The sequence below is a fragment of the Egicoccus sp. AB-alg2 genome (assembly GCF_041821065.1).
Taxonomy (GTDB): Bacteria; Actinomycetota; Nitriliruptoria; order Nitriliruptorales; family Nitriliruptoraceae; genus Egicoccus.
Genome location: NZ_JBGUAX010000004.1, coordinates 1 through 229,995 on the forward strand (window position 1 = coordinate 1; position 229,995 = coordinate 229,995).

The window sequence follows — 229,995 nt, forward strand, 5'->3', positions numbered from 1 at the left end:
GGAGATCTGCGGGATCACCCCGGAGCTGCGGACGTTTCGCAGGAAGATGTCGCCGTAGCCGCCCAGGGAGACCACGCCCTCCTGGATGCGGGCACCGCCGGAGTCGTTCAACCCGACGACCGGGACGCCCATCTTCTCCGCCAGATCCATGATCTTGACGACCTTGGCGGCGAACACCTCGCCCAGCGAGCCACCGAACGCGGTGAAGTCCTGGCTGAACACGCACACCCGGCGGCCGTCGATGGTGCCGTGACCGGTCACCACCCCGTCGCCCAGGATCTTCTTCTTCTCCAGCCCGAACCCGGTCGCCCGGTGCACCGCGAACGCGTCGGTCTCGACGAACGAGCCCTCGTCGAGCAGCAGCTCGATCCGCTCGCGGGCGGTCAGCTTGCCCCGGTCGTGCTGCTTGGCGATCGCCTCCTCGCCACCACCGGCGGCCGCCTCGGCCTGACGGCGACGCAACTCCTCGAGCTTGTCCTTCGTGGTCTCGGCCACGGCGAACACCTTCGGTCGGGCAGCGGGCGCTGACGGGCGGGCGGTTGCGGCGGCGACGCCGCGCGGTCGGGCATCCTAGCCTTCGCCCCCCTGCCTCCCCCGAGCCGCGAGGTGCCCGTGGTCGATGACCTCGCCCGCCACGACCGCGTCGCAGCGCTGCTGGCCGGACCTCTCGCCTGGCACACCGTCGAGCACGTGGCCGAGAGCACCTCGACCAGCGACCTCGCGCTGGCGCGGGCCAGGGCGGGCGCGCGGCCGGGCCTGGTGGTGGTCGCCGACCGTCAGACGGCCGGTCGTGGCCGGCAGGGCCGGACCTGGCTCGACGGGCCCCGCCAGGACGCGTCGTTGCTGCTGACGGCCGTCGCCGAGGCGCCGCCCGTGCATCCGACGCTGGTCCCGCTGGCGGCCGGGCTGGCCGCGGCCGATGCCATCCGCCGCGCGGGCGCCAGCCCCTGGCTGAAGTGGCCCAACGACGTCCTGCTCGACGAGCGCAAGACCGCGGGCATCCTCGTCGAGCAGCACGCGGTTCGGAACACGCACCTGGTGCTGGTCGGCATCGGCATCAACGTCGACTGGCGTGGGGTCGACCGCGCCGGGGACCAGGGGGCATGGACCAGCGTGGCCGAGCAGACCGGCGCTGCCGTGGACCGCGGCGACCTGCTCGCCGATCTGCTGCGCGGCCTGGCGGCCTGGCTGCACTCGGTTCCCAGCGACCCGCTGCGCCTGCTGGTGTCCTACCGCGACGTCTGCGCGACCATCGGCGCGGCGGTGCGCGTGTCGTTCCCCGACGGCACGGCCGTCGAGGGACGCGCCGTCGACCTCGACCGCGAGGGACGACTGGTCGTGGACACCCCGGAGCGGCAGATGGCGGTCAGTGCCGGCGACGTCGAGCATGTCCGGGCGGCGCGCTGACGGACGCCGCAGGGCGAGGCGTGCGCACGGTTGCGCGAATAGTTGGACGTCAAAGTAGTCTGGCGGCAACACGTCGAAGGGAGCGTCCCGTGTCCTTGTCGTTCGCGCTCAGCCCGGAGCAGGAGGAGTTCCGGAAAGTCGTGCGCCGGTTCGCCGAGGACGTGATCGCCCCGGCGGCCGACGAGATGAACGCGCAGGCCCGCTTCCCCGTGGAGATCGTGCGGCAGATGGGCGAGCTCGGCCTGTTCGGCATCCCGTTCAGCTCCGCGTACGACGGCATGGACGGCGACTACCTGACGCTGTGCCTGGCCATCGAGGAGCTCGGGCGGGTCGACCAGTCCATGGGCATCACCCTGGAGGCCGGGGTCGGCCTCGGCGCGGCGCCGATCGACGAGTTCGGCACCGAGGAACAGAAGCAGCGCTGGCTGCCCGAGCTGTGCCGTGGCGAGAAGCTCGGCGGGTTCGGGCTGACCGAGCCCGGCGGCGGCTCGGACGTGTACGGCGCCACCCGCACCCGCGCCGTCCAGGACGGCGACCACTGGGTCATCAACGGCGGGAAGGTGTTCATCACCAATTCGGGCACGGAGATGACCTCGATCGTCACCGTCACCGCCTTCACCGGCGAGGACGAGATGACCTCGATCGTCGTGCCGGTCGACACCCCTGGGTTCTCCGTCGCGCCGCCCTACCGCAAGGTGGGCTGGCACGCCTCGGACACGCGCGAGCTGATCCTCGAGGACGTCCGCGTGCCGGTGGAGAACACCCTCGGCGAGCGTGGGGCCGGGTTCCGCCAGTTCCTCGCGACCCTCGACGACGGCCGCATCGCGATCTCCGCCCTGGCGGTCGGGCTCATCCAGGGCTGCGTCGACGAGTGCGTGCGCTACAGCCAGGAGCGCGAGGCGTTCGGCAAGCCGATCGGCAAGCAGCAGGCGCTGGCCTTCAAGATCGCCGACCTCGAGGTGGCCGCCCAGACCGCCCGGCAGATGTACTACTACGCCTGCTGGCGGAAGATGGAAGGTCTGCCCTACAAGCGTGAGGCGTCCATCAGCAAGCTGTTCTCCTCCGAGCAGGCCGTCACGGCGGCGCGCGAGGCGACCCAGGTCTTCGGCGGGTACGGGTTCACGACCGAATACCGGGTCGGGCGCTTCTACCAGGACGCCAAGATCCTGGAGATCGGCGAGGGAACGAGCGAGGTGCAGCGCATGCTGATCGCCCGTTCCCTCGGCCTGTGATCCGCGCTCAGCGGCCGCTGCCGCGGACGCTGCCGGTCAGCTTCGAGCCGTCCATCGGGTAGACCGAGCAGAGCACCATGCGGTCGCCGGCCGCGAAGGCCTCGGCCGTCGGCCAGATGGGGAACAGGTCCAGCTCCGAGGTGAGGAAGGACTGGCCCACGTACTCGTCGAAGGCCGGCACGCAGCGCTCGTCCACGAGGGTGAACACCTCCTCGTCCGACGGCAACGTGGTGCCAGCGAGTTCGAAGGCGTGGAACACCTCGTTGTCGTGCGGGTCGCCGCACGGCACGGCGGCCACGTCGGCGATCTCGACCGTCGCCTCGGACTGCGCCTCGTCGGCGCGGTCGTCGAAGCAGTCGCCGACGCGCAGGTCGCTCGCGGTCACCTTGCCGGCTGCCACGATCGTGCCGTCGGCGTCACGGTCGGCCTGGCCGAGGTAGGACAGCAGCATGCCGCCGAGGACGATCGCCGGAACCACGAAGCGGGCCAGTGAGCGCAGCCGCGTACCGGTCGACGGCTTCGGTCCTCCGTCCGGGTCGGTCGTCGAGCCCCAGCCGGCTGCCGGGACACCCGGCGGCACGTTCGGCCACGGCGTGTCCGGGTTCGTCGTCGGGGTGTCCGGGAACGACCCCGGCCCGTTCGTGCCGGCCGGCGGGTTCGTGTTCGGGTTCGGAGGCGGTGGCAGGTCCGGCACGTGCGTCCTCGGTGAGTGTGGCGACGCAGGCGGAGCGACGTCGCGGGTCGCGGAGTATCCGGTCCGTGACGGGTCGTTGAGGTTCTTCTGAAGGCGTTGTGCGCCGTGAGCGCGACGAAGGTCCGGGGTGCGGGTCCTTACCCTGGGCAGTCCCAAGCCCGCGCGCAGGAGCCCTCGTCGAAGTGGCCGACAAGTACACGTCGTTGATCGCACTCGTGCTGGACGAGCCCGTCGAGGAAGTCGGCCCGATCGTCAAGGCGGCCGGGCAGACCAAGGACATCGACCGCGCCGCGCCGGTGCGTGGTGCCGGCGAAGTGGCCTACGAGGTGCACTGGGGCGGGCGGATGCAGAAGGCCGTGGTGCGGGCGCTGAAAGACGAAGGCGACGGCGCCCCGCTCCTGCGCACCGAGGCCTACATCGGCAGCGACGGCCTGACCAACGGGATGCAGCGACAGGCCCAGCTGCTGCAGGCGCTGTCGCGCCAACTGCGGGGCCGGGTGCAGGGCATCCGGGACATCACCGCGCAGGCCGAGCGCGACCAGGCGTGGATGAACCGACTGGCCATCGGCGCCGTGCAGCACGACGACGGCATCGTCACCAAGGCCGAGGGCGAGGGCACGTGGTGGGTCCGGACCCACGGCGCGGCGCGCTTCGACGTCCCCGACCTGGAGCTGTACGGCCTCAACGCCGCCCAGGTCTCGGCGGCCGAGGTGGCCCTCCAGCACGTTCACGCCCAGCTGCTGCGTGGTGGACTGCGGGCCCAGATGTCGCTCCCGGACGGGACGCTGGTCCGACTGATTCCCGTGCTCGAGGCCTGGCAACACGTGCCGCTGGACTGGCCCGGCGTCGGCAAGGCCGGCCAGCCGCGTGGCCCGGGTCTCGACGGCCCGCGGGCCACCTTGTCCATCCTGCACAAGCCGCGCCTGGGCCGGTACAAGACCGATCTGGACGGCGTCCTGGACAAGCTGCCGGCCGCCGCGTCCTGACACGCACGGGCCCGGCGCGTGCGAGCGCCGCAGTTCCTCGGCCGACCCGCAGGACGACTGCTAGACACGGCCGCGTCTGGTGGGGAGTGAGCATGGACGTCGAGGTCGACGGGCTCGGCAAGACCTACAAGGTTCCCGTGCGAGAGGCAGGCCTTGCCAACGCCGTCAAGAGCCTCTTTCGGCGCGAGCACCATGACGTCCGTGCGGTGGCGGATCTGAGCTTCGGCATCGAGCCGGGAGAGGTGGTCGGCTTCCTCGGCCCCAACGGTGCGGGGAAGACGACCACGCTGAAGATGCTCTCCGGTCTGCTGCATCCCACCGCCGGTCGCGCCCACGTGCTGGGCCACACGCCGTCCCGGCGCGAGCGCGAGTACCTTGGCCAGATCACCCTGGTCATGGGCAACCGCAACCAGCTGCAGTGGGATCTGCCGGTCGTCGACTCGTTCGAGATGAACCGGGCCATCTACGGCATCGCCAGGCCGGACTTCGAACGCACCCGCGACGAACTCGTCGAGCTGCTCGAGATCGGCCAACTCGTCACCAAGCCCGTCCGCAACCTGTCACTCGGCGAGCGGATGAAGGCGGAGATCGCCGGCGCGCTGCTGCACCGCCCGCAGGTGCTGTTCCTGGACGAGCCCACGATCGGGCTCGACGTCACGATGCAGAAGCGCATCCGCACCTTCCTGGCCGAGTACAACCGGCGTCACGGCGCCAGCATCATGCTGACCAGCCACTACATGGCCGATGTCACGGCACTGTGCCGGCGGGTCATCGTCATCCACCACGGCCGGTTGCTCTACGACGGGCCGCTCGCCGAACTGGCCCAGCGCTTCGACACCAGCAAGACGATCGGCGTCACGCTCGCCGAGCCGGGCACCGACCTGTCCAGCTATGGCGAGGTGACCGGCGTCGACGGGCCGCGTGTCACGATCCGGGTCTCGCGGGCCGAGGCCAGCGCCGTTGCCGGCAAGCTCCTCGCCGACCTGCAACCCACCGACCTCACCATCGAGGATCCGCCGATCGACGATGTCATCGAGCAGGTGTTCGCTGCTCCCGACTTGCCCGGCGCGGCGGACGCGACGGCGGGCCAGGGTGTCGCCGACGGGGCGGCCGGGTGAGCGCTCCCGCGACGGTCGGCGGCCCACGGCCGGCCCGGGTGGGGCGTGCCCGGCAGCTCCTCGACTTCTACGCGACCGTGTCCCGCACCGCGGTGCAGGAGCAGTTCCAATACCGCACCGCCAACTACATGTACATGATCGGCATGGTGGTGGAGCCGGTCATCTACCTCGTGGTGTGGTCGGTCGTCGCCGAGGCCAGCGGGGGCCAGGTCGGCGGCTACACCCCGGCCGGGTTCGCGGCGTACTACATCGTGTGGATGCTCGTGCGGAACATGAACATCGTGTTCACCCCGTACGGCTGGGAGTACCGCATCCGCGAGGGCCAGCTGTCGGGGATGATCGTGCGGCCGATCCATCCGCTGCACTACGACCTGGCCTACTTCGCCGGCTGGAAGGTCATCGCGGTCGTCCTGTGGATCCCGATCGCCATCGTGCTCGGCCTGCTGTTCCGGCCCGAGTTCTCCGTCAACCTGGCCCAGGCGGCGACGTTCCTGGTGGCCATCTGGGGCGCGTACGTGATCCGCACGCTGCTGCTGTTCCTGCTCGGCATGGTCACGTTGTGGACCACCCGGGTGGCGGCACTGTTCGAGCTGTACTTCACCGCCGAACTGCTGCTGTCCGGCCGGCTCGTACCGCTCGACCTCATGCCCGACTGGGTGCTGCGCTGGGTCGACTTCCTGCCCTTCCGCTCCACGTTCGGGTTCCCGATCGAGGCGCTGGTCGCCGACCTGTCCGGGCCGCAGCTCGTCCGTGGACTCGTGGCACAGGCGGTGTGGATCGCGATCGGGTGGGCGGCCGCGATGCTGGTCTGGAAGCGCGCCGTCAAGCGCTACACCGCGGTGGGCAACTGATGGCGGCGCAGACGGACGTGGCGCACCCGGCTGGGCTTGCCCGGCCGGACGCGGTCCGCCGACGCGACGTGGTCGGCACCCTCGTCCGGGTCAGCGCGCTCAACGAACTGCAGTACCGCGTCAACTTCTTCCTGCAACTGTTCCAGTCCGTCGTCGCGCTCGGCACCGCCGTCGCCGTCGTCGCCCTGGTCTACCTCTACACCCCGTCGCTGGGCGGCTGGAGCCCGTGGGAATTGATGGTCGTGGTCGGCGTCCACACGGCGCTCGGTGGCGTCATCCGCTCCCTCGTCCAGCCGTCCATGCAGTTGCTCATGGACGACATCCGTGAAGGCAAGCTCGATTTCGCCCTGACCAAGCCGGTCGACGCGCAGCTGCTGGTCAGCTTTCGGCGCATCACCATCTGGCCGCTGGTCGACGTCGCGGTCGGGCTCGGCGTGGTGGTCGTCGCCGCCGTGCAACTCGGCGGGGGCGTCACGATCCTCGGCACAGCGGTGTTCCTCGCCGCCCTGTGCCTCGGGGCCGTGATGATCTACTGCCTGTGGCTGGTCATCACGACCGGGGCGTTCTGGGTCGTGCGCATGGAACACGTCGCGGAGCTGTTCAACGGCCTCTACCAGGCGGGCCGCTGGCCCATCGGCCTGTTCCCGGGCTGGCTGCGGATCGTCTTCACGGTGCTGGTGCCGCTCGCCTTCGCCGTGACCCTGCCGTCGGAGGCGCTGACCGGCCGGGCGGGGCTGCTGGCGCTGGCCGGCGCCGCTGGGTTCACCGTCGCCCTGGCCGCCTTCACCCGCTGGTTCTGGCGGCTGGGCGTTCGCAACTACAGCGGCGCCAGCGCCTGATCGCCACGCCCGAGCCGAGGCTCAGGCCGGTTCGAACGTGTCCTGGCGGCGGCGCAGCACCGCTCCGACACCCAGGAGCAGGCCGATCGTGCAGACCACGGCCGTGACGAGGAACAGCACCCCATACGTCCCCACTTCCGTGTCCGCCGTGGGAAAGCCGGTGAGGTCGTTCACGAACAGCGCGACGTGCACCACCGGGACCGCCCACAGCGCCTGCCACGACCATCGCTCGCCGCGGCGGTAGGGACCCACGATCAGCGTGACGGCCAGCGCCACCAGTGCGAGCCCCAGCATGCCCACGCCACCGACGAGCGTCGCGACCAACTCGGTCGCCGCGGTCGTCTCCGCCTGCAGGCTGGCCCAGTCGCTGCCACCGAGGTGGTCCACCAGGCCCTGGTTCGGCTCACGGCGCATCAGCCCGAGCGCGTACCACACGCCCATGAATGCCGTCCCGGCCAGCAGGGTCACCCAACTGCGCTTCGGTACGGGCGTGCTCTGCTCCATCGTCTGCTCCTCGGCATCGGCCGCCGGCGGATCCGACGGCGCGACGAGGACGTTCCTCGGCGCGGTGTCCCGGCGGCAAGGGACACCGCACCCGACGGCCCGGGACCGAACCCGAGGGCGCCGTCAAGCCCGCGCGCCTCAGCCGAAGCGGTCGGTCGGCGCCCCGAGGCCGGCGTCGCGGGCCCTGGCCACCGCCTCCGCCCGCGAGCCGACCCCGAGCTTGGCGTAGATGCTCGTCAGGTGGTTGCGCACCGTCTTCGGGCTGAGGTGGAGGCGGGCGGCCACGCGTTGCGTCGATTCTCCCGCCGCGACGGCGGCCAGCAGCTCGCGCTCCCGGTCGCTCAACTCGGGCAGGGGCGCCGCCGTGCCTCGGGCCAGCAGACCACCGACCCGGCGGGCGACCGGTGCACCGAGGAAGGCCTCGCCGCGCGCGACGGCCGTGATGGCGCGGGACAGCTCGTCGCGGCTGGCGCCCTTCAACAGGTAGCCGCGTGCCCCAGCGCTCAGCGCGGCGGCGATCGCGCTCTCGTCCTCGAAGGTGGTGAGCACCAGCACGCCGACGTGCGGCGTCTCCCGGACCAGGCGCTCGGTCGCACGGATGCCGTCGCCGCCGGGCATGTGCAGGTCCATCAGCACGACGTCGGCGGCGAGCGACGTCGCCGCCGTCACCGCCTGGCCACCGTCGCCGGCCTCGGCGACCACCTCGACGTCCTGGAGGGTGTCGAGCAGCAGGCGCAGGTTCGCGCGGAAGGTCTGATGGTCGTCGGCCAGGACGACACGCACGGTCACGCCGACGCTCCGGACGGCAACCAGGCCACGACCGAGGTGCCATCGGCGCGCAGGTCGATGCGGCACCACCCGCCGAGTTCCTCGGCGCGTTCACGCATGGTGGCGGTGCCGAGCCCCGTCCCCGCCGACGGGCCCGACGGTCCACCGCCGTCGTCGCGGACGGCGAGGTGGAGGCCGTCGTCGGACTGCTGGAGGAGGAGTTCGCAGTGGCTGGCGCCGGCGTGGCGGGCGACGTTGGTGACCGCTTCCAGCACGATCCGGTAGGCGGCGACCTCGACGGCCGCCGGCAGTGGTGCGCCGCCGAGGTCGATCCTGCTGCGCAGCTCGATGCCGGCCAGCAGCGGCCGGACGCCTTCGAGCACGGCCTCGCCCAGACCGAGTCGGTCCAGAGCCGGCGGGCGCAACCCGTCGACCAGGCCACGAACCGTCGCCATTGCGCGCTCCGTCTCTGCGAGGTTGCGGCGCAGCACGTCGGCGACCGGCCCGTCGGGCTCCCGCGCCAGCGCGGCCTGCAGACCCACCCCGATCGCGGCCAGGCTCGGCCCGAGCCCGTCGTGCAGGTCACGGCGCAACCGCCGGCGTTCCTCCTCGCGGGTCGTGACGAGCGCGGCGCGTGCCTGCTGCAGTTCGCTGGCCAGCGTGGCGGCGTCGACCGCGGTCGCACCATGGATGAGGCGGTCGACGCTGCGCTGGACGCGGGCACGCGCAGGCTCGAACACCAGCGCGGCGACGACTCCGGCGACGACGGCCGTGGACAGCGGTGAGGTGCGTCCGACGACGAGGCTGATCGAGGCCGACACCGCGACGTACATCGTGGCCAGGCAGGCGGTCAGTGCGCCGCCAACGAGCGAGCGGCGGACGATGACCTCGATCCCGAGCAGCCGATGCCGCAGCACGGCGGTTGCCGTCAGCACGGGCAGGACGGCCGCCCCGGCGGCCGCCACGAGGTACTCGGGCGCCGGCAGGACGAAGATCCCCGCCGTGCCGGACACCGCGGAACCGGCCGCGACGAGGAACCAGCCGATCTGCGCCCGATCGGCGCCTGAGGTCCGCCGCCAGCGGCCCAGCAGCGCTGCCAGGCACACCGGCACCGACAGGACCATGATCGCCGCGCCTGCCGCGGCGACGGCGACCGCGGGAGGGGGGAGCGGCCCGGCACCCACCCCGGTGTAGGTGTCACCGCGGTGTGGCCAGGTCGCGATGGCCAGCACGACCACGCTCAGCGACAGCCCGAGGCCCGGCGCCCAGGCGACGGGTCGCCAGGCCCGGGACGGCAGACGGCCGTCGGGCACCAGCAGGACCAGCCACGTCACGAGCACGACCAGTGGGGGCCACCAGATCAGGTCGGCCAGCCACGCCGCTTCCGCGGCCCAGGGCAGCGAGCCAGGAGCCGTGACCAGCCCCCGCAGGGCCCAGGTGGTGGCCAGGTTGCTCAGAGCACTGAGCACGCCGACCGCGAGGAAGCCCCAACCGAGCGGGTTGCGAGCCACCCGCGCGGCCAGCAACGCGCCCACCAGGACGTAGGGCACCACCAGGCCCAGGCCGGTGGCGACCGTCCGGTGCAACTCCGCCGTGCCGTCCAGCCACGCGAGGGCCAGCGCGACGAGCCAGGCGAGCACGGCGATGCCGGCCAGGGCGGCGACGGTCGGCGACGTCGCCCGCCGACGCCACGACGAGCCCCTGTGCGCCGGCTCGGCGGCGGTCACGAGCGTCGACGTCCCCACCGCCTCCCCCCAATGCGAGTCGGGCAGCTTACGGGTGTCGGTACGGAAAAGCGGGCGGTTTGTCGGCCCGGATCGATGCCAGCGCCGCGGACCGGGCCGCCAGCGCCTGACGTCGATCGGTCACTCGGCGTCGCTGTTCTCGGGCTCGATCCACCCTTCTTCGCCCTCGGGGCGCTGGTCGCCGCACAGGTCGCGCAGCCGCGGGGCGCCCTCCTCGGGACCGATGGCCAGCAGCCGGTCGCCGGCCTGCAGCGACCGCGACCGGCGCGGGCGGTAGATCCATCGTTCGCGCCGCTGGATCGCCAGCACCTCCATGCCGGTCTCCGTGTGCAGCTGCAGCTGTCCGAGCGTGCGTCCCTCGGCGGGGCTCCCGGCCGACACGATGGCCTCGGCCACGATCTCGTCGGCCTCGGCCAGCGCGGCGGCGATGATCGGGTGCGGCGGTCCCTCGTCCTCGATGACCCGCGTCATCGACTGGGCGGCGTCGACGATCCGCTCGGAGGACGAGGCGAGGTGGATCAGTCCGCGCAGCTCGTCGGGGTCCTCGAGCTCCGCGGCGGCGCGCAGCACCCAGCCCTCGAGCTGGTGGTACAGCTCGTCGGACTTGTCCTCGATGACGGCCACCTCGGCGGCCAGCGACTGGTCGCGCAGCAGGATCGCCGAGTAGGCGAGCCCGACGGCCACCTCGGAGGCGTTCTTCAGCTCGATGATGACGTCGACGGCCCGGTCGAGGTTGGACAGCTTGGCGCGCTGCGGCGGCGGGGGGAAGTGCCGTGGGGTGCCGCCCGCGAGCTCGCGGACGTGGTCCACCCCTTCCGGCGGTCCCTGCAGGAACAGCACGTCGCCCTCGCGCAGCACCTCCTCGGGCCCGGGGCCGTAGACCCAGTCGACGTCGCGGCGGATGGCGATGACCCACATGCCGGTGTGGGCGGGCAGCTCGAGGTCGCGCAGCGTGGAGCCGGCGATCCGGTTGTCCTCGCGGATCTTGACCCGCGCCGTCACCTCGGTGGCGTGGCGAAGGTCGTCGCGCAGCTCGCCGGGCACGCCGAGGTCCTTCAGCACCACCCTCGCGATGTCCTCCGCGGCGTCGGCGATGCCCTCGATCGACACGGCCATCGACAGCACGCCGGCGAGCCGGTCGGCGTCGTCGGGCGTACGGGTCGCGATCATGCACACCGCACGTAGGTCGACGAGCAGTTCGTCGACCCGTTCCTCCAGGCGCAGCACCTCCCGGGCCAGGGACTCGTCGCCGAAGAAGATCGCGGCGTACGCCAGGTCCACCATGAGCTCGGCCGCATCCTTGGCGCCGACCAGCAGCTCCTTGACCGTCTTTCGCGTCCTCATGTCAGTCAACCCACCTGCAGGATCGTGATCGCCGCGACCAGACAGATGACCCCCGCCAGGTCCATGGTCGCGGTCACCACGGGGATGCCGTGGTTGTCGGGGTCGAACCCGAAGCGGAACGAGGTCGTGGCGGCCGCATAGGCCGTGCCCGCCAGCACGACCACCGCGAACAGCCCGGCCAGCCAGGTCACACCCAGCATGGACAGCAGCGGCAGCGGCTCGACCGTCGGGACGAGGACCGCGGCCAGCCAGCCGGCCGCGCCCACGCCGGTGAAGGCGAGGAAGGCCAGCAGCACCGTAAGGGAGAAGTCGAGGCCGGCGAGCTTGCCGGGCAGCAGGCGCGGCTCCAGCAGACCGACGTGCAGCTTGGAGGCCAGCCGGCTGGAGAGCATGCCGCCCAACGAGCCGCAGTTGGCGATGAACGGCGGGATGAGCACCAGCAGCGCCGGGGCGCTGAACTGCTCCTCGGCGCGGGCCTCGACGACGATGCCGGCCATGACGTCGATCGACACGGCGATGGTCAGCACGATCATCGACTCGCGCACGATGCGGCGGATCATGGCGTCGTCGCGCCGGAGCCCCAACGTCACGGCCACCACGCCGACGACCAGGCCGACCGCGCCGATCGCCATGGCCACGGGCTCCACGACGAGGATGAAGCTGCCCACGAGCAGGGCCGGCAGCGTCACCAGGTCGCCGGCCGCGGTGATGATCGGCGCGCCGACGTCGTCCATGCTCCAGCCGCGCACGTTGCTGCGCCGGGCCATCCAGATCACGACGAAGAAGAGCACCACCGACGACAGCAACCCGCCGATCAGCGAGATCGCGACCAGGTCCAGCAGCGGCACGGTGCGCAGGCCGAGGGCCACGGAGATCGCCCAGGCCAGCACGCCGGCCTGGGTGGCCGTCGCGAAGCTCAGGATCGTCGCGGCCTCGATCTGGCGGCCGAGGTAGCTGCGACGGCGCAGTTCGGGCTCGAACTCGCCGGTGAGGATCCCGGTCGACAGCCGTGAGCCGAGCGCGCCGAAGATCGAGCCGCGCATGCCGATAGCGGCCGGGATCAGCGCCAGCAGCCCGGGAATGCCCTCCAGCCGCGCCTCGGCCGACATCAGCACCACACCGGCGATGATCGTCGCCGCCAAGCCGATGCCCAGGGCAGTGGCGCCTGCCCGGATGCTGCGCGACTCCTGGGCCCAGTACGAGCGCACCTCGATGATCGGGATGCCCAGCAGGCGCCCCACGACCTTCAGCGGGCGGGGGGCCGGCGGCAGGGTGACGCCCCGACGGCGGTTGGCCACGAACGGCCCTCCTCGTCGTCGTGGGGCGTGCCGGCAGCTGCGGGAGCTGGCCCGAGAGGGCGCAGCCTAGCCCTCGCGGCAACGGCGGCGACCGCCCGTCACGGCCCTCGGGGCGGGTCCGGACGCGGACCCGACGGGCACGTCGATGGGCCGCGGACGGGGGCTGCTCTATACCCTCCGGACCATGACGAACTACACCGCACCCATCCGTGACGTCCGCTTCGTGCTCGAGCACGTGACTCCGCTGCGGGAGGCGACCGCGCAGCCGACCTTCGCGCACGCGGAGCCAGACCTGGTCGCCGGGCTGTTGGAGGAGGCGGGCCGGTTCGCCGCCCAGGCGATCGCGCCCACCAACCGCGACGGGGACACCGAGGGCGCGCGCATCGAGGGCGACACGGTGAAGCTGCCGGCGTCGTTCGAGCGCGTCTACCGACAGTACGTCGAAGCGGGCTGGGGCACGCTGCAGCACCCGGTGGAGTTTGGCGGGGGCGGGTTCCCGCTGCTGGTCGCCAACGCGGTCAAGGAGGCGATCACCAGCGCCAACATGGCGTTCTCGCTCGGGCCGCTGCTGACCACCGGTGCGGTGTACCTGCTCTCGCACCACGGTTCCGAGGAACAGCAGCAGACCTTCCTGCCCAAGATGGTGACCGGCGAGTGGGCCGGCACGATGAACCTGACGGAGCCCCAGGCCGGCTCGGACGTCGGGGCGGTCACGACCCGGGCGATCCCGCAGGACGACGGCAGCTACCGGATCACCGGGCAGAAGATCTACATCACCTACGGCGAGCACGAGCTGACGGAGAACATCATCCATCTCGTGCTGGCCCGTCTGCCCGACGCGCCGCCCGGCACCAAGGGCATCAGCCTGTTCATCGTGCCCAAGTTCCTGGTCAACGACGACGGCAGCCTCGGCGAGCGCAACGACGTCCACGTGGTGTCGCTGGAGCACAAGCTGGGCATCCACGCCTCGCCGACCTGCGTGATGGCCTACGGGGAGAACTCCGACGGCGCGGTCGGCTACCTCGTCGGCGAGCCCAACACCGGCATGCGCGGCATGTTCACGATGATGAACGACGCCCGCCTCGGGGTCGGCATCCAGGGTCTGGCCATCGCCGAGCGGGCCTACCAGCAGGCGCTGGCCTACGCGCAGGAGCGACGCCAGGGCCGCGCGCCCGGCGCCGAACCCGGCGCCCAGTCACCCATCGTCGAGCACGCCGACGTGCGGCGCATGCTGCTGACGATGAAGGCCCAGATCGAGGCCATGCGGGCGCTGTGCTACGCCAACGCCCACGCGATCGACCTCGCCCACGCCGCCGTCGACGAGGCCGCGGCCGAGCGCCACCAGAAGCTGGCCGACCTGCTCACCCCGCTGTCCAAGGCGTGGTGCACCGATCTGGGGGTCGAGCTCACCTCGCTGGCGGTCCAGGTCCACGGCGGCATGGGCTACGTCGAGGAGACCGGCGTCGCCCAGCACTTCCGCGACGCCCGCATCGCCCCCATCTACGAGGGCACCAACGGCATCCAGGCACTCGACCTCGTGGGCCGCAAGCTGCCCTACGACGGCGGCGCGTTCGTCAAGAGCGTGCTCGGCGACGTCCGCGACACCGCCAAGCAGCTGCCGGCCGACCTCGAGGTGGTCGCGACCAACCTCGCCGACGCGCTGGAGGCACTCGAGGAGGCCACCGACTGGCTCTTCGCCCGCCGCGAGACCCCCGACGACGTGTTCGCCGGCGCCACGCCCTACCTGCGCATGTTCGCCACCGTCATCGGTGGCTGGCTGCTGGCGCGCGGCGCCGCCGCCGCCCACCAGGCGCTGGAGTCCGGCGACACCGGCGGGTTCGAGCCCGACTTCCTGCGGGCCAAGCTGACCACCACCCGCTTCTACGCCACCCAGATCCTGCCCACCGTGCGGGGGCTGCTGCCGGCCGTGACCGCCGGCGCCGACGACCTGTACGCCCTCACCCCGGCCCAGCTGGCGCCCTGACCGACGCGGCCCGCCGATCAGGCCCAGTGGGCCACCTTCTCGCCGGCCGCGGCGTCACGGGCGACGCCGGGCCGCAACAGGACGGTGGGGCGGCCGGCCAGCAGCGGCCGGGCCGCGAGGGCGGTCAGGACCAGTTCCGGCGGCAGCTCGCAGCCGTCGTCCAGACCCAGGGTGCCGCCGTCGCCGAGCAGCGAGGCGGCGGCGGTCAGCACCTCGGCCTGGGTGAGGACGCGCGCGGACGTGACGATCGCCGGCAGGTCGGCCGCCGCGCGCGGCGGAGGCGGCTGATCCGGGAACGCCTGCACGGCGCTCGTCCAGGCCTCGCCGGGGACGTCGGCCACTGGCGCGCCGTCGACCGCGTCGCCGACCCACAGCACGTCCTGCGCCGTCGTGGGCGCGGGGCGCCCCTCCTGGACCACGGCCGTCGGCGCCTCGCCGGTCAGGGCGACCGCCAGTCCCGACCACCAGGCCGCCAGGGCCACCGCCACCAGCGGCCACCCGGGCTCGAGGTCCAGCCGCAGCCGGTCGCCGGGCTCCAGCAGCAGGTCGAGTTCCAGCAGATGGGCCCCTTTGGCGGCCCACTGCGCCAGGGACGCGACCCCCTGCTCGTCGCGGCGGGTGGGTCCGAGCACGGTGACCGCCGGACGGTGGCCGAGTTCGTCACGCGCGTGCGCGAGGGCTGCGGCGAGGTCCGTCGGTGCCGGCCGGGGCGAGCGGGGCGGAGCGAGCTGCAGCGGGCAACCTTCGTCGGCGGGCCGTCGATGCTACCGTCGGCCCCCGTGTGACCACCGTCCGTCCGCGGTCCTCCTGCGGCTGGGAGTCGGGCTCGTCGCCGCCGTCGGCCCCGCACGCCCGCGAACGGTCCCACCACCTCGATGTCGTGAGGTAATCCCCCCTGTGACCGGTTCTCGTCAACTCGTGTTCTCCTCGTCGCGTCGCGCCCCGCGGAGGCGTTGGACGCGTGTCTTCGCCTGGGTCTTCGGGCTCGTGGTGCTGGCGGTGCTCCTGGTCGCACTGGTCGGCGCGTCCCTGTACGGCTACGCGTGGGTGCGACTGGGCGGCGACGAGATCCCGGCGCTGCTCGCCGACGTGGAGACGCTGGGCACCGACGGGGCCAGCGCCCCGGCGCAGGCCACGACCGTGCTGGTGACCACGACCGGCCCGCGCGATCCGACCGTGACGCGGGGCCCGGAGCTGACCGGCCCCGTCTGGCTGGTGCAGGCCGGCGGTCCCCGCGAGGTGCCGGCGGTCCTGCTGCTGCCCGAGGACCTGCCGGTCAGCGTCGACGGCGAGGGCGTCGCGACCCTGGCCGAGATCCAGGTCGCCGCCGACGCGAGCGGGCTGGTGCAGGCGCTCGTCGACTACACCGGTGTGCGCATCGACCACGTCGTCAGCATGGACGAGGACGCCCTTCCGGCGCTGGTCGAGCACCTCGGGCCCATCGAGGTCTGCGGCGACGACGGCGGCTGCCGGCCGACGAGCGGTGACGAGGCCCGCCGCCAGCTGCAGGAGGCCTCGCCCGAGGCTCGCACCGCCCGCACCGCCGACCTTCTGCGCGGGCTGGCGGCCGTCGCCACGCCCGTGGACCTGCTGCGCTCGCCGGTCGCCACCAAGCGCAGCATCGACACGGTCGCCGACGTGCACACGGACGTGTCGCTGCGCGGCACGGACCTGCTGCACCTCGCCCGGGTCTTCGAGGACGGCCCCACCCCCGAGGTCGCCAGCCTGCCGATCCTGCGCAACCCGGAGACGGGCACGAGCGTCCTACTGGAACAGGCGGAGACCGTCTTCCAGCGATTCGGCGAAGGCGCCCCATTGGACGGCGTGACCGGCGACGATGGTGTCCAGCAGGTGGTCGAGGAGGTGCCGGTGGCCGTGCTCAACGCCGCGGGGATCGACGGGCTCGCCGGCCGCGTCGAGGCACGACTGGCGGCGGCGGGCTTCCTCGTCGTCGGCACCGGTAACGCGCCCGGCTTCGACGAGGAGGCCAGCACGGTGATCCGCTACGTCGGCGACGACCCGGCGGCCGAGGCGACCGCCATCCTGCTCGCCGAGCGCCTGCCGGACGCACGACTGGAGTCGGCCGACCGGGTGCCCGACCTCGAAGGAGATCCCGTCCGCGTGCAGGTGCTCGCGGGTGCGGATCTCGACGACGCGGAGTGACGAGACGTGCTGGTCGGTGGTGAACCCGGGCCCTGGGGCCCCAACGTCAGCGGCGGCCGCCGCTGGCGGCTGCTGCGACGCCTCGCGACGGTGATGGGTGTCGTCGTGCTCGTCGCCGCGACCGGGCTGGGCACGACCGGGGTGCTGCTGCTGCGCCAGGCCGAGGCCAGCCTGACGCGCGTGCCGGTCCAGCGCCTCGACGAGGCCGCCGCACCGTCCGACGCCCGGCACTTCCTGATCGTCGGGTCGGACTCCCGGGACGGCCTCGACGACGAGCAGCGCTCGCGGCTCACGCTCGGGGAGTTCGACGGCCAGCGCAGCGACACCGTCATCTACGTGTCGATCAGCCAGGACCGCAGCGCCGTGTCGCTGGTCAGCCTGCCGCGCGACCTGCTCGTCAACGACGGCGACCGCCAGCGCAAGCTGACGGAGACCTACGCCGGCGGCCCGGACCGGCTGATCAGCGTGATCCAGGAGAACTTCGGCCTGCCGGTCAACCACTACGCCGAGATCTCGCTGGGCGGGTTCATCTCCGTGGTGGAGACGCTGGGCGGCGTCGACCTGTGCATCGACGACCCGCTGGTGGACCGGAAGTCGGGCGCCGACTTCGAGGCCGGCTGTCACCGCATGGACGCCGAGCAGGCACTGTCGTACGTCCGCTCGCGCCAGGGCCTGTTCGGCGACTACGAGCGCATCGCGCGCCAGCAGCAGTTCCTGCGCGCGACGCTGCGCGAGCTGACCGACACGCAGATCCTCGCCGACGTGCCGCGCCTGTTCCGCCTGGTCGAGGACGTCGCCGGCAACGTCACGACCGACCAGAACCTCGGCGTCGGCGAGATGCGCGCCGTCGCGCAGGAGATGCGCCAGGTCATCACCGACGGCGTTCCGATGGTCACGGTCCCGGCCTACCCGCGCAAGATCAACGGCATCGACTACATGATCGCCTACCGGCCGGGCACGGAAGCGATGTTCGACCGGCTCCGGCAGGGCGTCCCGCTGATGGACGCCGGCACGCGCGACGACCGCGCCGAGGCACCGGTGGCGCTGATGTCCGGCGGCCGGACCGATGGCGCCGGGATCGTCGGCTCGGTGCTGCAGTTCGTCGGCTTCCCGATCCTCACGGCCGGCAGCGGGCCGGCGGAGCTGGACGCCGGCGAGACCACGACCGTCTATCGGCTGCCCGGCAACGAGGACGAGGCCGAGTGGGTCGCGTCGTTCCTCGGTGCGCCGATCCGGGACCTGCCCGCGTCCGTCACCGCGCCCGAGGGAGCCGAGGTGCTGGTCGCCGTGGGCGCGGACGCCGCCGCCTGAGCACCACACCGGTCGGGACGGACGCCCCTACGCTGGCGCGCCGAACGAGGAGGCGTGCCGGCATGAGGGTCCTGGTCACCGGCGGCGACGGCCGGCTCGCGCGTGAGGTGGTCGCCGCCTTCGAGGGCCACGACGTCACGGCGCTGAACCGCCGCCAACTCGACGTCGCCGAGGAGCCGGCGGTCGCGGCGGCCGTGCAGGAGCTCGCGCCGGAGCTGATCGTCAACGCCGCCGCCATGACCGACGTCGACGCCTGCGAACGCGATCCCGACCGCGCACACCGCGTCAACGCGCTGGCGCCATGGTGGTTGGCGCGAGCCTGCGCCCGCACCGGTGCCACGCTCGTGCACGTCTCCACCGACGCGGTGTTCGGCGCCAGCGTCCCGACCGGCGCGGACGGCCGGCCGCGCCCCTTCACGGAGTTCGACGCGGTCGCGCCCGTCAGCGTGTACGGCCGGTCGAAGGCGGCCGGCGAGGCGCTCGTGCGCGAGACGCTGCCCCGCCACCACGTCGTGCGGGTCGCCTGGGTCCTCGACCGGGCCGGCACCGACTTCGTGGGCGCCATCCTGACCCGTGCACGCGAGCACGGGCGTGTCGAGGTGGTGCAGGACCAGGTCGGCTCGCCGTCATGGATCGGGGACCTGGGCCCGGCGCTGCGCGAGGTGGCCGTGTCCGGCCGGTACGGCACCGTGCACCGCACCAACCACGGCGTGGTCGGTCGGCTGGAGCTGGCGCGCCGTGCCCTGGCCCTGGCCGGCGTGGACGCCGAGGTCGTCCCGGTCGACGCCCAGCGCCGGGGCGACGTGGCGCCGCGGCCCCGCTGGTCGCCGCTCGACGACCGGCACGCGGTCCTCAGCGGGCTGGCCCGGCTGCCCGACTGGGAGGACGGCCTGCGGGCGGCGTTGCACGAGCGCGACGAGCTGGCATGAGCGGTCCCGTCGCCAGGGAGGAGTCCGCCGGCGCGCCACGCACGGCCGTCGTCGTCGTGTCGCACCAGACCCGCGAGCACGCGCTGGCCTGCCTGGCCGGGCTGGCCTCGGCCGGCGCCGACGAGGTCGTGCTGGTCGACACCGGCTCGACCGACGGGACCGCCGAGGCCGTCCGCGCCGCGCACCCCGACGTCCACGTCGTGGCGGTCGACAACGTCGGATTCGGCCAGGGCGCGAACCTCGGCGTCGCCCGGACCCGCGCCCCGGTCGTCGTGGTCGCCAACGCCGACGTCCGGTTCGCGCCCGGCAGCGTGCGCGACCTGGCCGAGCGCCTGCTGGGCAGCGCCGACGTCGCGGCCGTCGGACCCCAGGTGCGCTATCCCGACGGGCGGCCGCAGGCCTCCGCGCGCCGGCTGCCCGACCCGGCCACCGCTGTCGGGCATGCCGTGTTCGCCCGGATCTGGCCCGCCAACCCATGGACGCGCCGCTACCGGGCCACCGACCTCGACCCTGCCCGGGCGCGCGACGTCGACTGGCTGTCGGGCTGTGCCCTGGCGCTGCGCCGCGAGGCGTTCGACGCCGTGCACGGCTTCGATCCCGGCTACTTCCTCTACGTGGAGGACGTGGACCTCGGCGTGCGGCTGCGCGACGCCGGCTGGCGGCTGCGCTACGAACCCTCGGCGCGCGTCGTGCACGCCGTCGGCGCCTCGACCGGCACCCGCCGGCGCTGGTGGTCGCTGACCACCCACGCCCGCAGCCTCGACCGTTTCTACGGCCGGCACCTGGCCACGACGCCGCTGCGGCGCCTGGCCCGGCCGCTGGTCCGCCTCGGTCTGGGCGCGTGGGTCGTCGCCACGCTCGCGCTGGAGCGGCTGATCCGTCGGCGACGCAGCACGACGGGCGAGTGAAGCCCGCTACCGTCCCGATCCCTCGACGCGACGAAAGCGACCCGCGACCGTGACGCGAGTGCGTGAGGCGATGGTGGTGGCCGGCGGCGCCGGCAGCCGGCTGCGCCCCCTGACCGCGGCGATCCCCAAGCCGCTGCTGCCGTTCTGCGGTGCACCGTTCCTGGAGGGCGTCGTGCTGCGCCTGGCCGCGATCGGGGTGGAGCGGGTGCTGCTGGTCGTCGGGGCACACACCGCGCCGTTCGAGGCCTTCGCGGACCGCTTCGACGACCGCGGGGTGCGGGTGGAGATCGTCCCCGAACCACAGCCGCTGGACACCGCCGGCGGCGTGCGCAGCGCCCTGGACCGCGTCACGGGCACGTTCCTGGTGCTCAACGGCGACATCCTCACCGACGTGGACCTGGCCGCCGCCGTGGCGTTCCACCACGAGGTCGCCGCCGACGCCACGCTCGTCCTCACTCGGGTCGAGGACACCTCGACCTTCGGGGTGTGCGTGCGGGACGGCGACCGGATCACCGCCTTCGTGGAGAAGCCGGCCCCGGGCACCCTGCCCGGCCAGGACGCGGTCAACGCCGGCACCTACGTGCTCGAACCCGACGCGCTCGTGGGCTTCCCGGAGGGTCGCCTGAGCTTCGAGCGCACCGTCTTCCCGGGCCTCGTCGAGGACGGCGCGGCGGTCCACGGCTGGGTCGGCGACGGCGTCTGGGCGGACCTCGGCACGCCCGAGCGGTTCCTGGCCGGCCAGCGGATGGCGCTGGCCGGCGCCCTGCGGTGGCCGAGCCTGGACGCGTTCGCGCGCGACGGCGACGGGGTCTTCACCGACGGCGAGGTGCTCGTCGATCCCGCCGCCCGGCTCCGGGGACCGCTGCTGCTGCAGGCGGGCGTGCGCGTCGGCCAGGGCGCCCACGTCGGCCCGCACGTGGTGCTCGGACCGGGCGTGCAGGTCGGTGCCGGCGTCCGCCTGCGCGACTCGCTGGTCATGGACCGCAGCGTGCTCGAGGACGGCGTCGACGCCGACGGCCTGCTGGCCGGCAGCGCCGTACGCATCGGACGCGGGGTCCGAATCGGCCGTGAGGTCGTGCTCGGGGACGGCGAGCACGTGGCACCGGGCGGCACCCTGGCACCTGGGACGCGGCAGCCTGCGCCCGATGCCTGAGCCGCGCCCGATGCCGGAGACGACCGCTGTGCTAGAACGCCAGCCTGGACGTGGAGTACGGACGGTGACGATGGGGGCACCCTCGACCGGGTGGTGCCGGCCGTGACGTTGGAGACCCCGTTCGACGAGCCGACCGGCCAGCGGGTCGCCCGGTCGGCGTCCGGCAAGTTGGTCGAGCTGTGGCGCGCCCGCGAGCTGCTCTTCCAGCTCGTGCGCAAGGAGCTGAAGGTCCGCTACAAGAACTCCACGCTGGGGTTCCTGTGGTCGATGATCACGCCCGTGCTGATGACGGTCGTCTTCAGCGTGGTGTTCACCCTCGTCGTCCGCATCCCGGTCGACGACTTCCCGGCCTTCTTCATCGCCGGCTACCTGCTGTGGCAGTTCTTCCAGAACTCGTGCCGGGGCGGGACCGACTCGATCGTCGGCAACGGCGACCTCGTGAAGAAGGTGTACTTCCCCCGCGAGGTGCTGCCGCTGTCCCACGTGCTCAGCCAGCTCGTCCACCTGCTGCTGGCCCTGCTCGTGATCAGCCCGTTCCTGGTCTACACCCGTGGCTTCGGCGTGCTGACCCACCTGCCGGCGACCCTGCTGGCGATCGTGCTGCTGGCGGTGTTCACCAGCGGCGCGGCCATGTGGTTCGCCGGGGTCAACGTCGCCTTCCGGGACCTGCAGGAGCTGTTCATCGTCATCTTCCAGGTGTGGTTCTACGCCACGCCGGTGCTCTACCCGCTCGCGCTCGTGCAGGCGTCGCCGGAGCTCGAGGCGCGCTCGCTCGACTGGATCGCGACCGCACTGGCCTTCAACCCCATGACCTGGTTCGTGGAGGTCTTTCGCGAGCCGCTCTACGGACCGGTCGTGCGCACGGCCACCGACGATGTCGCCTCGCTGGCGCCGGGCTGGCCCGGCATCGGGGCGCTGAGCATCGCCGCACTGTGGGCGGTCGGCGCCTTCGTGGTCGGCTACGCGGTGTTCCTGCGCCGCGCCCGGACCTTCGCGAAGGAGGTCTAGGCGTGCGCCGCACCATCGGTCAGATCGCGGGCGTCCAGGTCGACCCATCGCGTCCCGCCGTGGTCGTCGACGGGGTCACGGAGACGTTCCGGCTCTTCCACGAGCGGCCCGGCGGGCTGAAGGAGCGCCTCTACCGCTTCCGCCGCGCCTCGTACACGGACTTCAATGCGGTCGAGGACGTCTCCTTCCAGATCGACCACGGCGAGTCGGTCGCCGTCATCGGCCACAACGGTTCGGGCAAGTCGACGCTGCTGAAGCTGCTCGCCCGGATCCTGCCGCCCGACGAGGGCAGCGTGTTCACCAACGGGCGGGTCGCGTCGCTGCTGGAGCTCGGGGCGGGGTTCCACGGCGATCTGACCGGTCGCGAGAACATCTACCTGAACGGCGCCATCCTCGGCCTGTCGCGCACGGAGATCGACGAACGCTTCGACGAGATCGTCGACTTCGCCGGCATCCGGCCGCTGTTGGACACGGCGGTGCGCACCTACTCGTCCGGGCTCTACGTCCGGCTCGGGTTCGCCATCGCCGTGACCGTCGACCCGGACATCCTGCTGGTCGACGAGGTGCTGGCGGTCGGCGACGCGGAGTTCCAGGACCGCTCGCTCGAGCGGATGCGGGTGTTCCGGGACGCCGGCAAGACGTTCGTGCTGGTCAGCCACGACCTCGACGCCGTCCGGGAGATGTGCGACCGCAGCCTCGTGATGGAGCACGGCCGCGTCGTGTTCGACGGACCGGTCGCCGAAGGTGTCGAGCTGTACCGGCAGCGGGTGGCGTCCGCGTCCGCGCCGCCCGGTCCACGCCGCCGCGACGCCCGCCGCGTCCGTGTCGAGGAGGTCAGCCTCGTCGGCCCGGACGGCCAGGCAGCCGAGGAGGTGGCCCCGTCGACGAGCCTGGTGGCGCGCGTGCGGTTGCGCGCGTTGAACGCGGTCGACGTCTGCAGCGTGGGGCTGATCGTGACCCGTGGCGACGGCACGCACCTCTACGAACTGCACACGACCTGGCAGGGGGTGGGGGTGGGGCCGCTCGTGCCCGACCAGGAAGCGGTCGTGGACATGCGCTTCACGGCCCACCTGCTCGCCGGCCACTACGCGATCACGGTCACCGTGACCGACGAGTCCGGGCGGGAGACGTGGGCGGTGCAGCCCGACGCGGCCCGCTTCTCCGTGACACCTGCGCCGGGCGGCGCCGGGCTCGTCGACCTGGCCGCGTCCACCTCGGTGTCCGAGGGTCCGGCCCGCCGGCTGCCCGACCCGACCCAGACGGCACCGATCCCGGTCGCCCGCCTCCAGCGTCGTCGCCGCCTCAACCAGTGACCCCGCCGGCGACGCGATGAGGGTGGCGGCGCTGGTCGTCAGCTGGAACGCGGCGGCGCAACTGCCGGCCTGTCTGGCCAGCCTCGACGCCCAGGACCACGACGATCTCGAGGTGGTCGTGGTCGACAACGCCAGCAGCGACGGGACCGAGGCGGTGCTGGCCGCGGCGGAGCGTGACACCGGCCGCCGTCACCCGCTGCAGGTGGTCCGCAACCGCACCAACCGTGGGTTCACCGGCGCCGTCAACGACGGCCTGGCGATGGTCGACGCCGACGCGGTGCTGTTCTGCAACGTCGACGTCGACCTGGCCCCGACGCTGGTGTCGCGCTGCGTCGAGGTGCTGGCCCGTCACGCGGACGTGGGCTCCGTCCAGCCGAAGCTGTTGCGCACGGTCCGGGCCCCCGACGGCGCCGCGGTCATCGACACGACCGGGCACGTGCTGACGGCGGCGCGGCTGCTGCAGAACCGCGGCGAGGGCGAACGCGATGTCGGCCAGCACGAGCAGCCGGGCGAGGTGTTCGGGGTCTCCGGCGCGGTCGCGCTGCACCGCCGCACGATGCTGGACGACGTGGCGTGGCGGCTACCCGACGGCCGCCGCGAGGTATTGACCGAGGACCTGTTCGCCTACTTCGACGACGTCGAGTTGGACTGGCGTGCCCGGTTGCTGGGCTGGCGGGCCTGGTACGAGCCGACCGCGGTCGGCTGGCACGAGCGCGGTGGTGCCGGCGCGCGACGCACCTCACTGGTCGAGGCCCTGAACTGGTCGAACCGGCTGCTGACCGTGGCGACCTGCGACGACGCCCGCGCACTGCGCCGGGTCGCGCCGCTGGTCGTGGCCACCACCGCGCTGAAGACCGCGGAGCTGGCGGTGACCGTGCCCGCCGCCTTCGTGCCGGCCCTGCGCCGCCTGGCCCTGCTGCGGCGTGCGCGGTGGCGGCGACGGCAGCTGCAGGCCCGCGCGCGGGTGGCCCCCGACCAGCTGCTGCAGCGGTGGGTGGCGCCGTTCCGGTGGCGGCCCTGGGTGCGGACCTGGTGGCGCCGCGTCACGGGGCGGGCCCTGGGCGTGTGATCGCCGCTCGAGCGGCGGCCTCGAACGCGATGCGGCCCGGACCGTTTCCGGTCCGGGCCGCGTCGACGTCGACAGGTCGGCGCTACTCCTGGGCGTCCTCGCCCTCGGCGTCGCCGCCCTCGCCCTCGGGCTGCTCGGCACCGCCGGTGTCCAGCTCGCCCTCCTCGGCCGACTCGGTCGCGTCCTCGTCGGTCTGGACGTCGTCACCGCCGGGCTGTCCCTCCATCAGCTGCTCGTCGATGGGGGCCTCGACGTTGTCGTCGACCTCGACGTCCTCGTACTCGAGCACCCCCTCGGGGTAGGGGCCCAGCGGACGCTCGGGAGCGATGCCGTGGGTGCCGTAGTGGTCGATCACGAACGCGTGGGCGACGTCCTCGTCCCAGGTGTCGCAGTCCATCGCGACGCCCCAGGCGCGGAACGCGATCGCCTTACCGGAGCTGATGCCCGGGTCGGTGTAGGGCGAGACGAAGATCGCGACGCCGCCACGGTCGTTGCGGAAGCCGTTGGCGTTGAGGGTCTCGCTCCAGGTGCCCATCTCGTCGGCGACGCCGCCCTCGAGCTGGTCGGGGTCGTACCAGGCGATGATCGAGCCGTGCTCGAGGTTGTGCGTGGTGGAGCGCTCGTCGAGCTGACTGCCGGCACCGGCCGCCACGATCGGGTGCGTCTGCACCGTGTGGGGCCCGGAGTGGGTCGGGCGCACGTCGGTGTAGATGGTGTCGGCCGCCGGGGCCGCGTTGGCCTCGAAGTGGGTGCGGTCGGGCAGCGGTTCGCGGTCGACCAGCACCTCGCAACCCGCGGCCTGGCGCGCTTCCTCGGCGGTGTCCGAGTTGACCAGGATCGCGTCGTCGATGACGGTCGGGCCACCCAGGAAAGCCTGCAGGACGACGGCGCCGACCACACCCACGATCGCGGCGGTGATCAGGCCGTTGCGCAGGGTGTTGCGCTTGCGCTTCCTGGCGAGCTCCGCCTCGCGCCGTTTGCGCTCGTCGCGCGCCTGCGCACGGCGCTCCTTGTTGGTGAGACGTTCGCGTTCGGCCACGGAGGCAACACCTCGTCGTGCGGGGGAGGACACAGAGGTGGGGAGCGTACCCATCGGGCCCCGTCGGCGGCCGCTCGTGACGCGCGCCGCGCGTCACCGTTCCAGGAGGACCTCGTCGACGTCCACGGTGCCGCGGGGCGCCGGGGCCGCGGCGGGATGGCCGAGCGCCACCATGCCCAGCGGCTGCCACGACGCCTCCAGGCCCAGCACCTCGCGGACGGTCGGGGCGCAGAACGCCGTCGAGGAGATCCACGCCGCGCCGAGTCCGTGTGCTGCCAGCACCACCTGGAGGTTCTGCAGGGCGGCGCCGCCGGAGAGGACGAACAGGTCCCGCTCGGCCGTCGTGCGGCGCGGGTCGGGGTAGTGGTGGGCGCCGTCGAGGACGACGAACGGTGCGAGCAGCACCGGCGCCTCGCGCAGGACCGCGTCGGAGCGGGCGAGACGGCGTGCCACCACCGACGCGGGCACACCGTCGGCCGTGAGGTCCTCACGCCATCGCCGGGCCATGGCGTCCAGCAGCCGCTGGCGGGTGTCGGCGCGCAGCTGCAGGAACCGCCACGGCCGCGTGTGGTGCGGGGCCGGTGCGGTCATCGCGGCGGCCACGGCGGCCCGCACGGCGGTCTGGGGGACCGGCCGGGCGGGGTCGAAGCGGCGCACCGTCCGGCGGCTCGCGACCGCGAACTCCGCGGCGGTCGGGCCGCCGGCACGGAAGGCGTCCTGGTCCGCCGGGCGCAGCAGGTCACGACCCGTGCCGGGCCGGCCCGCCGGCAGTCCCCGGACCAGGACGAACGGGGTGCCGCTGCCCTTGTCGCGGACCAGGTCGGCCGCGCCGGCCACCTCGTCGGCGATGGCCGCCTCGGTGACCTCCAGCGATCGACCGTCCAGGTCGGTCGCGCCGCGCTCGTCGCGCAGCGCCGCGGTCCCGGCCACGCCGAGGGCGACCTCGGTCTGGCCCAGCCGCCACGGGCGACCGAACGTGTCGGTCACGACGATCCCGACCTGCCGCCCCGTGCGGCGCGTCACCTCGGCCCGCAGCCGTTCGGCCGACGCGTCGGGGTCTGTCGGCAGCAGCAGTGCGACGCGCTCACCGGGGACGTTGGAGGCGTCGATGCCGCCGTTGGCGCACACGAACCCGTGGGGGGTCTCCGTGACCAGCACGCCCGGGGTGTCCGCGACGATCCGGGCGGCGGTCTCGCGCGCCAGCCGGCGGCGGGCCTGCCGCGCGTCGCCGGCCGGCAGAGGACGGGTCGCGTCCTCGACCAGGCTGACCACCTTGGAGGCGACACAGACGACGTCGCCGTCACGGAGTTCGACCCCGGCGTCGGTGGCCGCCTGCAGCAGGGCGGCGGCCAGGTCGTCGCCCGCGCCGAAGCGCTGCTCGCTGGGCAGCGCGACCACCTCGAGGCGGGCGCTCACGGCGACACCTCCGCGGCCAGCGAGAGGCAGCTGCGGGCGAGGGCCGCCGCGATCTCGACGTCGTCCATGAGCGTGTCCGTGGCCAGGCACCGCACCCCCGTGGCCGCCACCTCGGCGACCGCGTCGCCGTCGCGGGTGTCGACCACCCAGCCGTCGAGCAGCCCGCCGTAGTGGGCGGCCACACCGGCCGCGCTGACCTGCGCCCCGACGGCCGGCAGCAGGCGGTGCGCCATGCCGCGCACGACGCGGCCGCCGATGACGGGGGAGACGCCGACGACCGGTGCCGCCGTCTGGTGGACGGCCTCGCGCACACCCGGGATCCGCAATATCGGATCGATCGACACCACGGGGTTGGAGGGAGCGATCAACACGGCGTCTGCGTCGAGGATGGCCTCGACGACGCCGGGTGCCGGCTCCGCGTCCGCCCCACCGGCCAGGACGACCTCGGTCACCTCGGGCTCGGCCCGTTCCCGGACCCAGTACTCCTGGAAGTGCAGGTCCCGCCCGTCGCGCGTGCGGATGCGGGTCTCGACCCGGTCGTCGGTCACCGGCAGCAGGCGGACCTCGACACCGAACGCCCGGCGGATCTCGTCGGTGACCGCCGACAGCGGGGCGCCCTCGCGCAGGCGTGCGGTGCGGTGCAGGTGCGTGGCGAGGTCACGGTCGCCCAGCGTGAACCACCCCTCGTGCCCGAATCGGCGCAGTTCCCCGGCCACGACGTGCCGCTCGTCCGCGCGGCCCCACTGCTGTTCGGGATGCACCACGCCACCGAGCCAGTAGGTGATGGAGTCGAGGTCGGGACAGATGCGCAGGCCGTGCAGCGTCAGGTCGTCGCCGACGTTGACGACGGCCACCACCTCCCCGGGGGCGACCGCGGCGGTCAGTCCACGCAGGAACCTCGCCGCGCCGACACCGCCGGCCAGAACCGCGTACACGACCGCCTCCTGCTGCGCGTGTGGGAGCCAGCGCACGGTAGTGGCTCGGGCGGGCAACCCCTGTCCGCACGAACCTGTACAATGACCTTGACGAAACCTGTACAGCGTGCCAAGCTTTCGACATCGTCCTTCCGCGACGTCCGCTCCGCTCCCACGTGTCTGGAGACCCCATGAGCGCCTCGTCCGCCGCGATCCCGGCGCCCCGCACCCTGCGCACCAGCTCGTCGGCGGCCGCGCGCCGCGCCGTCGAGGTGCCTGCCGCCGACCGCACCAGCGAGGAGCTGCTCGTCGCCGTCGCCCACGGTGACCAGCGTGCCTTCGCCGAGCTCTACGACCGGGTCTGCCCGCAGGTGCTCGGCGTCACGCTGCGCGTGCTGCGCGATCGCGCCCTCGCCGAGGAGGTCAGCCAGGAGGTGCTGGTCGAGGTCTGGCGCAAGGCGGACCGCTTCGACCCCGGCCGCGGTACCGCGTCCGGCTGGATCACCACGCTCGCCCACCGGCGCGCGGTCGACCGCGTGCGCAGCGAGCAGGCCAGCCGCGACCGCGACCACCGTGTCTCGCGGCGTGACGAGGGCCGGGCCTTCGACGAGGTCGCCGACGAGGTCGAGGTCCGGCTCGACCACTGGCAGGTCCGCAACGCCCTCGCCGCGCTCAGCGACCGCCAGCGCGAGGCGATCGAGCTGGCCTACTTCGCCGGCCACACCTACCGCGACGTCGCCCGCGTGCTCGGCATCCCGGAGGGCACCGCGAAGAGCCGGTTGCGCGACGGCCTGCTGCGACTGCGCCAGGCCCTCGAGGACCACGTGTAGGCATCCCCGCAGACCTGATTCCCGGCCGCGCCTGCGCCCGGTCGCCGGCGACCCGCCTCCCGCCGGCCGCGCGCGCCCCGCTCCCGGACGCCGAGGCCCCTCGTCCCGCCGCGAGGGGCCTCGTCGTGTCCGGGGGCGTCTCGTCGAGCCTCGTGGCGGCCGGGCTCACGTCGTCGTTCCACGCGGTCACGGAGGCGGACGCGGCGTGCGCGGTGCGCGCCAACCCCACCAGTGGGGGCCGACGGTGACCGATCGACCCAACCGGTAGTGGTGTTTCGCTTGACAGATGTCCGTCGGTGCCCAGAATGACGCGCATGTAGTTCCACGGGTGTCGACAGCGACAGGATGCAGCGGATGGGGGCCATCGCGGAGCTCAGCGCCCGATTGGCGTTCGATGCCGACGATCGAGAGTGGATGCTCGAGGCCAAGTGCCTCGATGCGGATCCCGAGGCGTTCTTCCCGGAGAAGGGCGGCTCGACCCGCGAGGCCAAGCGCATCTGCACCGCTTGTCCCGTGCGGGACGAGTGCCTGGAGTTCGCGTTGTCCAACGACGAGCGATTCGGCATCTGGGGCGGCCTTTCGGAACGTGAACGGCGACGGGCGAAGCGCCTGTCCGCCTGACGCGGCGTCGGCGAATCCGACTGGTCCCCGCCGAGGGGCCCTGATACCGTCCGGCCGCGCTCCGAGCAGGAGCGCTTCCGGCGGCTGGTTCTGGCACCCCGCGTACGGCATGACGCCGACGGTCGTCCACGCCGCCCGGTCCCCAAGCGGCCCCGTGCACCGGGACACACGCGTGTCGCTGGCAGTGCGGGCCATCCGACGGATCCAGGAGCGCCCGGGCCGTGCCGGTTTCCTCCGATCTTCCCACCGTGCTCGTCGTGCTCGTCACGCACGACGGCGCCCATTGGCTTCCCCGCACCCTGGCGGCGTTGGCCGAGCAGAGCCATCCCTCGTTGGACGTCGTGGCCGTCGACAACGGCAGCACCGACACGACCCGCGACGTGCTGCTCGCCCACCTCGACGCCGACCAGGTGCTGGTCGCCGAACGTGACCTCGGCTTCGGTGCCGCGGTCTCCATGGCGCTGGACGCACGCCCCGCAGCTGGGCCGGACGCGGCTCCCTACGTGCTGTTCCTGCACGACGACGCCGCGCTCGCACCGGACGCGGTCGAGCGGCTGGTCCACGCCATGGAGGCCGATCCGCGCCTGGCGATCGTCGGGCCCAAGCAGCGGGTGTGGGGCCAGGAGCACGAGCTGCAGTCGGTCGGCTGGACCGTGGACCTCACCGGCCGCGCCGACAGCGGCGTGGACCCCGGCGAGCTCGACCAGGGCCAGCGCGACACCGAACGGCGCAGCCTGTACGTCTCCACCAGCGGCATGCTGGTGCGGCGGGACGTGTTCGACGACCTGGGCCGGTTCGACCGCCGCTACCACCTCTTCCGTGACGACCTCGACCTGTGCTGGCGGGCCTGGCTGGCCGGCCACGACGTCGAGGTGGTCCCCGAGGCGGTCACCGCGCACGTGGCGGCCGCGACCAACTACCTGCGCCTCGGCCAGACCCGCTTCATCGGCCCCCGCTACTTCGCCGAGCGCAACACCCTGGCGACGCTGCTCAAGAACTACGGCTTCGCCCGTCTGCTGCTGGTCGTCCCGCTGTACTTCCTGGTCGGCGTCGCCAAGGTGTTCGGGTTCCTGTTGACCCGTCGCGTGTCCGACGCCTGGCAGACGGTGCGGGCGTGGATCTGGAACGTCCTGCACCTGGCCGAGACGCTGCGGTTGCGCCGCGAGGTCCAGAGCACACGGCGCCGCACCGACCGCGAGCTGCGCGAGCTGTTCGGACGCATCATCCCGCGCGTCCGCGCCTACGCGGAGGCCATCGGGGAGTGGATCGCCGGCGGCGACGTGGACCACGGCGGCTACGCGGCCGTGCCGCGCGACCCCGGCGAGCCGGTGTCGGGGCCACGCCGGCTCGCACGTGCCATCAAGCGGCGGCCGGTGCTCACGGTCGGCGCCGTGCTGACGCTGGTCGTGCTGGTCGGCGCCTGGCCCCTGCTGCTGCCCGGCGAGCTGCGCGGCGGCGAGTTGGCGCCCTGGCCGGCGAGCCCCGCCGCGTTCCTCGCCGACTACGCCGCCGGGTGGCACGTCGCCGGCGCGTTCGGCACGGCCGAGGCCTCGTCGCCGGCGCAGGCGGTGCTGGGTGCGCTGCACCTGCTGGTGTTCGGCAGCAGCTACGCCGCCCCGCGCCTGCTGCTGCTCGGCCTGCCCCTGATCGCCTGGCTGCTCGCCCTGCGCGCGGCCCAGGGCTTCTCGCAGCTGCGCCTGGCCCGTGTCGTGGCCGCGACCGCGTACGTGCTCTCCCCACCGGCCCTCGCCGCCCTGGCGACCGGACGTGTCGGTGCGCTCGTCGTCCTCGCCGCGCTGCCGGGCATCGTGGCGGCCGGCACCGTGCTGGCACGGCCGGCGTCCGCCTCGACCAGCGCCTGGCGGGCGGTCGCCGCGGTCGTGCTGCTCGGCGCGATCGCGGGTGCGTTCGAACCCGTCCTCCTGCCCGCCCTGGCCCTCGCCGGCCTGCTGGTCCTGGCACTGGGATGGCGCGCCGCGCCCGCCGACGACCCCGGCTGGCGTCGCTACCTGGTCATCCGTTGCCTCACCGCCGCGGTCGGCCCGTTCGTCCTCCTGCTGCCGTGGAGCCTGCGCCTGTTCGCCGACGACGGCCCGCTGCACACCGGCGGTGGCGACGTGGTCGTCGACGAGCTCTGGCGCTGGCTCACCCTCACGCCCGACCTGGCCGGTGTGCCCGCGCCGATCGTGGGCGTCGGCTTCGTCCTGGCGGGCCTGCTCGGGCTGATGCTGGGCACGCCCCGCCGTCCGGCGATCGTCGCCACGCTCTGGAGCCTCGCGCTGACCGGAGCGGTGGCGGCCTGGTTGTTCAGCCGCGCCGGCGTGGTGACCTGGCCGGGGGTGCCGCTGCTGCTGACCGCGCTCGCCTACGCCGGCCTGCTGGCCCTGGCGTTCGCCACCGCCGAGGCACAGCTGACCCGGCACGCGTTCGGTTGGCGACAGCTGGCCGCCCTCACCACGGGCTTGGCCGTCGCCCTGGCGCTGGGGATCGTCGCCGCGCAGATCGCGCGTGGCCCCTGGGAGGCCTACGCGGTCGACCAGCCGCCGTTGCCGGCCTTCGTGACCGCGGCCGCGGCGGAGGAGGGTCCGTTCCGTGTGCTCGTGGTCGCGGACGACGACGAGCGCGGCATCACCTGGGAGGTGGTTGACGGTCACGGGCCGACGATGGCCGCCTACGGCGTGGCTGACGCCGAGGTCGCGACGCGGCTCGTGGAACCCGTGCTGACCGCGACGCTCAGCGGCGCCGACCCGGCCGCGGCCCGCGGTCTGGGTGCCCTCAACGTTCGCTACGTGTTCGTGCCGCCGGGGGGCACCAGCGACCAGCTGGACCTCGCGCTGCGCTCGCAGTTCGGCCTGGAGCCGCGACCCATCGCGGACGGGCGGCTGTTCGCGGTGCCCAACTGGTTGCCGGTCGCCGCGGCCGTCACGGGCGCCGAAGCCGCAGACGTCGCCGCCGGCGACCTGCCCCCGACGGCCGAGGTGACGCCGCTGCAGCCCGACGGCCCCGCGGTCTACCGCGGCGAGGTCGCGGAAGACGCGGTCGTCGCCGTGGCCGAGGAAGCGGATGCCGACTGGGCCGGCACGGTCGGGCGCACCCGCCTGCGTGCCGCCGCCGGCGGCAGCGACCTGCTCGTCTTCGAACCGACGGAGACCGGCGGGCGCGTCGAGGTTGCCCACCTCGGCGACACCGCCCGCGGCGTCGCGGTGGCCGGCCAGTTGATCGCCCTGCTGCTCGTCGTGTCCCTCGCCCTGCGTCCGCCGCGGTTCGCGCGCCGGCGTGACGCCGAGCCGGAGCCTCCGACCGCCCCACCCACGGCGCCGGCCAAGACCCCGGAGGTGGTCGCATGAGGCGCCGTCGGACCTGGATCGCCGCCGCCCTGGCCGTGGTGACCGCCGCGGGCGTGCTGGCCGCGGACCGGCTGCCGGACCTACCGGAGGCCAGCCCGGCGGTTGCCGCCCCGGCCGCCGAGGCGGCCGTGTCGGGCGCCTGGACCTGCCCCGTCGGTGACGGTCGCGAGGGCAGCGAGCTCGCGATCACCGCGGCCCGCCCCGGCGACGTCGGCGCGGGCCCCGGTCTGCTGGAGCTCGACGTCCTCGAGCAGGGCGAGGCGCGCCCCAGCGCCTCGCCGCCCGTCTTCCCCGGCGCGCACGTACGCACCCGGGTGCAGGGCGACGCGGACCTGGCCACGTTCGCCCGCTGGAGCGAAGGACCGGTGGCCGTCAGTCGCGAGTGGCGCCTCGAGGAGATCGACGACGTCCCCGAGGCGACGGTCGCAGGCCCCTGCCAGCACGCCCTCTCCGACCGCTGGGTGCTGCCCGGCATGAGCACCGAGGGCGGCCACGAGGCCCGCATCCGGGCCGCGAACCCGTTCGCGACCGACGCGACCGTGGCGGTCGGCTTCGTCACCCCCGAGGGGCCGCAGGAGCCGCTGGCCCTGCAGAACCTCACGGTCCCGGCGCACGGGACCTTGGAGCTGACGGTCAACGAGGCGCTGCCCGAGCAGCCCGACCTGACCGCCGTCGTCCGGGTGCTGTCCGGTCGCGCGCTGGTCGAGGGCTACCAGCTCGCGCGCAGCGAGATCGGCGACGTCGACGGTGCCTCGCTGCTGTCGCCCAGCACGGCGCCGGCCGAGAGCTGGACGGTTCCCTGGGTCTCCGAGGCCGAGGGCGACACCTCCTGGTTGTGGGTGGTGAACCTGGGCGACCGGCCCGCGCCGGTCGAGCTCACGCTCCACACGCCCGACGGCGGCGTGCCACCCGAGGGGCTGAGCGAGCTCACCGTCGCGCCGGGACAGGTCCGGCGCGTGGACCTGCGCGGCACCCTGCCCGAGGGCGTCACGGCCGCCGCCGTGACGGCCCGCTCGGACGGTGCCCCGATCCACGTCGCCGGGGCCGTCCTGCGCGGCGACGACGACACCGAGCGCACGGGGTTCGCCGTCCAGCTCGGGATCCCGTCCACGGACGACGCGTGGCTCGTCAGCGGCGGGGCCAGCGCCGGCCGCACGGAGCGTCTGGACGTCGTCAACCCGGGCAGCGAACCGGCGCGCTTCAGCGTCACGCTCTTCAACGGCGCGACGATCCTGCGTCCGGACGAGCTGGCCGACCTCGAGGTGGGACCGGGCCAGTCGCTGCCCGTGCTGCTGAACGAGGCCCTCGGCGAGGTCGACGGCTGGTCCGCCCAGGTCGTCGCCTCGGAGGGTGAACTCGTCGTCGGGCGGGTGGCGGCCACGCGATCCGGCGTGCTGTCGCTGGTGGCGCACGCGGGCATCCCCAGCGCCGCGTGGTCACCGGCGGGGACCTCGCTGGTCGTGCAGCCCGAGCCCGGCGTGGTCCAGCGGCTGGGCACCGCGCGCGGGATCCAGGCTCCGGACCCGCTCGGTCGCGTGGACGAGGAACCGGTCGACGAAGGCCCGCTCGACGAGGCCGACGCCGAGGATCCCGTTACCGAGGCCGACGCCGAGGTGGAGGGCGACGCGGACGCCGACGCGGACGCGGAGGGCGATGCGGACGCCGATCGCGACGCGAACGGCTGAGGCGCCCGCCCGGCGCGCGGGTGCTAGCTCCAGCCGAAGTCGTCGAGTCGGTCGTCGTCGATGCCGAAGTGGTCGGCCAGCTCCTGCACGATCGTCAACTGCACGAGATCGAGCAGGTCGCTGCGACTGGCGGCGCGGGCCTCCAGCGGCCGACGGTAGAGCGTCAGGCGAATGGCGGGATCGGCCGATCCACGCGTGCGACGACCGTCGCCGAGTCGCCGTAGCCGCGCCAGCACCACCTCGGCGGCGTCGGCGTCGGGCGGCACCTCGGCGACCGCGACCTGGATGTCCGTGAGGTAGCGCAGCAGACCGTCCGGGAGCCCCGACACCGCGTCGTCCACGAGTCGGTCGAAACGCTCGGCGCTGGTCATGCGATAGCCGTCGACCGGCCGCCGACGGCGATCGGCGGCGGAGCGTCGGTGGCGGGCATGGCGGTCGGGCATCCCGGTGAGCGTAGCCGCGACCGCCTCCAGCCCCCGTCCGTCGGGATGCGGTGGGACGCCGAATCACAACATCGTCTTGGGTCCGGGTCGGCACCCAAGATGGGCCATCGTGGATGCTTGCGTCGGTGAATGTCACGGGTGTGGTTCACTTCCCGCGTGTCCGGTACGGGAGAGCTCCGCCAGGGCGTCGCGCGCGACGCCGTCGTCCGCCCGCTCGCGCTGGCGGCCGACCGCGCGTGCTCGCGTCCGAGCTGTCCGGCCCCGGCCAGTGCCACGCTGACGTTCAACTACGCGGAGCGCGAGGCCTGGATCACCCGCCTCGCCGAGGCACGGGCGCCCCAGTCCTACGACCTGTGTGCTGTGCACGCGGCTCGCACGCAGCCACCGCACGGCTGGCGGCTGCGTGACCGTCGGCCCGCAGAGGAACAGGGCCGCGAGGAACCGCAGGCGCACACCTCGTTCGGCGGACCCGACACCGTCGCGGTGCTCGCTGCCGCGTTGCGGGCCGTTCCCGACCTCCCGACGCCGGAGCCGGTCCGTCCCGTGACGGCCGCCTCCGCTCCGTCGGGTACCGACGCGTCCGAGCCCGCTGCACCCGGGCCCGTGGCGCATCCCTCCACCTCGCCGCCCGGCGCGAGCGACGAGGTCGCCGACGCGACGCCCGAGGACAGCACGTCTTCCCCGGTCCTCGGGGCGTCGGCGTCGGACGCGGCCCGCGAACCGTCGTCGGAGACGACCCGCGTTGCCAGGGCCAAGCCGGTCCTGGCCGCGCGGGCCCGCACGTCGCCGAACCGGGGCCCCGCTGCCGACTGGTGAGCTCGCGGCCCCCGCCGGCCCGGGGTGGCGCAGGCCGTGCGCCCGCGCAGCCCGAGGCGAGGACATCGCTGGCGGCGCCTGCATCGGCGTGTCCACCCCCACTATGGTGCGTCCGTTGATTCTTGGGGTCCATCAGGAGCCCAAGAACGGACGACGACACCGACGGGGGAGGGGGCCGTGGCCCTGCCGCGCGACCTGATCACCCAGATCCGGCGCCTCGACCAGTACGAGCTGCGTCGGTTGCTCATCGTCGTCCGCGGCCTGCTCGTCGCCGCGGACGGTCCGCCCGGCGCCCACGAGACGGACCTGCCCCCGACACTTCGCTACCGGCAAGAGCACGTCCGGTGCGGCAAGGCCGGGTGCACGACCTGCCCCCACGGCCCCTACTGGTACGCGTACTGGAAGGAGGACGGCCGGACCCGCAAGCGCTACCTCGGGCGGAACCTGCCGGGCGCGGCCGACGGTGCGGAGCCGGACGCCGGCGAGGCGACGGCGGGTGAGCTGACGCAGGGTGGGACGGCCGAGGGCGAGGCGCGCCACCCGGGACGGCAACGGGCCCGGGAGTAGGCTCGCGCCGGTCCGTCCCGCTCGCCACCAAGGAGCCTCTCGTGCCGGTCTCCCCAGACGTCCTCGACGCGGTCGTGAAGGCCTACGACGTCCGGGGACTGGTCGGCGACCAACTCGACGAGGCCTTCGCGCACGCCTTCGGCGCCGCCACCGCGCAGGTGCTCCTCCCGGACGGCGGACGGCTCGTCGTCGGGCACGACATGCGCCCGTCGTCGCCCGTCCTGGCGGGTGCCTTCGCCGAGGGGGCCCTGGCTCGCGGCGTCGACGTGGTCGACATCGGGCTCGCCTCGACCGACCAGCTGTACTTCGCCTCGGGCGTGCTCGACGCCGCCGGTGCGATGTTCACGGCCAGCCACAACCCGGCCGCCTACAACGGGATCAAGTTGTGCCGACCCGGCGCGGTGCCGGTCGCGATCGACACGGGGCTCGGCGACATCCGCGACCTCGCGCCACAGATCGACCGACTGCCGCCCGCCGCGCCCGGTCTACGCACCGAGCAGGACCTGACCGACCGGTTCGCCGCGCACGTGCGCTCGTTCGTCGACCCGGACGCGCTGCGTCCCGTGCCGGTCGCGGTCGATGCCGGCAACGGCATGGCAGGCCACGTCTGGCCCGCCGTGGTGGAGGGCCTGCCGATCGAGACCACCCCGCTCTTCTTCGAACTCGACGGCAGCTTCCCGAACCACCCGGCCAATCCGCTCGAACCGGAGAACCTGCGCGACCTCCAGGCGGCCGTGCGCGCCGGCGGGCATGCCCTCGGGCTCGCCTTCGACGGTGACGCGGACCGCGTCTTCGCCGTCGACGAACAGGGCCGGCCCGTGTCCTCGTCCTTGATCGGCGCCGTGGTCGCGGACCGCCTGCTCGCACGCCATCCCGGCGCGAGCGTGCTCTACAACCTGATCTGCTCGCACACCGTGCCGGAGACGATCGAGGCGGCCGGTGGCGTCGCCGTGCGCACCCGGGTCGGGCACTCCTTCATCAAGCGCCGCATGGCGGAGACCGACGCCGTCTACGCGGTCGAGCACTCGGGCCACTACTACTTCCGGGACAACTACCGCGCCGACTCCGGGATGATCGCCGCGCTCGTGCTGCTCGAGGCCGTGGCCGCGGCCGACGCGCCCTTGTCCGAGGTGGTGGCGCCCTACGACCGCTATGCGGGATCCGGGGAGCTCAACTACGAGGTCGCCGACCAGCGGGCGGCCATGGACCGGGTCGCGGCCGCATTCGCCGACCGGGGCCGGGCCGACACCGAGGACGGGCTCACCGTCGTCACGACCGACGGCTGGTTCAATCTGCGACCCAGCAACACCGAACCGCTGCTGCGGCTCAACGTCGAGGCCGACGACGAGGCGACCATGGCCCGCCTGCGCGACGAGGTCGCCGACCTCGTGACGACCGGCTGACACGACCCCGAACCCGCCCGCACACCACCCGAGGAGCGCGTCGTGGCACTCGACGAGCGTCTGCTCGACATCCTGGTCTGCCCCGCCTGCCAGGCCGCCGTCGACTACAAGGAGCGGCGCCACCTCGTCGTGTGCGCCGGTTGCGGCCTGCAGTACCCGGTTCGCGAGGGCATCCCGGTCATGCTCGTCGAGGAGGCCACGCGCGGGCGGCGTAGCGAGGGCTGAGGGGGCACGAGGCGGCACGGGGCGTCGGGCCGGTTACGATGCCCGGCCGCTCGCCGCCGGCACCCCGCCCGTGAAGAAGGTCGACACCCGTGCCCGACAGCTCGACGCCGCGTCAGGATCCGCGTCCGGCGGTCGTCGTCGACCATCGCCCGTGGGGGAACTTCCGCCGCTACACCTGTGACGAACCCTCCACCGTCAAGCTGATCACCGTCGACCCGGGCCAGCCGCTGAGCCTGCAGCGTCACACCCACCGCGACGAACTCTGGGTCGTGCTCGACGACGGGCTGATCGTCCAGGTCGGCGACGACGTGCACAAGGCCGTCGCCGGCGACGAGTTCTTCATCCCGCGCGGCACCGTCCATCGCGTGACCGGTGGCGACGCGGGCGGCCGGTTCGTCGAGATCTGCTTCGGCGCCTTCGACGAGGACGACATCGAGCGCCTCGCCGACGAGTACGGGCGCGCCTGACCGGCCCGTCGTCCACAGGCACGATCCGGCCCGGAGCGGCCACGGTCGCGGGGCTGCGCTCGACTCCGCCACCGTGCGCGCCTCCGATCTCGCCGACCTGCTCGCCCCGTCCAGGTGCCTGGCCTGCCGGGTGCGGGCGCCGCTGCCGTGGTGCGGGGACTGTGCGGCGCAGGTCCGCCCCGTCACGGGCGGTTGCCGCCGGTGCGGCGGCGCTCGCGGCGCGGGCCATCCGTGCTGGCCGGCCGGTGCCCCGTTCGTCTCCACCACGGCGGTGTACGACTACCGCGGTCCCGTGGCGGCCGCGGTGGTGACCGCGAAGCTCGGCGGTGCCCGGGCGGGCTGGCAGCCGCTGGCCACACAGCTCGCGGCGGCGGTCGCCGCGGCACCACCGGACGTGGACGCGGTGACGTGGGTGACGACCGCCGACCGGCGTCGGCGTGCCCGTGGCCTCGACCACGCGCGCGTGCTGGCCGAGACGGTCGCGTTCCGGCTGGGGCTGCCGGCGCTCGCCACTGTCGCGGCCGTCGACCGCGGACGCGCGCCGGACCGGTTCGTGGCCCGCCGCCGCCTGCCGGGGTCGAACCTGCTGCTCGTCGACGACGTGCTGACCACCGGGACGACCGCGGTGAGGGTCGCCGGGGTGCTCCAGGCCGCCGGTGCCGGGGCGCTGCACCTCGCCGTGCTGGCGCGTGCGGGCAGCCACCCGCTGGTCGGTGCGCCCGGGCCGGACGGCAGTGTGCGCGATGCCGCAGGTTGAGGTTCCGGACCCTCCATGGCTGCTAGCGTCGAGGGCACACGGCCGGGGACGTCGCTTCCCCGCCTTCGCCGACGGCCCCTGGCGTGGCACCGCGGCTTCACCGTCGCGGTGGCTCGACACCGCGCGCGGTGCGGCCCGACGGCCCGTCGCTCGTCGCACCCGGGTGGTGGAAACCCCGCACCCGCGGGTGCGACCAGATCGCCCACTCCGGGCGAGAAGAGCGAGGAGGAGCCGTGCGGATCACCGTCAAGGGCAAGAACCTCGATGTTCCCGAGCACGTGCGGGACGAAGCGATCGCGAAGCTGTCGCGCGTCCGGCGCCTGTTCGATCGGTTCATCGACATGGAGGTGGTGTTCTCCGAGGAGAACAACCCCCGCATCGAGGACCGGGTGCACTGCGAGGTGGTGCTCCACGCGAAGGGCAAGTACCTCCGGGCGTCCGCCGCGGCGCCCGATCCCCTGACGGCAATCGACCGGGTCGAGGCCAAGCTGTCCCGGCAGGTGCGCAAGCTCAAGACACAACTGGTCACTCGTCCACGTCGCCAGGCCGTGCCGCCCGAACTGGTCGGGGTGGCACCGATGGCGGCCGACGAGCCGCTGGAGGACGACGAGCTCGTCTGAGAGCTCGTCCGGGCGAACCGAGGTCGCGGCGGGCGGAGCGCCGCGACCTCTCACCACGCCCGGGTCACGACCGGCCGGACCACGGCCGGCCGGCGCACGCTGCCCCACGGGGGCACGTCCTGGCGTGCGCGATGCGACGAAGGGGCTAGACTCCTGCGAGTGCGTCTCCGGTGGCCTCGCGCGCATCGCGCCCCGGGGCGCGACGGTCCCCGCCCGGGGAACGGGTACGGCGAAGCGGAGAGGGCACCGTGGCCGACGACCGCATCCGAATCCTGATCGCCGACGACCACGAGCTGTTCCGTCGCGGCCTTCGCATGGTGCTCGAGGACGAGGACGACATCGAGGTCCTCGGTGAGGCCGGCGACGGCCAGGCCGCCGTCGAGCTCGCCCGCGAGCACGCCCCGGACGTCGTCGTGATGGACGTCCGCATGCCCGCGTTGTCGGGCATCGAGGCCGCCCGGCGGATCAAGGAAGAGGAGCCGGGCACCAAGATCCTCGTGCTGACGATCAGCGACGAGGAGGACGACCTCTACGAGGCCATCAAGGCCGGCGCCAACGGCTACCTGCTCAAGGAGATCTCGATCGACGAGATCGGCAACGCCGTGCGCTCCGTCCACGGCGGGCAGTCGCTGATCTCGCCGTCCATGGCCAGCAAGCTCCTCGACGAGTTCGCGGCCATGATCAAGAAGGACGAGGAGAAGGAGCAGGTCCCGGCCCCGCGGCTGACCCCGCGCGAGATGGAGGTGCTCCAGCACGTCGCGCAGGGCATGAACAACCGCGAGATCGCCAAGGCGCTGTTCATCTCGGAGAACACGGTCAAGAACCACGTGCGCAACATCCTGGAGAAGCTGCACCTGCACTCCCGGATGGAGGCCGTCGTCTACGCCGTGCGTGAGAAGCTGCTCGAGATCAAGTAGGGCTCACCGGCTGCTGCGGGGCGCCGCAGGGCAAGCGTGCCGCCTGCCCTCGTGCCGTACCATCGAGCGGTCCTCTCGTGGGCCGACGCCGGGCGCGTCGCGGGCGGGAGGATGTCGAGCGCCGGGGCGTCGCCGGTCCGGCCGCCGACCGGGCCGCCGCACGGGCGTCCCGACGAGCCGATGCCGTGACACAGAAGGCCATTCCGATGGTGATGGACAAGCTCCTCCGCATGGGGGAGGGCCGCAAGGCCAAGCAGACGCAGAAGATCGTCGACGAGGTCAACGCGCTGTCCGACGAGATCGCGGCCCTGTCCGACGCCGAACTGAAGGCCAAGACCGACGAGTTCAAGGCCCGGCTGGCGGACGGCGCGGAGGTCGAGGACCTTCTCGTCGAGGCGTTCGCGGTGGTCCGCGAAGCGGCATGGCGGGTGCTCAAGCAGCGACCCTACGACGTGCAGGTCTTCGGCGGCGTCGCCCTGCACAACGGCAACATCGCGGAGATGAAGACCGGTGAGGGCAAGACCCTGACCTCGACCATGCCGGTCTACCTCAACGCCCTCACCGGCAAGGGCGTGCACATCGTCACGGTCAACGAGTACCTCGCCAAGCGCGACGCGGAGTGGATGGGCCGCGTGCACAACTGGCTGGGGCTGACGGTCGGCGTCGTGCACTCCGGCCAGACCCGCGACGACAAGCGCGCCGCCTACGCCCGCGACATCACCTACGGCACCAACAACGAGTTCGGCTTCGACTACCTGCGCGACAACATGGCCTGGGACAAGCGTCTCCAGGTCCAGCGTGGCCACTACATGGCGCTGGTCGACGAGGTCGACTCGATCCTGGTCGACGAGGCCCGTACCCCGCTGATCATCTCCGGGCCAGCCGAGCAGTCCGCCGACCTCTACCAGGTGTTCGCACGCCGGGTCGCGCCCAACCTCGCCAAGGGTGAGGAAGGCGACCGGCCGGGTGAGGCGACCGGCGACTACGTCGTCGACGAGGCCAAGCGGACCGTCGCCGTCACCGAGGAGGGCGTGGCGAAGGTCGAGCAGCTGCTCGGCATCGACAACATGTACGAGTCGGTCAACACGCCGCTCATCCACCACCTGCAGAACGCGCTGAAGGCCAAGGAGCTGTTCAAGCGCGACCGCGAGTACATCGTCGTCGACGGCGAGGTCAAGATCGTCGACGAGAACACCGGTCGCGTCCTCGACGGACGGCGCTACTCCGAGGGCCTGCACCAGTCGATCGAGGCCAAGGAGGGCGTGAAGGTCAAGGAGGAGAACCAGACCCTCGCGACCATCACGCTGCAGAACTACTACCGCACCTACGACAAGCTGGCCGGCATGACCGGTACGGCGAAGACCGAAGAGGTCGAGTTCCTCGAGATCTACAAGCTCGGGGTCGTCGAGGTCCCGACCAACCGCCCGATCCAGCGCGACGACCGTGCGGACCTGATCTACAAGACCGAGAAGGCCAAGTTCGCCGCGGTCGCGGACGAGATCCAGGAGCGCCACGAGGCGGGCCAGCCGATCCTGATCGGCACCACCTCGGTGGAGAAGTCCGAGTACCTGTCGAACCTGCTGACCCGCATGGGCATCAAGCACGAGGTGCTCAACGCGAAGAACCACGCCCGTGAGGCCCACATCGTCGCCCAGGCCGGCCGCCTCGGCGCCGTCACCGTGTCGACCAACATGGCGGGTCGTGGTACGGACATCATCCTCGGCGGCAACCCCGAGGAGGTGGCGCGGACGGAGATCTCCCAGCTGCCCGAGGACGCCACGCTCGAGGAGCGCAACGCCGCCTATCTCGAGGCCATCGAACGTCTCGAGCCCGAGTTCCGGGTCGAGGGCGAGAAGGTCAAGGAACTCGGCGGGCTGTACGTCATCGGTACGGAGCGCCACGAGTCGCGGCGCATCGACAACCAGCTGCGCGGCCGCTCCGGCCGTCAGGGCGACCCGGGCACCAGCCGGTTCTTCCTGTCGCTCGAGGACGACCTGATGCGGCTGTTCAACGCCGCGGCCGTCGAGCGGATCATGACCCGCCTGAAGATCCCCGAGGACGTGCCGATCGAGCACAAGTGGGTCACCAAGGCGGTCGCCAACGCGCAGCGGCAGGTGGAGAGCCTCAACTTCGACCGGCGCAAGAACGTCCTCAAGTACGACGACGTCATGAACGAGCAGCGAAAGGTCGTCTACGGCCAGCGCCAGTCGCTGCTCGAGGGCGACGTCGAGGCGATCTCCGACCTCGCGCAGAAGTACGTCGAGGACACCGTCGAGGGGCTCGTCGAGGAGCACTGCCCGCCGGGCGTCTACCCCGAGGAGTGGGATCTCGACGGTCTCGCCGAGCGCCTGCAGATGGTCTACGACACGGCGTTCGACTTCGGGGCACTCGACCTGGAGAGCATCGACCGCGACCAGCTCGTCGAGGCGCTGATCGACGACGCCTTCGAGGCCTATGAGAAGCGCGAGCAGGAGGTCGGTGGCGAAGAGGTCATGCGCGAGATCGAGCGGCGCGTGATCCTCTCCGTCGTCGACCGCAAGTGGCGCGAGCACCTGTACGAGATGGATGCGCTGCGTGACGGGATCGGGCTGCGCGCCGTCGGGCAGCGCGACCCGCTGACGGAATACCAGCGTGAGGCGTACGACTCCTTCGTCGCCATGATGTCCGGCGTGAAGGAGGAGGCGACGACCTACTTCTTCCGCCTGCCGGTCAAGCAGGACGAGCCGGGCGAGGACGAGTCGGCGCCGGCCGGCGACGCCGCCGCGTCCGGGTCCGACGAGCCGGCCGCGGCGGCGGCGCCTGCCGCGACCGAGCGGGTGGAGAAGGCGATCCCGCTGGGGCAGCAGCGCGGTACGGGCGCCCGGCTGACCTACAGCGCAGGTGCCTCGGGAGGCTCGGCGAGCTATGCCGTGTCGGCCTCGTCCACGACCGCGGCGGTGCAGACGGACGCGTCGGGGCGGTCCGTCGAGCAGAAGAGCGACGGCAGCACGGTTCGTCGGGTCGCCGCCGGCGACACCTACCGCGCCGAGACGAAGGTGGGCCGCAACGACCCGTGCCCGTGCGGCAGCGGCAAGAAGTACAAGAAGTGCCACGGGGTCGACGACGCCTGAGTTCGCGACACCCCCACGGCGAGGCCCGGGCGCTCGGCCCGGGCCTCGTCCATGTCGTTTCAGGCGTCATCCTCCAGCACTTCGTCGAACGCGTCGCGGGGCCGCCAGCCCGGCGGTAGCGAGGCCGTCGTCAGCGGCGCCAGGCCGGACTCCGGCGCTGTCAGTTCCACGGCACGCCAGAGCCCGAGGTGCCGCTCGAGACGGACTGCGACCGCGGTCGTGCGCGTGGCGTGATGGATGGTCACCGCTGCCTCGCACACGTCGTCGGTCGGACAACAGGCGCGGACCTGGCCGACACGGGCGACCGTGCCGAGGTGCGCGACCGTTCCTGCGCCGTGCCCCCGGCCCGCGAGCTGGTCCGCGAGCCGGCCGTACACGGCCGGGGCCACCAGCGGCGCGAGCTGGCGCAGCGGGCGGCGGCCCGCACGCACCTCCAGCCAGGCCCGCACCAGCAGCGCGGCCAGCTGCCGTGGATCCGGCGCCGCCCGCCGCGGTGCGCGGCGAGGTCGACCACCTGGGCGACGGGAGGCACTCGACGTGGCACGGGTCGCCGCGGTCATGAGCCGGCCTCCCCGGCGGGCGCACCCGCCGTCTCGTCGTGGTCGTCCTGGTCTTCGCCGTCGGGTGGCGGCTCCGCCGGTTCCGCCTCCCCGGGGCGGGCCTCGGACAGCGGCAAGCCCGCCACCACGAAGTCATGGAGGTGACGGCGCAGCCACACCACCTGGTCGCCGTCCTCCGTGCGCACCGACGCCAGTACCGGCCACCCGTCGGTGCGCTGCAGGCCACGCAGTTCCGCCTGCGCGTACCCCGCGGCGGACAGGGCCCGCTCCGCGGCCGGCCAGTGCTCGCGGCCGAGCTCGTCCGTCGGCGTCGGCGTGCTCACCTCCGGGTCGCGGGTAGGCAACGGCCACGGCCGCCCCGCGGGGCGTGGCTCGTCGCGGGTCTCGTCGACGGGGACGGCGAGGCGATGGAGGCGAACCTCCGCGTCGTCGCCGGCGTGCAGCACGATCGCGGCGATCGTGACGACGGCGGCGCCGGGGGCGGGCCGCTCGAGGGCTTCGACGGTCAGGTGCTCGGCGTAGCCGTCGGCATGGGTCGGCGCGATCCCGTCGATCGCCAGCGACGGCCCGACGCCGGTGAACCATGCCCGCGCCACCGCCGTCGCGGTCGCCACCGTGGCGCCGTCGCCAGGACGGTCGTGCCAGCCGGCCTGCCATTCCACGGCAAGAAGTTCCTCGAGCGCCGGCTCCCCGACCGCGTCACCGTCGGCCGCGTCGGGATCGGACGCCGGCGACCCGGCCCCGCCGGGTGGTGCGACCGCGGTGGGGTCGGTACCGGCTCCGGTCTCGGGCGCCGTGGCGAGATCCGCTTCGTCAGTCGCCTCGGCCGCTGCGTCCCCGGCGGCGGGGCGGGGCGGGTCGGGGGCCCGCCCGTCGCCCGAGGCCCGGAAGACGAGTCCGGCGACCACGACCCAGGGGACGGCGGCGAGCAGCAGCAGGCGCCGCAGCCGCCGGTCGGGCCCGGGAGCGTCGTCGCTGGGCGCGTCCATCCAATCGGGCAACTCGTCGCGCATGGCAGCTCCTGTCGTGGCGACCGACGGGACGGGCGCGCCACGGGCGTGGGGGCGTCGACGCCGCCCGGCACGCCCGTCCGCATCGGTCGGTGGCCCAACATAGCCCTTCGTGCCATCTCATGCCATGAAAGTGCACGAAGGTTGTGGAAGGTGCGTAGCTGCGGCCGCCGCGGGGGCTCTCTGACGACGGCCCCTTCCGCGTCAGGTCGCCGCCGTCCTACGGTCACCCGGCCGGCGAGGCGTCGATCGCTGCGGGTTACGCTGGCGGGCCCCGCGACGAGGCGCGTCCACAGCGTGAGTGAGCTCCCGGTTCCCGACATCGGCGACGGTCGTCAGGCCGATGGCACGATCGCGCGCCGCGAACTGTCGGAGCGCGAGCGGCTCGAGCGGTTCGAGGCCGAGGTCCTGCCCCATCTCGACCGCCTCTACTCGGCGGCGCTGCGCTACACACGCAACCCGGCGGACGCCGAGGACCTCGTACAGGAGACGGTCGCCAAGGCGTTCCGCTCGTTCCACCAGTACCGGCCGGGTACGAACCTGAAGGCGTGGCTGTACCGGGTCCTGCACACGACCTACATCTCGATGTACCGCAAGGCCCAGCGCCGTCCCCAGGAGACGCTGCAGGAAGCGCTCGACGACTACTCCTTCTACGACGAGATCGCGCGCTCGGGCGGGCGATCGGCCGAGCGCGAGGTGCTGGAGTCCCTGACCGCGGACGAGGTGAAGCACGCCCTGGCGGAGCTTCCCGAGACCTTCCGGATGGCGGTCTACCTCGCCGATGTCGAGGGTTTCGCCTACAAGGACATCGCCGAGATCATGGACACGCCCGTGGGCACCGTGATGTCCCGGCTGCACCGCGGAAGGAAACAGCTGCAGAAGGCGTTGTCCGGCTATGCACGTTCCCGCGGCCTGATCGACGATGCGGAGGTGGATGCGTGAGCGCCGGCGACAACGCGGAGTGCGGCACGCAGTGTCAGGAGGCGCTCGCACAGCTCGAGCGCTACCTCGACGGCGAGCTCCCCAACACGACGCTCGACGAGATCAAGACCCATCTGGCCGCCTGCTATCCCTGCACCGACCGGGCGTCGTTCGAGGAACAGCTGCGCGCGATCGTGCGCCGCGACTGCGTGGACGCGCCACCGCCGTCGTTGCTCGTCCGGATCCGCGAGCACCTCGCCACCGTCCACATCGAGGGCTGATCCGACGCGCCGGCAGGCGTGGGGCGAGGTCACGGGAGGCGTCCGCGGTCGGCGGCGCGAGGGCTGTCCGGGATCGGCGGATGAACGCAGCTAACCTGCCGCGCCCGGTGTCGTCGGTGTCTGTCGAGGTCTGTCGTGTCGGATCGTCCGGTTCTTGTCACTGGCGCGGCCGGCTTCATCGGATCCAACCTCGTCGCCCGGCTGCTCGAGGACGGGCGACGCGTCGTCGGGGTCGACGATCTCTCCAGCGGTTCGCTCGCCAACCTCGCACCGGCACGTGAACGCCATGCCGGGCGGTTCGAGTTCGACCGCCTCGACATCCGCCAGGGCGGGCTCGAGCCGCTGCTCGAGCGTCTGCACCCGGAGGTGGTGTTCCACCTCGCGGCCCAGGTCGACGTTCGCCGCAGTGTCGAGGACCCGCAGCACGACGCGTCCGTGAACGTGCTCGGCACGCTGGCCGTGCTCGAGGCCGCGCGCAGGACCGGCGCCCGCAAGGTCGTCTATGCCTCGTCGATCGGCTCGTACGGCGAGCCGCGCGAGGAAGAGTTGCCCGTCGACGAGTCGTTCGACCGCCCCGCCCTGTCGCCCTACGGGGTCTCGAAGCGGGTGGCGATGGACTACCTCGCCACGTACGGCGAGCTGTACGACCTGGACTGGACCGCGCTGACCCTGGCCAACGTCTATGGCCCGCACCAGACCACCGCCGGCGAGGGCGGGGTGGTGGCGACCTTCGCCGGTCGCATGCTGGCAGGCCAGCCCTGCACCATCTACGGCGACGGCGAGCAGACCCGCGACTTCGTGTTCGTCGACGACGTCGTGCACGCCCTGGTGCTGGCGGCCGAGCGGGCGTCTCGGCAGCGGCTGCTCATCGGTACTTCCCAGCGCACGAGCGTGCTCCAGCTGTACCGGGCCCTGGCGGCGGCGACGGGCTATCCGCACGAGCCGGTGTTCGCGCCGGCCCGGGAGGGCGAGATCCGCCACAGCAGCGTCGACAGTCGTCTGGCCGCGCGTGAGCTCGGCTGGAAGCCGTGGACCACGTTGGAAGAGGGGCTCGCCGGCACCCTGGAGTGGGCATCCCGGCACACCGGGCGATCGAGCTGACAGGATTGCGCTGGGTCTCCGGGTACCGTTCGCGGCCAAATGGAGGGGCGAGTTGACGTACACCCGGGAGGTCGGTGAGCGGCTGCGGCGTGTCCGCCTGGACCGCGGGTTGTCCCTGCAGGACGTCGAACGGACGTCCAAGGGGCGCTGGAAGGCCGCCGTGGTCGGCTCGTACGAGCGCGGCGACCGCAACATCACCGCCACGAGGCTGCTGGAACTCGCCGAGTTCTACGGCGTCACGCCCGGTGACGTGTTGCCTGGCGAGTCCCCCGTCCGCCAGCCCGAGGAGGCGACGGGGATCGTGCTGGACCTGCAGCGCCTCGAGGAGTTGGGCGACCGGTGGCGGGCACTGCGCCGATACTGCGAGTCCATCCAGGTCCAGCGCGGCGACTTCAACCGGCGGGTGCTGTCGGTGCGAGGTGACGACCTGCGGGCCCTGGCCGTCATCCAGGACGTGACCCCCGACGACCTCCTCGAGGAACTGCGCGAGCTGGGCGTCCTCGAAGAGGGCTGACGCGGATCAGTTCGCCTCGCCGGCGACCTCCTGACAAAGGGCGGATTCGCTGATCGCCGGATCGGTGGCGTCGTCGCATGCCTCGGCGAGCCACACCTGTGGCTCCTCGCCCTGGAGCGCTTCGGGCTGCTCCTGGGCGGCGGCCGTGAACGAGGCGATGTCCTGGCAGGCGGTGATGGCGGCGTTCAGCGCGCCCTCGTCCGGGTTCTCCGCGGCGTCGGCGAACGCCTGCTCGCAGTCTTCGCCGGGCGCGGTCGGGTCCTGCTCCTCTTCCGCCGTGTCGTCGCCGCGCGGCGGTGGTGCGTCCGCGGCCTCGTCGGCGGGTTCCGGGCCACCGGAGCACGCGGTCACGAGCGCGGCTGCGGCGACGGTGACGAAGAGACGCTGAAGCTGCATGGGTCCCCCTCGGATCGGCGGTCGCAGTGCAGCGTGGCCGCATCACACGGCTGCGGGCGCCCAGGGGGCGCGGCCGAACGTCGGGGTCGCGGGTGGTGGAGGACCGTTCGGTCGGGTCAGCGCTCGGGGTCGTCGAGCGTGCGGTTGAGCGCGTCCAGCACGCTGCGCACGATCGCGTCGACGTCGACCTCGCGCACGAGGACGCAGCCGGTCAGCGACGCCTCGTAGCGTCCGGCCTTCAGCTCGATGAGGGTGATCGCAAGACGCCGCCCGAGCGCTTCGACGACATCGACGCCCTCGAGGTGCAGGTTCGTGCGCTCACCGAGCAGGCCGGACACGGCGTCGAGGGTGGCCTCGGCCGGCGCGCGGAAGCGCCCGGCCCCCGTCGACGCGCCCGTGCCGCTACCGAGAAGTTCGCGGTCGCCCAGACGCAGGACCACCTCGACGTGCAGGCTGCCGCCGGTGATGCTCGTGGCGACGCGCTCCAAGACCAGCCGGTCGACGCCGCCGCCGACAACTCGCGGCAACTCCTCGAGCTGGACGACGCTGATCACGCGATGGTCCGTGGAGACACCGAAGCGCGCCATCAGCAGGGTCTGGATGTCACGGACGGCCTGCTTCGGTTGCTTCTGCAGTGTCGTGAGCACGTGCAGTTCGTCGATCGGGCGCTCGTAGCCGGGCACGATCCTGGCGCCGACGATGCCGGGAACCGTGGCGATGGCATCCTCCACGGTCTGCCGCTGGGCCGGGCTGTGCAGGTCCATGCCCGTCGCCCGACTCGGCAGGTCGACCTCCGCCGTGAGATTTCGGTTGCCTTCGGTGTCAGCCGACTGATTCAACGCACGCTCCTCCACGAGGGTGCGGAGCGTAACGGGTGCACGGAGCGCGCGGAAGAACAACCGCTTCTGCGCCGGCCGGACGTGCCGATGGGTAGTGGTGATGATCCGTGGATCATCTGTAGTCACCACGTTTTTTCCGACTTGGACGCCAAATCCGCCGCAGCGTGGCATCATCTAGGACGAACTGCCGCCAGGGGCTGGGTCGGGGATGGTGGTCCTACGGCCATGACAACTGAAGAGCGAGCGGTGCGCGGAGGGGGCCAGTAGGCGAACCTCGCCACACACAAGCGTCCGCTGAACCGCCAGGTTCAGCGATAAGTCGTTGCATCTTTCACCGCCGAGAGGCGGCATCGAGCGGAGCGGAACCCAGCAGGAGCCAACTAGCGGAGGCTCGTGATCGGGATCTACCTCGATGGAGGTGCACCATGTCGAAGAGGCTTCTCGTCGCCATGGCCAGCCTGGCAGCCCTCGTGCTGTCGGCTGGTGCCAACGCCAGCTGGGTCCGCTGACCTCCTGGTCCCCTCCGCACACCGCTCGCTCTCCATCGAAGGGGTACCTGCGTCGTGACGGGGCAGACGCGCCTCAACGCCTATGTCGCCGGGCTGGCAGTCGCCGCTCTGGCAGCATTGGCCTGGGCGGTCCCGCTCGTCAGCTGGCAGGCTGCGTTGGCGGCCGCCCTCGCAGTGTTCGTGAGCGAGGCCTTCGCCTCCCATTTTCGTGAGGACGTCGACGTCTCCTTGACCAATGTCGTCGTGCTCGTGCTGGTGATGATCGGCGGCACGCCTCTGGCAGTCGTGTCAGCCCTCGGGTCGCTTCCGATCTTCGCGATTCGTGTCACCCAACAGCGGGCCATCCGGATCCCGTTCAACGTGGCGCAGTTCGCCGTGACCGCCACCGTCAGCGGGTTCGCCTTCGAGACGATGCACCAGCTGTTCGATGCAACGTTCGTCGATTGGACATTCCTGGCGGCCGTCCTGATGGCGTCGGTGAGCCACAGCGTCACCAATCACGCCTTCGTGGCAGGAGCCGTGCACTTCTCGAGTTCCGAACACTTCATGGCGGTGTTCCGGTCGGTCGGCCCCTCGATGTTGTTGCAGGTGCCTTACGTCGGTATCGCCGTGCTGGCCGTGGTGATCCTGGAGGCCGCCTCGCCTTGGGCACTCCTGCTCATGGCCGTCCCGACCCTTATCGCGCGGCATGGGCTCTTGGCCTTCCAGCGCCTCGACGAGTCCTACGACCGTTTGGTGCGCGGATTCGTGAAGGCCATCGAGATCAAGGATCTCTACACGCGCGGGCATTCCGAACGCGTCGCAGAGCTCTCGGTCCACGTGGCCGAGGAACTCGGTGTGCCCTACGACCAGCGGCGTCTGACGCGCTACGCCGCGTTGCTGCACGACGTCGGCAAGATCGGCGTGCCGCTGTGCATCATCAACAAGCCGGGCCCGCTCGACGAGCAGGAGTTCGGGGCGATGAAGCAGCACCCGAGCATCGGCGCCGAGATCCTCCACGACATCGATTTCCTCGCGCCGGCCATAGACATCGTCCGGTTCCACCATGAGCGACTCGACGGCCGTGGCTACCCCCACGGCATCGGCGCCGACGACCTCTCCGACATCGTGCGGATCGTGACGGTGGTCGACGCGTTCGACGCCATGACGTCGACGCGCTCGTACCGCCGGGCCCTGACGGTCGACACGGCCATCGCCGAACTGCGGCGCTGTGGCGGGACACAGTTCGACCCGCGCATGGTGGAAGCCCTCGCGCGGGTGGTCGAGCGCATCGGCTGGGAGCCGACGGTCGAGTTCGCGAGTGCCGAGCACCTGCATGGGCACAGCATCCCGGTTGGCACGGCGCAGGAACGGCTCGATGCGGATCCGGCGACGGAGGGTCAGCCATGAGGACCCAGGACCGTCTGGGTTTCGCGCTGCTCGCGACCATGGGCGCCGCCGGTCTCGGCGGCCTCTGGTGGATGCTGCCGCCCGAATCGACGACTGCCACGGGTGCGCTGACGGTGCTGCTGTTCGCCGTTGCCGCTGGTATCGCGGAGCTTCGACCGATGCGGCATCGTCGAGGCGAGCCCGTGCCCGCCGCCGTGGCCGTCATCGGGGCCGCGGCAACCCTTGGCATGTCGCCGGTGGCGGTGGCCAGCATCGCCGGATTGAGCTGGGTGACGGCGCGGTTGATCGACCGCGACCTTCGCCAGCCGCTGGGGCTGCCCAGTCGAATCCTCGCGGGGTGGGCGTTGAGCGGCATCTCGGCGCTCGGCGCCGCTGTGATGCCGGGGAGGTTCGTCGGGCACGTCTCGAACGGTCTGCTCGCGGCGGAATTGTCCCTCGGCTCGGCGGCGCTGGTCGCGTTCAGCATCATCGTCGCGATTCCGGCCGTGGGCGCCATCGCAGACCTCGAGGGCCGTTGGAGGTACGCCGGCCGTCGCATGCGGGAAGCCATCGCGGCCACCTGGCTCATCAGCCTCGCGGTCGCCTCTACGGCAATCCTGGGGGCGCTGGTGCATCCGGTGCTGCGGCACTGGACCCTGCCGACGATGCTGATCCCGCTGCTCGCCGCCCGCATCGGCCTGGATCGCTACGCGGTGGCCTCGCGGGCGTACGACCAGACCATCCGCGCCATGTCGCGGCTCCCGGAGCAGCTCGACAGCGTCGACCGCGACCACGGGGTCCGGGTCGCACAGCTGGCCCACGACGTCGGTCTGGAGCTGGGCCTCGACGCCGGCACGCTGGCCGACCTGGAGCACGCCGCCCACCTGCACGAGCTCGGGCGCGTGGCGATCGAACGTGACGACACGCCCGTCGACGGCCGTCGTGACCTGGCCCGCGCCGGCGCGTCGGTCATCGCCGAAGCCACGTCGTCACTCGACCGGGTGGCGCGCATCGTGGCCGCCCATGGCGAGCCGGCCCAGCCCCACGACGACGACGTCCGCGTGCCGGCGCGCATCGTCGCCGCCTGCTGCGAGGTGGACCGCTACGCCCCCAATCCGGCACAGGCCGGCCAGCGTGACGAGTTGCTCGTGCGGCTCGTCCGCGAGATCGGTGACCTCGAGGTGGTCGCCGCCCTGGCGCGTGCCCTGGACGGCCGGCGCGTCCCGAGCTGACCAGGATCCGGATCCGGCCTGCGCGCCGCTCCCCACCCTGAGCGCGATTGATCCCGGATCAGTGCTGCTCGCGCGACTCCGCAGGTGCCGTCTCCTCGTCCCTGGCCCGCGGCCAGGTCATCAACGCGTGCGTGAGCGGGAGCAGGCCGAGGGCCAACACGATGTCGCCGACGGAGATGATCGACCGGATCGGCGGGACCGGGATGATGTCGGCCAACCACGGCAGCCGCGTGGCGTCGTCGAGCAGCATGTGCTTGCCGGGCGGGACCACGGCCCCGTCGATGCCCAGCGCGGCGACCGCCTCGGGCGACACCGGCATCGCGCCGTTGGCGGCCATCACGACCGCGTTCATCGCCAGCCCCGCGGCCACGAGCACCAGGCCGGGCAGGTGCCGGTTGAGGACCACCCAACCGACGACCAGCAGTTGGCTCGCCAGCAGCAGTGCGTACGTCGACCCCGCGCCGGGCGTCAGCGCGCCGCGGCCAGCCGCGAGATCGACCACGACCTGCAGCCCCACCCCCGCGGCCAACAGCCAACCGTGGTGCAGCGGTGCCTCGGCGACGTTGCCCAGACGCCCGCCACGCACGTAGGACACGGCGACGGCCACCAGGACGACCAGCAGGACGAACGGCAACGGCGGCGCTTTCGGCGAAGACGGGGCATGGTGCCACGTACGGGCATCGGCCGGGCGGGTATCGCGCGGCTACGCTGCTTCCCATGAACGATTCCTCGAAGCGTGGATCGCGGGGCGGCGACCGTGGTGGCCGGCGCGGCGGCGGCAGTGGCGGCGCTGGCGGCGGTGGTGGTGGCACCGGCCGCGACCAGTCGCGCCGGCAGCCGGCCTCCGGGGCCCGCCGCGGCGGCCGTCCCGAGCGGCCGGAGAACGAGACCGTCGCCCAGCTGGCCGGCCCGCTGGAGCGGGTCCTGAAGCGCCTGCCGGAGACCCAGCGGCGGGTGCTGGAGCTGCGGATGGGGCTGACCGATGGCCACCCGCACGACCTGGCCGACACGGCCCGGGAACTCGGCCTGTCGATGAGCGAGGCGCGCGAGATCGAGAAGCGGGCCTTCGAGCACATCCGCGAAGCCGTACCGCTGCAGCAGCTGCAGCGTTTCCTGTCGAAGTAGCGCGTCGGTGTCGTCCCTCCAGGAGCTGGTCGAGGAGCACGGCGGGCTGTACGGCGCGGCCGTGGACACGCTGCAGGCGATCGTCTCGGACTGGCAGATCCTCGCCGACCTGTCCTTCGCCGACCTGCTGCTGTTCTGCCGCGACCCGCGCAGCGGGCAGTTGACCGTCGTCGCCCAGATGCGCCCCTACACCGCCCAGACCATCTACTACGACGACCTCGTGGGCAACGTGTTCACGCCGAACGAGCGAGTCGCGGTCCAGCGCGCCTTCGACGAGGGCAAGATCGTCCGCGATGGCGAGCCCGACTGGTCCACGGGCGTGCCGGTGCGTGAGGAGGCCATCCCGGTCCCGTACGAAGGCGAGGTCATCGCCGTCGTGACGCGCGAGGCCAACCTGTCGATGGTCCGCGCCCCGTCCCAGCTCGAGCTCACCTACCTGCAGGTCGCCAACGAGCTGTCCAACATGCTCGCAGAGGGCTCCTTCCCCTTCCCGGGCGAGGACCCCGAGCGCGAGCTGGCCCCACGGGTGGGTGACGGACTGTTGCGCGTCGACCCGACCGGGATCGTGGTCTACGCCTCGCCGAACGCCATCAGCGCCTACCGCCGCCTCGGGGTGGTCGACAACATCCTGGGGCGCAACCTCGCCGACTTCGACCTCGACGACGTCGCGGTGCTCGAGGCACTCGCGGACGGCGAGCCGCTGGAGTCGGAGGTGGAGGCTCGCGGTGCGGTCGTGCTGCGCCGATTGCTGCCCCTCACCCGCGACCACCACGTGCTCGGCGGGCTGATGCTCGTGCGCGAGGTGACCGAGCTGCGCCGGCACGAGCGGCTGCTGCTCTACAAGGACGCGACGATCCGCGAGATCCACCACCGGGTGAAGAACAACCTGCAGACGGTGGCGTCCTTGCTGCGGCTGCAGTCGCGCCGCCTGACCTCGGACGAGGCCCGCGACGCGTTGGGGGAGTCGGTGCGCCGCATCTCCTCGATCGCGCTGGTGCACGAGACCCTCTCGCAGGACTCGCGCCAGCGGGTCAGCTTCGACAAGGTCGCCCAGCGGCTGATCGACATGCTCTCGTCGGGCCTGACCGACCCGGAGCGGCCGGTCCGCATGGAACTCGAGGGTGGCGCCGGGGAGCTGCCGGCCGAGGTCGCCACACCGCTGGCGCTGGTGCTCTCCGAGCTGTTGCAGAACTCGGTCGAGCACGCGTTCCCGACGTCGGGCGGCACCGTGACGGTCTCGCTGGAGCGGCGCTCGGCGAGCCTGCACCTGATGGTTCGCGACGACGGCGTCGGCGTGCCCGAGACGTGGACCCTCGACACCAACGCGAACCTCGGCCTGCGCATCGCCGCGACGCTCGTGGAGTCCGAGCTCGGCGGCACGCTCGAGGTGCGCCGTGCCCAGGACGGGCCCGGCACGATCTGCGAGTCGCTGCTGCCGCTGCCGCGCTGAGTCGTCCGCCTACGCTCGCGCGGCCAGCTCGGCAGGTGCCGACAGCGACGGGTCCTGGTCCTGCGTGGCGGTGAGGGCCCGGATCCCCAGGACGGCGAGCGCGACCAGACCCGCCACGGCGATCCCGACGAAGAAGCGGCGTCGCCCGCGGCGGCGCGGCCGCGGTTCGTGTGGTGCGGCCGGACCCGGGGTCCAACGTTCGACGACCCCGTCCGGTGCCGCGTCCAGATGCGGTTCGCGGCCGGGCGGGGTCGTCAGGTAGGTGCGGGTGCGCACCGGGAGTCGTCTCAGCTGGCCATCCGGCGACGACGCTGACGGGCGCGCTTGAGGGTGCGGCGCTCGTCTTCAGTCAGACCGCCCCAGATGCCGGCGTCCTGGTTGGTGTTGAGCGCCATCTCGAGGCACTGCTCACGCACGTCGCACCGGGCGCAGACTCGCTTGGCTGCGTCGGCCTGCTCGATCGCCGGACCGGTCGTCCCGATGGGGAAGAACAGTTCGGGGTCCTCGTCGATGCATGCGGCGCGGCTCCGCCAATCCATGGGGGCTTCTCCCTCTCGAGCGACGCCGACGGTCCCCGGGGCAGGCCTCGGGGACGGGCGACGCGGGAAACGTCTGTGGGGGTGGGGTGGGGTACGGGCTCGTCGTCAGCGGAGGCGACCGCCAGGCTCTCGTCTCCGCGGTGGTCGTGATCCGGACGCGTCGCCGGGGAGTGCGACGCTTGTGAACGAATTCTCGAACCCGGAACGGGACCGTAACGTGTTCAGGGGACAAGTCAAGGGTTCGCGTACAGGTCTGCTTGCTCCTGCGTGCAGGCGAGCGGGGGACGCACGAGCCGCTCCACGACCGCGCGGGCGACCTCGACGTCGACGTCAGCCCAACGGCCGAATCCGCGTGGTTCAGCCGCCCGGAGGCGCGATCAGGCCAGCACGCGGAGGGCGTCGGGCACGGCCGTGAACGTCACCTCGAGGTGCTCGCCGGAGTAGTCCCCGTCGACCATCAGCGGCAGCGGCTCGGGTGACGAGAGCGTGAACGACGCGAGGTCGTGGTGGTAGTCGACCCCGCGGTCGCGTACGTGCGAGCCGTCGCGGAACACCTGCGAGACGACCCGGAGCAGCCCGGGTGTGCGCAGGCGACGGATGCCCAGCAGATCCAGGCCCGCGTCGAAGGACGCCCGCGGATGCACGTGCATCGGACGCGATCCGAGGAACGTGTACGGGTCGGTGTTGGCGATCATGGAGATCAGGTACGGACCGGCCTCGCTGCCGTCGGCCAGGCGTGCCAGCACCTGTGGTTCGTCGCGGCCCTCGCCGACCATCCACTCGCGGGTGGTCGAGGCCACGAACGCGGCCTGGCGGAACCAGCGCTTCATCCGGGCGTGCTGTTCGACGTGGCGGACCACGGCGGCGTCGAATCCGAAGCCGGCGTTGAAGCCGAAGTACCGGTCGCCGGCGCACCCCAGCGTGATCCGCCGCGTGCGGTCCGCCCGCAGGTGCTCCAGCAGGACCGAGGTGGCCGCGACGGCCTCGTTGGGCAGCCCCAGCGCCCGGGCGAGCACGTTGGCGCCCCCGCCCGGGATGATGCCCAGCCGGACGTCGGTGCCGGCCAGCGCCTGCAGCACCTCGTTGGCCGTGCCGTCGCCGCCGAGCGCGAACACCGCGTCGACGCCCTCGTGGACGGCCCCGGCCACGATGTGGGTGGCGTGACCGCGCTGCTTGGTGGGCTGGACGTCGAGGTCGACGGCCGACGACAGCGCCGACGCGATCACGTCACGGACACGGTCGTCGGTGGTGGTCGCGTTGGGGTTGAACAGCAGCAGGGCGCGCACGGCTCGTCGGTCCTCGAGCGGTCGTCGTCGCCGGCGAGGAGGCAGCCGCGCTCGGCAGGCGCGGCAGCCTATCCGTCCGTGCGCGTCTCCCGTTCGGCCGCGACGGCCGCGTCGACCGCCCGTTCCGCCGCCGAGTCGGTCCGGACCTCGGCGGTCGGGGCGGCGTCACGCCGGCGGGGCGGGGGCTCCTGGCCGGCCAGCGCGGCGGTCAGGGTCTCGGAGAACATCCGTGCCGGCAGCGTGCCGCCGGTCACCTCGCGGACGCCGTTGACGTTCCGCAGCGGGACACGGCCCTCGACGTGGCCGACCCACACCGCGGCCGACAGTGTCGGGGTGTAGCCGACGAACCAGGCGTCGGCGTTGTCCGAGGTGGTGCCGGTCTTGCCGGCGACGTCCCAGCCCGCCACGCGGGCGGCGAGGCCGGTGCCGTTGTCCACAGCCTCCTGCAAGACCCGCGACGCCTGGTCGGCGACGTACGACGACAGCACCGGGCGTGGCGTCTGCTCCGGGCGCCACACGGTGCGGCCGTCGCGGTCCTCGATCCTGTGGATCGGGCTGGTGGGGACGTGCGTGCCACCGTTGGCGAGCGTGCCGTAGGCGGCGGCGAGGTCGAGCGGGGTCACCTCGACGCGCCCGCCGCCCAGCGTGATCTGCGGGTCGTCGACCGGGACCTCGGAGCGCACGCCCATCGCCCGGGCGGTGCCGGCGACCCGGCCGACCCCGACCTCCATCCCGAGGCGGGCGTAGGCGGCGTTGATCGATGCCCGGGTCGCGCCGGCGAGAGTGATGTCGCCGTAGCTGTGCCGGTCGTAGTTGCGGACCTCCCAGCCACCCTCGGGTGTGTCGAGCGTCCCCTGCCGGCCGTCGACGAGGTCGTCGGGACGCCAGCCGTCGGCCAGCGCCGTGGCCAGCACGAAGGTCTTGAACGTCGACCCGGGCTGGCGGCGCGCCTGCGTGGCCAGGTCGTACTGCAGTTCGTCGTAGGGGCGGCTGCCGACCGCGGCGAGCACCGCGCCGCTGCCCGGGTCGACCACCGCGATCGCAGCCTCCGGGCCGTCGGGATCGGGCAGGTGACGAGCAAGCGTCTCGCGGGCGATCTCCTGCACGTCCGGGTCGAGGGTGGTGTGGACACGCAGCCCGCCGCCGTGCAGCCGGGCCGCGCGGTCGGCCTCCGACGCGCCGAAGCTCGGATCCTCCAGCAGCGTGCGTACGACGAGGTCGACGAAGTGCGGCTCGTCCGTCGTGGGGGCCGGCGGACGGTCGAGCACCTCGACGGGCGCGGCGAGGGCCTCGTCGCGCGCGGCCTCGGTCACGTACCCGGCGGAGGCCATCCGCCGCAGCACGTCGTCGCGACGCGTGCGGGCGGCCTCGGGGGCGCGGGTCGGCGCGAACGCCTCGGGCGCCCGGATGATCGCGGCCAGCAGCGCCGACTGGGCGAGGTCGAGCTCGGCCGGCTCCCGCCGGAAGTAGGTCCACGCCGCGGCCTTCACGCCGTGGGCGCCGGCGCCGAAGTACACGCTGTTGAGGTAGTCCTCCAGGATGGCGGCCTTGGAGCGGCGACCCTCCAGCTCGCGGGCGTAGACGGCCTCCTGCAGCTTCGTGGCGCCGGTCCGCTCGGCGCTCGGCATCAGCTGCAGCTTGACCAGCTGCTGGGTGATGGTGGAGCCGCCCTGCTGGGCGTGGCCGACCTCGTGGTTGGCGATCGCGGCCCGCAGGATCGCGCGGGCGTCGACACCGCGGTGCTCGTAGAACCGGCCGTCCTCGGCGACGAGCACCGCGTCGACGAGGTGCTGCGGCAGCTCCGCCAGCGTCGCGGTCTCCCGGAACTCGGTGCGCAGCACGGCCAGCTCGTTGCCGTGGGCGTCGTAGACGACCGACTTCTCCGGCAGCTGTGGCCGGGTCAGCGAAAGGCCCTCGGCCGTCGGCAGCTCGAGGGTGACGATCTCGCCGCAGCCGGTGACCGCCACGGCGAGCAGGGCGAGCAGCGCCAACCGCACTCGCCCACGACCCCGGTCACGCCCGGCCACCCGCGACCTCTCTCGCTCCTGCCTCGCAGGAGGTATCGGCCGCGGGCGGCGGAACTCGACCGGTTGGCGCGTGTCCGCGCGTCAGCCGAGCGCACGCTCCAGGTCGCCGAGCAGGTCGTCGACCGCCTCGATCCCGACCGACAGGCGCAGCAGGTCGTCGGGCACCTCGAGGTCCGTGCCGGCGACCGAGGCGTGGGTCATGATCCCCGGGTGCTCGATGAGGCTCTCCACCCCGCCCAGCGACTCGGCGAGGAAGAACAGCTCCGTGCCCTCGGCCACCCGGCGGGCGGCGTCGGCGCCGCCCTTGACCCGGAACGAGATCATCCCGCCGAACGCCTGCATCTGCTTGGCGGCGAGGTCGTGGCCGGGATGGTCGACCAGTCCGGGGAACAGCACCTGCTCGACGGCGTCGTGGCCCACGAGGAACGCCGCGATCCGGGCCGCGTTGTCGCAGTGGCGGTCCATCCGCACGCCCAGCGTCTTGATGCCGCGCAGCGTCAGCCAGGAGTCGAACGGGCCGGGTACCGCACCGACCGCGTTCTGCAGGAACGCGAGGTCGGCGGCCGTCTGGGCGTCCGTGCACACTGCGCCGCCGACCACGTCGGAGTGGCCGCCGAGGTACTTGGTCGTCGAATGCACGACGAGGTCCGCGCCCAGGTCGGCCGGCCGCTGCAGGTAGGGCGTGGCGAAGGTGTTGTCCGCCACCAGCCAGGCGCCGCGTTCGTGCGCGAGCTCGGCCAGCGCGGCCAGGTCGAGGATTTTGAGCAACGGGTTGGACGGGGTCTCGGCCCACACGAAACGGGTCGTCGGGCGGAAGGCGGCCGCGACCGCGTCGAGGTCGGTCATGTCGACCGCGGACACCTCGATGCCGAAGCGGGCGTGGACCTTGCTCACCAGCCGCCACGTGCCGCCGTAGACGTCGTTGGCCATGATCACGTGGTCGCCCGGCGCCAGCAGCCGCAGGATCGCGTCCTCGGCCGCCATGCCCGAGGCGAAGCAGACCGCCTCCTCCGTGCCCTCCAGGCTGGCGAGGCACTCCTGCAGGGCCGTGCGCGTCGGATTGCCGGTGCGGGCGTACTCGTAGCCGAGGTGCTGGCCGACACCCGGCTGGGCGAAGGTCGACGTCTGGTAGATCGGCACCACGACCGCGCCGGTGCGCGGCTCCGGGTCCTGGCCGACGTGGATGGCACGGGTCTCGAACTGCATGGGAACGCCTTCAGCGGTTGGCGAGGAAGGTCAGCAGATCGGCGCGCGTCAGCACACCGACCGCGCGGCCGGCGTCGTGCACGACGATCGCGGGCGCGCCAGTGGCCAGACCCGCCAGGACGTGGTCGAGCGCGTCGTCGGTGGAGGCGGTCGCCAGCGGCGGCTGCATCACCTCGATGACGGGCTTCGTCATGGCGTCGGGATCGCGCAGCGCGGCGTCGAGCAGGGCGTTCTCGCGCACCGAGCCGAGGATGTCGTCCTCGGTGGCGTCGTCGTGGACGCCCTCGCGGAACACCGGCATCTGGCTGACGCCGTACTCCTTGAGCAGCGCGATCGCCGCGGCGACCTGCTCGCCCGGGTGGAGGTGGACCAGCGGCGGCAGGTCCTCGCCCTTGGCGCGCAGCACGTCGCCGACCGTGCCGGTGCCCGAGGCGTGCTCGACGAAGCCGTGCTCGGCGAGCCAGCGCTCGTCGTAGAACTTGGACAGGTAGCCACGGCCCGAGTCGGGCAGCAGCACCACGATCGTGGCGTCCTCCGGTTGGGTCTTGGCGTACTCGAGGCCGGCCCACAGTGCCGTGCCGCAGGACCCACCGACCAGGATCCCCTCCTCGCGGGCGCAGCGGCGGGCGGTCAGGAACGAGTCTCGGTCGCTGACCCGGTACCAGTGGTCGACGATCTTGGGATCGAACGTCTGCGGCCAGAAGTCCTCGCCGATGCCCTCGACGAGGTAGGTGTGGACCTGGTCACCGGAGTAGAGCGAGCCTTCCGGGTCGGCGCCGACGACCTGCACGTCCGGCTTGCGCTCCTTCAGGTAGCGCCCGACCCCGGTGGCCGTCCCGCCGGTACCGACCCCGCAGACGAACGCGTCGATCAGGCCGTTGGTCTGGCGCCAGATCTCCGGCCCGGTGGAGAACACGTGGGTCTGCGGGTTGGCCTGGTTGAAGTACTGGTTGGGCTTGAACGCGTTCGGCTGGGCCGCGAGGCGGTCGGACACCGAGTAGTAGGAGCGCGGGTCCTCCGGCTCCACGGACGTCGGGCAGACCACCACCTCGGCGCCGTAGGCCCGCATCAGCGAAATCTTGTCCGTGCTGACCTTGTCCGGCACCACGAACACGCAGCGGTAGCCCTTGCGCGCGGCGGCGATGGCCAGGCCGACGCCGGTGTTGCCGGAGGTCGGTTCGACGATCGTGCCGCCCGGCTTCAGCACCCCGGCCGCCTCGGCCGCCTCGATCATGGCGATGCCGATGCGGTCCTTGACGCTGCCGCCGGGGTTCAGCATCTCCAGCTTGGCGATCAGGGTCGGCGGCACGTCACGCGACAGCCGGTCGAGGCGCACCATCGGTGTCTCGCCCATGAGCGCGAGCAGGTCCGGTGCCACCTCGCGACCCTGGTCGTCGACGTGGCGCGGCGGGCCGGCCAGCGGGTCGTGCTCGATGCCGATCGTGCGCGAGTAGATCGAGCGGTCGGCGACGTCGATGGGGGCGGACATCGGGCGGTCCTCACGGCCGGGGACGTATCGAGGGCACGGCGTCCACCCGGGTGTCATGCTTCGCGCGGGGGCGCCGCCGTCGAGCGTAGTCAGCGCCGGTCCCCGCGCCGGCCGTGACGACGTACGCCCGCACGTGCCACCACCCAGCGACCAGGAGCAGCCCATGGCGACCGCGGCGTCAGCAGGCGAGCAGCGGACCGTCGACCGCCTGGCCCGCGCGGGCTTCGCCGCGAAGGGCGTGCTCTACGCCGTCATCGGGGTCCTGGCGATCCAGTTGGCCGTCGGCGGCGGTGACCGGCAGGACGCGAGTCAGCAGGGCGCCATCAACACGGTCGCCGAGCAGCCGTTCGGGCGCGCCCTGGTCGTGCTGCTGGCGGTCGGGCTGACCGGCTACGCCCTGTTCCGGGCCGTGCAGGCCGTCCGCGGCGTGGCGCCGGGCGTCAGCAGCCTGCCCGACTGGTTGGCGCGCACCACGTTCGTCGTGCGGGCCCTGCTGTACGGGCTCCTGTCCGTCCTGGCGTGGCGCGAGGCCTTCGGTGTCGGCGACGAGGGCGGCGGCACCGAGGAGAGCCTGACCGCCGCCGCACTCGCGCAGCCCGGCGGTCGCTGGGCGGTCGTCGCCGTCGGGGTGGTCGTCGTGGTCGTCGGGATCTTCCAGGTGCGCGAGGGCTGGACCTGCGGGTTCCGCGACCACCTCGACTTCCACGGCATCAGCGGCGGGGCGCGGCGGCGACTGGAGGGGATCGGCCGCGCCGGACACCTCGCCCGGGGCGTGGTGTTCCTCGTCGCCGGCGGCTTCGTCGTCCTGGCCGCCTGGCGACACGACCCGGAGACCGGCGTCGGCCTGGACGCGGCGCTGCAGGAGGTCGTGGACGCGCCGTTCGGCGGGCCGCTGCTGCTGGCGCTCGGCTGCGGGCTGGTGCTGTACGGCGCCTTCTGCGGCGTCGAGGCCCGCTTCGCCAGCCCGTCGCGAGCCGACTGAGACCGGTGAACCTCCGGCACGGCTGGCGCGTTCCGGGCACCGGCACCGCCGCGGGTCGTGCGCTTAGCTGTCGCGGGGACCGATGACGGGGGGAGGCCGCGGATGTCCACGCTCGAACGCACGCCCGACGACGTGACACCGGACGGTTCCCCGGTGGCGGTCTACCTCGCCATCCCACCGGAGCCCGGGTTCACGCCGCTGCTGGAGGACCTCGTGTCGGACGCGTCGGTGCTGGACCTCGGCTGTGGCGTCGGTCGGTTGGCGAACGAGCTGGCGCGCCGCGGCCACGAGGTCGTCGGCGTCGACGAGTCACCCGACATGCTGGCGCACCTGGACGCCGGGGTCGCTGGCGTCCGGGCGCGCATCGAGGACCTCGCCCTCGGCCGCACCTTCGACGCGGTGGTGCTGGCCAGTCATCTCGTCAACGTCGCCGAGGCCGACCAGCGTCGCGCCCTGCTCGACGCCGTGGCCCGCCACCTGGCTCCCGACGGCGTCGCCTATGTCGAGCACTGGAACCCGCAGGCGATCGGGCACCTGCGCGACGGCGATGGTGCAGCAGGTGAGGTCACGCTGCGCTTCCGGCTGCTGGGGGAGCGCGGTCGCGAGTTCGACGCCGCCGTCACCTACGTCCTGGGTGACCGGTCGTGGACGCAGGAGTTCACCGCACGACTGCTGGACGAGGCCGAGCTCGACGACGCCCTGCGGGCCAGCGGGTTGCGGCGGCGACGGCGACTGCACCCGAAATGGTTGGTGGCCGGCCGCGCCTGAGACGTCGCGCCGACCGACGGCGCCCCCGGCGCATCACTTGACGACGACGACCTTCGTGCCGACCTTGGCGAAGTCGTAGAGCGCCCGGGCATCGGCCTCGGCCTGGCGGACGCAGCCGCTGGAGAGTGGTGTGCCGAGCTGCTTCGTCGACTGGATCGGGTTGCCCGCCCGGTCCACGGGGATGGAGTGGAAGCCAACCCAGGCCCGACCGGCCCAGTAGAAGCGGGTCATGTACTTCATCGTGAGCCGGCCGTCGAGCGACGTGGTGGTCGCCGACTTCGAGCGCACGCTGTGCGTCCCCACCGGCGGCAGCGTGCCATGCCGGTGTCCGGAGACGAGGTAGGTCCGCTTGACCGTGTCGTCCCCGCGCACCAGCCACACCCGCTGTTGCACGCGCGAGTAGACGATCCGCTTGCCGGTGCCCGACTTGGCGGGCAGCGCCGTGCTACTGGCGGCCTCGGCGGGGGCCGCCTCGAAGCTGGACGTCGTGGTGAAGGCGACGATCACGGCCAGCAGCAGGCACAGCAGCCGGACGGTCGACGGGCGACGGACGGCGACGGTCATGGCGGTCCCCCGAGTCAGGAGCCGATCGTCGCACGGTCACCCGCGCCGTGGGGCCGAACCGGCGGAAGAGCCCGTGAGCGGGGTTTCCGAGCCCTGGACATGCCGAACGCCCCGCCGATGCGGCAGGGCGTTCTGGTACCCCCGGTAGGAATCGAACCTACGCACCTGGCTCCGGAGGCCAGTGCTCTATCCACTGAGCTACGGGGGCGTGGACGTCGCGGCCGGCGTGGCGCTTGGCTGCCGACAGCGCGGCTCGACACGGTAGCACGCGCGCCAGGTGGCCCGAACGCGCGGCAAGAGCGCACGCAGCGGACGGCGGTGTGCAGTGTCGCCGGAGGTCCTACGCAGCGTATAGCGTCCGCGCGTCGGAGGTGACGTGGTGGTCCGGGTGCTGGCGGTCGACGACGACCCCACGATCCTGCGCTTGTTGCAGGTCAACCTCGAGATGGAGGGCCACGACGTCCTGACCGCCGACAACGGCTCGGCGGCGCTGGACACGATCCGGGCCGAACGCCCCGAAGTCGTGCTGCTCGACGTGATGATGCCGGAGATGGACGGCTTCGCGGTCTGCGAGCAGGTCCGGGCCGATCCCGACATCGCCCGGACACCGATCGTGTTCGTGTCCGCCCGCGCCCAGCAGGCCGACCTCGACCGGGGGTACGCCATCGGTGGTGACGCCTACATCACCAAGCCGTTCGACCCGGTCGACCTGCTGGAGACGATCGAGCGACTCGCGGCCGGACGCCGCTGACCCTCGGGTACACGCGTCCGGCCGGGCGCCGTAGGCTCGCCTCCCACCGTGCGGCCCACGCCCTGAACGCGTCGTGTGGCGGTCGGTGTCGCTTCCCGCACCTGTCAGTCCTCGTCCTCCCGGAGCATCGCGCATGGCCCGGCCCGAACTGCTCGATCCCGTCCTCGCCGACCTCGCCACGCGGATCCGTGCCGCCCTGGTCGCCGCCGGCCTGCCAGCGATCGACCCGGACCTCGAGCGGCCGCGCCAGGCCGAGCACGGTGACTGGGCCACGACCGCCCCGCTGCGGCTGGCCAAGCCCGCCAAGCGCCCGCCGCGCGAGATCGCCCGGACGTTGGTCGACCACCTCGAGCTGCCGGACGCGGTCGAGGCGGTCGACATCGCCGGGCCGGGCTTCGTGAACTTCCGGCTCGCGCACCGCTATCACCAGGACCTGGTCCGGCGGGTGGTCGCCGACGGCGAGCGCTTCGGCCGGCGCGAGCGGGCCGAGGAGGAGCGCGAGCGGGTCGACGTGGAGTTCGTGTCCGCCAACCCGACCGGCCCGCTCCACGTCGGCGCCGGGCGCTGGGCCGCGACCGGCGACGCGATCGCGGCCCTGCTCGAGGCCGACGGGCACGAGGTCGTCCGGGAGTACTACGTCAACGACGCCGGCGAGCAGATCCGGCGCTTCGGCGAGTCGGTCGTGCTGACCGCCCGCGGCCTGCCGCTGGAAGAGGGGCATTACCGCGGCTCCTACATCCCGGAGATCGCCGACCAGCTGCGTGCCAGCCACGGCGACGCGGTCTTCGAGGAGGTACCGGAGGTCGACATCCAGCTCGGCGGTGGCGTCGAGCACGCCGGCGGCGAGGGCGGCGAGCTGGTCGAGGACGCCGCGGCCAGCGCCGACCCCCGTGTCGATCCGCGCATCGGCGCCCAGGTCGGCGTGCTGGCGGTCGAGGCCATGCGGCAGCGCATCCAGGGCCAGCTGCACCAGCTCGGGGTCGACTTCGACGTCTGGTTCTCCGAGCGCAGCCTCCACGACTCCGGCGCCATCGAGGCGACGATCGGCCAACTGAAGGCCGACGGGCGCACCTACGAGTCCGACGGCGCCATCTTCCTGCGCACGACCGACTTCGGCGACGACAAGGACCGGGTCGTCGTGCGCTCCGACGGGCGCCCGACCTACTTCGCCGCCGATTGCGCCTACCTGCGCGACAAGTGGCACCGCGTCGCCGGCGAGGCGGCGACCGGCGGGGGCGGGCGGCTGTACTACCTGCTCGGCGCCGACCACCACGGCTACGTCGGGCGGCTGTACGCGGCGGCGGAGTGCCTCGGCATCCCACGCGACCGCGTGGAGATCCGCATCGGCCAGCTGGTGAACCTGCTGCGCGGCGGCGAGCCGGTGCGGATGTCCAAGCGCACCGGTGAGATGATCGCGCTCGACGAGGTCGTCGACGAGGTCGGTGCCGACGTCACCCGCTACCACTTCCTGCGGCAGGGCCTCGACACCATGGTCGACTTCGACCTCGAGGTGGTCGCGCAGCAGTCCATGGAGAACCCCGTCTACTACGTCCAGTACGCCCACGCGCGGATCAACTCGCTGGTGCGCACGGCGGACGAGCGCGGGTTCGACCACGGCACCATCGCGGACGCGAACCTCGCGCGCCTGACCCACCCGGCCGAACTCGAGCTGCTGACCGCCATGGCGCAGCTGCCGATCGTGGTCGACGACGCGGCGGAGCTGCGGGCCACCCAGCGGCTGGCCCGCTACGCGGAGGACCTGGCCGGCACCTTCCACCGCTTCTACACCGAGTGCCGGGTGCTCGTGGAGGGCGACGACGAGCTCGGCCGGGCCCGCTACTGGCTGGCGGTCGCGGCCAAGCAGGTGCTGGCCAACGCCCTCGGCCTGCTGCGCGTCACGGCGCCGGAGCGGATGTGACCATGCGCCTGTCCGACACCGCCCACGGTCCCGGCCCGTGGCCGCTGACCGCCGAACGGGACGACGCCGGGGTCCTGCACGTCGGCGGCGTCGCCCTGACCGACCTGGCCCGTCGGCACGGGACGCCGCTGTGGGTGGTCGACGAGGACGACCTGCGCGAACGCTGCCGCCGCTACCGGGCCGGCTTCCCCGGCGTGGAGGTCGCCTACGCGTCGAAGGCGTGGTGCACCACCGGCATCCTCCAGATCGTCGAGGAGGAGGGGCTGCTCGTCGACGTCGTCTCCGGGGGCGAGCTGCACACCGCCCTGGTCGCCGGCGTCGACCCGGCCAGGATCGTGCTGCACGGCAACAACAAGTCGCTGGCCGAGCTCGACCGCGCGCTGGAGAGGGGGGTCGGACGGATCGTCGTCGACTCCTTCGAGGAGCTCGACCGGCTGGAGAAGCTGGCCGCCGAACGCGACACCGTGGCGACGGTGTGGCTGCGGATCACCCCCGGCATCGACGCCCACACCCACGAGTACGTGCGCACCGGCCACGACGACTCGAAGTTCGGGTTCACGCTGTCGCTGGGGCTCGCGGACCGGGCCATCACGATCGCGCGCGACCTGGTCCACGTCGACGTGGTCGGCATCCATGCCCACATCGGGTCGCAGATCTTCGGCACCGACCCGTTCGTGGCCAACGCCGAGGTCGCCCTCGACCTGCTGGCCCGCTGGCGCGACCAGCACGGGGTCACGCTGAGCGAGCTCAACCTCGGCGGCGGCATGGGCATCCGTTACACGCACGAGGACCACCCGGTCGAGGTGGCCCGCTACGGCGAGGCCGTGCTGCGGGCGGTCGACGAGCGCTGTGCCCGACACGGGCTCGAGCGGCCCCGGTTGGTGGTCGAACCGGGGCGCGCCATCGTCGGCCCCTCGACGCTCACGCTGTACGAGATCGGCACCATCAAGACGCTGCCGGGGCTGCGGACCTACGTCAGCGTCGACGGCGGCATGTCCGACAACATCCGCCCGGCCCTCTACGACGCCGAGCACGAGGTCGCGCTGGCCAACCGCACCGGTGCGGAGGAGCCGATGTCCACGACCGTCGTCGGCAAGCACTGCGAATCGGGCGACCTCGTGCGCGAGCACGCCGCCCTGCCCAGTGACGTCGCGGTGGGCGACCTGCTCGCCGTCGCGGCGACCGGCGCGTACACGGAATCGATGGCGTCCAACTACAACCGCCTGCCCCGTCCGGCGGCGGTGCTGGTGCGCGACGGACAGGTGCGCACGCTGATCCGGCGCGAGACCCTCGACGACCTCGTGGCGCGCGACGTCGACCTGCGATGAGGACGCCCGCGGCCGAGGTCGCGATCGACGCGGAGGACGTTCCATGAGCGCGGGCGGTTCGATCCGACGGGTCGACGAGCGGCTCGGCCTGGCGATCTGCCGGGTCTCGCTCTCCGGCCGGACGTTGGTCACCTACGCCCGGGACCACGTCACGGTCCGGACTCCGTCGCGTCCCGACTTCCGCGACGGCAACACCATCGACCTGCTCGCGCCCCCACCGCAGGAGGCGCTGGCCGACTGGGTCGGGCGCTTCCGGGACACGATCGGGATGCTGGGCGTGCCGGACGCGCACCTGCGCTGGGAGACACCCCTGCCGATCGACGCGCCGCCGGGACGTCCGGTGCCCGACGCGGCACTGGCGTCCGCCGCACACCGCCTGGGTCTGTCGCTGCAGCCGCTGACGGTCCTGCTGCTCGACGACCTGCAGGCGCCACCGCCGGCGCCGGCCACCATCGCGCCGGTGCCACCGCCGTCGGCGGTCGATCCCCAGCCGACCGACCGTCGCTGGCACGCCGCCACGGTCCTCTACCGCTACGACGCCGAGGACGTCGGTGACCCCGACGCGTGGCGGCAGTGGGACGAGCAGTTCGTCGCCTGGAGCGTCGACGTGCAGCGGGAACTGGCCGCCGGCGGCCGCGCGCAGGTGTGGGTCGCCCAGCGGCACGGCGCGCCCGTCGCTCGCGCCACGCTCGCGCACGACCGCCAGGGCCTGGCGGCCGTCGAGGACGTCATCGTCCACCCGGTGCACCGGCGCCTGGGCCTGGCCGCCGCGATCACCCACGCCGCGGTCGCCGCCCACCTGCACCTCGACCCGGGCGCACGCGTCGGGCTGGCCGCCGAGCCGGGCGGTCGCGCCGAGCGCATCTACCGCCGGCTCGGGTTCGTGCCCCACGCCACGGTGTGGACCGCCAGACCGCGTTGACGTGAGCGCGCGCCGACCGGGGCGGCGCGGCCCCCGAGACGTAGGTCGAAGGACCCGCCCGGAGGGCGCCCGGCGGGCGTAGGTTCAGGCCACCGTCACGCGAGACGCGGACGACACGGCCGCGTCCGATGCCGGCGGGCACCGTCGCGGAGGCATGGTCGTGAGCGTCGTCGTCCCCACCGAACGGATCCGCAACGTGCTCGTCGTGGGGCACACCGGCACGGGGAAGTCGACGCTCGTCGAGGCATTGCTGCGGACCGTTCGCAGTGGCCCGCCCCCCGAGGGTCGGACCACGGTCGACCACGAGCCCGAGGAGCGCGAGCGCGGGCACTCGCTGTCGCTGGCGACGGTCACGTTCGACTTCGACGGCTACCGGATCAACCTGCTCGACACGCCCGGGGGCGCGGAGGCGCTGGGTGACGTGTACCCAGCCCTGGCGGCGGCCGACACGGCCCTGTTCGTCGTGGACGCCACCGTCGGACTCCAGCCGCAACACGACGAGTTGTGGCGGCTGTGCGAGCGACAGGGCCTTCCCCGCGTGGTCTTCTGCAACAAGCTGGACCTCGACCGGGCGGATCCCGTCGGGGTCCTCGCCGACCTCCGCACCCGCTACGGCCGCCCGTTGGCGGCCGTCCATCTGCCGTTCCACCGCGACGGTCATGTCGGGATCGTCGACGTGCTGCACGGCGAGGCGATCGAGCTGATCGACGGCGAGCGGGTGCGCGAGCCGATCCCGGACGAGCAGGCCGCGGCCGCCGAGGAGGCACGCGAGGCGCTCGTCGAGGCCGTCGTGGAGAACGACGACGACCTGCTCGAGCGCTACCTCGATGGCGAGCTGCCCGACACGCACGAGATCGCCGAGGTGTTCGCCCACGGCATCGCCCAGGGCGGCTTCTTCCCCGTGCTGTGGGGTTCGGCCACCAGCGGGATCGGGGTCCAGCTGCTGCGCGAGTTCCTGGTGGAGGAGTGCCCCTCGCCCGCCGAGGCACCGCACGAGCTGCCGCACGACGGGCCGACCGTCGCCGCGGTGGTCAAGACCTACGCCGACCAGTTCGTCGGGCGCATCAACGTGCTGCGCCTGCTGTCGGGCCGCCTGCGCGTCGACGACGAACTGGTCGACCTGCGCACCGGCGCCACCCGCCGGCTGCACAACCTGTTCCGCCTATGCGGACGCGAGCAGCTGCCGGCCGACGAGCTGACCGCCGGCGACCTGGTGGCGGTCTCCAAGCTCGACGACGTCATGACCGGCGACGTGCTGGCGGCCGACGGGCTGCAGGTGGACGTCGAGGTCCCGCTGCCGCCGGTCGGTTTCCACCGCGTGATGCTGCAGCCGGTCGCGGTCGCCGACGACGACAAGCTCAACGCGGCGCTGCAACGGCTGGTGCAGGAGGACCCGTCGGTCCGGATCATCCTCGACCCGGTGGCCGGCACGCGCGTGCTCGCCTTCCAGGGACCCACGCACGTCGACGTCAGCGTCGCGCGGCTACGGCGTCGCGCGGGCGTCGAGGTGCAGGTGCTGCCCGCGCCGATCGACTACCGCACCACGATCCGCCGGCCCGCGAGCGCGGTCGGCCGGCACGTGAAGCAGAGTGGCGGGCACGGCCAGTTCGGCATCGTGAAGCTGGAGATCGCCCCGCTGCCGCGCGGCGAGGAGTTCCGGTTCGACGACGCGATCGTCGGCGGGGTCGTGCCGGGCCAGTACATCGGCTCGGTGGAGAAGGGCGTGCGGGCCGCGATGCTGGAGGGGCCGTTGGGTGGGTTCCCGGTCGTCGACGTGGCCGTGCGGCTGGTCGACGGCAAGCACCATCCGGTCGACTCGTCCGACGCCGCGTTCCAGATGGCCGGCATCCTCGGCTTCCGCGCCGCGCTGGTCGAGGCCGACCCGGTGCTGCTGGAACCGATCGCGGCGGTCACGGTCGTCGCGCCCGAGGAGTTCACCGGCGCGCTGATGTCCGACCTGTCGGCGCGGCGTGGACGGATCCTCGGCACGGACGTGGCCGGGCCGGGACGCACCCGCGTCGACGCCCACGTCCCGGAGGCGGAGCTGACCACGTTCGCCGCCGACCTGCGGGCGCTGACCAGCGGCCGGGGCGAGGTGGAGATCGTCCCGGATCACCACGAGGAGGTCCCGGACAACGTCGCCAAGCGCGTCCTCGACGAGCTCGCCACCTCCTGAGCCTCGTACCGGGTGCCGCCGGCGGCGGCGATAGGCTCGGTTCCTCCCTGGCGTCCACTCGAGGCACGGCTGTTGGATCGCGTCCTGCGCATCGGGCTTCTCGGCTGCGGCACGGTCGGTGGTGGGGTGGTGACCCTGCTGGCCCGTGAGGCCGAGGACATCGCCGTCCGCACCGGCGCCCGCCTGGAGGTCGGCCGCATCGGCGTGCGCGACGTCGCCAAGGCCCGCGCCCGGGGCCTACCGGTGGATGACGGCGTCTTCACCGACGACGTCATGTCGGTCGTCGAGGATCCGGACATCGACGTGGTCGTCGAGGTGATGGGTGGCCTCGAGCCCGCGGACACGCTCATCCGCCGGGCGCTGGAGCTCAAGAAGCCGGTCGTGACGGCCAACAAGGAACTGGTCGCCCACACCGGTCCGGAGTTGTACGAGGCGGCCAGGGCCGCCGGCGTCGACCTCGCCTACGAGGCCGCGGTGGCGGGCGCCATCCCGATCATCCGGCCGCTGAAGGAGTCGCTGGCCGGTGACCGGGTCACCCGGGTGGTCGGCATCCTCAACGGCACCACCAACTACATCCTCACGAAGATGGCCGAGGACGGCGCCGACTACGCGACGGTGCTCGCCGACGCGCAGGCGCTGGGCTACGCCGAGGCGGACCCGACCGCCGACGTCGGCGGCCACGACGCCGCCGCCAAGTGCGCCATCCTCGCCTCGCTCGCCTTCGACACCGTCGTCCACGGTCGCGACGTCTTCCGCGAGGGCATCGAGGGGGTCACCGCGACCGATCTCCGCGTGGCGGACCGGCTCGGGTACGTGGTCAAGCTGGTCGGGATCGCCGGGGAGAGCGACGATCGCATCGGCGTGCGCGTCCACCCGGTGTTCCTGCCCAAGGAGCATCCGCTGGCCAGCGTGCGCGACGCCTTCAACGCGGTGTACGTGGAGGCGGAGGCCGCCGGTGAGCTGATGTTCTACGGCCGGGGTGCCGGCGCGATGCCGACCGCCTCCGCCGTGGTCGGCGACGTCATCGACGTGGCCCGCAACCTGCTGCAGACCGCCCGCGGCGCCGCCGAGTCGGTGCACCGGGCCAAGGCGATCCGCCCCATCGAGGACCTGCAGACCCAGTACTACGTCCTGCTCGACGTCGACGACCAGGCCGGCGTGCTCGCCGACGTGGCGCGCACCTTCGGTGACCACGCGGTGTCCATCGCCCAGGTGTGGCAGGAAGGTGCCGGCGACTCCGCCCAGCTGGTGCTGATCACCCACCGCGCTCGCGAGGGCGACCTGCAGCAGACGGTCCAGGCGCTGGCCGCGATGGCCAACGTCCGCAGCGTCGCCAGTGTCCTGCGGGTGGAGTCGGAGGTGTTCTCGTCGTGACCGGTGCCGCCGTCCCCGCCGCCAGTGACGTCCCGCGCGGCCCACACGTGTGGCGCGGGATCATCGAGGAGTACCGCGACCGCATGCCGGTCACCGACACCACGCCGGTGGTCACGTTGCGCGAGGGTGGCACGCCCCTGATCGCGTCCGAGCGGCTGTCCGAACTGACCGGCTGTGAGGTCCACCTCAAGTTCGACGGGTCGAACCCGACCGGGTCCTTCAAGGACCGCGGGATGACCATGGCCATCACCAAGGCCAAGGAGAAGGGCGCCGAGGCGGTCATCTGCGCCTCCACCGGGAACACCTCGGCGTCGGCCGCCGCCTACGCCGGCAAGGCCGGGCTGACCTGCGGGGTGATCATCCCGAAGGGCAAGATCGCCATGGGCAAGCTCGCCCAGGCGCTCGTGCACGGCGCCAAGGTCATCCAGATCGAGGGCAACTTCGACCAGGCGTTGACGCTGTGTCGCAAGCTGGCGGAGACCTACCCGGTCGAATTGGTGAACTCCGTCAACCCCTACCGCATCGACGGGCAACGTTCGGGCGCCTGGGAGATCGTCGACCAGCTCGGTCGCGCCCCCGACGTCCACTGCATGCCGGTCGGCAACGCGGGCAACATCACCGCCTACTGGCGCGGCTACCGCGAGTACGCGGCCGACGGGGTCGCCGGCACCCTGCCGGTCATGCGCGGCTACCAGGCCGCGGGCGCGGCACCGATCGTGCTCGGCCACCCGGTGGAGAAGCCGCAGACGATCGCGACGGCGATCCGGATCGGCAACCCCGCCTCGTGGCAGCAGGCCGTGGCGGCGGCCAGCGAGTCGGGCGGGTCGATCCGCTCCGTGACCGACCGGGAGATCATCGCGGCCTTCCGCGAGCTCGCCCGCCACGGCGTGTTCGCGGAGATGGCGTCCGCGTCGTCGGTCGCCGGCCTGTTGCAGCTGCACGCCGCCGGCGAGCTCGAGCCGGGATCCGTGGTCGTGTGCGTCCTGACCGGCCACGGGCTCAAGGACCCGGAGTGGGCGATCGCCGGTGCTGCCGAGCCGGTCACCATCCCGGCCGAGCTGCACGTCGCCGCACGCGAGCTCGAGCTCATCTGACGCTCCGTCCGCCGACGCGGCGGACGGCGAGGCGGGGAGGCGCTATCCGTGGACCGGGTTTCGGTCGTCGAAGCCGCACTGGACCGTGCCGTCGCCGAGGCGCCGGCACCGCAGCAGCGACTGGCGCCCGACGCCGCCCTGCGGGCGGGCAGCTCGCTGACGGCCGCACGCGCCGTCGCCCTGTTCGAGGACATGGTGCGTTCGCGGGCGCTGGACGTGGTCGCCCGTGAGCTGAAGGCGCGCGGCGAGGGCTACTACACGATCTCGTCGGCGGGCCACGAGCACACCGCCGTCGTCGGTGCGCTCACGCGCCCGACCGACCCGGCGTTCCTGCACTACCGCGACGGGGGGTTCGTCGCGGCCCGTTCACGGCTGGCGGGCACCGACGTCACCTGGGACACGCTGCTGTCGCTGGCCGCCTCGCGCGAGGATCCCGCCTCGCAGGGCCGGCACAAGGTGTGGGGCAGCCCGACCGCGTGGATCGTGCCGCAGACCTCCACGATCGCCTCGCACCTGCCGAAGGCGGTCGGTGCCGCCTTCGCCATCGCCCGCTCGCGCCGCCTCGACGCTGGCGCCGTCGCCGGGAACACCTTGCCGGCGGACGCGCTGGTGGTCTGTTCGTTCGGGGACGCCTCGCTCAACCACGCCAGCGCCCTGGCCGGCCTCAACGCCGCGCGTTGGGCCCGCCGCGTCGGCAGCCCGATGCCGATCCTGTTCGTCTGCGAGGACAACGGCATCGGCATCTCCGTGCAGACCCCGCCGGGCTGGGTGGAGGCCACCGCGGCCGCGCTCCCCGGATGCACCTACGTCCGCGCCGAAGGCGAGCTCGACGCCGTCTGGGACGCCGTCGAGCACGCCGTCACGGCGGTGCGCAGCCGCCGGGCGCCGGTGTTCCTGCACCTGCCGACCGTGCGGCTGTGGGGCCACGCCGGCAGCGACCTGGAGGCCGCCTACCGCAGCCGCGAGGACATCGAGGCGGCCGAGGCCGCCGACCCGCTCGCCCACGCCGCGCGGCTCTTGATCGCGACGGGTGCGGCCAGTACCGGACAGCTGCAGGAGTTGATCGCCCGGGTCCGTGCGGAGACCCGCGATCGGGCCGGCGCGGCGGTGTCCACCGGCCCGCTGCGCACCGCCGACGAGGTCGTGGCGCCGTTGGCGCCCCACACCCCGGAGGCCGTGCGTCGCGACGCCGCCCGCACGGTCGACGTCGCCGCCCGCCGGAGCGCGCACGGCCGCCGCCTGCCCGAGCACGCCGTCACCGCGGGCGAGCGGACCCTGGCAGGCCTGCTGAACGCGGCGCTGCGCGACGAGCTCGCCCGCCGGCCAGGCGCCGTCGTCTTCGGCGAGGACGTCGGGCGCAAGGGCGGCGTCTACGGCGTGACCGCCGGACTGCAGGCGACCTTCGGTACCGGCCGGGTCTTCGACACCCTGCTGGACGAGACCTCGATCCTGGGGCTCGCGCAGGGCCTCGGGCTGCTCGGGCTGATCCCGATCCCGGAGATCCAGTACCTCGCCTACGTGCACAACGCCCTCGACCAGTTGCGCGGCGAGGCCTGCTCGACGCAGTTCTTCTCCGCCGGGCACTACCGGACCCCGATGGTGGTGCGCATCGCCGGGCTCGCCTACCAGAAGGGCTTCGGCGGCCACTTCCACAACGACAACGCGGTCGGCGCCCTGCGCGACATCCCGGGCCTGCTCCTGGCGGTCCCCAGCCGGGGTGACGACGCCGTCCGCATGTTGCGCGGCTGCCTCGCGATGGCCGAGGTCGACGGTCGGGTGTGCACCTTCCTGGAGCCGATCGCGCTCTACCACGAACGCGACCTGCACGACCCCGGCGACGGCGGCTGGCTGTCCGACTACCCGCCGCTCGACGAGGTGCTGCTGCCGGGCGAGGTCGGCGTCCACCATCCCGAGGCGGACGACGTGCTGCTCGTCACCTACGGCAACGGCGTGCGCATGTCGCTGCGCGCGGCCCGGCGGCTGGCCGACCACGGCATCGGCGCCCGGGTCCTGGACCTGCGGTGGCTGTCGCCGCTGCCGTCGGCGGCGGTGCGCGAGCATGCGCAGGCGTGCGGACGCGTGCTGGTCGTCGACGAGTGCCGGCGGACCGGCGCCGGCGTCGCGGACGCCGTTCTCGCCGACCTGGCCGAGCACGGCTTCGACGGTGCGCTGGCGTCGATCCGGTCCCACGACAGCTACGTCCCGCTGGGGCCGGCCGCAGAGCTGGTCCTGCTGTCGGAGGACGACGTCGTCGAGGCGACGCTGGCGTTGCATGCCCGCGGTCGCGCACCGGCGCCCCGCTAGCCTGCGAGCGTCCAGCTGCCGCAACCCGTCGGGACCGTCGTGACCGAGGTGCGCCACGCCACCGTCCAGGTGCCTGCCACCAGCGCGAACCTCGGCCCCGGCTTCGACGCCTTCGGGCTCGCGCTCGGCCGCTACCTGGTCGTGCGTTCGCGCCCGCGTGAGGACGGCGAGGTCCGGGTCCACACCGCCGGTGACGGCGCCCACGAGGTGGCGACCGGTGACGACAACCTGATCTGGCGCAGCCTGATGGCGTTCTGCGACCACTACGCGGTCGCGGTGCCCGACCTCCGGCTCGAGGTCGCCAACGACATCCCCCTGGAACGCGGGCTGGGCTCGTCCTCGGCCGCCATCGTGGCCGGGCTGGTGCTGGCCCGCGCGGTGACCGGGCACCCCGTCGGCGACCGCGACCTGGTGCGCCTCGCGGACCGGCTCGAGGGCCATCCCGACAACGTGGCGCCGGCGCTGCTCGGGGGACTGGTGGCCTGCGCAGCCGACGACGACGGCCGCCTGGTGGTGCGACGTCGCAACCCTGCCCCGCACCTGCGCCCGATCGTCCTGGTGCCGACCACGCGGCAGGCGACCGTCCAGGCCCGTGGGGTCGTGCCCGACCACCTCGACCGCGCCGACGTGGTCGTGCAGGGCGCCCGCGCCGGGCACGTGTTGGGGGCCCTGGTGGGGGCCTGGCCGGTCGACCCCGCCGCCACCGGCGACCGCCTGCACGAACCGGCGCGCCTGCGGGTGATGCCGGCCACGGGTGCGGTGATCGAGGACCTTCGCGCCAGCGGCATCCACGCCTGGTTGTCCGGCGCCGGACCGTCGGTCGCCGGGCTGCTGGACGGCGAGGCCGTTGCGGCGCTGGACCGCACGCACGAGGTCGCGGCCGCGCACGGATTCGCGGTCCACGAACCGCGCGTCGACCTCAGCGGCGCGTTCGCCTGTCCGGACGGTGGCTGCGCCCTGTCGGGCCGCACCGAGACCTGCGCGCAGTGCCCTCGTCAGCGGATATGATGCCGGCGTCGCCGCGCCGATCGGTCGCGGATCGATCTTCTCCTTGATCTCTTCCCGCCGGCCGACGTGTGTCGACCTCCTTGCATCCGCCGCCGTTCGTGCGGCGCCCAACCGTCGGTGTGCCCTGGGATGGGGGGCCGGCGTCCGACGTCCTTCGACGCTGTGGAGCGCGATCCGTGAAGCTCTTCCTCGACACCGCCAACCTCGACGAGATCACCGAGATCAACCGGTGGGGCGTTCTCGACGGGGTCACGACCAACCCGACGCTGGCTGCGAAGGAGGGCAGGGACTTCGCGTCCATGATCAAGGACATCTGTGCCGAGGTCGACGGCGACGTCAGCGCCGAGGTGGTGTCGATCGACACGCCGGGGATGCTGGACGAGGCCCGCAAGCTCGCCGCGATCGCCGACAACGTCGTGATCAAGCTCCCGCTGATCCCGGCCGGTCTGGCCGCCTGCTCGCAGCTGTCGCGTGACGGGATCCGGACCAACGTCACCCTCTGCTTCTCGCCCACGCAGGCCATCCTCGCGGCCAAGGCCGGCGCGACCTACGTCTCGCCGTTCCTCGGACGCCTGGACGACCTCGCCAACGACGGCATCGCCCTGCTGACGGAGATCTGCGAGATCTTCCGCGTCCAGGGCTACCAGACCGAGGTGCTGGCGGCATCGCTGCGCAGCCCCCAGCACGTCGCCCAGGCCGCCCTGGCCGGAGCGGACATCGCCACGCTGCCGGCCAAGGTGTTCCAGCAGATGGTCAAGCACCCGATGACCGATCTGGGCCTGGAGCGCTTCCTGGCCGACTGGGACGCCTACCAGCAGGCGATGCGCTGAGTTTCTCGCGGCCGGCACCTCCGGCCGCCACGGCGACGCGAGGGGCCGTCGCCGGCCATCGAAGACACACGGAGACACACATGGACCGCTCGACGCTGGAGCGAAAGGCGCTCGCCGAACTGCGGCAGATCGCTTCCGCCCTCGAGCTCAAGGGCTATCAGCGCATGAAGAAGGCCGACCTGGTCGACCTGATCATCCACGCTGGTGGCGCCGGTGCCGGCAACGGCAGCCGGGGTGAACCGGCCGCGGCGGGTTCCCCCAACGGCGACGGCGGCACGGCCGAGGCGTCGCAGCCGCAACTCGGCGTGGAGGACGAGCGACCCGACGGCGACGGCGAGGCCGGCGACCGCGTCCGCGCCCGCCAGCGCAGCCCCGAGCGACCCTTCCGCCCCCGTCTCGAGCCGGCGCGCGGCCGTGACGAGGACGCCGAGCGCGAGCGGCGCGGTGCGGACGAGGAGACCGGCGGCGAGGACCGCCAGCGCAGCGAGGAGCGTCAGCGCGGCGAGGAGCGTCAGCGCGCCGACCGTGGGCGCGGCGAGGACCGCAACCGTGGTCGTGGCGACGACCGGCGAGACGACGACGGCGACGACGACGGCGACGGCCGCGGGCGCGGCAAGCGCGACCGGCGCCGCAAGAACCGCGGCGGCCAGCAGCAGAACGACCACGAGGACGCCGAGGTTCGCGAGGGGATCCTCGACCTGCTCCCCGAGGGATACGGCTTCCTGCGCTGCACCGGCTACCTGTCGGGCAGCAGGGACGTCTACGTCAGCCAGTCCTTCGTGCGCCGCTTCGACCTGCGCCGCGGCGACCGCGTCGCCGGCCCCATCCGCCGCAACAAGAACAACGACAAGTTCCCGGCGCTGGCCCGCATCGACGCGATCGAGGGCGAGGCGATCGACGAGGGCTCGCTGCCGCGCAAGCGGGTGGAGTTCAAGGACCTGACCCCGCTGTTCCCCGACGAACGGCTGTCGCTGGAGGTCGAGGGCACCTCGCCGATCTCCATGCGGATCGTCGACATGATGGCGCCGATCGGCAAGGGCCAGCGCGGCCTGATCGTGTCGCCGCCCAAGGCCGGCAAGACGACCATTCTGAAGCAGCTCGCGGCCGCGATCGAGGCCAACGACCCCGACGTCCACCTCATGGTCGTGCTCGTCGACGAGCGGCCCGAGGAGGTCACCGACTTCGAGCGTTCGACCGGCGGCGAGGTCATCTCGTCCACGTTCGACCGCCCTGCCGAGGACCACACCCAGGTCGCCGAGCTCGCCATCGAGCGCGCCAAGCGGCTGGTCGAGGGTGGCCGGGACGTCGTCATCCTGCTGGACTCCATCACGCGGCTCGGGCGGGCCTACAACCTCGCGGCCCCGGCCTCCGGCCGGGTGCTCTCCGGCGGTATCGACTCGGCGGCGCTGTACCCGCCGAAGAAGTTCTTCGGGGCGGCCCGCAACATCGAAGGCGGCGGCAGCCTGACCATCATCGCGACCGCGCTCATCGAGACGGGCTCGAAGATGGACGAGGTCATCTTCGAGGAGTTCAAGGGCACCGGGAACATGGAGCTGCGCCTCGACCGGCGCATGGAGCAGAAGCGCATCTTCCCGGCCGTCGACATCCAGGCGTCGGGCACGCGGCGGGAGGACCTGCTGCTGCCGCGCGAGCAACTGGAGACGGTCTGGAAGCTGCGGCGCCTGCTGTCGTCGATGGACTCCGAGGCGGCCCTGCACCTGCTCATCGAGAAGCTGCGCGCCACCAAGAACAACGCGCAGTTCCTCCAGATGATCTCGAAGTCCAACCTCTCCTGACATTCGCCCCGTCACCGGCGCGGGTGTCTCCCGGTCGCCGATGCTTCGGCACGCGCGAAGCCCGGTGAGACACGGGACGTGAGTGCAGTGGTGGCCGCCGCCTGCTCGAGAAGTACGGACGCCCGGGGACAAGACGTCGCAGTGACCTCTCCCGAAGCGAGCAGGGCGGCGGCCGCCGGCTGCGGCATGGCACGGGGTCCGTTCGGGCCCGTGCCGCCATGTCCAGCGAACGTCACCCCGGCTGGTCGGGCCAGTGACCAGTGTCCTGTCATCACCCGTGTGTCACGGCCGGAAGGACGTACTGCCCGGGAGCGTGGTCTCAGCGCGGCGGGTCGAAGCGGTAGCCGACGCCGTGGACGGTCGCGATCCAGCGTGCACCGTCCTCACCGGCGAGGTCGAACTTTCGCCGCAGGCGCCGGACGTGCTCGGTGACCGTCCCGCGGTTGTGCTCCCGGGTGGCCTCCCAGGCCTGTTCGAGCAGCTCGCGGCGGGTGAAGGCCTGCCGCGGGTGCGAGGCGAAGAACACCAGCAGGTTGAACTCCTGGTGGGTCAGCACGATCCGCTCGTCGTGCAGCAGTGCCTCGCGCGCGGCGACGTCGATCTCCAGTGGCCCGTAGCGGTAGGTCGTCGGCGCCGGCAGGATCCGGCCGCGTCGCAACAGCGCCCGGCTGTGCGCGGCGATCTCCAGCGCGGACACCGGCTCCACCAGCACGTCGTCGGCGCCCAGGTCGAGCACGAGGATGCGTTCGTCCTCGCGCGCGTCCGGACCGAGCAACGCGAGGATCGGCGCAGAGGTGTGCTGGCGCAGCTGGCGCAGGGCCTGGGTGGCCGCGCCCTCGCGGCTGACCCGCACGATCACGACGTCGGGGTCGTGGACGGCGACCCGTCGCAGGGCCGTCTCGGGCCCCGCCACGGACAGCAGGTCGAGGCCCTCGGCGGCGAATCGGTCCGCCAGCCGGGCCCGGAGCGTCGGCTGGTTCTGGCGGTCACCGACGATGAGCACTTCGGCTCTTGGTTCGATGGCTTCGAGCACGGCGTCCCCCGTCTATCGCTCCCCGTTGCCTGGTGCCTGCTCCCTGTCACGCTGCCCCGGCATCCAGCGGGTACGTGGAGAAGTATGTGGAAAACACGGGCCTGTTGTTGGGTATTCGTGGATGTTTGACGCAGTGGAGTCGCGCGATCACGAAGCGTTGCGAGCCGGGGTCGGTACTCGTGGCCTCTCACCACTTCTCGTGGGCTTCGGTCTGGAGGGGGCGGTCTCCTCGCGCGCGGCGGCGAGGGCGGCCGGGACCGCCTCGACCACCCATCGGACGTGCTCGGTCGTCATCCCGGGCCAGATCGGCAGGCTGACTTCCTCGTGGTAGAGCCCTGTCGCCGCCGGGAAGTCGTCGGGTCGCAGGTGGTAGCGGTCGCGGTAGTAGGGCTGCAGGTGGAGCGGGATGAAGTGGACGCTCGCGCCGACACCCGTGGCGGCCAGGTGCCGGACGAAGGCGGAGCGCACGGCCGGACCGTCGGTGACGCGGAGGGCGAACAGGTGCCAGGCGTGCTCGTCGGCGACGTGGGCCTCCGGCGGCAGGCGCAGCCCCTCGACGTCGCCGAGGGCGTCGCGGTACGCGGCCGCGATGGCCCGGCGGGCCGCATGGTCGGCACGCAGGCGCCGGAGCTGCACCAGCCCCAGCGCCGCGGCCACGTCGGTGAGGTTGTACTTGAAGCCCGCAGCGACGACCTCGTAGTACCAGGCGTCGGCCCGGTGGTAGCGGTCGAAGACGTCCCGGTCGATGCCGTGCAGTCGCATCGTCCGCATACGCCGGGCGAGGTCCGGGTCCCGGGTCACGGCCATGCCGCCCTCGCCCGTGCACAGCGGCTTGGTCACGTAGAAGCTGAAGGCCGTGACGTCACCGAGCGTGCCGATGGCCTGGCCGCGGTGGCTGGCCGGCAGCGCATGGGCGGCGTCGTCGAGCAGGCCCCAGCCGTGCTCGCCGGCGAGCCGCGCCAGCCCCGTCATGTCGCACGGCAGGCCGGCGAAGTGGACCGGGACGAGCGCGCGCACCTGGCGGCGTTCGGTTGGGGAGAGCCGCTGGTAGGCGGCCATGACCGTCTGCGGCGTCAGGTTGCCGGTAACGGGGTCGACGTCGGCGAAGACCGGTTCCGCACCGAGGTGGCGGACGACCTCGGCCGTGGCCGCGAACGTGTAGGGGGTCGTGATCACCCGGCTGCCGGCGTCCACGCCCAGCGCCTCGAGCCCGAGGTGCAGGGCGGCCGTCGCCGAATTGACCGCCACGGCGTGGACGTCCGGACCCAACACCGAGGCGAAGGCGGCCTCGAAGTCCCGGCACTGCTGCCCGGTCGTCAGCCAGCCGCTGCGGAGCACCCGGACGACGGCGTCCACCGCCTCGTCGTCGATCTGGGCCACGTGGAAGGGCACCCGCCAGCCGGCGGTGCCCGACGGGCCGGTCATCGTGCGGTCGTCGACGGTGCGCATGCGGCACTCCTCTCCGGTTCGGGAGGGACGGAGCTGAGGCCCACGGCTCCCAGGCTCGCGGCGGCAGTCAGCGCCACGAGGGGGAAGTGGGCGATGTAGTCCACGGCGGCGTGCACGCACAGCGCCGTGAGCAGGGCGACGCCGAGCAGCGCCGACGGGTCGGGGGCGCGCAGCAGGTCCCGGTACAGCGCCGTGAGCAGCACCAGGACGAGCGCCAGGACGGGAAGGCCCAGTTCCGCGGCGAGATGCAGGTACTCGTTGTGGGCGTAGCGCTCCCAGTCGAAGACCGCCGGGTTGCCGGCGGCACCGAAACGGCCGTAGCCGATCCCCGTCCACGGCGCCTCCCGGACGAGGTCGATCGCCTCGCGCCAGAGACGCACCCGTTCGGTGATGCTGGGCCCGAGCGTCGCGGCCTCGAGCCCCAGCGCCGAGCGGATGGCGCCGCCGGCGCGCAGCGTCACGGCGATGGCGGCCGTCACCACCAGCAGGGCCGCCGCCACGACCCGGCCTGCGACGCGGCGGTCCATCCTCCGGCAGGCCGGCACCGCTGCGGCCAGGACCAGCAGCGTCGCGGCGGTCCCGGTGCGGCTGTTGGCGCCCACGGGGACGGTGGCGAACAGGCCGCCCACGGCCAACAGCAGCCCGCGCTGACGGCGACCGCCCACACGTTCACGCCACAGCAGGGCCGCCGCTACGGCCACGACGAAGAGCGCCGCGGTGGCGTTCGCGTACCCGAGCGGCCCGTGCAGTCGATCGTAGAGGTCACCGCGCGCCACGCCGGCGACGAACGTCACCGCGCCGACCGTCACCACGGTCGCCGGCACGAGCGCGGGTCGCTGGCTGCTGAGCCGGCGACTGAGCCCGAAGGTGCCCCCCAGCAGTGCGGCCCAGGCCAGCGGGGCGAGCAGCCCTTCGACGCCCGTGTCGTCGTCGGCAGTGTCCACTTCCGTCGGTTGCCACCCGGCCCGTTCGAGCAGGATCTCGCGGAGTGCGTCGTCGGGCGGATCGACCCGGTAGCCGTAGAAGTCGCCGGGGTCGAACACGTCCGCCGGCCGGTGCTGCTCGACCAGGCTGGGGTCGATACCGACGAACACGGACCCCTCGTGGTTCACGAGCCCGGGTGGCGCCACCGAGCCCCAGTCACCGGACTTGATGGCGACACGCCCCTGAGTGCTCTCGAACAGGTCTCCCTCGGAGCGCAGTTGGGCATCGGCGTCGCTGACCATCCCGACGCCCGTGCCCGGCCACCCGAACTCGTAGAGCCAGTTGTTGTAGGTGTGGACGCGCGCGAAGCGGGCCAGTGGGTTGCGCTGGTGGGTGCGCAGGAACAGGTTGTGGTGCAACGTGACGAGGTCGGCGGCCAGTTCCGGGTCCGTGGCGCTCTGCGCCGTCATGATGGTGCGGTCCCACTCCTCGAACCGGTTCCACGACGCGGTGATGCGCTGCGCACCGTCGATGAACAGCAGCGCCATGTGGTAGCGGCCCGGCCCGGCACCGACGAACGTGCAGTGCGTGATCCAGACGTCCCGTGATCCGTCACCGACACGGATGGCGGCGTTGCCGTCGTAGGCGTCCCAGTGCGCGGCGAAGTCGAACTGCAGGTAGGCGATGACGACGTTGGTGGCGCCGTCGACCACGAGGCCGTAGTTGTCGATGGTGACGTCGGCACCGCGACCGTCGATGGTGAGGTCGGAAGCGACCAGCAGCGGGGCCTCGAGCGTGAGGAGCCCCGTGAGCCCGGGACGGAACCTGACGTGGGCCGGCCCGGGCTCCTCCACGGCGGCGCGCAGGCTCCCCGGGCCGCCGTCGTCCAGGTGCTCGACCCAGCGGACGGGGCCGCCCTCCCCGCCCGTCGCGCGGGCGAAGCCCTGGGGTCGGCCGAGCCCGGTGGTGGCCTCGTCCGGCTCGTCCGACTCGTCCGGCGGCGGTGCCGTCGGCGCGGGGGTCGGCGCGTCGACGTCGCGGTCGGGGCCGGCGGGCCACGCGACCACCACGACCACGACGGCCAGGATCATCGCCGTCGTGACGAGCAGCCGCCGGCGCACGCTCATGGCCGTGTCCTCGGCGCGTCGTCGAGGACCGCCAGGGACCGCTTCAGCACCGCCCGCAGCCGCGGGCTCTCGAACTGGACCCGCAGACGCGTGCGGTGCAGCCAGCTGCGCACGGGCAGGCGGACCCGACCCGCCAGCGTGTCGGGCTCGTGGACCCGTAGATGGATCTCGCGGCGCCAGGACTCCCACTCTCGCTTGTAGGCGGCGTCGCCGAGCATGAAGTCGAGGTGGGTGAACCCTTCCTCGACCAGGTCCTGCAGCAGCCGGGCGACCAGCAGCTTGCCGACGCCGTAGCGGCGGTAGCGCTCGTCGGGCGTCGCGGCGTGCTGGTAGAGGTAGGCCCACGGGTGCTCGAGCAGGCAGTAGCCGAAGGCCAGCAACCGGCCGTCGCCCTCCAGCAGCTGCAGCCGGCCGCGCCCCTGTCCGGCGAGCGCGGCCATCGCGTCCACGTAGGGGGCGAAGCCGTCGTCGTGCTTCCAGCGCAGCGACGTGTACTCGCCCTGCCAGCGCTCGCGGTACAGCTGTTGCACCGCCGGCATCGAGGCGCGCACGTCCTCGGCGTTGACGGCCTGACGGTGGACGAGGGGGCCGAACTGTTCGGCGAAGCGGCGTTCACGCCGGCGCAGCTCGGCCCAGTAGCGGCCGGGTTGGCGCGCGCGCAGTTCCTCCTGCGTCGACGGCAGGTCGACGACGATGGCCTCGGAGAACCGCAGGTAGCGCGTGCGACCGTCGCGCCGGCCCGCGGGCGGTTCCACCACGAGACGAGGCTCGGGGTTGAACTCGTTGGCGACGTAGTCGAACACGGGGACTCCTCCGGAACTCATGGCCGGCCGTCGACGAAGCACACCCACCCATCGGGGGTGTCGTGCACGTCGAGGTGGTGCATGCCACCGGCCGACCAGAGCGGCCCGGCGGGGGTCAGCAGCGGGGCGGGCAACGGCGTCTCCGCGTACGTCGACGGCGTCAGTGCCTCGATGTGGATGCCCAGCACCGCCCGGCCGTAGCCGCGGCGGCAGTCCTGCGCGAACCGCACCAGGCGATCGCCGACGGGAACCGGTCGCCCGGCCGGGCGGGCGAGGCCGGCGTCGCCGGTGACGACCGGGCTGGCGGGGTGCTCCGTCCACGGCCCGCGTGGGTGGGGTGCGTGAAGCAGCCGCAGTTCGTCGTTGGTGTGGTCGCGGCTCGTCTCGACCAGCAGGTACCAGTGCCCCTGGTGCTGGAACGGCGAGGCGTCCTTGTACGCCGCGCCCCGCAGCAGGATTCGATCGAGCTCCCAGACGGTGGGGAAAGCACGGGCGCGGTAGAGCCGGAGCGTCCCGTCGAAGGAGGACTCCGGGATCATGAACACCTCGTCGTCCGCCGCGAACACCGCCGGGTACGACAGGTGGAAGGGCTCCTCCAGCACCGGGCCCTCGTAGGTCCAGCGGCGGGCATCGGCGCTCGTGGCCAGGCCGACGAAGCCGCGCCGCTGCCCGGTCGCCACCGCCTCGAAGAAGAGGAACCAGATCCCGTGCTGTCGGATCGCGAAGGGGTCGGCGACCAGGCCGAGCCCGGCGCGTGCCAGCGTGTCCTCGTCGAAGACGGGCCGGAGGGCCGCGGCGTCCAGCGCCAGCGGGGACGGCGCGACCCCGACGCCGATGCGCCACGCCGGTGTCGGGCTCAGACGCAGGCGCACTGCCGGCGGGATGCGCGTCTGCAGCTGCCGGCGCACGGGGGCGGGCATGACCCGCCGAAGGCTCGCCTGGAGGCTCATGCGCCCCTCCTCGCGCGTAGCCCGGCCAGCGCCTGCTGCGTGCGTCCTCGCACGGTGCGCAGTCCCGCGACGGCGGCGGGCGACAGGCGCTGCGCCGCCTGCCGCCGCAGCCCGTGGCGAGCGCGCTCGGCCCGTTCGGTCAGCGCGGCCGACATGCCCGTTCGGGCGGCGTGGAACTCGTGCAGTTCGTGGCTGCCGTCCGCCCACAGCAACTTCGCCCGTGTCTCGCCGGCCCCGAACTCGGCGCGGCGGAAGACCGGTTCGCCGACCAGATCGCGCATGACCGCGACGTCGAGCAGATTGCCCGGAGCGAATGCCGCGAAGTCGTCGTCGTAGCCGATCTTCAGCGAACGGACGACGCCATCCTTCTGGAGGTTGAACTGGAACGCGACCAGGCGGTCGCCGAACCACAGCAGGTCGAGCCGCAGCCACCCCTGCGCTGCCGCCCAGCGTGCGACGTCGGTGTAGAAGGTGCGCAGATGTGGAAGGCACGCGATCGCCGTGCCCTGGGCGCCCTTCCAGCCGGACGCTTCGATGGCGAAGCACCGCTCGAGAAGGTCCGCAGGCACCACCGCCTCGCGGAAGACCTCGTGTCGAACCCGCCAGCGTTCCTCGGCCCGGCGACGCCGCCGCCGCGCATCCTTGCGGAAGCTGCTGCTGAGACCGGCCTCGACTTCTTCCCACGACCGCGTCAGATCCACGTACGGAGCAAGCACCGGCGCGGCGAGCCGCTGTCGCGGCAGAGCCTTTGCCAGTTCCCGCCGCACCAGCGCGACGGGCCAGTCCTCGGGGCACCACTCGCGCCAGACGACCTCGCGGGGCCGGTCGTCGACGAGCCGGCGCACCAGGGCCGCCAACACGTCGTCGTCCTCGACCACCGGCTGGCCGGCGGGATGATGGGGACGGAGCGCCGGGATCCCGACGACGCCGCGGCGCCGTTCGAAGGGCAGCACGCCGACGAGGCGCCCCGCCCGGCGCGCGGTCAGGTAGCCCGGGCGGCCGGTGCCGAACGCGCGGGCGTGACAGGCCTGCCACGTGGGCCAGTCCTGCGGCGGCCGGTGCAGCTGCCGGCACAGCTCGGCCCACTCGTCCGCGAACGACGCCGCGTCGTCGTGGCGACGCACGACGATGGCTTGGCGGTGCGGTTCCCGGGACCGGCCGGTGACGGCGCGCCCGCGAGGGGCACGCCGCCGCCGGAGCACCTCGGCGCCGACCGCCATGTCAGCCGGCCTCCCGGGCCGCCGACTGGCTGGGCGTCGACGGCGCCGGACGCGACCGGCGCCATGACGGCGTCGCCGGCGCGTCGACGTAGACGTAGCCCAGCGGGAGGTCGTCGGCCAGGTGCAGCAGCTCGGCGGCCTCGGCCACGTCGTCGAGCGAGCGGTCCCGGTGCACCGCCAGCAGCACCGGGTGGGGTGGCTCGCCGGCGGGACGGAGGCTGGGGCCCTGGTCGACCAGCACGGCCGGCTCGCGCACGACGACGAGGTCGGCGGTGCTGGAAGCCGGCGGCTGCGCGGATGGCACGACCCGGACGAACCCGGTGCCCACGACGAACGCCTGCGCCGCGCCGCTCTCGTCGAACGTCGTGCGGCGGTCACGGTCGCGCGAGCGCTTGTTGTCGACCCCGCACACCAGGACGCGGCGGCCACCGCGGGCCGCGGCCTTGGCCACGGCGATCGCCACGCCCTCGGCGTCGTCGTGGGGCCCGACCCCGCGCACGTACAGCGTCGGTGTCCCGACGGGCTCGAGCAGCTGCAGCTGTCGCCAGACCCGTGCCAACCGCAGCCCGCGTCCCCGCCGTGAGCCGGTGAACCGGCGACGGCCGCTCAGCTGGCCGCGTCGGGGTGCCAGCGTGCCGACGTGCGGCGCGGCCAGGACCGTGGCCGGGTCGCGGGCGTCCTGGACCGTCGGCGACTGCTCCATGCGTCGCCAGGCGATGGCCACCCCGACGAGCAGCCCCAGCAGCAGGCCGGCGGCGGCCAGCACCGGCAGCCCGGGCCGGGTGGGAGTCGCCTCCGCGTCGAGGTCCGCGGCGCGGATCATCCCGGACCCGAGCAACTCGGCGTCGGTCGCCACCTCACGGGCGCGCAGTTGCACGGCGAGCAGGCTCTCGAAGACGGCGGTCCGCTCGGCCGTCAGGGCGGCTTCCTCGGCCGCGCTGGTGACCGCGAGCGCCTCGTCGACCTCGGCGAGCCGCTCCTCGAGTGTCGCCTGGAACGGCGCCAGCTCCGCGGCCGCACGCTCGGCCCAGGCGAGCCCGTCACGGGCCAGCGACGACTCCAGGGTGGCCACGAACGTGTCGAGTGTCCGGTTCGCCTCCTCGGCGGTCGGCGCCGTCGCCGACACCGCCAGACCGCCGTCGTCGACGGCGCCCATGACGGTGACCCGGCGCTGCACCGTGTCCGGGCTCACGCCGAGCTGCTCGGCGACCTCGGCCGACAGGGACGCCGAGCGGGCCCGGTCGGTGACGGCCGCGACGGAGCCCGGGAAGCCCGGCTCGGGTCGGCCCGATGCGAACAGGCCGGCCGTACGGGTGTCCGCCAGGTACAGCGTGCTCTCCGCGCGGTAGTCGGTGGGTAACACGACCGCCAGAGCGGCACCGACCAGCGCACCCAGCAGCGCCAGGGTGACCACCAGGCGCAGGTGGGCGCGCAGCACCCGACTGAGCCCGACGTGCCCCTCGTGGGGGCGCGAGGACGGAGGAAGGACGGTCTCGGACATGGTGGCCTCCTAACGGGTGGTGGCGGGCCCCTCGAGCACGAGCGGCGAGCGACGAGCGGACGGGTCGGGCGACACCGGGCGGTTCTCGGCCGCCAGGCACAGCACGATGGCGAGCAGCGCGTACACGGCCTTCTGCAGCTCCCAGTGCAGGGGCACCATCGCCACCAGGAGTGCGGCGATCAGTACGCGGGCGAAGACGCGGTCGAGACGGGGCATCGAGGTGGTGCGCAGCACGGTGACGACGATCACCAGCAGGAGCAGCGCGAGGCCGACGACGCCCAGTTCCATGCCGACCGACAGGAACGTGTTGTGCGCCCGTTGCGGGATGCCGGTCCGGTTGGCGATCTCCAGGTCGCCGGTACCGGCGCCGATGCCGCCGACGGGGTGGGTGCCGATGGACCCGACCGCCGCCTGCCACAGCGGCAGCCGGTGGCTGAGGTCGCCCTCGCGCAGTTCGTCGGCGACCGTGAACAGTCGCGCTTCGGTCTCCGGCGGGACGGCCGCGATCACCACCGCGCCGGCGGCCAGCAGCCCGGCGATCGCGACGAGCAGGTGCGCGGCGGTACGACGCTGGACGGTCAGCGGCACGATGGCCAGCCCGACCGCGAGGACGACCAGTGCGCCGCGGCTCCCCGTGAGCAGAGCACCCAGGGCACCGAGCGGCAGGTACGCCGCGGACAGCCAGCGCTCCCGGCCCGGCCCGGCCCGCCTGGCGAGGTACCACGCCACCGGCACGCCCAGGGCCAGCAGACTCCCGAGGTCGTTCTCGTTGAAGCCGAAGGCGCTGTGCCGGTCCGTGGCCGTCTCGCCCAACGTCAGCAGCACGCCGACCGCGCCGACGGCACAGCCCAGCACCCAGGCCCGCAACAGCCGGACCGTGTCGCCCGGGATGTCGGCGAACTCCCACACGAGCAGCAGCAGCAGGACCAACTGCACGAACGTCACGACGTAGGTCCGGGTCCGCTCCGCGTCGAGCGTCCACAGCAGCGACAGGATCGCCCACCCCGCCAACGCGCCGGCGAGCACGTGCACGTCCAGGATGCGGCGGTGCCAGCCGTGGAGGAACAGCGTCACGGCGGCGGTGGCGCCGGCCAGCAGGCCGAGCAACCTCGGCGCCGTTCCGATGGCCGGCAGCAGGATGCTGCCCTGCCACGGCAGCGTGAAGACCGTGGCGACGAGCAGCCAGAACGTCGTCCTACGCAGCGACCGGTGCATCGACCACCCTTTCGAGGACTCGGAGGTACGCGCGGGCCACGTCCATGGCCCGGTAGCGCTCGACGGCGGCCGGCGGAGGCCGGTCCGGATCGTCGAGTGCGGCCGCGATGGCGCTGGCCATCGAGGTGGCGTCGCCCACCGGGACCAGCCGTCCGTGCCGACCGTCGTCGAGCACCTCGGCGGCGCCGCTCGGACAGTCGGTGGCGACCACCCGCGTGCCGCACGCCATCGCCTCGATGAGCGCGCCCGGCAGCCCCTCCCGCCGGGAGGACAGGACGAACACACCGGCCCGCGCCATGTAGCGGTACGGGTTGGGGTCGAAGCCGGGCATGGCGACGTCGTCGGCGACGCCGAGCTCCGCCGCGCGCGTCAGGAGCCCTTCGCGTTCCGGGCCCTCGCCGAGCACGACGAGGCGGACCGGTCGCTGGCGACGCACCTGCGCGAAGGCCTCCAGCAACGTCCCGAAGTCCTTCGGTGGTGCGAGCCGGCCGGCGCCCAGGACCACGGGCGGCGCTCCGTCCTGGAACCACGGGTGATCCAGCGGCAGGCGCGCCCGCAACGTCACGTCCGGGCCCAGCGTCGCGTTCGGGATGACGTCGATGCGGCCACGGTCGATCTCGCAGTAGCTCGCGAGGTCGTCGGCCATGCCACGCGAGCACGCCACGACGGCGTCGGCGGTCCGGTAGCAGTGCCGTGACAGCGCGTCCGCGACGTGGGCGGCTGGACTCGGCCCCAGCGGCAGCCGCAGCGACATCGTCGTCGACGGGCGCAGGACCACGCGCGTGTCCGACCGTGCGGCCCGGGCGGCGAGCGCCCCGACGACGTTGGCGTGGTCGATGGTCGGCATGATCCAGCCGGGTCGGCGCACGCGCAGGTAGCGCACCAGGGTCGGCAGCGCGCCGCGCAGACGTCGCTGGTCGAGGTCGACCAGGTTCACGTCGGGTGGGACCTCGGCGGCCAGCGGTCCGCGCTCGCTGCCGACCACGAGGTCGACGTCCAGCCCGAGGCGACTGAGCGCATGCCCGAGCGTGAGGGTGATGCGCTCGCCCCCGCCGCCGGACAGGTCGGGGAGGAACAGCGCCAGGGGCCGGTGATGGGTGCGTGCACGGCTGGCGTAGCTCCAGCTGACGGCGGTCACAGGGGGACCTCCTCGGCGTCGGGTCGCGCGGCGCGGACGTGGGCGGTGCCCAGGAGGGCGACGACCACCCGCCGACTGCGGGGTGCCGTGACGAGCGCGGCGAGTTGGCCGACCAGGTCGCTCAGGGCCGTCGTCACCCGCCACCTCGGTGACAGGCGGGTGGCGAGGAGGATCGCGACGGCGGCGGCCAGCAGCGATCCGGCCAGTACCAGTGCCGGCGGCAGGCCGAGCCCGCGCAGCCCCTGCGACGTTGGCCAGACGAACGCGCCGACGGCCACCGTGAGCACGGCCGCGGGGGCGTGGAGGGTGGCCCATGCCGACCAGGACAGGTCGATGCGCTGCAGGCTCAGGCGCGTCAACACGGTCGTGTTGAGGGCCATGGCGGCCAGCGCGCCGGTCGCGACGCCGGGGAGTCCCCAACGCTGGCCGACGACCGCTCCGGTGACGACGGCCGCGGCGTACAACCACCGCAGGCGCGCCAACCGGTAGACCGCCCCGGTGGCCACGATGACGCTGTCGGTGACGGCCTCCGACGCCTTCAGGTACATGCCGAAGACGATGATGTTCAGCGCCGTCCGCATCGGCAGCCACTGCGGTCCGAGCAGCAGCAGCACGATCTCGTGCGTCAGCAGCCACACGGCGACGGTCGTCGGGACCGTGAGCGCCGCCAGCGACGCCGTGCTGACGCAGAACATGTTGCGGACGCGGTGGCGTTCGTCCTGCACCGCCGCCATGGAGGGGTAGAGCACCTCGCCGAGGATGTGTCCGAACACCGAGGCCGGCATGCGCATCAGCCGGTAGGCCCGTTCGTAGAGGCCCAGTGCGTGGGCGCCGAGCCAACGCCCGACGACGAGGTTGTCGGCCTCGTGGGCCACGATGTAGCCGGCGTGCGAGATGGTGTAGCCCAGGCCCGTCCCGAGCAGGTCCCGCGCGGGGCCCCGGCGCAGCAACGGCAGGAAGGGGTGCGGCGCCACCAGCCAGAGCAGCACGATCTGCGCCACGGACGCCACCAGGTGCCCGCCCGTCAGGGCCCACACGCCCCAGCCGGCGGCGGCCAGGCCGACGGTGACGACGCCGTAGCCGACGACGTAGCCCACCAGCTGGATCACGGCGAGCGGGCGGAAGCGCAGCTGCCGGCTGAGCACGACGTCGCCGAGGCTGAGCGTGCGCACGAAGTAGGCCAGGGCCATCACCTGCAGCACCGGCGCCAGGCCGTCGAGTCGCAGGGCGTCGCCGATGCGCCCGGCGGCCAGGGCCACGCCACCGAAGACCACGACGGCCGCGCCGACCTGCATGGTGAGCGCGACCCGCAGATGCTCGGGGCGCATGGTCTCGAGCTTGATCAGCGCCGTGGACAGCCCGGCCGTCGACAGCAGGAAGGCCATGTTGACGACCACGAACGTGGCGGCCACGAGGCCGAACGACTCCGGAGCGATAAGCCGGGCGAGAATCGGCAGCGTGATGAGTTGGACGAGCATCTGCCCGCCCTGCCCGAGGAAGAGGTAGGCGAGTCCTCCCACGGCACGGCGCGCCAGCGGCTGTTCGTCGCTCATCCGCGCACCGCGTCGACCGTGACCCGCTGCAGGAGGGCCTCCCACTGGTCGAGGACCCGTTCGCGGTCATGGCGGGCGCGCACGTGCGCCTGGCCGTGGGCGCCCATCGCCGCCCGCGTCGCCGCCGGGAGTGCGCACGTCCGGGCGAGCCGGTCGGCGAGTGCGCGCCAGTCACCGACGTCGACGAGGAAGCCGCTCACCTCGTCCTCGACCACCTCCTCGGTGCCGCCGGCGCGGGTGGCCACCACCGGCACCTCGCGCATCAGGGCCTCGATGGCGGCGTTGGGGGTGCCCTCCCACGCCGACGACGACACCAGGGCGTCGCTGGCGGCCAGCAGGTCGGCGACGTCGTCGCGCCACCCGAGCAGGTGCACGTCGGCCGTGATGCCCAGGGCACCGGCCAGATCTGCCAGTGGCGAGGTGTCACCGTCGCCCGCGATCAGGAGCCGGAACGCCGACCCGGCGCGCCGTGCCCGGGCAGCGGCCCGCAGCATGGTGGCGTGGTCCTTGCGCGGCGCGATGTGCCCCAGCGCGAGGAAGACGAACTCGTCGGGGGCGATCGCCAGTTCGCCCCGCACCCGGGCACGGGTGTCCGCATCGACCGGTGCCACGTCGTCGACGGCGTTCGGGATCACGACCAGCCGATCCGGATGCACGAGGCCGCGCTCGACGAGTCGACGCGCCACACGCGCGGCATTCGTCGTCGTCACCGCGGCCAGGCCGTCGGTGCGCCGGATCCACCACTCGCGCGGGGCACCCCCGAAGCGGTCGGCGCGGATGGAGGAGACGACGGCCGGCACGCCTGCGGCGCGCCCCGCGAGGCGGCCGAGCAGGTTGGCCTGGTAGTCGAAGCTCACGACGGCATGGGGACGCAGCCGACGCAGCAGCAGCGCGCCGGCGGTGAGCGCGCTGGCGGCCCGGACGGGCCGGCGGGCCGGCAGCTCCACGAGCGGGATCCCGGCCGCAGCGAGGTCGTCCTCGTGACCCGGCCAGTCGAGCATCCGCGCCACCGTCACGCGATGACCGCGCTCGGCGAGGCCGACCGCCGCACGGACCAGCTGCGTCTCCGCGCCGCCACGCGCCACGCTGTTCGCGAGGAACACCAGCCGCAGCCCCGAACCGGCGACAGCAGGCACCGACGAGGCGGACTCGCCCGTTCGGGAGACGACGCCGGTCACGCGCGCAGCTCCTGCGCGGAACGGGCCGGAGCACCGGCGACCAGGGCGTGCAGGGCCTCGGCACAGGCGGTCTGCTCGTGGGCGTCGGCCAGCCGCCGGAGCCGGTCGAGACCCGCGGCCAGGTCCCGCGGCGCCAGCAGCGGTGTGTGCACCTCGTCGATCTGGGGGTGGGCGGTCGGCCGCTGGTCCTCACCACCAGCGACCAGTTCCTCGGCCAGCTTCTCCCCGGGCCGGACGCCGACGTACTCGATGTCGATCTCGCGGCCCGGCGTCGCGCCGGCGAGCAGGATGAGGCGGCGGGCGAGATCCACGATCCTCACCGGCTCGCCCATGTCGAGCACGTAGATCTCGCCGCCGCCCGCGAGCACGGCCGCCTGCAGTACCAGCTGCACGGCCTCGCGGGCGCTCATGAAGAAGCGCGTCATGTCGGGATGGGTCACGGTGACCGGTCCGCCGTCCTCGATCTGGCGCACGAACGTCGGCACCACGCTGCCGCGGCTGCCCAGGACGTTGCCGAACCGGACGGCGCAGTACGCGGCCCCTGGCGGGCGTCGGTGCAACATCAGCTGTTCGCTGAGGCGCTTGCTGGCCCCCATGACGCTGGAGGGGTTGACCGCCTTGTCGGTCGAGATGGTCACGAACCGTTGGACGTCGTAGGTCGCCGCGGCGCGCAGCAGGTTGTCGGTCCCGAGCACGTTGGTGTGGACGGCTTCCGAGGGGAACGCCTCGAGGATGGGCACGTGTTTGTGCGCCGCGGCGTGGAAGACGACCTCTGGTCGCTCGGTGGCGAACAGTTCCTGCACGAAGGCGTCGTCGCGGATGTCGCCCAGGACGGGCACGGCGGTTCGGTCGAGTCCGACGACGACGTCGTGCAGGTGCGTCTCGTCGTGATCGAGCAGGACCAGGCGGCCAGGTTCGAAACTCGCGACCTGGGCGGTGATCTCCGAGCCGATGGAGCCGCCGGCGCCGGTGATGAGCACACGGCGACCGCGCAGGAGCCGACCGATGGCGGCCATGTCGATCTCGACCTGGGGCCGTCCGAGCAGGTCGTCGATGGAGATGTCGCGGATGTCGCGCAGGGACGGCGCGGCCCCGAGCACCTCGTGGACCGTGGGGAAGACGCGGACCGTCAGGCCGGCCTCGCGCGCACGGTCGACGGCCCGCCGCACCTCGGCCCCGTCGAAGCGTTCGAACGCCAGCAGGGCCTGCTCGGCGTCGTGCGTGCGGGCCGCGGTCGGCAGCATGGCGAGCGGGCCCTCGACCGGGACGCCGGCGATCCAGCGCCCCCAGTGGCGGGGTTGCGGCGTCAGCACGGCCACGGGGACCAGCCCCCGTTCCGGTTCGTTCTGCATGGCCTGGATCAGGGTGCGGGCCGGCTCGATGGCGCCGACGAGCACGACGCGCGTGGGTTCAGCGGCCGCGGCACCGGGGCGGGCGCGCCCGAAGAGGCGCCGGCGGAAGCGCGTGGCGCCGAACACCAGCAGCGTCAGGACGGCGCCGAGCAGCGGCACGCTGCGCGGCAGTTGCTCGGAGCCCGGGTGCAACAGGCCGATGACGAAGAGGACCGCGCCAGCGTCCAGCACGGCCGACACCACGACGCGGGCGTCGTGCGCACCGGCCTGGCTCCACACCTGCCCGTAGAGGCGCCGCCGAGCGTTCGCCCAGGCGTGGAGGAGCAGCGCGACGGGCAGGAACAGCGCGTAGCCGCGCCAGCCGGACGGCGGGACCTGCCCGTCGAAGCGCAGCAGCAGCGCCACGGCGTAGGCGACCGCGATGCCGAGCAGGTCCAGCGCGAGCAGCCCGGGCTCCGCGAACAACTGCTGGATGAACCGCCGAGACGTTCGCATGGCGTCGTGACGGCGCTCCATCGTTCCCCCCGTGCTGGACGATCCCGGCGCGCGTCCGTTTTGCGCGTTTTGACCGGGAGATGAGGTCCAGACTCTGGGGCGTCAACGACGCGGCAAAGGGACAGGCGTCCCTCGTGGGCGCGGACGAAGAACGGGCCCCGGCCGTCCGACGGGTGGACGGCCGGGGCCTCGGGTCACCGGGAGGTGAACGGGGTTGCGGTGGGGTTTCGGACGGGTTGCTAGCGCTGCCAGCCGGCCTGGGCGGCGATCCGGTCGCGCAGCGCCTGGCGCTCCGCGGCCGTGCCGACCGGGTCGGGCCGGTAGCTGTGGTCCGCCGACGGGTTCATCGTGACCCGTGACGCATCGGACGTGTCGGCCGTCACCCCGGAGGCGAACCAGCTGCCGACGTCCTTCGCATACCCGCGACCCGAGCCCTCGTTGCTCGCGAAGATCGCGCGGTAGGGCTTGGTGTGGTCGAAGATGTTGCGCTCGGACAGGACCTGCGCCCCGGACGAGGACACGATCGCCTCACCGTACGAGCCGTTCCAGTCCCAACGGTCGAACCAGTTGTTCCACACGTGGAACCGGCCGAAGCGCGCCAGCGGCTGCCGCTGGGAGTTGCGGTCGAAGTGGTTGTGGTGGATGGAGACGAGGTCGGCCGCCTCGGACCGGTTGGTCGGGTCCGTGGCGAGCAGGATCGTCTTGTCCCACCGGACGAACTTGTTCCACGACACCGTGATGCGGTTGGCCTGACGCAGGATGTCCACCGCGCCGTCGAGGTTGCCCGGACCCGAGCCGAGGAACGTGTTCTTGTGGATCCACACGCGATCGGTGCCCGGGTTCGGCCAGCCGATCGTGAAGGCGGAGTTGCCCTGGTAGTAGCGGTGCTCGGCGGCGAAGTCGAACACCAGGTTCGTGGCGATCACGTTGTTGGCGTTGATGAAGAAGCCGTGGTTCTGGATGATCGGGCGCGCACCGCGACCGTCGATGGTCGTGTTCGCGGTGGGTCGGACGGGGCTCTGCAGGCGGATGCGCGCCCCGGTGCCCGGCGGGAACACCTTGGGGTCGAAGCGGATCCACTTGGCCCCGCTGGCCTGCGCCGCGGCCCGCAGCGAGCCGGCACCGCTGTCGTTGGTGTTGGTGACCCAGATGGTCTGGCCGCCCTGGCCGCCGGTCGTGCGGTGGCCGTAGCCGACGAGTTCCTTCAGCAGTGCCGCGTGGCTGTCCGGATCCGTGGACCCGCTCGACGGCGGCGCCGGCGCGGGCTCGGTCGGCGCGGGCGCGGGCTCCGTCGGCGCCGGCTCCGGCGGTGCCGACGGCACCTTGGGACCGGTGCCCGGGCGCAGCGCCCGGTCGAGGAAGGAAGCCATCTGTCCCCGCAACACGTCGCTGTTCGTGCAGAAGTATCCGGGGCGGCAGCCGGCGGTGACGCGGGCGGCGGCCAGCGCCCGGACGTTGGCCTCGTGGACGGAGCCCTCGATGTCGTAGAAGGTCGGCGCCTTGGCGGCCGGCAGGTCGAAGGCACGGACGAGCATGGAAGCCATCTGTCCGCGCGACACGCTGGCGCCGGGTCGGAAGCTCCCGTCGGCCTTGCCCTCGATGATGCCGGCCTCGGCGGCGGCGGCGATCGCCCGGGCGTGGAAGTGGTCGGCGGCGACGTCCTGGAAGTCGGCCGAGCCCTCGGGTGCCAGTTCGAGCGCCCGCACGATGAGCGCGGCGGCCTGGGCACGGGTCACGGCGTCACCGGGGCAGTAGCGTCGCGGCGCGCAGCCTTCGACGACACCTTCTTCGGCGAGTCGGTCGATGGCGTCCGCGTGGACGTTGTCCTCGAGGTCCCGGAAGCGCGTGTCGCTGGCGTCGGCTGGGCCGGCGAGGGCCACGAGGCTCGATGCGAGCACGGCGAAGGACAGTAGGACGACTAGGGTGCGCGCGCGTGTGAGCGGCGTCCCCCGAGCGTTGGACAGCAGCACGTAGGAGTCTCCGGTCGGGAACAGGATGTGCGCCGCGTTCCCCAACGTTGGTGTCGGCACCTCGGCTCCGTTGAGGAAGTGGTGATCCGGGTCCGACTTGGCGATGGGTTGACGTTCGGGCGTCCCCTCCGCCCGTAACCGCGGGACACGCCGTAGGGACGTTCGTCCCCCGCCAAATGGGCACCAACTCGACCTCGCGTGCGAGTGGTGCGCAGGTCGAGGCGACCGGAGCCGTGACAGCGCCCGGCGGCCGCCCACGCGGGACGTCTGTCCTCGGGGACCCGGACGCCGCCGTCCTACCGTGCGCCGCGGTGCGCGAGCCGTGGCCGGCGGCGCGCCACGGGCTCTACGGGGAGGAGGGCGTGGCCGACACCCTCGGACGGTCGCGGCTCGGCTCCATCGGTCGGGTGATTCGCGAGCAGCGCCTCGCTCGGGGCCTCACCCAGCGCGAGGCGGCGGCCCGCGCCGGCGTCAGCGTCGGAGCCTGGCGCAGCACCGAGTCGGGCACGCGGCGGCCGCGTCCGCAGACCTTCGCCGCCATCCTGCGCTCCCTCGAACTCTCCGCCGACGACGCGCGCCACGCGTCGGTCGAGTCGCCGTACCTCGACGTCGCCCAGGCTCGCGAGGAACTCGTGCGGCGTTGCCGCGACGAACTGCCCGACACCCACGTGGAGCTCGTGCTGCGACTGGTCGACGCCTTCGTCGAGGCCGCGGCCGGGCGTCCACCGTCCCGGCCAGGTCGCGAGGAATGAGGACGGCTGTCCCTGTGTGATGGTCACGGCACGACCCAAGCTGCCCCCGCTCATCCACCAATGGCACGATCGGCGATGGCACATGCCCACCGGCTCGGCGCTGCTCCTCGGCGACCTCGACGTCGCCTATCCCCTCCGCGCCGCCGGAATCCCGGTCACCGTGGTGCGGAGCCGGCGGGACCCCACCCGTTTCTCGCGTACCGGGATCAGCTGGGTGGAGCGTCCGGCCGACGCCGCCGCCCTCGTCTCCACGCTCGTCGAGGCCGCCCGAGCCATGCCGGGTCCGGTCGTCCTGTACGTGCAGGACGACGAGCCGTTGCAGTACGTCTCCGACCATCGTGAGGAACTCGCGCCCTGGATGCGCTTCCTGCTGCCGGTGCCCGAGGTGCTGGATGCCTGCCTCGACAAGTGGGCGTTCCAGCAGCTCGCGGAGGAACAGGGGTTGCCCGTCCCCGAGACGCGGGTGCTGTCCACCGACGCGACCGCGGTTCCGTTCGCTCTCCAGGGCAGCGCCTCGCTGGTGAAGCCGCTGCAGTGGCGCCGTGCCGAGCGCGCCGACGTGATGGGAGGCACGAAGGCGATCGCCGTCGCGAACGCGCAGGAGTGTCTCGCGGTGCTGCGCCGGCTCGCCCCCGTCTACGAGCGCGTGCTGGTGCAGCAGCTCATCCCCGGCCCCGAGACCAAGGTGGAGAGCTACCACGCGTACGTGGACGCCGACGGCCGGGTCCGCGGCGAGTTCACCGGCCGCAAGCTGCGCACCGCACCGGCCGAGTTCGGCTACTCGACGGCGCTCACGACCACCGGCGCGACCGACGTGCGACGGCTGGGGCGCCAGGTGGTCGGGGCCCTGGACGTCCGCGGCTTCGTGAAGGTCGACTGCAAGCGCGACCCCGACGGGCGGCTGTGGCTGCTGGAGGTGAACCCGCGCACGAACCTCTGGCACCGGCTGGGTGCCGTGGCGGGTTGCAACCTCCCCGCCCTCGCGTTCGCGGACCTGACCGACGGTGCCGATGCCGGCCCACCCCCGGTCGCCCGCACCGGCGTGACGTGGTCGCGCCAGCCGCGTGACCTGTTCGTCGCCCATCACGACGGGGTGCCGCTGTACCGCTACCTGTCGTGGCTGGCGCGCTGCGACGCCGTGACGGGACTGCGGCTGACCGACCCGTGGCCGTTCGTCCGCGGTGGACTGCTCCCGTACGCCTCCCGGAGCCTGAAGGCGACGCTCGGCCGCCCGTCGTGACGCCGGTCCGCGTCGCGCTGCTGTCCGACGTCCACGCCAACCTGCCCGCCCTGCTCGCGGCGCGCCGGCGCCTCGAGCTTGAGCAACCCGACCTCGTCCTGGTCGCCGGCGATCTCGTCGGCTACGGCGGCTTCCCGAACGAGTGCATCGAGGTCCTGCAGGACATGGGCGCCGTCTGTGTCGCCGGCAACCACGACCTGCTGTTCACCGGACGGCTGCCGCCCAGTCGGTTCCCTGCCGTGGCGCGTCACGCGGCCGCCGTGACCGGTCCGCGGCTGGGCCGCGACGCGCGCCGGTACCTCGCAGAGCTGCCGCTCAACCGCCGCGTCGGACGGTTCGTGATCGCGCACGGCTCCCTCGACGACCCCGAGGAGTACGTCGAGGATCCCGCCCGCGGGCGCGACCTGCTGACGCAGGCCGCCCTGCGGTGGCCGGGCACCGACGTCCTGGTCCTGGGCCACACCCACCGCCAGTGGGAGGTGCGGGGCACGCCGTTCGCGCGGCCGCGCGCCCGCCTGGTCAATCCCGGCGGGGTCGGCCAGTCGCGCGAGCGCGAGCGCCGGCCGCAGGTGCGACTGGCCCTGTTCCGGTCCGACACCGACAGCCTGAGCTTCCTCGCGGTCGACTACGACGTGGAGACCGCCGCCGCCCGGCTGCGGGAACTGGGCCTCAGCCGGCTCGCGCTCCACCACCCGCCGGACACCCGGACGCTGGTGGCGCAGCAACTGCCGGCACCGGCCCGACGCGCGGCACGACGGGTCCGCCGACGCCTCGCCAGCCGGAGGTCCGCGTGAAGATCCTGCACGTCATCGGGGACTCCGACTACGGCGGCGGCTCGAAGATCATCTGCCAGGTGGCCGAGGCCAGCCAGCGGGCCGGGCACCGGGTGGAGGTGCTGACGACCTCGCCACGGTTCCAGCAGGTGCTGCGCGACGCCGGGGTGGCCGTGCTCGACCGCGACTGGGTCCGCCGCCGGCCCGACCCCTGGACCGACGTGCGGGGCGTCACGGGCCTGACGCGCCACCTTCGCCGCGGCGGCTACGACCTCGTCCACACCCACACCACCCGCGGTGGCATGCTGGGACGCCTGGCGGCGCACCGGGCCGGCACGCCCGTCATCGTGCACACGGCCCATGGATTCGCGGTGGCGGAGACCGACGCGGGCTGGAAGCAGCGGACCTACTTCGCCCTGGAGCGATTGGCGGCGCGCTGGTGCCACTACGTCGTCGCTGTCAGCGGCCACCACGGGAGGTGGGCCGCCGACTACGGCGTGCAGCCGCGGATCGCCCTGCGGGTCATCCCCAACGGCGTCCCCGACCTGCCCGTGGTGGTGCCGCCACCGCAGCCCCCCGCCGTGGCCGGGGATGCACCCCGGCTGCTGCACTTCGGGCGCATCGCGGGGGGGAAGGGAATCGACGTCCTGCTCGTCGCGCTCGCCCGCGTCCGCGCCGCGCTGCCCGCGGACGCGCGCCCCCACCTGTGGGTGGCCGGTGACGGGCCGGCGCTGGACGCCGAGCGTGCCCGCGCGGCCGCCCTCGGGCTCGCCGGGGCGGTCACGTGGCTCGGGCACCGCGACGACCTCCCGGCACTGCTGCAGGCGGCGGACGTGGTCGTACTGCCAAGCCTCCGCGAGGGCCTCTCGCTGGCGCTGTTGGAGGCGATGGCGGCGGGCCGTCCCATCGTCGCGTCGGCGCTGGGCGGCAACGTCGAGGCACTCGACCACGGGCGCTGCGGCGCGCTCGTGCCGCCGGACGACGCCGACGCGCTGGCCTCGACCATGGCCGACCTGCTGGCGCAGCCGGCGCGGGCCGCGGAACTCGGCGTTGCCGCACGCGGGCGCTACCTCGACGTCTACCGGCTCGAGCGGATGCTGGACGACTACCTCGCCCTCTACGCCGAGGCGGCCGCCGCGGTCGGCTCCGCCGGCGCCTCGTCGGCACGCAGCGCCCCCAGGTAGTCGCCCACGTCGCCGCGCCGCACCAGCCGGTGGCCGTTGGCCCGCAGGTCACGCATCGCGGCCCGGGTCGGCATGCCGTGGTAGGAGCGGGCCCGGTGGTCCTGCGGCGCGCCGGCGGGCAGCCGCCCCTGGGCGAGCGTGTGGCCGACCACGTCGGCGAGGGCCGGACCTCCGACGGCCGCCTGGCGCAGGAACAGCGCCAGGACGGACATCCGCGGCGTGATCGGTACGACCGGGGCGCGGAGGATCGCACCGGTGTCGAACCGCTCCTCCATGACGTGCACGCTGACGCCCGTGGCCCGGCGGCCCTGCGCGAGCACCCACACGTACGGGGCCAGGCCGGCGTCCGCCGGCAGTTGCGAGGAGTGCACGTTGACGGCCCCCGCGGACGCCGCCTCCAGCACCTCGACCGGGACGCGCATCGGGCACGACACCGACACCAGCAGCGAAGGTCCCGCCCGCAACGTGTCGAGGAGCTCGGGTGCGTCCGGGGTCGTCACGTAGCGCACCGGGATCCCCAGCGAAGCCGCCAGCTGCGGGACGAAGGGTTCCGGCAGGCGGCCGGACGCTCGTGCCAGCAGCGGTAGCAGGTACGTGAACGCCTTGTAGCCGACGTAGCGCACCCCGCTGCGGCGGACGTAGCGCCAGATCGAGCGCACGCGTCCGGCGTCGCTGCGGATGCCGGTGACGACGTACACGGCCGCGACCCGGTCGGCGAACCGACGCAGGGTCGGGGCGAGGAAGAGCTTGGCGAAGGCGTTGCCGTTGGTGACGACCACGACACGGGTCACGTGGGCTCCGATCCGAGGTGCTCGGCGGGTGACGCGACCGCACCGCCGCGCAGGGCGCCGGCCGTCTGCAACACGATGCGCAGGTCGCCGAGCAGGGACCGGCGGCGCAGGTACGCGGCGGACAGCCGCAGCTTGGCCGGCAACACCACCTCGACGTAGTAGCGCTCCGGGTCCGGGTGGCCGGCCAGCAGTTCGCCCTCGCACCGGAACGCCAGACTCGCCGGATCGGTCAGGCCCGGGCGGTGGCGCAGGACCTCGGCCTGCTCCGGGCGCGTCGGGTCGACGTACTCCGGTACCTCGGGACGCGGCCCGACGAAGGACATCTCGCCCCGTACGACGTTGACCAGTTGTGGCAGTTCGTCGAGCTTGTGCTGGCGCAGCCGGCGCCCGACGGCGGTGGTCCGCGGGTCGGTCGCGCCGACACTGAGCTGGCCCTCGCGGTCGGCGCCCACCCGCATCGTGCGGAACTTGAGCAGGGTGAACGTCGTGCCGCCCCGTCCCACCCGTTGCTGGCGGTACAGCACCGGGCCGCGCGACGACCACCGGATCAGCGCGGCCACGAGCGCGAGCACCGGTGCCAGCAGCACCAGCAGTGCGACGGCCAGGACCACCTCCAACCAGCGGGGCATCAGCTGGCCTGCTGCGCGAGCCGCTCCCTCACCGGTGGGCGCGGACCGGGCAGGTCGGCGAGGTGCCAGCGGACCTGCGCGGCCAGCCCGACCTCGGGCGTGACGGTGGCCGTGTACCCGAAGGTCTCGGCCGCCTTGCTGGTGTCCGCGAAGGTGCGACGCTGGTCGCCGGGTCGGGCCGGCAACTCCACGATGCGCGGCGCCACGGCCAGCTCCCGGCCGAGCAGGTCGATCGCCTCGCGCAGCTCCAGCGAGACGCCGCCGCCGATGTTGTAGACCTCGCCGACCTCGGCACCGTCGATCGCGGCGAGGGTGCCGCGCACGCAGTCGTCGACGTAGGTGTTCGAGCGCGACTGTCGGCCGTCACCGTACATCTCCAGCGGCACCCCCCGCCGAAGCCGCTCGACGAACCGGTGATAGGCCATGTCCGGCCGCTGCCGTGGTCCGTAGATCGAGAAGTAGCGCAGGATGGACGCGGGGAAGTCGTAGTTGGCGGTGTAGGCCAACACCAGGTGCTCCGCGGCGAGCTTGGAGACGCCATAGGGCGAGACCGGGCGGGTCGGCATGGTCTCGTCACCGCAGGCTTCCACCCCGTAGACCGACGAGGTCGACGCCTGGACGAAGCGCGACACGCCGACGCGCATCGCCGCCTTCACCAGCCGCGCCAGGCCGATCAGGTTGCATTCCACGTAGCTCGGCGCGTCCATCCAGCTCGTCGGCAGGCCCGCCATCGCGGCCTCGTTGACGACCACGTCGATGCCCTCGAGCAGCGCATCGAGGTCGCCGGTGCGCAGGTCGAGCTCCACGAACCGAAAGCGTGGCTCGTCCAGCAGGCCGGCGAGGTTGGCCAGTTTGCGTTCACGGGCGTAGGTCGGGACGAACGCGTCGACACCGACGACCTCGTCGCCGCGGGCGACCAGTGCCTCGGCGAGATGTGACCCGATGAACCCCGCCGCGCCGGTCACGAGCACCCGCCGCGGCATCCCTGACGTCTGCTGCATTGCCTGCCCCGTTCGTCGGCCGATGCGGCGTCGTCTCCGCGGCGCCCAGCGAACGGTCCGGCGAGGGGGTGGGGCAGGGACAGCTGTCCTCCGACTGCTCACCCGCGGGTGTGCGCGACCTGGTCACGGGCGCGCAGCAGCAGGGCCAGCGCCCGCTGGCGGGTGATCTCCTCGAGGTCGGCGGTCGTCGCCACCAGCGTGACGGCGTACCCGAGCACGTCGAGGTCGCGGCCACAGGCCTCCACCAGGTCGTGGACGTCCTGCTCGGCGGTGCCGCCGTCGCGGGCCCGCGCGACGGCCAGTCCCGCGACCCAGTGGGCGGCGCGCTGGACCTCGGTGCGACCGGCCAGTGAACGCCGGCGGCTTGGCGGTCGACCGGGACCGCCCGCGCCGGCGGACTGCAGCAGCAGCACTGCCGACCACGCCCAGCGGGAGCCCATCAGCGACCTCGAACCGGCACCGCACTCCGGTCTGTGCGTTCCGGAGGGCAAGCGTGGGCCGGCGATGAAGCGCCCATCAGGTGCGGACGTCCCGAATACTGGCGCCGCGGCGGCCGGGCGGACGCGTTCGGCTGGCTCGACCGTGTGGGGACATCTGTCCCGGGGCAGATGTGCCGGTGTGCTGCTGTCGCCCCGACCGTGCGCGCTCACGGCGAAGCGGTCAACACGGCGTCAAGTTGCTCAAGTCGGCGACAATGTGGCGCTCGGCACTGGTCGGAGGGGGCACGCTCGACGACGCTCGGCGCCGGGGATCGGGAACCCGGCACGGGCATCGCCGGGCCACCGGGGACCCGGCACTGACGGGGAGGGACGCGGGGATGCAACACACGACGATCCGCCTGTTGCTCGTGGACACGTTCTGCGTGGTGCGCGAGGGCGTCCGCGCGATGGTCGACGGCCGGCACGAACTGCACGTCGTGGGGGAGGCGGCGTCGGTCGCCGCCGGCGTCGCCAAGGCGATCGCCCTGCGGCCGGACGTCGTGCTCGTGGGGGCCGACCTGCCGGACGGTCGCGGCGCGGATCTGATCCGCCACCTGCGCACGAGCGTGCCCGAGGCCCGGGCCGTGGTCTTCAGCCCCTTCGCGGACGAGGAGGCCTTCTTCCAGGCCGTGGTGGCCGGTGCGTTCGGCTACCTCGTCGAGGACATCGACGCGGAAGCGCTCGCGACCGCGCTCCGGGCCGTCGGCACGGGGCAGACGCTGATCAGCCCCACCACGATCGACGAGCTGCGCACCCGCATGCGTGCGGCGGCGCTGCCGGACGGACTGAAGCGGGCCCTGACCGGCCAGGAGGCGCGCATCCTCGCCATGGTCGTGGAGGGCGCGACCAACGGCGAGATCGCCGAGCACCTCTCGCTGGCCGAGAAGACGGTCCGCAACTACATGTCGAACATCCTGGCCAAGACCGGGACGCGAAACCGGACCGAGCTCACGGCAGCTGTCGTGGGCGGTGCCGGTCGCTCCCGCCTCACCTCGGCGCAGGTGCTCCGGGTACCGGAGCACGCGCACGCCGGGTGAGGCCGGCGGCGGGGGGACCGCGTCCGCGGGGGGCGCGCTCCACCCGCCGCCATTCGACTCAGCGGCGCATCAGCAGCTGCAGGACGTACCAGAACAGCAGCGCGATCGAGCTGAAGAGGTGCATCGCCGCGATCACCTCGGTGCCCGGCGGGAAGGCGCGGTAGATCTTCTGCGTGTCGTAGAGGATCGCCCCGCCGGCGAAGCCGATCATCGCGACGATGAACAGCGTGCCGAGGCCGGTTCCCGTGAGCACGCCGGCCACGATGGCGATCAGGGCCAGGATCCCGCCCCACTTCAGCAGCGTGCCCAGGAAGCTGAAGTCCCGAGAGCTGCGGACCGCCACGAAGGTCAGTCCGAGGAACGCGACCACCGTCAGCAGCGCGGCCGTGCCGATCGTGCCCTCGAGCGCGGGCACGTTGGCGGCGATGTAGAGCGGGGTCGCGAAGAGCAGGGCGTTGGCCAGCACCAGCAGGCCGTAGCCGCCCCACTGCTGGGCCGGTGTGCGGGCGGAGACGGTCAGGCGGGTCGCCATCCACGACACGAGCATGAAGCCGCCGAGGATCAGCAGCCAGTTCGTGCCTGCCACCAGCTCGGCGATGTATGCCGCCGGCGGGGTGGCGAACAGCGTCTCGCTGAGCAGCACGAACTCGATGCCGATGAAGGCGACGATGCCCAGCACGAGGTTGGTGTAGACACGCTGCATGAAGGTGGCGCGGACGTCGACCGGCTGCTGCGCGATGGGGGCGTTCGGGACGGCGGCGCCCGGCGGCGGGGGAGGCGTGAACGACTGGCTCATGGCGGTCGTGGTCTCCTCGTCGTCGGCGTGGACCGCACGCCGCGATAGGGGTCGGAAGGTGCCCACAGGGTACCGTCCGGCCGTCCCCGGGGAGGCGCGGACGACGTGTAGACGCAGCTGCTGGCCACGCTGGTGCAGGGGCACCTCGCGGCGCACCGCGGACTGCTCGCGGCCACCGAGGGACTCGATGCCCGGGCGTGGTCCACGCCGACCGGCTGTCCGGGCTGGGACGTCCACGACCAGCTCGCGCACTGCATCGGCACCGAGCGGATGATGCTCGACGACGCGCCCGCCGCCGTCGCCGTCGACGGGGCCGGGCACGTGCGCAACGACCTCGGGCGGCTGGTGGAGCGCGTGGACGTGGCACGCGAGAGCGCCCTGCGCGCTCTGGCGGCGTCGCTGCCTTCGCGGCTGGGGGCGGGGGGCACGGTGGCGCTGGAGGTCGACGGGGCGGCGCCCGTGGCGATCGACCTCGGTGACGGCGGCGTGCGGCGCCCGCTCGCGACGGCGCCCGTGGTCACGCTGCGGTGCACGACACGGCAGCTGCTGGCGCTCGTCGGCGGCGCACGGACCGTCCGACGGCCGACGACCTGGGCGTCGCGGGGGACCGCGCCCTCGCCGACGCCCTGCTCGCCGCCGCCACGATCACGCCCTAGCGGTCTCCGGACCCCACCTGTTACCATCACCAGGTGCGCGCCGTCTCGGCGCGCCGTCGTGTGAGCGGGCCGACGCCGGTCCGGGGATCGGAAACCGGCCCCGGATCGTTCATCCAGGAACGCGTACTCGCGCGCCCCCACACGCACCGACCCCCACGCCGTCCACTCCCGCGGCACCCGCCGCACGGAGGAACCCATGAAGCAGGGCATCCACCCCGAGTACTCGGTCGCGACCGTCACGTGCTCGTGCGGCAACTCGTTCCAGACCCGGGCCACGGTCGACAAGATCAGTGTCGAGCTGTGCAACCAGTGCCACCCCTTCTACACCGGCAAGCAGAAGCTGGTGGACACCGGTGGCCGCGTCGACCGGTTCAAGCGTCGCCTGGAGAAGGCGCAAGGCTGAACAGCCTGGAGAAGGCGCAAGGCTGAACAGCCTGGAGAAGGCGCAAGGCTGAACAGGCCCCTTCATCATCTCGATCGACGCCGCCGGCGAAGCGCCGGCGGCGTCGTCGTGTTCGCGAGGCGGGTGTGATAGCACTGTGGCCCACGATGCACGAGGTGGGCCCGGATGCAGCAGAGGTGTGTGTTCTGCGAGATCGTGGCGGGGCGCTCGCCGGCCTCGGTGGTCGCGGAGGGCGACCTCACGCTCGCCCTGCTCGACATCCTGCCGGTCAACGAGGGACACGCGCTCGTGATCCCGCGGCGGCACGCGGCCGGCCTCGCGGACCTTCGTGAGGACGAGGCGGCGGAGCTGATGACGCTCGCCCGTCGGGTGGCCGGGGCCCAGCGGGCGCTGGGCCTCGCGGAGGGCGTGAGCCTGGTCCTGGCCGACGGGGCCGTCGCGGGCCAGGAGGTCTTCCACACCCATCTGCACGTGGTGGCACGCCGCGACGGCGACAAGATGGTCCTGGCCGTCGACTACGACCCGCCGCCGTCGCGCGAGGCGCTGGACGCCACCGCGCAGGCGCTGGCGGGGGCGATGGCGACGCGGGCCCCCGGCTGACCGCTGCCGGTCGGCCACGTACCATCCCGGTCCGGCCGTGGCCGTGGGTGGCCCGGCCGTCCTCGCCGTGGCGACCCCCGCCCTGCCACGCCGCGACCGCCCGATCCCTGAGGCCTCGATGACCGATCACCAGCGTCCTGCGGGCTCGAAGAAGCCCGATCCGCTCGAAGCGGCCCCGCACTACTACGGCGGGCAGGCCGTCATCGAGGGCGTGATGATGCGCGGCGCCGACCGGTGGGCGGTGGCGGTGCGCCGCCCGGCGGGCGACATCTGGCTGGAGTGCCACGCCGTGTCGGACCTGCCCCGACGGCGCCCGATCCTGAACAAGCCCATGGTTCGTGGCTGCTACGCGCTGGCCGACTCGCTCGCCATCGGCATGCGGGCACTGGGCATCTCGGCGATGCAGGCCTTCGACGAGGAAGGGGAGGAGGAGCAGCTCGGCTCCGGGGCCGTCGGGGCCTCCCTGCTCGTGGCGCTGCTGATCTTCGTCGGCATCTTCATCTTCCTGCCCTCGGCGGGCACGAAGGGCGTCGACGCGCTGCTCGGCGGCGTGCTGGGGGACGGGGTGTGGTTCCACCTCGTCGAGTCGTTCGTCCGGATCGTGATCTTCCTCGGCTACCTGTGGGCGATCTCGCTCATGGCCGACATCCGCCGCGTGTTCCAGTACCACGGGGCCGAGCACAAGACGATCGCGGCCTGGGAGCACGGCGAGGTCCTGGAGCCGGAGAACGTCGACCGCTACTCCACGCTCCACGTGCGTTGCGGCACCAACTTCCTGATCATGGTCATGCTGCTCGCGGTCGTGGTCTACACGCTCGCCGGCGTGCTGGTCCCGCCCCCGGAGGGCATCGGCCTGCTCGGCTCGATCGTCTACCACGTGGTGCTGCGCGTGGTGCTGCTCCCGGTGGTCGCCGGGCTCGCCTACGAGGGGCTGCGCCTGGGGGCCGCCCGCGGCGACAACCCGCTCGTGAAGGCGCTGATGAAGCCGGGGCTGTGGCTGCAGCTCATCACCACCAAGCAGCCGACCCGTGACCAGATCGAGGTGGCGATCCGCTCGTTCGAGGCGGTCGTCCCCGGCGAGCTGCGCGAGGGTCGCGTGCCGCACACCCTCGACAGCCGCATCACGCTCGCGCGGGACGGCCTGCCGGTCCAGCTCACGGCCGCCGACGTCCGCGTCGACGGCGACGACCCGGCCCCCGACCCGACGCCGCGCGACGCGGCCGAAGAGGCCTGAGCGTGTTCGACAAGCTCGAACAGCTCGAGGCGCGTTTCCGCGACCTCGAGGCGCAGCTCGGCGACCCCGAGGTGGTGTCGGACGGTCAGCGCTACACGACCGTCGCCAAGCAGCACGCCGAACTCGCCGACGTGGTGGCCGCCTACCGCGACTGGCGCGCGACCGGTGACGACCTCGAGGCGGCGCGCGAGATGCTGGCCGAGTCCGCTGGCGACGACGCCGCGCTGGTCAAGGCGGAGCTCGACGAGCTGACCGTCCGGCGGGCTGAGTTGGAGGACCGGCTCAAGCTGCTGCTGGTGCCCCGCGACCCGAACGACGACAAGGACGTCATCGTCGAGATCCGCGCCGCGGCCGGCGGCGACGAGGCGGGCCTGTTCGCCGGCGAACTGCAGGAGATGTACCTGCGCTACGCCCAGCGGCAGGGCTGGCGCACGCAGGTGCTGTCCGAGGCCGCGCAGGGGATCGGCGGCATCAAGGAGGCGATCTTGGAGATCGTCGGCGACGGGGCCTACGCCCACCTGAAGCACGAGTCGGGTGTGCACCGGGTCCAGCGCGTGCCGGCCACCGAGTCCCAGGGCCGCATCCACACGTCCACCGCCTCCGTCGCGGTCCTGCCCGCGGCCGAGGAGGTGGACGTCCAGGTGAATCCGAACGAGCTGCGCATCGACGTCTACCGCTCGTCGGGGCCCGGCGGGCAGAGCGTCAACACGACCGACTCGGCGGTGCGCATCACCCACGTGCCGACCGGTCTGGTCGTGTCCTGCCAGGACGAGAAGTCGCAGCACCAGAACCGCGACAAGGCGATGCGGATCCTGCGCTCGCGACTGCTGCAGGCCGAGCAGGACCGTCGGGCGCAGGAGCGCGCCGACGCCCGCGCCGGCCAGATCGGCACGGGTGACCGGGCGGAGAAGATCCGGACCTACAACTTCCCCCAGTCGCGGGTCACCGACCACCGCATCGGCCTGACCGTGCACAACCTGACCGACCTGCTGAACGGGCAGCTCGACGACGTGGTCGCGGCGCTGCGACAGACCGAACGCGAGGCGCGCCTGGCCGCGGTCCAGGACGAAGACGGCTCCTGATGGTCACCACCGACCGCGGGCGGGTGGCCGAGGTCGCGGCCCGGCTGGCGGCGGCGGGCGTGCCCACGCCGGCGGTGGACGCCCGTTGGCTCGTCGATCACGTCGTCGAGGTGGCCGGGAGCTGCGACGGCTGCGGGGGCGCCCTGCTCGACGGGCTGGTCGCCCGCCGCGCGGCCCGCGAGCCGCTGCAGCTGGTGCTGGGCCGGACCTGGTTTCGCGAGCTCGAGCTGCGCTGCGCACCCGGGGTGTTCATCCCCCGGCCGGAGACGGAGATCGTGGCCGGAGTGGCGATCGACGAGGCGAGTGGTCTGGACGCCCCGATCGTGGCCGAGCCGTGCACGGGCACCGGCGCCATCGCCCTGTCGGTGGCGGTCGAGGTGCCCGGGGCGCGCGTCGTCGCCACCGACCTCGACCCCGCCGCCGTCGACCTCGCGCGGGACAACCTCGGGCGCGTCCTGGCCGGCGAGGCGGGTCCACCGCTGGCCGCCGACCAGGTCGAGATCCTGGCCGGTGACCTGCTGGCGCCGCTGGCCGACGACCTGCGGGGGAGGCTGGACGTGCTGGTCTCCAACCCGCCCTACCTGCCGGCCGCCGACCGCGACCGTTGGGAACCGGAGGTGGCCGACCACGATCCCGACCGGGCGCTGGTCGGCGGACCGGACGGCCACGAGGTCGTAGGACGCCTCCTGGCACTGGCGGCCGAGTGGCTGCGTCCCGGCGGCCTGGTGGTCGTGGAGATCGACGAGCGTCGCGGCGAGGACGCACGGGCGGCCGCGGTGCGCGCCGGGCTCGTCGACGTCACGCTCGTCCCCGACCTCACCGGGGCGCAGCGCGCCGTCCGGGCCCGCGGCGCGCGATAGCGTCCGCCTCCCGACCCGCCTCCAGGAGCTGATCCCACGTGCCCGGCGAGCTGCTCGACGTCACCGGCGACGGCCGTGAGGACGCGGTGCTGCGCGCGACCGAGACGCTGCGCGACGGGCGGCTGGTGGTCTTGCCGACCGACACGGCCTACGGCGTCGCCGCCGACGCGTTCAACCGGGCCGGCACCACCCGCCTGTTCCGAGCCAAGGGGCAGCCGCGCACCACACCGCTCCCCGTGCTCGTGCGCTCGCCCAAGCAGCTGGCGGGGCTCACGACCATCGTGCCCGAGGCCGCCGAGCGCCTGGTGGCCGCCTACTGGCCCGGTCCCTTGACGGTCGTGCTCTTCGCCGAGCCGAACCTGCGCTGGGACCTGGGCAACGCCCAGGGCACGGTCGCGGTGCGCATGCCGTTGGACGACGTCGGGCTGGCGGTGGTCCGTGCGGTCGGTCCGCTGGCCGTCACGGCCGCCGCCCGCACGGGCGAGCCGGCGCCGGCGACGGCGGCGGCGGCGCACGAGCAGCTGGGCGACGCGGTCGAGCTCTACCTCGACGACGGCCCGCGTCCCACCGGCGCCGCGTCGACCATCGTGGACCTGACCCGCGAGGAACCGCAGGTGCTGCGGGCCGGGGCACTGGACGCCGACGAGGTCCTGGCGGTGGCGCGCGGCGAGCTCGACCCGTTCGCCGCCACCATGCCGCCACCGGAACCGGACTCGCCGGCCGACGACGCCGGGACCGGTTGAGGGGGCGCGTGTGGGGGTGCACCGGACGGACATCGACGGCCTGCTGGTCGTGCGATGGTCGACGCACCGCGACGTCCGCGGGTTCTTCCGCCAGACCTGGCAGCGCTCGGAGCTCGAGGAGGCCCTCGGCCGCCCGGTCGTGTTCCGGCAGGGCAACCACGCCCGTTCGGCGGTGGGGGTCCTGCGCGGCTTCCACGCCGAGCCGTGGGACAAGCTGGTCTACGTCGCGCGCGGCCGGGCGCTCGCGGCGGTCGCCGACGTGCGGCCCGACAGTCCCACCTTCGGCGAGGTGCGGACCTTCGACCTCGGCGACGGCGCCGAGCCCTGCCGCCTGTTCGTCGCGGCCGGCCTCGCCAACGCCTACTGCGCCCACGGTGACGAGGACGTCGACTACCTCTACGACGTGACGGCGGAGTGGCGGCCGGACGCGGACAAGCGGGCGCTGGCATGGGACGATCCCGACCTGGCGGTCACGTGGCCCGTGTCCGAGCCGCTCGTCTCCGCCGCCGACCGCGCCAACCCGACCCTGCGTGAGCGGTTCCCCGACCATCCACGCTGGCGGACCGGCGCCGCGGACACGTCACCGGACGGCGGTCGGGGCAGCGAGGAGGCGGGATGAAGGCACTGGTCCTGGCCGGCGGCGCCGGCACGCGCCTGCGGCCGCTCACGCACACCAGCGCGAAGCAGCTGGTCCCGGTCGCGAACAAGCCCATCCTGTTCTACGCCCTCGAGCAGTTGCGCGACGCCGGCATCACCGACGTGGGGATCATCGTCGGTGACACGCGGGCGGAGATCGAGGCGGCCGTCGGTGACGGCGCCGGACTCGGGATCCGGCCCACCTACCTCCATCAGCCGGCTCCGCTCGGGCTGGCCCACGCCGTGCTGACGGCGGCGGACTTCCTCGGCGACGACGACTTCGTGATGTTCCTGGGCGACAACCTGGTCGAGGGCGGGGTCGCGGACATGGTCGAGCGCTTCCGCCGCGAGCGGCCGGCGGCCCAGCTGCTGTTGAAGAAGGTGAGCGACCCCCGCCGGTTCGGCGTCGTGGAGCTGTCCCCGTCCGGCGAGGTCGTCCGACTGGTGGAGAAGCCGGCCGACCCGCCCAGCGATCTGGCGCTGGTGGGCGTCTACCTGTTCTCGTCGCGGATCGTCGACGCCGCCCGCCGGATCGCTCCGTCCGCGCGCGGCGAGCTGGAGATCACCGACGCCATCCAGCGGCTGGTGGACGACGGCGCGGTCGTGCGGGCGTCGCTGCTGGAGGGCTGGTGGCTCGACACCGGCAAGAAGGACGAGTTGCTCGACGCCAACCGCATCGCGCTCGCCTCGCTGGAGCGGCGCGTGGACGGCGCGGTCGACGATGCCTCCGAACTCGTCGGCGCCGTGGTGGTGGAGGCGGGGGCGCGGATCGTGCGCTCCACCGTCCGGGGGCCCGCGGTCATCGGTGCGGACTGCCTCGTGGTCGACAGCTTCGTCGGTCCGTTCACCTCCATCGGCGCCCGTACCCGCCTCGAAGCCACGGAGATCGACTTCTCCGTCGTGCTGGAGGACTGCGTCGTCCGGGGCGTGTCGCGGATGGAGGGCTCGCTGCTCGGACGAAACGTCGAGCTGACACGGACCCACCGGCGCCCGGCCGCGCACCGGTTCCTGCTCGGTGACCACAGCCAGGTGGAGATCGAGGAGGGCCGCTGATGCGCCTGCTCGTCACGGGCGGTGCCGGGTTCATCGGCAGCAACTTCGTGCGCCACGTGCTGCAGACCACGGACGACGTCCACGTCACAAACCTCGACGCGTTGACCTACGCCGGCAACCTCGCCTCCCTCCACGACGTCGCGGACGACCCGCGCCACCGGTTCGTCCACGGCGACGTCTGCGACGCCGGACTGGTCGACGCGCTCACCGGGCAGGCCGACGCCGTGGTCCACTTCGCGGCCGAGACCCACGTCGACCGCTCCATCGACGGCCCCGAGGTGTTCCTGCGCACCAACGTGGTGGGCGCCGGCGTGGTCTTCGACGCCGCCCGCCGGCACGGGCTCGAGCGGGTCCTGCACGTGTCGACCGACGAGGTGTACGGCTCCATCGAGGTGGGGGCGTTCACCGAGGGCGACCCGCTGGCGCCCAACAGCCCGTACGCGGTGTCCAAGGCCTCGGCGGACCTGCTCGCCCGCGCCTACGCGGTCACGTACGACTTCCCGATCACGGTGACGCGGACCTCCAACAACTTCGGGCCCTACCAGTACCCGGAGAAGCTGATCCCGCTGTTCGTGACCAACCTGCTCGACGGTCGCCGCGTCCCGCTCTACGGCGACGGGCGCAACGTGCGCGACTGGACGCACGTCGCCGACAACGCCGCGGCGCTGTGGCTCGTGCTGACCCGCGGACGGCGTGGCGAGGTCTACAACGTCGGGGCCGGCAACGAACTGTCCAACCGTGAGCTCACGCGCCGCGTCCTCGCCCACCTCGACGCCGGCGAGGACCGGATCGAGCACGTCCCCGACCGACCCGGTCACGACCTGCGCTATGCGATCGACAGCAGCCGGGTCCGCGCCCTGGGCTGGCGGCCGGCGCGCTCCTTCGACGAGGCGCTGGCCGAGACCATCCACTGGTACCGGCACAACGAGGCCTGGTGGCGGCCGCTGAAGCAGGCCGGCGCCTCCCGCCGCCGCGGTCACGGCTGACGGCCGGGGGGCTGACGGACCGACCGGTGCGCCGGTAGATTGGCGCGGTACTCGCGGCGCCGTCGCGCGCCATCCTCGACGTGGGAGCCTGCTTCGTGAGCACGTTCTGGGGCCCGGACTTCGCCCAGCTTCGCGACCTCGACCCCGAGGTGGCCGACGGGCTGATCACCGAACTCGACCGTCAGCGCAGCAAGCTCCAGCTGATCGCCAGCGAGAACTTCGCCTCGCCGGCGGTCATGGCCGCGCAGGCCTCCGTGCTGACCAACAAGTACGCCGAGGGCTATCCGGGCAAGCGCTACTACGGCGGGTGCGGCGAGGCCGTCGACCCGATCGAGCAGCTCGCGATCGACCGCGCCAAGCAGCTGTTCGGGGCCGACCACGCCAACGTGCAGTCGCACTCCGGCGCCAGCGCCAACATCGCCGCGTACTTCGCCACGGTCCTGCCGGGCGAGAAGGTGCTGGCGATGTCGCTGCCGCACGGCGGTCACCTCACCCACGGCATGAAGATCAACTTCTCCGGCAAGTGGTTCGACATCGTCTCCTACGGGGTGCGCGAGGACGACCACACGATCGACATGGACGAGGTCCGCCGCCTCGCCCTCGAGCACCGCCCGAAGCTGATCATCGCCGGCTGGTCGGCCTACCCGCGCCAGCTCGACTTCGAGGCGTTCCGCTCGATCGCCGACGAGGTCGGCGCGGTGCTCATGTGCGACGCCGCCCACTTCATCGGGCTGGTCGCCGCCGGCGTTCACCCCTCCCCGGTGCCGTACTGCGACATCGTGACCTTCACCACCCACAAGACCCTGCGCGGGCCACGCGGCGCGATCATCCTCACCAACGAGGAGTGGGCCAAGCCGATCGACAAGGCGGTGTTCCCCGGCACCCAGGGCGGCCCGCTCGAGCACGTGATCGCCGCGAAGGCCGTGGCGCTGAAGGAAGCCATGGAGCCGGGCTTCAAGGAGTACGGGCAGCGGATCCTGGACGACGCCCGGGCGCTGGCCGGCGCGCTCGTCGAACGCGGCTACCGGGTCACGTCCGGCGGCACGGACACCCACCTGTTCCTCGCCGACGTCACGCCGCGGGACCTGACGGGCGCGGAGGCCGAGGCACGCTGCGACGCGGCCGGCATCGTGCTGAACAAGAACGCGATCCCGTTCGACACCAACCCGCCGGCGGTCGCGTCCGGCATCCGGGCCGGCGCCTCGTGCGTCGCGACCCAGGGGATGGGCCCGGCGGAGATGACCCGCGTGGCCGACCTGATCGACCGCGCGCTGACCGGCTCCGACGACGACCGCCGCCACGTGCGCGGCGAGGTGCACGAGCTGGTGTCCGCGTTCCCCGCCTATCCGCAGGCGGGTCCCGTGCCCCCGGCGCCGCAGGACTGACGTGCCCGACGGCCTGCTCCAGCACGCGCTGATCGCCGTGACTGCCGCGACCGTCACGGCGGGGGTGACCCCACTGGTCGCGCGGCTGGCACGGCGGCTGGGCGCGCTGGACACGCCCAGCGACGGCCGGCGCGTGCACCGCGACGCCGTGCCCACCCTCGGCGGGCTGGCCATGCTCGCCGGGCTGCTGGTCGCCCTGGTCGTCGCGGCCCTGCTCGGCGGGCCGTTCGAGGCGCTGTTCACCTCCACCTCCGAGCCGCTGGCCCTGCTGGTCGGCGGGCTCGTGATCGTGCTGGTCGGTGTCGCCGACGACCTCGTCGGGCTGCCGCCGACCGTGAAGCTGGCCGGACAGATCGTGGCAGCGCTGGGCGTGGTCCTGTTCGGCATGCAGCTGGTCTACGTGTGGGTGCCCGGTGTCGACGTCGTGGCGCTGTCCCCGGACCTGGGGCTGCCGCTGACGATCATCGCCCTGGTGGCCATGATCAACGCGGTCAACCTGATAGACGGCCTGGACGGGCTCGCCGCCGGGGTCTCGGTCATCGCAGCCGTGGCCTTCTTCCTGTTCGCGTCCGCGACCGAGGGCTCCGGCCTGGTCGAGGGCATCCCCACGTCCGCGACGCTGGTGGCGGCGATCGTGGCCGGCGTGGGCGTCGGCTTCCTCGTCCACAACTGGCACCCCGCCCGCATCTTCATGGGGGACACGGGCGCGATGCTGCTCGGGTTGCTACTGGGCACGGCCGGGGTGTCCTACATCGGGCGGACCACGGCGCCGTCCAACACCGACTTCTACGGCTCGATCCCGCTGCTGGTGCCGGTGCTGGTCCTGGCCATCCCGTTCCTGGACTCCGCGTTCGCGATCGTCCGGCGGGCCCTGCAGCGCAAGCCGCTGGCCACCGGCGACCTCGGCCACCTCCATCACCTGTTGCTCGCCTTCGGCCACTCGCACCGGCGGGCCGTGCTGGTCCTGTACTACTGGTCCGCGCTCCTGGCGTTCGGGTCGGTGGGGCCGGTGTTCGTGCCGCTGGTGCGGCTGCTGCCCTGGCTGTTGGTCGCCGCCGGCATCGGGCTGGCGTTGACCGCGCTGGGCGCGCGGGTCGGCCTGGCCGAGGATGGCGACCAGACCGTCCCGGCCCGCGACCGCACGACCGCCTGAACGCGGCCGCTGGCGCGCACCGCGCCACGGCCGGGGTGCCTTTGGCAGTCATCCTGGCGGATTGCTAGCGTTCGAGCCGCTACGCGAGGCGCGGCACGTTCGTGCTGCCGCCGTCACGCGGCCGTCGCTCGTCGACCCCACGGACTGGCATCTTGGCCCGCCCCGATCCCGCCGCCCCACGCGCGCGTCCCCACGTGCGCGTGGACTGGTATGGCAACCCCGTCTCGGGGGCGAACGCCGCCGGCGGGTTCGGTCGCGAGTTCCGCCGCGGTTCGTGGAAGGGCGTCGACGAGGCCAACGTCATGAGCGTCGAGCTCATCTCGGCGATCCTGGTCTGGGCCGGCATCGGCTGGCTCCTGGACCGTTGGCTCGGCACGCCGCCGTGGTTCCTCGTCATCGGCGCGCTCGTCGGCAACTTCGCCGGCCTGTACCTGGTCTGGCTCCGCGGCACACGCATGAACGAGCGTGAGCAGCGGTTGCGCGACGAGGCCGCCGGCCGCCGGACGAAGCAGCCGGACGGGGACGCCTCGTGACCACCGACCCCATCGCGGCCGCCGCCCGTGACCTGGCGCGCGGAACCCTTCGTGCACTGGCGATCGTGACCGCCGGCATCGTCGCGGTCGCGGCCGTCGTGGCCGGCACCGCCGCGGCGGTCAGCGCCCTGATCGGGGTGACGTTCGTCGCCCTGCTCTTCGGCCTGTCCACCGTGCTGCTGGCCTGGTCGACCCGGCGCGGCGCGGGCAGCGCGCTCGGCGTGCTGCTCGGTGCCATGGTCGGCCGGCTCATCCTCTACGCTGCCGCGCTGAGCGCGCTCGCGCAGGTGGACTGGGTGCACCGGACCAGCCTCGCGCTGGCCACCGCGGTGGCAGTCGCGCTGACCCTCGCGTACGAGCTGCGGGCCCTGTCGCGCATGCCGCGCTTGTTCTGGATCGACGTACACGCCAGCCGCACGGCGGCGTTGGACACACACGGAGTCGAGAAGTGACACCGATCCTTGCCGCCGCCGAATACGGCGGGGAGTTCAGCGGCGCGTTCGACAACATCAACGCGCTGTTCGACATGCCCACGCTGATCGAGTTCAGCATCGGCGGGCTCGACCTGTCGCTCAACCGCACGGTGTTCATCGCCTGGATCATGACGGCGGTGGCCGGCCTGATCATGTGGGCGGCGTTCAAGGACCCGAAGATCGTCCCCGGCAAGATGCAGTCCGTGGGCGAGGGCATCATCGAGTTCGTGCGCAACATCGCGCTGGAGATCATCGGCCCCAAGGGCCTGAAGTTCGTCCCGCTGCTGACCACGTTCTTCCTCGCGATCCTGTTCCTGAACCTGGCGAAGATCACGCCGATCTTCATGCTCCCGCCGACCTCGCGGATGGCGTGGCCGGCGTTCTTCGCCTTCGTCGCCTGGCTGGTCTACGTCGGCGTGGGGGTCAAGGAGCAGGGAGCCGGCCATTACTTCAAGGAGATGGCGTTCCCGCCGGGCGTGCCGAAGGCGCTCTACATCATCCTCACCCCGCTGGAACTGCTCTCCAACCTGGTGCTGCGCCCCTTCACGCTGGCAGTCCGGCTCTTCGCCAACATGGTCGCCGGGCACATCCTCGTGGTCATCACCCTGGTGACGGTCCACGTCTTCCTCTACCCGCGGCCAGGGCTCCCGATCGGCGTCTTCGGGCTGATCGCCTCGCCGTTGGTGTTCGGCTTCGAGCTCGTGATCATCGTGCTCCAGGCCTACATCTTCACCATGCTCACCGCCGTCTACATCAGCTCGTCCGTGGAGCCGGCGCACTGACCACCGACACGTCGCAGACGTGACAAACCACGCGCCGCCGAACCGGCGTCGCAAGGAGGAACAGAGAACAGATGGAGAACCTCGGTAACGGCATCGTGTACGGGTTCGCGACGCTCGGCCCCGGCATCGGCCTCGGGATCCTCATCGGCAAGGCCATCGAGTCCATGGCCCGCCAGCCCGAAGCCGCCGGCATGGTCCGCACGACGATGTTCATCGGCATCGCCGTCGTGGAGGCCCTCGCGCTGCTCGGCTTCGTGCTCGCCTTCGCGATCTAGGAGCTGATCCATGCTGACCACGATCCTGGCGGTCGCCGCCGAGGGCGACGGGAGCTTCCAGCTCCTGCCCGACTGGGCGGAGTTGATCTGGGGTTCGGTCGCGTTCCTGCTGCTGCTGGCCTTCATGTACAAGTTCGTCTTCCCCCGCGCGAACCAGGTCCTCGACGACCGGTCCGCCGCGATCCAGGGGAAGATGGAGGAGGCCGAGGCGAAGCTGGTCGAGGCCGAGGAGGCCCGGCGCAACTTCGACGCGCAGATCGCCGACGCCCGCGGTGAGGCCAACGCCATCATCGAAGAGGCCAAGGCCACGGCCGAGTCCCTGCGTCGCGACATCGTCGCGAAGGCCGAAGCCGAGGCGGCGGCCATCGTCGAGCGCGCCCAGGCCGACATCAACGCCGAGCGCGACCGCGCCCTGCAGGACCTGCGTACGCAGGTCGGTGCCATCTCCGTCGAGCTCGCCTCGCGCATCGTCGAGCGCGAACTCGACACCACGACCCACCAGTCGCTGGTCGACGAGTACATCCAGCGACTGTCCAGCCAGAACTGAAGACGTCGTCGCCCGTGCCCGCGCCGGAGCCCGTCTCCGGCCGGGCGACGCGGGTGCCACGCGCATCCGGCCACCCGGTCGGGTGCGACACACCGCCGGGTGACGCCGACGCCGACCTGATGAGGACCGGCCAATGACGACCGAACGGACGAGCGCCTACGCGCAGGCCGTCGTCGCCCTCGCCGAGGGCGAGGACGCGCTCGAGGCCGTCGGCACCGAGCTGCGCACCATCGCCCACGCGGTGGAGAGCAGTGACGAGCTGCGCCAGCGTCTCACCGACATCCACCTGCCCGTCGGGCAACGGCTGAAGTTCGTCGAGTCCGACGTGCTGCGTGCGGCGCACCCCGCCACCCGCAGCGCGCTGGCGATGATCATCGCCGCCGAGCGCGCGGGCGAGCTCGGCGCGATCGCCGACGCCGTGGCCACACAGGCCGCCGAGCGTCGCGAGCGCGAACTCGCCGAGGTGTACGTCGCCGCCCCGATCGACGCGGCCCGCCAGCGCACGCTGGTCCAGGCGCTCGAGCGGGCGACCGGCAAGCGCCTCGACGTCCAGGTCTACGTCGACCCCACGGTCGTCGGCGGCGTGCGCGCCAAGATCGGCGACACCGTCATCGACGGCTCGGTGGCCCGCCGGCTGCAGGACCTGCGCACCCGCGTCGGCGGCTGACCGACGACCCCTGGCTTCGCGCGACGCGAGGCCGACCACGAGGATTCCAAGATGGCTGACCTCACGATCCGCTCGGAGGACATCACCTCCGCGATCCAGCAGATGCTGGAGGGCTACGAGCCGGGCCTGGCCACCGAGCAGGTCGGGCGCGTCATGGAGACCGGTGACGGCATCGCCCGCATCACCGGCCTGCCCGGCACGCTGGCCAACGAGCTGCTCGACTTCGGCGACGGCGTCTTCGGCATGGCCATGAACCTCGACGAGCACGAGATCGGCGCCGCGGTCTTCGCCGACGCCGCTCGCATCGAGGAGGGCCAGACCGTCAAGCGCACCGAGCGCGTCCTGTCGATCCCGGTCGGCGACGCGATGCTCGGCCGGGTCATCGACCCGCTCGGCCGTCCGCTCGACGGCAAGGGCCCCATCGACGAGACCCGCGTGGACGGTCAGCGCCCGCTCGAGGTCCAGGCACCCGGCGTCGTCGACCGCCAGCCCGTGGGTGAGCCGCTGCAGACCGGCATCAAGGTCATCGACGTCATGACGCCGATCGGCCGCGGCCAGCGCGAGCTCATCATCGGCGACCGCCAGACGGGCAAGACGGCGATCGCGCTGGACACGATCATCAACCAGAAGTCGCTGTGGGGCACGCCCGACGCGGTCAAGTGCATCTACGTCGCCATCGGTCAGAAGAACTCCACCGTCGCCGAGGTCGTCGCGACCCTCGAGCGCCACGGCGCGATGGAGTACACCACCGTCGTCACCGCGCCGGCGTCCGCGCCCGCGCCCTTCCAGTACATCGCCCCCTACGCCGGTGCCGCCATCGGCGCGAACTGGATGTACAAGGGCGAGCACGCGCTGATCATCTACGACGACCTGTCGAAGCAGGCCGACGCCTACCGCCAGCTGTCGCTGCTGCTGCGCCGCCCGCCGGGCCGAGAGGCGTACCCCGGTGACGTCTTCTACCTCCACAGCCGCCTGCTCGAGCGTGCGGCCAAGCTGTCCGACGAGCTCGGTGGCGGGTCGATGACGGCGCTACCGATCGTGGAGACCAAGGCCAACGACGTCTCGGCCTACATCCCCACCAACGTCATCTCCATCACCGACGGGCAGATCTTCCTGGAGACCGACCTGTTCTTCCAGGGCCAGCGCCCGGCCATGAACGCCGGTGTGTCGGTGTCCCGCGTGGGCGGCTCGGCGCAGCGTCCGGCCATGAAGGCCGTGTCCGGCACGGTGCGTCTGGAGCTGGCGCAGTTCCGCGAGCTCGAGGCGTTCGCGCAGTTCGGCTCGGACCTGGACAAGGCGTCCCAGCAGCAGATCGCCCGCGGTCAGCGGGTGGTGGAGATCCTCAAGCAGCCGCAGTACCGGCCGCTGCCGGTCGAGCTGCAGGTGGCCTCCATCTTCGCGGTGACCAACGGCAAGCTCGACGAGATTCCGGTCTCCGACGTCCGTCGCTTCGAGGCTGGTGTGCACGAGTTCCTCGAGTCCCGTCACGGCGGGCTGCTCGAGCAGCTGCGCAGCTCGAAGCTGACCGACGACCTGCGCGAGCAGCTGTCGGCCGCCATCGACGCCTTCGCGCAGACGTTCACGCCGTCCGAGCAGGCGCCCGAGGACGACCGCGACGAGGGCTGGGACGCCATGTCGGCGACCAGCGAGGCCGTCGAGGCCTGACCGCTCCCGGGCCGGCCGCGTGACGCCGCGCGGCCGGCACCCGGACCCGCATCCCCCGAGGAGACTCCAGTGGCAGGTAGCGGCCAGATCCGCCAGCTGCGACGGCGCATCCGCTCCGTCAAGAGCACGCAGAAGATCACGCGTGCCATGGAGATGATCGCCGCGTCGCGGATCCTCAAGGCGCAGCGTCGTGTCCAGGAGGCTCGTCCCTACGCCGAGCAGATCACCGAGGTGATCAAGGGGCTCGCGCTCGCCAACGAGGTGAAGTTCCACCCGTTGCTGCGCGCCCCCGACGAGCGCGTCGGCCGTGTCGCCGTCCTGGTCAACACCTCCGACCGTGGTCTGGCCGGCGCCTACAACGCCAACGTGATCAAGGCCGCCGAGCGCACCATCCGCCAGGAAGAGGGCGACGGCAACCAGGTCGACCTCTACGTCGTCGGCAAGAAGGGCGCCGGCTATTTCTCCTACCGCGGCCGGCGCGCGGCCGGGTCATGGGAGGGCGTCTCCGACGAGCCGCGCCTGGACGCGGCCGCCGGCATCGCCGAGGAGTTGATGCGCCGCTACGCCGAGGGCGACGTCGACCGGGTCTGGGTCGTCTACACGGACTTCAAGTCCTCGCTGACCCAGCAGCCCGTGCGCATGGAGCTGCTGCCGGTCAAGACCGAAGAGTTCGAGGGCGGTGACGAGATCGCTCCGGAGATCCTCTTCGAGCCCAGCCCCGCCGAACTGCTCGACGCGCTCATCCCGCGCTACGTCGAGGCCAAGGTCTTCCACAGCCTCCTGGAGTCGTCGGCCTCCGAGCACGCCTCGCGCCAGCGGGCGATGAAGTCGGCCACCGACAACGCCGAAGAGGTTGCCGGCAAGCTGTCGCGCGTCATGAACCAGGCCCGTCAGGACCAGATCACCACCGAGATCTCCGAGATCGTCGGTGGCGCCGAGGCACTGTCGCAGGCCAGCTAGCGCCAGCCCGAACGCTTTTCCGTAGTACGTGACCAGGCTCGGGAGCCCGAGCGAGGAGCGAAGAGATGTCGACCCAGACTGTCGGGGTCAACGAGGGCCGCATCGTGCGGGTCATCGGTCCGGTGGTGGACGTGGAGTTCCCGCCCGGCGATCTCCCCGAGATCAACAACGCCCTGACCTTCGAGCGCACCTACCAGGGTGAGACCCGCACCCTGACCGCCGAGGTCGCCCAGCACATCGGTGACCGCCGCGTCCGCGCGGTGTGCATGCAGCCGACCGATGGCGTCGCCCGTGGCGCCACCGTCGTCGACAGCGGCGCGCCGATCTCCGTGCCCGTCGGCCCGGGTGTCCTCGGGCACATCTACAACGTGCTCGGCGAGCCGCTCGACGCGCCGATCGACTCGATCCAGGCCGACACGCGCTGGCCGATCCACCGCGACCCGCCCCCGTTCGACGAGCTCGAGGCCCAGGCCCAGATGTTCGAGACGGGCATCAAGGTCATCGACCTGGTCGAGCCCTACGTGCAGGGCGGCAAGATCGGCATGTTCGGCGGCGCCGGCGTGGGCAAGACGGTCGTCATCCAGGAGATGATCAACCGTGTCGCCCAGCAGCACGGTGGTGTGTCGGTGTTCGCCGGCGTGGGTGAGCGCACCCGCGAGGGCAACGACCTCATGCTGGAGATGCAGGAGTCCGGCGTCCTCGACAAGGCGGCGCTGGTCTTCGGGCAGATGGACGAGCCGCCGGGCGTGCGTCTGCGCGTCGCGCTGTCCGCGCTGACCATGGCGGAGTACTTCCGCGACGAGATGCGCCAGGACGTGCTGCTGTTCGTCGACAACGTGTTCCGGTTCGTCCAGGCCGGGTCCGAGGTGTCCACGCTGCTCGGCCGCATGCCGTCGGCCGTCGGTTACCAGCCGACGCTGTCCAACGAGATGGGCCAGCTGCAGGAGCGGATCACCTCGACCAAGGGCCGCTCCATCACCTCGCTGCAGGCCGTGTACGTGCCCGCCGACGACATCACCGACCCGGCGCCGCACACCACGTTCGCCCACCTCGACGCGCAGACGGTCCTCTCCCGTGACATCGCATCGCTGGGCATCTACCCGGCCGTCGACCCGCTCGACTCGACCTCCCGGATCCTCGACCCGGGTGTCGTCGGCGACGAGCACTACCGCGTCGCGACCGGGACCCAGGAGGTCCTGCAGCGCTACAAGGACCTGCAGGACATCATCGCCATCCTCGGCATCGACGAGCTGTCCGAGGAGGACAAGGTCACCGTCGCCCGTGCCCGCAAGGCGCAGCGGTTCTTCTCCCAGAACTTCTACGTGGCCGAGCAGTTCACCGGCAACCCGGGCGTGTACGTCCCGGTCAAGGACACCATCGAGGGCTTCAAGGCCCTGATCGAGGGTGACCTCGACGACGTGCCGGAGCAGGCGTTCCTGTACTCCGCCGGCGTCGACGACGTCCTGCGCAAGGCCAAGGAACTGGGCAACTGATGGCCGCCACCATGCACGTCGAGGTCGTGTCGGCGGAGCGCCACGTGCTCTCCGCCGACGTGGTCGAGCTCTACGCCCGCTCCGTCGAGGGCGAGATCGGCATCCTGCCCGGTCACCAGCCGGCGCTGATCGAGCTGGACATCGCTCCAGTGCGCGTCAAGCTCGACGACGGCACCGAGGAGACGATCGCGGTCCACCACGGCCTGCTCTACGTCGGCCGGGACAAGATCATCGTGCTGGCGGACGTCGCCGAACCGGCCAGCCAGATCGACGCGGACCGTGCGGAGGCCAAGCTGCGCGAGCTCGAGGCCAAGCTCGCCGAGGGCGAGGACGCCGTCGTGCGCGCGTCGGTGCAACGCGCCCGGACCCGGCTGGCGGTCGTCAACCGCTGACGCGGGGGACCTCGGCCGCGACACCATCGCGCGACGAAACGCAAGGGCGGTCCCTTCCGGGACCGCCCTTCGCGCGTCCGGACCCGTGACGGCCCGCTGCGGCGCGGCGCCGGTAGTCTCGGGGCCCATGTTGGACCCCACCTCCTCCTCCGACGTCTTCGTCGTCCGTGGCGGTGCCCCTCTGCGGGGCACCGTCCGGCTGTCGGGCGCCAAGAACTCGGCGCTCAAGCTGATGGCGGCCGGCATCCTCTGCGATGGCCCGCTGGACCTGCGGGCGATCCCGCGGATCGCGGACGTGCCCGTCATGGCCGACGTGCTGCGCGGCATCGGGCTGGACGTCGACCTCGACCTCGCGGCCGAGCGCTGCACCATCGACGCATCGAAGGAGCCGGACTGGCGCCCGCCGCGCGACGCGGTGACCCGCATCCGAGCCTCCATCTCGTGCCTCGGCCCGCTGGTGGGACGCGTGCGCCGGGCCCGCATCGCCCTGCCGGGCGGGGACAAGATCGGTGCCCGGCGGATCGAGATGCACGTCCGCGGCCTGATCGCGATGGGCGCCGAGGTCGAGGAGCGCGCCGACGAGGTCGAGGTGTCCGCCCGCGAACTGCACGGCGCCATCTTCACGCTCGACTTCCCCAGCGTCGGGGCGACGGAGAACCTCGTCATGGCCGCGGTGCTGGCCGACGGCACGACCGTGCTGGACAACGCCGCGCGCGAGCCGGAGATCCAGGACCTGTGCCGGATGCTGGTCGCCATGGGGGCCCGCATCGACGGCATCGGCTCGCCGACGCTGGAGATCGAGGGCGTCGACCGGCTGGCACCGGTGACCTGGGAGACCTGCCCGGACCGCATCGAGGCCGGCACGTACGCGGTCGCGGCGGCACTCACCGGCGGCGACGTCGTCATCGAACGGGTCCGCCCGGCCGACCTGACCCTGCCGCTGCTGAAGCTGCGGGCGGCGGGCGTGGCGATCGAGGAGGGCGGCGACTCGCTGCGGGTGAAGGCCGGCGACCTCGATCCCGTCGACTTCGTGACGCTGCCCTATCCCGGCTTCCCGACCGACCTGCAGCCGCAGATGATGGTGCTGCTCACCCAGGCCGACGGCACCTCGCGCTGCACGGAGAACGTGTTCGAATCGCGGTTCTCGTTCGTCGAGGAACTGGGTCGGATGGGGGCGGACATCCGCATCGACGGACACCACGCCCTGATCCGCGGACCGGCACCGCTGGCCGGCGCGACATTCACGGGCCTGGACGTACGTGCCGGTGCCGCCGGCACGCTGGCCGGCCTGGTGGCACGCGGCACCACCATCGTCCGCGACGTGCATCACGTCGACCGCGGTTACGCCGACTGGATCCCGCGCCTACAGGCGCTGGGAGCCGACGTGCAGCGCGTGCCCGCCGCCGATGTGGATGGCTGACCGCGGCGACCGCCGGGCACGTCGCCGGCGGCCGCGTCCGGCCGCGACGCTGCTGGCCGCGACCGTCGCCGTGCTGTCGACCGTGGTCCCGACCCTGCCGGCCGACGCCGCCGAGCCTGTCAGCGGACCACTGCGTGTCGAGGTGGCCGACGGCGGGGTCGTCGAGGTGACCGACCACGCACGTGGCAGCCGGCGGTTCGTGGACACACTGGAGTTCCACGCCGGATCCGCGGGAACGCTGCTCGTCAACGACCTCGCGATGGAGGAGTACGTGGCGGGCGTCGCGGAGATGCCGGCGCGCTGGCACCTCGAGGCACTCAAGGCCCAGGCCGTGGCGGCACGGACCTACGCCTGGTACTCGATCCGCCTCGGCACGTTCACCCACTACGACATCTGCGCCACCGTGGCCTGCCAGGTCTTCCGTGGCGCCGACACGGTCCTGGACAGCGACCTCGGCGGACGCTGGCGTGAGGCCGTCGATCAGACCGCCGGGCAGGTGCTCGTCGACGACGACGGCCGGCCGATCCTGGCCCGCTACTTCTCCACCTCCGGCGGGCGGACCTATCCCAACGAGGTCGTGTTCCCCGACGACGGCCCGCGCCCGTTCCTGGTCGGCACGGACGACCCCGCCGACGCCGTCTCGCCCTACCACCGCTGGATCGTCACGTTCACGCGCGAGCAGTTCGACGACATCATCGGCCGCGGCGACACGCTCGCCCGCGCCGCGCCGGTCGCCGACGTGCGCCGCGAGGGCAGCGTCCACGACCCCTACGCCGACGTCGTCGTGACGGCAGACGACGGCACCGAGGTGCGCGTCGGGGCCCGTCAGTTCCGCGAGTTCGTCAGCCGGATGGCCGCCGAGCGCTACCCGCAGGACTTCCCGGGCGTCCGCGGCGACGGTGTGCGACGGCTGCCGGAGACCCTGCCCTCGAGTCGGTTCGAGATCATCGTCGACGACCAGCACGTCGTCATCGAGGGCCTGGGGTGGGGGCACGGCGTCGGCCTCGGTCAGTACGGCGCGCTCGGTCGCGCGCAGCAGGGCGAGGACCACCAGGACATCCTCGCCGCCTACTACGACGGACTGACCCCGACCGCGTCCGACGACCTGCCCTCGCGGATCCGGGTCGGCATGGACGTCGGCGACACGTTCACGCTGCGCCCGAGCGCCACGATGCGGATCCTGGCCGGCGACACGGTCGTCGAGGAGATCGCGTTGGGCGCCTGGACCGTCGAGCGCCAGGGCGAGGATTGGGCCCTGACGCCACCCGACGGGCACGACGCCGACCTCGAGGTGGCCGCGACCCGGCCCGCCGCCGGCCTGGACCTCGGCGACGCGGCCGTCGTGGAGACCGAGGTGAACAAGCCGGTCCTGTTGCGCCTGGTGGTCCGCGACGAGGACGGGTCCGAGGTGCTCGTCCGCGACCTCGGCGCGGCCGACCCCGGCGTGCACGCCGCCACCTGGCGGTTCGAGGACACGGACGGGCAGCCCGTGCCCGAAGGCGACTACACCCTGACCCTCGTCGGCCGCGACGCCGCCGGCGAGGAGGACGGCAGCCCGCACACCCTCCGCGTCGGTGCCGAGGCCGTCGCGACCGCACGAGAACGCGCCGCCGACGAGGACGAGGCGGGTGGCGGGACCGAACGGGTGCTGCTGGCGCTCGTCGCGCCTGCCACCCTGTTCGTCCTGCTCGCCGCCGCCCGCCGTTCCCGCAGGAGCCCCGCATGAGCCAGCCGCCCGTCCCGCCGCCCGGTCCCGCCGGCGGCCGTCCCGGTCCGCACGGTGGGCCGCCGGGAGGTCCCGGCTGGCCGCCGGGACCGGCGGGGCCGCCCTCGGGACCGCCGGGCGGCGACCCGGCCTGGCCCGGTGGCGGCCGCCGCGACGGCAGCCGCGCCGCCGAGGCGTTCCCGGTGCCGTTCTCCGCGGCCGACGGGGCGCTGCTGGTCCTGTGGAGCCTGGTCGCGCAATTCCTCGTGGTCCTGCCGGCGATGTTCCTCGGCATCGTCGACGGCAACGGCGGCGCGACCATGTTGTTGCTGGTCGTCGTCGCGCAGGGGGTCGGGCTCGCGGGTGCGCTGGCCTACCTCGCCGCCCGCGGCCGGCTGTCGTGGCGGTTGCTCGGGCCGGTCCGGCCGTCCGGTATCCACTGGGCCGTCGGGTTGGTCGTCGGCATCGGCGGGTTCATCGGCGTCAACGTCATCATCGCCGTCGTGCTGCAGTTCATCGGTCCGGTCGACCCACCCGAACAACAGCTGCTGCAGGACCTGACCGCGGGCGGCGTCTCCACCGTCCTCGCGATCGTGGCGGCCGTCGTGATGGCCCCGCTGGTCGAGGAGGTCGTGTTCCGCGGCGTGCTGTTCCAGGGGCTCAAGCGCCGGGTCGGGCTGTGGCCGGCCGCACTGGTGTCCGGCCTGATCTTCGCGGCCGTGCACGTCGAGGTGACCCAGCCGATCTACAGCGCCGGCCTGCTCGCGCTGGGCGTCGCGCTGGCCTGGTCCATGCACCGGTTCGGCAGCCTGATCGTGCCGATCGTCGGCCACGCCGCGTTCAACGCCGTATCCGTCGGGCTGACCCTGCTCGGCGGCCGTTTCATGGACACCATCTGATCGAGCAACCTCTGCGAGACGCGGTCGGTGGCACGTCGGTCACGCCCGCGGCGAACGAAGCGTCGACGCTGATCGTCGTCATGCCGCGACCAACCGCCGTGACGACACGACTTGGCAGCCGCACGTGGAACCCGCCGTACGCCCGTGCGCGTCAGAAGGGCAGGGGTCGGGGCCGTCGCCGTGGCCGGGTGCGGGTGGAGGCGGGGCAGCGTCGGCCGGCCCGGGGCGGTGGTGGCCGGGTGGTTCGGGGCGGGGTGGTGGTCGTCGGCGGGGGTCGTTGGCTGGCGCCAGGTCGCGGGCAGGGTGGTGGTGGTCAGTCCGGAGCGGGTGTGGATCCAGGTCCGGGTGCCGCCGCGCCGCTGGGAGACCTGCCAGCCCGCCGTTTCCTTGTCGCGGTTCGTGCGGGCGCAGAGCGGGCCGAGGTTGTCGAGGTCGGTCGTACCGGCCGGCGTGTTTGGCCGGCCGGCCACCAGGGGGCGGCATGGTCGATGTGGGCGCCTCTGGCGGGGCGGTCGCAGCCCGGGCCGGTACAGGTGTCGTGCACGGCGGTGAGGATGTCGCCGAACCAGCCGGGCGGTCGGCGTGAGGCACGGCCGATGCCGAGGACTTCGCCGTCGTCGTCGATGATGATCGTGCGCAGCTGGGCGCCGGCACGCTCCAGCAGACGGCCGGCTGCTGTTGCCGTGGTGAGTCGTAGCCGGCCGCCGGTCGGGGTGGTGAGCAGGTCGGTGGGCAGCCGGTCGTCGAGCAGCGATTCGAACGGCAGGCGGATGAGCAGGCGGGGCGGGGGCAGCGTGTCGCGCCAGTCCGGGGGTGGACCCGACGTGTCGGCGAGCTGGGCGGCGGGTTCTGCGGCCGCGGGCCCGGCGGTGCCCGGTGAGGCGGGCGAGCAGGGTGTCGAGGCGGGTGCGACGTTGCCGGCGGCCTGGATCGCTTTGGTGGTGGGGGTGGTGGCGGCGTCGATCAGGGCGAGGCCGGCGGCGTCGAGTTCGGCGTGCAGCGTGCTGCCGGTTGCGTCCAGCCGCGGCTGCAGCTGCAGGAACCGGCCCGCCTCGGCGCCGCGTTCGCGTGCGGCGAGATCGTGGGGGTCGAGTTCGTCGAGCAGGGCCGACAAGAGCTGGTCGAGCTGGTGGTCGAGTTCGCGGCGGGCGGTGCGCAGCCCGATCGTGAGACCGCGCAGTTGGGCGAACGAGATCCGGTGGGCACGGACGGCCGCGTGCAGTGACGGCAGGCGCCGCAGCAGCCGGCCGGCGCGCACCAGCAGCCGGCGGTCCATGCGGGTCTGCGCGCCGATGGCGGCCAGCCAGTGCTCGATACCGACACCGGTGGTGCGCTCGACCGCGTCGTCGCCCAGCAGGTCGGCCAGCCCGGCCACGGCGTCCAGCAGCGCGCCGTCCGCGGCCTTCAGACGCTGCAGCACCCCGGCCAGTTGCGGCAGCTCGGCCAGCACCGGCAGCCCGAACGGTGCCTCGGCCGCCGACGACGAACCCGGCGGCGACGGTACGTCGGGCGTCGGGCCGGCCGGCGACGCCTGGTAGGCGCCCTGGTGTTCGCCGGCCAGCACGGCGCCACGTGTCCGGCGCCCGGCGTGACGCTGGCGCCGCCCGTGGACGACGGGCGCGTGCGGAGCCGGGTGGTCGAGTACACGGCCCACAGTCAACACGGACCCTGTGACATGGATCGGCTGCGCGCCCCCGGCGACAGGAGGATCAGTGCTTGACGAGGCGTTCAGCCAGCGAGCGGCCCGTGGGCGGTCGGCCGGTGCGGGCGCCGCGGGCGTCGATGCGGGCGAGCGCGCCCTGCAGGTAGCGGGCGGCGAGCCAGCGCAGCGGCTCGGGCTCCCACCGTCGTGGCCGGTGGCCGACCATCGGCAGGTCGGCGAACTCGGTCTGGCCGGTGACGACGAGGTCGGCGAGCACCCGCCCGGCGAGGTTGCTGGTCGCCACGCCCTGGCCGGTGTAGCCGTAGGCGGCGCCGATGCCGGTGGCCACGTCGAATCGGAACGACGGCAGCCAGTCGCGCGGCATCCCGAGCGGCCCGCCCCATTCGGCGGCGATCGCGACGCCCTGCAGGGCCGGGAACCAGGCGACGAGTTGGCGGCGCAGTTCGGCGTGGGTCGGCTCGTGATGGTCGTAGGCGGGCGCGACCGCCGACCCGAAGTGGTAGGGGGCGCCGCGGCCGCCGAACAGGATCCGGCCGTCGATGGTCCGTGACAGGTAGTCGACCGTGTAGCGGTGCGAGGACAGGCATTCGTGTCCCTGCCACCCGATCTGGGCCCACCGGTCGTCGTCGATCGGTTCGGTGAGGACGATCAGCGAGTAGACCGGCATGACGTCACGGGCTCGGCGCGGCAGCTGCGGCAGCCACGCCTCGGTGGCCAGCACGACGGCGTCGGCGGTCAGCTCGCCGCGGTCGGTCACGACCGTGACGGCCGGTGGGCCGGGCCGTACGTCGGTGACGCGGGTGCCCTCGACGATGCGCGCGCCGCGGGCCTCGAGGTGGCGTGCCAGCCCGCGGACCAGCCGCCCGGGATGGACGACGGCGCCGTGTCGGTCGAACAGGGCACCGCGGGCGTCGGCGACCCGGATCCGCGCGGCCAGTTCGTCGGCGTCCAGCACCTCGACGCCGTCGTCGACCCCGAGGCGACGGAGGACGTCGTGACCCTGCTGCAGGGCGGGCTGCTCGTGCCCGCCCCGGGCGATGCGCAGGACCCCGCCCCGCCGGATCTGCGCGTCCAGCCCGATGCGTGTGCACACGTCGACGATCTCGTCGACGGCGCCGCGGACGGCCCGGATGGTGGCGGCGGCCGCCTCCGGCGAGGTCCGGCGCGCGAGCTCGTCGGGGGTGACGGCGATGTTGGGGGACAGCCAGGCGCCGTTGCGGCCCGAGGCGCCGAACCCGACCGTCCGCGCCTCGACGACCACGACTTGGAGGGTCGGGTCGCGCTCCAGCAGGTACCACGCCGTCCACAGGCCCGTGAAACCGCCTCCGACCACGACCACGTCGGCGCGGCCGTCGCCGTCGAGCGGTGGCCGCGGCGTCAGGTCGTCTCCCGAGGTCGTCAGCCAGTACCCGGCACTCACGGCGCCTCCGTGCCGGCGTCCACCTGGCGGGCGTGCAGTTCCAGCGCCAGTCCGTACTCGAGGAGGTGCTCACCGGCCCGGGGGTCGCGGCCGGTCAGTTCGCGGATGCGGTCCAGCCGGTAGGTCAGGGTGTGGCGGTGCACGCACAGCTCGGCGGCGGCCGGGCCAGGCCGGCAGCCGTGGGCGAGGTAGGCCCGCAGGGTCTGCACCAGACGGGTCGACTCGCGACGGTCGTGTTCGATGACCGGACCGAGCACCTGGGTCACGAAGTCGGTCGCGCCGAGGTCGTCGCGGATGCCGGCGAGCAGCCCCGACAGGCCCAGCTGGTCGACGTCGTGGACCGGGGAGGCCGCGTCGAGCACGACGGCGACATGTGCCTCGCGGATGGCGGCACGCAGCGCGTCGAGGTCGGTCTTGACCCGGCTGCGACCCACGCGCGGCGACGGCCAGCCGCGCGAGCGCATGGCGGTCACGATCCGTTCCGCGGCGTCGGGCTCGTCCTGGGCGTCGGCCACCATCGCGTACAGCTCGCCGTCGAGGTGGCCGACGACCGGGCGGCCGAGCGGCAGCAGGGCGTCCTCGACGACCATCGACAGGTGCGCCTCGCCGACACCGGCAGGGCGGGCGACGGTGAGCACGCGGTAGGCGGTGGGCGGGCTGACACCCAGCCGCCGCAGCGCCCGGGCGATCAGGCCGCTGGTGCTGCGTCCCGCAGCGGCCTCCTCCAGCAGCTCGTCCACGCGGGCGCGCTGTGCCTCGCGCACCGACCGGCGTCGCGACAGCTCGAGCGACACGCCCGCCAGCCCCTGCTCGAACAGCAGCGACTCGTGCTCGAGCAGCGGATGGTCGGTCACGGCCACCACCACCGCGTCGAGCTCGTCGCCGAGCCGCACCGGGCCGCTGGTCAGCGCCTGACCGTCGGGGAGCTCACTGGTCGCGCCGGACGCGCCGTCGGCGACCACCTGCTTCCACGCCTGGTCGAGGTCGACCGACGACAGCCGCCCTCCGGGATCGTGGCGACCGAGCTCGGCGCCGGCGAAGTCGAAGGCGACCAGGGCGGCCGCCGGCATCGCCCGGCCAACCGTGGTGAGGACCGCGCCGATGCCGTGGCCCGACACCACGGCGGCCAGCACCTGGCGGTGCAACGTGATGGCGCTGCGCAACGTCGCGAAGTGCTCCTCGAACATGTGGCGCGAGACCCGGCGGGTCACGGCGAGGAACGGCACCTCGTAGGGGACCGTGATCAGGGGCAGGCCGTGCTCGTCGCAGGCGGCTGCCATGGCCGGCGGCACGTCGTCGAGCGACACGCCGGTCCCGAAGCCGACCGCGACGACGCCCCGGGCCGCCAAACCGGCGATCAGCCGCTCCTGCAACTGCGGGCTGTCCTTGACGCCCAACCCGGTGGTCAGCAGCAGCTCGCCACCTTCGAGCCAGGGGGTGGGATCGGGCGTGTCGGAGATGTGGGCCCACCGGATCGGCCCGCGGCGGTCGAGGCCGGCCCGCCCGGCGACCAGTTCGAGCCCCAGGCTGGGGTCTGCCAGCAGTTCGGACGGCCAGAGCGGCACCGGCGCCCTCGTCTCGACGATCGGCCGAGCGTACTCCGCGGCCGGGCGCCGAGCCCGGTGTTGTCGTGCAGGCGTGTCCAGCCTCGTCACGTCGCGACGCCTCTCCCGTCGGTCGCGCGGCGGACGCTAGGGAGCATCGGGACCATCATCATCGGCCGAAGACAACAGAAGTCGGACGCCGGGTTGGCCGAACGGCGAACGAGACGGCCGGCATGAGGCACACTTCGACAGGTGGCCAATGGCTCGGCGCTGACCGTCGCCGGACGGCCAACGACAGGGGTCCCGGCGGGCTTCTACGGTCGGCCCCTGGGATGGCAGATGCCTTCTGCTCCGGGTCGACCTGCGCACCGTCGGGAGTCGGTCGCCGATCCGGGCAGGCGTCCAGGCGAGGCGAGCGCGAAACCGGGAGGTCGAGCCAGTGCGTGAGGTCAAGAACCTGATCGGCGGGAAGCTGCAGGATCCCGCTTCCGGCGAGACGATGGACCTGGTGAACCCGGCCACCGGGCAGGTGTTCGCCACGGCCCCGAAGTCGGGCCCCGAGGACGTGGACATGGCGTGCAAGGCGGCGGCCGAGGCCTTCCCCGGCTGGCGCGACGCCACGCCCTCCGAGCGCAGCCTCGCATTGCTGCGCATCGCCGACGCCCTCGAGGAGCGCGGCGAGGAACTGATCCGTCTGGAGTGCGAGAACACGGGCAAGCCGTTCCAGCTGACGATGGAGGAGGAGCTGCCACCGGCGGTCGACCAGATCCGCTTCTTCGCCGGCGCCGCGCGCCTGCTGGAGGGCCGCTCGGCCGGCGAGTACATGGCCGGGCACACCTCCTACGTCCGGCGCGAGCCGATCGGCGTCTGCGCCCAGGTGGCGCCCTGGAACTACCCGATGATGATGGCGGTGTGGAAGTTCGCGCCGGCGTTGGCCGCGGGCAACACCGTCGTGCTCAAGCCCAGCGACACCACCCCGGTCTCGACGGTGTGGATGGCGGAGCTGATGCAGGAGTTCCTGCCGCCGGGCGTCATGAACGTCATCTGCGGCGACCGTGACACCGGCCGCAGCCTGGTCACCCACGAGATCCCACGGTTCGTGTCCGTGACCGGCTCGGTGCGGGCCGGGATGGAGGTCGCCGAGGCCGTCGCCCGCGATCTCAAGATCACCCACCTCGAGCTCGGCGGCAAGGCGCCCGTGATCGTGTTCGACGACGCCGACGTCGAGCACGCCGCCGAGGGCATCGCCGGTGCCGGCTACTTCAACGCCGGTCAGGACTGCACGGCGGCCACGCGTGTGCTGGCCGGCCCGCGCATCCACGACGACCTCGTCGCCGCGCTGGCCGAACAGGCCCGCAACACGCGGACGGGGGCCCCGACCGACGACGAGGAGGCCGACTACGGGCCGCTCAACAACGCCACCCAGCTCGAGCGCGTCGGCGGGTTCTTCGAGCGCACGCCCGAGCATGTCGAGGTGGTGGCGGGCGGGCACCCGCTGGCCCGCGACGGCTTCTTCTTCGAGCCGACCGTCGTCGCCGGCCTGCAGCAGGACGACGAGATGACCCAGAACGAGATCTTCGGGCCCGTCCTCACCGTCCAGCGCTTCGACGACGAGGAGCAGGCGCTCAGCTGGGCCAACGGCGTCAAGTACGGCCTGGCGTCCAGCGTGTGGACCAGGGACCACGGGCGTGCCATGCGCATGGCCAAGGGCCTGGACTTCGGCGCGGTGTGGATCAACACCCACATCCCGATCGTGGCCGAGATGCCGCACGGCGGGTTCAAGCACTCGGGCCACGGCAAGGACCTGTCGGTCTACAGCCTCGAGGACTACACGCGTATCAAGCACGTCATGAGCGACATCACGGTGTGACGACCACCGGCGCTCCGGGCGTTCCCCCCGTCGCCCGGAGCGCCGGTCCCACGTGTCGCCAACGGCAACGAGCGAGGGCAACGGCGCCCCGGAACAGGCACGAGACATGAGCACCACCGCGGAACTCGGGCACGGCAACCTGTGGCTGCACTTCACCCGCACGTCGGACTGGCTCGGTGACCAGCCGACCATCCCCACGCTTGACCGGGCCGAGGGCTGCTACGTCTGGGACACCAACGGCAAGCGCTACCTCGACGCGCTGTCGGCCCTGTTCTGCGCCCAGATCGGCTACGGCCACCCCTCGATGGGCGAGGCCGCCAAGCGCCAGATGGACAAGCTGCCGTTCGCGACCAACTGGTCGTACGCGCACCAGCCGGCACTGGACCTGGCCGCGGCCCTGGCCGAGCGCTTCCCGGGTGACCTGAACCACTTCTTCTTCGTGAACTCGGGCTCCGAGGCGGTCGAGTCCGCGGTGAAGATGGCGCAGCAGTTCCACCGCCTCAACGGCGAGCCCAACCGCAAGCTGGTCATCAGCCGCAACTACGCCTACCACGGCACCACCCTGGGGGCGCTGGGCGTGACGGGCCTGGCCGGCCTGCGCGAGCCGTTCGAGCCGCTGCGCCCGGTGCACCACTACGTCCCCAACACCAACGCCTACCGCCCTCAGCACCCCGACCCGGCCGGTGCGGTGGAGGAGAAGATCCTCGAACTCGGGCCGGAGAACGTCTCGCTGGTGATCGCCGAGCCGGTGCAGAACGCCGGCGGGTGCTTCACCCCGCCGCCGGACTACTGGCCGCGCCTGCGCGAGATCTGCGACCGGCACGGGGTGCTGCTCGCCTGCGACGAGGTGATCACCGCCTTCGGACGCCTCGGCTACTGGACCGGCGCGGAGAAGTACGGCGTGGTCCCGGACCTGCTGACCTTCGCCAAGGGCGTCACGTCGGCGTACCTGCCGCTGGGCGGCGTGGCGTTCAACGAGCGCATCGGCAAGGTCATGCAGCTCGAGAAGACGACCATGTTCGTCCACGGCGCCACCTGGGGCGGTCACCCGGTCGCCGCGGCGGTCGCGCTCGAGAACCTGCGGCTGTTCGACGAGCTCGGCGTGCTGGAGAACGTGCGCGCCAACGAGGGTTGGTTCGAGGAGCAGCTGCGCGGCCTGTACGAGCGCCACGAGATCGTCGGCGACGTGCGCGGGACCGGCTACTTCTGGGCCCTGGAGCTGGTCAAGGACCGCGAGCACAAGGTGATGTTCGACGACGAGGAGTCCGAGCAGATCCTGCGCGGCTTCCTCTCGGCCCGTCTGCTCGAGCTCGGCATGATCTGCCGCGCGGACGACCGCGACGAGCCCGTCATCCAGTTGTCCCCGCCGCTGGTCGCCGACCGGGAGATCCTCGGCGAGATCATCGGAATCCTCGACCAGGTGCTGGCCGAGGCGGACAAGCGCATGGAGGCCATGCGCTGAGTGGTGCCGTAGCAACCCTGCGGTGTCGCCGCGGCCGCGTGCCCGGGAGGAGATGAGATGAGCCAGACCTGCGTCATCGGACTGCCCACCGAGACGAAGGACCGGGAGCGCCGCGTCGCGCTGACCCCGTCGGCGGTCGCGTCCGTCGTCGACCGGGGGCACCGGGTGCTGGTCCAGGCCGGCGCCGGCGAGGGCGCCGGCTTCGCGGACAACGACTACAAGGAGGCCGGCGCGGAACTCGTCGCCGGGCCCGACGACGTCTGGGCCGCCGAGGTCGTCGTCAAGGTCAAGGAGCCGCAGCCGGCCGAGTACGGCTACTTCCGGCCCGACCTGACGCTGTTCACCTACCTCCACCTGGCCGCCGAGCCCGAACTGACCCGCGCACTGGTGGAGTCGGGCATCCACGCCTACGCCTACGAGACGCTCACCGAACGGGGCCTCCTGCCGCTGCTGGCGCCCATGTCGGAGATCGCCGGGCGGGCCGCAGCGATCATCGGGGCGGAGAAGCTCTCCGCTGCCCAAGGTGGCTCCGGGACGCTGATGGGCGGCGCTGCCGGGGTCCCGCCGGCGAAGACGCTCGTCATCGGCATGGGCGTGGCCGGCACGATGGCCGCCCGGGGGCTGCGAGGCGTGGACGCCCACGTCACCGGCGTGGACGTCGACCTGCAGCGCCTCTACGACCACCACCTCGACGGCACCATCGACGCCACGCAGGTCAGCGAGACGGCCGCCGTCGCCGCGCACGTCCGCGACGCGGACCTGGTGGTCGGCGCGGCGCTCGTCCCGGGGGCCCGTGCGCCGGTGGTGGTCACCGAGGAGATGATCGCCACGATGCGGCCCGGCTCGGTGGTGGTCGACCTCGCCATCGACCAGGGCGGCTGCATCGCGACCGCCCGCCCCACCTCGCTGTCCGACCCGACCTACGTCGAACACGGTGTCGTCCACTACTGCGTCACCAACGTGCCGGGCCAGTTCCCGCGCACGGCGTCCGCGGCGCTGTCGGCCGCCGTCGCACCGCGGCTGCTCCGCCTGGTCGCCGACCCGACGGATCCCGCACTCGAGGGCGCGCTGAACGTCGCCGACGGCGCCGTCGTCCACCCGGTCGTGGCCAGCACCTTCCCCGACCTGCCGAGCCGAGCCTGACGTGACCCGCCCCGCCGCGCCGCCCGACCGCCAGGTGAGCTACTGGCTCGACGGCGCACGTGTGGCGGGCACGCCCCTGTCGGGCCACCAGACGGCCGACGTCGCGATCGTCGGCGCCGGGTTCACGGGCTTGTGGACCGCGCTGGCACTGACCGAGCGCGATCCGAGCCTGCGCGTGCGGGTGGTCGAGGCCGACATCGTCGGCTACGGCGCCTCCGGGCGCAACGGCGGGTTCGTGGAGCCGTCGCTGACCCACGGCCTGGCCAACGGCCGGCTCCACTTCCCCGACGAGATCGAGGAACTGGTCCGCCTGGGCAACCAGAACTTCGCGGGCCTGCTCGCCGACGCCGACACGTTCGGCGTGGCGGACGCCTTCGAGCGCACCGGCGTGATCGAGGTCGCCACCGCCCCGTGGCAGGCCGAGGGGCTGGCCGAGGACGCCGAGCTGTACGCGCAGCTCGGTGAGCGCCACGAGCTACTGGACGCCGAGGGCGTGCGCGCCGAGGTGGACTCGCCCACCTACCTCGCGGGCCTGCACCTGCCCGACGCCGGTGCGCTGGTGCACCCGGGCCGCCTGGTCCGCGCGCTCGCGGCCGAGGCCATCCGGCGCGGCGTCGTGATCCACGAACACAGCCCGGTGACCGACCTGGAGCCGGCCGGGCCGCAGGTCATCGTGCGGACCGCCATCGGTCGGGTCGTCGCCGACCGGGTCGTGCTGGCCACCAACGCCTACAGCCACCGGGTGCTGCGGCGCACCGCCCGCCACTTCGTGCCGGTCTACGACTACGTGCTGCTGACCGAGCCGCTGTCCACCGAGCAGCTGGCCCGCATCGGCTGGAAGCGCCGGCAGGGGCTGGCCGACACCGGCAACCAGTTCCACTACTACCGGCTGACCGCGGACGACCGGATCCTGTGGGGCGGCTACGACGCGATCTACCGGTTCGGCAGCAAGGTCGGGCCCCGCTACGACCACCGTCGCGCCACCTACGACCTGCTCGCGCGCCACTTCCGCCAGACCTTCCCGCAGCTCGGCGACGTCCGCTTCGAGCGTTGGTGGGGCGGGGCCATCGCCACCACGACCCGGTTCACCGTCACGTTCGGTGACGCCCTGGACGGCCGCGTCGTCTACGCCCTGGGCTACACCGGGCTCGGCGTGGCGACCACCCGCTTCGCGGCGCAGGTCCTGGCGGACAAGCTGCTGGCTCCGGACTCGCCGTTGCTGGAGCTGCAATTCACCTCGACGCAGCCCTTTCCGTTCCCGCCCGAGCCGCTGCGGTGGGCCAGCGTGCAGCTCACCCGTCGGGCCATCGCGCGGGCGGACGCCCGCCAGGGCCGGCGCGGCCCGTGGCTGGGGCTGCTCGACCGCTTCGGCATCGGATTCGACTCGTGAGCGCGCCACTCGCGGGTCCTCACGTCGCCATCACCCGAAAGGACCGCCGTGTCTGACGTCTCCGTCTCGGGGCGCGCCGCGCCGGAAGCCGGTCGCCCCACCGCGACCGCGGCTCCCGCCGCGTCCGCTTCCGCCGCCGTCGCGCTGCACGGCGTGACCAAGCGTTTCCCCGGCCCCAAGGGCGCCGAGGCCGTGACCGCCGTCGACGACATCCACCTCGACATCGCCGACGGGGAGTTCTTCTCGCTGCTCGGCCCGTCCGGGTGCGGCAAGACGACCACGCTGCGGATGGTCGCCGGGTTCGAGTACCCGACGGCCGGCAGCATCCGCATCTTCGGGCAGGAGGTGGGGCTCGAGCCGCCCAACAAGCGGCCCGTCAACACCGTCTTCCAGTCCTACGCGCTGTTCCCGCACATGACGGTGGCGCAGAACGTCGCCTTCGGCCTGGAGATGCAGAACCTCGACAAGGCGGAGATCGCGAAGCGAGTCGCCGACGTCATCGAGCTGGTGCAGTTGCAGGGCCGCGAGAAGCGCAAGCCGAAGCAGCTCTCCGGCGGGCAGCAGCAGCGCGTGGCCTTGGCGCGCGCCCTGGTCAACCACCCCAAGGTGCTGCTGCTCGACGAACCCCTCGGGGCCCTGGACCTCAAGCTGCGCCAGGCCATGCAGCTCGAGCTCAAGCAGCTCCAGGAGCGCGTCGGCATCACCTTCGTGTACGTGACCCACGACCAGGAGGAGGCGTTGACGATGTCCGACCGCATCGCGGTCATGGACGGCGGACGCCTGCTGCAGGTGGGGACCCCCAACGAGATCTACGACCGGCCTCGCACCCGCTTCGTGGCCGACTTCATCGGGGACACGAACCTGCTGGCCGCGACGGTCGTGGACGGCGAGACGGTGCGCCTGGCCGACGGCACGACCGTGCGGGCGAAGACGTCGGCCGCGGCCGGGACGGGCGTCACGCTCGCGATCCGGCCCGAGCAGGCCGGTCTGCGCCACCCCGACTACGAGCAGGACCCTGCGCTCGACGCCATCCACGGTCGCGTCGAGCGTCTGACGTTCCTCGGCAACGCCATCGCCTACGAGGTCGTCGGTGAGGGGTCGGGCGAGGTCCGCATGCGGGTGCGCCAGGGCAACGCCCCCGGCATCGAGCACTTCGCCGTCGGTGACCGCGTCCGTGCCCGGTGGATGCCCAGCAGCATCTCCGTCCTGGACGACTGAGAGGGTTCGATGTCGACCACCGCCCCCACGCCGGACGTCCAGCCCGAATTGAAGGAACCGGCACCGCCGCCCGGCCCCGGGCTCGAGCGCGAGGCCGAGAAGGCCGAGTCCCGTCGCGGCTTCCTCGTCGGGCTGCCCGGCTACGCCTACCTGCTGCTGTTCTTCGCCACCCCACTGCTCATCGTCGTCGTGTACTCGTTCGCGAGCCGGTCGGTGCGCGGCGCGACGGTCCTGGCGGACTGGAACCTCGACTCGTACACGCGGATGACCGATTCGCTGGTACTCACCATCGCGTGGCGCTCGCTGTGGATCGCGACGCTGACGACACTGCTGTGCCTGCTGGTCGCATATCCGTTCGCCTACTACCTGTCGACCCGGCCGGCCCGCACGCGCGCGGTGCTGCTCGTGCTGGTCATGATCCCGTTCTGGTCCAACTTCCTCGTGCGGACCTATGCCTGGCGCGTGCTGCTGGGCACCGACGGGCCGTTCACCCGGTTGCTGGCAACCGTCGGCCTGGACGCGCAGTTGCTCTTCACGCCCACGGCCGTGCTGATCGGGCTGGTGTACGGCTACCTGCCGTTCATGATCCTGCCGCTGTACGCGGCGGTGGAGCGGCTGGACCATTCCCTCGTCGAGGCGGCCCGCGACCTGTACGCCAGCGGCTGGCAGGCGTTCTGGAAGGTGACCTGGCCGTTGTCGCGCCCGGGCGTGATCGCCGGCTCCATCCTCGTCTTCATCCCGTCGTTCGGCGCATACGTCACGCCGGAGATCCTCGGCGGGCGCGGGTCGACGATGCTCGGCAGTTACATCGCGCGTCAGTTCATCGGCACGGCCAGCGACTGGCCCTTCGGCTCGGCGCTGTCGGTCACGATCCTCGTGCTGATGATGTTCGCGGCGGTGGCCTACTTCCGCGCCGGTGGGAAGAACCTGTGATGGCGCCGGCGGTCTCGGAGGATCGACGGAGCGGCGGTGAAGGCCCCGTGTGGGGTTTTGAGGGGCCTTCAGCGGTCTCGGAGGATCAAAGATGAGCGTCTTGGAGATGCCCAGCGGCGGCGGTGCCGACGTCGCCGAGGACTCGCTGGCCAGGCCGAAGAAGGTGGTCGACCGGATCCTCGCGGGCAACGCCTGGCTGGTGTTCGCCTTCCTGTACCTGCCGATCGTCGTGCTGATCATCTACTCGTTCAACGACAACCAGCGGGTGGGCATCTGGACCGAGGCGTCGTTGCGCTGGTACGGCGAGATGTTCGCCAACGCCCGTGTGATGGACGCGCTGCGCAACTCGCTGATCGTGATGTTCGTGTCCACGATCGTCGCGACGGTGCTGGGCACCATGGCCGCGTTGTCGATGGAGCGCTACCGCTACCGGGGGCAGCGCGCCTACGACGGGCTGCTGTACCTGCCGGTGATCATCCCGGACATCACGATGGCCGTGATGCTGCTGCTGTTCTTCGTGCAGGCGTTCGATCTCATCTTCCTCGCCAGCGGCGTACAGTTCAGTCGCGGCCTCGGCACCATCATGCTGGCGCACATCGCGTTCAACATCTCGTTCGTCGCGCTGGTCGTGCGCGCCCGCCTCGCCGGTCTGGACGCCGACCTGGAGGAAGCCGCGGCCGACCTCTACGCCAGCCGATGGCAGGCGTTCCGGCGGGTCACGCTGCCGTTGATCGCGCCCGGCGTCGCCGGTGGTGCGCTGCTGGCGCTGACGCTGTCGCTGGACGACGTCGTGATCACCGAGTTCGTCAGCGGTGCCGGGTCGACCACGTTGCCCGTGTACGTGTTCGGTTCGCTGCGGCGTGGGGTGACGCCACTGATCAACGCCGTGTCGGTGTTGATGCTGGTCGGCTCGATCGTGCTGGTGCTCTTGTCGCTGGCCGTGTCGCGCCGACGGGAGAGTGCGGGGGACTGAGGCGACCGCCGGGGAGCCGCGAGGCGGTCGGCAAGACCTGGGAAGCGGGTTCACGCGAGAGGGAAGGGAACAAACCGATGAGGTATCGCCTTATGGCGGCACTGCTGGCCAGCACGCTGGTGCTGGCCGCCTGTGGCCGCGAGGTCGGCGGGGAGACCGCGGACGGCACACCCGAGGGCGGCGAGCCCGCTGGCGAGGCCGGCGGCGGTGGCGGCGAGGCCGCGGCCCCGCCGGAGTGCGAGGTCGACGAGGTCGATGGCGACCTGCTGCTCTACAACTGGTCCGAGTACATGGACCCCGACCTGCTGACGGAGTTCTCCGAGCAGTACGGCGTCAGCGCCACCGAGGACACCTACACGTCCAACGAGGCCCTGCTCGCCCAGATCCGTGCCGGTGGCGCCGACTACGACGTGATCGTGCCGTCCGACTACATGGTCGCGATCATGATCGAGGAGGGGCTGCTGACGCCTCTGAACCACGACGCGATCCCGAACCGCGAGAACGTCGCCGCGGACTTCACCGAGCCGCCCTACGACCCGGGCCTCGAGTACTCGATGCCCTACCAGTGGGGCACGACGGGCCTGGGTATCGACACCGAGGCGACCGGCCCGGACCCCGAACCGACCTGGGGCTGGCTGTTCGACCCGGAGATGGCGGGCCAGCTGCCGCAGGGCGTCTCCATCCTCGACGACCCGCGCGAGGGCATGGGCGCGGCGCTGTACTACCTCGGCTACGACCCGAACACGCAGAGCGAGGAGGAGCTGCAGGAGGCTGCCGACCTGATCCAGGAGGCCGGTGCCTGGACCGTGCGCTACGAGTCGGACCAGTTCTCCGACCTGGTCATCAACGGGGACACGAACGTCTCGCAGGGCTACAGCGGGCAGTTCCTGGACACGTTCGGGGAGATCGACCCGGAGCGCTACCAGTACGTCATCCCCGAGGAGGGCGCGACGATCTGGACGGACAACATGGCCATCCTCGGTTCGTCGGACAGCCCCTGCACCGCGCACACGTTCATCAACTTCATCCTCGATGCGGAGAACGGGGCTCAGCTCACCAACTGGACCTTCTACGCCTCGCCCAACGAGGCGGCGACGGAGTTCATCGACCCGGAGATCACCGACGACCCGGTGATCTATCCGGACGAGGACGTGCGCGAGCGGCTGTTCTTCCTCGAGAACACCGGTGACGCCGAGCGGCTCTACACCGACCTGTTCACCCGAGCGCAGGGATAGCGTGACATGGCGCAGCTGCTCACCCACTGGGTCGGGGGCGCGCCGCTGGCCGACGAATCCGCCCGACGCGGGGAGATCTTCGACCCCGCGTCGGGGCGGGTCGTCCGCCACGTGCCGCTGGCCGACACCGCCACCGTCGACCGTGCCGTCGCCGCGGCTCGTGAGGCGTTCGACACCACCTGGCGCGCCAGCACGCTGGCGCAACGCACCCGTGTGCTGTTCGCGTTCCGCGAGCTGGTCGCCGCCCATCGCGACGAGTTGGCGTCGCTGATCGTCGGTGAACACGGCAAGGTCCACGCCGACGCCGTCGGCGAGGTCCAGCGCGGGCTCGAGGTGGTCGAGTTCGCGTGCGGGATCCCGCAGCTGCTGAAGGGCGGCTATTCGGAGAACGTCTCCACCGGCGTCGACAGCTGGTCGTTGCGCCAGCCGTTGGGCGTGGTGGTCGGGATCACGCCGTTCAATTTCCCGGCGATGGTCCCGATGTGGATGTTCCCGGTTGCGATCGCCTGCGGGAACACGTTCGTGCTCAAGCCCAGCGAGAAGGACCCGTCGGTCTCGCTGCGGGTGGCCGAGCTGTGGCGCGAGGCCGGCTTGCCCGACGGCGTCTTCAACGTCGTGCACGGCGACCGTGAGGCCGTGGACGCCCTCCTGCAACATCCGGACGTGGCGGCGGTGTCGTTCGTCGGTTCGACGCCGATCGCCCGGCACGTGTTCACGACCGCCACCCAGCACGGCAAGCGCGTGCAGGCGCTCGGGGGTGCGAAGAACCACATGGTGGTCCTGCCGGACGCCGACATCGAGCTGGCGGCCGACGCCGCGGTCGCGGCCGCCTACGGATCCGCGGGGGAGCGGTGCATGGCGATCTCGGCGGTCGTCGCCGTCGGTGACGTCGGTGACCGGCTGGTGCCCGCGATCGCCAAGCGCATGGCGGGCCTGCGGGTCGGGCCGGGCACCGACCCGACGTCGGAGATGGGGCCGCTTGTCACGCTCGAGCACCGCGACCGGGTCGCCGGGTACGTCGCGGCGGGTGCCGACGCAGGTGCCGAGGTGGTGGTCGACGGCCGTGGGCTGGCGGTCGAGGGCGCGGAGGAGGGGTTCTGGCTCGGGCCGTGCCTGCTCGACCACGTCCGGCCCGACATGACCGTCTACCGCGACGAGATCTTCGGTCCGGTGCTGTCGGTCGTGCGCGTCGACGACCACCGGCAGGCGATCCGGCTGGTCAACGACAACCCGTACGGCAACGGCACGGCGATCTTCACCGACTCGGGCACGGAGGCTCGCCGGTTCCAGCACGAGATCGAAGTCGGCATGGTCGGCATCAACGTGCCGATCCCGGTGCCGATGGCCTACTACTCGTTCGGTGGCTGGAAGCACTCGCTGTTCGGCGACACCCACGTCCACGGCACCGAAGGGGTGCACTTCTACACCCGCGGCAAGGTGGTGACGGCGCGCTGGCCCGAGACCCAGGGCCAGACCAGTCTCCACTTCCCGACTTCGTCCTGACGGAGCCGGGGCTGGGGGCAACGAGCGAACGAGACAGGGGACCCAGCCGGAGCCGGGGCTGGGGGGCAACGAGTGAGCGAAGCGAACGAGCGAGGGGAGGACCCAGCCGGAGCCGGGGCTGGGGGGCAACGAGTGAGCGAAGCGAACGAGACAGGGGACCCAGCCGAACATGACTGACCGAGCGATGTGGATCGGTGGCGAGCACGTCACCGCGGCCGAGTGGATCGACAGCCGTGATCCCGCGACGGAGGAGGTCGTCGGCCGGGTGCCCGCCGGCGGGGCCGCCGAGGTGGATCGCGCCGTCGCGGCGGCCCGGGACGCGTTCGACGGGTGGCGGTGGACGGCGGCCAACGATCGCGCCGAGCTGCTGCACGAGGCCTACGCCAAGTCGATGGCCCATCACGAGGAGCTCGTGGAGCTGCTCGTCCGCGAGCAGGGCAAGCCCCGCCCCGAACAGGAGGAGGAGGCGGAGTGGGCGCTGACCTCCCTGCGCTACTACGCCGAGCTGGGACGCAACGGGCTCGGGCGGGTCGTGCCGTCCGCCGAACCGCGCACGCAGCTCAACCTCGTGCTCAAGGAGCCGTACGGGGTCGTCGGCGCGATCGTGCCGTGGAACTACCCGTTGCTGCTGCTCTCGTGGAAGCTGGCACCGGCGCTGGCGGCCGGGAACACGGTGGTGATCAAGCCGTCGGAGCTGACGTCGCTGGTGACGCTGGAATGGATCGAGCGCTGCTTCGACCACTTCCCGCCCGGCGTGGTCAACGTCGTCACCGGCAACGGCGCAGACGCCGGCGAGGCCCTGGTCCGGCACCCCGACGTGCGGGTGGTGGCGATGACCGGGTCGGTCGCGACGGGGCAGCGCATCGCGTCGGTGGCGGCGCCGATGATGAAGCACCTGCACCTCGAGCTCGGCGGCAAGGACGCGTTCGTGGTCGCGCCCGACGCGGACCTGGGCAGCGCCGTCGACGCGCTCGCCTACGCGGCCCTGCTGAACGCGGGGCAGGTCTGTACGTCGTCGGAGCGGGTGTTCGTGCCCGCCGGCATGCGCGAGGACTTTGCCGAGGCGCTCACGGACAAGGTCGCGGCGCTGCGCCTCGGACACGGGCTCGAGGACGGCACGGACCTGGGTCCGCTGGCCGACGACCGCTTCCGTGACAAGGTCGACGCCCACGTGCGCGACGCGGTGGAGCGCGGCGCCAAGGTGCTCACCGGCGGCCGGCGCCCCGACCGGCCCGGGTACTTCTACGCTCCCACCGTGCTCGTCGACGTCGACGACGGCATGGTCATCATGACCGAGGAAACCTTCGGCCCGACCATCCCGCTGGCTTCCTACGACCGCTTCGACGAGGTCATCGACCGCGTCAACGCGTCCGAGATGGGCCTGGGAGCGACCCTGCGCTCGTCCGATCCGTTGCTGATCAAGCGGTTCTACGAGGGTGTCAAGGCCGGCACCGTCTGGATCAACGACCCGCTCACCGACAACTACGCGGGCCCGTTCGGCGGCATGAAGATGACCGGTGGGGGGCGCGAGCTCGGCCCCGAGGGGCTGGAGACCTTCCTCGAGACCAAGCACGTGCACTGGGACTTCGACCAGACCCGCAAGGACTGGTGGTTCCCCTACGCCTGACCGAGGAAACTGAACCGGTCCGCGTATGCCGGAGATCAGGCCCCACCGAGCCTCTGGGCCACCCGGATACGTCAGCACTGAACCGGTCCGGGTTGTCCGGAGGCTCTGGGGTGACCTGGGTTCGGGGGAGTCGGGTGGTTGGATTCTCATGCTGCGGAGCTCCTGGCTTGGCGGCTGCAGCATCACGACGGCCCACGCTCCGTTGCGGAACCTCAGCCGGCCCCAGAGGTGGGGAAGTTCAGTGAGCAGGTCAGGGAGTTTCTGTGAGCGCCGTCAGCAGGGGGGCGACGAGTTCGTTCGGCGCAAGATCGCGCTCGGAGTGGGGCCCGTAGTGGGGGCGGGGTTGAGGGTCTCGGAGAACTCGCGAGCCGGGGGCCACGGACCTGAAGGTCGGCGTTGCGCCGGTCGTGGGGCCGGGTATCCGTCTCGTCTATGTGCAGTATCAGCGCTTCCGGCTTCCCTGATGCCCCGGCGTGCGGCATCGTGCGCAGCGGGAGGAGAGTTGCATGCTGCGAACCAACGACCCGGCGGGTTTCGGACTCGGAACCTTCTCGGCTGGGGATTCGGGTGCATTTGCCGGACTTGTCCAAGGCGATGAGGTCATCGATCTCTCGACGCAGACGGACCGTCTCGGACTGATCGGCCCGATCAGCACACTCGTGCTCCTGGAGTCGTGGGACGAGCTGCTGCCGATCCTGCGGGAACTCGCAGCCGACCCAGGCGTCCCGCGACGACCGCTCGAAGGGCTCGAGGTCCACGCGCCGGTGCAACCGCGCCAGATTCTGCAGTCGGGGGCGAACTACCGCACGCACGTCATCGACCTGCATCTCGCCCACGCGGAACCGGCCGAAGGCCGCGACGAGGAGGAAGCGCGGGCCGAGGCCGAGGCGATCATGGACCGCCGAGCCGCCGAGGGTTCGCCGTACCTGTTCATCGGTCTGCCGAGTGCGGTCACCGGCCCGTACGACGACGTGCGACTCCCGGCGACCAGCGACCAGCACGACTGGGAGTTGGAGCTGGCAGCGGTGATCGGCCGAGAGGTCTACCGGGTCACCCCTGAACAGGCACTGTCCCACGTGGCCGGGTACACGATCGCCAACGACCTCACCACCCGTGACGCGGTCTTCCGGCGGGACATGCCGGCGATCGGCACCGATTGGCTGCAGTCGAAGAACTCGCCGGGGTTCACCCCGCTCGGTCCGTACCTGGTCCCCGCCGCGTTCGTGGGCGACCCGATGAACTTGCAGGTGACCCTGACGCTCAACGGTGACGTGATGCAGGACGCCTCGACCGAGGAGATGATCTTCGACGTGGCGGCACTGGTGGCCGCGGCCTCACAAACGGTCCGATTGCTGCCGGGCGATCTCCTGCTCACCGGGAGCCCGGCAGGCAACGGCATCGCCCTCGGCCGACTGCTTCGCGACGGCGACGTCATGGAGGGCCGCATCACGGGTCTCGGTATGCAACGAACCCGTGTCGTGGCCGAGGAGGTGGCGCAGTGAGCGACCAGGAACGCCAGGCGTTCACCATCGATCCCGCCGACCCGACCGCCGCGGTCGCGGCTGCGGCGGAGCGGTGCAGCAACTGGGGCCGGTGGGGTGAGGACGACGTCCTCGGAACGTTGAACTTCATCGATGCCCGCAAGCGCCGCGAGGCTGCCACCCTCGTCCGCGAGGGCGTGTCGTTCTCCCTCTCACAGCGCTTCGACGCCGACGGCCCTCAGAAGGGCTGGCGTCGCCGGACCAACCCGGTGCACACGATGCTCGACACCGGCACCGATGCCGAGGCGGGCGTCCAGGGCTTTCCGCACGGCATCGGTGGTGCCGACGGCGTGATCTCGATGCCGCTGCAATGCTCCACGCAGTGGGACGGGCTCGGTCACATCTTCGACCACGGTCGCGCCTGGAACGGACGGCGCGCAGGGGACGTGGTGACGAGCATGGGCGACCGGCTCACTGGCATCGAGACCGCAGCGTCCGCGATCGCGACGCGCGGTGTGCTTCTCGACGTGGGGCGTGCACTCGGTGAGAACGGGGAATTGCCCGACGGCTTCGCGATCACTCCGGAGCACCTCGACCAGACGATCGCGGCCCAGGGGCCGACGTCATCAGTCGGCCGGGGCGACGTTCTGCTGGTCCGGACGGGGCAGCTGGCCCGCGTCCGTCGCGAGGGGTGGGGTGACTACGCCGGTGGCGATGCCCCAGGACTGTCGTTCCTGACGGCGGACTGGCTGCATGCCGCGGAGATCGCCGGCGTGGCCACAGACACCTGGGGGTTCGAGGTCCGCCCCAACGAGTTCCATGAGTCCTTCCAGCCGCTGCACCAGGTCGCCATCCCGCACATCGGGCTCTACGTGGGGGAGATGTGGGACTTCGAGGCGTTGGCTGCGCACTGTCGTGACGCGAAGACCTGGGAATTCTGGCTGACGGCGGCGCCGCTGCCCATCACCGGAGCCGTCGGCTCACCTGTCAACCCCATTGCTGTGCTCTGAACCCACCGCATGGAGAAGACCCATGACCACAGGTAGCACCGTACTCGTCGTGGGCGGCGGCTTCGCCGGTTGCGCCGCCGCGACGTTCCTTGCGCGTCAAGGGGCGCAAGTCGACGTCGTCGAGATTCGCGACGACGTTCCGAGGGCTGGTTCGGGCATCACGGTGCAGGGCAACGCGTTGCGTGTGCTCCGCGAGCTCGGGGTGTGGGAGGACGCCGAGGACCACGGGTACGCCTTCACCACGCTCGGGATGCGGACGCCCGACGGTCACCTCGTGGCGGAATTCGAGGACGTGCGCACGGGCGGGCCGGACCTTCCGGCGACCCTGGGCATGGAACGACCGACGCTCGCACGAATCCTGGCCGACGCCGCGCGAGAGGCGGGCGCATCCTTGCGCTTCGGCCTCACGGTCACGTCCCTGGAGCAGGACGCCGCTGGCGTACAGGCCACCTTCAGCGACGGGGCAACCGGGCAGTATGACCTCGTCGTCGGTGCAGACGGGGTGAACTCCGCCGTGCGCGAGATGATCGGGATCGAGACAGGACCGAAGCCGCTCGGCATGGGGATCTGGCGGGTGTTCATCCCTCGGCCCGAATCGATCCAGCGCACCGAGCTCGCCTACGGAGGTCGATGCTTCATCGCGGGGTTCTGCCCCACTGCGGAGGACTCGATGTACGCCTATCTGGTGGAAGAGGCGGAGGACCGCTCGAACCTCACACCGGATCGGCAACGCCAGATCATGGAGGACCTCGCTGCATCGTATGGCGGCCCCTGGAACGAGATCCGACCGCTCATCAGCGCCGCCGAGGCAATCAACTACACCTGGTTCGAAAGCCACGTCATCGACGGCCCATGGCATCGGGGCCGTGTGGTCCTCATCGGCGATGCGGCCCACAGCTGCCCGCCGACCCTGGCGCAGGGAGCGGCGATGGCGCTGGAGGACGCACAGGTTCTCGGCCAGGAGATCGAGGCGCGCGGGCTCGACAAAGGCCTCGCTGCCTTCGTCGAACGCCGTCGCCCACGCGTCGAGCAGACCGTCGCCGCGTCCGTGCAACTTTGCACGTGGCTGATCGAAGGCACGCAGGACGCGGACGTCCCGGGCTTGATCGGTCGCACCATGGGCATGCTGAAAGAACCGGCATGACGGCGCTCAACGGCGCCGACCTGGTGGTGGACGTGCACGCCCACGCACTCCTGCCAGCAATCGACGACATCGTCGCCGGCCATCCCATGCTGGACGTTCAGTCGCGCCTCGAACGGATCCGCAACGGCGACGAGGCGATGCCGATCAACGGGGAGATGGTCCGCACCCGGCTCCCGCGGCTGTTGGAGCTCGCGCCTCGCCTCGCAGCGATGGACGAGGCGAGAGTCGACGTCCAGATCGTCTCGCCCTCGCCGAACCAGTACCACTATTGGGCCGACCCGGAACTCGCCCGTCGAATTTGCGACGCGGCGAACGCGTCGATCGCCGCGCTCGTCGACCAGGCTCCGGACCGGCTCGTGGGCATCGGAATGGTGCCATTGCAGCACCCCCTCCTGGCCGCGGAGATCCTCGATGAGGCGGTCAGCCGGCATGGCCTCGTCGGTGTGGAGCTCTCGTCGCACGCACCGACCGGAGACGGCGGCACCGTCGAGTTGTCGGATTTCGCGCTCGACGAGTTCTGGTCACGAGCCAGCACCCTCGATGCCGTCGTCCTACTGCACCCGTTCGGGTGCTCGCTCGACGCTCGACTGGACCGCTATTACCTGTCGAACATCGTCGGCCAGCCGGTGGAGAACGCCGTCGCACTCTCGCACCTGATCTTCAGCGGGGTGCTCGACCGGTTCCCCGATCTGCGTCTGATCGCTGCGCACGGTGGTGGGTATCTGCCGACGTATCTCGGCCGGTCTGACCACGGCTGGCAGGTGCGGCCCGACGCGCGGACCTGCGAAAAGCCACCCTCGCACTACCTTCGACAGATCTACTTCGATTCGCTCGTCCACACCCCCGACGCCCTGCGGAGCCTGGTCGCCGTGGTCGGTGCTGAACACGTCCTGCTCGGTTCCGACTACCCCTTCGACATGGGGGTCGAGAACCCCGTCGATCGGCTCGTCGAGGCCGGATTGTCGGATGCGGACGTGCAACGCATCGCGTCGGGCAACGCCCGCGATCTCGGCCTCTTGCCAAAGCAGGCCATCAACGTCGACCGTCATGCCACCGCCCACGGAGGTTCCTGATGCCGGACCGCCTGATCACCCATCTTCGCCACGTCGACCTCGCCGTCCCGGACTTCGACCGACAGAAGCGCTTCTACACCGAGTTGTGGGGCCTCACCGAGGTCGCGACCGACGACGGGTTGAGCTTCCTCGCCGCCGAGGGCTCCGCGGAGCAGTACATCGTCCGGCTGCGGCGCGACCGCGACAAGCGGGTGGACCTGCTGTCTTTCGGCGTCGCCGACGAAGCAGCAGCCGACCAGATGGCGGAGCGTCTCGGTCGTGACGGCATCGACCTCGTCTCCGAGCCCGGCCCCCTCGACACGCCGGGAGGAGGCTACGGGTTCCGGTTCTTCGACATCGATGGCCGCACGGTGGAAGTTTCCGCCGACGTCGCTGTCCGCGAGCATCGCAGGATCGAGGAGGGCGAATCGATCCCGGTGCGGCTCTCCCACGTCGTGGTCAACTCCCCGGATCCGAAGCGAACGGTTGCGTTCTATGAGCGACACCTGCAGTTCTCGCTCTCCGACATCCTGAAGCACCCCTACCTGGGTGAGATGATGTGGTTCCTGCGGTGCAACTCCTGGCACCACAGCTTCGCGGTCGCGCGCGGTCCTCACGTCGCGCTGCACCACGCGTCCTTCGAGATGCGGGGACTCGATGAATACCTGCGCGGGACGGGACGCCTGCTCCGGGGCGGGGTCCAGAAGGTCTGGGGGCCGGGACGCCATCTGGCCGGCAACAACACCTTCTCGTATTTCCTCGACCCCCACGGAAACACGGTCGAATACACGACCGAGCTCGAGATCCTCGACGAGGACACCTGGCATCCGCAGGTGTACGACCTCGCGAATGCAGAGGTTGCCGACCAGTGGGGGACGGCGAACCCGATGACCGAGTTCGTGGCACGCCAGTCCTTCAACGACCCGGACAAGGGCGTGTTCGTTGCCCCACCGGTCTGATCACGCCCGGTCGCCGGGCTCTCGGTCGGTGCCACGCAACCGCTCAGGAAGGCGTCCCGCATGCGATTCGTGACCGTCGAGCACGCGGGCAGGACGGCCGCAGGCGTCCTGGACGATGGCCGCGTCTACCTCTTCGACGACGAGACGACCGTGCTGGATCTGGTGCGCTCGGGTCTCGAGGCGGCGAAGGAGGCCGGTGCCTCGGTCCTGACCACGCAGCCGGCCGTGCCGTTCGACCAGGTACGCCTTCGCCCACCGCTGCAGCCGCCGACCCTGCGGGACTTCGTCGCCTTCGAGGAACACGTCGAAGGGATCGTCAAGAGCGTGTCGCCGGACGCCGTGGTCGTCGAGGAGTGGTACGCCGCTCCGACGTTCTACTTCACCAACCCGCATGCGATCGTCGGTCCCGGCGACGAGGTGGCGGTCCCCCCGGGGTGTCGTGAGCTCGACTTCGAACTCGAGGTCGCGGCTGTCGTCGGTCGCGACGGGACGACGCTGGCCCCAGCGGAGGCCGAGGAGCACATCTTCGGCTACACCATCCTCAACGACTGGTCGGCGCGCGACCTGCAGCGCGTGGAGATGCGGGTCGGGCTGGGGCCGGCAAAGGGCAAGGACTTCGCCTCCTCGCTGGGCCCATCCCTCGTGACTGCGGACGAACTCGAGACGTTCCGCGACGCCGACGGCTTCCTTGCCCTCGCGCTCACCGTCACGGTCAACGGCGAGGAGATCGGTCGCGACCTGGCCTCCAACATGGGCTGGCCCTTCCGAGACCTCGTTGCGTACGCATCCCGGGGGACCTGGGTGCGGGCCGGCGACGTGCTCGGGTCCGGGACATGTGGGAACGGCGGCTGCCTCGCCGAACTCTGGGGTCGACGTGGGCAGAAGGACCCGCCGGCGCTCCAGCCGGGCGACGTCGTCGAGCTGAACGTCGAGGGCCTCGGCACCCTCACCAACATCGTCGTCGCCGGCAGGGACGCACCCGCGATCCCACCCGCGCGTCGACGCCCGCGGTCACGGCCGTGACGTCACCTCTCTCATGAGCGCCGAAGGAGGCGTCGACGGTGGCGTGCGTTCGGCCGGCGCCTCACGCCGACGGAACGGGCGACTCCGGCTTCCGTGGCCTCCCGCCCTGCTGTCAGCCGCAGGCTCGGCACAGCAGTGCCGCCATCAGGCTGACTGATGGGCCCAATCAACGAATTAGTGTTCCCTATGCGCCATGGGGCCGGCATGCTCGAACCGGCCGACGCCAAGACGCTGGGAGAGAGCGTCTCTGCGGTCGCGTATGGGAGGGAGGTACCGGTGATGGTCCTAGCGGATGCGGTTGATGACCGTTCGCCGAACGTTTCCGTCCGGACGAAGCGCCGCGTGGCTCTCGTTCAGAGGAAGCTGACCAGCTTTCGACTGACACGAGCAGACCCTCCTCGGTTCCGTGCCGCGTGAGACCGTCGACTTCGTCCTCCTGCAGTTTCGGGATCTCGCTGATTCACCGTCCACCGGCCTTGGCTCGACCCGCCGACTGAAGCAACGAGACAGGACCGGGGGCGAACCGCTCACCAGACGACCTACAAAAAGGACACGGGAATGTCTGCAACACGCAAATGGTTTCCGGCGCTGGGGGTTGCACTCCTGTTGCTGACCGCTTGTGCCGCTGAGGAGTCCGTCGAGGGAGCCGACGAGCCCGCTGCGACCTCGGAAGAGGAAGCGGACGAGTCGCCAGTCGAGGAGAGCGACGAGGCGGCGGGGGAGGAGGCCGATGACGGCGATTCCGCCGTGGTGGACGAGCCGTTCACCCTGCGCGTCGGCGTCGAGTGGTTGGCCAATCTCGCCAACATGAACCGAGCCTACGAGCAGGGTTACTTCGCTGACGAGGGACTGGAGATCGAACTCGTCGAAGGCGCCCCCACCAGCGCCGGGGCTGTACCGCTGCTGCTGGGCGACCAGCTTGACCTCGCGCAGACAGCATCGGGGGGAATCTTCGCCGCCGAAGCGGAAGGCATCCCCCTCACCCTCGTGAGCAACATCGCCAAGACCGTGCCGCGCCCAGAGGGTGGTCAGCTCGCCATCGTCGCTGGGGAGGACAGCGGTATCGAGACGCTGGAGGATCTCGAGGGACGAACGCTGGCCGTACATCAGGTTCTCAGCAGCATGGAAATCTCTTGGCGGTCCGCGATGGACGCTGCCGGCATCGACCACGAGTCCGTCGAGGTTCTTGCCGTCCCCTTCCCGAACATGCCCCAAGCACTCGCCGACGGCACCGTCGATGCCGTCCTCTCGGTGGTCCCGTTCACGGGAATGGCTCTGTCCGGGGGAGGACGCCTTGTCGAGTTCATCGACCTGCTGCTCATGGAGGAGGTCTACGGGGTCGACAACTACGCGCAGGTGTTCTTCTTCGCGACACGCGAGTTCGCCCAGGATCATGGTGAGGAGTTGGAGCGGTTCCGTCGCGCCCTGCAACGCGCGTCCGAGGAACTCAACGAGGACGAGGAGCTTGCTCGGCAGACGATCGTGGACATCACTCCGATGCCGCCCGAGGCGGTCGCGCGTATTCCGCTGCCGTTGTGGGATGGAATGAACCCGGCCGACGACCCTGATGCTCTTCGCGCTCTCGAAGTGCAGAACGAGGAGAACGCCAGGTACGGCCTGTATGACGAGCCGGTCGACGTGGACGCGGTGCTGCTCCGGTGAGTGTCGTGGATCAGAGCGCTTCGCCCATCGTTGGGTCCGGGGACCGCAGGTCCCCGGACCCGGGCGGGCGGAAGCGCCACTCTCGCGGAGACATCGCGAACCGACTGCTACCCATCGCGACGGTGCTGGGAACGCTTGCCATCTGGGAAGTCGCCAGTCGCCTCGAGTGGTTGCCACGCCGGTCGCTGCCGCCGATCAGCGAAGTGTTGACGTGGCTCATCCGGGAACTCGGAAGCACCGAGTTGTATGTCGCGGTGGGGCGAACGCTGCTCCATTGGGGAGGAGGCCTGATCCTCGGCGCCGCGGTAGGGCTGTTGCTCGGTCTCGTGATGGGACTCAGCCGGAACTTGGAGCAGCTGCTGATCACGCCATCGGAATTCCTCCGACCCGTCCCCTCGGTCATCTACCTCCCCCTCGTACTGCTGCTGCTCGGCGTCACCACCGAAATGGTGGTCCTTCTGGTCGCGGTCTCGGTGGTCTGGCCGGTTCTCTTTCAGGCCTACTACGGCGCACGAGGAGTCGATTCGCTCCTCGATGACGTCGGCAGCGCGTATGGATTGTCCCGCCGCCAGCGGCTGTTCTCCGTGATCCTGCCGCAGGTATCTCCCTTTGTCGGTACGGGCGTTCGGCTGGCCTCGTCGATCGCACTAGTGGTGGCCGTCGCCCTCGAGATGATCAGTGGGGTGGCGGGGACTGGTCGAGCGCTCCGGTCCCTGCAGCTCGCGGGAATCTCCGAGGGCGTCTATGGCTACGTCGTCGTGCTCGGTGCGTTGGGATACGCCTTGAACGAACTCTTTCAGTTCGCCGAGAAGCGTGTTCTCTGGTGGCACCGGCCGTACCGAAGGTCTTGATGATGACTCGAGAACGGCTTGGCGCGCTCGCTCTCAATGCGCTTCTTCCCGTCGTGGTTCTTGCCGGGTGGTGGTGGTGGTCGCGTGATAGTGGCTCCGTCTACTTCCCCCCGCTGACCGCCATTCTCGAGAGCTTGTGGGACGTCTGGATGCAGGAGCGTCTGACGTCGGATGTGGTCCCGAGTCTGCGGAGGATGTTCACCGGGTACGCAGTGGCTATTGTCTTTGGGATCGCGGTAGGCGTTGTCCTCGCCCGCGTGCACGCACTCGGCCGGGCCCTGAACCCCATAGTGCAGTTCAGTCGGTCCATCCCGCCGGTCGCGCTCGTCCCGGTCGCCGTCCTGCTCCTCGGGATCGGGGACACGATGAAGATTGCGCTCATCGCCTTCGTGTGCTTCTTCCCAGTTCTGCTCAACACGATCGACGGTGTGCGGTCGGTCAACCAGACGCTAGAGGACATGGCGCGCACGTTTCGTCTCACCGCCCGTCAGCGTCTTGTCTCACTCCTGCTGCCAAGCGCGGCACCGCAGATCTTTGCTGGGATGCGGATCGCCTTGGCCGTCGCGTTCATCTTGATGATCGTCACGGAGATGGTCGCTGCGACCAATGGGATCGGTCACGCCACCTTGAGCTATCAGACCCGCTTCCGCATTTCTGCGATGTGGAGTGGAATGATCCTGCTCGCCGTGCTCGGCTACCTCTTCAATGCCGTGTTCGTCGCCATCGAACGGCGCGTACTTCGCTGGCACTATCAGATGACCCGTTCCTCTCAAGGTGTGTAGATGCTGACCATCCGTGATTTGACGAAGACGTACGGGCAGGGCCCCTCACAGGTCCAAGCGGTCGGTGGCATCAGTTTCGACGTCGAGCCCGGCGAGTTCCTGTGCATCGTCGGCCCATCGGGGGCGGGGAAGACCACCCTCCTGAGGTGCCTCATCGGGCTCTTGAGCCCGACGAGTGGAGGAGTCAGCCTCCACGGCACACCCATCGACGGGCCGCCTGAGGCCATGGCGCTGGTCTTCCAGGACTACGGCCGATCACTGATGCCCTGGTACAGCGTCGGCGGAAACGTCGAGCTGCCGCTGCGCAACAAGGTCGCCAGCGCAACAGAACGCCGCGATCGCGTCCGGTCAGCACTCGCCGAGGTCGGGCTCGAAGGGTTCGTCGACCACTACATCTGGCAGCTCTCCGGCGGGATGCAGCAGCGGGTCGCGATCGCTCGGGCACTCGCCTACAAGCCCGACATCCTTTTGATGGATGAACCCTTCGGCTCCGTCGACGCGCAAACCCGCAGCGACCTCGAAGACCTCATGCTGCAGGTGCATGCCGACCTCGGCGTCACGACCGTGTTCGTCACGCATGACATCGACGAATCCGTCTATCTCGGCGACCGCGTGCTCGTGCTGACAAAACGACCGAGCGTCATCGCCGACATCGTCGAGGTCGACCTGCCGAGGCCCCGCGACCAGATCGAGACCAAGAGCGCTCCCCGTTTCACCGAGCTGCGCACGCAGGTCATGCGGCTGATCCGTCCCGACACGCAGGCTGTCGAGTCGCCACGAGCCGCTGACTCGAGTGGCGTCCCCTCGCCGGCCACGGCACGCCAAGGTGGGGGAGGTGAAGCTTGAGGGAGACACCGCCCCTCGATGTCGTCGTTGTCGGCGGCGGGCCTGTCGGCGTCACGCTGAGCAACCTGCTTGCGCAGCATGGGCTACGTGTGACGGCGCTCGAGCGCGAGACCGACGTCTACCACATGCCGCGAGCGCGGCATGTGGACTGGGAAGGCATGCGGATATTCCAGACCTTCGGCGCAGCTGACCGGCTCGAGCAGGACATGCTCGCCACCAGAGGGCTACGCGTCCTCGACGCCTCCGGGGAGCTACTCCTCGAATACACGGCTCCGCCCCTGCACCCGGCCGGGTGGGCGGACTATCAGATGTCGCAGCCGAACCTGGAGGAGACGCTGCGGGGTGCCCTCGCGAGCACGGCGACGGGTGAACTGCGCACCGCTCATGAGGTGACGGCACTCGAAGACCGTTCGGATCACGTCGTGGTCCATGTACGTGACCTCGTCCGCGGGACGACAGCCGCTCTTCGCACGCGCTTCGTGGTGGGATGTGACGGTGCGAACTCGATGGTTCGAGACCACATCGGATCCCGCTACCAACCGCTCGGGCCGGACCATCCCTTCCTCGTCGTGGATGCCGCCGGTGGAAACGGCCAACTGCCGGATCGACCAACGATCGTCTGCGATCCGACGCGGCCCCACTATGTCAGCCCGGGGGGACGGTTCCCGTCCCGGTTCGAGTTCATGGTGATGCCGGACGATGATCCTGACGAGTTGACGTCAACGGAATCCGTCATCGGCCTGTTGCGCGACGTCATCCCCACGGGGCAGTTCGAGATCGTTCGAGCTGCGCTGTACCGCTTCCACTCCTTGGCAGTCGACCGTTGGCGTTCCGGGCGAGTCATGATCGCTGGCGACGCCGCCCACGTGCAGCCACCCTTCATGGGCCAGGGCCTGATGTCCGGCCTGCGCGACGCGGCGAATCTGGCTTGGAAGCTGGCTTTGGTCTGTCAGGGAGAGAGCGACGAGTCGCTCCTCGATACGTACGAGGCAGAACGCAAGGCGCATGCGCGCGCCTGGATCGAGGAGGCAAACCGCATCGGCGGCATCGTCATGACCACGGACGCCGACGAGGCGCGTGCGCGTGACTTACGACTCGCGGAGAACTCCGCAGAGTTGCGGCCCATCGAACCCCAGCTCGGACCAGGCCTTCACTCCGACGACCCGCCGCCGGCCGGCACGCTGGCGCCCCAACCCCGCCTTGCCGACGGGCGTCGGATGGATGATGTCGTCGGCCCCAGGTTCTTGCTGGCCGCACGCGCATCGTTGCTGCGCGCAGCCACGACGGATCTTCCCGGGAGCGAGCACATCGTGGTCCTCGACGACGACGATCCCGGCATCGGGCAACTCCTCGACGGGCTGCGGGCGTCGGCAGTGATCATCCGACCGGACCGTTACGTGCTCGGCCTCGCGCACTCTCCGGAAGGCCTCAGCCGTCTCGTTGACCGAGTCCCTGTTCGGACACCGGGAAGGCGATGTGCATGACGGGCGCGGCAACGCGAAACATCGAGGTATGGGTCCCTCACGACGCGGCACCGGAACTGATCGGGCCGCTGCCCGACAACATCGTCCTCAGCGTGTGGGATGGCACAGGACCGCTGCCCTCGTCGCCGGATCTCGTCGAGGTGTACGTGCCGCCGTTTGCTCCCAGCCGGCCTGTAGCGGAGGCGATGCGAGCAATGTCGGGACTATCGGTGGTCCAGGCGCTGACTGCGGGGACCGACCACCTTGAAACGCACCTTCCCGATGACGTCGTGCTCTGCAACGCCCGCGGTGTCCACGATCAGTCCGTGTCGGAGTGGGTCGTCGCTGTACTCCTTGCGACGGTGCGAGAACTTCCTGCCTTGGCCATCGCACAGGAGGAGCGACGGGTTCGCCGGAGGGTGACAGACACGTTGTCAGGGAAAAACGTGCTGATCTTGGGTCACGGATCCATCGGGCGAGCGGTAGAGCGCCGACTCGCCCCATTCGACGTCGAGATCTGTCGGGTGGCGAGCCGGCACCGCGAGGGCGTCCATGGCCCCGAGTCCCTGCCCGAGCTCCTGCCCCGCGCCGATGTCGTCGTCCTACTCCTGCCCGAAACCGGGAAGACCCGAGGGATCGTCGACCAGCACTTCCTGGAGCTGCTCCCTCAAGACGCAATTCTGATAAATGCGGCACGGGGCGGGCTGATCGACCAGGGCGCGTTGTTGGCAAGCCTGCAGGCAGGGCGGATCCGGGTGGCTCTCGATGCCACGAGCCCTGATCCGCTTCCCCCGGAGCACCCACTCTGGGCGACACCCGGGGTCCTCTACACCCCGCACATCGCTGGGATGACCCGTACCGCTCTCCCGACGTTGTACCAGCTCGTTGGTGAGCAACTCCATCGGTACAGCCAGGGGCGGTCGCTTCGGAACATCGTCCCCCGGGTGGCGCCGTCTCCCTCATGAGTCGGGGAGAAGTCAGGCGAGGGCGCCAGCAGTCCTGTGGCGGCGGCGTCTCGGGGCGAACAGCAGGACCACCGCTCGTCGGAGCAAGCGACTAGGAGAGGGAAGTCCATGAAGGACCCACGTCGAATCCTCGTTGTCGGCTGCGGCTTGGGGGGCGCTACGGCGGCTGCCGCTCTCGCGCAGCGGGGGGCGGTCGTGGACGTGATCGAGCGGCGTCCCCAGCATGCCGCCTGGGGCATCGGGCTCACACTCGGAGGCAATGCACTTCGCGCGCTCGATTCAGTCGGAGCGCTTGAGGCGACAACCTCCCATGGGGTGGTGTACGACCGGATCGACCTCTGCGATGTCGAGGGCGAGTTGCTCTCAAGCGTCCAGATCCTGCTCGGCGGTGGGCACATCCCCGCGTCGGTCAGCATCCCGAGGCCCGAGATCCACCGCATCCTCGTCGAGGTTGCTCGGGCAGCCGGAGCATCGATTCGGATGGCGACAACGGTCACCGAGCTCGAGCAGGGTTCCGCGCGCGTTGATGTCGCCTTTTCGGATGGCACGAGGGAGACCTACGACGCGGTTGTCGGTTTCGATGGGGTGCACTCTCAGATGCGAGAAATGCTGTTCCCCGAGGTTCGTCCGACCTACACCGGCTATGTCGTCTGGCGCGTCGAAATGAGCCGGCCCGCCGACCTGGACCGCTTCCGGATGCTCCAGGTCCCAGGCGGGCCGCGGGCGCTGATGGTCCCCATCTCCAGCGACTCGATGTTCGTCGGCCTGCTGCGTCCAGAGGACAACCCCTCCCGAATTCATTCGAAGGATTACGCCACGGTCCTTCGCGAGGAACTCCGTGACTTCGAGGCCGGGTTGGGCGACAGCCTGTCGGTCCTGGACGAGCCCGGGCTGGCCGAACTGATCGCATTCACGCCTGTCGAGCAGGTGTGTTTGGCGCCGCCTTGGTCGGTGGGACACGTCGCGCTCGGCGGCGACGCCGCACACGCGAGCGCCCCGACCCTTGCACAGGGGGCAGGGATGGCAATCGAGGACGCCGTCGTGCTGGCGGAGCTTCTTACCGGGGACCCGTCGGTGCCCGAGGCACTCCAGGGGTATGCAGAGCGCCGCTACCCCCGAGCCAAGTTCGTCCAGGACGTCTCCTACGGCATCCTGAAGGCAGAACTGCAACCATCGGACGAGCCACCGCCCTCGCCCGCAGAGGCGGCCGAGCGGATGCGATCGGTTTGGTCTGCGCTGAACGCCCCGATCTAAGCCTCATGGGACGTCTCGAGCGCCCGACCGGCCGCCAATATCTGTGTGCGCAACCAGCGGTGACCGGGGTCACGGTCGATCGACGGATGCCACCAGAAGGCTTCGCGGAGGGTCGAGTCGAACGGCAGGGCAACGATACGAATCTCATCGCTCGGAGCGAAGTGCCTCGCCAGCTGTTCCTGCATGATCCCGATGCGGTCGGTGCCGATCACGAACTGCGGGACAGCGGAGAAGTGTTCGACCCCCACGACGACCGAGGGACGCGCACCCATTGCCATCAGTTGGCGCACGGGCGTGATGCTTGTGGCCGCCCGCGTGAAAGGCAGCACGAACGGTGCCAGGGTCGCGTTCTCCAGCGTCAGCGTGTCACCGACATCCGTGTTCCGCGAGGAACAGATCGCTATCCACCGGTCGGTATGGACCTCCAGCGAGGGCAGGTTGGGGAGGTAGCCGTGGGGCAGTAGGAGGCCGTCCACCGCTCGGAGCGATTCCTCGGCCTGGGTGACCCAGGGATCCGACATGGGCGCGAAGCGCAACCGCACCCCAGGCCCCTCGCGCGCGAGGAGGGCACTCAGCGCGCGGCCGGCGACGCACTCGCCATAGTCGGACGCAACGATGACGAACTCGCGGTCCGAGGCAGTGGGGTCGAAGGTGGCCCGGGTGGCGAAGACCCGCTGCACGTCGGCGAGCGCAAGGGCGGTCCGTCGCTTGAGCTGGGCCGCGAGCGGCGTCAGCTCATAGTCGTTGCCGACGCGGATCAACAATTCGTCGCGAAACTGGAACCGTAGCCGTTTGAGCGCCGCGCTCAACGCCGGTTGGCTGCGCTGGAGACGCTCCGCTGCTCTGGTCACGCTTCGCTCTGCGAGCAACGCGTCGAGGGCGACCAGGAGGTTCAGGTCGACGTTGTTGAGGTTCACCGCGTCGAGGTCCGAGCCCTCGCTGTTCACCGCCGCGCCCTCCCGCGGACGCACCGTGTCAGTCATTCTCGTAGATGATCAGCCCCGTCGCGGTGTTGGATGCGGCCACGTGGTAGTGCCGGTGCACCTCATGCACCCGCTCGTCCAGCGCGCCGCGCATGATGAACCACATCACCAGTTCGACGCCTTCGGTGCCCGCCGCACGGATGTAGTCGGTGTGGGTGAGGTCGAGCAGCGATTCGGGGTCGGGCCCGATCCGGTCCATGAAGTCGCGGTCGAACTCCTCGTTGATCAGCCCGGCACGGGCGCCACCCAACTGGTGGGACATCCCGCCGGTGCCCAGCACCGTGACCTTCAGGTCCTGGTCGAAGCTCGCGATCGCCCGACCGATGGCCTGCCCGAGCGCGTAGCAGCGCTTGCCCGTCGGCGGCGGGTACTGGGTCACGTTGACGACGATCGGGATGACCGGGCACGGCCACTCGTCGACCTGCCCGAACAGGATCGACAATGGCACGGTGAAGCCGTGGTCGACCGTCATCTCGTTGACGATCGTCATGTCGAACTCGTCGAGGATCAGCGACTCCGCCAGGTGCCACGCCAACTCGGGATGCCCCTGGACGGTCGGCACGGGCCGCGGGCCGAACCCTTCGTCCGCCGGCTCGAACTCGGGTGCGACGCCAATCGCGAACGTCGGGATCATCTCCATCCCGAAGGCGTTCGCGTGGTCGTTGTAGACCAGGACGCACACGTCCGGGGTGTTCTCCGCCATCCATTCGCGGGCCTTCTCGTAGCCCTCGAACAACGGTGCCCAGTACGGCTCGTCGGTCTTGCCGCGGTCGATGGCCGCACCGATGGGCGGCACGTGCGAGCTGGCGACGCCAGCGATCACTTCAGCCATCCTGTCGCCTTCCTCCGTCGAGCATCATCTGACGGAACTCGTCCTCGCTCATCCCCGACATCTGTCCGCCCATGTACTGCATCGAGCAGCCGTCGAAGACGCACAGCTTCCAGATGTAGAAGACGTTGCCGCCCAACTCCAGCAGGCCGTTCCAGTCACGCTCGAGCACGGCCCGGCGCTGTTCCTCGGACAGCGAGAACCGGTCGAGGTAGCCGGCCTCGTCGCGCCGGAACACCTCGCGGACCTCGGGGTCGTCCAGGGTCTTGAGGAACTTGTTCAGCGCGTAACCCTGCCGGGCACGGCGGCCGTCGAACACGTAGGTGCCGGGGATGTCGTCGTAGTCACGCTTCACGCTCGTCATGGTCGCGCTCTCGCCCTCCAGCCGACGTCGGCCTCACGATCTTGGTGTCCGAAGGCGTGAAAGTCAACAACATTGTGGACAATCCGTCGTGCCCGATCTACGGTGTCCGCCATGACCAACGACACCGCGAACCTGTTGATCGTCAGCGCCCACGCCGCGGACTTCGTCTGGCGGGCGGGTGGCGCCGCCGCGCTCACGACCGCCCGCGGCGGCCGTGCCACCATCGTCTGCCTGTCGTACGGCGAGCGCGGTGAATCCGCACGCTACTGGCGCCAGGGGATGGACCTCGACCAGGTCAAGGGCGCGCGGCACCGCGAAGCGGCCGCGGCGGCCGAGGTGCTCGGCGCCGAGCTGCGCACCCTCGACGTGGGCGACTACCCGATCGTGGAGACCGACGAGCTGCTGGACCAGCTGGTGCGCATCTACCGCGAGGTGCAGCCCACGGTGGTGCTCACCCACACGACGGTCGACCCCTGGAACACCGACCATCCACTGGCCAGCCGGCTGGCGCAGAAGGCCCGGATCATCGCCCAGGCCCCCGGCTACCACCCCGGCGAGCAGGTGTTGGGCGCCCCGCCGGTGTTCCTCTTCGAGCCCCACCAGACCGAGTACTGCGAGTTCCGGCCCGAGGTGCTGCTCGACATCACCGAGGTGTGGGAGACCAAGCTCGCGGCCATGCGCTGCATGGAAGGCCAGGAGCACCTCTGGAACTACTACACCGACGTCGCCAAGCGGCGCGGGGTGCAGGCCAGGCGCAACTCCGGTCCCAACCTCGGCTTGAAGACCGACGCCATGGCCGAGGCCTACATGCGGGTCTTCCCGCAGGTCACCGACCAACTCGACTGACGCCCGGGAGGGCCCATGCGCAGGAACCTCGTCGTCCGCAGCATCGAACGCGCCGACCCCGAGGTCATCGCCGAACTCGGGGAGGTGGGCGTCGCGACCGTGCACGAGGCGATGGGACGTATCGGGCTGCTGGGCACGCACTTGTCGCCGATCCAGCGCGGTGTCCGCATCGCCGGCTCGGCCGTGACGGTCAGTTGCCATCCGGGCGACAACCTGATGATCCACGCCGCGGTCGAGCAGGTGGCGGACGGCGACGTGCTGGTGGTCACCACCACCTCGCCATCGACGGACGGGATGTTCGGCGAGCTGCTCGCGACCTCGTTGCGCGCGCACGGCTGTGTCGGGCTGGTCATCGACGCCGGCGTCCGTGACGTCGCCGAACTCAACGAGCTCGGCTTCCCCGTCTGGGCCCGGGCCGTATCGGCGCAAGGTACGGTCAAGGCCACCCCGGGCTCGGTCAACGTGCCCGTGGTCTGTGCTGGTGGCCTGGTCAACCCCGGTGACGTGGTGGTCGCAGACGACGACGGTGTGGTGGTCGTCCCGTTCGCGAGCGCCGCCGCCGCGAACGAGGCTGCCCGCAGCAGGCTCGAGCGGGAGGCAGCGACCCGGCAGCGACTCGCTGCCGGCGAGCTGGGGCTCGACCTCTACGGCCTGCGGCAACGACTGGAAGAACTCGGGGTCGCCTACGTCGACCGCCTGGACGACTGAGGGAGATCATGGCGAACGACGGAGGCCGGACGCTCGTTGCGAGCCTGCGCGACGACATCATGCGTGGGACGCTCGGGCCGGGCCAGCGGCTGGTGGAAGCCGAGCTCACCGAACGCTACGGCGTGACCCGCGGCGCGGTGCGTCAGGCGCTGATGAGCCTCGAGGGAGAGGGCCTGGTCGAGCGCGAACGCAACCGCGGTGCCCGCGTCCGCAGCATCAGCCTCGACGAGGCCATCGAGATCACCGAGGCACGCGCGGTGCTCGAAGGCCTCTGTGCGGCCAAGGCCGCGGTGAACGCGACGCCTCGGGAACGCGACGAGCTGCGCCGTCTCGGCGACGTGATGGCGGCCGCCGTCGCCGCCGAGGACGTGATGCGCTACAGCTCCACCACGCAGGACCTCCACCGCTACGTCCGCGAGGTGGCGCGCCAGCAGACGGTGGCCGACCTGCTCGATCGGCTGCGCTACCAGAGCGTGCGCTACCACTTCAGTGTCGCGCTGCTGCCCGGACGACCCAGCGTTGGGCTCGCCGAGCACCGAGAGGTGATCGAGACGATCGTCGCCGGCGACGCCGACGCCGCCGAGGCGGTGATGCGCGGGCACCTGTTCAGCGTCATCGACGCCCTGCAGGCGCTGGCCGAGCGCGAGAGCGGCCATCTCGTACGTGCGAGCGGCTGACCGACGCCGGGCGCGTTTGGTTGGAAATAATGTTGACAATCCTGTCACGATGCGGCAGGTTGCCCGGACAACGACGGAGGTCGTAGCTCGTCGGCGCAGCCGACGCGGCACAGGGATGCGATGACCGTGCGTGGCGGACTCCGAGGCGTCGGTCCGGCGCCCGGTCGCGCACCAAGGGTTCGGGAGGAGAAGCAGTGAGGATGCACAGCAAGGTGGGCAGAGGCCGTCGGGCCCTGGCCGTCACGGCGGCGCTGGGTCTCGTGCTGGTGGCCTGCGGCGGTGACGACGAGCCGACGGACACGGGCGAAGCGGCGGAGGAACCCGCCGACGGTGGCGAGGAAGCGACCGGCGACGACGGCGCAGCCGCCGACCCGGACGCATTCGCCGACGCGCCGGAGGTCGAGGTCGTCTTCGGGCACCCGTTCCCGGATCAGCACCACCTCGCGGTGAACGTGCTGCAGCCGTGGATGGACGAGGTCACCGAGATGACCAACGGGACGGTGACGTTCGACGTCCAGCCGGCCGGCGCCCTGTCGGGCCCGCCGGACAACTACGAGCACCCCGCGGCGGGCGTCACCGACATGGGTTGGGCGCTGCACGGTTACACGCCGGGTCAGTTCCCGATCACCCAGGTCATCGAACTGCCATTCGTGTTCGACTCGGCCGTCCAGGGCACCGAGGTGCTGTGGGACCTCTACGAGGAGTTCCCCGAGTTCCAGGAGGAGTACCGCGACGTCCAGGTGCTGGCGCTGTGGGCACACGACGTCGGTGACCTGTTCACGACCAGCAGCCCCGTGGAGTCCACCGACGACGTCCGTGGCCTGAGCATCCGCACGCCGGCCCCGATGCAGAACGCGCTGGTGGAGACGCTCGGCGGGTCCGCGGTCGGCATGCCGGCGCCCGAGCTGTACGACTCGCTCGACCGCGGCGTCATCGACGGTCTGCTGATCGGTCACTCCGGCGTCCCGACCTTCGGGCTCGAGGAGGTCCTCGGCCACGTGACCCGCGGCAACTTCTTCGTCGGCACCATGTTCGTGGTCATGAACCCGGCGACCTGGGAGAGCATGTCGCCCGAGCAGCAGGCCGTGTTCGAGGAGACCGCCTTCGAGAACCTGTCCATGGCCCTGGCCGAGGACATGGACCGCGTCGGCGGCGAGGCCGTCGACCAGTTCGAGGAGTGGGGCTTCGAGATCCACGAGCTCGACGAGGCGCAGCTGCAGGAGTGGCGCGACGCGACCGCGGGCGTGCCCCAGAGCTGGATCGACTCCATGCCGGACGACGTCCCGGCGCAGGAGATGTACGACCGGATGATCGAGTTGGCAGGCGTCAACTAGCACACGTCCGAAACTGCGGTGCAGGGGGCGCCGGCCGGCCGGCCCGCCCCCTGCACCGCGTCAACGGGAGAGGGCCCGCCATGCAGCGTTTCGTCGCACGCTTCGCTGGCCTGACCAGGGTCCTCCACTACGTCTCGGGGGCGCTGATCGTCGGCCTGATGCTCCTGATCGTGGGCAACGTCCTGGGGCGGTGGCTCTTCAGCCGTCCGGTGCGCGGCACCGTGGAGCTCACCGAGATCGCCATGGTCGGGATCGTCTTCCTCGGTTTCGCGTACGCCCAGGTCCGCGAGGACCACATCCGCGTGGACCTCGTGTACGAGAAGCTGGGCCGTCGCGGCCGCGTCGTGCTCGGCCTCTTCGCCGCCGCGGTCAGCTTCGCCACGGTGGTGGTGATGGCCTGGCGCCTGTACGACTACACCGGGATCCTCGCGGCCTCGCGGCGTACGACCAGTGCCCTCGCCATTCCGCTCTACTGGGTCGCGTGGGTCGCGGTGGTGGGACTGGTGATCTACGCCGTCGGTGTGGTGGTCACCGGCGTGACGCGCACCCGGGCGCCGGACGACCCCGATCCGGCGGAGGGGCCGGTGGCCATCGACCTGCCCGACACCGACGACGAGCGCTGATCCATGTCCTCTGAACTCATCGGCCTGCTGGGCTTCGCGGTCCTCGTCCTGCTGCTGCTCGCGCGCGTGCCCGTCGGCATCGCCATGATCGCCGTCTCCGTGGTCGGCTACGGCCTCGTGGTCCGGCCGGACGCGGCGCTCGCCCGGTTGGGCTCCGACGCCTTCTCCAGCACGGCCAGCTATGCACTGAGCGTCATCCCCCTGTTCGTCCTCATGGGACTGCTCATGGCGCAGGCCGCGCTGGGACGTGACCTGTACCGGTTCCTCGACGGCCTGCTCTGGCGCCTCAGGGGCGGGCTCGCCCTGGCCACCATCGGCGCCTCGAGCCTGTTCGGTGCCGTGAGCGGCTCGGCGACGGCATCCGCGTCCACGATGTCGCTCGTCGCCATGCCCGAGATGCGCCGCTACAACTACGACGAAGGTCTGGGCGCCGCCTGCATCGCCGTCGGCGGCACGCTCGGTTCGCTGATCCCGCCGAGCGCCGTGCTCGTCCTGTACGGCATCCTGACCGAGGAGAACATCGGCGCGCTCCTCATCGGCGGGATCCTGCCGGGTCTGATGACCACGATCCTGCTGATGATCACCGCCTACCTGCTGGTGCGCCGGCGTCCGCGGCTCGCGCCGGGGGTCGAAGGCCACGTGCAGCGCAGCCCGATGTCCAAGCTCCTGCTGCGCGTCTGGTCGGTGCCGGCGATCTTCGGCCTGAGCATGGGCGGGATCTACGTCGGCGTGTTCACCCCCACCGAGGCCGGCGCCGTCGGCGCCTTCCTGGCGCTGGCGTTCAGCCTGCTGTCACGGCGGCTGACCTGGAAGGGGTTCGTCGAGGCGGTCAGCCAGACGGTGCGCCTGAGCGCGATGATCTTCCTCGTCGTCATCGGTGGCCGGATGTTCGGCTTCTTCCTGTCGGCCACCGGCATCCCCCGGGCGCTCGGTGGCTTCATCGGTGACCTCGAGGTCGCGGGCTGGGTCGTGGCCGCGGCGATCCTGCTCCTGTACGTGGTGCTGGGCGCGTTCATGGACGAGATCGCGATCCTCGTGATCATGACCCCGATCATGTACCCGATCGTGACCGGCCTGGGCTTCGACGGCGTGTGGTTCGGCGTGCTCAGCATCATGATGCTGCTGACCGGGCTGCTGACGCCGCCCGTCGGGATCATCAGCTTCGTCGTCAGCCGTGTCGCCGAGGTCCCGCTGGAGAAGGTGTTCCGCTCGGTGGCGCCATTCTGGTTCGCGTTGGTGCTGGCTGCCCTGCTGGTGATCTTCTTCCCCCAGATCGTGCTGGTCCTGCCCGACCTGATGGGCTGAGCCGTGTGCCCCCCGCGCTCGCGCCAGCCTGAGAGGAGTCTTCGATGAGCATCGTCGTCTGCACGCCCGGTGGTCCTGCGCAGGACGCCCTCGTCGAGGCCGGGCAGGAGCAGGCGCGCCAGGCCGGGCGCGACCTGGTGCTGGTCCGCCACGTCAAGCTCCCGGGGTTCGAGCACGACGTCGATCAGGAGATGACTGCTGCGGCCGACGTCCGGACGCAGCTCGAGGCCACGGCGACGACCGTGAGCGAGCGTGGCGTCTCCTGCCGGGCGCTGGTCGTCACCAGCGGCGACGACAACCCGAGCACGGCGCTGCTGGAGGCGGTCGCCGACGCCGAGGCGTCGCTGCTCGTCATCGGGATCCGGGCGCGGTCCCGGGTCGGCAAGCTGCTGCTCGGTAGCACGACCCAGGACCTGCTGCTCGCGGCGGGGCGTCCGGTGCTGTGCGTGCCGGTGGAGGCACGACACTGAGGTGACGACGGCCGCGGGAAGTGCGACGCCGAGGTGACGTCGGCCCCCTAATTGTCGCCTGCGCCCGGGGGAGCGGACGTGACGGTCACTGCTCCTGCGGGTGGGTGGCCAGCGGCTCCACGACGATGTCCATCCACGGGAAGAACGCCAGCGAGGACAGGGCCTCGTGCAGTTCGGTGGCGTCCTTGGCCTCGTACCAGCCGATCGACGATCGCGTACCCGGCACCCGCCACAGCTTCTTCAGCAGCCCGGCCTCGCGCAGTTCGGCGGCGCGGGCGCGCTCGGCCTGTTGCAGCTCACGGCGGCGTTCCTCCGGCGTGTCGACCGGAAGATTGTTGGTCGTGCGAACGAGGAAGTCCATCGGCTGTGTCCTTCGGCTCAGGCGGTGACGCGCTCGTCGGCGGCGACGCGCAGCAGGGCGTCGACGAGCAGGTCGGGGGCGGTGGCGATCACCTCGTGGTCCGCGTCCAGGCTCTGCACCCGCCAGCCGAGCCCGGATGCGCGCTCGGCCGCCCAGCCGAACGGCGTGTTCCACCCTTCGCAGGCCAGATAGTGGCCCCGGACGTCGAGTTCGGAGGCGCCGAAGTCGGCGGCGTCGGTGTAGGTCTTGAAGGGATGGTCGACCAGCCGGGGACGCAGCCATTCGGCCGCTTCCTCGTCGGTGACACCCAGGTTCTGCAGCGGCCGCGGAGGAACCCGCCAGCCGCCGCCCTGCTCCTCGGCCGACTCGCGGTAGTGCGCCGCGGCGTGCGGCGGCAGCAGTTCGACGGCGCGCTCGCCACGCTCGGGAACGAAGCCGTCGACCACCACCAGGGTGCCGACCCGGTCGGCGGCCGCGGCGGCGGCGCCCACGACGACCATGCCGGCGTAGCTGTGCCCGACGAGGATCACGTCGTCGAGTCGTTCGTAGTCGAGCACCGCGGTCACGTCGCGGACGTGCGTGTCCAACCCGATCATCGGGTGCGTCAGATGGGCGCGGTGACCAAGACCGGTCAAGGTCGGCAGCACGACCTCGTGGCCGGCCGCGCGAAGCGCCGGTGTCACGCGTTGCCAGCACCAGGCACCGTGCCAAGCGCCATGGGTGAGGACGAACGTGCGCGCCATCAATGCCTCCGGGAGCGGGCCGTACCCGACTCAAGTAGCTGCCAACAAGATTGTCAACAATACCGCGCGTCGCGCTAGGGTCGCCACCACGTTTCCGGCTTGGGGGCGTCGTTGGAGGCACCGGTCCGCTCGGAGGTGCGCGCCGTTGGCGGTGGCGCGCTCGTGTTCGGCATGCTGTTCCTCGACCGCCTGGCGCCGCTGTACCTGATCGTCGTCATCCGCCAGCAGGAAGGGCTCGCGCCGCGGCAGTTGGCGCTCGTCCCGCTCGCCATCGGGCTCGGGTGGGCCGTCGCCATGGGCATCGGTCGCTGGCTCAGTGGCCGGCTCTCCGACCGGACCCGCATCGCGTTGGGGGCCGGCGGTGCGGCCATCGTCCACGTCGGCTCCGCTCTGGTGGGCGGCTGGCCGGCCTTCATCCTCCTGCGGTTCCTCGGGGGCGTCTTCGCCGGGACCGTCGCGCCGCCGCTGACCGGGCTCATCTTCGCCTGGGCGCCCCGCCGGCGGCGCGGCCTCGACGCGGGCATCATGTTCTCCGCGACCCGCCTCCTGGGCAGTCTGCTCGCACCCATCGTCGTGTTGGGGGTGGCCGTCCGCGCCGACTGGCGTGCGGCGCTGCTCACGGCCGCCGTGCTGCTCCTGGTCGCGACCGCGGCATTCTGGGTCGTCACACCGAGCACCCCCGAGGCGGAGCACACCACCTCGGCGCAGCGGCGGCAGCAGGCACGCACCGTTCTGGCGCGCCATGGTCGACGCAACATCGCCCTGGCGACGGTCTTCGGCATCCTCTTCGCCTGCTGGCTGAACGTGGTGAGCCAGACGGGCCCGAGCGTCGTGGTCGCGTCCCTCGACGTGACGCCGGACACCGCCGGTGCGATCGTCGGTGCCTTCGGCATCGGCGGCTGGCTGGCGGCGCTGTTCGTCCCGATGGCCTCCGACCGGGTCGGCCGGGCGTTGGCCCTCGGCACCAGCACGGCCGTCGGGGGCGCCGCCGGCCTCGGGCTCAGCCTGCTGCTCGCCGGCGGGAGTGCCCCCGTCTGGGCGCCCGCGGTCCTGTTCGCCTTCGGCGGCCTCGCGCTGGGTGCCCTCCCGCTGGCGCTCTCGATCATCCCGGGTGAAGCCGTGCTGCGTGGGGATCCCGGCCGTGCCGTCGTCTGGCCCGTCTTCGGCTCCGAGGTCGTCGGCGCCGCCGTGCTGCCGGCCGTTGCCCTGCTCGGCTTCCTGCCGGAGCGGGCGACGCTCGCCATCGCCGCCGGCGCCCTGCTCGCCAGCGCCGTCCTCGCCAGGGCGCTGGTCCCGCCGGAGCACGAAGACGAAGCTGAGGAGGTGCCGGCGTCGCCGATCTGACCCGCCGCGTGCCATCGGCCGCCGACGGGACGGGCGTCGCACACGTCCTCGCCCCCTAAGGTGAACGGCGTCGAGGCAAAGGCCACCACGAGATGAACGACCGACCGCCGCCGTTCCGTGCCGACCACGTCGGCAGCCTGCTGCGCCCACCACGCCTGCTCGAGGCGCGCCAGCGACACGCGGCCGGAGCATTCGACGCCGCGGAACTGCGTGCTGTCGAGGACGACGCCATCCGTGAGGTCGTCGCGCTGCAACGCGGCGTGGGGCTGTCGGCCGCCACCGACGGGGAGTTCCGGCGGACCTCCTGGCACATGGACTTCATCTACCGGCTCGGCGGCATCACGCAGGCGGACGGGAAGATCGAGGTGCACTTCGAGAACGAGGAGGGTGGCCTCGACTTCACCGCCGCGGCACTGGCGGTCACCGGACCGGTCGGACTCGACGAGCCGATCTTCGCCGACGACTTCGACTTCACGAAGTCGCTGGCCGACGAGGCCGGCATGGTCGCGAAGCTGACGATCCCGTCGCCAAGCATGGTGCACTACCGGGGCGGCCGAGCGGCCATCGATCCGGACGTGTACCCCGACGAGGAGCAGTTCTGGGCGGATCTGACCCGCGCCTACCGCCACGAACTGCAGGCGATGGCCGAACGCGGCTGCCGCTACCTGCAGCTCGACGACACCAGCCTGGCCTATCTCAACGACCCGACGCAGCGCGCCAGGATCGCCGACCTGGGCGGCGACGCCGAACACCAGCACGAGCACTACATCCGGCACCTCAACGAAGCGGTGGCCGATCGCCCTGAGGGCCTGCGCGTCACGACCCACCTGTGCCGGGGCAACTTCCGGTCGTCGTGGGCGGCATCGGGCAGCTACGACTTCGTCGCCGAGGCGCTCTTCAACGACCTCGACGTCGACGGCTTCTTCCTCGAGTACGACGACGAACGCTCCGGCGGCTTCCAGCCGCTGCGGTACGTACCGCCCGGCAAGCAGGTCGTCCTCGGGCTCGTCACGACGAAGCGACCCGCGCTCGAGTCGAAGGACGACCTCAAGCGCCGCATCGACGAGGCCAGCCGGTTCGTCCCCCTCGAGCAGTTGTGCCTGTCCCCGCAGTGCGGCTTCTCGTCGACGGTGGAGGGCAACGCCCTCACCTTCGACGAGCAGCGCGCCAAGCTCGAGCTGGTCGTCGAGACGGCCCAGGAGATCTGGGGGTGACGCACCACCAGCCGTACCGTCGTGAGGAGTCCGACGCCCGCCGCTGAGGAGCGAGAACCGTGCGCATCACCAAGTATCGGCAGTCCTGCCTCGTCGTCGAAGCCGACAACGGCGCCCGCCTGCTGTTGGACGCCGGCTACCACGTGACGCGCACGCGAGCGCTCGACGAGTTGGGCAGCATCGACGCCGCGTTGTACTCGCACGAGCACCCCGACCACTTCGGCGAGGAGTGGGTCGGGCCGTTGCTCGAGCGAGGCGTGCCGGTGTTCGCCGAAGCGTCCGTGTGTTCGATGATCGGGAGCGCCGCGAACACCGTGCAGGGCGGCACGACCTTCGCGGCCGCCGAGGTGCCGGTGGCGGCCTACGACCTGCCGCACATGCCGTTGGTCGACGGCCGACCGGGGCCGCCCAACCTCGGCTTCCTCATCGACGGCCGGCTGCTGCACCCCGGTGACGCGAAGGACCTCCGCGGCGTCGGTGCAGAGGTGCTGGCGACGCCCATCGCCGGGCCCAGCTGCAGCGCGCGTGACGCCTACCTCATGGTCGAGGCGAGCGGCGCGCGTGTGGCCGTGCCGGTCCACTACGACCACTTCCTCGCCGACCCAGAGCTGTTCGCCAAGCAGTGCCCGATCGCCGAGGTGGCCGTGCTGGACGACGGCCAGACCCTCGAGGTCTGAGCGTCGGGCGAGACACGCGGGGCGGGACCGTCCGGCCCGCCCCGCGTGCGGCTCGCCCGGTCCGGTCAGCCCTTGAAGCCCGGCGCCTTCATGCACCGGAAGCTCGCGGCGTCGTCCACGTCGCCGCGGAAGTAGCGGGACCAGGTCGGCCACTCGCAGGCCGGGCGGGTGCGGTCGGTGCCGCGCTCCTGCAGCACCACGTCGCGGGGAGCCTCGCCGTCGGCGGCCCACCGGTCGAGGATCTCGAGCCAGTCGACATCGTTCGGTCCGGCGCCACCACCGTGGTCCGCCTTCGGGACGGCGTAGGCGCGGAAGAACTTGTCGGTGCGGCCCTTGCCGAGCGTCTCCACCACCGAGGCGTGGTAGTCCAGCCCGGCGAGGGCGCTGCGGCCGTTGTCGCCGAGGTTCTCCTGCAGGATGAGCTTGCCGCCGCTCGCCGCGAAGGCCGACAGGTCGGGGTCGGTGGCGTCCACCATCTCGGAGACGGCGAGGATCCGCTCGCGCCACTCGGGTGCGTTGGGGTCGAAGCCGACGGTGTCGAAGTCGGGGTCCTGCGCGACGAAATAGCGGATGAAGTCGGCGCCGAGGCTCACCGTGAAGCCGGGGTTGCCGTTGGCGCCCATCACCCACTGACGCCAGTCGTTGCCTTCCCCACCGACCGGGAAGCCCGGGTAGCCGGGCACGCCGTTCGCCAGCGGGTAGTCGAGCACCATCGGGGCGTGGAACTGCTCGACGACGTCGATCTGCGCCTGCGTCAGGCAGCCCGTGGCCTCGCCGGCCTCGCACAGCAGCGCCTGGAAGTCGACGTGACAGTTCTGTGGGCGGCTGATGATGCCGTCCTCGAGCCCGTCCAGCCCGTCGCAGGTCGCGAGGGTCGTCGCGTGGAGCAGGTCGACCCCGGCGGGATCGATCCAGCCGCCCGTGAGGATCGGCTCCGCGAGCGCGTTGACGAACAACTGCTGTCCGGTGAAGTTCACGACCGGGACCCGGCTGAACACGCCGTCGTAGTCGGTCGGGAACCGCTGGGCCACCGTGAGCCCCTCGCGCCCACCCTGTGAGCTGCCGACGAAGTAGGTCTGCTCCGGTGCGCGCTCGTAGTGGGCCTCGATCAGCGACACCGCGACGTCGCGCGTCTTCTTGAGCGCCGCGTAGGCGAAGTTGACGAGCGATTCCTCGATCAGGGCGAACGAACCGCCCGGGTGCACGGTGCTGCTGTGCCCGGAGTCACTGCCGAAGGTGGCGTAGCCCTGCTGCAGTGGCGTGGCGGTCCCGACCGGGGCCGAGGGGACGCTCCCGGTCCCCGCCACGACGGTTCCGTTGTAGCCGCCGCCCCCGAAGTGGACGGCCTTGCCGTTCCAGGCCGTCGGGAGGTTCACCCGGAAGCGGATGTCGGGCGCCTCCGGGTCGACCGGGGCGATCCGGCCCTCGACGAGGCAGTACGGCGCGGTGGCGCCCTGGGTGGACTCCCGTGCCGAGGTGACCTGCGCACCCGACGTGGGCAGGCCGATGTCGGCGGCGTCGATCGTCGTGCCGGCGAGGTCCTCGCACGGGGTGTCTGCGGCTGCCGCGGCCGGCAGCGCTGTCGCCACGAGGCCGACGGCCGACAGCGCCGCCAGGCTCCCTCGCCAGCGGCTCGCCCGCGCCCGGACAGCAGTTACTGCGCGCATTGCTCTCCCTTCCTCTGGTGGGCTCCACCCACCAGTAGCCCTACGGACCGTGCGGTTCGTACTAGTCGGAGCCTAGGAAGCGGCACAATCTTGTCAACAATTTGTTTGACGACCATCCGTCGCCTGCCAAGACCAAGGTTGATTGCATGCATGACGACAGGAATGTGCGTTGATCGCACATGCTTACGGCAGGCGACGGCTGGGACGGATGGCATGGAAAAGCCTCTATAGGAGATGCTGGGACGGGTTCTACAGGCGAGCATGGCCCGTGACGGCCTGCCGCCCATTCGTCTCTTGCATGCAGTCGTGGGCTGTGCCAGGATCGCTGGCCAGATCGTGTGCGGCGGCCGGCGTGCGAGCGACGGCGCCGAGATCGCCGGCACAGAGCGACGAGCAGGGAGAGCCACCGTCGTGAGCTCACTCCAGGAGCCACCCGCTTCACAGCGGATCAAGGCGCTGCTGGCGCTGCGCGAGTTGCTGCTCGGCGGCGCGTTCGCGCCTGGTGAGCGGCTCGCGGAGATCCCGCTGTGCGAGCGGCTCGGGGTGTCGCGCACGCCGTTGCGGCTGGCCCTCATCAGCCTCGAGCACGAGGGGCTCGTGCGCCAGCACGGATCCGGCGGCTACGTCGTGCAGGACTTCAGTGTCGAGGACGTCGCGGATGCCATCGAACTGCGCGGAGTGCTCGAGGGCACGGCCGCCCGGTTCGCCGCCGAACGGCTGGACGAACCGGCCTACCTGCTCCCGCTGCGGGAGGTCGTCGAGGAGGCCGACCGGCTCCTCCACGATGACGGCGGCACCGAGTGGGTGTTCGAGGACTACGTCGCGTTGAACGAACGGTTCCACGCACTGCTGCTGGGGCTCGCCGGCAGCGCCGTCCTGGAGCGGTCGCTCGAGCACGTGTTGGCCCTGCCCTTCGCTTCGCCCAATGCCCTCGTGAGCGCCCAGGGCCGCGGCGCGCGCCGCTGGATGACCGTCGCCCAGGAACAGCACCGGGCGATCGTGGACGCCATCGCCGCCCGCGAGGGGGCGCGTGCCGAAGCGGTGGCGAGGGAGCACGCACGGTTGGCCCGCCGCAACCTCGAGCAGGCGCTGGCCGCCGACGAGCCCCTGGCGACGGTGATGCCCGGCGGCTCGCTGGTCCGCGCCGCTGCCCCGCCGGGCACCTGGCGCGACGCGTCTGGCTGACGAAATTGTTTACAATTTGGCGAACACCCACTACGGTCGACGTGGTCGAGGCAGAGACGGGAGCATCGATGAGCGAGGGTCCTCTGACGGGTGGCCGACCGTCCGAAGCGGACGAGCGGCCGGCGCCGCGAACGGTCGCCGCCCCGATCGACGTGGCCGGCCTCATCGGCAACGTCAGCTATGAGGTCATGCCCTTCAAGAAGACGGAGGCGTCCGTCAAGCGGCACGTCCCCAAGGACGTGCCCCTGACGGTCACCGCCACCGAGAGCCGAGGGCTCGACGCGACCCTCGACCTCACCGTCGCGTTGGCGCAGGACGGCTACCGGGTCGCGCCGCATCTGGCGGCCCGGCTGGTGCAGGGCGAGGATCACCTCCGGCGCATCGCCGAGCGCCTCGACGACGTCGACGTCCGTTCCCTGTTCGTGATCGGCGGTGACGCGCCCGAGCCGCACGGGCCGTTCGACAGCGCCAAGGCCCTGATCGACGCGCTGGACGGCATCGGGTTCCGCTACGAGAGCCTGGGTGTGGGTGGCTACCCGGAAGGGCACGCCAGCATCCCGGAGGCCGCACTGGACGCCGCGTTGCGGCAGAAGGCGACCCACGCGGATCGCATCATCACGCAGATCTGTTTCGATCCGGACACGATCGCTTCCTGGGCGTCGCAGCTCGCACGCTCCGGCGTCGACGTGCCGATCCATCTCGGCCTGCCTGGCCCCGTCAACCGGCAGAAGCTGATGCGGATCTCCGCCGGCATCGGACTGGGGCAGTCGGCGCGGTTCCTGCAGAAGCAGCAGAACCTGGTCTGGCGACTGCTGCTGCCGGGTGGGTACAACCCGACGCGACTGCTGCGACGGCTGGGCAAGGCCTTGGCTCGGGCCGAGACCCATGTGGCCGGGTTGCACATCTTCACCTTCAACGAGCTCGAGCGCACGGAGGCGTGGCGGCAGAAGCTGTTGGCGTCGGTGCGCGCCTGAGCGGAAAGGGACTGTGATGCGTGAGCTCGAGGACCCGAACATCGGCCGCCTGATCATCCAGGGGCCCGACCAGCCCGGCATCGTGGCCGCCGTGTCGGGAACGCTCAGCCGTGCGGGCGCGAACATCGTCTCGCTCGACCAGTTCTCGAGCGACCCCGAGGGCGGCCGCTTCTTCCAGCGCACCGAGTTCCATCTGCCCGGCCTGACGGCGCGGCGCGCCGAGCTCGAGGCGACGATCCGCGAGGAGGTCGAGGAGCGCTTCGGCATGCACTGCGCGCTGGTGGAGATCAAGCGGCGCAAGCGCACCGCCATCATGGTGTCCAAGCTCGATCACTGCCTGCTCGACCTGCTGTGGCGCCACCGGCGGGACGAGCTGGCGATCGACATCACGATGGTGATCTCCAACCATCCCGACCTCAGCGAAGAGGTGCGCCGCTTTGGGATCCCCTTCTTCCACGTCCCGGTGCCGAAGGGCGAGAAGGCCGAGGCCGAACGCGAGCAGCTGAAGCTCCTCAAGGACAACGTCGACCTCGTCGTGCTGGCGCGCTACATGCAGATCCTCTCGGGCGACTTCCTGGAGGAGGTCGCGGTCCCGATCATCAACATCCACCACTCGTTCCTGCCGGCGTTCATGGGCGCCTCGCCCTATCAGCGTGCCAAGGAGCGGGGCGTGAAACTGATCGGCGCGACGGCGCACTACGTGACCGAGGATCTCGACGAGGGTCCGATCATCGAGCAGGACGTGATCCGGGTCTCCCACGCCATGAGCGCGAAGGAACTGCAGCGCTTCGGCGCAGACGTCGAACGGCAGGTACTCGCGCGTGCCGTCGGGTGGCATGCCGAGGACCGGGTCCTCCGGGACGGCAACACGACGGTCGTGTTCTGACCGCCGCATCTTGCAAGGGCCGGTGGTCGGCCTCGGGACCGCCACCGGTACGAGGGAGCAACTGGTGACACCGCGGACGACGGAGGAAGTGGCATGAGCAAGGAAAGCCTGAACGATCTGCTGCGCAGCGCGGGCAACCCCGTGGAACTGCTGCGAAACAACCAGGTGGGGCGGTACGTCTACCCGACCAAGCCGCCGGAGTTCTCCAACTGGATCGACGAGCAGCGGGCCTGGACCGAGGACTGCATCCTCTACGACCAGACCTGGCACATGGACAACATGTTCATCGAGGGTCCGGATGCCGAGCGCCTGCTCCGCGACCTCGGGATCAACACGTTCAACAACTTCGCCGTCGGCAAGGCCAAGCAGTACGTGCCGGTCAGCCACGACGGGTTCGTCATCGGCGACGGCATCCTGTTCCACCTCGAGGACGAGGTCTACGAGTTCGTCGGCCGCTCGCCGGCACCGAACTGGCTGCACTACAACGCGGAGTCGGGCGGCTACGACGTCCAGATCACCCGTGACCCGCGCGCGCCGTCCATCACGCTGGGCAAGCCGGTCACCCGCGAGCAGTACCGGTTCCAGATCCAGGGCCCGAAGGCCGAGCAACTCATCCGCAAGCTGACCGGCGGCGACCTGCCCGACATCAAGTTCTTCAACTTCGACACCGTCAAGATGGCGGGACGGCGCCTGCCGGCCCTGCGCCACGGCATGGCCGGGCAGCCGGGTCTCGAGGTGTGGGGACCCTACGAGGAGTACGACGAGGTCCGCGACGCGATCCTCGAGGCCGGTGAGGAGTTCGGCATCCGCCCGGTCGGTGCCCGCGCCTACTCGACCAACACCATCGAGTCGGGCTGGATCCCCTCACCGCTGCCGGCCGTCTACACCGGCGGGAAGATGGAGGGCTATCGCGACTGGCTGCCGGCCAACAGCCTCGAGGGGCGTGGCGGCACCATCGCCGGGAGCTACGTCTCGGACGACATCGAGGACTACTACCTGACGCCGTACGAGATGGGATACGGCCACATGGTGAAGTTCGACCACGACTTCGTCGGCCGCGATGCCCTCGAGTCGATGGACAAGGAGTCGCAGCGGCGCAAGGTGACGCTCGCCTGGAACGCCGAGGACGTGCTGAAGACCTGGGCCTCGCTGTTCAGCGACGAGGTGCCCTACAAGTACCTCGACCTGCCCCAGAGCGTGTACGGATCGGCTAGCTACGACCGCGTCCTCCACGACGGCAATGACGCCGGCCTGTCGCTGTTCACCGGCTACACCTTCAACGAGCGCACCTTCCTGTCGCTGGCGGTCATCGACCCGTCGATCGACGTCGGCACCGAGGTGAAGGTCGTCTGGGGCGAGCCCGACGGCGGGACCCGCAAGCTCAGCGCCGAGCGCCCACACCGCCAGATCGAGATCCGCGCCACCGTCAGCCCCGTGCCCTACTCGCGGGAGGCCCGCGAGCACTACGCCGAGGGCTGGCGCACCGCCGGTCGCGCCTGACCGACGCCAGATCGGGGGCCGGGCACGCTCCGGCCCCCGGTTCCGTCGACCGATGTCCCCGACGCTCGATCGAGGAACGCCATGACCGCCAGGATCATCGACGGCAAGGCACTCGCACAGAAGGTGCGGGCGCGGATCGCGGACGACGTGGCAAGGCTGAAGGCCGAGCACGGCATCCAGCCGGGACTGGCGGCGGTGCTGGTCGGTGACGACCCGGCCTCGCAGGTCTACGTCGGGATGAAGCACCGCGCCACCGAGGCCGCCGGCATGTACAGCCGCCAGCTGGAACTGCCCGACGACACCTCGCAGGCCGACCTCGAGGCGCTCGTCGGCGAACTCAACGCCGACGACGCGATCGACGGGATCCTCGTGCAGCTGCCGCTGCCCGACGACCTCGACCCGCAGCCGGTGCAGGAGCTGATCGACCCGTCCAAGGACGTCGACGCCCTCAACCCCTACACGGCCGGGCGGCTCGCGGTCGGCGATCCGACGTTCCTGTCGTGCACGCCGTACGGCGTGCTGGAGCTGCTCGGCGAGGCGGGCGTCGACACCGTCGGCGCGCACGTCGTCGTGGTCGGGCGCTCGAACCTCGTGGGTCGCCCGTTGTCGAACCTGCTGACGCTCAAGGGCAACGACGCGACGGTCACGCTGGCGCACTCGCGCACGAAGGACCTCGCCGCGGTGTGCCGCAGCGCCGACGTGGTCGTGGCGGCGGTCGGCCGGATCGGGCTGATCACGGCCGAGATGGTCCGGCCCGGTGCCACGGTGATCGACGTCGGCACCAACCGTGGGGACGACGGCAAGCTCGTCGGTGACGTGGACTTCGACGCGGTCGCCGAGGTCGCCGGGGCGATCACCCCGGTCCCCGGTGGGGTCGGCCCCATGACCGTCACGATGCTGCTGCAGAACACCCTCGAGGCCGCCCGCCTCCGCCGAGGCCTCCCGCGGCGCTGACCCCGGTGACCTCGCAACTCGACGATCGCCTGGCGGTGCACTTCGGGCGGCGCCGCTACGGACGACGGCCCGGCCTGCACCGGATGCGTGCACTGACCGGGCTGCTCGGGGACCCGCAGCATCGCTACCGCTGCCTGCACGTCACGGGCACCAACGGCAAGACGACCGTGACGCGCCTCGCCAGCGCGGTCCTGGAGGGCCACGGACTGCGCGTCGGGGCCTTCACCTCCCCGCACCTCGAGGACGTCCGTGAACGGATCGTCGTCGACGGTGAGCCGGTCACCGAGACGGCGCTCCTGGCGGCGCTCGACCGCGTCGAGGCGGCCGTCGCGGTCGTCGAGGCGCGGCTCAGAGAACCGGTGACGTTCTTCGAGTTGATGACGGCCGCGGCGTGCGTGCTGTTCGCCGACGCCGGGGTCGACGTCGCCGTGGTCGAGGTCGGCATCGGGGGGCGCCTCGACCCCACCAACGTCCACCACGGGGACGTGGCGGTCGTCGCGTCCGTCGGGCTGGACCACCCGGAACTGGGCAGCACCACGGCGCAGGTGGCCGCGGAGAAGGCGGGCATCTTCGAGCCGGGGGCAACCGCGCTCGTCGGGCCGATGGATCCGGCCGCCTCCGCGGTGGTCACGGAGCGGGCCGCGGCGGTGGGCACGCGCCTGCTCACGTACGGCGAGCACGTCGAGGTCGTCGCACGACGGGACGCCCGCGCAGGCCAGGACCTCGCCGTCCGGCTCGCCGGGACGGAACATCGGCTGTGGATCGCGCTGCGGGGCGTGCATCAGGCGGTCAACGCCGCGCTCGCGTTGGCGGCGGGCGCCGCGGTGCTCGGCCCGGACCGGCCGCTCGACGTGGCGAGGACGCGGGAGGCGCTACTGCGTGCACGGGTCCCCGGTCGAACGGAACGCCTGGCGTACGCCGGGCGTCCGGAGGTCGTACTCGACGTCGCGCACAACGAGGACGCCGCCCGCGCGCTGGCGGACACGATGGCGACGTGGGGCCGTGGCGTGCCCCTCGCGTTGGTGGTGGGCGCATCCCCTGGTCGCGACCTGGAGCGCTTCGTCCGGCCGCTGCTTCCGCTGACCAGCGCGGCGTACCTCGTGACGTCCGACGCACCCGATGGACACCCGGGGGCGGCGGGCCTTCCCCGGTCGCTCGCGCCGGTCGATTCCGTGACACGAGCCCTGACCGCCGCCGAGCGCCAGGTCGGTCCCGACGGACGGATCCTGGTGACGGGCACGCACCGGCTGGTCGCTGCCGCGCGCGAGTTGCTGCGGCAGGAGTGGTCACCGGGGCGCTCGCCGCAGGTCGCGTGAGCGACGGCGTGTGCCGCTAGGTCCGCGTGGTGAACGCCCCGCCGAGGTAGCGGTGGTCGACCGCGGTCGGGTCCGGGTCGCCGTGCTGGGCCAGGATCGCGTCCGCGAACACCTCGGCGTCGTCCTGCGGGTCGTAGCCGAGCCGGCGCGCCTCGGCGAGACTCCACCAGTTGCGGGTGTTGGCCGACACGCCCCACACCACGCGGAAGCCGGGCGACGGGGCGGTGACCGCCGCCTCGACCAGGCGAGCGGCGTCGTCGGGGGAGAGCCAGGTGGCCAGCGACCGGACGTCGTCGGGCTCCGGCCGGCACGTGCCGATCCGCAGACAGACCACGTCCATGCCGTAGCGGTCGACGTACAGCGAGGCGAGCCCCTCGGACGCGACCTTGGCGACCCCGTAGAACGTGTCGGGCCGCGGGAACAGCCAGTCCGGCGCGTCCTCCTCGCCGCGCGGATGGAAGCCGACGGCATGGTTCGACGACGCGTACACGACCCGGGTGATACCGGACTGCCGGGCAGCCTCGAGCACGGCGTGCGTCGTAGCGAGGTCCTCGAGCGCCGCGTCGAACTGCATCGGGCGACCGGTGGCGACGGTGGCGAGGTGGACGACCGCGTCGACGTCGGCGCAGGCCTCGCGCAGCGTCTCGGGGTCACCCGCCGAACCCTGCACGGCTTCCTCGCCGGGGCGCAGGTCGTCGAGGGGCACGACGTCGAGGAGGCGGACCGCACGTCCGTCACGTGCCAGGCGCGGCCGCAGCAGCGTCGCAACGCGCCCCGCGGCACCGGTCAGCAGCAGGCGTTCCATCTGATCTCCTCGATGCGGGGGCGCGACCGTAGTCGTCTGGCTCATGGCGGTTCCATTGCCCGTCCGGCGTTACGCTGCCGCCATGCCGATTGCCATCCGTCGCACCGCCGCCGTCGACGTGGCCGCCTATCTGCGACGCATCGGCATCCAGGACGACGTCGCGCCGGATCTGCCCACGCTGACGCGGATCGTCGAGGGACACACCCGCACGATTCCCTTCGAGAACCTCGACCCGCTGCTCGGCCGACCGGTCTCGCTCGAGCCGGCGGCGTTGCTGGACAAACTCGTCCACCACGGGCGCGGCGGGTACTGCTTCGAGCACAACGGCCTGCTGCACACGGTGCTCGACGCACTCGGCTACGACGTCGCTGCACTGCTCGCACGGGTGCGCTGGGGTCGTCCTGACGGCACGTGCCCGCCACGAACCCACCAGGTGCTGCGCGTCGGGATCGGACCGGCGGCCTACCTGGTGGACGTCGGCTTCGGTGGGCCGACCCCTACGTCTCCACTGGCCATGGCGCCGGGCCGGGTCCAGGCCACCGCCCACGAGCCATGCCGGCTGCTCCGCGACGGCGAGCTCCTCACGCTGCAGGTCCATCGCGACGACGGCTGGCGCCCCGCCTACGAGTTCACCCTGGAGCCGCAGCAACGGGTCGACCTCGAGGTGGTCAACCACTACACGGCCACCCACCCGGCGTCGCGCTTCAGCACGGCGCTGTTGGGCGCGCGGGCCGCCGAAGGCCGGCGCATCGCCCTGACGAACCTCCGCCTGGTCGTACGCCACGCCGACGGCCGCACCGAGCGACGACCGCTGACGGACGTCGCGGCGCTGCGCGCGGCCCTGGAACACGACCTGGCCATCACCCTGCCGGCCGAGCTGGACCTCGACGCCCTGTTCGACCGGCTGAGGTCGGGCGCCAGCGGGTAGCGCAGGGGAGTGCTCCGCAGCAACACGACGGTGTAGCAGTGGATTCTTCGTCGGGAACTCGACGCTGATCGTTTGGCGTCGGCCAGCGAGGTGTGCGCAGACTGGGAGCGGCCGCGCGAACTGCCGCATTTTCGTCGTGACCGTCTTGCGGGTGCCTACTTTTTGCGCAGGTGTTGCGGGAGCCCCGGGCACTGTTCCTCATCCACGCGGATATGTCGGGCGTCGAGGTGCTTTCGAACACATCGCGACGGGATGCTGGGCAAGCACCTCGGGGGGGCAACTCAACGCCCGCGCCGCAGCCCTCGCCGAGCAGTACCGGGGGCTCGGTGACGCCTGGTTCGTCGAGGTGACGTCGACGGCCACGCTGTGACCCTGGGACGTCCGCGACCGGGGCACCTACCGGCTCGCGTCCTGACCACCGGCGATCGCGACCGGCCGGGCTCGGTAGCGCCCTGCCGGTCGCGGCCGCCCGTCCGACGTGTCAGCGCGTGAAGAGTTTCGCGGCGGTGTCGCCCCGGACGGCGGCCTGCTCGTCGGGGGACAGGGCGTCGACCATGCCGAGGAAGCGCGCCATCCGGTCGACGTCGCCGTTGTGCGGGTAGTCGGAACCGAACAGCACATGCTCGGCGCCCATCTTCCGCACGGTCAGGTCGAGGGCCTCGGGCGAGAACGCCAGGCTGTCGACGAACAGCTGGCCCGGATAGTCCCGCGGCGACCGCGTCGACACGGTGCGGTACATCTCCATGCGCCCGAGCACGAAGGGCAGGAAGCCGCCGGCGTGCGAGCCGATGACCCGCAGGGTCGGGTACCGCTCGAGGTGGCCCAGCGCGACCAGCCGCTCAAGGGCGTGGGTCGTGTCGAAGTGGAAGCCCACCGCGTTGTGCAGCCCATGACGGGCGATCTGCTCGACCCCCGGCGGTGCCGTGGGGTGTATGAGGACCGGGAGTTCGAGTTCGGCGATCTCGCGCCAGACGGGCTCGAACTCCGGCGCGGCCAGCGTCACGCCGTCGATGTTGGCCAGGACGGTGACGCCGACGGCGCCCTGTCCGGCGGCACGCCGCAGTTCGACCACAGCGCGGTCGGGGTGGGGCCAGGGCAGGGTCGCGAGGAACCGGATCCGGTCCGGATTCTGCGCGTGCTGCTCGGCGAGTGCGTCGTTGACCATCGCGGCCGTGCCGGTGCTGACCTCCGCGTCGCCCCAGTTGGCTTGGGGGGCGGTCAACGAGACCAGGGCGACGTCGACGCCGGCCTCGTCCATCTTGCGCAGCCGGAGCTCCCAGTCGTACATCGCCGACCAAGGGGCGTTCACGCCGTAGTCGAGGTCACGGATCGCGATGATCGGGTCTCGGTGGCCGTTGTGGTGCTCGGCCACCTGCCGGACCTCGTACCGACCGCCGTGGGCCGCGAGGCGTTCGACGTAGCCGTCGACGAGCATGTGGGTGTGGACATCGATGACAGGCATGGACGGCTCTCCCGGTTGGTCCATGCGAAAGATGTAGTGCATTTCCTTGACGTGCGCAATGATCCAGCTTACTGTTTTTGCGGTCGGCGCCGGGAGTCGCGCCGCCTGGGAGACAGCGATGACGATCATCGACGTGCACACGCACATGCTCACGCAGGAGTGGGTGGAGCTGCTCGGCAGCACGCCCTCGCGGTACCACCTGGCCAAGGATCCGACCAAGGCCCGCAGCCCCGAACGCGACCGGATCCACGTGGCCGGGGTGCCGTACTCCTTCCACACGCCCCACCCGCCGTACTTCGACTGGGAGCTGCGGCTGGAGAAGATGGACGAGGCCGGCGTCGACATCGCCGTCGTCTCGCTCACGTGCCCGTCGGCGAACTTCGGCGACGCCGAGGTCAGCGCCCGTGCGGCCCGTATCGCCAACGACGACATGATCGCCGCCCAGCAGCGGTGGCCCGACCGGATCCGCTTCCTCGCGACGCTGCCCTGGCAGTACCCCAGCGAGGCACTCGCCGCACTCGACTACGCGCTCGAGCACGGCGCCGTCGGCGTGTTCACCTGCGCCAACATCGAGAACGACCCGCTGATCCACCCGCGTTTCGCCGAGATCTGGGCCGAGATCGACCGGCACGCCCTGCCGGTCCTCGTGCACCCCGGCCCCCCGCCGGGCGTCGAGGTGGCGGCCCAGCTGGGCATGAGCAACGCGGTCGGGTTCCACTACGACACCACGCTGGCGATCGAGCGGATGATCAACACCGGCTTCCTCGACCGCTACCAGCAGCTGTCGATCCTCGGGTCGCACGCAGGGGGCTTTCTGCCCTTCATCGCCGGACGCCTCGACTACCAGCGCGAGTCGCCCGACATCGTGCCGAGCGAGTACCTGCGTCGCATTTACGTCGACGGCATGGCGTTCTCGGACGGTGCCTTCGACCTGACGCTCGAAGTCTTCGGGCCGGACAACGTCCTGTTCGGTTCGGACTACCCGTACGGCGGGCTCGGCGGGATGGAGAAGTTCCTCGCCCTCATCGACGACCGGGTGCCCGAGGCGCACAAGGACGCCGTCCGGGGCGAGACCGCACGCAAGCTGTTCGGGATCTGATCCCGAGCACGACCTCGTCAGCAGCCTGGCGAGCACCACACGATCCACCTCGCCTTCCTGGCAGACGGGCGGCGAGTCGAGAGCACGGGACCCACTGGGAGCGGCACGGCAGCGGACACGCGCCGGGTCGGACAGGGAGAGACAGATGCGCACATCCAAGAAGCTCGCGCTGTTGGCCGCCGTGGGCCTCACCCTCGCGGCGACCGGGTGCGGCGGGACCGACGGCGGGGACGCACCGGCCGAGGACGCCGCGACCCAGGAGGAGCCCACGACCGACGCGGGTGACGACGGGGACACGGCCGACGACGGCGCCGAGGGCGAGGCCGCAGGCGGCGATGCCGCGCTCGAGGAGCTCGTGGCGGCGGCCGAGGCCGAGGGCAGCCTGACCTTCTACAGCGTGCCCGACGAGAGCATCGCCCAGGGCATCGCGGACGAGTTCAGCAGCCGCTACGACATCCAGGTCGACTTCGTCCGGCTCGTCAGCGCCGACCTCGCGCAGCGCTACAGCGCCGAGGCGTCATCGGGCGCTCCGGCCGCCGACCTCATCCTCGTCTCCGACTCGCCGTTCCTCACCGAGGCGTTCGAGGAGAACTGGCTGACGCCGCTCTCCGAGGCGGGTCTGCCCGACTACGGCGACTTCCCGGAGGAGTTCGTGATCCGTGACGGGGCCTCCGCCATCGTCTCGATCAACCCGACCGTCATCGGTTACAACACCAACGAGGCCGAGGAGCCCGCGGACTGGGACGTGCTGGCCGACCCGGAGAACCGCGGCCGGATCGCGATCTCGGACCCGACCACGTCGGTCGCGAACCTGTTCTTCTGGGACCTGATCCGCGAGGAGTACGGCGACGACTTCCTGCGCTCGATCGGTGAAAACGACCCGATCTTCACGCCGGGCGCCGTGCCCTCCGCCCAGGCCGTCGGGGCCGGCGAGGTCATCTACGCCACGCCTGCCGTCAGCGCGATCTACGACAACCTCGCCGGTGAGGGCGCGCCGGTCGCCTACGGCTCGCCGTCGGTGACGACGGGCTCGGAGATCGCCGTCGGCATCTCCACCGAGGCGGCCAACCCGAACGCGGCGCGGCTGTTCGCCTGGTTCATCATGACCCAGGAAGGCAACGAACTGCTGACGCTGCCGTACAACACCGCCTCGCCGTACGGCGGCGGCCTCCCGGAGGACTACCGCCGTCCGAACAACGCCGCCCTGGCGAACGAGGACCTGATCTACGAACTGCTGGGCGTGAATAACTGAGCCACCCGGGGGGCCGCCGCACGTTCGCGGCGGCCCACCCGGGCGGCGCCCGCCGCTAGCGTTGGGTGCGGGGCGGGGCAGGAGCACACGCCGACGGGGAAGAGTTCGATGGTGGGCCAGGGAGCATCGATGACCGACGTTGGGATCCGGGCGGACCGCAAGGAGGCGCTGCGGCAGTACGCCGCGGAGGGCCTGCGGCCACAGACACTGCTGTTCACGATGCTGGGACACCACGTCGCCGGGCGTGACCTCGCGGTCGCCTCGGGCACCTTCATCGCGGCGCTCGAGCAGCTCGGGGTCTCCACGCAGGCGGCCCGCTCCACCCTCGCGAGGATGGTCCGTCGTGGCCACCTGCGCCGCCACCGCGTGGGACGCAAGGCATACTTCACCCTCACCGGCCGCCTGATGACGGTGCTCGAGGAGGGGGCGAACCGGCTGTTCGCGCCGCCGGTGCGCGTGCAGCCCGAGAACGTGTGGACGCTGCTGAGCTTTTCCATCCCCGAGGACCAGCGCGCCTTCCGGCACAACTTGCGCACGGCGCTGGCCTGGAGCGGGTTCGGCCTGCTGCGCAACGGCCTGTGGATCGCCCCCGGCGACGTGGACGCGACCGGGATGCTCGACACCCTGGACCTGCACGAACACGTCGAGGTGTTCGTCGCCCGGCCCGCGCCACCCACCGACCTGCACCGCATCGTCGGCGAAGCGTGGGACCTCGGCGTCATCGCGCAGGAGTACCGGGACTTCCTGCTGCGATGGGGCGGCGACGACTGGCGGGCCGGCACGACCGCGCTGGCGGCCCAGGTCCGGCTGCTCACCGAGTGGCAGCAGATCCTCGTCGACGACCCGGAGCTCCCGGTCACCTACCTGCCGGCCGACTGGCCGGCACTCCGGGCCTACGAGCTGTTCCGCCAGCGTCTCGAGGAGATCGGCGACGACGCCGCTGCCGGGTTCGCGGAGATCCTCGACGCGCTGCCGCCCGCCGAGCTGCCGGCGCCAGAATCGGCCTCGTAACATTCGTCAAGAACGTCGACGCCCGGCAGGAAACTGTGTAACGTTGATGTCGGGAGGTTGACGACGATGACGTTCCAGGGATCGACAGCCGACGGTGACGAGACGGCCGGGGAGCAGCCGTTGGCGGGCCTTCGGGTCGTCGACCTCACGCGTGCCCTGTCGGGCCCGTACGCCACGCTGCTTCTGGCGGGCCTCGGCGCCGAGGTGGTGAAGCTCGAGGAGCCGGTGCACGGCGACCTCGCCCGCGACAACAGCCCCTACGTCGGCCGCGACGGCGTGGTGGTCGAGCGGCGGCACGAGGACGACCTGTCGGTCTCGCACCTGTCGCGTGCGCGCGGCAAGTACGGGATCGCGGTGGACCTCAAACAGCCCGCGGGTCGCGACGTCTTCTTCGACCTTGTCGCCACCAGCGACGTCGTGGTCGAGAACTTCACCGCCGGCACGGCCGACCGGCTCGGGATCGGCTACGGCGCGGCGGCCGAGGTCAATCGCGGGATCGTGTACTGCTCCCTCAGCGGCTTCGGGGCCGGGGCCTCGCAGGGCGCGAAGGCCATGGACATCCTGATTCAGGCCATGAGCGGCGCGATGTACGCGAGCGGTGCCGAGGGCGAACCGCCGGTGCGACTGGGACTGCCGGTCGCGGACCTGCTGGCGCCGGTCTTCGGCGTCATCGGCATCCTCGCCGCGTTGCAGCAGCGGGAGCGGACCGGACGCGGCCAGCACGTCGACGTCTCGATGCTCGGCGCGCTGACGTCGTTCGTGGCGGTCGAGAACTGGCGCGCCATGGAGTTGGCCGGCATGACGCTGCGCACCGGACCGACGCTGCAGCGACTGTGCCCCTTCGGCGTGTTCCCGTGCCGCGACGGTCACGTCGCGCTGGTCGCCGTGCACGACCCCCTCGCCAACGGGCTGTTCCGCGCGATGGGACGCCCGGAACTCGGCCAAGACGCACGGTTCGCCACCCGCGACGCGCGGGTGGCCAATGCGAGCGAGCTCGAGGACCTCATTGCCGCCTGGTCGAGCGATCGTGACGTGGCAGAGACGGTGGCCGCGCTGGAGGCCGAGCGCGTACCGGCCGCCCCGGTCCGTACCCCGATCGACGCCGTCGCGGCACCCGAGGTGGTCGCCCGGGGCGAGACCGATCCGTTGGTCCATCCAGTGCACGGGGCGCGCGAGGACCTGCGGACCGCGGGCGTCCCGATCCGCTTCTCGGACGCGTCCACGGGGTTCGCGCCGATGTTCCCGACCCGGGTGGGGGAGCACACTGCGGACGTCCTGAAGCGCCTGTTGGGTTACGACGACGAACGCCTCGCGTCACTGCGCAGCCAAGGGGCGATCGGGCAGGCCGACACCGCCGAGTAAATGTCGGCGGACTATTGACGGTCGTCACGCTTCGACGTACTGTTTCGTACGCGGGTCGCTGGGAGGCCGCGAGGTCGTCGGCCCGTTGGGAGAGGATGGGCATGGCGACGGCAACGATTCGACCGACGACACCCCTGCAGCGGCTCGGCCTGGCCGTACGCAACCTGTCGCCCTTCGGAACCTTCAGCGTCGTCCTCGCGCTCGCCCTCGCCGGCCTGGCGATCATCCCGCTCGGTCGCGTCGTACTCGGGCTCTTCTACGTCGACGGTGCCCTCACGCTGGCCCCACTGCGGGCGACCCTGGCCGTCCCGGACCTCGCCCGGTTGCTGACCAACACCGTCGTCGCCGTCGCCGTCAGCGGCGTCATCGCGCTGCTCATCGGTGCCGTGTTCGCCTGGCTGAACGAGCGCACCGACGCCCGCATGGGCTTCGCCACCGACGCGCTGCCGCTGTTGCCGTTCCTCCTGCCCCCCGTCGCCGGCGCCGTCGGGTGGGTCCTGCTGCTCTCGCCGCGGGCCGGTCTGCTCAATGCGTGGCTGCGCGATTTCCTGGGGCTGTTCGGCATCAACCTCGCCGAGGGGCCCTTCGACATCCACAGCTGGTACGGGCTGATCGCGATCTACGCGGTCTACCAGGTCCCGTACGCCTTCCTGCTGCTGTCCGCCGGGCTGCGCAACATGGATCCGGCGCTCGAGGAGCAGTCGCGCATGTCCGGCGCCGGCCTGGTCCGCACGCTGCGCAAGGTCACCCTGCCGGCGATGGCGCCGTCGATGGGTGCCGCCGTGCTGCTGATGGTGTGGACCGGCTTCGGGATCTTCTCGTTGCCGGCCATCGTCGGCACCCCGGCGGGCATCGACGTCCTCGCCGTGCGCATCGTGCGGCTGCTGTCGTTCACCTACCCACCGGAGACCGACGTCGCGATCGGCCTGAGCGTCTTCGTCGTGCTCTTCGTCGCCATCGCCTACACGGTCCAGTTGCGGCTGCTGCGGGCGGGCCGCCATGCGACCGTCGGCGGCAAGGGTCACAAGACCAAGCGCATCGAGCTTGGCCGGTGGCGGTGGCCGGCCCGGCTGCTGATGCTCGCCTACGTCATGATCGCGGCCGTGCTGCCCATCGGCGCCCTGGTGCTGGTGTCGCTCAACGGCTTCTGGACGCCCGACATCGCTTGGGGCGACCTGTCGACCGACGCGTTCCAGCGGGCCGTGTTCGGCGACCGTGTCACGCAGCGGGCCCTGCGCAACAGCCTGCTGCTCGGCGTCGGCGGCGGCCTGATCGGCATCACCGCGGCGGCCGTCATCGCCCTGTTCGTTGCCCGGACCCGCAGCACCTTCGCCCGGGTGCTCGACGGTTCGATCAAGCTGCCAGCGGCCATCTCCAACATCGTGATCGCCGTGGGTGTGGTCCTGGTCTTCGCCGGACCTCCGTTCCGCCTCGGCGGAACGCTGATCATCCTGTTGATGGGCTATCTCGCCCTGTACATGCCGCAGGGTTCGGTGGCCGCCGACGCCGCCGCCGGCCAGGTCGGTAAGGAGCTGCCCGAGGCCTCCCACGTGTCGGGTGCGGGTCGTGGGCGGACCTTCCGCAAGGTCTACCTCCCGCTGATGGTCCCGGGGCTCGTCGCCGGGTGGGCCCTGCTGTTCATCCGCATGGCGGGGGACCTGACGGCCTCGGCGATCCTCGCTGGCACCCGCAACCCGGTGGTGGGCTTCCGGATCCTCGAGGTCTACCAAGGCGGCTCCTACGCCATGCTCGCCGCCCTCTCCACGGTGCTCGTCCTTATCACCAGCACGGTCCTGGTGCTCGTGACGGCCTATACCCGGCGACGCAGCAAGTGGGGCATCGAAACCAAGATCGGAGGGGTTGGATGACCCGGCGAATCGGCAAGCGGCCAGCGGGAGCGACCATGACCCACGACACCGACGACGTCCACCTCGACGGGGCACCGGCCGCCGGCGAGGACGCGCCGGTCGTTCGTGTCCGCGGACTGACCAAGCGGTTCCAGCGCGCCGACGGCTCGATCGTGAACGCCATCGACGGCGTCGACCTCGACGTCGCGCCCGGCGACTTCATCGTGCTCCTCGGCCCCAGCGGCTGCGGGAAGACCACCCTGCTGCGCAGCATCGCCGGTCTCGAGCGCCCGGACGGCGGCGAGATCAAGATCCACGGCCGGATGAACTTCTCCGGCGCGTCGGGCATCGAGGTGCCGCCCGAGCGCCGCGAACTGAGCATGATCTTCCAGTCCTACGCCCTGTGGCCGCACATGACCGCGTTCCAGAACGTCGCCTACCCGCTCGAGAGCAAGCGCGGCGGCAAGGTCGGCAAGGACGAGATCGCCCGGCGCGTCCGTCGTGTGCTCGAACTGGTCGGCATCCCCGAACTCGAACGGCAGTACCCCAACCAGATGAGTGGCGGTCAGCAGCAGCGCGTCGCCCTGGCCCGCGCACTGGTCAACGGTGACGGCCTGGTGCTGTTCGACGAGCCGCTGTCCAACGTCGACGCCAAGGTGCGCGAACAGCTGCGCGTCGAGCTCGTGACGATGCAGCGCGAGCTCGGCTTCTCGGCCGTGTTCGTCACCCACGACCAGGTCGAGGCGATGGAGCTTGCGCACCGCATCGCGGTGCTGCGCAACGGCCGCGTCGAGCAGTTCGCGCCGCCGCGGGAGGTCTACGAACGCCCGTCGACCCGGTACGTGGCCAACTTCATCGGCACGACCAACGAGCTGGTCGGCACCCTGCGCGAGCGTTCGGCCGACGAGGTCGTGGTCGAGACCGCGCTCGGCGCGGTCGTCGGCGTCCCCTCGCCCACGTCGCTGGACGCCGGCACCGAGGTGGCGGCGCTGTGGCGTCCGGAACGCTGCCGACTCACCCTGGAGGAGCCCGACACGGTCAACCGTTGGCGGGCACGGGTGCAGGCGTCGATGTTCGTCGGCTCCCACACCGAGTACCTGGTGCAGGTCGGCGACCGGCGGTTCCGGACCTGGAGCGCGGACTCGGACTCGTGGCAGTCCGACACCGACGTGTGGCTGTCCGTCGCCCCGCAGCACGTCCGCGTGCTGGACGCGGGGACGCCCGCGGCCTGAGTTGCTCCGGCCGCGGCCTGGGCGGGTTAGGTCGCGGCGCGGGCGACGAAGCGCATCGGCACGGAGTTGGTGCCCCATTCGGCCCACTTGGCCATCACGATCTCGCCGTTGCGCTCGAAGTGGGAGCTGCGGCGCAGCGCCTCCTCGAGGGTGATGGTGAACATCATCCGCGCCAGGGGCGCGCCCGGGCAGGTGTGGGTGCCGGCACCGAATGCGATGTGGTCCTTGAGGTTCGGACGGTGCAGGCGGAACTCCTCGCCGTCCTCGAACACGGCCTCGTCGCGGTTGGCCGACGTGTAGACCAGCGAGATCGGTTCGTCCTTGCGGATCAGGGTGTCGCCGATCACGACGTCCTCGCGCGAGGTCCGTGCCATGCCCCGGTAGGGCGTGTACAGGCGCAGGAACTCCTCCACGGCGGCCGGCACCAGACTCAGGTCTTCACGTAGCTGACGCTGCAATTCGAGGTCCTGTGCGAGGTGGACGAACATCGTGCCGATGAAGACGCTGGGGGCCACCATGCCGGTGACCAGCAGCTGGCGGACACAGCCGAGCACCAGGTCGGGGGGCAGGGGCTCGCCTTCGAACTCGCCGGCGAGCAGCGCCGTCGTGAGGTCGTCGGCCGGGTCCATGGGCGCGCGACGACGTTCCTCGATCACCTCGGCGGCGATCTCGTACAGGCGGCGGCTGAGCCGCTTCACCTGCTCGTCGTCGACGACCTGGATGGCGGCGACGTAGGCGGCGCTGACCTCCTTGATCAGCTCCGACAGCTCACGCGGCAGGTTGAAGAACGCGGCGAACACGTGCGCCGGGAACTTCTGGGCGTAGTCGACGGCGATGTCGAAAGTCTCGCCCTGGATCAGCCGGTCGAGCAGGTCGACGGCGAAGGTGCGGACGACGGGTTCGAGCTGGGCCATCTTCTCGCGGGTGAAGAACCGATTGATGATGCGCCGGTAGGCGGTGTGCTCCGGCGGGTCGAAGTGCAGCGGTGGCCGTCGCCCAGTGAAGGCGAACTTCGGGACCGTGTTCTGCACCGACGTCGTGAACCCGTCCACGTCGCGCAGGACGCGCGTGACGTCCTCGTAGCGGAGCAGCGCCCAGAAGCCGTCGTAGCTCTGACTGCGGGCGACCGGGCAGGTCCGCCGCATCTCCCGGTAGAGCTTGTGCGCGCTGGTGAACGTCTCGGGGGCGAGTGGGTCGAGGTCGTGCCGCTCCCGTGCCCGGTCCGCGCTGCCATTGGTGTTCGTCATCGCGAGTCTCCCGCCTCGACCACCGATCATAAAGCAAAAACTTGACGGGGGTCCACTTTTGTGTCAAAGATTTCGGTCGCGGGAGTGGCGGGAGGCGAGGTTGCAGCGACACGGGCGTGGTGGTGTCGCCGGGCGTTCCCCGCTGCCGGTGAGCATGCTGGTGTCGATTAGCGGCGCGGCGCCGGCCATTGCGGTCCCGGCGCTCTACCCACGCATCGTCGTCGACCTGCCCGGCCTCACCCCGCAGCTGCTCGGCATCGCCACGACGGCGTTCTTCGCGCTCTCCTCGGTGACGGCCCCGCTCGGCGGGCGGCTGGCCGACCGCCTCGGTGGCGGCCGCGGCGTGCAGGTGTCGGCGGCCGGTTCGCTGCTCGTGCTCGTTGCGATCGCCGTGGCCCCCACCCCGGCCGCCCTGCTCGCGGCGATGACGGCCGCGGGCGTGGTCCACGGCTTCGGGCTCACGGTCTCGTCCCTGGCATTGAGCTCGGCCCTGTCCGGCGCGAGTGCGGCCACGCAGTTCGGTATCAAACAGAGCTCGATCCCTATGGCGTCGCTGCTCGCGGGGGCCGGATTGTCGCTCGCCGCCGGGGTCTCGTGGCGGGTGGTGCTGAGCGCCTTCGTCGTCTTCCCGGCCGCCGCGTGGGGGCTGCGTCCGCCGCCCGAGGTCGGTGGACGGCTGGCCGTCGGTGCCGCTCCACCGTCGCGCCATGTGTTGAACGCCCGCCTCGTGCGGCTGCTGGCCGTCGCCGCGCTCGCCGGGTTCGGGGTCTCGAGCCTGGCCACCTTCGGCGTGCTGAGCCTCGTGCGCAGCGGCTGGTCCGAGGCCGCCGCCGGCACCATCTACGCCACGGCGGCCGTGGTCTCGCTATGTTCGCGGGTCCTCGTCGGCGCCGTCGCGGACCGACGTGGGGACTCCGCGATCGCCATCGCCGGGGCGCTGCTGCTCGCCGGTGCGGTGGGTTTCGGGCTGCTCGGGGCCGGTGGCCGGGCCGCGGCGGTCGTCGGTCTGCTGCTCGCCTACGGGCTCGGCTGGAGCTACACGGGGTTGATGATGTTCGCGGTCGCACGTGCGAACCCCGGACGTGTCGCCCGCGCGACCGGCTGGCTCCAGGCCGGTGCGGCGGTCGGCATCAGCGCGGGTCCGGCGTTGTTCGGGTTGGTCGAGAAGACGGCAGACCCGGGTGCTGCGTGGTGGACGATGGCCGCCTGCAGCGGCCTCGCCGGCCTGCTCGCGATCCTGAGACGGGGACGGGGTGTTGCCGGCCGGGCCGACGCCAGCGTCGTCGCCGACCCGACACGGGCTGAGCGCCGATGACGTCGCCGTCCCCCGTCACCGTGCCGGAGCCCGACCTCCCCGTCGTCGCGGTCGTGGGCGAACGGCTTCCCCGCGCTCTGCCCGTCGCCGCCGGCGTGACGCCACTCGAGGTCCTCGGCGGGCCGTCGCTCGCCGGAGGATGGGCGGCTGCTGCGACCGCACGGTCCGCGCCGACCCTCCCCGACGCCGAGGCGGTCGTCGACCACCTGCTGGGACTGGCCGACGCCGGCGACGTTGCCGGACTGCTGCTCGGCCACGGCCCCGCCCCGATGCCACGGGCGTTCGCGATCCTGCGCGAGCTCGCGCGTCGGGAGCCCGGCCGGCTGCCGCCCCTGCACTTCCTCGACCTGCTGACGCTGCCGCACCCGACGACCACGCACTACAACCGGCGCCGACTGCAGGCGGCGGGCGCCTGGCTCGGGACCCTCACGGGCGTCCGTCCGACCGACACGGCCCTGGCCCGGGCCATCGAGCAGGAGACGGCCGAGGCCGGCGCGCTCGCGGCCCGCGACGCCGCCCGCTCCAGGGACGATGTCGGGGCGCCGGACGCGACGCGGGTGTTCCTCTCGGGCGCGCCGTTCGGCCCCCGGCTCCTCGACGACCTGGCCCGGCTCGGCTACCGGGTCGTCGGGGACGAGCCGACGGCCGCGACCCTGAGAATGTTCGCCGGCGGGGGCGACGGCGTGTCCGATCCGTGGGAGGTGCTGGCCCGCCGCTGGCAGCTCGCCGACTCCCCGTCCGGGCGCACGGCGGGCCGGTCCCGGGCCCTGTGGCTGGCCGACATCGCCCGAGATCGTGACAGCCACCTGCTGGTGCACGTGACGTCGCCGGTCGACGAGTCGGGACCGTGGCTGGTGCCCTGGCTGGTCGACGCGCTCGCCGGCACCGCGACGTCCGTGGTCGTCCTCCACCTCGACGACGTCGCCGGAGGCGTGGACGCCGAGGCGGCCGGGCAACTCGAGGCCGCCGCGCGCGGCAACGGCAGCCCGCCGGTCGTCGGTTGGGCCCCTGCACCCGTCCGGCGCGCGCCGGGCCGACGTCGTCGGGCCGTGCTGGCCAGCGGCGAGGACGCCGGGACCCATCAGCGGCAGTGGTTCGCCGACCTGCGGCGGCGGGTGGAGGACGGCGATCCCTTCGTGGTCGTCGGCGCGGACGCACCGCAGGAGATCCTGCGGGCGATGGATGTGCCGTACGTGGTCACGCAGTGGTGGTCGTCGATCGTCGCGGCGAAGCAGGCGACGGGACGCTACGCCCGGGCTCTGGCCGCCCGCGGCTACCCGACCGACGTCGAGCCCTACAGCGCGCAGGGCTTGGCGGCCGCGGTCGTCGGACCCGACGACGAGGCGCCGTGGGGCGGGCTGCCGACACCCGACGTCGTCGAGGCCACCCTGGGGACTCCGGCCACCTACGACCTCTACGACGCCTGGGCGGGGGAGACGGGCGCGGAGTTCCTGGCCTTCGAGCGCTCCACCGACGTGCGGGGGTCGGTCGACGAGCCGTGGTGGGACCTGCTACCGCACCACTGGTACGACGTCCTCGAGCCGGTCCGGCTCGACCTGCTCGAGGGGGAGCTCCGCGCGGCCGTCGGTCGGCTCGAGCGACGGACGGGCCGGCGGTTCGACCCGGACCGTCTCCGGGCGGTCATGGATCTCGTCAACGAGCAGGCCGAGCACTACCGGGCGACACGCGACCTGATCGCCCGCACCAGGCCGGCGCCGGTGTCGGTCGCAGACACCATGCCCGCGACGATGGTGCCCCAGTGGCACCGGGGGTCGACGTGGGGACGCGACGCCGCCGCCGCTCTTCACGAAGAGGTCCGCGCCCGCGTCGAGGCGGGGCAGGTGGCCTGTGACGGCGAGCGGCTGCGCCTGCTGTGGGCGGGGCGCGGGCTGTGGGGTGACCTCGGCTTCTACCAGCAGCTCGAGGCCAGCCACGGTGCCGTCTTCGTGTGGTCCATGTACCTCGGTCTCGCCGCCGACGGCTACCTGCGCTACGTCGGCGACCACGATCCGCTGCGCGCCCTGGCGGCCCGCTTCCTCACGATGGGTGACGAGCTGCGCTTGCCGGGGTGGGCCGGCCCGTGGCACGTGAAGGAGGCGCGCACGCACGGCGTCGACGGTGCCGTGGCGATCGACGACGCCGATCCGTTCGTCGTGGCCGACCTACGAGCGGCGGGCATCCCGACGCTGCAGCTTCCGGTCGACAACATGGGCTCGACCAACGCCCCCGCCGTCACCGCCGCGCTCACGCGGTTCGTCGAGGACCTCGCCACTGGCGAGCACGACCCCTACCTCTAGGGGGTGGGCCGAGACCTGAGAGCACGGCCCGGGAGCGAGAGCCGGGAGCACGACCTGGAGCAAGACCTGGAGCGGGGCCGGGAACACGGATGGGAGAGCCATGGGAACGCACGTCGAACACCCCTCGATCTTCGGACGCCTACGCGTCGCCCTGACGGCGGGCATCGCCGTCGCGCTCGCACTGATACCGCTCGCGGTCGCCGCGCCGGCCAGCGCGCAGACCGCCTCGGAATCCGGCGTCGCGGGCGTCCTGCCGGACGGAACCCGCTACGGGTTCATCCGTCCGCCCGACTGGAACGGCACGCTGCTGCTCGACCCGGACTTCATGGGCTTCGTGGGTGGCAGCGTCCCACCCACGCCGACCGGTGCGAACCGGTGGCTGCTCGACGCGGGGTACGCGATCGGTGGGACGAGCCGACTGCCGACTCTCGATCGCGTGCAGTCGAGCGTGGCCGCGCTGCTGTCGGCGGCGGACCTCTTCACCGAGGAGTTCGGGGCGCCACGGCGAACCGTCGTCACCGGAAGCTCGCTCGGCGGGTTCACGGCGCGAGCTGCGGTCGAGGCCGCTCCCGAGCGTGTGGACGGGACCGTCGCGTTCTGTGGCGGCGGTGCCGGTGTCGTGGCCGGCTGGAACCAGAAGCTCGACGCAGCCTTCGTCGCCAAGACGCTGCTCGCCGACGGTGACGACGGCCTCGAGTTGGTCGGGATCGGCAACGCCAACGCGGCCACCGCCGCCTGGAACGCGCTGGTCGAGGAGGCCGCCTCGACCCCCGAGGGACGCGCCCGGCTCGCCCTGGCGGCCGCCGTTGGACAGATGGCGACGTTCGCCGACCCGGCGATGCCACAGCCGGAGGCCCGCGACTTCGACCTCCAGCTCGAGCACCAGATCGCCACCTTCCAGCTCTTCGTGCGGCCCAGCATCCGGGCCACGATCGAGTCGGTTGCCGGCGGCAACATCTCGTGGAACCACGGGGTCGACTACCGACAGGCACTGGCCCGTTCCGGCGGACGACCGCTGGTCGACCGCGTCTACCGAGCGGCCGGACTCGACCTGAACGCCGATCTCGACGTCCTGGCCGAGGCGCCCCGTGTGGCTGCGGATCCGGATGCGGTCGCCTGGGCCGAGGACAACGTCGCCTACACCGGGGACACCGGGGGTCGTCCCGTCCTGACGCTCCACACGGCCGGTGACCGTTCCGAGTCCACGGCATTCGACGACGCCTACGCCCAGGCGTTCCGTGCCGCCGGCGCCAACGCCCTGCTCCGTCAGGCGTGGGTCGAACGGGCCGGACACTGCAGCTTCACCCAGGCCGAGCGTCTGGCTGCGGTGCTGACGCTCGTCGAGCGGATCGAGACGGGGCGGTGGGCCGCTGCTGCGAGCCCGTCCGGATTGAACGACCTGGCGGCGCGGCTCGACGCCGGCTCGCCGCTGGATTTGGGCACGGCCGCGTTCTTCCGCCCTGCGCCGCAGCAGTTCCTGCGGCCGTGGGACGGCAGGCACATCGGTGGCTACGTGCCCTGGGTGAACTGAACCCGGCCGCTTGGTGACGCGGCGGCTGTCGACCTCTTCGTCGACAGCCGCCGCGCGGTCGGTCAGGCCGGTTCGACGCGGAGCGGCACGCCGAGGGTGCCCCACTCGGGCCAGCGGGTCATCGTCACCTCGCCGTCGAGTTCGATGCTCCGGGTGGTCGTGAGCAGCTCCTCGAGCGCGGTCTGCAGCATCAGGCGTGCCAGCGACTCGCCGGCACACCGGTGGGGTCCCAGCCCGAAGGCGATGTGCCGGTCGATGTTCGGACGGTTCAGCACGAACATGTCCGGGTCGTCGAACACGTCCTCGTCACGGTTGGCCGAGGCGTAGACGAGCGCTATCGGTTCGCCCGGCTCGATGGTGCGGCCGCGGACGGTCACCTGACGGGTCGCCGTGCGTGCGAAGCCCCGGTAGGGCGTGAACAACCGCAGGTACTCCTCGATCGCGGCCGGCAGCAGCGCGCGGTCCTCGCGCAGCTGCTGCTGCAGCTCAGGGTGCTGGGCCAGGTGGGCGAACATGGTGCCGATAAAGACGCTCGGCGCGATCATGCCGACGACGATCATCTGCCGGATCGTCCCGAGCACCAGGTCGGACGGCAGCGGTTCGCCCTGCCACTCCTTGGCGAGCAGGGCGCTCGTCAGGTCCTCGTCGATCGGCAGTGGCTGTTCGGTGCGCATGCGGATGATCTCGCGCGCGATCTCGTACAGCTCGATGCTCGTGGACTTAACGAGCTCGTCGCGTGCCTCCTGCAGTGCCCGGTTGTAGCGGGCGGTGACCTCGCGGATCTGCAGGCCGAGGTCGACCGGCAGCCGGAAGAACTCGGCGAACACGTGGCCCGGGTAGCGGTGCGTAAAGGCGTCGCACAGGTCGCCGCCGCCGGCGGCGACGTACGGGGCCAGCAGTTCGGCGGCGATGCGCTGGACCGTCGGCTCGAACCGGCGCACCTGCTCGGGGGTGAAGAACCGGTTGATGACCTGACGGTAGGGGGTGTGCTCCGGCGGGTCGAGGTGCAGCGGAGGGCGCCGACCGGTGAACGCGACCTTGGGGACGACGTTCTGGACCGAAGTGATGTAGGTCTCCGGTGCGGTCAAGGCCGCGACGACGTCGTCGTGCCGGAGCATCGCCCAAAAGCCGCCGAACGCGTCGCTGTGCGCGACCGGGCAGGTCTGCCGCAGCCGGGCGAACTCCTCGTGTGCCGAGGTCAGGTCCTCGGGCGCCAGCGGATCGAGCTCGCTGGGGCCGGCGTCGGCGGGCATCACCATGTGCGTTCTCCCTCGACCGCCAGATACGCGTCAATCACGTGACGGCCAATACGATTCTGCCACAGTTTTCCGACGCCGGCCAGCAGTCAGATCGGGAGCCCGACGTAGTTCTCGGCGAGGTTGGCGCGTGCCACCTCGAGGTCCTCGAGCAGTTCGAGCTCGGCCTGCTGGAGTTGGAAGTCGAACGCGTCGGTGTCGGGGAACCGGTGCATGACGGTGGTCATCCACCAGGAGAACCGCACGGCCTTCCACACCCGCCGCAGCGCGGTGGCGGAGTACTCGTCCAGGCCGGTGGTGGTGCCCGAGGCGTAGTGGTCGACCAGCGCCCGCCAGAGGTAGACCACGTCGCTCATGGCCAGGTTCAGGCCCTTGGCGCCCGTGGGCGGCACGATGTGGGCGGCGTCGCCCGCCAGCAGCAGCCGGCCGTAGCGCATCGGTTCGGCGACGAAGCTGCGTAGGGGGGCGATCGACTTCTCGATCGACGGGCCGGTCACCAGCTTCTCGGTCGTCTCCTGCGGGAGTCGGGCGACGAGCTCGGACCAGAAGCGGTCGTCTGACCAGTCGTCGGGGGAGTCCTCGAGCGGTGCCTGGACGTAGTAGCGCGACAGGTTCTCGTTGCGCATGGAACACAGCGCGAAGCCGCGCTCGTGGTTGGCGTAGATCAACTCGTCGGACACGGGCGGCGTCCGCGACAGGATCCCGAGCCAGCCGAACGGGTAGACGCGTTCGTAGGTGGTCAGCACGTGGGCGGGGATGGCCGCACGGGACGGGCCGTGGTAGCCGTCGCAGCCGGCGATCCAGTCGGCCTCCAGCCGGTGTTCGACGCCGTCCTTGGTGTAGGTCACCACCGGCCGGTCACCGTCGACGTCGTGCAGAGCGACGTCCTCGGCCTCGAAGACGATGGCGCCGTCGTGCGCTTCGACGGCGTCGTACAGGTCGTGCTGCACCTCGGTCTGCCCGTACACCGTCACCGAGCGCCCCGTGAGGGCGGTGAAGTCGATGCGCAGTCGGCGGCCACCGAACGCGAGGTAGACGCCCTCGTGCTCGAAGCCTTCGCGATGGAGTCGCTCGCCGAGTCCCGCCTCGGTCAGGGTCTGCACGCTGCCGTGCTCCAGGACGCCGGCGCGGATGCGGGACAGGACGTAGTCGCGGCTGCGCCGCTCCAGGACGACGGATTCCACGCCGTGCCGGCGCAGCAGGTGCGACAGCAGCGACCCGGCGGGCCCGCCACCGATGATCGCGACCTGCGTGCGGTGCGTTCGCTCGCTCATGACTACCTCCAGGATCCGGCGGCCGGTCAGGTCGGACGGTTCGCCAGCGCGTGTTCGATGTCGGCCACCGCGCGCAGGAGCGCGGGCACGAACCGCTGCTGCAGTTCCTGCTTGCCGGTGCGGTTGACGTGGGTGCTCACGTTGACGGCGGCCACGGTGCGGCCGGTCGCATCCCGCAGCGGTGCCGCGATCGAGCGCACGCCGAGCTCGAGTTCCTGGTCGACCAGCGCATAGCCCCGTTCGCGGACCTCCGCCAGCCGCGCCCGTAGTGCCTCGAGACCCGTGACGGTCCGTGGGGTCGGCTCGCGACGGTCGCTGCGGTCGAAGATCGCGGCCACTTCGTCGTCGGGCAGCGCCGCGAGCAGGGCTCGCCCGAGCGAGGTGCGGTAGGCGGGGAACCGCGTGCCGAGCCCGATCGACACCGTCATCACGCGCTTCGCCGGCACGCGCGCCACGTAGACGACCTCGGTGTCGTCCAGGACGCCGACGGAGGAGGCCTCGTTGACCTGCTCGCTCAGCTTCTCCAGGTACGGCAGCGCCAACTGGGGGACGCCGAACGAGGACACGTAGGCGTAGCCGAGGTCCAGGACACGCGGGCTCAGGGCGAACCGGTCGCCGACCCGCCGCACGTAGCCGAGTTCCTCGAGGGTCATCAGGAACCGTCGGGCCGTGGCCCGGTTCAGGTCGGTGGCGCGGGCGACCTGCGCCAGGGTCTGTTCGGGGGCCTCGGCGGTGAAGCTGCGGATCACGCGCAACCCGCGCTCGAACGACCGGACCGACTCGCTCATCGGGCGCCGGGCCGGTTGACACCTCGCGAGGTGACTGCTTGCATGACGTTCGTTCCGTGAACATAGGTTCGCAGTGCGAACGCAACGCTAGCACGGCGGTCATCGACGGAACAAGGGTGACGAGGCGAGATCCGCGGGACACGAAGGCTCCACCGTGACCGACCAGCGCGCTGAGCACGGGATGCGGGTGCGACGTGCGGTCCTGGGTGACGAGCACGTGGACCGGGCCGTCGCGGCGACCACCGATCTGGACGCGCCGTTCCAGGACTACATCACCGGGGCGGCGTGGGCGGACGTCTGGGGCCGCGAGGAGCTGGATCGCCCCACCCGCAGCCTGGTGACGCTGGCCCTGCTCGCCGCACTCGGACACGAGCGCGAGTTCGAGATGCACCTGCGGGCCAGCCGCAACACGGGCGCCACCCCCGAGCAGATCCGCGAGGTGCTGCTGCACGTCGCGCTCTATGCCGGGGTCCCGGCCGCCAACACCGCGTTCGCAGCGCTCAAGCGGGTCCTGGGAGCGGGATCCGCCGACGACGAGGGAGCATCGTGAGCTCGACCGACGCCCGCTACCGCCCACGCGACGCGGGGGCGAACCCGCCGCTGGACCATCCCGACTACGGCTCGACCCGCACCCGGCATCCGAAGCAGCCGCCGGTGCCGCTCGAGCACACGTTGTCGGAGGTGACCGGGCCCGGGCCGGCGCTCGCGGACGTCCTGCCGGAGGACGCGGACCTGACGACCAACGCCGGCACCGGTGCCGAGGCGATGGGTGAGCGGATCATCGTGACCGGTCGCGTCGTCGACGAGGACGGCACACCGCAACCGAACACGCTGGTCGAGATCTGGCAGTGCAACGCGGCCGGCCGCTACATCCACGAGGGTGATCAGCATCCGGCCCCGATCGACCCCAACTTCATCGGCCGCGGCCGGTGCCTGACCGACGAGGACGGCACCTACCGGTTCCTGACCATCAAGCCGGGCGCCTATCCGTGGCGCAACCATCCCAACGCCTGGCGGCCCGCCCACATCCACTTCTCGCTCTTCGGACCGGCGCTGGTGACGCGACTGATCACTCAGATGTACTTCCCCGGCGATCCCCTCCACGAGCTCGACCCGATCATGGGCTCGATCCCGAGGGAGCACTGGCACCGGCTGATCGGCGACTACGACCACTCGATCACCCAGGAGGAGTGGGCGCTCGGCTACCGCTTCGACATCGTCCTGCGTGGTCCCGACGCGACCCCCTTCGAGGCCGGCGGCGCAGGAGCACTGGCATGAGCGCGACCGAACCGACCCCCGAGTTGCTGCCGCAGACCCCGTCGCAGACCGTCGGGCCGTTCTTCCACTACGCGCTCACCGAGGAGCCGATCGACCGTCTCGATCCCGACGGGCAGGCCGGCCAGGCGATCGTCGTGCACGGCACCGTCCGCGACGGCGCGGGCGACCTCGTGTGCGACGCGATGATCGAGGTGTGGCAGGCCGACGGCGGCGGTCGCTACCGCCACCCCGCCGACGGTCGGTCGGCCGACGTGCCGAGCTCCTTCATCGGCTTCGGCCGCGTCGCCACCGCGAAGGAGACCGGCCAGTTCGCGGTCGCGACCGTGATGCCGGGCACCGTCCCGGGACGTGACGGCACGGTGCAGGCCCCCCACCTGAACGTGCAGATCTTCGCCCGCGGCCTGCTCAGTCACCTGCACACCCGCATCTACTTCGAGGGTGCGGCCGCCAACGACGCCGACCCGGTGCTCGCCGGCATCCCGCCCGAACGGCGGCACACGCTGCTCGCCCGGCCGGACGGTGAGCAGGACGGCCTGCCCCGCTACCGGTTCGACGTGGTCCTCCAGGGCGAGGACGAGACCGTCTTCTTCGACGCCTGAGGAGCGATGCCCCATGGCCGACATCGTCTCCCTCGCCGACGCCATCGCCACGCACGTGCGCGATGGCGACACGGTCGCGATGGAAGGCTTCACACACCTCATCCCGTTCGCCGCCGGGCACGAGATCATCCGGCAGGGCCGGCGCGGCCTGACCCTGATCCGGATGACGCCGGACCTGATCTACGACCAGCTCATCGGTGCCGGCTGCGCCAGCAAGCTGGTGTTCTCGTGGGGTGGCAACCCCGGGGTGGGCTCCCTGCACCGCCTGCGCGACGCGGTCGAGCACGGCTGGCCGAACCGGCTCGAGCTCGAGGAGCACAGCCACGCGGCCATGGCCGCCGCCTTCCACGCCGGTGCCGCCGGCCTGCCGTTCGCGATGCTGCGCGGCTACGCAGGTTCCGACCTGCGGCGCGTGAATCCCAACATCCGCACGGTCACGTGCCCGTTCACCGGCGAGGAACTCGCGGCCGTGCCCGCGCACCGGCCCGACGTCAGCATCGTCCACGCCCAGCGGGCCGACCGGCAGGGCAACGTGCTCGTCGAGGGCATCGTGGGGGTGCAGAAGGAAGCCGTCCTGGCGGCCCGACGGTCGGTCGTCACAGTCGAGGAGGTCGTCGACGACCTCGCCGCACCCAGCCCGAACTCCGTCATCCTGCCGTCGTGGGCCGTCGACGCGGTGGCGGTCGCACCCCGCGGCGCCGCACCGTCGTACGCGCACGGCTACTACGACCGGGACAACGCCTTCTACCGCGCATGGGACGCGATCTCGCGAGAACGCGAGACGTTCGAGGCCTGGATCGACGAGCACGTGCTGGCGGCCGGCATGATCGGCCCGAGAGGAGCGTCGGGATGAGCGCCTACACCTCCGACGAGCTGATGACGGTCGCGGCGGCCCGCGCACTGCGCAACGACGACGTCTGCTTCGTCGGCATCGGTGCGCCGTCGGCCGCCTGCAACCTCGCCCGGCTCACCCACGCGCCCGACATCGTGCTCATCTACGAGTCGGGCACGCTGCAGACGCGGCCTGAGGTGCTCCCACTGTCCATCGGCGACGGTGAGCTGTGCGAGACCGCGTTGACCACCGTGCCGGTCGTGGAGATGTTCCAGTACTGGCTCCAGGGCGGGCGCATCTCCAAGGGTTTCCTCGGCGGCGCGCAGATCGACCGTTTCGCGAACATCAACACCACGGTCATCGGTGAGTACGACCGTCCGAAGGTGCGCCTGCCCGGCGGTGGTGGTGCGCCGGAGATCGCCGGCTCGTGTGGCGAGGTGCTGATCACGGCCAAGCACTCGCCTCGGACCTTCGTCGACGCGGTCGACTTCGTCACCTCCCTCGGGCACGGCAGCGGGCCCGACGCCCGGCGTGCGGCCGGGCTCACGACCGCCGGTCCGGTGCTGGTCATCACCGACCTGTGCCTGCTGGCACCCGACGCGCAGACCCGCGAGCTCGTGGTCACGTCACTGCACGAGGGCGTCACCCGTGAACAGGTGGCCGAGGCGACGGGCTGGCCGGTCCGCTTCGCCGACGAGGTGGCGACCACCCCGCCGCCGAGCGACGAGGAGCTCCGGGTGCTGCGCGACCTGCACGAACGCACGGAGCAGGCCCATGCCGGCAGCTGACCACGGCTGGTCCGACGGCCTGCTGGAAGCCGGTCTCGGCGACGCCGAGGTGGCCGCGGCCGTCGGTTGGCCGGCACGCGTCCGCCGGATGGTCGAGGTGGAGGCGGCGCTCGGCCGGGCGCTCGCGACCGCCGGGGTCGTGCCGGCAGAGGCCGGCGAAGCGATCGCCCGCGCGTGCGACCCGGATCGGGTGGACCTCGTCGCCCTGGCGCGGCAGGCGGCTCGGGCGCCGACGCCCGTGATCCCGCTGGTGGCCGCGCTCGTCGAGCAGGCCGACCCGCTGGCAGCGTCCTGGCTGCACCACGGCGCGACCAGCCAGGACGTGGTCGACACGGCGACGGTGCTGCAGTTGCGCGACGCCCTCGACCTCCTCGACGGTCGGCTGGCCGCGGTCGCGGAGCACGCCGCCGTCCTCGCCCGCCAGCACCGCGACACCGTGATGGCGGGGCGGACGCTCGGTCAACAGGCGGTACCGACGACCTTCGGCCTGCTCGCGGCCCGTTGGGTCGGTGCGCTCGACCGCCGTCGACAGCAGTTGGCTGCGCTCCGGCCGCGTCTGCTCGTGGTCCAGCTCGGTGGTGCGGCCGGCACCCGTGCGGTCTGGGGCGAGCGTGCCGACGCCGTCGTCGATGCGCTGGCGGACGAGCTCCGGCTGACGGTGCCGGAGCTGCCCTGGCACGCGGAGCGGGACCGCATCGCCGAACTGGCGGGCGCGCTGTCGGCGGTGGCCGCCGTCGTGGGGACGGTGGCGACCGATCTCGTGCTGCTCGCGCAGAACGAGATCGGCGAGGTCGCCGAGGGCGCGGCCGCAGGACCCGGGTCGTCGGCGATGCCGCACAAGCGCAACCCCGTGCACGCCACGGGGGCGCGCGCCGCGGCCCGCCTGGCGCAGGGCGAGGCCCAGGTGCTGCTGGCGGCAGCAGCGAACCACGAGCTCGAACGCGCCGCCGGCGCCTGGCAGGCCGAATGGGTGGCCCTGCCGTCCGCCCTGGTGCGCACGGCCGGTGCGGTCGTCCGGGTGTCCGCGGCCCTAGTCGACCTCGACGTCGACGGCTCACGGATGCGGGACAACCTCGCGGCGAACCACGGACTGACCGCGTCCGAGGCCCTGTCCACGGTGCTCGTCCCCGCCCACGGACGACGTGACGCACAGGCTCTCGCCGGTGAGCTCGCCGTACGGGCCGTCGACGAGGGACGTGCGCTGGTCGAGGTCGCCGCCGCCGACGCCCGCGTCCACGCCGCCGTTTCGCCAGAGGAGTTGGCCGCCGCGCTCGAGCCGGCCGCCGTCACCGCCCTGGCCGGACCACTCGTGGACCGCGCCCTGGCCGCCCACGACCGCATCCGGACGTCCCTGGACCCGGCATGAGCGAACGGACGATCCGGACGCCGGAAGGCGTCGACCTGCACACCCGGGTCGACGGACCGCCCGAGGCCCCGCCCCTGCTGGCGATCAATTCGCTCGGTACCGACCTGACGAGTTGGGACGCCCAGGTCGCCGACTGGTCCGAGCGGTGGCGCGTGGTGCGCTACGACCAGCGCGGCCACGGTCGCTCCGGGGTCCCGGACGGGCCCTACACGATCGATCAGCTCGGGCAGGACGCGCTCGCCGTCCTCGACGCCAACAACGTCCAGCGGGCGGACGTCTGCGGCCTGTCACTGGGCGGCGTCGTCGCCCTGTGGTTGGCGGTCCACGCGCCCGACCGCGTCGACCGGGTCGTGCTCGCCGACACGGCCGCGCGCGTGGGGACCGAGGAGGGCTGGCGGCGACGCGCCGCCGTCGTTCGCGCCCAGGGCATGGACGCGGTCGTCGACCTCGTCCTCGGACGCTTCTTCAGCCCGGACTTCCGCGCGTCGGGCGCCCCGGCACTGGCCGCGGTCGAGGCCGGACTTCGCCGTGCGGATCCCGAGGGCTATGCGGCCAGCTGCGATGCCCTGGCTGCCGCGGACCTGCGGAGTGTCGTTGGCGAGGTGACCGCACCGTGCCTGGTCGTGGTGGGCACGGCCGACGAGGCCACGCCCCCGGACGATGCCCGGGAGCTGCGAGCCCACCTCCGTGACGGCGACTACGTCGAACTGCCCGGCGCCGGGCACCTGGCCAACCTCGAGCAGCCGGTGACCTTCACCCGGCTGGTCACCGACTTCCTCTCCCGCACACACGCTCCAGGAGACCTTCATGCGTGACGCCGTCATCTGCGAACCGCTGCGGACGCCCGTCGGCCGTTTCGGGGGTGTGTTGCGAGACGTACCGGCGCAGCAGCTGGCCGCCACGGTCGTCCGCGCGCTCCTGGAGCGCACGGGTCTCGATCCCGAGGCGATCGACGACGTGGTGTTCGGGCAGGGCTATCCGGGTGGCGAGGCGCCGGCGATCGGTCGGGTCGCGGCCCTCGACGCCGGCCTGCCGGTCGAGGTGCCGGGCCTGCAGGTGGATCGCCGGTGCGGGTCCGGGTTGCAGGCGGTGGTGGACGCCGCGATGCGGGTGCAGACCGGCATCGCCGAGGTCGTGCTGGCCGGTGGCGCGGAGTCGATGAGCCAGGTCGAGTTCTACACCGACCGCATCCGCTGGGGCGTCAAGGCCGGCGGCGTCGAGCTGTCGGACCGGCTGGCCAGAGCTCGTGTCACCGCGGGCGGCGAGCATCATCCGGTGCCCGGCGGGATGTTGGAGACGGCCGAGAACCTGCGCCGTGAGCGCAGCATCGAGCGGCAGCGGCAGGACGAGCTGGCGTTGCGGTCGCACCAGCGGGCCGTCGCCGCCCAGCAGGACGGTCGCTTCGCCGAGGAGCTCGTGCCGGTCGAGATTCCCCAGCGGAAGGGTGATCCGGTCCTCGTCGACACCGACGAGCACCCGCGCGCGGACACGACCCTGGAGGCGCTGGCGAAGCTCAAGCCGATCATGGGCCGCCAGGACGAGGGTGCGACGGTCACGGCCGGCAACGCCTCGGGGCAGAACGACGGCGCTGCGGTCTGCGTCGTGACCACGCCGGAGCGGGCCGCGACGCTGGGCCTGCGGCCGCTGGCGCGGCTCGTGACCTGGGCGGTCGCGGGGGTGCCGCCGCGGACGATGGGGATCGGGCCCGTGCCCGCCACCGCCCAGGCGTTGGGGCGGGCCGGACTGTCCCTGGCCGACCTGGACGTGATCGAGTTGAACGAGGCCTTCGCCGCGCAGGTGCTGGCGGTGACCGACGAATGGAAGCTCGACCCGATCGGTGACGAGCGGTTCAACCCCAACGGTTCCGGGATCTCGCTCGGTCACCCCGTGGGTGCGACCGGGGTGCGGATCCTGACCACGTTGCTGCGCGAACTCGACCGGCGCGAGGGTCGCTACGGGCTGGAGACCATGTGCATCGGCGGTGGTCAGGGCATGGCCGCACTGTTCGAGCGGCTGTCCTGATCGGTGCCCGGCAGGTCACGGGACGAGGTGTGCCATGAAGGTACTGGTGGGGGTGCTCGACACGCCCGAGGGACGGGCGGCGGTGGACGCTGCGGCCGACGAGGTCCGACGCCGCGACGGTGAACTGCACCTCGTCGTCCACGTGGCCAGCCCGAACGATGCGCAGGCGAGCCGCAGCTTCGCGACAGACCTCGAGGCAGCACGCGCACGGGCCGAGGCCGTGGCCGGCCCGCTGCGTGCGTCGGGGCTGGTCGCGACCGTCCACGCGCCCGTCGACACGGCGACCCCCGCGGAGGCGATCCTGCAGGTCGCCGACGAGCAGGACGTCGACCTCATCGTGCTCGGGCTGCGTCGGCGGTCGCGCGTCGGGAAGCTGGTGCTCGGCAGCAACGCGCAGGACGTGCTGCTCGGTGCGCCCGTCGCGGTGCTGGCCGTGAAGGCGCCCGTCGAGGCCTGAGAAGCGGCCGTGTCGGCTCGAGTGTGCGTGCAACCGCAAACGCCCACCGGGAGCGGGCCGAGCGGTCCCGGGCAGTGAGCGGGGGACTGCCCGCCGTCGCTGCTGGCGCCGCCGTGTCCGCTGGTACGAGGTGTGTCTCAGTCAGTCGCGCAAAAGCATGACAATGGCTTGACACATGTTCATGTCAGTGCATTGAATAGGCTCGGGGACGCACTCGGGAGGCACCCCGGAAACGGACGCGGTCCACGGCCGTGTCATCGACAGGGAGAGACGAGGCATGACTGGTCTTGCGAGACGTCCGCGGGCGACGCGAGCGGTGGCGGTCCTTGCCGCCTTGGCGTTGTTCGCCGTGGGTTGTGGTGGCAACGGGGACGACGGGACGGACGTCGGCACCGACCCCGCCGCGCCCGAGGAGGAGCCGGCGACCGAGGACGCGGGTACCGACGAACCCGACGCGGCCGACGGCGAGGGCGAGGCCGCGCCGGAGGACTTCGGTGACGCGGTGACGCTCACGTTCGGGCACCCGTTCCCGCCCACCGACCCGATGCAGGTCAACGTGTGGGAGCCCTGGGTCGAGGAGGTCCGCGAGGCCACGGGTGGCACCGTGGAGATCGAGATCCACGCGGGTGGCGCGCTCGCTCCCGCGCCGCAGGTGTACGAGAACGTCGTCGCCGGCGCGCAGGACCTCGGGTGGACCATGCCGGGCTACACGCCGGGGCGCTTCCCGATCACCCAGATCATCGAGGCGCCGTTCGTCTTCGACGGCGCCGTCGAGGGCACCGAGGTCGCGACCGAGTTGTACAACGAGTTCGAGGCCTTCCAGGAGGAGTTCGGCGACGTCAAGCTGCTGTCGCTGTGGGCGATGGACACGGGCGACCTCTTCACCCGTGACACGCCGGTGGAACGGCTGGAGGACCTGCAGGGCCTGACCATCCGCAGCCCGGCACCGCTGCAGAGCCAGGCGCTCGAAGCGATGGGGGCGAACGCGGTCGGCATGCCCGGTCCCGACATCTACGACGCCGTCGAACGCGGCGTCATCGACGGTTACAAGCTCGCCAACTCCGCCACGCGGGTGTTCGACCTCGGCGCGACCACCGGCTACCGCACGATCTGCAACTGCTACACCGGCGCCTTCGTGCTGGCGATGAACCAGCAGGCCTGGGACCGGCTCTCGCCCGCCCAGCAGGACGCCCTCGAGTCGCTGACGGGCGAGGGGCTGGCCATGCGACTCGCCGAGAACCACCAGGCGGCCGCGGACGAGACCGAGGCCACCTACTGGCCGGAGAACGGCGTGGAGTCCATCGAGCTGTCCGAGGAGGAATTCGGCCGCATGCGTGAGGCGGTCCAGCCGGTCTTCGAGCAGTGGGTCCAGGAGCGCGAGGGCGAGGGCGTCCCGGGGCAGGAGATGGCCGACCGGCTGTTCGAGCTGACGGGCGCCAACTGACCACGATCCGACGAGTCGAACCAGTGACCGCGATGACGACGGGCGAGCCCCCGCACCATGGCTGACAACCCCGATCCCGGCGGCGACCCGGCGGCAGCAGCGGCTGCCGCCGGCGCCCCCACCGGCGTGACGCTGCAGGAGCTGCGGCGTCAGCAGGGTGACCGGCTCGGCCGTGGGCTGGCCCGCGTCAACGCGGTGCTCCACGTGGCGGCCAGTGCGACCATGCTGGCGCTGCTGGCCTGGACGGTGACCGACATCATCGGCCGGGCCTTCCTCAACCGACCGTTGCGCGGCACCGTCGAACTGACCGAGCTCGCCGTCGTCGTCCTGGTCTACCTCGGACTCGCCCGCGTGGAGAACCAGGACGCCCACATCTCGGTGGACCTGTTCTACGTGCGGTTCGGCCGTCGCGGTCAACTCGTGTTGCGCACGATCGCGGGCGCCTTCAGCCTGGCCGTGGTCGCGGTCATGACCTGGCGGCTGTACGTCTACGCGGGGTCCCTGAGCGCCGGCGGCTACACCACCGGCATCCTGCGGGTGCCGTTGTTCCCGGTGGCGATGCTGGGCGTCGCCGGCGCCGCGATGTTCGGCCTGGCGATCCTGACGAACCTGCTCGTCGTCGTCCGTGCCCTCGTGCGGGGCCGTTGAGCATGGCCACGGAGCTCATCGGCCTCATCGGCTTCCTGGTCATGCTGCTGCTGATCGCGCTGCGCGTGCCCGTCGCTCTCGCGATGATCGGCGTGGCCGTCGTCGGCTACGCGTACATCGTCACGCCCGACGCCGCCCTGGCGCGGCTGGGCGCCGACGCCTTCCGGGGGGCGTCGCTCTACAGCCTGTCCGTCATCCCGTTCTTCATCCTGATGGGCATGCTGCTGGCGAACGCCAACCTCGGCCGCGACGTCTACGTGGCGCTCGACCGCTTCCTCTGGCGTGTGCGCGGCGGCCTGTCGGTGGCGACGATCGCGGCCTCGACGCTGTTCGCGTCCGTCAGCGGCTCGAGCATCGCGTCGGCATCGACGATGTCGCGCGTCGCCGTGCCGGAGATGCAACGGCACGGCTACGACGACGGGCTGTCGGCGGCATCGGCGGCCGTCGGCGGGACCCTCGGTTCGCTCATCCCTCCCAGCGCGCTGCTCGTGCTGTACGGCGTGCTGACCGCCGAGCCGATCGGGCAGGTCCTGATGGCGGGCCTGCTGCCCGGCCTGATGACGGCGCTGATCCTCATGCTCACCGCCTGGGTACTCGTCCGCCGGCGTCCCGCGCTGGCGCCGACGAAGACCGCACCGCCGAAGGTGTCGGTCGGCGGCGCGATCCGGCTGGTGTGGGCGGTGCCGGTGATCTTCGCCATCAGCATGGGTGGCCTGTACCTCGGCGTGTTCACGCCGACGGAGTCGGGCGCGGCCGGCGCCTTCCTGGCACTCGTGTACGGGGTGCTCACGCGCCGGCTGACGATGCGTCGCTTCTACGCGGCGGTCAGTGACACGATCAAGGTCAGCGCACAGATCTTCCTGCTGATGATCGCCGGTCAGGTCTTCGGCTTCTTCCTCGCGGTCACCCGCATCCCGATGTGGCTCGGGCGCACCATCAGCGAGATCGACCTGACGCCGTGGCTGGTGGTCGCGCTCATCTTCGGGATCTACTTCGCCCTGGGCGCGATCATGGACGAGATCGCCATCCTCGTCATCATGACGCCGATGATGTACCCCGTCGTCATCGACCTCGGCTACGACGGCGTGTGGTTCGGCGTCCTCACCATGATGATGCTGCTGACCGGCCTGCTCACGCCGCCGATCGGGTTGATCACCTTCGTGGTGTCCGGCCTCACGGGCATCTCCCTGAGCAAGGTCTTCCGCGGCCTGACGCCGTTCTGGCTCGCGCTGTGCGCCGCCATCCTGCTCGTCATCACCTTCCCGGCCATCGCGACGTGGCTGCCCGAACTCATGCGTTGACCCCCGTCCTCGACCCGAAGAGAAGGAAGCACCGTGACGTCACTCGACCTCCAGGACCGCGTCGTGATCGTGACCGGCGCGGGCGGCGGCCTCGGTCGCAGCCACGCGCTGTCGCTCGCGCAGCGGGGCGCACGCGTCGTGGTCAACGACCTCGCGGCCGGTGACGCCGACGGCCCGTCCGCCGCAGGGGTGGTGAAGGAGATCGAGTCCGGCGGGGGATCGGCCATCGCCGTCGAGGCCTCCGTGGCCGAGCGTGCCTCGGCGGCGTCGGTCGTCGAGCAGGCGCTGGACGCGTTCGGGCAGGTCGACGGCCTGGTGAACAACGCCGGGATCCTGCGCGACCGTTCGTTCGCCAAGATGACCGAGCAGGAGGTGCGTGAGGTCCTCGAGGTGCATCTGATGGGCGCCTTCCACCTCACCAGCGCCGTGTGGCCCCACTTCAAGGAGCAGGGCTTCGGCCGGATCGTCAACACCACCTCGCCGGCCGGGCTGTTCGGCAACTTCGGACAGGCCAACTACGCGGCGGCGAAGATGGGCCTGGTCGGCCTGACGAGGACGCTCGCGATCGAAGGCGCCCGCGCCGGCATCAACGTCAACGTGGTCGCGCCGCTCGCGGCGTCACGGATGACGGAGGCCATCCTGCCGCCCGAGGCCCTCGCGAAGCTCGATCCGGACCTGGTGGCCCCGCTGGTCACCTACCTGTGCTCGCCCGCCTGCACGCACACCGGTGGCGTGTTCACCGCCGGCGGGGGCTTCGTCGGACGGGTCGCGGTGACGCAGGGGCCAGGTGTGGTCTTCGACCGGGACCTGACGCCCGAGGACCTCGCCGACAAGTGGGACGAGGTGGTGCGCATGGACGGGGCCGTGGAGTTCGACGGCGGTGCCGCCGCGCAGGGCGACTGGGTCCTGGGCCGCATCTGACCGATCACGCGACGAAGACACGACAGCGACAGGAGTGACCATGGCCGAGGCGCGAATCGTCGAAGGCATCGAGGGGCTGCGCGCCCTGGTGGGACAGGAGATCGGCGCCACCGACTGGATGGAGGTGACGCAGGCGCAGGTCGACCAGTTCGCGGACGCGACCGGCGACCACCAGTGGATCCACGTCGACGTCGAGCGGGCCGCCGAGGGTCCCTTCGGCGGCACGATCGCCCACGGCTTCCTCACGCTCGCCCTGATCCCGCGGGTCCTGACCAGCGTCGTCGACGTCCGCGGTTTCTCCATGGTGGTCAACTACGGCCTCGACAAGGTGCGCTTCCCGGCGCCGCTGCCGGTGGGCGCGAAGCTGCGCGGCGTGGTGACCGTCGACGAGGTCACGGAGGTCGGGACCGGCGTGCAGGTCGCGTTCACCATCGCGTTCGAGATCGACGGCGCCGACAAGCCGGCCTGCGTCGCCCGCTTCCTCGAGCGGCGGTTCGTGTGACACCCACCCCTGCGGAGGCACCGTGACCACGCTGGACCTCGATGCCCTCGTCGCGATCGACGTGCACACCCACGCCGAGATCTCCGACGACGGCCATCCTTCGCTGAGCCCGGAATTGGAAGCCGGGAAGGCGGCCTACTTCAAGGCCGGCGTCCCGCAGCCCACCATCGACGAACTCGCCGCCCACTACCGCCAACGCCGCATCGCCGCGGTCGTGTTCACCGTGGACGCGCAGGCGGCGACGGGCCACCCGCCGATCCCCAACGAGGAGGTGGCCGCCGGCTGCGCCCGACACCCCGACGTGCTGATCCCGTTCGCGAGCCTGGATCCGCATCGCGGCCGGGCGGCGGTCGTGCAGGCCCGTCGGCTCGTGGAAGAGCACGGCGTGCGGGGTTTCAAGTTCCACCCGTCGCTGCAGGCCTTCTGGCCGAGCGACCGCATGGCCTACCCGCTGTACGAGGCGATCGCCGAGTTGGGCGTGCCGGCGCTGTTCCACTCCGGCCAGACCGGCATCGGGGCCGGTCTGCCGGGCGGCGGCGGGATCCGCCTGAAGTACTCCAACCCGATGGAGCTCGACGACGTCGCGGTCGATTTCCCGGAGCTCACCATCATCTGTGCCCACCCGTCGGTGCCCTGGCAGGACGAGGCACTCGCCGTGGCCACGCACAAGCCGAACGTCTACATCGACCTCTCCGGGTGGTCGCCGAAGTACTTCCCACCGCAGCTGGTCCGTCAGGCCAACTCGCTGCTCAGGCACAAGGTGCTGTTCGGCTCCGACTACCCCGTCATCACGCCCGACCGGTGGCTCGCGGACTTCGAGCAGTTGGACCTGAAGCCGGAAGTTCGCCCGCTGATCCTGAAGGACAATGCGATCCGGGCCCTGGGCTTGACGTGATGACGTCGTCGGCCCGCCACGCGGCCGATCCGCGGTGCGGGCGACCGGGGGGTGAGGGAGCGAACAGATGCGCAATCAAGGGCTGGGTTCGTGGCCGCGGCGGCGCGCACGCATCGGCGCCGACGACGTGGCCATCGTGCACGACGACGAGGGCTTGACCTACGGCGACCTGGACCGGCGCGTCCGGCGACTGGCCAACGCGCTGGCCTCGTCGGGGGTCGCCAGAGGTGACCGGGTCGCCTACCTCGGGCCCAATCATCCGGCTTTCGTGGAGACGTTGTTCGCCGCCGGCCTGCTCGGGGCCGTCTTCGTGCCGCTCAACACGCGACTGGCGCCCCGTGAGCTGGCCTACATGCTGCGCGACGCGCAGGTGCACACGCTGGTGACCGACGCCCGGTTGGACGACCTCACCCGGCCGCTGTTGGCGCAGGCACCCGTCGCGCACCACCTCGTCGTCGGTGCCGCGACGCCGGACGCGCGCGACTTCGAGGCCGCGCTGGCCGGCGGTCATGACGCCGTCGTCGACGAACCGGTCACCCTCGACGACCTCGCCATGATCATGTACACGTCGGGCACGACGGGCGAGCCGAAGGGCGTGATGCTCACCCACGGCAACCTCGCATGGAACACGTACAACGTCCTCATCGACGTCGACGTCTCCACCGACGAGGTGACGCTGGTCAGCGCGCCGCTGTTCCACACCGCGGCGCTCAACCAGACCTTCCTGCCCACCTTCGTCAAGGGGGGTACCAGCGTCCTGGTGGGGGCGTTCGACCCGGCCGCGACGCTGGACCTCATCGCCCGCCACCGGGTCACCTGGATGTTCGGCGTCCCCGCGATGTTCCAGGCCCTGACCCGGGTGCCGGGATGGGAGGACGCCGACCTGTCGTCGGTGCGGGCGGTCGAGGCCGGCGGTGCGCCCGTCCCCGAGGAGCTCATCCGCACCTACCAGGCCCGCGGCCTGACCTTCATGCAGGGCTACGGTATGACGGAAGCCTCCCCCGGGGTGCTGTTCCTGCGCGCCAAGGACAGCCTGCGCAAGGTGGGCTCCGCCGGGACACCGTGCTTCTTCGTGGACGTGGACGTGGTCGACGCCGAGGGCCGGTCGACCGCGCCGGGCGAGACCGGCGAGGTCCTGGTCCAGGGCCCCAACGTGATGGTCGGGTACTGGAACAAGCCCGACGCGACCGCCGTCGCCCTCGACGATGAGGGCTGGTTCCGATCCGGGGACGCGGCGGTACGCGACGACGAGGGGTACCTCGCCATCGTCGACCGCATGAAGGACATGTTCATCTCGGGTGGTGAGAACGTCTATCCCGCCGAGGTGGAGAACGCCCTGTACGAACACCCGGCCGTCGGCGAGGTGGCGGTCGTCGGCGTGCCCGACGACCGGTGGGGCGAAGTCGGCCGGGCCTACGTGGTGCTGCGCGAGGGGCACTCGCTGGACCTGCCCGAGCTCGAGCGCTACCTGGACGGTCGGTTGGCGCGCTACAAGATCCCGAAGTCGTTGGTGACGGTCGACGCGCTGCCCCGCAACGCCAGCGGCAAACTGCTGAAGAAGGAACTTCGCACGACGGTCACGGACGCCGACGTGTCCCGGTCCTGAGCTCGCCCGCGAATGCTGGCGATGAACTCCACCAGTCGGTCGGCCGTGGGTGGTGGTTGCAGCTCGGGCGGCGACTCATGCCGTTCGTGGCAGCGCCGACGACCGCCGCGGCGCTTGAACCGCCTGGCTCGTCCACCAGACCTCCGAGGGCGCTCTGCAGCGCCTCCTCCACGGTGCAGGGGCTCGTTCGGGGAGGCATTGATGACGTTCGTGCCGATCCCGGCGGCATCAGTAGCTGATGGACATCTCGAGCCGGCAGGAGTGCTGGTCGGTCACCGGACCCGGTGCAGCGCGCGCTGCGCCCGCCTTGGCTCGCCGGTGCTTGCTCCTGACGCGGCGTGAGGTCATAGGGTCGATCGAGCCGCGACGTGGGAGGTCCTCGGGTGGCAGCACATCGCATCGGTGAACTCGCCGAGGCTGCTGGGCTGACGGTCCGCACGCTGCACTACTACGAGGAGATCGGGCTCCTCGTCGCCTCCGACCGCACCGAAGCCGGTCATCGGTTGTACAGCCAGGCTGACCTCGAGCGTCTGTACCGGATCCGGTTGTTGCGACGGTTCGGACTGGCACTGGACGAGATCGGCAGAGCGCTGGATGACCCGGCATGGAGCTTGCGAGCCGCGATGAGTCGCCACCTCGGTGCGGTCGAGGAGCAGCTCCGAGCGGCCACCCGTCTGCGTGACCGCCTGGTCCGCGTGGTCGGCTCCGACGGCGCCGACGCCCCCCTCGATGCTGAGATGCTGGGACTCCTGGAGGAGATGACCATGTTCGCCACGACCATGCAGCGACGGATCTCGTTCCTGGTCTACCGGGACCTCGAGGCTGCCTACGGCTTCCTGGCCGAGGTGTTCGGGCTGGGGCCTGGCAGGCTCGATCGCACCGCCGAGGGCCGGGCCGTCCACGGCGAGGTCCATGCCGGCGACGGTGTGATCTGGCTCCACGGCGAGGACCCCGACTTCGGGCTGGCCTCGCCGGCGACGATCGGCGCGGCAACCTCGGGGGTCGCTGTCTTGGTCGATGACGTCGACGCGCACTGCGAGCGCACGCGAGCGGCCGGCGCCACGATCGTCCAGGAACCGGTCGACCAGCCCTATGGCTACCGGATCTACAGTGCCCGCGACAACGAGGGCGGCCTGTGGTCGTTCATGAAGCCCCTCGACTGAGCGGTCGGACGGGGGCGTCAATGCCCTAATCCTCGGCCAGGGCGATGAACTGGCGCGGCGTCAGCCCGGTCTTCTGCTCGATGTCGTCGAGGTATGGCTGGAAGCTCATCCGGTCTCCTGGTCGAGTGCTGCGGCGGGGCCGAGAGTCGACGGTCGACGATGGCGAAACTCGTCGGCGCCAACTGCGCAGTTGGATCGCGACGGCAGTCCTGCTGTCCGGCTGTTCCGGGATCGACGACGGGGCAAGTGAGCGCTTCCGAGCAGACTTCACCGCCTGCATGGAAGACCGCGGCGTGCCACTCGAGACCGTGGATGCAGCCGTCACGCGCAACGGCGAACTCTAGATGCGTGGCTACAGCCACGACGGCGAGGAGGAAGGTGCAAGCGACCACGGCACCGACTGCGAGAACCTCCTTCTCCGCCGGCACGGGCTGACGCCCGGCTGAGCTCGGTGGTACGCCGGAAACCCGGCCGTGCGCGGCAGCGGGTGGACGTGCGCTTCGGCGCGGACGTCGCCATGCCAGAACACCGGGCCATCCCCCAGGACCACGGCCGTCGGCTCAGTGCGGCTGCGCCTCGGCGAACAGGAGGTCGGGCATCGGTTCGTCGACCCCTTCGATGCGTACGTCGTCCGTCCAGCCTGACCGGTCGCCTCCGAGTTGCTCGACGTACACGCACACGCCGGTCGCCAGGTCGAGCCGAACGAGATGCGCAGCCGCGAACTCGAACGAGGGCTCCTGCGTGCCAGGCCTCGGTCCACCCTCCTCCGCGAACCGACGCTCGCTCACCGCCGACAACAGCAGCGCACAACACGAGCAGCGCGGCGCGTACCCCGAGGCTGGGCGCACGATCGCCTCCCACGCCGCCCGTCCGTGATGCTCCACCATGCGCAGTCCCTCGAGCGTCGTACCGGGGCACCCGTCGTCGCCGTCGGCGAGCTCGACCGGATCGAGCATCGCCACCCACGCATAGTCCTGGAACATCGGATCGTCGTAGTCCACGTCCCAGTCGGACGGACGCTCGCGGACCAACCCGTCTGCACCGAACACCGGTGTCACCGAGGAGGGCCGGCGTAGCGGCAGCTCGCGCCCGCCGTCGGGCGTCAGCAGCGCGACGGTCCGTGGGGCGGACCCGAGCTCGGTCTGCAGGAGGTGGCCGTCGAGGTCCTCGACCCGTAGTGCGTCGGGGCGGCGCAGCCAGGCCCGCACGTCCGCGCCGAACTGGTCACGCTCCGGTCGGCGCGTGCGCACGAACCGCATGCTGGACCAGCGCCACGGTGAAGACCGTGCCAGTGCCCGAAAGCGTTCCGCGGTGACGTCCATCCGACAGCGACGATAGCCCTGGCACGCCGACGGAGCCGGTCGGGCGGACCCTGACGTCGCCCGGTGGACACGCGATCGACCTGGTGCCCGAGGTTCGGTGCCCTCAGCCGTCGCCGCGCACGAACTGCTCGAACCGGTCGGCCGCGGGACGAGCCAGGGCGGCGTACGTGGCGAGGAAGACCTGCCGTGCGCGGCTGCGTGGGAAGCCGTCGGGAAGGAAGGTCGCCGGCAGGTCCGGATCGTCGCGTACGAGCCGCCGCCAATCGTCCACCAGTTCCGTGCGCTGCACCAGTGCCTCGTCGGGCGCGACGGCGCCGGTACGGGCCCGCTCGTGCAGCGGCTGGTAGCGGTGCAGGTAGGTCTGGTAGGCGTCGGCCAGAACGTCCAGCTGCCATGCCTGGCGGAGGCGGGCGAGCCCGTCGGGGAGCAACTCCACGTCCCGGCTGCGCAGCACCATGGCGTCGGTGATCTCGAGCTCGCTCAGCTGCTCGCGCACGGCGTCGACCCGGTCGTGCGGGGTCACCCAGGTGCCGTCGTACACGGGCCAGAACGTCAACCACCGCAGTCGCGCGCGCAGCAGCCGTCGTAGATCGCCGTCGTCCACGGGCAGCGAGAACGCGATGAGCGTCCACGTGCCGTCCCAGTCCTCGCCGTCGTCGAGGGCGAAGATGCGCTCGCCGCCACGTCGTAGGAGCCGCATGGTGTGGTCGCTCGGCGCGTAGCTGGTCCGCCGTCCGTGCTTGAACCGCACCAGCATGCCCCGTTGGGTGAGCCGGCTGAGGGTGGCTCGCGCGTTGGCCGGTGCGATCCCGAAGGCCTCCAGGACCCGCACGAGCCCGGCGGAGGGCAACGGCTCGCGCCCGGTCTGCCAGTAGTCACCGAGCAACGTGACCAGGAGACGCTGCGCTCGCGCACGACCGAGCGCGCGCGGCTGGCCAGGTGCCGCCCCGGCCGGGACGTCCTCCTCGACCGCCACCGCGTCGATGAGCTCCGTCATGTCACTCCCCATCACTCAGGTCGAAGGCGAAACCACGGTGGCGAAACGACCCGAGCATCCTCCCGCAGGGCAGGAAAGCCACCTGTGACCGTATCACGACGCCTGAACACGCCGCTGCATTGGGTCAGGTGAGGGGCGCCGCGACCGGCGCCCCTCACCCTCGGATCAGAAGCGCAACCAGGTGTCCGTCAGCGGGACCTGACCGACGCCGGGCCTCGACCAGTCACAGACACCGTCGGGGAACACGGCCTGGAGCCGGCTCCACTGCTCGTCGGTGAACTCGACCGCGTAGGCCGAACGGTCCAGCGCCTGGAGCTCGCACTTCAGCACCGCGCTGGTGGTCGGCCCGCCGGCGACCACCCGCGGATTCGCGTGGAACGGGAACAGCTGGTTGCACGCGGCGTCGGGATCGAGCGTCAGCTCCTCGTCGATCCGGGTGCCGTCGCTGGCGACACAGTGGTCCGCGAGCCCGTCGGGCCGTGACTGCCGCGTCAGCGTGATGCCGTCGAGGTCGGGGCGCTCGGCCGCCAGCGCGGTGCGCGCCGTCAGCCAGGCATCCATGCTGGCCAGGGCCGCCTCGCGCGCCTCGTTCGCGCGCTGACCCGAGGCCGCCGTCACACTGACGTGGTTGTCGGCGTGACCGTTGGCCTCCAGCAGCCGCTCACGCATCGTCCAGGAGCGGAAACGGTCGTGGAAGTCGCCAGCCAGGTCGGTGTAGCCGCGGGTTTCCACGATCGGTGTCCAGGCCAGGCCGCCGTCGAACTGGTTGACCCGTCCGGTCTCGTACGCGATCCGCACCGCCTCCTCGTCGGCCGACGTGCGGTGCGGCGTCCGGTTGCCCTCGACGTCCAGGCCACCGATGGCCTCGTTCAGGGCGACGAACTGCTCCGGCGTGATGGTGCCGTCGTCCAGCGTCCGCAGGCCGTACTGGACGCCCACGGTGTCCGGGACGATCGGGCGACCGAACCCCGTGTCCGGGTCGACCCCGTAGACGTTGGAGACGAAGTCCGCGATGGCGCAGCGGATCCCGTCCGGGTTCCCGGTCGGGTGGTAGCGGTCGGCCGGCGGGATGTGGCCCGGACAACTCGCGGGCCAGTCCACGCTGTCGAAGAACTGGTAGCCGAAACACGTGAATGCCGCGGCGAAACCGCTGACGGCCGTCTGCTGCGCCGAGGAGAGCCCCGCGGCCGAGGCCGCCTGCGTGAGGAAACGGCATTCGTGCCCGCTGACGGTGGTCGAGCGCTCGTCGGGGTAGCCGATCTCACCGATGACGCCGTCCAGGATGCCGGGGTAGGCGTTCGCGATGAGCAACTGCTGCATGGTCCCGGCGGAGCCGCCCGAGCCCATGGTGAACACGGGCGGGCCGTAGGTCTCGGTGAAGTGTTCCTTGACCATCATCGCCGTCTCGGCCGACGTCACGTCGTTGCAGTTGTTGGCGAAGACGTTGAAGGTCGCACTGGCGACGGCGTAGCCCTGGCGCAGCAGCAGGTCGTTCTCCACCCCGCCGGTGCTGGTCGCCTGCGTGTGCCCGATGCCGCAGGCCCCACCGAAGGTGTAGACCAGGCGTCCGTTCCAGCCGGGCGTCGTGGTCCACGGATCGGGCAACGGCGTTCCCGGCTCGTGCAGGATCATGGTCTCGTAGACCGCGCGGTTGATCGTGCCGCGCTCGCGGCGGACGACGTAGGGCACCGTCTCGCCGGTCGACGTGGTCGTCGTGGCGAGGTCGTCCGGCGTCGAGCCGTCATCGGGCCAGTTCGCCCAGCTGTTGGTCGTGGTGCGGTAGCGGTAGGTGACCCGGGGTTCCTCGACGTGACAGTGCTCGTCGACCGGCCCGAGGTTCCACGGGCTGCCGGACGCGGTGCAGTACAGGCGGATGTGTGGTCCGGAGAACACCGGACCGTGGGCCGGGTGGTTCACCAGCGTGAGCTCCGCCTGGGGGCGGCCCCGACCCTCGCCGTTCGCACGCACCTCGAGGTGGTTCTCGCCGAGGGCGAGGCCGTCGACCAGCCCGAGGAGGGTGCGACCGTCGCCGACCGGCTCGAAGGCGGACCGCACGTCGCGTCCGTCGACCGTGATCCGGACCTGATGGACCGGGACGGTGCGCGGCACGACGACCTGCACGAGGGCGTCGCCGCCGGTGACGGTGTCGGCGCGCCCGGCGGGTACCTCGACCGTGAACTGCTTGTCGGGCTGGGACATGGCGGCTGGCGCCGCCGTCGACGCGGCCGCTGGTGCCGCGCCGACCAGCCCCAGTGCCACGCTCATGATGAGTGCGCGAGTTCGTCGCGCAGAACGGACATGCATCGGGTAGCTCCCTCTCCCCTGCAGCCGACGTGGTGCCTCTCCGGCCCCCACGGCCGTCTGGACGCGACGGCGAACAAAAACAATGCGATTCCGGCTCGCATGTCAATGAAATTGCATTGATTCGCGTGGCCGCTTCGGGCAGACTGGCGCCGGTGCCGCCACTCGGCGATGCCCCTTGCTCGCAGTGCGCCGAGACGCCGTGACGGTCCGGGGAGGCCGGTGCGCACGGACCGGTGCCCCGTGCGTTCCGTGGACGTCCGTGGGCTGGCGTGATCGAGCCGCTCAGGACGTGAGGATGGCGACGACCCGGCGCGGGTCGATGTCGCCGGCATCCTGCTCGGGTACCACGACCGGCACCGGCCCCTTCAGGAGGGTGCGACGCACCGTCTCGCTGGCCCGCCGACCGGCCGGCAGGGCGTGCACGACCACGTCGGCGCCATCCACGAGCGGGCACGATCCGGTGGTGAGCAGCGGACAGGGCTCACCGGGGGTCCGGTCCTCGGGGCCCGGGCACACCGCTACCTGGGCACCAGCCCCACGCACGACCGCCTCGCCGGCCCACCGGCCCCGGGGAGCCTCGACCAGCACGCGCGGCCCCGGGCCGGCGTCCGGCCAGGGTGGCGCGCACGATGCCGTGCCCACCACGATGCCGACGACGCTGTCGTCGGGACGCTCGATGGTCGCCCCGCCACGACGACGCAGCAGCCCCAGCATCGGGGCGTTGCTCTCCAGGACGTCGCCGTACAGGGCGGTGAACCCGGCCGCCGCGGCTCGCCGGCGCAGCTCGCCGAACAGCGCGCGGCCGAGGCCGCCCCGATGCTCGACGTCGACCGACATGGCGAACTCCGCGCTCCCGTCGTCCCGCGGCGCGAAGCCGGCTTCGCCGACGCACCGGGGCCCCGCCTCGCCGTCCGTCATGGCGACGAGCGTCGTGCCACCCCGGGCCGGGAGGGCGAGCCAGGAGTCGAGGTGGCGTTCCAACGCGCGCGAGCCGAAGAACCGTCGGCGTCGGTCGTCGTCCGGAAGGCGCTCCAGGTAGGCCAGCAGGGCCGCGCGGTCGTCGGGTGACGTGGCCCGGACCGTGACCTCGCCGCTGCCGTTGCGCATCGCCGCCTGACCTCCCGGATCTCCTGACTATGCGGTCAGTCTGCGGTCCGGTGACGGCGGTGCGCAGGGCCGATGGACCCGATCCACCGGGGCGGTTGCGCCTGACTGTCCGGTCAGTCATACTTGGGCGTGTCGTCGGGAGAGGAGCCACCGTGACCGGGACCACGAGCGCGCGTCTGAGCGAGGAGCAGGTCCGCGAGCGCATCGCCGCGGGACGGCTGATCGAGGGCCCCGACTACGCCTCGGAGCAGTACCTCAAGGCGCTCGAACGCACCCTGATCGTCTCCGCCGACACGGAGCTGATCAGTGCACCGTCGTACCTGCGCGCCGCCGCCAACGCGCCCGACACCAGCGCCTACATGTCCGTGCTCAGCATCGTCCAGGACGAGGTGGGCCACGCCCACATCGCCTACCGGATGCTGCGGGACATGGGCGTGGACGTCGAGGAACTGGTCTATGGGCGCCAGCCACACGAGTACAAGCACCCCTACGCCTTCGACGTGCCGCTCGACTCCTGGAGCGACATGATCGTCGCGAACGCGTTCTACGACCGCGCGGGGTTCGTGCTCCTCAGCGACGTCTTCGAGCACACCACCTACGCACCGTGGAAGCGGGCGCTGGTCAAGGTCGACCGCGAGGAGACCTTCCACCTGCGCCACGGCGAGCGCTGGATCGCCCGGCTGTCCAAGGACGACGACGCACGCCGCAGAATCCAGGAATCCATCGACTGGATGTTCATCCTGACCCTGGAGTGGTTCGGGCTGCCCGACGACCTCAAGCGCCACGGTGACCAGGTCGGCTACAAGCTCAAGGGACAGACCAACGACCAGCTGCGCCAGACGTGGATGCGTGCCGTCGTCCCGTTCTGCGAGGAACACGGCTACGAGGTGCCGGCCCACCACGACGAGGAGACCGACACCTACGTGATCGACTGCGCGTTCCCCATGGCGTTCGACGCGGAGGCGAAGGCCTGGGACCACGCCAAGGGCCAGATCAGCTGGGACGAGGTCATGCAACGGTGGCGGGCACGTGGCCCTGCGAACCAGGAGTTCGTGCGCAGCATCCAGCGCGGCTACAAGCAACTGCAGGAGCAGTCGGCATGACGGCGCCGACCGCGCTGCCGGTACCGCCGCGGGGCCGCCTCGACGGGTCGGTGGACGAGGAACGCCTCTGGGAGGCCCTGTCCGCCGTGGAGGACCCGGAACTGCCCGTCAGCGTCGTGGACCTCGGCCTCGTGCGGGAACTCGACGTCCGCGACGGGCAGGTGCGCATCGGGCTGACCTACACGTCGCTGGCCTGCCCGTGCGTGGAGATCATCCGCGACGACGTCCGTGACGCGCTCGCGGCGCTGCCCGGTGTCACGGCCGTGACCGTCGACGACGTGCTGGAGCCCTGGTCGCGCGACGACCTGACACCCGCCGCCGTCGAGGCGCTGCGTGTCGTCGCGATCCTCTGACGTCCACCGGGAGAGCGAGATGAGCAGGGTCGAGCCGGACAAGCCGTTCGAGGTCTTCGCACGTCACGACCGTGAGCCGGAACCGCGGCACATCGGGCAGGTGCGCGCCGACCGCCAGCGCGACGCGGTCGTGTTCGCCTACACGCTGTACGACGAGCGCCGCTGGCAGGACATGTTCGTCGTGCCGACCTCTGCCGTGCACCGGCTGATCCGGCCGGCATGACGGCCGGCGGCCGAGGAAGGGAGGCATCGGCCATGACCTATCACCTCTACGTCCGGACGGCGTACGCCGATCCGCTCGAGCGGTTGACGTCGTTCGAGCACGACGGTGTTCCACGGCTGGAGGACCTGCCCGTCGAGGTGGATCCCGCCTGGCTCGAAGCGGTGCTGATCCCCGACGAGGCGATCACGTGGGTGCTGCGCGACGGTGATCTCGTGACCGAGCCCGGGCCGCGTCCCGCCACCGAGGAGGTGCCGGCGTGACCGACGTCAAGGAACTCGACCGGACGACGGCCGACGGGCTGGCGAACCTGCTCGTGGTCGTCGGGGACAACAAGCACTGGATGGCCAAGTGGCTGGCCCAGTGGTCGGTGGGCGCGCCCGGGCTGGAGAGTGCGGTCGCCGCGGCGGCCATTGCGCAGGGCCACTTCGGGCAGGCGCGCGCCCTGTTCCCGTTCGTGCAGCAGTTCCTGTTCGACCATGAGATCGTCGGACCGGAGGAGCGGACCCGCCGGTACCGCGTCAGCGCGCTGGACGAGCCCTTCGGGTCGTGGGCCCAGGCGGTCGTCACGCTGCTGCTGGTCGACACGGGCCTGAACGTCGTGCTGCGGTCCCTGCACGAGACGCAGGACGAGCTCGCGCGCCGCATCGGCCGAGTGCTCGACGAATCGCGGTTCTACCGGGACTTCGCCGCCGGCCGGCTCGCCGACCTCACCACCAACTGGGAGCACGGGCGCGCCCAGGTGGAGCCGCACGTGACCCCGATCCTGGTCGAGATGCTGTGCTGGTTCGGCCCACCCGGTGAGGCCGGGGTGGAGCACCTGGTGGCCAACGACGTGCTGACCCTGGACAACGACGCGATGCGGCAGGCGTTCCTCGACGACGTGGCGCCGACGCTGCTCGAGCTGGACTACCGGTTGCCGGTCGGTGGCGGGCCGGGGGAGTGGACGTGGGAGGAGCTGCCATGGGACCGGTGGAACGCCCTCCAACGCCGCCTGGAGGTATCGAACCCGTGACCTGCCCCTGGTGCGGTTCCGGCGACGTCGGCCAGGTTCGCGACTTCGGGTCGCTGCTGATGACCTCGCAGTGGTTCTGCGAGGCCTGCAAGAGCCCGTTCGAGCGCATCCGGCAGCGCGGAAGCGACACGGGCCCGGCGTGAGCGGCCCGATCCTGCAGGACGACCGGTCCGGGGTGCGCGTGCTCACCCTGCACCGTCCCGAGGCGCGCAACGCCATCGACACGGACACCCAGGACGCGTTGCGGGACGCGCTGGTCGCCGCGGCCCGCGACCAGCAGGTCCGCGCCATCGTCCTGACCGGCACCGACCCGGCCTTCTCCGCCGGCGGCGACCTCAGCCGCTTCGGCTCCGGCGTCGACCCGACCGCCTTCCGCTTCGAGAGCCACGAACTGACCGCCACGGTCGAACTGGTCGAACGCATCGAGAAGCCGGTCGTCGCGGCCCTCAACGGGGTCGCGACCGGGGCCGGCGCCCAACTCGCGCTGGCCTGCGACCTGCGCATCGCCTCCGAGCGGGCCCGGTTCCTGCACCGCGAGTCCTTCCTGGGCCTGCTGCCGGCCCACGGCGGGATCGTGCGCCTGGTCCACCTGGTGGGACTCGCCCGCGCCCGCGACCTCGTGCTCGGGGGACAGGACCTCGACGCCGCAGCCGCCCACCGCGCCGGCCTGGTCACCGAGGTGGTGCCGCACGAACAGCTGCTCGCGCACACGCTCGAGCGCGTGGCCGGGATCCTCCGCCGCAGCCCCGACGCGTACGCGGCGGCGAAGCGGGTGCTCAACCTCGCCCCCTCGCTGCACCTGGCTGCGGGCACCGCCGTCGAGACGCTCGGTCAGAGCCTGCTCGTCACCACCGACGAGCACCTCCGGCGCCTGGAGGCGGCGAGGACGTCGGCGTCGAAGGAGCGCACATGACCGAGACCGCCGCGGCGACCGTCGGCCGCGTCGAGCTGCCCGACGGCGGGATCGAGTACGAGTTCCGGTCCGCGACGCCGCACGGCACCGACCTCGCCCCCCTGGTCCTGCTGCACGAGGGCCTGGGCTGCCTGGAGCTCTGGCGTGGGTTCCCCGCCGCTCTGCACGAGTCCACCGGACGCGCCGTGCTCGTGTACTCCCGGCACGGTTATGGGCGTTCCGCCGTGGTGCACGAGCCCCGGGCCGTCGACTACATGCACCACGAGGCCGACGAGGTGCTGCCGCGACTGCTGCACGAGCTCGACGTCCAGCGCCCGATCCTGGTCGGGCACAGCGACGGGGCCTCCATCGCCCTGCTCCACGCCGGCCGCGACGACGCCGACGTCGAGGCGCTCGTACTGTTCGCTCCACACGTGATCGTCGAAGACGTCTCCATCCACGGCATCGAGGCGGCGCGTCGCGCCTACCTCGACACGGACCTGCCCCGGCGCCTGGCGCGCTACCACGACGATCCCGACGCCACCTTCTGGGGCTGGAACGACATCTGGCTCTCGCCCGAGTTCCGCGCCTGGGACATCACCGACCGTCTGCCGGGCGTGGACGTCCCCGTGCTGGCCGTGCAGGGCACGGACGACGAGTACGGCACCCTGCGCCAAGTCGACCTCATCGAGCAGGGTGTGACCGGTGACGTCCAGCGCGTGGTGCTCGAGCACTGCCGGCACGCACCGCACCTCGACCGGCCCGACGCGACGTTGGCCGCGGTCGCGACCTTCCTCGCCCGCCAGCGCTGACTCCCGCGCCCGGTCGGGCGGTCAGCCGGCGCCGAGCAGGCGGAGCAGGGCGGCGTGGCACTCGTCGCGGTAGCGACCGTGCGTGCCCTGCCAGTCGTCGTCCTGCATCCACTGCAGGAACGTGCCCTCGATCTGGGCACGCATGACGCGGGCGGCACCGTCGACGTCCTCGACGTCGAACACGCCTTCGTCGACACCCCGCTGGATCACCTGCGCGTACAGGTCGTTGATGACGGTCCGCAGCAGCTGGTGCAACTCCTGGTACGCCTCGACGCGGGCGGCGTGCTCCACGAGGTCGAGGTAGAACAGGTTGAAGTCGCGGTTGAGTTGCGGGCTGACGAACACGGCCTGGACCAGCGACCGCAGGGCGTCCCGGGCGTCGGAGGCGTCGGCCGTCCCACGCTGGATGCGCTCGGCGGTGCGCTGCAGGGCCCACCGCATGGTCGCGACCAGCAGGTTGTCCTTGGTCTTGAAGTGGTAGAGCAGCAGACCCTTCGAGACACCGGCCTCCTCGGCGATGTCCTGCAGGGACAGCCGGTGGCTGCCCTGGCGGGCCATCACGCGGTACGTGCAGCGCACCAGTTCGACGGCGCGGGGGGCCAGTGGCGCGTCGTCCAGGACGGCGGTCGGGGAGTCGGTCATCGCTGCGCCTTGCCCGGCGTTGGTTCGCCCGCCGACGGTCGGCGGGCGAACGAAGCGTAACGCCGTGGTGTCACCGCCCTTCGTAGTCGGGGCGACGCTTCTCCAGGAACGCGGCCATGCCTTCGCGCGCGTCGTGCGAGGCGAACAGGGGGGCCAGCTGCTCGAGCTCGACCTGCAGGGCCTCGTGCAGGGGACGGTCGGCGCCCTCGTGCACGGCCCGCTTCGTGGCGGCGATGGCGAGCGGTGCCCCGAAGGCGATGGTGGTGGCGACCTCGCGGACGTGCTCGTCGAGCTGCTCGGCCGGGACCAGCCGGTCCACCATGCCCAGGCGCTCGGCCTCGTCCGGTGTCACCGACGTCCCGGTCGCCATCAGCAGCAGCGCACGGCCCCGACCGATGAGTCTCGGCAGCCGCTGCGTGCCGCCGGTGCCGGGCAGCAGCCCGAGCGTGACCTCGGGCAGGCCGATGCGGTAGCGGCCCTCGGCAGCGATGCGGACGTCGCAGGCGAGGGCGATCTCGTAGCCACCACCGAGGGCGTGGCCGTTGATCGCGGCGATCGACAGCTTCGGGATCGCCGCGAACCGGTCGAACACCCGGTGGGCGAGGC

Annotated in this window: 216 protein-coding genes, 1 tRNA gene and 1 pseudogene (1 of these 218 only partly in view); 153 read left to right on the top strand and 65 right to left on the bottom strand. The window is 71.8% G+C overall.

Translation table 11 applies throughout. From position 1 onward, the window contains the following. Positions 1–504 (bottom strand): carboxyl transferase domain-containing protein (locus ACERM0_RS07555; RefSeq protein ID WP_373677962.1); only part of this gene is annotated, 504 nt, incomplete at its 3' end. A gap of 108 nt (positions 505–612) precedes the next feature. Here ACERM0_RS07555 and ACERM0_RS07560 point away from each other — a divergent pair. Further along, positions 613–1,407 (top strand): biotin--[acetyl-CoA-carboxylase] ligase, encoded by a 795-nt coding sequence (locus ACERM0_RS07560; RefSeq protein ID WP_373677963.1) that lies wholly within the window; start codon positions 613–615, stop codon positions 1,405–1,407. Between the two features lie 89 nt (positions 1,408–1,496). Further along, positions 1,497–2,639: an acyl-CoA dehydrogenase family protein gene (locus ACERM0_RS07565; RefSeq protein WP_373677964.1), complete on the top strand. Its 1,143-nt coding sequence runs from the start codon at positions 1,497–1,499 to the stop codon at positions 2,637–2,639. Between the two features lie 7 nt (positions 2,640–2,646). Here the strand turns inward: ACERM0_RS07565 and ACERM0_RS07570 are convergent, their stop codons facing one another. Continuing rightward, entirely contained in the window at positions 2,647–3,333 is a 687-nt protein-coding gene (locus tag ACERM0_RS07570) for a septum formation family protein (protein WP_373677965.1), read from the bottom strand. A 182-nt stretch (positions 3,334–3,515) separates the two neighbouring features. Here ACERM0_RS07570 and ACERM0_RS07575 point away from each other — a divergent pair, with 182 nt between their 5' ends. The 4 genes from ACERM0_RS07575 to ACERM0_RS07590 all read left to right on the top strand — a co-directional run bounded on the left by ACERM0_RS07575 (position 3,516) and on the right by ACERM0_RS07590 (position 7,127). Further along, positions 3,516–4,319, top strand: coding sequence for a hypothetical protein (locus ACERM0_RS07575; RefSeq protein ID WP_373677966.1), 804 nt, complete (start codon positions 3,516–3,518; stop codon positions 4,317–4,319). Between the two features lie 92 nt (positions 4,320–4,411). Beyond that, a complete protein-coding gene (locus ACERM0_RS07580; protein WP_373677967.1) occupies positions 4,412–5,437 on the top strand; it encodes an ATP-binding cassette domain-containing protein in 1,026 nt (341 codons plus the stop codon). Further along, positions 5,434–6,288 (top strand): ABC transporter permease, encoded by an 855-nt coding sequence (locus ACERM0_RS07585; RefSeq protein WP_373677968.1) that lies wholly within the window; start codon positions 5,434–5,436, stop codon positions 6,286–6,288. Before ACERM0_RS07580 ends, ACERM0_RS07585 begins: the two co-directional genes overlap by 4 nt. Then, complete coding sequence (locus ACERM0_RS07590; RefSeq protein ID WP_373677969.1) at positions 6,288–7,127, top strand: ABC transporter permease; 840 nt, start codon at positions 6,288–6,290, stop codon at positions 7,125–7,127. Before ACERM0_RS07585 ends, ACERM0_RS07590 begins: the two co-directional genes overlap by 1 nt. A gap of 21 nt (positions 7,128–7,148) precedes the next feature. Here the strand turns inward: ACERM0_RS07590 and ACERM0_RS07595 are convergent, their stop codons facing one another. The 5 genes from ACERM0_RS07595 to ACERM0_RS07615 form a co-directional block, all read right to left on the bottom strand. After that, positions 7,149–7,631 (bottom strand): hypothetical protein, encoded by a 483-nt coding sequence (locus tag ACERM0_RS07595; protein ID WP_373677970.1) that lies wholly within the window; start codon positions 7,629–7,631, stop codon positions 7,149–7,151. Between the two features lie 138 nt (positions 7,632–7,769). Beyond that, positions 7,770–8,420: a response regulator gene (locus tag ACERM0_RS07600; protein WP_373677971.1), complete on the bottom strand. Its 651-nt coding sequence runs from the start codon at positions 8,418–8,420 to the stop codon at positions 7,770–7,772. Next, positions 8,417–10,144 (bottom strand): sensor histidine kinase, encoded by a 1,728-nt coding sequence (locus ACERM0_RS07605; RefSeq protein ID WP_373677972.1) that lies wholly within the window; start codon positions 10,142–10,144, stop codon positions 8,417–8,419. The genes ACERM0_RS07600 and ACERM0_RS07605 overlap by 4 nt, the downstream gene beginning before the upstream one ends. Positions 10,145–10,264: 120 nt before the next feature. Then, positions 10,265–11,488: a potassium channel family protein gene (locus ACERM0_RS07610; RefSeq protein ID WP_373677973.1), complete on the bottom strand. Its 1,224-nt coding sequence runs from the start codon at positions 11,486–11,488 to the stop codon at positions 10,265–10,267. 5 nt (positions 11,489–11,493) lie between these two features. Continuing rightward, a complete protein-coding gene (locus ACERM0_RS07615; protein ID WP_373677974.1) occupies positions 11,494–12,786 on the bottom strand; it encodes a magnesium transporter in 1,293 nt (430 codons plus the stop codon). A 184-nt stretch (positions 12,787–12,970) separates the two neighbouring features. Between ACERM0_RS07615 and ACERM0_RS07620 the strand changes: the two genes are divergently transcribed. After that, positions 12,971–14,770 carry an acyl-CoA dehydrogenase gene (locus ACERM0_RS07620; protein WP_373677975.1) on the top strand — a complete coding sequence of 600 codons (1,800 nt, stop codon included), beginning with the start codon at positions 12,971–12,973 and terminating at the stop codon, positions 14,768–14,770. Between the two features lie 17 nt (positions 14,771–14,787). Here ACERM0_RS07620 and ACERM0_RS07625 read toward each other — a convergent pair whose 3' ends face one another. After that, positions 14,788–15,402 (bottom strand): hypothetical protein, encoded by a 615-nt coding sequence (locus tag ACERM0_RS07625; protein WP_373677976.1) that lies wholly within the window; start codon positions 15,400–15,402, stop codon positions 14,788–14,790. 265 nt (positions 15,403–15,667) lie between these two features. Here ACERM0_RS07625 and ACERM0_RS07630 point away from each other — a divergent pair, with 265 nt between their 5' ends. The 8 genes from ACERM0_RS07630 to ACERM0_RS07665 all read left to right on the top strand — a co-directional run bounded on the left by ACERM0_RS07630 (position 15,668) and on the right by ACERM0_RS07665 (position 24,624). Continuing rightward, entirely contained in the window at positions 15,668–16,933 is a 1,266-nt protein-coding gene (locus tag ACERM0_RS07630) for an LCP family protein (protein ID WP_373677977.1), read from the top strand. A 6-nt stretch (positions 16,934–16,939) separates the two neighbouring features. After that, positions 16,940–18,244 (top strand): LCP family protein, encoded by a 1,305-nt coding sequence (locus tag ACERM0_RS07635; RefSeq protein WP_373677978.1) that lies wholly within the window; start codon positions 16,940–16,942, stop codon positions 18,242–18,244. A 62-nt stretch (positions 18,245–18,306) separates the two neighbouring features. After that, positions 18,307–19,173, top strand: a complete 867-nt coding sequence (gene rfbD / locus ACERM0_RS07640; protein WP_373677979.1) for a dTDP-4-dehydrorhamnose reductase — start codon at positions 18,307–18,309, stop codon at positions 19,171–19,173. Then, the gene (locus ACERM0_RS07645) at positions 19,170–20,081 is read left to right on the top strand and encodes a glycosyltransferase family 2 protein (RefSeq protein WP_373677980.1); all 912 of its coding nucleotides are present in this window, start codon (positions 19,170–19,172) and stop codon (positions 20,079–20,081) included. Before rfbD ends, ACERM0_RS07645 begins: the two co-directional genes overlap by 4 nt. 49 nt (positions 20,082–20,130) lie before the next feature. Then, complete coding sequence (locus ACERM0_RS07650) at positions 20,131–21,234, top strand: sugar phosphate nucleotidyltransferase (protein ID WP_373677981.1); 1,104 nt, start codon at positions 20,131–20,133, stop codon at positions 21,232–21,234. 102 nt (positions 21,235–21,336) lie between these two features. Continuing rightward, positions 21,337–22,242: an ABC transporter permease gene (locus ACERM0_RS07655; protein WP_373677982.1), complete on the top strand. Its 906-nt coding sequence runs from the start codon at positions 21,337–21,339 to the stop codon at positions 22,240–22,242. A 2-nt stretch (positions 22,243–22,244) separates the two neighbouring features. Continuing rightward, positions 22,245–23,555 carry an ABC transporter ATP-binding protein gene (locus tag ACERM0_RS07660; protein ID WP_373677983.1) on the top strand — a complete coding sequence of 437 codons (1,311 nt, stop codon included), beginning with the start codon at positions 22,245–22,247 and terminating at the stop codon, positions 23,553–23,555. A 22-nt stretch (positions 23,556–23,577) separates the two neighbouring features. Beyond that, on the top strand, positions 23,578–24,624 hold the full coding sequence (locus tag ACERM0_RS07665; RefSeq protein WP_373677984.1) for a glycosyltransferase: 1,047 nt from the start codon (positions 23,578–23,580) through the stop codon (positions 24,622–24,624). Between the two features lie 82 nt (positions 24,625–24,706). On the opposite strand, the gene ACERM0_RS07670 is transcribed toward ACERM0_RS07665, so the two are convergent. The 3 genes from ACERM0_RS07670 to cofD form a co-directional block, all read right to left on the bottom strand. Continuing rightward, on the bottom strand, positions 24,707–25,663 hold the full coding sequence (locus ACERM0_RS07670; protein WP_373677985.1) for a DUF3105 domain-containing protein: 957 nt from the start codon (positions 25,661–25,663) through the stop codon (positions 24,707–24,709). Between the two features lie 93 nt (positions 25,664–25,756). Continuing rightward, a complete protein-coding gene (locus ACERM0_RS07675) occupies positions 25,757–27,079 on the bottom strand; it encodes a coenzyme F420-0:L-glutamate ligase (RefSeq protein WP_373677986.1) in 1,323 nt (440 codons plus the stop codon). After that, entirely contained in the window at positions 27,076–28,014 is a 939-nt protein-coding gene (cofD, locus tag ACERM0_RS07680; RefSeq protein WP_373677987.1) for a 2-phospho-L-lactate transferase, read from the bottom strand. Before cofD ends, ACERM0_RS07675 begins: the two co-directional genes overlap by 4 nt. A gap of 170 nt (positions 28,015–28,184) precedes the next feature. Here cofD and sigK point away from each other — a divergent pair, with 170 nt between their 5' ends. From sigK to ACERM0_RS07700, 4 genes are all read left to right on the top strand, one after another. After that, complete coding sequence (gene sigK / locus ACERM0_RS07685; protein ID WP_373677988.1) at positions 28,185–28,823, top strand: ECF RNA polymerase sigma factor SigK; 639 nt, start codon at positions 28,185–28,187, stop codon at positions 28,821–28,823. A gap of 345 nt (positions 28,824–29,168) precedes the next feature. Beyond that, the gene (locus tag ACERM0_RS07690) at positions 29,169–29,444 is read left to right on the top strand and encodes a WhiB family transcriptional regulator (RefSeq protein ID WP_373677989.1); all 276 of its coding nucleotides are present in this window, start codon (positions 29,169–29,171) and stop codon (positions 29,442–29,444) included. A gap of 221 nt (positions 29,445–29,665) precedes the next feature. Beyond that, the gene (locus tag ACERM0_RS07695; RefSeq protein WP_373677990.1) at positions 29,666–32,791 is read left to right on the top strand and encodes a glycosyltransferase family 2 protein; all 3,126 of its coding nucleotides are present in this window, start codon (positions 29,666–29,668) and stop codon (positions 32,789–32,791) included. After that, positions 32,788–34,476 carry a DUF5719 family protein gene (locus ACERM0_RS07700; RefSeq protein ID WP_373677991.1) on the top strand — a complete coding sequence of 563 codons (1,689 nt, stop codon included), beginning with the start codon at positions 32,788–32,790 and terminating at the stop codon, positions 34,474–34,476. Before ACERM0_RS07695 ends, ACERM0_RS07700 begins: the two co-directional genes overlap by 4 nt. Positions 34,477–34,499: 23 nt before the next feature. On the opposite strand, the gene ACERM0_RS07705 is transcribed toward ACERM0_RS07700, so the two are convergent. Continuing rightward, a complete protein-coding gene (locus tag ACERM0_RS07705; protein ID WP_373677992.1) occupies positions 34,500–34,919 on the bottom strand; it encodes a metallopeptidase family protein in 420 nt (139 codons plus the stop codon). 156 nt (positions 34,920–35,075) lie between these two features. On the opposite strand from ACERM0_RS07705, the gene ACERM0_RS07710 reads away from it, so the two are divergent. From ACERM0_RS07710 to secA, 9 genes are all read left to right on the top strand, one after another. Then, positions 35,076–35,735 (top strand): DUF3499 family protein, encoded by a 660-nt coding sequence (locus ACERM0_RS07710; RefSeq protein WP_373677993.1) that lies wholly within the window; start codon positions 35,076–35,078, stop codon positions 35,733–35,735. Between the two features lie 177 nt (positions 35,736–35,912). Next, positions 35,913–36,302 (top strand): hypothetical protein, encoded by a 390-nt coding sequence (locus tag ACERM0_RS07715; RefSeq protein WP_373677994.1) that lies wholly within the window; start codon positions 35,913–35,915, stop codon positions 36,300–36,302. A gap of 41 nt (positions 36,303–36,343) precedes the next feature. Further along, the gene (locus ACERM0_RS07720) at positions 36,344–37,705 is read left to right on the top strand and encodes a phosphomannomutase/phosphoglucomutase (RefSeq protein ID WP_373677995.1); all 1,362 of its coding nucleotides are present in this window, start codon (positions 36,344–36,346) and stop codon (positions 37,703–37,705) included. Between the two features lie 42 nt (positions 37,706–37,747). Next, a complete protein-coding gene (locus ACERM0_RS07725) occupies positions 37,748–37,930 on the top strand; it encodes a Trm112 family protein (protein ID WP_373677996.1) in 183 nt (60 codons plus the stop codon). An 89-nt stretch (positions 37,931–38,019) separates the two neighbouring features. Beyond that, positions 38,020–38,397, top strand: coding sequence for a phosphomannose isomerase type II C-terminal cupin domain (locus ACERM0_RS07730; RefSeq protein WP_373677997.1), 378 nt, complete (start codon positions 38,020–38,022; stop codon positions 38,395–38,397). A gap of 271 nt (positions 38,398–38,668) precedes the next feature. After that, positions 38,669–39,154, top strand: a complete 486-nt coding sequence (locus ACERM0_RS07735) for a phosphoribosyltransferase family protein (protein ID WP_373677998.1) — start codon at positions 38,669–38,671, stop codon at positions 39,152–39,154. A 233-nt stretch (positions 39,155–39,387) separates the two neighbouring features. Next, positions 39,388–39,774 carry a ribosome hibernation-promoting factor, HPF/YfiA family gene (gene hpf / locus ACERM0_RS07740; RefSeq protein WP_373677999.1) on the top strand — a complete coding sequence of 129 codons (387 nt, stop codon included), beginning with the start codon at positions 39,388–39,390 and terminating at the stop codon, positions 39,772–39,774. Between the two features lie 248 nt (positions 39,775–40,022). Then, on the top strand, positions 40,023–40,691 hold the full coding sequence (locus ACERM0_RS07745) for a response regulator (RefSeq protein ID WP_373678000.1): 669 nt from the start codon (positions 40,023–40,025) through the stop codon (positions 40,689–40,691). A gap of 200 nt (positions 40,692–40,891) precedes the next feature. Then, positions 40,892–43,801, top strand: coding sequence for a preprotein translocase subunit SecA (gene secA / locus ACERM0_RS07750; RefSeq protein WP_373678421.1), 2,910 nt, complete (start codon positions 40,892–40,894; stop codon positions 43,799–43,801). 59 nt (positions 43,802–43,860) lie between these two features. Here the strand turns inward: secA and ACERM0_RS07755 are convergent, their stop codons facing one another. Next, positions 43,861–44,361, bottom strand: a complete 501-nt coding sequence (locus tag ACERM0_RS07755; RefSeq protein WP_373678001.1) for an Rv3235 family protein — start codon at positions 44,359–44,361, stop codon at positions 43,861–43,863. After that, positions 44,358–45,374, bottom strand: coding sequence for a hypothetical protein (locus ACERM0_RS07760; protein ID WP_373678002.1), 1,017 nt, complete (start codon positions 45,372–45,374; stop codon positions 44,358–44,360). Before ACERM0_RS07760 ends, ACERM0_RS07755 begins: the two co-directional genes overlap by 4 nt. A 294-nt stretch (positions 45,375–45,668) precedes the next feature. Between ACERM0_RS07760 and ACERM0_RS07765 the strand changes: the two genes are divergently transcribed. From ACERM0_RS07765 to ACERM0_RS07780, 4 genes are all read left to right on the top strand, one after another. Then, positions 45,669–46,313: a sigma-70 family RNA polymerase sigma factor gene (locus tag ACERM0_RS07765; RefSeq protein ID WP_373678003.1), complete on the top strand. Its 645-nt coding sequence runs from the start codon at positions 45,669–45,671 to the stop codon at positions 46,311–46,313. Beyond that, entirely contained in the window at positions 46,310–46,573 is a 264-nt protein-coding gene (rsrA, locus tag ACERM0_RS07770) for a mycothiol system anti-sigma-R factor (protein ID WP_373678004.1), read from the top strand. Before ACERM0_RS07765 ends, rsrA begins: the two co-directional genes overlap by 4 nt. Positions 46,574–46,708: 135 nt before the next feature. Next, the gene (locus ACERM0_RS07775; protein WP_373678005.1) at positions 46,709–47,674 is read left to right on the top strand and encodes an NAD-dependent epimerase/dehydratase family protein; all 966 of its coding nucleotides are present in this window, start codon (positions 46,709–46,711) and stop codon (positions 47,672–47,674) included. A gap of 52 nt (positions 47,675–47,726) precedes the next feature. Next, positions 47,727–48,188 (top strand): transcriptional regulator, encoded by a 462-nt coding sequence (locus ACERM0_RS07780; protein ID WP_373678006.1) that lies wholly within the window; start codon positions 47,727–47,729, stop codon positions 48,186–48,188. A 6-nt stretch (positions 48,189–48,194) separates the two neighbouring features. Here ACERM0_RS07780 and ACERM0_RS07785 read toward each other — a convergent pair whose 3' ends face one another. Continuing rightward, a complete protein-coding gene (locus ACERM0_RS07785; RefSeq protein ID WP_373678007.1) occupies positions 48,195–48,584 on the bottom strand; it encodes a hypothetical protein in 390 nt (129 codons plus the stop codon). Positions 48,585–48,700: 116 nt separating this feature from the next. Beyond that, the gene (locus tag ACERM0_RS07790; protein ID WP_373678008.1) at positions 48,701–49,423 is read right to left on the bottom strand and encodes a hypothetical protein; all 723 of its coding nucleotides are present in this window, start codon (positions 49,421–49,423) and stop codon (positions 48,701–48,703) included. A gap of 563 nt (positions 49,424–49,986) precedes the next feature. On the opposite strand from ACERM0_RS07790, the gene ACERM0_RS07795 reads away from it, so the two are divergent. Together ACERM0_RS07795 and ACERM0_RS07800 are read left to right on the top strand one after the other, a co-directional pair. After that, positions 49,987–51,321 (top strand): HD-GYP domain-containing protein, encoded by a 1,335-nt coding sequence (locus tag ACERM0_RS07795; protein WP_373678009.1) that lies wholly within the window; start codon positions 49,987–49,989, stop codon positions 51,319–51,321. Beyond that, positions 51,318–52,532: a hypothetical protein gene (locus ACERM0_RS07800; protein ID WP_373678010.1), complete on the top strand. Its 1,215-nt coding sequence runs from the start codon at positions 51,318–51,320 to the stop codon at positions 52,530–52,532. Before ACERM0_RS07795 ends, ACERM0_RS07800 begins: the two co-directional genes overlap by 4 nt. Positions 52,533–52,590: 58 nt before the next feature. Here the strand turns inward: ACERM0_RS07800 and ACERM0_RS07805 are convergent, their stop codons facing one another. After that, positions 52,591–53,166 carry a DUF5317 domain-containing protein gene (locus ACERM0_RS07805; RefSeq protein ID WP_373678011.1) on the bottom strand — a complete coding sequence of 192 codons (576 nt, stop codon included), beginning with the start codon at positions 53,164–53,166 and terminating at the stop codon, positions 52,591–52,593. A gap of 83 nt (positions 53,167–53,249) precedes the next feature. Between ACERM0_RS07805 and ACERM0_RS07810 the strand changes: the two genes are divergently transcribed. Beyond that, positions 53,250–53,657, top strand: a complete 408-nt coding sequence (locus ACERM0_RS07810; RefSeq protein WP_373678012.1) for a sigma factor-like helix-turn-helix DNA-binding protein — start codon at positions 53,250–53,252, stop codon at positions 53,655–53,657. A 7-nt stretch (positions 53,658–53,664) separates the two neighbouring features. Continuing rightward, complete coding sequence (locus ACERM0_RS07815) at positions 53,665–55,107, top strand: sensor histidine kinase (protein ID WP_373678013.1); 1,443 nt, start codon at positions 53,665–53,667, stop codon at positions 55,105–55,107. A gap of 9 nt (positions 55,108–55,116) precedes the next feature. Here the strand turns inward: ACERM0_RS07815 and ACERM0_RS07820 are convergent, their stop codons facing one another. From ACERM0_RS07820 to ACERM0_RS07845, 6 genes are all read right to left on the bottom strand, one after another. Further along, positions 55,117–55,383: a hypothetical protein gene (locus ACERM0_RS07820; RefSeq protein WP_373678014.1), complete on the bottom strand. Its 267-nt coding sequence runs from the start codon at positions 55,381–55,383 to the stop codon at positions 55,117–55,119. Between the two features lie 11 nt (positions 55,384–55,394). After that, entirely contained in the window at positions 55,395–55,646 is a 252-nt protein-coding gene (locus tag ACERM0_RS07825; RefSeq protein ID WP_373678015.1) for a WhiB family transcriptional regulator, read from the bottom strand. A 377-nt stretch (positions 55,647–56,023) separates the two neighbouring features. Further along, a complete protein-coding gene (locus tag ACERM0_RS07830) occupies positions 56,024–56,932 on the bottom strand; it encodes a diacylglycerol kinase family protein (protein ID WP_373678016.1) in 909 nt (302 codons plus the stop codon). Between the two features lie 68 nt (positions 56,933–57,000). Continuing rightward, entirely contained in the window at positions 57,001–58,923 is a 1,923-nt protein-coding gene (locus ACERM0_RS07835) for a transglycosylase domain-containing protein (RefSeq protein WP_373678017.1), read from the bottom strand. A 117-nt stretch (positions 58,924–59,040) separates the two neighbouring features. Next, on the bottom strand, positions 59,041–60,165 hold the full coding sequence (locus ACERM0_RS07840; RefSeq protein ID WP_373678018.1) for a cystathionine gamma-synthase: 1,125 nt from the start codon (positions 60,163–60,165) through the stop codon (positions 59,041–59,043). A gap of 10 nt (positions 60,166–60,175) precedes the next feature. Further along, positions 60,176–61,654 carry a cystathionine beta-synthase gene (locus ACERM0_RS07845; RefSeq protein WP_373678019.1) on the bottom strand — a complete coding sequence of 493 codons (1,479 nt, stop codon included), beginning with the start codon at positions 61,652–61,654 and terminating at the stop codon, positions 60,176–60,178. A gap of 163 nt (positions 61,655–61,817) precedes the next feature. On the opposite strand from ACERM0_RS07845, the gene ACERM0_RS07850 reads away from it, so the two are divergent. Both ACERM0_RS07850 and ACERM0_RS07855 read left to right on the top strand, forming a co-directional pair. After that, positions 61,818–62,636 carry a DUF1206 domain-containing protein gene (locus tag ACERM0_RS07850; RefSeq protein WP_373678020.1) on the top strand — a complete coding sequence of 273 codons (819 nt, stop codon included), beginning with the start codon at positions 61,818–61,820 and terminating at the stop codon, positions 62,634–62,636. Positions 62,637–62,738: 102 nt separating this feature from the next. Next, the gene (locus ACERM0_RS07855; RefSeq protein ID WP_373678021.1) at positions 62,739–63,404 is read left to right on the top strand and encodes a class I SAM-dependent methyltransferase; all 666 of its coding nucleotides are present in this window, start codon (positions 62,739–62,741) and stop codon (positions 63,402–63,404) included. Between the two features lie 33 nt (positions 63,405–63,437). Here ACERM0_RS07855 and ACERM0_RS07860 read toward each other — a convergent pair whose 3' ends face one another. Both ACERM0_RS07860 and ACERM0_RS07865 read right to left on the bottom strand, forming a co-directional pair. Beyond that, a complete protein-coding gene (locus ACERM0_RS07860; protein WP_373678022.1) occupies positions 63,438–63,968 on the bottom strand; it encodes a L,D-transpeptidase in 531 nt (176 codons plus the stop codon). Positions 63,969–64,101: 133 nt separating this feature from the next. Then, a tRNA-Arg gene (locus ACERM0_RS07865) sits at positions 64,102–64,176 on the bottom strand. Positions 64,177–64,347: 171 nt separating this feature from the next. Here ACERM0_RS07865 and ACERM0_RS07870 point away from each other — a divergent pair. The 11 genes from ACERM0_RS07870 (at position 64,348) to rho (ending at position 79,469) form a co-directional block, all read left to right on the top strand. Continuing rightward, on the top strand, positions 64,348–64,719 hold the full coding sequence (locus ACERM0_RS07870) for a response regulator transcription factor (RefSeq protein ID WP_373678023.1): 372 nt from the start codon (positions 64,348–64,350) through the stop codon (positions 64,717–64,719). A gap of 133 nt (positions 64,720–64,852) precedes the next feature. After that, positions 64,853–66,637: an arginine--tRNA ligase gene (locus ACERM0_RS07875; protein ID WP_373678024.1), complete on the top strand. Its 1,785-nt coding sequence runs from the start codon at positions 64,853–64,855 to the stop codon at positions 66,635–66,637. Between the two features lie 2 nt (positions 66,638–66,639). Further along, positions 66,640–67,965, top strand: coding sequence for a diaminopimelate decarboxylase (gene lysA / locus ACERM0_RS07880; RefSeq protein ID WP_373678025.1), 1,326 nt, complete (start codon positions 66,640–66,642; stop codon positions 67,963–67,965). Between the two features lie 43 nt (positions 67,966–68,008). Beyond that, on the top strand, positions 68,009–68,887 hold the full coding sequence (locus ACERM0_RS07885; RefSeq protein WP_373678026.1) for a GNAT family N-acetyltransferase: 879 nt from the start codon (positions 68,009–68,011) through the stop codon (positions 68,885–68,887). 160 nt (positions 68,888–69,047) lie between these two features. Further along, positions 69,048–71,063, top strand: coding sequence for an elongation factor G (locus ACERM0_RS07890; RefSeq protein ID WP_373678027.1), 2,016 nt, complete (start codon positions 69,048–69,050; stop codon positions 71,061–71,063). A gap of 72 nt (positions 71,064–71,135) precedes the next feature. Next, positions 71,136–72,437, top strand: a complete 1,302-nt coding sequence (locus ACERM0_RS07895; protein WP_373678028.1) for a homoserine dehydrogenase — start codon at positions 71,136–71,138, stop codon at positions 72,435–72,437. 83 nt (positions 72,438–72,520) lie between these two features. Beyond that, entirely contained in the window at positions 72,521–73,531 is a 1,011-nt protein-coding gene (thrC, locus tag ACERM0_RS07900; protein ID WP_373678422.1) for a threonine synthase, read from the top strand. Positions 73,532–73,579: 48 nt separating this feature from the next. Beyond that, on the top strand, positions 73,580–75,835 hold the full coding sequence (locus tag ACERM0_RS07905) for a thiamine pyrophosphate-dependent enzyme (protein ID WP_373678029.1): 2,256 nt from the start codon (positions 73,580–73,582) through the stop codon (positions 75,833–75,835). Positions 75,836–75,874: 39 nt separating this feature from the next. Continuing rightward, a complete protein-coding gene (thrB, locus tag ACERM0_RS07910; protein ID WP_373678030.1) occupies positions 75,875–76,843 on the top strand; it encodes a homoserine kinase in 969 nt (322 codons plus the stop codon). Positions 76,844–77,019: 176 nt separating this feature from the next. After that, positions 77,020–77,673 (top strand): fructose-6-phosphate aldolase, encoded by a 654-nt coding sequence (gene fsa / locus ACERM0_RS07915; RefSeq protein WP_373678031.1) that lies wholly within the window; start codon positions 77,020–77,022, stop codon positions 77,671–77,673. A gap of 80 nt (positions 77,674–77,753) precedes the next feature. Beyond that, positions 77,754–79,469, top strand: coding sequence for a transcription termination factor Rho (gene rho / locus ACERM0_RS07920; protein ID WP_373678032.1), 1,716 nt, complete (start codon positions 77,754–77,756; stop codon positions 79,467–79,469). 319 nt (positions 79,470–79,788) lie between these two features. Here rho and ACERM0_RS07925 read toward each other — a convergent pair whose 3' ends face one another. The 13 genes from ACERM0_RS07925 to ACERM0_RS07985 all read right to left on the bottom strand — a co-directional run bounded on the left by ACERM0_RS07925 (position 79,789) and on the right by ACERM0_RS07985 (position 97,305). Further along, positions 79,789–80,502 (bottom strand): response regulator transcription factor, encoded by a 714-nt coding sequence (locus ACERM0_RS07925; RefSeq protein ID WP_373678033.1) that lies wholly within the window; start codon positions 80,500–80,502, stop codon positions 79,789–79,791. 147 nt (positions 80,503–80,649) lie between these two features. Next, complete coding sequence (locus ACERM0_RS07930) at positions 80,650–81,951, bottom strand: DegT/DnrJ/EryC1/StrS family aminotransferase (protein ID WP_373678034.1); 1,302 nt, start codon at positions 81,949–81,951, stop codon at positions 80,650–80,652. After that, a complete protein-coding gene (locus ACERM0_RS07935) occupies positions 81,924–84,002 on the bottom strand; it encodes an O-antigen ligase family protein (protein ID WP_373678035.1) in 2,079 nt (692 codons plus the stop codon). The genes ACERM0_RS07930 and ACERM0_RS07935 overlap by 28 nt, the downstream gene beginning before the upstream one ends. Further along, positions 83,999–84,805: a GNAT family N-acetyltransferase gene (locus ACERM0_RS07940; RefSeq protein ID WP_373678036.1), complete on the bottom strand. Its 807-nt coding sequence runs from the start codon at positions 84,803–84,805 to the stop codon at positions 83,999–84,001. Before ACERM0_RS07940 ends, ACERM0_RS07935 begins: the two co-directional genes overlap by 4 nt. A gap of 17 nt (positions 84,806–84,822) precedes the next feature. After that, entirely contained in the window at positions 84,823–85,755 is a 933-nt protein-coding gene (locus ACERM0_RS07945) for a hypothetical protein (protein WP_373678037.1), read from the bottom strand. Beyond that, on the bottom strand, positions 85,752–86,879 hold the full coding sequence (locus ACERM0_RS07950) for a GNAT family N-acetyltransferase (RefSeq protein ID WP_373678038.1): 1,128 nt from the start codon (positions 86,877–86,879) through the stop codon (positions 85,752–85,754). Before ACERM0_RS07950 ends, ACERM0_RS07945 begins: the two co-directional genes overlap by 4 nt. A 97-nt stretch (positions 86,880–86,976) precedes the next feature. After that, complete coding sequence (locus ACERM0_RS07955) at positions 86,977–88,476, bottom strand: hypothetical protein (protein ID WP_373678039.1); 1,500 nt, start codon at positions 88,474–88,476, stop codon at positions 86,977–86,979. 9 nt (positions 88,477–88,485) lie between these two features. Next, a complete protein-coding gene (locus ACERM0_RS07960) occupies positions 88,486–89,691 on the bottom strand; it encodes an O-antigen ligase family protein (RefSeq protein ID WP_373678040.1) in 1,206 nt (401 codons plus the stop codon). Next, the gene (locus tag ACERM0_RS07965; RefSeq protein WP_373678041.1) at positions 89,672–90,829 is read right to left on the bottom strand and encodes a glycosyltransferase; all 1,158 of its coding nucleotides are present in this window, start codon (positions 90,827–90,829) and stop codon (positions 89,672–89,674) included. Before ACERM0_RS07965 ends, ACERM0_RS07960 begins: the two co-directional genes overlap by 20 nt. After that, on the bottom strand, positions 90,826–92,382 hold the full coding sequence (locus tag ACERM0_RS07970) for a lipopolysaccharide biosynthesis protein (RefSeq protein WP_373678042.1): 1,557 nt from the start codon (positions 92,380–92,382) through the stop codon (positions 90,826–90,828). Before ACERM0_RS07970 ends, ACERM0_RS07965 begins: the two co-directional genes overlap by 4 nt. Further along, complete coding sequence (locus ACERM0_RS07975) at positions 92,379–93,560, bottom strand: glycosyltransferase (protein ID WP_373678043.1); 1,182 nt, start codon at positions 93,558–93,560, stop codon at positions 92,379–92,381. Before ACERM0_RS07975 ends, ACERM0_RS07970 begins: the two co-directional genes overlap by 4 nt. Beyond that, positions 93,557–95,407 (bottom strand): polysaccharide biosynthesis protein, encoded by a 1,851-nt coding sequence (locus tag ACERM0_RS07980; protein WP_373678044.1) that lies wholly within the window; start codon positions 95,405–95,407, stop codon positions 93,557–93,559. The genes ACERM0_RS07975 and ACERM0_RS07980 overlap by 4 nt, the downstream gene beginning before the upstream one ends. Before the next feature lie 239 nt (positions 95,408–95,646). Next, entirely contained in the window at positions 95,647–97,305 is a 1,659-nt protein-coding gene (locus ACERM0_RS07985) for a polysaccharide lyase family 1 protein (RefSeq protein WP_373678045.1), read from the bottom strand. Between the two features lie 383 nt (positions 97,306–97,688). Here ACERM0_RS07985 and ACERM0_RS07990 point away from each other — a divergent pair, with 383 nt between their 5' ends. The 4 genes from ACERM0_RS07990 (at position 97,689) to ACERM0_RS08005 (ending at position 101,326) form a co-directional block, all read left to right on the top strand. Further along, the gene (locus tag ACERM0_RS07990) at positions 97,689–98,129 is read left to right on the top strand and encodes a helix-turn-helix domain-containing protein (protein ID WP_373678046.1); all 441 of its coding nucleotides are present in this window, start codon (positions 97,689–97,691) and stop codon (positions 98,127–98,129) included. Positions 98,130–98,211: 82 nt separating this feature from the next. After that, positions 98,212–99,369, top strand: coding sequence for an ATP-grasp domain-containing protein (locus tag ACERM0_RS07995; protein ID WP_373678047.1), 1,158 nt, complete (start codon positions 98,212–98,214; stop codon positions 99,367–99,369). Beyond that, the gene (locus tag ACERM0_RS08000) at positions 99,366–100,163 is read left to right on the top strand and encodes a metallophosphoesterase (protein WP_373678048.1); all 798 of its coding nucleotides are present in this window, start codon (positions 99,366–99,368) and stop codon (positions 100,161–100,163) included. Before ACERM0_RS07995 ends, ACERM0_RS08000 begins: the two co-directional genes overlap by 4 nt. Next, entirely contained in the window at positions 100,160–101,326 is a 1,167-nt protein-coding gene (locus tag ACERM0_RS08005; RefSeq protein WP_373678049.1) for a glycosyltransferase, read from the top strand. Before ACERM0_RS08000 ends, ACERM0_RS08005 begins: the two co-directional genes overlap by 4 nt. Here the strand turns inward: ACERM0_RS08005 and ACERM0_RS08010 are convergent. From ACERM0_RS08010 to ACERM0_RS08025, 4 genes are all read right to left on the bottom strand, one after another. Further along, entirely contained in the window at positions 101,260–102,117 is an 858-nt protein-coding gene (locus ACERM0_RS08010; RefSeq protein WP_373678050.1) for a formyltransferase family protein, read from the bottom strand. The two genes, ACERM0_RS08005 and ACERM0_RS08010, sit on opposite strands and share 67 nt — an antisense overlap. Next, the gene (locus ACERM0_RS08015) at positions 102,114–102,746 is read right to left on the bottom strand and encodes a sugar transferase (RefSeq protein WP_373678051.1); all 633 of its coding nucleotides are present in this window, start codon (positions 102,744–102,746) and stop codon (positions 102,114–102,116) included. Before ACERM0_RS08015 ends, ACERM0_RS08010 begins: the two co-directional genes overlap by 4 nt. Then, entirely contained in the window at positions 102,746–103,747 is a 1,002-nt protein-coding gene (locus ACERM0_RS08020; protein WP_373678052.1) for an NAD-dependent epimerase/dehydratase family protein, read from the bottom strand. Before ACERM0_RS08020 ends, ACERM0_RS08015 begins: the two co-directional genes overlap by 1 nt. 98 nt (positions 103,748–103,845) lie before the next feature. After that, positions 103,846–104,187, bottom strand: coding sequence for a hypothetical protein (locus tag ACERM0_RS08025; RefSeq protein ID WP_373678053.1), 342 nt, complete (start codon positions 104,185–104,187; stop codon positions 103,846–103,848). A gap of 377 nt (positions 104,188–104,564) precedes the next feature. Between ACERM0_RS08025 and ACERM0_RS08030 the strand changes: the two genes are divergently transcribed. After that, positions 104,565–105,263 (top strand): LuxR C-terminal-related transcriptional regulator, encoded by a 699-nt coding sequence (locus tag ACERM0_RS08030; RefSeq protein ID WP_373678054.1) that lies wholly within the window; start codon positions 104,565–104,567, stop codon positions 105,261–105,263. Between the two features lie 58 nt (positions 105,264–105,321). Here ACERM0_RS08030 and ACERM0_RS08035 read toward each other — a convergent pair whose 3' ends face one another. After that, positions 105,322–106,059, bottom strand: a complete 738-nt coding sequence (locus ACERM0_RS08035) for a Bax inhibitor-1 family protein (RefSeq protein ID WP_373678055.1) — start codon at positions 106,057–106,059, stop codon at positions 105,322–105,324. 132 nt (positions 106,060–106,191) lie between these two features. On the opposite strand from ACERM0_RS08035, the gene ACERM0_RS08040 reads away from it, so the two are divergent. From ACERM0_RS08040 to ACERM0_RS08160, 25 genes are all read left to right on the top strand, one after another. Beyond that, positions 106,192–106,779, top strand: a complete 588-nt coding sequence (locus ACERM0_RS08040) for a maleylpyruvate isomerase N-terminal domain-containing protein (protein ID WP_373678056.1) — start codon at positions 106,192–106,194, stop codon at positions 106,777–106,779. A gap of 132 nt (positions 106,780–106,911) precedes the next feature. Beyond that, on the top strand, positions 106,912–107,118 hold the full coding sequence (gene rpmE, locus ACERM0_RS08045; protein ID WP_373678057.1) for a 50S ribosomal protein L31: 207 nt from the start codon (positions 106,912–106,914) through the stop codon (positions 107,116–107,118). 165 nt (positions 107,119–107,283) lie between these two features. After that, entirely contained in the window at positions 107,284–107,718 is a 435-nt protein-coding gene (locus ACERM0_RS08050) for an HIT family protein (RefSeq protein ID WP_373678058.1), read from the top strand. Between the two features lie 67 nt (positions 107,719–107,785). Continuing rightward, positions 107,786–108,952: a DUF1385 domain-containing protein gene (locus ACERM0_RS08055; RefSeq protein ID WP_373678059.1), complete on the top strand. Its 1,167-nt coding sequence runs from the start codon at positions 107,786–107,788 to the stop codon at positions 108,950–108,952. A 2-nt stretch (positions 108,953–108,954) separates the two neighbouring features. Next, positions 108,955–110,034: a peptide chain release factor 1 gene (gene prfA, locus ACERM0_RS08060; protein ID WP_373678060.1), complete on the top strand. Its 1,080-nt coding sequence runs from the start codon at positions 108,955–108,957 to the stop codon at positions 110,032–110,034. Continuing rightward, positions 110,034–110,894, top strand: coding sequence for a class I SAM-dependent methyltransferase (locus ACERM0_RS08065; RefSeq protein ID WP_373678061.1), 861 nt, complete (start codon positions 110,034–110,036; stop codon positions 110,892–110,894). Before prfA ends, ACERM0_RS08065 begins: the two co-directional genes overlap by 1 nt. Positions 110,895–110,932: 38 nt before the next feature. Continuing rightward, positions 110,933–111,637: an L-threonylcarbamoyladenylate synthase gene (locus tag ACERM0_RS08070; RefSeq protein ID WP_373678062.1), complete on the top strand. Its 705-nt coding sequence runs from the start codon at positions 110,933–110,935 to the stop codon at positions 111,635–111,637. Between the two features lie 16 nt (positions 111,638–111,653). Beyond that, positions 111,654–112,256, top strand: a complete 603-nt coding sequence (locus tag ACERM0_RS08075; protein ID WP_373678063.1) for a dTDP-4-dehydrorhamnose 3,5-epimerase family protein — start codon at positions 111,654–111,656, stop codon at positions 112,254–112,256. After that, positions 112,253–113,326 (top strand): glucose-1-phosphate thymidylyltransferase, encoded by a 1,074-nt coding sequence (locus tag ACERM0_RS08080; RefSeq protein WP_373678064.1) that lies wholly within the window; start codon positions 112,253–112,255, stop codon positions 113,324–113,326. Before ACERM0_RS08075 ends, ACERM0_RS08080 begins: the two co-directional genes overlap by 4 nt. After that, the gene (rfbB, locus tag ACERM0_RS08085) at positions 113,326–114,312 is read left to right on the top strand and encodes a dTDP-glucose 4,6-dehydratase (protein WP_373678065.1); all 987 of its coding nucleotides are present in this window, start codon (positions 113,326–113,328) and stop codon (positions 114,310–114,312) included. The genes ACERM0_RS08080 and rfbB overlap by 1 nt, the downstream gene beginning before the upstream one ends. 95 nt (positions 114,313–114,407) lie before the next feature. Then, positions 114,408–115,697, top strand: coding sequence for a serine hydroxymethyltransferase (glyA, locus tag ACERM0_RS08090; protein ID WP_373678066.1), 1,290 nt, complete (start codon positions 114,408–114,410; stop codon positions 115,695–115,697). A gap of 1 nt (position 115,698) precedes the next feature. Then, positions 115,699–116,850, top strand: coding sequence for a glycosyltransferase family 4 protein (locus ACERM0_RS08095; protein WP_373678067.1), 1,152 nt, complete (start codon positions 115,699–115,701; stop codon positions 116,848–116,850). 200 nt (positions 116,851–117,050) lie between these two features. Further along, positions 117,051–117,383 carry an AtpZ/AtpI family protein gene (locus ACERM0_RS08100; RefSeq protein WP_373678068.1) on the top strand — a complete coding sequence of 111 codons (333 nt, stop codon included), beginning with the start codon at positions 117,051–117,053 and terminating at the stop codon, positions 117,381–117,383. After that, the gene (locus tag ACERM0_RS08105; RefSeq protein WP_373678069.1) at positions 117,380–117,835 is read left to right on the top strand and encodes a hypothetical protein; all 456 of its coding nucleotides are present in this window, start codon (positions 117,380–117,382) and stop codon (positions 117,833–117,835) included. The genes ACERM0_RS08100 and ACERM0_RS08105 overlap by 4 nt, the downstream gene beginning before the upstream one ends. Continuing rightward, positions 117,832–118,638 carry a F0F1 ATP synthase subunit A gene (atpB, locus tag ACERM0_RS08110; RefSeq protein WP_373678070.1) on the top strand — a complete coding sequence of 269 codons (807 nt, stop codon included), beginning with the start codon at positions 117,832–117,834 and terminating at the stop codon, positions 118,636–118,638. Before ACERM0_RS08105 ends, atpB begins: the two co-directional genes overlap by 4 nt. A 71-nt stretch (positions 118,639–118,709) precedes the next feature. Continuing rightward, positions 118,710–118,913, top strand: coding sequence for an ATP synthase F0 subunit C (gene atpE, locus ACERM0_RS08115; protein ID WP_373678071.1), 204 nt, complete (start codon positions 118,710–118,712; stop codon positions 118,911–118,913). A gap of 10 nt (positions 118,914–118,923) precedes the next feature. Next, entirely contained in the window at positions 118,924–119,460 is a 537-nt protein-coding gene (atpF, locus tag ACERM0_RS08120) for a F0F1 ATP synthase subunit B (protein ID WP_373678072.1), read from the top strand. A gap of 133 nt (positions 119,461–119,593) precedes the next feature. After that, the gene (gene atpH, locus ACERM0_RS08125; RefSeq protein ID WP_373678073.1) at positions 119,594–120,127 is read left to right on the top strand and encodes an ATP synthase F1 subunit delta; all 534 of its coding nucleotides are present in this window, start codon (positions 119,594–119,596) and stop codon (positions 120,125–120,127) included. A 51-nt stretch (positions 120,128–120,178) separates the two neighbouring features. Beyond that, positions 120,179–121,792 (top strand): F0F1 ATP synthase subunit alpha, encoded by a 1,614-nt coding sequence (gene atpA / locus ACERM0_RS08130; protein ID WP_373678074.1) that lies wholly within the window; start codon positions 120,179–120,181, stop codon positions 121,790–121,792. 69 nt (positions 121,793–121,861) lie between these two features. Continuing rightward, a complete protein-coding gene (locus tag ACERM0_RS08135) occupies positions 121,862–122,752 on the top strand; it encodes a F0F1 ATP synthase subunit gamma (RefSeq protein WP_373678075.1) in 891 nt (296 codons plus the stop codon). A gap of 65 nt (positions 122,753–122,817) precedes the next feature. Further along, the gene (gene atpD / locus ACERM0_RS08140) at positions 122,818–124,245 is read left to right on the top strand and encodes a F0F1 ATP synthase subunit beta (protein WP_373678076.1); all 1,428 of its coding nucleotides are present in this window, start codon (positions 122,818–122,820) and stop codon (positions 124,243–124,245) included. Beyond that, on the top strand, positions 124,245–124,637 hold the full coding sequence (atpC, locus tag ACERM0_RS08145; protein ID WP_373678077.1) for an ATP synthase F1 subunit epsilon: 393 nt from the start codon (positions 124,245–124,247) through the stop codon (positions 124,635–124,637). The genes atpD and atpC overlap by 1 nt, the downstream gene beginning before the upstream one ends. 127 nt (positions 124,638–124,764) lie before the next feature. After that, on the top strand, positions 124,765–126,057 hold the full coding sequence (murA, locus tag ACERM0_RS08150) for a UDP-N-acetylglucosamine 1-carboxyvinyltransferase (RefSeq protein ID WP_373678078.1): 1,293 nt from the start codon (positions 124,765–124,767) through the stop codon (positions 126,055–126,057). Then, positions 126,050–127,783, top strand: a complete 1,734-nt coding sequence (locus ACERM0_RS08155) for a SpoIID/LytB domain-containing protein (protein ID WP_373678079.1) — start codon at positions 126,050–126,052, stop codon at positions 127,781–127,783. Before murA ends, ACERM0_RS08155 begins: the two co-directional genes overlap by 8 nt. Next, entirely contained in the window at positions 127,780–128,661 is an 882-nt protein-coding gene (locus tag ACERM0_RS08160; RefSeq protein WP_373678080.1) for a lysostaphin resistance A-like protein, read from the top strand. The genes ACERM0_RS08155 and ACERM0_RS08160 overlap by 4 nt, the downstream gene beginning before the upstream one ends. Positions 128,662–128,974: 313 nt before the next feature. On the opposite strand, the gene ACERM0_RS08165 is transcribed toward ACERM0_RS08160, so the two are convergent. The 3 genes from ACERM0_RS08165 to ACERM0_RS08175 all read right to left on the bottom strand — a co-directional run bounded on the left by ACERM0_RS08165 (position 128,975) and on the right by ACERM0_RS08175 (position 133,309). After that, complete coding sequence (locus tag ACERM0_RS08165; RefSeq protein WP_373678081.1) at positions 128,975–130,225, bottom strand: hypothetical protein; 1,251 nt, start codon at positions 130,223–130,225, stop codon at positions 128,975–128,977. 145 nt (positions 130,226–130,370) lie between these two features. Continuing rightward, positions 130,371–131,744, bottom strand: coding sequence for an NAD(P)/FAD-dependent oxidoreductase (locus ACERM0_RS08170; RefSeq protein ID WP_373678082.1), 1,374 nt, complete (start codon positions 131,742–131,744; stop codon positions 130,371–130,373). Further along, positions 131,741–133,309: a PucR family transcriptional regulator gene (locus tag ACERM0_RS08175; protein ID WP_373678083.1), complete on the bottom strand. Its 1,569-nt coding sequence runs from the start codon at positions 133,307–133,309 to the stop codon at positions 131,741–131,743. The genes ACERM0_RS08170 and ACERM0_RS08175 overlap by 4 nt, the downstream gene beginning before the upstream one ends. A gap of 436 nt (positions 133,310–133,745) precedes the next feature. Here ACERM0_RS08175 and ACERM0_RS08180 point away from each other — a divergent pair, with 436 nt between their 5' ends. The 23 genes from ACERM0_RS08180 to ACERM0_RS08290 all read left to right on the top strand — a co-directional run bounded on the left by ACERM0_RS08180 (position 133,746) and on the right by ACERM0_RS08290 (position 161,134). Beyond that, positions 133,746–135,158: a gamma-aminobutyraldehyde dehydrogenase gene (locus ACERM0_RS08180; RefSeq protein WP_373678423.1), complete on the top strand. Its 1,413-nt coding sequence runs from the start codon at positions 133,746–133,748 to the stop codon at positions 135,156–135,158. A gap of 106 nt (positions 135,159–135,264) precedes the next feature. Further along, the gene (locus ACERM0_RS08185) at positions 135,265–136,620 is read left to right on the top strand and encodes an aspartate aminotransferase family protein (protein ID WP_373678084.1); all 1,356 of its coding nucleotides are present in this window, start codon (positions 135,265–135,267) and stop codon (positions 136,618–136,620) included. A gap of 57 nt (positions 136,621–136,677) precedes the next feature. Next, positions 136,678–137,763, top strand: coding sequence for an alanine dehydrogenase (ald, locus tag ACERM0_RS08190; RefSeq protein ID WP_373678085.1), 1,086 nt, complete (start codon positions 136,678–136,680; stop codon positions 137,761–137,763). A gap of 1 nt (position 137,764) precedes the next feature. Next, positions 137,765–139,153 (top strand): NAD(P)/FAD-dependent oxidoreductase, encoded by a 1,389-nt coding sequence (locus tag ACERM0_RS08195; RefSeq protein WP_373678086.1) that lies wholly within the window; start codon positions 137,765–137,767, stop codon positions 139,151–139,153. A 144-nt stretch (positions 139,154–139,297) separates the two neighbouring features. After that, the gene (locus tag ACERM0_RS08200) at positions 139,298–140,371 is read left to right on the top strand and encodes an ABC transporter ATP-binding protein (protein ID WP_373678424.1); all 1,074 of its coding nucleotides are present in this window, start codon (positions 139,298–139,300) and stop codon (positions 140,369–140,371) included. Between the two features lie 9 nt (positions 140,372–140,380). Further along, positions 140,381–141,304: an ABC transporter permease gene (locus tag ACERM0_RS08205; protein ID WP_373678087.1), complete on the top strand. Its 924-nt coding sequence runs from the start codon at positions 140,381–140,383 to the stop codon at positions 141,302–141,304. A 91-nt stretch (positions 141,305–141,395) separates the two neighbouring features. Beyond that, positions 141,396–142,277: an ABC transporter permease gene (locus ACERM0_RS08210; protein ID WP_373678088.1), complete on the top strand. Its 882-nt coding sequence runs from the start codon at positions 141,396–141,398 to the stop codon at positions 142,275–142,277. A 77-nt stretch (positions 142,278–142,354) separates the two neighbouring features. Next, positions 142,355–143,512, top strand: coding sequence for a PotD/PotF family extracellular solute-binding protein (locus ACERM0_RS08215; RefSeq protein WP_373678089.1), 1,158 nt, complete (start codon positions 142,355–142,357; stop codon positions 143,510–143,512). A 6-nt stretch (positions 143,513–143,518) separates the two neighbouring features. Continuing rightward, a complete protein-coding gene (locus ACERM0_RS08220; RefSeq protein WP_373678090.1) occupies positions 143,519–145,015 on the top strand; it encodes a CoA-acylating methylmalonate-semialdehyde dehydrogenase in 1,497 nt (498 codons plus the stop codon). 169 nt (positions 145,016–145,184) lie between these two features. Then, positions 145,185–146,642, top strand: coding sequence for an aldehyde dehydrogenase (locus ACERM0_RS08225; RefSeq protein WP_373678091.1), 1,458 nt, complete (start codon positions 145,185–145,187; stop codon positions 146,640–146,642). Positions 146,643–147,148: 506 nt separating this feature from the next. Then, a complete protein-coding gene (locus ACERM0_RS08230) occupies positions 147,149–148,144 on the top strand; it encodes a fumarylacetoacetate hydrolase family protein (protein WP_373678092.1) in 996 nt (331 codons plus the stop codon). 26 nt (positions 148,145–148,170) lie between these two features. Beyond that, on the top strand, positions 148,171–149,133 hold the full coding sequence (locus ACERM0_RS08235; protein WP_373678425.1) for a cyclase family protein: 963 nt from the start codon (positions 148,171–148,173) through the stop codon (positions 149,131–149,133). Positions 149,134–149,155: 22 nt separating this feature from the next. Continuing rightward, entirely contained in the window at positions 149,156–150,277 is a 1,122-nt protein-coding gene (locus ACERM0_RS08240; RefSeq protein ID WP_373678093.1) for an FAD-dependent oxidoreductase, read from the top strand. Continuing rightward, positions 150,274–151,350, top strand: a complete 1,077-nt coding sequence (locus ACERM0_RS08245; protein WP_373678094.1) for an amidohydrolase family protein — start codon at positions 150,274–150,276, stop codon at positions 151,348–151,350. Before ACERM0_RS08240 ends, ACERM0_RS08245 begins: the two co-directional genes overlap by 4 nt. Then, on the top strand, positions 151,350–152,288 hold the full coding sequence (locus tag ACERM0_RS08250; RefSeq protein ID WP_373678095.1) for a VOC family protein: 939 nt from the start codon (positions 151,350–151,352) through the stop codon (positions 152,286–152,288). The genes ACERM0_RS08245 and ACERM0_RS08250 overlap by 1 nt, the downstream gene beginning before the upstream one ends. 60 nt (positions 152,289–152,348) lie before the next feature. Next, positions 152,349–153,311 carry a fumarylacetoacetate hydrolase family protein gene (locus tag ACERM0_RS08255; protein ID WP_373678096.1) on the top strand — a complete coding sequence of 321 codons (963 nt, stop codon included), beginning with the start codon at positions 152,349–152,351 and terminating at the stop codon, positions 153,309–153,311. A gap of 558 nt (positions 153,312–153,869) precedes the next feature. Further along, complete coding sequence (locus ACERM0_RS08260; protein ID WP_373678097.1) at positions 153,870–154,973, top strand: ABC transporter substrate-binding protein; 1,104 nt, start codon at positions 153,870–153,872, stop codon at positions 154,971–154,973. Between the two features lie 122 nt (positions 154,974–155,095). After that, on the top strand, positions 155,096–155,824 hold the full coding sequence (locus tag ACERM0_RS08265; protein WP_373678098.1) for an ABC transporter permease: 729 nt from the start codon (positions 155,096–155,098) through the stop codon (positions 155,822–155,824). Next, a complete protein-coding gene (locus ACERM0_RS08270; protein WP_373678099.1) occupies positions 155,797–156,606 on the top strand; it encodes an ABC transporter permease in 810 nt (269 codons plus the stop codon). The genes ACERM0_RS08265 and ACERM0_RS08270 overlap by 28 nt, the downstream gene beginning before the upstream one ends. Further along, positions 156,607–157,452, top strand: coding sequence for an ABC transporter ATP-binding protein (locus ACERM0_RS08275; protein WP_373678100.1), 846 nt, complete (start codon positions 156,607–156,609; stop codon positions 157,450–157,452). It begins immediately after the preceding gene. Next, positions 157,449–158,936, top strand: a complete 1,488-nt coding sequence (locus tag ACERM0_RS08280; protein WP_373678101.1) for a bifunctional 3-(3-hydroxy-phenyl)propionate/3-hydroxycinnamic acid hydroxylase — start codon at positions 157,449–157,451, stop codon at positions 158,934–158,936. Before ACERM0_RS08275 ends, ACERM0_RS08280 begins: the two co-directional genes overlap by 4 nt. Further along, a complete protein-coding gene (locus tag ACERM0_RS08285; RefSeq protein WP_373678102.1) occupies positions 158,933–159,880 on the top strand; it encodes a 2-hydroxyacid dehydrogenase in 948 nt (315 codons plus the stop codon). Before ACERM0_RS08280 ends, ACERM0_RS08285 begins: the two co-directional genes overlap by 4 nt. Before the next feature lie 108 nt (positions 159,881–159,988). Then, positions 159,989–161,134, top strand: coding sequence for an FAD-dependent monooxygenase (locus tag ACERM0_RS08290; protein WP_373678103.1), 1,146 nt, complete (start codon positions 159,989–159,991; stop codon positions 161,132–161,134). Here ACERM0_RS08290 and ACERM0_RS08295 read toward each other — a convergent pair. Genes ACERM0_RS08295 through ligA form a run of 3 tightly spaced genes read right to left on the bottom strand, consistent with a single transcriptional unit; the run spans position 161,131 to position 163,310 of the window. Next, complete coding sequence (locus tag ACERM0_RS08295) at positions 161,131–162,117, bottom strand: LysR family transcriptional regulator (RefSeq protein WP_373678104.1); 987 nt, start codon at positions 162,115–162,117, stop codon at positions 161,131–161,133. The genes ACERM0_RS08290 and ACERM0_RS08295 overlap by 4 nt on opposite strands. Beyond that, positions 162,110–162,949, bottom strand: a complete 840-nt coding sequence (locus ACERM0_RS08300) for a class III extradiol dioxygenase subunit beta (RefSeq protein ID WP_373678105.1) — start codon at positions 162,947–162,949, stop codon at positions 162,110–162,112. The genes ACERM0_RS08295 and ACERM0_RS08300 overlap by 8 nt, the downstream gene beginning before the upstream one ends. Beyond that, on the bottom strand, positions 162,942–163,310 hold the full coding sequence (gene ligA, locus ACERM0_RS08305; RefSeq protein ID WP_373678106.1) for a protocatechuate 4,5-dioxygenase subunit alpha: 369 nt from the start codon (positions 163,308–163,310) through the stop codon (positions 162,942–162,944). Before ligA ends, ACERM0_RS08300 begins: the two co-directional genes overlap by 8 nt. 111 nt (positions 163,311–163,421) lie before the next feature. Here ligA and ACERM0_RS08310 point away from each other — a divergent pair, with 111 nt between their 5' ends. From ACERM0_RS08310 to ACERM0_RS08340, 7 genes are all read left to right on the top strand, one after another. Next, positions 163,422–164,156 (top strand): PIG-L deacetylase family protein, encoded by a 735-nt coding sequence (locus tag ACERM0_RS08310; RefSeq protein WP_373678107.1) that lies wholly within the window; start codon positions 163,422–163,424, stop codon positions 164,154–164,156. Between the two features lie 15 nt (positions 164,157–164,171). Then, a complete protein-coding gene (locus tag ACERM0_RS08315; RefSeq protein WP_373678108.1) occupies positions 164,172–164,864 on the top strand; it encodes a 4-carboxy-4-hydroxy-2-oxoadipate aldolase/oxaloacetate decarboxylase in 693 nt (230 codons plus the stop codon). Between the two features lie 8 nt (positions 164,865–164,872). After that, a complete protein-coding gene (locus tag ACERM0_RS08320; RefSeq protein ID WP_373678109.1) occupies positions 164,873–165,541 on the top strand; it encodes a GntR family transcriptional regulator in 669 nt (222 codons plus the stop codon). 200 nt (positions 165,542–165,741) lie between these two features. After that, on the top strand, positions 165,742–166,875 hold the full coding sequence (locus ACERM0_RS08325) for a TRAP transporter substrate-binding protein (protein WP_373678110.1): 1,134 nt from the start codon (positions 165,742–165,744) through the stop codon (positions 166,873–166,875). 80 nt (positions 166,876–166,955) lie between these two features. Continuing rightward, the gene (locus ACERM0_RS08330; protein ID WP_373678111.1) at positions 166,956–167,498 is read left to right on the top strand and encodes a TRAP transporter small permease; all 543 of its coding nucleotides are present in this window, start codon (positions 166,956–166,958) and stop codon (positions 167,496–167,498) included. A gap of 3 nt (positions 167,499–167,501) precedes the next feature. Next, positions 167,502–168,803, top strand: coding sequence for a TRAP transporter large permease (locus ACERM0_RS08335; RefSeq protein WP_373678112.1), 1,302 nt, complete (start codon positions 167,502–167,504; stop codon positions 168,801–168,803). 44 nt (positions 168,804–168,847) lie between these two features. Continuing rightward, complete coding sequence (locus ACERM0_RS08340; protein ID WP_373678113.1) at positions 168,848–169,273, top strand: universal stress protein; 426 nt, start codon at positions 168,848–168,850, stop codon at positions 169,271–169,273. An 85-nt stretch (positions 169,274–169,358) separates the two neighbouring features. On the opposite strand, the gene ACERM0_RS08345 is transcribed toward ACERM0_RS08340, so the two are convergent. Together ACERM0_RS08345 and ACERM0_RS08350 are read right to left on the bottom strand one after the other, a co-directional pair. Further along, positions 169,359–169,634: a muconolactone Delta-isomerase gene (locus ACERM0_RS08345; protein ID WP_373678114.1), complete on the bottom strand. Its 276-nt coding sequence runs from the start codon at positions 169,632–169,634 to the stop codon at positions 169,359–169,361. A gap of 17 nt (positions 169,635–169,651) precedes the next feature. Then, a complete protein-coding gene (locus ACERM0_RS08350) occupies positions 169,652–170,377 on the bottom strand; it encodes an alpha/beta fold hydrolase (RefSeq protein ID WP_373678115.1) in 726 nt (241 codons plus the stop codon). Positions 170,378–170,476: 99 nt separating this feature from the next. On the opposite strand from ACERM0_RS08350, the gene ACERM0_RS08355 reads away from it, so the two are divergent. The 3 genes from ACERM0_RS08355 to ACERM0_RS08365 all read left to right on the top strand — a co-directional run bounded on the left by ACERM0_RS08355 (position 170,477) and on the right by ACERM0_RS08365 (position 173,612). Beyond that, the gene (locus tag ACERM0_RS08355; RefSeq protein WP_373678116.1) at positions 170,477–171,721 is read left to right on the top strand and encodes an MFS transporter; all 1,245 of its coding nucleotides are present in this window, start codon (positions 170,477–170,479) and stop codon (positions 171,719–171,721) included. Between the two features lie 92 nt (positions 171,722–171,813). Then, positions 171,814–172,935 (top strand): 5-methyltetrahydropteroyltriglutamate--homocysteine S-methyltransferase, encoded by a 1,122-nt coding sequence (locus ACERM0_RS08360; protein ID WP_373678117.1) that lies wholly within the window; start codon positions 171,814–171,816, stop codon positions 172,933–172,935. Between the two features lie 59 nt (positions 172,936–172,994). Next, positions 172,995–173,612, top strand: a complete 618-nt coding sequence (locus ACERM0_RS08365; RefSeq protein ID WP_373678118.1) for an MBL fold metallo-hydrolase — start codon at positions 172,995–172,997, stop codon at positions 173,610–173,612. A gap of 65 nt (positions 173,613–173,677) precedes the next feature. Here the strand turns inward: ACERM0_RS08365 and ACERM0_RS08370 are convergent, their stop codons facing one another. Next, a complete protein-coding gene (locus tag ACERM0_RS08370) occupies positions 173,678–175,201 on the bottom strand; it encodes a tannase/feruloyl esterase family alpha/beta hydrolase (RefSeq protein ID WP_373678119.1) in 1,524 nt (507 codons plus the stop codon). Between the two features lie 489 nt (positions 175,202–175,690). Here ACERM0_RS08370 and ACERM0_RS08375 point away from each other — a divergent pair, with 489 nt between their 5' ends. The 6 genes from ACERM0_RS08375 (at position 175,691) to ACERM0_RS08400 (ending at position 182,094) form a co-directional block, all read left to right on the top strand. Beyond that, positions 175,691–176,464: a GntR family transcriptional regulator gene (locus tag ACERM0_RS08375; protein WP_373678120.1), complete on the top strand. Its 774-nt coding sequence runs from the start codon at positions 175,691–175,693 to the stop codon at positions 176,462–176,464. Between the two features lie 68 nt (positions 176,465–176,532). Then, complete coding sequence (locus ACERM0_RS08380) at positions 176,533–177,438, top strand: methylenetetrahydrofolate reductase (RefSeq protein ID WP_373678121.1); 906 nt, start codon at positions 176,533–176,535, stop codon at positions 177,436–177,438. Between the two features lie 16 nt (positions 177,439–177,454). Next, positions 177,455–178,324 (top strand): formyltetrahydrofolate deformylase, encoded by an 870-nt coding sequence (gene purU, locus ACERM0_RS08385; protein WP_373678122.1) that lies wholly within the window; start codon positions 177,455–177,457, stop codon positions 178,322–178,324. Between the two features lie 93 nt (positions 178,325–178,417). After that, the gene (locus ACERM0_RS08390) at positions 178,418–179,824 is read left to right on the top strand and encodes an aminomethyl transferase family protein (protein ID WP_373678123.1); all 1,407 of its coding nucleotides are present in this window, start codon (positions 178,418–178,420) and stop codon (positions 179,822–179,824) included. 81 nt (positions 179,825–179,905) lie between these two features. Beyond that, on the top strand, positions 179,906–180,778 hold the full coding sequence (gene folD, locus ACERM0_RS08395) for a bifunctional methylenetetrahydrofolate dehydrogenase/methenyltetrahydrofolate cyclohydrolase FolD (RefSeq protein WP_373678124.1): 873 nt from the start codon (positions 179,906–179,908) through the stop codon (positions 180,776–180,778). 5 nt (positions 180,779–180,783) lie between these two features. Further along, positions 180,784–182,094 carry a folylpolyglutamate synthase/dihydrofolate synthase family protein gene (locus ACERM0_RS08400; RefSeq protein ID WP_373678125.1) on the top strand — a complete coding sequence of 437 codons (1,311 nt, stop codon included), beginning with the start codon at positions 180,784–180,786 and terminating at the stop codon, positions 182,092–182,094. Between the two features lie 16 nt (positions 182,095–182,110). Here ACERM0_RS08400 and ACERM0_RS08405 read toward each other — a convergent pair whose 3' ends face one another. Then, positions 182,111–182,899, bottom strand: a complete 789-nt coding sequence (locus tag ACERM0_RS08405; RefSeq protein ID WP_373678126.1) for an NAD-dependent epimerase/dehydratase family protein — start codon at positions 182,897–182,899, stop codon at positions 182,111–182,113. 82 nt (positions 182,900–182,981) lie between these two features. Between ACERM0_RS08405 and ACERM0_RS08410 the strand changes: the two genes are divergently transcribed. After that, positions 182,982–183,827, top strand: a complete 846-nt coding sequence (locus ACERM0_RS08410) for an arylamine N-acetyltransferase (RefSeq protein WP_373678127.1) — start codon at positions 182,982–182,984, stop codon at positions 183,825–183,827. A gap of 481 nt (positions 183,828–184,308) precedes the next feature. Here ACERM0_RS08410 and ACERM0_RS08415 read toward each other — a convergent pair whose 3' ends face one another. Beyond that, on the bottom strand, positions 184,309–185,289 hold the full coding sequence (locus ACERM0_RS08415; RefSeq protein ID WP_373678128.1) for an amidohydrolase family protein: 981 nt from the start codon (positions 185,287–185,289) through the stop codon (positions 184,309–184,311). A gap of 118 nt (positions 185,290–185,407) precedes the next feature. Between ACERM0_RS08415 and ACERM0_RS08420 the strand changes: the two genes are divergently transcribed. From ACERM0_RS08420 to ACERM0_RS08445, 6 genes are all read left to right on the top strand, one after another. Continuing rightward, positions 185,408–186,388 carry an amidohydrolase family protein gene (locus tag ACERM0_RS08420; RefSeq protein ID WP_373678129.1) on the top strand — a complete coding sequence of 327 codons (981 nt, stop codon included), beginning with the start codon at positions 185,408–185,410 and terminating at the stop codon, positions 186,386–186,388. A gap of 145 nt (positions 186,389–186,533) precedes the next feature. Then, entirely contained in the window at positions 186,534–187,640 is a 1,107-nt protein-coding gene (locus ACERM0_RS08425) for an ABC transporter substrate-binding protein (protein WP_373678130.1), read from the top strand. Positions 187,641–187,769: 129 nt separating this feature from the next. Further along, positions 187,770–188,651: a PaaX family transcriptional regulator C-terminal domain-containing protein gene (locus ACERM0_RS08430; protein ID WP_373678131.1), complete on the top strand. Its 882-nt coding sequence runs from the start codon at positions 187,770–187,772 to the stop codon at positions 188,649–188,651. A gap of 66 nt (positions 188,652–188,717) precedes the next feature. Next, positions 188,718–190,013: a CaiB/BaiF CoA transferase family protein gene (locus ACERM0_RS08435; protein WP_373678132.1), complete on the top strand. Its 1,296-nt coding sequence runs from the start codon at positions 188,718–188,720 to the stop codon at positions 190,011–190,013. A 101-nt stretch (positions 190,014–190,114) separates the two neighbouring features. Further along, positions 190,115–191,881, top strand: coding sequence for an ABC transporter permease (locus tag ACERM0_RS08440; protein ID WP_373678133.1), 1,767 nt, complete (start codon positions 190,115–190,117; stop codon positions 191,879–191,881). Positions 191,882–191,916: 35 nt separating this feature from the next. Further along, the gene (locus ACERM0_RS08445; RefSeq protein ID WP_373678134.1) at positions 191,917–193,092 is read left to right on the top strand and encodes an ABC transporter ATP-binding protein; all 1,176 of its coding nucleotides are present in this window, start codon (positions 191,917–191,919) and stop codon (positions 193,090–193,092) included. Between the two features lie 26 nt (positions 193,093–193,118). Here the strand turns inward: ACERM0_RS08445 and ACERM0_RS08450 are convergent, their stop codons facing one another. Continuing rightward, positions 193,119–194,339, bottom strand: a complete 1,221-nt coding sequence (locus tag ACERM0_RS08450; RefSeq protein ID WP_373678135.1) for a cytochrome P450 — start codon at positions 194,337–194,339, stop codon at positions 193,119–193,121. A 154-nt stretch (positions 194,340–194,493) separates the two neighbouring features. Here ACERM0_RS08450 and ACERM0_RS08455 point away from each other — a divergent pair, with 154 nt between their 5' ends. The 3 genes from ACERM0_RS08455 to ACERM0_RS08465 all read left to right on the top strand — a co-directional run bounded on the left by ACERM0_RS08455 (position 194,494) and on the right by ACERM0_RS08465 (position 199,482). Then, entirely contained in the window at positions 194,494–195,654 is a 1,161-nt protein-coding gene (locus ACERM0_RS08455) for an MFS transporter (protein WP_373678136.1), read from the top strand. Then, on the top strand, positions 195,651–197,951 hold the full coding sequence (locus ACERM0_RS08460) for a 2-hydroxyacyl-CoA dehydratase (protein ID WP_373678137.1): 2,301 nt from the start codon (positions 195,651–195,653) through the stop codon (positions 197,949–197,951). The genes ACERM0_RS08455 and ACERM0_RS08460 overlap by 4 nt, the downstream gene beginning before the upstream one ends. 100 nt (positions 197,952–198,051) lie before the next feature. After that, a complete protein-coding gene (locus tag ACERM0_RS08465; RefSeq protein ID WP_373678138.1) occupies positions 198,052–199,482 on the top strand; it encodes a hypothetical protein in 1,431 nt (476 codons plus the stop codon). Between the two features lie 62 nt (positions 199,483–199,544). Here the strand turns inward: ACERM0_RS08465 and ACERM0_RS08470 are convergent, their stop codons facing one another. The 3 genes from ACERM0_RS08470 to ACERM0_RS08480 form a co-directional block, all read right to left on the bottom strand. Next, positions 199,545–200,741, bottom strand: a complete 1,197-nt coding sequence (locus ACERM0_RS08470) for a cytochrome P450 (RefSeq protein WP_373678139.1) — start codon at positions 200,739–200,741, stop codon at positions 199,545–199,547. Between the two features lie 86 nt (positions 200,742–200,827). After that, entirely contained in the window at positions 200,828–202,012 is a 1,185-nt protein-coding gene (gene pobA, locus ACERM0_RS08475) for a 4-hydroxybenzoate 3-monooxygenase (protein WP_373678140.1), read from the bottom strand. 26 nt (positions 202,013–202,038) lie between these two features. Beyond that, on the bottom strand, positions 202,039–202,800 hold the full coding sequence (locus ACERM0_RS08480) for an IclR family transcriptional regulator C-terminal domain-containing protein (RefSeq protein ID WP_373678141.1): 762 nt from the start codon (positions 202,798–202,800) through the stop codon (positions 202,039–202,041). A gap of 154 nt (positions 202,801–202,954) precedes the next feature. Between ACERM0_RS08480 and pcaC the strand changes: the two genes are divergently transcribed. From pcaC to ACERM0_RS08565, 17 genes are all read left to right on the top strand, one after another. Beyond that, positions 202,955–203,350, top strand: coding sequence for a 4-carboxymuconolactone decarboxylase (gene pcaC / locus ACERM0_RS08485; protein ID WP_373678142.1), 396 nt, complete (start codon positions 202,955–202,957; stop codon positions 203,348–203,350). Beyond that, a complete protein-coding gene (gene pcaH / locus ACERM0_RS08490) occupies positions 203,347–204,078 on the top strand; it encodes a protocatechuate 3,4-dioxygenase subunit beta (protein ID WP_373678143.1) in 732 nt (243 codons plus the stop codon). Before pcaC ends, pcaH begins: the two co-directional genes overlap by 4 nt. Continuing rightward, entirely contained in the window at positions 204,075–204,677 is a 603-nt protein-coding gene (pcaG, locus tag ACERM0_RS08495) for a protocatechuate 3,4-dioxygenase subunit alpha (protein WP_373678144.1), read from the top strand. The genes pcaH and pcaG overlap by 4 nt, the downstream gene beginning before the upstream one ends. A 13-nt stretch (positions 204,678–204,690) precedes the next feature. Then, positions 204,691–205,530 (top strand): CoA transferase subunit A, encoded by an 840-nt coding sequence (locus tag ACERM0_RS08500; RefSeq protein ID WP_373678145.1) that lies wholly within the window; start codon positions 204,691–204,693, stop codon positions 205,528–205,530. Next, positions 205,527–206,297 carry a CoA-transferase subunit beta gene (locus ACERM0_RS08505; protein WP_373678146.1) on the top strand — a complete coding sequence of 257 codons (771 nt, stop codon included), beginning with the start codon at positions 205,527–205,529 and terminating at the stop codon, positions 206,295–206,297. Before ACERM0_RS08500 ends, ACERM0_RS08505 begins: the two co-directional genes overlap by 4 nt. Next, on the top strand, positions 206,284–207,663 hold the full coding sequence (locus ACERM0_RS08510; protein WP_373678147.1) for a lyase family protein: 1,380 nt from the start codon (positions 206,284–206,286) through the stop codon (positions 207,661–207,663). Before ACERM0_RS08505 ends, ACERM0_RS08510 begins: the two co-directional genes overlap by 14 nt. Then, positions 207,660–208,478 carry a 3-oxoadipate enol-lactonase gene (gene pcaD, locus ACERM0_RS08515; protein ID WP_373678148.1) on the top strand — a complete coding sequence of 273 codons (819 nt, stop codon included), beginning with the start codon at positions 207,660–207,662 and terminating at the stop codon, positions 208,476–208,478. Before ACERM0_RS08510 ends, pcaD begins: the two co-directional genes overlap by 4 nt. Further along, positions 208,471–209,685, top strand: coding sequence for an acetyl-CoA C-acetyltransferase (locus tag ACERM0_RS08520; RefSeq protein WP_373678149.1), 1,215 nt, complete (start codon positions 208,471–208,473; stop codon positions 209,683–209,685). Before pcaD ends, ACERM0_RS08520 begins: the two co-directional genes overlap by 8 nt. Before the next feature lie 34 nt (positions 209,686–209,719). Further along, positions 209,720–210,142 (top strand): universal stress protein, encoded by a 423-nt coding sequence (locus tag ACERM0_RS08525; RefSeq protein ID WP_373678150.1) that lies wholly within the window; start codon positions 209,720–209,722, stop codon positions 210,140–210,142. A 334-nt stretch (positions 210,143–210,476) separates the two neighbouring features. Further along, positions 210,477–211,586, top strand: a complete 1,110-nt coding sequence (locus ACERM0_RS08530; protein ID WP_373678151.1) for a TRAP transporter substrate-binding protein — start codon at positions 210,477–210,479, stop codon at positions 211,584–211,586. A gap of 57 nt (positions 211,587–211,643) precedes the next feature. Then, positions 211,644–212,234: a TRAP transporter small permease gene (locus ACERM0_RS08535; protein ID WP_373678152.1), complete on the top strand. Its 591-nt coding sequence runs from the start codon at positions 211,644–211,646 to the stop codon at positions 212,232–212,234. Positions 212,235–212,236: 2 nt separating this feature from the next. Then, positions 212,237–213,535, top strand: coding sequence for a TRAP transporter large permease (locus ACERM0_RS08540; protein WP_373678153.1), 1,299 nt, complete (start codon positions 212,237–212,239; stop codon positions 213,533–213,535). Positions 213,536–213,568: 33 nt separating this feature from the next. After that, positions 213,569–214,456 (top strand): SDR family NAD(P)-dependent oxidoreductase, encoded by an 888-nt coding sequence (locus ACERM0_RS08545; RefSeq protein WP_373678154.1) that lies wholly within the window; start codon positions 213,569–213,571, stop codon positions 214,454–214,456. Positions 214,457–214,496: 40 nt separating this feature from the next. Then, a complete protein-coding gene (locus ACERM0_RS08550) occupies positions 214,497–214,958 on the top strand; it encodes a MaoC family dehydratase (RefSeq protein WP_373678155.1) in 462 nt (153 codons plus the stop codon). Positions 214,959–214,989: 31 nt separating this feature from the next. Continuing rightward, complete coding sequence (locus ACERM0_RS08555) at positions 214,990–215,853, top strand: amidohydrolase family protein (protein WP_373678426.1); 864 nt, start codon at positions 214,990–214,992, stop codon at positions 215,851–215,853. 67 nt (positions 215,854–215,920) lie between these two features. After that, positions 215,921–217,459: a long-chain fatty acid--CoA ligase gene (locus tag ACERM0_RS08560; RefSeq protein WP_373678156.1), complete on the top strand. Its 1,539-nt coding sequence runs from the start codon at positions 215,921–215,923 to the stop codon at positions 217,457–217,459. Positions 217,460–217,842: 383 nt separating this feature from the next. After that, a complete protein-coding gene (locus ACERM0_RS08565; protein WP_373678157.1) occupies positions 217,843–218,622 on the top strand; it encodes a MerR family transcriptional regulator in 780 nt (259 codons plus the stop codon). Between the two features lie 28 nt (positions 218,623–218,650). Here ACERM0_RS08565 and ACERM0_RS08570 read toward each other — a convergent pair. The 5 genes and pseudogenes from ACERM0_RS08570 to ACERM0_RS08590 all read right to left on the bottom strand — a co-directional run. Continuing rightward, a pseudogene (locus tag ACERM0_RS08570) lies at positions 218,651–218,731 on the bottom strand (DUF4287 domain-containing protein); the annotation flags it as partial. Positions 218,732–219,182: 451 nt separating this feature from the next. Then, positions 219,183–219,881, bottom strand: coding sequence for a hypothetical protein (locus ACERM0_RS08575; RefSeq protein ID WP_373678427.1), 699 nt, complete (start codon positions 219,879–219,881; stop codon positions 219,183–219,185). A 166-nt stretch (positions 219,882–220,047) separates the two neighbouring features. Further along, on the bottom strand, positions 220,048–220,941 hold the full coding sequence (locus tag ACERM0_RS08580) for a PaaX family transcriptional regulator C-terminal domain-containing protein (RefSeq protein ID WP_373678158.1): 894 nt from the start codon (positions 220,939–220,941) through the stop codon (positions 220,048–220,050). A 165-nt stretch (positions 220,942–221,106) separates the two neighbouring features. Next, positions 221,107–223,206 carry a DUF6351 family protein gene (locus tag ACERM0_RS08585; RefSeq protein ID WP_373678159.1) on the bottom strand — a complete coding sequence of 700 codons (2,100 nt, stop codon included), beginning with the start codon at positions 223,204–223,206 and terminating at the stop codon, positions 221,107–221,109. Between the two features lie 321 nt (positions 223,207–223,527). Then, positions 223,528–224,352, bottom strand: a complete 825-nt coding sequence (locus ACERM0_RS08590; RefSeq protein WP_373678160.1) for an N-acetyltransferase family protein — start codon at positions 224,350–224,352, stop codon at positions 223,528–223,530. 152 nt (positions 224,353–224,504) lie between these two features. On the opposite strand from ACERM0_RS08590, the gene ACERM0_RS08595 reads away from it, so the two are divergent. Genes ACERM0_RS08595 through ACERM0_RS08630 form a run of 8 tightly spaced genes read left to right on the top strand, consistent with a single transcriptional unit; the run spans position 224,505 to position 228,747 of the window. After that, entirely contained in the window at positions 224,505–225,455 is a 951-nt protein-coding gene (locus tag ACERM0_RS08595; RefSeq protein WP_373678161.1) for a Phenylacetic acid catabolic protein, read from the top strand. Then, positions 225,452–225,808, top strand: a complete 357-nt coding sequence (locus tag ACERM0_RS08600) for a metal-sulfur cluster assembly factor (RefSeq protein ID WP_373678162.1) — start codon at positions 225,452–225,454, stop codon at positions 225,806–225,808. The genes ACERM0_RS08595 and ACERM0_RS08600 overlap by 4 nt, the downstream gene beginning before the upstream one ends. A 19-nt stretch (positions 225,809–225,827) precedes the next feature. Then, positions 225,828–226,031: a hypothetical protein gene (locus ACERM0_RS08605; RefSeq protein WP_373678163.1), complete on the top strand. Its 204-nt coding sequence runs from the start codon at positions 225,828–225,830 to the stop codon at positions 226,029–226,031. Between the two features lie 32 nt (positions 226,032–226,063). Beyond that, positions 226,064–226,291, top strand: coding sequence for a hypothetical protein (locus tag ACERM0_RS08610; protein WP_373678164.1), 228 nt, complete (start codon positions 226,064–226,066; stop codon positions 226,289–226,291). Next, the gene (locus ACERM0_RS08615; RefSeq protein ID WP_373678165.1) at positions 226,288–227,043 is read left to right on the top strand and encodes a Phenylacetic acid catabolic protein; all 756 of its coding nucleotides are present in this window, start codon (positions 226,288–226,290) and stop codon (positions 227,041–227,043) included. Before ACERM0_RS08610 ends, ACERM0_RS08615 begins: the two co-directional genes overlap by 4 nt. Next, on the top strand, positions 227,040–227,186 hold the full coding sequence (locus ACERM0_RS08620; RefSeq protein WP_373678166.1) for a hypothetical protein: 147 nt from the start codon (positions 227,040–227,042) through the stop codon (positions 227,184–227,186). Before ACERM0_RS08615 ends, ACERM0_RS08620 begins: the two co-directional genes overlap by 4 nt. Beyond that, entirely contained in the window at positions 227,183–227,956 is a 774-nt protein-coding gene (locus ACERM0_RS08625) for an enoyl-CoA hydratase/isomerase family protein (RefSeq protein WP_373678167.1), read from the top strand. The genes ACERM0_RS08620 and ACERM0_RS08625 overlap by 4 nt, the downstream gene beginning before the upstream one ends. Beyond that, a complete protein-coding gene (locus tag ACERM0_RS08630) occupies positions 227,953–228,747 on the top strand; it encodes an alpha/beta fold hydrolase (protein ID WP_373678168.1) in 795 nt (264 codons plus the stop codon). The genes ACERM0_RS08625 and ACERM0_RS08630 overlap by 4 nt, the downstream gene beginning before the upstream one ends. Before the next feature lie 21 nt (positions 228,748–228,768). Here ACERM0_RS08630 and ACERM0_RS08635 read toward each other — a convergent pair whose 3' ends face one another. Both ACERM0_RS08635 and ACERM0_RS08640 read right to left on the bottom strand, forming a co-directional pair. Further along, positions 228,769–229,389 carry a TetR/AcrR family transcriptional regulator gene (locus ACERM0_RS08635; protein ID WP_373678169.1) on the bottom strand — a complete coding sequence of 207 codons (621 nt, stop codon included), beginning with the start codon at positions 229,387–229,389 and terminating at the stop codon, positions 228,769–228,771. A 70-nt stretch (positions 229,390–229,459) separates the two neighbouring features. Beyond that, positions 229,460–229,995, bottom strand: partial view of an enoyl-CoA hydratase/isomerase family protein gene (locus ACERM0_RS08640; RefSeq protein ID WP_373678170.1) — the 3' portion only. It continues 238 nt past the right edge of the window; the window shows 536 of its 774 coding nt (coding positions 239–774); its start codon lies beyond the right edge, outside the window; the stop codon is at positions 229,460–229,462.

What these genes read in the sequence shown, in the direction of transcription:
- ACERM0_RS08505 (WP_373678146.1), top strand. Translation starts at nt 205,527, where the DNA reads ATGAGCGCCTACACCTCCGACGAGCTGATGACGGTCGCGGCGGCCCGC.
- ACERM0_RS07700 (WP_373677991.1), top strand. Translation starts at nt 32,788, where the DNA reads ATGAGGCGCCGTCGGACCTGGATCGCCGCCGCCCTGGCCGTGGTGACC.
- ACERM0_RS08315 (WP_373678108.1), top strand. Translation starts at nt 164,172, where the DNA reads ATGCGCAGGAACCTCGTCGTCCGCAGCATCGAACGCGCCGACCCCGAG.
- ACERM0_RS08605 (WP_373678163.1), top strand. Translation starts at nt 225,828, where the DNA reads ATGAGCAGGGTCGAGCCGGACAAGCCGTTCGAGGTCTTCGCACGTCAC.
- ACERM0_RS07930 (WP_373678034.1), bottom strand. Translation starts at nt 81,951, where the DNA reads ATGCGCACCGTCGACGACCGCACGATGACCGGCCCGTCGGGCACCGCC.
- ACERM0_RS07580 (WP_373677967.1), top strand. Translation starts at nt 4,412, where the DNA reads ATGGACGTCGAGGTCGACGGGCTCGGCAAGACCTACAAGGTTCCCGTG.
- ACERM0_RS08025 (WP_373678053.1), bottom strand. Translation starts at nt 104,187, where the DNA reads ATGGGCTCCCGCTGGGCGTGGTCGGCAGTGCTGCTGCTGCAGTCCGCC.
- ACERM0_RS08535 (WP_373678152.1), top strand. Translation starts at nt 211,644, where the DNA reads ATGGCTGACAACCCCGATCCCGGCGGCGACCCGGCGGCAGCAGCGGCT.
- ACERM0_RS08275 (WP_373678100.1), top strand. Translation starts at nt 156,607, where the DNA reads ATGCTGACCATCCGTGATTTGACGAAGACGTACGGGCAGGGCCCCTCA.
- ACERM0_RS07845 (WP_373678019.1), bottom strand. Translation starts at nt 61,654, where the DNA reads ATGTCCGCCCCCATCGACGTCGCCGACCGCTCGATCTACTCGCGCACG.
- ACERM0_RS07785 (WP_373678007.1), bottom strand. Translation starts at nt 48,584, where the DNA reads ATGCAGCTTCAGCGTCTCTTCGTCACCGTCGCCGCAGCCGCGCTCGTG.
- ACERM0_RS07645 (WP_373677980.1), top strand. Translation starts at nt 19,170, where the DNA reads ATGAGCGGTCCCGTCGCCAGGGAGGAGTCCGCCGGCGCGCCACGCACG.
- purU (WP_373678122.1), top strand. Translation starts at nt 177,455, where the DNA reads ATGCGTGAGCTCGAGGACCCGAACATCGGCCGCCTGATCATCCAGGGG.
- ACERM0_RS08430 (WP_373678131.1), top strand. Translation starts at nt 187,770, where the DNA reads ATGACCGACGTTGGGATCCGGGCGGACCGCAAGGAGGCGCTGCGGCAG.
- atpC (WP_373678077.1), top strand. Translation starts at nt 124,245, where the DNA reads ATGGCCGCCACCATGCACGTCGAGGTCGTGTCGGCGGAGCGCCACGTG.
- ACERM0_RS08015 (WP_373678051.1), bottom strand. Translation starts at nt 102,746, where the DNA reads ATGCCCCGCTGGTTGGAGGTGGTCCTGGCCGTCGCACTGCTGGTGCTG.
- ACERM0_RS07760 (WP_373678002.1), bottom strand. Translation starts at nt 45,374, where the DNA reads ATGCGCGACGAGTTGCCCGATTGGATGGACGCGCCCAGCGACGACGCT.
- ACERM0_RS08585 (WP_373678159.1), bottom strand. Translation starts at nt 223,206, where the DNA reads ATGAGCGTGGCACTGGGGCTGGTCGGCGCGGCACCAGCGGCCGCGTCG.
- ACERM0_RS07935 (WP_373678035.1), bottom strand. Translation starts at nt 84,002, where the DNA reads ATGAGCGTGCGCCGGCGGCTGCTCGTCACGACGGCGATGATCCTGGCC.
- ACERM0_RS08480 (WP_373678141.1), bottom strand. Translation starts at nt 202,800, where the DNA reads ATGAGCGAGTCGGTCCGGTCGTTCGAGCGCGGGTTGCGCGTGATCCGC.
- ACERM0_RS08510 (WP_373678147.1), top strand. Translation starts at nt 206,284, where the DNA reads ATGCCGGCAGCTGACCACGGCTGGTCCGACGGCCTGCTGGAAGCCGGT.
- ACERM0_RS07960 (WP_373678040.1), bottom strand. Translation starts at nt 89,691, where the DNA reads ATGCACCGGTCGCTGCGTAGGACGACGTTCTGGCTGCTCGTCGCCACG.
- ACERM0_RS08550 (WP_373678155.1), top strand. Translation starts at nt 214,497, where the DNA reads ATGGCCGAGGCGCGAATCGTCGAAGGCATCGAGGGGCTGCGCGCCCTG.
- ACERM0_RS08440 (WP_373678133.1), top strand. Translation starts at nt 190,115, where the DNA reads ATGGCGACGGCAACGATTCGACCGACGACACCCCTGCAGCGGCTCGGC.
- ACERM0_RS07800 (WP_373678010.1), top strand. Translation starts at nt 51,318, where the DNA reads ATGAGGACCCAGGACCGTCTGGGTTTCGCGCTGCTCGCGACCATGGGC.
- ACERM0_RS08380 (WP_373678121.1), top strand. Translation starts at nt 176,533, where the DNA reads ATGAGCGAGGGTCCTCTGACGGGTGGCCGACCGTCCGAAGCGGACGAG.
- ACERM0_RS08080 (WP_373678064.1), top strand. Translation starts at nt 112,253, where the DNA reads ATGAAGGCACTGGTCCTGGCCGGCGGCGCCGGCACGCGCCTGCGGCCG.
- ACERM0_RS07955 (WP_373678039.1), bottom strand. Translation starts at nt 88,476, where the DNA reads ATGTCCGAGACCGTCCTTCCTCCGTCCTCGCGCCCCCACGAGGGGCAC.
- ACERM0_RS08520 (WP_373678149.1), top strand. Translation starts at nt 208,471, where the DNA reads ATGCGTGACGCCGTCATCTGCGAACCGCTGCGGACGCCCGTCGGCCGT.
- ACERM0_RS08160 (WP_373678080.1), top strand. Translation starts at nt 127,780, where the DNA reads ATGAGCCAGCCGCCCGTCCCGCCGCCCGGTCCCGCCGGCGGCCGTCCC.
- rfbD (WP_373677979.1), top strand. Translation starts at nt 18,307, where the DNA reads ATGAGGGTCCTGGTCACCGGCGGCGACGGCCGGCTCGCGCGTGAGGTG.
- ACERM0_RS07590 (WP_373677969.1), top strand. Translation starts at nt 6,288, where the DNA reads ATGGCGGCGCAGACGGACGTGGCGCACCCGGCTGGGCTTGCCCGGCCG.
- ACERM0_RS08450 (WP_373678135.1), bottom strand. Translation starts at nt 194,339, where the DNA reads ATGACGAACACCAATGGCAGCGCGGACCGGGCACGGGAGCGGCACGAC.
- ACERM0_RS08540 (WP_373678153.1), top strand. Translation starts at nt 212,237, where the DNA reads ATGGCCACGGAGCTCATCGGCCTCATCGGCTTCCTGGTCATGCTGCTG.
- ACERM0_RS08420 (WP_373678129.1), top strand. Translation starts at nt 185,408, where the DNA reads ATGACGATCATCGACGTGCACACGCACATGCTCACGCAGGAGTGGGTG.
- ACERM0_RS07690 (WP_373677989.1), top strand. Translation starts at nt 29,169, where the DNA reads ATGCAGCGGATGGGGGCCATCGCGGAGCTCAGCGCCCGATTGGCGTTC.
- atpD (WP_373678076.1), top strand. Translation starts at nt 122,818, where the DNA reads ATGTCGACCCAGACTGTCGGGGTCAACGAGGGCCGCATCGTGCGGGTC.
- ACERM0_RS08185 (WP_373678084.1), top strand. Translation starts at nt 135,265, where the DNA reads ATGAGCACCACCGCGGAACTCGGGCACGGCAACCTGTGGCTGCACTTC.
- ACERM0_RS07860 (WP_373678022.1), bottom strand. Translation starts at nt 63,968, where the DNA reads ATGACCGTCGCCGTCCGTCGCCCGTCGACCGTCCGGCTGCTGTGCCTG.
- murA (WP_373678078.1), top strand. Translation starts at nt 124,765, where the DNA reads ATGTTGGACCCCACCTCCTCCTCCGACGTCTTCGTCGTCCGTGGCGGT.
- atpF (WP_373678072.1), top strand. Translation starts at nt 118,924, where the DNA reads ATGCTGACCACGATCCTGGCGGTCGCCGCCGAGGGCGACGGGAGCTTC.
- ACERM0_RS08330 (WP_373678111.1), top strand. Translation starts at nt 166,956, where the DNA reads ATGCAGCGTTTCGTCGCACGCTTCGCTGGCCTGACCAGGGTCCTCCAC.
- sigK (WP_373677988.1), top strand. Translation starts at nt 28,185, where the DNA reads ATGAGCGCCTCGTCCGCCGCGATCCCGGCGCCCCGCACCCTGCGCACC.
- ACERM0_RS07850 (WP_373678020.1), top strand. Translation starts at nt 61,818, where the DNA reads ATGGCGACCGCGGCGTCAGCAGGCGAGCAGCGGACCGTCGACCGCCTG.
- lysA (WP_373678025.1), top strand. Translation starts at nt 66,640, where the DNA reads ATGCGCCTGTCCGACACCGCCCACGGTCCCGGCCCGTGGCCGCTGACC.
- ACERM0_RS08525 (WP_373678150.1), top strand. Translation starts at nt 209,720, where the DNA reads ATGAAGGTACTGGTGGGGGTGCTCGACACGCCCGAGGGACGGGCGGCG.
- ACERM0_RS08240 (WP_373678093.1), top strand. Translation starts at nt 149,156, where the DNA reads ATGACCACAGGTAGCACCGTACTCGTCGTGGGCGGCGGCTTCGCCGGT.
- ACERM0_RS08290 (WP_373678103.1), top strand. Translation starts at nt 159,989, where the DNA reads ATGAAGGACCCACGTCGAATCCTCGTTGTCGGCTGCGGCTTGGGGGGC.
- ACERM0_RS08255 (WP_373678096.1), top strand. Translation starts at nt 152,349, where the DNA reads ATGCGATTCGTGACCGTCGAGCACGCGGGCAGGACGGCCGCAGGCGTC.
- ACERM0_RS08210 (WP_373678088.1), top strand. Translation starts at nt 141,396, where the DNA reads ATGAGCGTCTTGGAGATGCCCAGCGGCGGCGGTGCCGACGTCGCCGAG.
- rpmE (WP_373678057.1), top strand. Translation starts at nt 106,912, where the DNA reads ATGAAGCAGGGCATCCACCCCGAGTACTCGGTCGCGACCGTCACGTGC.
- ACERM0_RS08335 (WP_373678112.1), top strand. Translation starts at nt 167,502, where the DNA reads ATGTCCTCTGAACTCATCGGCCTGCTGGGCTTCGCGGTCCTCGTCCTG.
- ACERM0_RS08415 (WP_373678128.1), bottom strand. Translation starts at nt 185,289, where the DNA reads ATGCCTGTCATCGATGTCCACACCCACATGCTCGTCGACGGCTACGTC.
- ACERM0_RS08435 (WP_373678132.1), top strand. Translation starts at nt 188,718, where the DNA reads ATGACGTTCCAGGGATCGACAGCCGACGGTGACGAGACGGCCGGGGAG.
- ACERM0_RS08020 (WP_373678052.1), bottom strand. Translation starts at nt 103,747, where the DNA reads ATGCAGCAGACGTCAGGGATGCCGCGGCGGGTGCTCGTGACCGGCGCG.
- ACERM0_RS08295 (WP_373678104.1), bottom strand. Translation starts at nt 162,117, where the DNA reads ATGACTGACACGGTGCGTCCGCGGGAGGGCGCGGCGGTGAACAGCGAG.
- atpE (WP_373678071.1), top strand. Translation starts at nt 118,710, where the DNA reads ATGGAGAACCTCGGTAACGGCATCGTGTACGGGTTCGCGACGCTCGGC.
- folD (WP_373678124.1), top strand. Translation starts at nt 179,906, where the DNA reads ATGACCGCCAGGATCATCGACGGCAAGGCACTCGCACAGAAGGTGCGG.
- pobA (WP_373678140.1), bottom strand. Translation starts at nt 202,012, where the DNA reads ATGAGCGAGCGAACGCACCGCACGCAGGTCGCGATCATCGGTGGCGGG.
- ACERM0_RS08590 (WP_373678160.1), bottom strand. Translation starts at nt 224,352, where the DNA reads ATGCGCAACGGCAGCGGCGAGGTCACGGTCCGGGCCACGTCACCCGAC.
- ACERM0_RS07945 (WP_373678037.1), bottom strand. Translation starts at nt 85,755, where the DNA reads ATGAGCCTCCAGGCGAGCCTTCGGCGGGTCATGCCCGCCCCCGTGCGC.
- ACERM0_RS08310 (WP_373678107.1), top strand. Translation starts at nt 163,422, where the DNA reads ATGACCAACGACACCGCGAACCTGTTGATCGTCAGCGCCCACGCCGCG.
- atpH (WP_373678073.1), top strand. Translation starts at nt 119,594, where the DNA reads ATGACGACCGAACGGACGAGCGCCTACGCGCAGGCCGTCGTCGCCCTC.
- ACERM0_RS08155 (WP_373678079.1), top strand. Translation starts at nt 126,050, where the DNA reads ATGGCTGACCGCGGCGACCGCCGGGCACGTCGCCGGCGGCCGCGTCCG.
- ACERM0_RS08390 (WP_373678123.1), top strand. Translation starts at nt 178,418, where the DNA reads ATGAGCAAGGAAAGCCTGAACGATCTGCTGCGCAGCGCGGGCAACCCC.
- ACERM0_RS08635 (WP_373678169.1), bottom strand. Translation starts at nt 229,389, where the DNA reads ATGACCGACTCCCCGACCGCCGTCCTGGACGACGCGCCACTGGCCCCC.
- ACERM0_RS08425 (WP_373678130.1), top strand. Translation starts at nt 186,534, where the DNA reads ATGCGCACATCCAAGAAGCTCGCGCTGTTGGCCGCCGTGGGCCTCACC.
- ACERM0_RS08285 (WP_373678102.1), top strand. Translation starts at nt 158,933, where the DNA reads ATGACGGGCGCGGCAACGCGAAACATCGAGGTATGGGTCCCTCACGAC.
- ACERM0_RS08560 (WP_373678156.1), top strand. Translation starts at nt 215,921, where the DNA reads ATGCGCAATCAAGGGCTGGGTTCGTGGCCGCGGCGGCGCGCACGCATC.
- ACERM0_RS08410 (WP_373678127.1), top strand. Translation starts at nt 182,982, where the DNA reads ATGCCGATTGCCATCCGTCGCACCGCCGCCGTCGACGTGGCCGCCTAT.
- ACERM0_RS08325 (WP_373678110.1), top strand. Translation starts at nt 165,742, where the DNA reads ATGCACAGCAAGGTGGGCAGAGGCCGTCGGGCCCTGGCCGTCACGGCG.
- ACERM0_RS08205 (WP_373678087.1), top strand. Translation starts at nt 140,381, where the DNA reads ATGTCGACCACCGCCCCCACGCCGGACGTCCAGCCCGAATTGAAGGAA.
- rfbB (WP_373678065.1), top strand. Translation starts at nt 113,326, where the DNA reads ATGCGCCTGCTCGTCACGGGCGGTGCCGGGTTCATCGGCAGCAACTTC.
- ACERM0_RS07875 (WP_373678024.1), top strand. Translation starts at nt 64,853, where the DNA reads ATGGCCCGGCCCGAACTGCTCGATCCCGTCCTCGCCGACCTCGCCACG.
- ACERM0_RS08610 (WP_373678164.1), top strand. Translation starts at nt 226,064, where the DNA reads ATGACCTATCACCTCTACGTCCGGACGGCGTACGCCGATCCGCTCGAG.
- ACERM0_RS08215 (WP_373678089.1), top strand. Translation starts at nt 142,355, where the DNA reads ATGAGGTATCGCCTTATGGCGGCACTGCTGGCCAGCACGCTGGTGCTG.
- ACERM0_RS08500 (WP_373678145.1), top strand. Translation starts at nt 204,691, where the DNA reads ATGGCCGACATCGTCTCCCTCGCCGACGCCATCGCCACGCACGTGCGC.
- ACERM0_RS08065 (WP_373678061.1), top strand. Translation starts at nt 110,034, where the DNA reads ATGGTCACCACCGACCGCGGGCGGGTGGCCGAGGTCGCGGCCCGGCTG.
- ACERM0_RS08465 (WP_373678138.1), top strand. Translation starts at nt 198,052, where the DNA reads ATGGGAACGCACGTCGAACACCCCTCGATCTTCGGACGCCTACGCGTC.
- ACERM0_RS08405 (WP_373678126.1), bottom strand. Translation starts at nt 182,899, where the DNA reads ATGGAACGCCTGCTGCTGACCGGTGCCGCGGGGCGCGTTGCGACGCTG.
- ACERM0_RS08630 (WP_373678168.1), top strand. Translation starts at nt 227,953, where the DNA reads ATGACCGAGACCGCCGCGGCGACCGTCGGCCGCGTCGAGCTGCCCGAC.
- ACERM0_RS08320 (WP_373678109.1), top strand. Translation starts at nt 164,873, where the DNA reads ATGGCGAACGACGGAGGCCGGACGCTCGTTGCGAGCCTGCGCGACGAC.
- ACERM0_RS07995 (WP_373678047.1), top strand. Translation starts at nt 98,212, where the DNA reads ATGCCCACCGGCTCGGCGCTGCTCCTCGGCGACCTCGACGTCGCCTAT.
- ACERM0_RS08445 (WP_373678134.1), top strand. Translation starts at nt 191,917, where the DNA reads ATGACCCACGACACCGACGACGTCCACCTCGACGGGGCACCGGCCGCC.
- ACERM0_RS07810 (WP_373678012.1), top strand. Translation starts at nt 53,250, where the DNA reads ATGAACGATTCCTCGAAGCGTGGATCGCGGGGCGGCGACCGTGGTGGC.
- ACERM0_RS08455 (WP_373678136.1), top strand. Translation starts at nt 194,494, where the DNA reads ATGCTGGTGTCGATTAGCGGCGCGGCGCCGGCCATTGCGGTCCCGGCG.
- pcaG (WP_373678144.1), top strand. Translation starts at nt 204,075, where the DNA reads ATGAGCGCGACCGAACCGACCCCCGAGTTGCTGCCGCAGACCCCGTCG.
- ACERM0_RS08300 (WP_373678105.1), bottom strand. Translation starts at nt 162,949, where the DNA reads ATGGCTGAAGTGATCGCTGGCGTCGCCAGCTCGCACGTGCCGCCCATC.
- ACERM0_RS07855 (WP_373678021.1), top strand. Translation starts at nt 62,739, where the DNA reads ATGTCCACGCTCGAACGCACGCCCGACGACGTGACACCGGACGGTTCC.
- ACERM0_RS07970 (WP_373678042.1), bottom strand. Translation starts at nt 92,382, where the DNA reads ATGAGCGACGAACAGCCGCTGGCGCGCCGTGCCGTGGGAGGACTCGCC.
- ACERM0_RS08220 (WP_373678090.1), top strand. Translation starts at nt 143,519, where the DNA reads ATGGCGCAGCTGCTCACCCACTGGGTCGGGGGCGCGCCGCTGGCCGAC.
- ACERM0_RS07595 (WP_373677970.1), bottom strand. Translation starts at nt 7,631, where the DNA reads ATGGAGCAGAGCACGCCCGTACCGAAGCGCAGTTGGGTGACCCTGCTG.
- rho (WP_373678032.1), top strand. Translation starts at nt 77,754, where the DNA reads ATGGACCGCTCGACGCTGGAGCGAAAGGCGCTCGCCGAACTGCGGCAG.
- ACERM0_RS08050 (WP_373678058.1), top strand. Translation starts at nt 107,284, where the DNA reads ATGCAGCAGAGGTGTGTGTTCTGCGAGATCGTGGCGGGGCGCTCGCCG.
- ACERM0_RS08470 (WP_373678139.1), bottom strand. Translation starts at nt 200,741, where the DNA reads ATGGTGATGCCCGCCGACGCCGGCCCCAGCGAGCTCGATCCGCTGGCG.
- ACERM0_RS07755 (WP_373678001.1), bottom strand. Translation starts at nt 44,361, where the DNA reads ATGACCGCGGCGACCCGTGCCACGTCGAGTGCCTCCCGTCGCCCAGGT.
- ACERM0_RS08345 (WP_373678114.1), bottom strand. Translation starts at nt 169,634, where the DNA reads ATGGACTTCCTCGTTCGCACGACCAACAATCTTCCGGTCGACACGCCG.
- ACERM0_RS08600 (WP_373678162.1), top strand. Translation starts at nt 225,452, where the DNA reads ATGACGGCGCCGACCGCGCTGCCGGTACCGCCGCGGGGCCGCCTCGAC.
- ACERM0_RS08260 (WP_373678097.1), top strand. Translation starts at nt 153,870, where the DNA reads ATGTCTGCAACACGCAAATGGTTTCCGGCGCTGGGGGTTGCACTCCTG.
- ACERM0_RS08245 (WP_373678094.1), top strand. Translation starts at nt 150,274, where the DNA reads ATGACGGCGCTCAACGGCGCCGACCTGGTGGTGGACGTGCACGCCCAC.
- ACERM0_RS08225 (WP_373678091.1), top strand. Translation starts at nt 145,185, where the DNA reads ATGACTGACCGAGCGATGTGGATCGGTGGCGAGCACGTCACCGCGGCC.
- ACERM0_RS07825 (WP_373678015.1), bottom strand. Translation starts at nt 55,646, where the DNA reads ATGGATTGGCGGAGCCGCGCCGCATGCATCGACGAGGACCCCGAACTG.
- ald (WP_373678085.1), top strand. Translation starts at nt 136,678, where the DNA reads ATGAGCCAGACCTGCGTCATCGGACTGCCCACCGAGACGAAGGACCGG.
- ACERM0_RS08250 (WP_373678095.1), top strand. Translation starts at nt 151,350, where the DNA reads ATGCCGGACCGCCTGATCACCCATCTTCGCCACGTCGACCTCGCCGTC.
- ligA (WP_373678106.1), bottom strand. Translation starts at nt 163,310, where the DNA reads ATGACGAGCGTGAAGCGTGACTACGACGACATCCCCGGCACCTACGTG.
- ACERM0_RS08035 (WP_373678055.1), bottom strand. Translation starts at nt 106,059, where the DNA reads ATGAGCCAGTCGTTCACGCCTCCCCCGCCGCCGGGCGCCGCCGTCCCG.
- ACERM0_RS07840 (WP_373678018.1), bottom strand. Translation starts at nt 60,165, where the DNA reads ATGCAGTTCGAGACCCGTGCCATCCACGTCGGCCAGGACCCGGAGCCG.
- ACERM0_RS07980 (WP_373678044.1), bottom strand. Translation starts at nt 95,407, where the DNA reads ATGCGAACGTCTCGGCGGTTCATCCAGCAGTTGTTCGCGGAGCCCGGG.
- ACERM0_RS07705 (WP_373677992.1), bottom strand. Translation starts at nt 34,919, where the DNA reads ATGCCCGACCGCCATGCCCGCCACCGACGCTCCGCCGCCGATCGCCGT.
- pcaD (WP_373678148.1), top strand. Translation starts at nt 207,660, where the DNA reads ATGAGCGAACGGACGATCCGGACGCCGGAAGGCGTCGACCTGCACACC.
- ACERM0_RS08030 (WP_373678054.1), top strand. Translation starts at nt 104,565, where the DNA reads ATGCAACACACGACGATCCGCCTGTTGCTCGTGGACACGTTCTGCGTG.
- ACERM0_RS08360 (WP_373678117.1), top strand. Translation starts at nt 171,814, where the DNA reads ATGAACGACCGACCGCCGCCGTTCCGTGCCGACCACGTCGGCAGCCTG.
- ACERM0_RS08580 (WP_373678158.1), bottom strand. Translation starts at nt 220,941, where the DNA reads ATGACGGAGCTCATCGACGCGGTGGCGGTCGAGGAGGACGTCCCGGCC.
- ACERM0_RS08340 (WP_373678113.1), top strand. Translation starts at nt 168,848, where the DNA reads ATGAGCATCGTCGTCTGCACGCCCGGTGGTCCTGCGCAGGACGCCCTC.
- ACERM0_RS07610 (WP_373677973.1), bottom strand. Translation starts at nt 11,488, where the DNA reads ATGAGGACGCGAAAGACGGTCAAGGAGCTGCTGGTCGGCGCCAAGGAT.
- atpA (WP_373678074.1), top strand. Translation starts at nt 120,179, where the DNA reads ATGGCTGACCTCACGATCCGCTCGGAGGACATCACCTCCGCGATCCAG.
- ACERM0_RS08575 (WP_373678427.1), bottom strand. Translation starts at nt 219,881, where the DNA reads ATGCGGTTCGTGCGCACGCGCCGACCGGAGCGTGACCAGTTCGGCGCG.
- ACERM0_RS08350 (WP_373678115.1), bottom strand. Translation starts at nt 170,377, where the DNA reads ATGGCGCGCACGTTCGTCCTCACCCATGGCGCTTGGCACGGTGCCTGG.
- thrC (WP_373678422.1), top strand. Translation starts at nt 72,521, where the DNA reads ATGCCGGTCACCGACACCACGCCGGTGGTCACGTTGCGCGAGGGTGGC.
- ACERM0_RS07885 (WP_373678026.1), top strand. Translation starts at nt 68,009, where the DNA reads ATGAGCGCGGGCGGTTCGATCCGACGGGTCGACGAGCGGCTCGGCCTG.
- ACERM0_RS08230 (WP_373678092.1), top strand. Translation starts at nt 147,149, where the DNA reads ATGCTGCGAACCAACGACCCGGCGGGTTTCGGACTCGGAACCTTCTCG.
- ACERM0_RS07620 (WP_373677975.1), top strand. Translation starts at nt 12,971, where the DNA reads ATGACGAACTACACCGCACCCATCCGTGACGTCCGCTTCGTGCTCGAG.
- ACERM0_RS08460 (WP_373678137.1), top strand. Translation starts at nt 195,651, where the DNA reads ATGACGTCGCCGTCCCCCGTCACCGTGCCGGAGCCCGACCTCCCCGTC.